The organism is Mesorhizobium sp. B2-8-5 (assembly GCF_006440675.2).
Taxonomy (GTDB): Bacteria; Pseudomonadota; Alphaproteobacteria; order Rhizobiales; family Rhizobiaceae; genus Mesorhizobium.
In genome coordinates this window covers 3,004,571-3,235,256 of record NZ_CP083951.1, presented here as the reverse complement: position 1 = coordinate 3,235,256, position 230,686 = coordinate 3,004,571, and the positions used below count along the sequence as shown (strand labels likewise).

Annotated in this window: 201 protein-coding genes and 1 pseudogene (1 of these 202 only partly in view); 78 read left to right on the top strand and 124 right to left on the bottom strand. The window is 64.4% G+C overall.

Going from position 1 to position 230,686, the window contains the following annotated elements; translation table 11 throughout:
• A protein-coding gene (locus FJ430_RS15650) for an ArsR/SmtB family transcription factor (RefSeq protein ID WP_140647576.1) crosses the window boundary here: on the bottom strand, window positions 1–5 show its beginning. The gene continues 1,003 nt to the left of window position 1, outside the view; 5 of the gene's 1,008 nt are visible here — the first part of the coding sequence; the start codon lies at window positions 3–5; its stop codon lies off the left edge, out of view.
• Window positions 6–145: 140 nt separating this feature from the next.
• Between FJ430_RS15650 and tsaA the strand changes: the two genes are divergently transcribed.
• The 3 genes from tsaA (at window position 146) to FJ430_RS15635 (ending at window position 2,074) form a co-directional block, all read left to right on the top strand.
• On the top strand, window positions 146–652 hold the full coding sequence (gene tsaA / locus FJ430_RS15645) for a tRNA (N6-threonylcarbamoyladenosine(37)-N6)-methyltransferase TrmO (protein WP_140647577.1): 507 nt from the start codon (window positions 146–148) through the stop codon (window positions 650–652).
• A complete protein-coding gene (locus tag FJ430_RS15640) occupies window positions 649–963 on the top strand; it encodes a DUF2293 domain-containing protein (protein ID WP_140647578.1) in 315 nt (104 codons plus the stop codon). The genes tsaA and FJ430_RS15640 overlap by 4 nt, the downstream gene beginning before the upstream one ends.
• 268 nt (window positions 964–1,231) lie before the next feature.
• On the top strand, window positions 1,232–2,074 hold the full coding sequence (locus FJ430_RS15635; RefSeq protein ID WP_140706406.1) for an SDR family oxidoreductase: 843 nt from the start codon (window positions 1,232–1,234) through the stop codon (window positions 2,072–2,074).
• Window positions 2,075–2,114: 40 nt separating this feature from the next.
• Here the strand turns inward: FJ430_RS15635 and FJ430_RS15630 are convergent, their stop codons facing one another.
• A complete protein-coding gene (locus FJ430_RS15630; protein ID WP_140706408.1) occupies window positions 2,115–2,744 on the bottom strand; it encodes an MOSC domain-containing protein in 630 nt (209 codons plus the stop codon).
• A gap of 180 nt (window positions 2,745–2,924) precedes the next feature.
• Between FJ430_RS15630 and FJ430_RS15625 the strand changes: the two genes are divergently transcribed.
• Window positions 2,925–3,491, top strand: coding sequence for a methyltransferase family protein (locus FJ430_RS15625; protein WP_140706410.1), 567 nt, complete (start codon window positions 2,925–2,927; stop codon window positions 3,489–3,491).
• A gap of 143 nt (window positions 3,492–3,634) precedes the next feature.
• On the opposite strand, the gene FJ430_RS15620 is transcribed toward FJ430_RS15625, so the two are convergent.
• From FJ430_RS15620 to tam, 3 genes are all read right to left on the bottom strand, one after another.
• The gene (locus FJ430_RS15620) at window positions 3,635–4,756 is read right to left on the bottom strand and encodes a beta-ketoacyl-ACP synthase III (RefSeq protein WP_140706412.1); all 1,122 of its coding nucleotides are present in this window, start codon (window positions 4,754–4,756) and stop codon (window positions 3,635–3,637) included.
• 186 nt (window positions 4,757–4,942) lie between these two features.
• Window positions 4,943–5,278, bottom strand: coding sequence for a hypothetical protein (locus tag FJ430_RS15615; RefSeq protein WP_140657495.1), 336 nt, complete (start codon window positions 5,276–5,278; stop codon window positions 4,943–4,945).
• Between the two features lie 230 nt (window positions 5,279–5,508).
• Window positions 5,509–6,282, bottom strand: a complete 774-nt coding sequence (gene tam / locus FJ430_RS15610) for a trans-aconitate 2-methyltransferase (protein WP_140706414.1) — start codon at window positions 6,280–6,282, stop codon at window positions 5,509–5,511.
• Between the two features lie 151 nt (window positions 6,283–6,433).
• On the opposite strand from tam, the gene FJ430_RS15605 reads away from it, so the two are divergent.
• Window positions 6,434–7,078, top strand: coding sequence for an MT-A70 family methyltransferase (locus FJ430_RS15605; RefSeq protein WP_226892206.1), 645 nt, complete (start codon window positions 6,434–6,436; stop codon window positions 7,076–7,078).
• A gap of 7 nt (window positions 7,079–7,085) precedes the next feature.
• Here FJ430_RS15605 and FJ430_RS15600 read toward each other — a convergent pair whose 3' ends face one another.
• The 3 genes from FJ430_RS15600 to FJ430_RS15590 all read right to left on the bottom strand — a co-directional run bounded on the left by FJ430_RS15600 (window position 7,086) and on the right by FJ430_RS15590 (window position 9,938).
• Window positions 7,086–7,898, bottom strand: a complete 813-nt coding sequence (locus FJ430_RS15600) for a BglII/BstYI family type II restriction endonuclease (RefSeq protein ID WP_140706416.1) — start codon at window positions 7,896–7,898, stop codon at window positions 7,086–7,088.
• 3 nt (window positions 7,899–7,901) lie between these two features.
• Window positions 7,902–9,551, bottom strand: a complete 1,650-nt coding sequence (gene ettA / locus FJ430_RS15595) for an energy-dependent translational throttle protein EttA (RefSeq protein ID WP_140647586.1) — start codon at window positions 9,549–9,551, stop codon at window positions 7,902–7,904.
• Window positions 9,552–9,749: 198 nt separating this feature from the next.
• Complete coding sequence (locus FJ430_RS15590; RefSeq protein ID WP_181175462.1) at window positions 9,750–9,938, bottom strand: hypothetical protein; 189 nt, start codon at window positions 9,936–9,938, stop codon at window positions 9,750–9,752.
• On the opposite strand from FJ430_RS15590, the pseudogene FJ430_RS15585 reads away from it, so the two are divergent.
• Window positions 9,867–11,092 (top strand): annotated as a pseudogene (locus FJ430_RS15585) (diguanylate cyclase). The gene FJ430_RS15590 and the pseudogene FJ430_RS15585 sit on opposite strands and share 72 nt — an antisense overlap.
• A 31-nt stretch (window positions 11,093–11,123) precedes the next feature.
• On the opposite strand, the gene FJ430_RS15580 reads toward FJ430_RS15585, so the two are convergent.
• A complete protein-coding gene (locus FJ430_RS15580) occupies window positions 11,124–12,134 on the bottom strand; it encodes a ribonuclease T2 family protein (RefSeq protein WP_140706418.1) in 1,011 nt (336 codons plus the stop codon).
• A 248-nt stretch (window positions 12,135–12,382) separates the two neighbouring features.
• On the opposite strand from FJ430_RS15580, the gene FJ430_RS15575 reads away from it, so the two are divergent.
• The 3 genes from FJ430_RS15575 to FJ430_RS15565 all read left to right on the top strand — a co-directional run bounded on the left by FJ430_RS15575 (window position 12,383) and on the right by FJ430_RS15565 (window position 16,215).
• Entirely contained in the window at window positions 12,383–13,315 is a 933-nt protein-coding gene (locus FJ430_RS15575) for an alpha/beta fold hydrolase (protein ID WP_140706420.1), read from the top strand.
• A gap of 81 nt (window positions 13,316–13,396) precedes the next feature.
• A complete protein-coding gene (locus tag FJ430_RS15570; protein WP_140706422.1) occupies window positions 13,397–14,569 on the top strand; it encodes a CaiB/BaiF CoA transferase family protein in 1,173 nt (390 codons plus the stop codon).
• Entirely contained in the window at window positions 14,566–16,215 is a 1,650-nt protein-coding gene (locus FJ430_RS15565; protein ID WP_140706424.1) for a thiamine pyrophosphate-binding protein, read from the top strand. The genes FJ430_RS15570 and FJ430_RS15565 overlap by 4 nt, the downstream gene beginning before the upstream one ends.
• Before the next feature lie 58 nt (window positions 16,216–16,273).
• Here FJ430_RS15565 and FJ430_RS15560 read toward each other — a convergent pair whose 3' ends face one another.
• The 6 genes from FJ430_RS15560 to FJ430_RS15535 form a co-directional block, all read right to left on the bottom strand.
• The gene (locus tag FJ430_RS15560; RefSeq protein WP_140706426.1) at window positions 16,274–16,711 is read right to left on the bottom strand and encodes a CHRD domain-containing protein; all 438 of its coding nucleotides are present in this window, start codon (window positions 16,709–16,711) and stop codon (window positions 16,274–16,276) included.
• 167 nt (window positions 16,712–16,878) lie between these two features.
• A complete protein-coding gene (locus FJ430_RS15555; RefSeq protein ID WP_140657515.1) occupies window positions 16,879–17,850 on the bottom strand; it encodes an ABC transporter substrate-binding protein in 972 nt (323 codons plus the stop codon).
• A 39-nt stretch (window positions 17,851–17,889) separates the two neighbouring features.
• On the bottom strand, window positions 17,890–19,044 hold the full coding sequence (locus FJ430_RS15550; protein WP_140706428.1) for an ABC transporter permease: 1,155 nt from the start codon (window positions 19,042–19,044) through the stop codon (window positions 17,890–17,892).
• Window positions 19,041–19,919 (bottom strand): ABC transporter permease, encoded by an 879-nt coding sequence (locus tag FJ430_RS15545; protein ID WP_140706430.1) that lies wholly within the window; start codon window positions 19,917–19,919, stop codon window positions 19,041–19,043. Before FJ430_RS15545 ends, FJ430_RS15550 begins: the two co-directional genes overlap by 4 nt.
• Window positions 19,920–20,348 carry an endonuclease domain-containing protein gene (locus FJ430_RS15540; RefSeq protein ID WP_226892205.1) on the bottom strand — a complete coding sequence of 143 codons (429 nt, stop codon included), beginning with the start codon at window positions 20,346–20,348 and terminating at the stop codon, window positions 19,920–19,922. It lies immediately after the preceding gene.
• A gap of 70 nt (window positions 20,349–20,418) precedes the next feature.
• Window positions 20,419–21,210 (bottom strand): ABC transporter ATP-binding protein, encoded by a 792-nt coding sequence (locus FJ430_RS15535; RefSeq protein ID WP_140647597.1) that lies wholly within the window; start codon window positions 21,208–21,210, stop codon window positions 20,419–20,421.
• Window positions 21,211–21,329: 119 nt separating this feature from the next.
• Between FJ430_RS15535 and FJ430_RS15530 the strand changes: the two genes are divergently transcribed.
• Window positions 21,330–21,734: a cupin domain-containing protein gene (locus tag FJ430_RS15530; protein WP_140647598.1), complete on the top strand. Its 405-nt coding sequence runs from the start codon at window positions 21,330–21,332 to the stop codon at window positions 21,732–21,734.
• Between the two features lie 17 nt (window positions 21,735–21,751).
• Here the strand turns inward: FJ430_RS15530 and FJ430_RS15525 are convergent, their stop codons facing one another.
• The 3 genes from FJ430_RS15525 to FJ430_RS15515 all read right to left on the bottom strand — a co-directional run bounded on the left by FJ430_RS15525 (window position 21,752) and on the right by FJ430_RS15515 (window position 24,998).
• Window positions 21,752–22,129 (bottom strand): hypothetical protein, encoded by a 378-nt coding sequence (locus FJ430_RS15525; protein ID WP_140706434.1) that lies wholly within the window; start codon window positions 22,127–22,129, stop codon window positions 21,752–21,754.
• Window positions 22,130–22,131: 2 nt separating this feature from the next.
• Window positions 22,132–23,583, bottom strand: coding sequence for a dihydropyrimidinase (hydA, locus tag FJ430_RS15520; protein ID WP_140647600.1), 1,452 nt, complete (start codon window positions 23,581–23,583; stop codon window positions 22,132–22,134).
• 164 nt (window positions 23,584–23,747) lie between these two features.
• Window positions 23,748–24,998: a Zn-dependent hydrolase gene (locus FJ430_RS15515; protein WP_140706436.1), complete on the bottom strand. Its 1,251-nt coding sequence runs from the start codon at window positions 24,996–24,998 to the stop codon at window positions 23,748–23,750.
• Window positions 24,999–25,119: 121 nt separating this feature from the next.
• On the opposite strand from FJ430_RS15515, the gene FJ430_RS15510 reads away from it, so the two are divergent.
• Entirely contained in the window at window positions 25,120–25,758 is a 639-nt protein-coding gene (locus FJ430_RS15510; RefSeq protein ID WP_140706439.1) for a TetR/AcrR family transcriptional regulator, read from the top strand.
• 91 nt (window positions 25,759–25,849) lie between these two features.
• Here the strand turns inward: FJ430_RS15510 and FJ430_RS15505 are convergent, their stop codons facing one another.
• Window positions 25,850–27,178, bottom strand: a complete 1,329-nt coding sequence (locus FJ430_RS15505) for an aspartate aminotransferase family protein (protein WP_140647603.1) — start codon at window positions 27,176–27,178, stop codon at window positions 25,850–25,852.
• Window positions 27,179–27,417: 239 nt separating this feature from the next.
• Here FJ430_RS15505 and FJ430_RS15500 point away from each other — a divergent pair, with 239 nt between their 5' ends.
• The gene (locus tag FJ430_RS15500; RefSeq protein WP_140657531.1) at window positions 27,418–28,047 is read left to right on the top strand and encodes a TetR family transcriptional regulator C-terminal domain-containing protein; all 630 of its coding nucleotides are present in this window, start codon (window positions 27,418–27,420) and stop codon (window positions 28,045–28,047) included.
• 254 nt (window positions 28,048–28,301) lie between these two features.
• Here the strand turns inward: FJ430_RS15500 and FJ430_RS15495 are convergent, their stop codons facing one another.
• The gene (locus FJ430_RS15495) at window positions 28,302–29,174 is read right to left on the bottom strand and encodes a helix-turn-helix transcriptional regulator (protein ID WP_140706441.1); all 873 of its coding nucleotides are present in this window, start codon (window positions 29,172–29,174) and stop codon (window positions 28,302–28,304) included.
• 103 nt (window positions 29,175–29,277) lie between these two features.
• Between FJ430_RS15495 and FJ430_RS15490 the strand changes: the two genes are divergently transcribed.
• Window positions 29,278–30,123, top strand: a complete 846-nt coding sequence (locus tag FJ430_RS15490; protein ID WP_140706443.1) for an SDR family oxidoreductase — start codon at window positions 29,278–29,280, stop codon at window positions 30,121–30,123.
• Complete coding sequence (locus tag FJ430_RS15485; protein WP_140706445.1) at window positions 30,120–30,842, top strand: SDR family oxidoreductase; 723 nt, start codon at window positions 30,120–30,122, stop codon at window positions 30,840–30,842. The genes FJ430_RS15490 and FJ430_RS15485 overlap by 4 nt, the downstream gene beginning before the upstream one ends.
• A gap of 255 nt (window positions 30,843–31,097) precedes the next feature.
• On the opposite strand, the gene FJ430_RS15480 is transcribed toward FJ430_RS15485, so the two are convergent.
• The 5 genes from FJ430_RS15480 to FJ430_RS15460 form a co-directional block, all read right to left on the bottom strand.
• Entirely contained in the window at window positions 31,098–31,556 is a 459-nt protein-coding gene (locus tag FJ430_RS15480; protein ID WP_140647608.1) for a carboxymuconolactone decarboxylase family protein, read from the bottom strand.
• A 29-nt stretch (window positions 31,557–31,585) separates the two neighbouring features.
• The gene (locus FJ430_RS15475; protein ID WP_140706447.1) at window positions 31,586–32,104 is read right to left on the bottom strand and encodes an RrF2 family transcriptional regulator; all 519 of its coding nucleotides are present in this window, start codon (window positions 32,102–32,104) and stop codon (window positions 31,586–31,588) included.
• 622 nt (window positions 32,105–32,726) lie between these two features.
• On the bottom strand, window positions 32,727–34,040 hold the full coding sequence (preA, locus tag FJ430_RS15470; protein WP_140706449.1) for an NAD-dependent dihydropyrimidine dehydrogenase subunit PreA: 1,314 nt from the start codon (window positions 34,038–34,040) through the stop codon (window positions 32,727–32,729).
• 2 nt (window positions 34,041–34,042) lie between these two features.
• On the bottom strand, window positions 34,043–35,407 hold the full coding sequence (locus FJ430_RS15465) for an NAD(P)-dependent oxidoreductase (RefSeq protein WP_140706451.1): 1,365 nt from the start codon (window positions 35,405–35,407) through the stop codon (window positions 34,043–34,045).
• A gap of 110 nt (window positions 35,408–35,517) precedes the next feature.
• A complete protein-coding gene (locus tag FJ430_RS15460; RefSeq protein WP_140706453.1) occupies window positions 35,518–36,252 on the bottom strand; it encodes a gamma-glutamylcyclotransferase in 735 nt (244 codons plus the stop codon).
• A 267-nt stretch (window positions 36,253–36,519) separates the two neighbouring features.
• Here FJ430_RS15460 and FJ430_RS15455 point away from each other — a divergent pair, with 267 nt between their 5' ends.
• On the top strand, window positions 36,520–37,296 hold the full coding sequence (locus tag FJ430_RS15455) for a VOC family protein (protein WP_140706455.1): 777 nt from the start codon (window positions 36,520–36,522) through the stop codon (window positions 37,294–37,296).
• A 30-nt stretch (window positions 37,297–37,326) separates the two neighbouring features.
• On the opposite strand, the gene FJ430_RS15450 is transcribed toward FJ430_RS15455, so the two are convergent.
• Window positions 37,327–37,965 (bottom strand): hypothetical protein, encoded by a 639-nt coding sequence (locus FJ430_RS15450; protein WP_319023011.1) that lies wholly within the window; start codon window positions 37,963–37,965, stop codon window positions 37,327–37,329.
• Between the two features lie 46 nt (window positions 37,966–38,011).
• Between FJ430_RS15450 and FJ430_RS15445 the strand changes: the two genes are divergently transcribed.
• On the top strand, window positions 38,012–38,401 hold the full coding sequence (locus tag FJ430_RS15445) for a DoxX family protein (RefSeq protein WP_140706457.1): 390 nt from the start codon (window positions 38,012–38,014) through the stop codon (window positions 38,399–38,401).
• Window positions 38,402–38,508: 107 nt separating this feature from the next.
• On the opposite strand, the gene FJ430_RS15440 is transcribed toward FJ430_RS15445, so the two are convergent.
• Together FJ430_RS15440 and FJ430_RS15435 are read right to left on the bottom strand one after the other, a co-directional pair.
• Complete coding sequence (locus tag FJ430_RS15440; RefSeq protein ID WP_140706459.1) at window positions 38,509–40,935, bottom strand: GcvT family protein; 2,427 nt, start codon at window positions 40,933–40,935, stop codon at window positions 38,509–38,511.
• Between the two features lie 65 nt (window positions 40,936–41,000).
• On the bottom strand, window positions 41,001–42,539 hold the full coding sequence (locus FJ430_RS15435) for a trimethylamine methyltransferase family protein (protein WP_140706461.1): 1,539 nt from the start codon (window positions 42,537–42,539) through the stop codon (window positions 41,001–41,003).
• A gap of 211 nt (window positions 42,540–42,750) precedes the next feature.
• Here FJ430_RS15435 and FJ430_RS15430 point away from each other — a divergent pair, with 211 nt between their 5' ends.
• A complete protein-coding gene (locus FJ430_RS15430) occupies window positions 42,751–43,341 on the top strand; it encodes a hypothetical protein (RefSeq protein WP_140706463.1) in 591 nt (196 codons plus the stop codon).
• A 124-nt stretch (window positions 43,342–43,465) separates the two neighbouring features.
• Here FJ430_RS15430 and FJ430_RS15425 read toward each other — a convergent pair whose 3' ends face one another.
• The 6 genes from FJ430_RS15425 to FJ430_RS15400 form a co-directional block, all read right to left on the bottom strand.
• The gene (locus tag FJ430_RS15425) at window positions 43,466–45,799 is read right to left on the bottom strand and encodes an ABC transporter ATP-binding protein (RefSeq protein ID WP_140706465.1); all 2,334 of its coding nucleotides are present in this window, start codon (window positions 45,797–45,799) and stop codon (window positions 43,466–43,468) included.
• Between the two features lie 50 nt (window positions 45,800–45,849).
• On the bottom strand, window positions 45,850–47,007 hold the full coding sequence (locus FJ430_RS15420; protein ID WP_140646108.1) for an ABC transporter permease: 1,158 nt from the start codon (window positions 47,005–47,007) through the stop codon (window positions 45,850–45,852).
• Window positions 47,008–47,018: 11 nt separating this feature from the next.
• Window positions 47,019–48,053, bottom strand: coding sequence for an ABC transporter permease (locus tag FJ430_RS15415; protein ID WP_140646109.1), 1,035 nt, complete (start codon window positions 48,051–48,053; stop codon window positions 47,019–47,021).
• Window positions 48,054–48,202: 149 nt separating this feature from the next.
• A complete protein-coding gene (locus tag FJ430_RS15410) occupies window positions 48,203–49,861 on the bottom strand; it encodes an ABC transporter substrate-binding protein (protein WP_140659815.1) in 1,659 nt (552 codons plus the stop codon).
• A 277-nt stretch (window positions 49,862–50,138) separates the two neighbouring features.
• Window positions 50,139–56,192 carry a translocation/assembly module TamB domain-containing protein gene (locus FJ430_RS15405; RefSeq protein WP_140706467.1) on the bottom strand — a complete coding sequence of 2,018 codons (6,054 nt, stop codon included), beginning with the start codon at window positions 56,190–56,192 and terminating at the stop codon, window positions 50,139–50,141.
• A 2-nt stretch (window positions 56,193–56,194) separates the two neighbouring features.
• Entirely contained in the window at window positions 56,195–58,123 is a 1,929-nt protein-coding gene (locus FJ430_RS15400; protein ID WP_140706469.1) for an autotransporter assembly complex protein TamA, read from the bottom strand.
• Window positions 58,124–58,400: 277 nt separating this feature from the next.
• Between FJ430_RS15400 and FJ430_RS15395 the strand changes: the two genes are divergently transcribed.
• The 10 genes from FJ430_RS15395 (at window position 58,401) to FJ430_RS15350 (ending at window position 74,486) form a co-directional block, all read left to right on the top strand.
• Entirely contained in the window at window positions 58,401–63,881 is a 5,481-nt protein-coding gene (locus FJ430_RS15395; RefSeq protein WP_140706471.1) for an alpha-2-macroglobulin family protein, read from the top strand.
• Between the two features lie 109 nt (window positions 63,882–63,990).
• Entirely contained in the window at window positions 63,991–66,096 is a 2,106-nt protein-coding gene (gene pbpC, locus FJ430_RS15390) for a penicillin-binding protein 1C (protein WP_181175452.1), read from the top strand.
• A 226-nt stretch (window positions 66,097–66,322) separates the two neighbouring features.
• The gene (locus tag FJ430_RS15385; RefSeq protein WP_226892204.1) at window positions 66,323–67,036 is read left to right on the top strand and encodes a M15 family metallopeptidase; all 714 of its coding nucleotides are present in this window, start codon (window positions 66,323–66,325) and stop codon (window positions 67,034–67,036) included.
• A 303-nt stretch (window positions 67,037–67,339) separates the two neighbouring features.
• The gene (locus FJ430_RS15380; RefSeq protein WP_140706475.1) at window positions 67,340–68,368 is read left to right on the top strand and encodes a sulfate ABC transporter substrate-binding protein; all 1,029 of its coding nucleotides are present in this window, start codon (window positions 67,340–67,342) and stop codon (window positions 68,366–68,368) included.
• A 92-nt stretch (window positions 68,369–68,460) separates the two neighbouring features.
• Window positions 68,461–69,312 (top strand): sulfate ABC transporter permease subunit CysT, encoded by an 852-nt coding sequence (cysT, locus tag FJ430_RS15375; RefSeq protein ID WP_140706477.1) that lies wholly within the window; start codon window positions 68,461–68,463, stop codon window positions 69,310–69,312.
• Window positions 69,305–70,189 (top strand): sulfate ABC transporter permease subunit CysW, encoded by an 885-nt coding sequence (gene cysW, locus FJ430_RS15370; RefSeq protein ID WP_140706479.1) that lies wholly within the window; start codon window positions 69,305–69,307, stop codon window positions 70,187–70,189. Before cysT ends, cysW begins: the two co-directional genes overlap by 8 nt.
• Window positions 70,190–70,261: 72 nt before the next feature.
• The gene (locus FJ430_RS15365) at window positions 70,262–71,302 is read left to right on the top strand and encodes a sulfate/molybdate ABC transporter ATP-binding protein (RefSeq protein ID WP_140706481.1); all 1,041 of its coding nucleotides are present in this window, start codon (window positions 70,262–70,264) and stop codon (window positions 71,300–71,302) included.
• 204 nt (window positions 71,303–71,506) lie between these two features.
• Window positions 71,507–72,493 carry a sulfate ABC transporter substrate-binding protein gene (locus FJ430_RS15360; protein WP_140706483.1) on the top strand — a complete coding sequence of 329 codons (987 nt, stop codon included), beginning with the start codon at window positions 71,507–71,509 and terminating at the stop codon, window positions 72,491–72,493.
• Window positions 72,494–72,727: 234 nt separating this feature from the next.
• Window positions 72,728–73,177 carry an RrF2 family transcriptional regulator gene (locus FJ430_RS15355; RefSeq protein WP_040984137.1) on the top strand — a complete coding sequence of 150 codons (450 nt, stop codon included), beginning with the start codon at window positions 72,728–72,730 and terminating at the stop codon, window positions 73,175–73,177.
• A gap of 163 nt (window positions 73,178–73,340) precedes the next feature.
• On the top strand, window positions 73,341–74,486 hold the full coding sequence (locus FJ430_RS15350; RefSeq protein ID WP_140706485.1) for a hypothetical protein: 1,146 nt from the start codon (window positions 73,341–73,343) through the stop codon (window positions 74,484–74,486).
• A 15-nt stretch (window positions 74,487–74,501) separates the two neighbouring features.
• On the opposite strand, the gene FJ430_RS15345 is transcribed toward FJ430_RS15350, so the two are convergent.
• The 7 genes from FJ430_RS15345 to FJ430_RS15315 all read right to left on the bottom strand — a co-directional run bounded on the left by FJ430_RS15345 (window position 74,502) and on the right by FJ430_RS15315 (window position 82,620).
• Window positions 74,502–74,969 carry a gluconokinase gene (locus FJ430_RS15345; RefSeq protein ID WP_140706736.1) on the bottom strand — a complete coding sequence of 156 codons (468 nt, stop codon included), beginning with the start codon at window positions 74,967–74,969 and terminating at the stop codon, window positions 74,502–74,504.
• An 80-nt stretch (window positions 74,970–75,049) separates the two neighbouring features.
• On the bottom strand, window positions 75,050–76,036 hold the full coding sequence (locus FJ430_RS15340) for an ABC transporter permease (RefSeq protein WP_140706487.1): 987 nt from the start codon (window positions 76,034–76,036) through the stop codon (window positions 75,050–75,052).
• Window positions 76,033–77,013 (bottom strand): ABC transporter permease, encoded by a 981-nt coding sequence (locus FJ430_RS15335; RefSeq protein ID WP_140706489.1) that lies wholly within the window; start codon window positions 77,011–77,013, stop codon window positions 76,033–76,035. Before FJ430_RS15335 ends, FJ430_RS15340 begins: the two co-directional genes overlap by 4 nt.
• Window positions 77,010–78,554: a sugar ABC transporter ATP-binding protein gene (locus FJ430_RS15330; protein ID WP_140706491.1), complete on the bottom strand. Its 1,545-nt coding sequence runs from the start codon at window positions 78,552–78,554 to the stop codon at window positions 77,010–77,012. The genes FJ430_RS15335 and FJ430_RS15330 overlap by 4 nt, the downstream gene beginning before the upstream one ends.
• Before the next feature lie 72 nt (window positions 78,555–78,626).
• Window positions 78,627–79,754: a sugar ABC transporter substrate-binding protein gene (locus FJ430_RS15325; protein ID WP_140706493.1), complete on the bottom strand. Its 1,128-nt coding sequence runs from the start codon at window positions 79,752–79,754 to the stop codon at window positions 78,627–78,629.
• Between the two features lie 453 nt (window positions 79,755–80,207).
• The gene (locus FJ430_RS15320) at window positions 80,208–81,236 is read right to left on the bottom strand and encodes a LacI family DNA-binding transcriptional regulator (protein ID WP_140706495.1); all 1,029 of its coding nucleotides are present in this window, start codon (window positions 81,234–81,236) and stop codon (window positions 80,208–80,210) included.
• Between the two features lie 151 nt (window positions 81,237–81,387).
• Window positions 81,388–82,620, bottom strand: a complete 1,233-nt coding sequence (locus FJ430_RS15315) for an MFS transporter (RefSeq protein ID WP_226892203.1) — start codon at window positions 82,618–82,620, stop codon at window positions 81,388–81,390.
• A gap of 155 nt (window positions 82,621–82,775) precedes the next feature.
• Between FJ430_RS15315 and FJ430_RS15310 the strand changes: the two genes are divergently transcribed.
• The gene (locus FJ430_RS15310) at window positions 82,776–83,063 is read left to right on the top strand and encodes a DUF3175 domain-containing protein (protein WP_140647987.1); all 288 of its coding nucleotides are present in this window, start codon (window positions 82,776–82,778) and stop codon (window positions 83,061–83,063) included.
• Window positions 83,064–83,134: 71 nt separating this feature from the next.
• Here FJ430_RS15310 and FJ430_RS15305 read toward each other — a convergent pair whose 3' ends face one another.
• Together FJ430_RS15305 and FJ430_RS15300 are read right to left on the bottom strand one after the other, a co-directional pair.
• Window positions 83,135–83,911, bottom strand: coding sequence for a FadR/GntR family transcriptional regulator (locus FJ430_RS15305; RefSeq protein WP_140706499.1), 777 nt, complete (start codon window positions 83,909–83,911; stop codon window positions 83,135–83,137).
• A gap of 102 nt (window positions 83,912–84,013) precedes the next feature.
• A complete protein-coding gene (locus tag FJ430_RS15300) occupies window positions 84,014–84,910 on the bottom strand; it encodes an NAD-dependent epimerase/dehydratase family protein (RefSeq protein WP_140706501.1) in 897 nt (298 codons plus the stop codon).
• A gap of 146 nt (window positions 84,911–85,056) precedes the next feature.
• On the opposite strand from FJ430_RS15300, the gene FJ430_RS15295 reads away from it, so the two are divergent.
• Window positions 85,057–85,995: an NAD(P)-dependent oxidoreductase gene (locus FJ430_RS15295; protein ID WP_140706503.1), complete on the top strand. Its 939-nt coding sequence runs from the start codon at window positions 85,057–85,059 to the stop codon at window positions 85,993–85,995.
• 92 nt (window positions 85,996–86,087) lie between these two features.
• Here the strand turns inward: FJ430_RS15295 and FJ430_RS15290 are convergent, their stop codons facing one another.
• Window positions 86,088–87,077, bottom strand: a complete 990-nt coding sequence (locus FJ430_RS15290) for a sugar-binding protein (RefSeq protein ID WP_140647991.1) — start codon at window positions 87,075–87,077, stop codon at window positions 86,088–86,090.
• Window positions 87,078–87,525: 448 nt separating this feature from the next.
• Between FJ430_RS15290 and FJ430_RS15285 the strand changes: the two genes are divergently transcribed.
• The 11 genes from FJ430_RS15285 (at window position 87,526) to FJ430_RS15235 (ending at window position 97,706) form a co-directional block, all read left to right on the top strand.
• A complete protein-coding gene (locus tag FJ430_RS15285; protein ID WP_140659881.1) occupies window positions 87,526–88,269 on the top strand; it encodes an ATP-binding cassette domain-containing protein in 744 nt (247 codons plus the stop codon).
• A 43-nt stretch (window positions 88,270–88,312) separates the two neighbouring features.
• Entirely contained in the window at window positions 88,313–89,311 is a 999-nt protein-coding gene (locus FJ430_RS15280; RefSeq protein ID WP_140647993.1) for an ABC transporter permease, read from the top strand.
• 148 nt (window positions 89,312–89,459) lie between these two features.
• Window positions 89,460–90,287: an AraC family transcriptional regulator gene (locus FJ430_RS15275; protein WP_140706505.1), complete on the top strand. Its 828-nt coding sequence runs from the start codon at window positions 89,460–89,462 to the stop codon at window positions 90,285–90,287.
• 125 nt (window positions 90,288–90,412) lie between these two features.
• Window positions 90,413–90,856: an SRPBCC family protein gene (locus tag FJ430_RS15270; RefSeq protein WP_140706507.1), complete on the top strand. Its 444-nt coding sequence runs from the start codon at window positions 90,413–90,415 to the stop codon at window positions 90,854–90,856.
• Window positions 90,857–90,868: 12 nt separating this feature from the next.
• The gene (locus tag FJ430_RS15265; RefSeq protein WP_140706509.1) at window positions 90,869–91,663 is read left to right on the top strand and encodes an FAD binding domain-containing protein; all 795 of its coding nucleotides are present in this window, start codon (window positions 90,869–90,871) and stop codon (window positions 91,661–91,663) included.
• Between the two features lie 56 nt (window positions 91,664–91,719).
• A complete protein-coding gene (locus FJ430_RS15260) occupies window positions 91,720–92,202 on the top strand; it encodes a (2Fe-2S)-binding protein (RefSeq protein WP_140706511.1) in 483 nt (160 codons plus the stop codon).
• 11 nt (window positions 92,203–92,213) lie between these two features.
• Window positions 92,214–93,581: a xanthine dehydrogenase family protein molybdopterin-binding subunit gene (locus FJ430_RS31625; protein WP_140706513.1), complete on the top strand. Its 1,368-nt coding sequence runs from the start codon at window positions 92,214–92,216 to the stop codon at window positions 93,579–93,581.
• Between the two features lies 1 nt (window position 93,582).
• Window positions 93,583–94,587: a xanthine dehydrogenase family protein molybdopterin-binding subunit gene (locus tag FJ430_RS31620; RefSeq protein WP_073985327.1), complete on the top strand. Its 1,005-nt coding sequence runs from the start codon at window positions 93,583–93,585 to the stop codon at window positions 94,585–94,587.
• A gap of 7 nt (window positions 94,588–94,594) precedes the next feature.
• Window positions 94,595–95,476: an AAA family ATPase gene (locus tag FJ430_RS15245; RefSeq protein ID WP_140706515.1), complete on the top strand. Its 882-nt coding sequence runs from the start codon at window positions 94,595–94,597 to the stop codon at window positions 95,474–95,476.
• Between the two features lie 206 nt (window positions 95,477–95,682).
• A complete protein-coding gene (locus tag FJ430_RS15240; protein WP_140706738.1) occupies window positions 95,683–96,819 on the top strand; it encodes a vWA domain-containing protein in 1,137 nt (378 codons plus the stop codon).
• Window positions 96,819–97,706, top strand: a complete 888-nt coding sequence (locus FJ430_RS15235; RefSeq protein ID WP_181175460.1) for an amidohydrolase family protein — start codon at window positions 96,819–96,821, stop codon at window positions 97,704–97,706. The genes FJ430_RS15240 and FJ430_RS15235 overlap by 1 nt, the downstream gene beginning before the upstream one ends.
• A gap of 52 nt (window positions 97,707–97,758) precedes the next feature.
• Here the strand turns inward: FJ430_RS15235 and FJ430_RS15230 are convergent, their stop codons facing one another.
• The 12 genes from FJ430_RS15230 to FJ430_RS15175 form a co-directional block, all read right to left on the bottom strand.
• Window positions 97,759–99,024 carry an ABC transporter substrate-binding protein gene (locus FJ430_RS15230; RefSeq protein WP_140706519.1) on the bottom strand — a complete coding sequence of 422 codons (1,266 nt, stop codon included), beginning with the start codon at window positions 99,022–99,024 and terminating at the stop codon, window positions 97,759–97,761.
• Between the two features lie 23 nt (window positions 99,025–99,047).
• Window positions 99,048–99,878 (bottom strand): carbohydrate ABC transporter permease, encoded by an 831-nt coding sequence (locus FJ430_RS15225; protein ID WP_140706521.1) that lies wholly within the window; start codon window positions 99,876–99,878, stop codon window positions 99,048–99,050.
• Window positions 99,875–100,798, bottom strand: a complete 924-nt coding sequence (locus FJ430_RS15220) for a carbohydrate ABC transporter permease (protein WP_140706523.1) — start codon at window positions 100,796–100,798, stop codon at window positions 99,875–99,877. The genes FJ430_RS15225 and FJ430_RS15220 overlap by 4 nt, the downstream gene beginning before the upstream one ends.
• Window positions 100,791–101,948 carry an ABC transporter ATP-binding protein gene (locus tag FJ430_RS15215; protein ID WP_140706525.1) on the bottom strand — a complete coding sequence of 386 codons (1,158 nt, stop codon included), beginning with the start codon at window positions 101,946–101,948 and terminating at the stop codon, window positions 100,791–100,793. Before FJ430_RS15215 ends, FJ430_RS15220 begins: the two co-directional genes overlap by 8 nt.
• Complete coding sequence (locus tag FJ430_RS15210) at window positions 101,948–102,781, bottom strand: metallophosphoesterase family protein (RefSeq protein ID WP_140706527.1); 834 nt, start codon at window positions 102,779–102,781, stop codon at window positions 101,948–101,950. The genes FJ430_RS15215 and FJ430_RS15210 overlap by 1 nt, the downstream gene beginning before the upstream one ends.
• A gap of 207 nt (window positions 102,782–102,988) precedes the next feature.
• Complete coding sequence (locus tag FJ430_RS15205; protein WP_140706529.1) at window positions 102,989–103,396, bottom strand: carboxymuconolactone decarboxylase family protein; 408 nt, start codon at window positions 103,394–103,396, stop codon at window positions 102,989–102,991.
• Window positions 103,397–103,788: 392 nt separating this feature from the next.
• Window positions 103,789–105,285 carry a sugar ABC transporter ATP-binding protein gene (locus FJ430_RS15200; protein WP_140706532.1) on the bottom strand — a complete coding sequence of 499 codons (1,497 nt, stop codon included), beginning with the start codon at window positions 105,283–105,285 and terminating at the stop codon, window positions 103,789–103,791.
• On the bottom strand, window positions 105,285–106,340 hold the full coding sequence (locus FJ430_RS15195; RefSeq protein ID WP_140706534.1) for a hypothetical protein: 1,056 nt from the start codon (window positions 106,338–106,340) through the stop codon (window positions 105,285–105,287). The genes FJ430_RS15200 and FJ430_RS15195 overlap by 1 nt, the downstream gene beginning before the upstream one ends.
• The gene (locus FJ430_RS15190; protein WP_140706537.1) at window positions 106,337–108,460 is read right to left on the bottom strand and encodes an ABC transporter permease; all 2,124 of its coding nucleotides are present in this window, start codon (window positions 108,458–108,460) and stop codon (window positions 106,337–106,339) included. The genes FJ430_RS15195 and FJ430_RS15190 overlap by 4 nt, the downstream gene beginning before the upstream one ends.
• Before the next feature lie 78 nt (window positions 108,461–108,538).
• The gene (locus tag FJ430_RS15185) at window positions 108,539–109,564 is read right to left on the bottom strand and encodes a sugar ABC transporter substrate-binding protein (protein ID WP_140640028.1); all 1,026 of its coding nucleotides are present in this window, start codon (window positions 109,562–109,564) and stop codon (window positions 108,539–108,541) included.
• A gap of 89 nt (window positions 109,565–109,653) precedes the next feature.
• Window positions 109,654–110,640 (bottom strand): ABC transporter permease, encoded by a 987-nt coding sequence (locus FJ430_RS15180; RefSeq protein ID WP_140706539.1) that lies wholly within the window; start codon window positions 110,638–110,640, stop codon window positions 109,654–109,656.
• Between the two features lie 280 nt (window positions 110,641–110,920).
• On the bottom strand, window positions 110,921–112,363 hold the full coding sequence (locus tag FJ430_RS15175; RefSeq protein WP_140706740.1) for an MFS transporter: 1,443 nt from the start codon (window positions 112,361–112,363) through the stop codon (window positions 110,921–110,923).
• Between the two features lie 111 nt (window positions 112,364–112,474).
• Between FJ430_RS15175 and FJ430_RS15170 the strand changes: the two genes are divergently transcribed.
• Together FJ430_RS15170 and FJ430_RS15165 are read left to right on the top strand one after the other, a co-directional pair.
• A complete protein-coding gene (locus tag FJ430_RS15170; protein WP_140706541.1) occupies window positions 112,475–113,476 on the top strand; it encodes an ornithine cyclodeaminase family protein in 1,002 nt (333 codons plus the stop codon).
• Window positions 113,473–114,969, top strand: coding sequence for an HAL/PAL/TAL family ammonia-lyase (locus tag FJ430_RS15165; protein WP_140706543.1), 1,497 nt, complete (start codon window positions 113,473–113,475; stop codon window positions 114,967–114,969). Before FJ430_RS15170 ends, FJ430_RS15165 begins: the two co-directional genes overlap by 4 nt.
• 13 nt (window positions 114,970–114,982) lie before the next feature.
• On the opposite strand, the gene FJ430_RS15160 is transcribed toward FJ430_RS15165, so the two are convergent.
• The 14 genes from FJ430_RS15160 to FJ430_RS15095 all read right to left on the bottom strand — a co-directional run bounded on the left by FJ430_RS15160 (window position 114,983) and on the right by FJ430_RS15095 (window position 129,119).
• A complete protein-coding gene (locus tag FJ430_RS15160; protein WP_140706545.1) occupies window positions 114,983–115,786 on the bottom strand; it encodes a 3-methyl-2-oxobutanoate hydroxymethyltransferase in 804 nt (267 codons plus the stop codon).
• A gap of 29 nt (window positions 115,787–115,815) precedes the next feature.
• A complete protein-coding gene (locus tag FJ430_RS15155) occupies window positions 115,816–116,130 on the bottom strand; it encodes a MocE family 2Fe-2S type ferredoxin (protein WP_140706547.1) in 315 nt (104 codons plus the stop codon).
• A gap of 45 nt (window positions 116,131–116,175) precedes the next feature.
• Window positions 116,176–117,261, bottom strand: coding sequence for a fatty acid desaturase family protein (locus tag FJ430_RS15150; protein WP_140706742.1), 1,086 nt, complete (start codon window positions 117,259–117,261; stop codon window positions 116,176–116,178).
• Between the two features lie 67 nt (window positions 117,262–117,328).
• The gene (locus FJ430_RS15145) at window positions 117,329–118,510 is read right to left on the bottom strand and encodes an aldose 1-epimerase family protein (RefSeq protein WP_140706549.1); all 1,182 of its coding nucleotides are present in this window, start codon (window positions 118,508–118,510) and stop codon (window positions 117,329–117,331) included.
• Between the two features lie 4 nt (window positions 118,511–118,514).
• Window positions 118,515–119,291 carry an ATP-binding cassette domain-containing protein gene (locus FJ430_RS15140; RefSeq protein ID WP_140640041.1) on the bottom strand — a complete coding sequence of 259 codons (777 nt, stop codon included), beginning with the start codon at window positions 119,289–119,291 and terminating at the stop codon, window positions 118,515–118,517.
• A 2-nt stretch (window positions 119,292–119,293) separates the two neighbouring features.
• The gene (locus FJ430_RS15135; RefSeq protein ID WP_181175454.1) at window positions 119,294–120,313 is read right to left on the bottom strand and encodes an ABC transporter permease; all 1,020 of its coding nucleotides are present in this window, start codon (window positions 120,311–120,313) and stop codon (window positions 119,294–119,296) included.
• A 45-nt stretch (window positions 120,314–120,358) separates the two neighbouring features.
• A complete protein-coding gene (locus FJ430_RS15130) occupies window positions 120,359–121,303 on the bottom strand; it encodes a substrate-binding domain-containing protein (RefSeq protein ID WP_140706553.1) in 945 nt (314 codons plus the stop codon).
• 61 nt (window positions 121,304–121,364) lie between these two features.
• Window positions 121,365–122,279 (bottom strand): sugar phosphate isomerase/epimerase family protein, encoded by a 915-nt coding sequence (locus FJ430_RS15125; RefSeq protein WP_140706555.1) that lies wholly within the window; start codon window positions 122,277–122,279, stop codon window positions 121,365–121,367.
• Window positions 122,280–122,339: 60 nt separating this feature from the next.
• On the bottom strand, window positions 122,340–123,428 hold the full coding sequence (locus FJ430_RS15120) for a Gfo/Idh/MocA family protein (RefSeq protein WP_140706557.1): 1,089 nt from the start codon (window positions 123,426–123,428) through the stop codon (window positions 122,340–122,342).
• A 35-nt stretch (window positions 123,429–123,463) separates the two neighbouring features.
• Window positions 123,464–124,525, bottom strand: coding sequence for an ABC transporter ATP-binding protein (locus tag FJ430_RS15115; protein WP_140706559.1), 1,062 nt, complete (start codon window positions 124,523–124,525; stop codon window positions 123,464–123,466).
• A gap of 3 nt (window positions 124,526–124,528) precedes the next feature.
• Window positions 124,529–125,614 (bottom strand): ABC transporter ATP-binding protein, encoded by a 1,086-nt coding sequence (locus FJ430_RS15110; protein WP_140706561.1) that lies wholly within the window; start codon window positions 125,612–125,614, stop codon window positions 124,529–124,531.
• Window positions 125,611–126,567 carry a carbohydrate ABC transporter permease gene (locus FJ430_RS15105; protein ID WP_140706563.1) on the bottom strand — a complete coding sequence of 319 codons (957 nt, stop codon included), beginning with the start codon at window positions 126,565–126,567 and terminating at the stop codon, window positions 125,611–125,613. The genes FJ430_RS15110 and FJ430_RS15105 overlap by 4 nt, the downstream gene beginning before the upstream one ends.
• Window positions 126,564–127,424 (bottom strand): carbohydrate ABC transporter permease, encoded by an 861-nt coding sequence (locus FJ430_RS15100; protein ID WP_140706565.1) that lies wholly within the window; start codon window positions 127,422–127,424, stop codon window positions 126,564–126,566. The genes FJ430_RS15105 and FJ430_RS15100 overlap by 4 nt, the downstream gene beginning before the upstream one ends.
• A gap of 81 nt (window positions 127,425–127,505) precedes the next feature.
• Window positions 127,506–129,119 carry an extracellular solute-binding protein gene (locus tag FJ430_RS15095; RefSeq protein ID WP_140706567.1) on the bottom strand — a complete coding sequence of 538 codons (1,614 nt, stop codon included), beginning with the start codon at window positions 129,117–129,119 and terminating at the stop codon, window positions 127,506–127,508.
• A 352-nt stretch (window positions 129,120–129,471) separates the two neighbouring features.
• Between FJ430_RS15095 and FJ430_RS15090 the strand changes: the two genes are divergently transcribed.
• On the top strand, window positions 129,472–130,500 hold the full coding sequence (locus tag FJ430_RS15090) for a LacI family DNA-binding transcriptional regulator (protein ID WP_140640061.1): 1,029 nt from the start codon (window positions 129,472–129,474) through the stop codon (window positions 130,498–130,500).
• A 33-nt stretch (window positions 130,501–130,533) separates the two neighbouring features.
• On the opposite strand, the gene FJ430_RS15085 is transcribed toward FJ430_RS15090, so the two are convergent.
• The 8 genes from FJ430_RS15085 to FJ430_RS15050 all read right to left on the bottom strand — a co-directional run bounded on the left by FJ430_RS15085 (window position 130,534) and on the right by FJ430_RS15050 (window position 137,991).
• Complete coding sequence (locus FJ430_RS15085) at window positions 130,534–131,598, bottom strand: ABC transporter ATP-binding protein (protein WP_140706569.1); 1,065 nt, start codon at window positions 131,596–131,598, stop codon at window positions 130,534–130,536.
• Window positions 131,598–132,386, bottom strand: coding sequence for an ABC transporter permease (locus FJ430_RS15080; RefSeq protein WP_140640065.1), 789 nt, complete (start codon window positions 132,384–132,386; stop codon window positions 131,598–131,600). Before FJ430_RS15080 ends, FJ430_RS15085 begins: the two co-directional genes overlap by 1 nt.
• Window positions 132,386–133,255: an ABC transporter permease gene (locus FJ430_RS15075; RefSeq protein WP_140706571.1), complete on the bottom strand. Its 870-nt coding sequence runs from the start codon at window positions 133,253–133,255 to the stop codon at window positions 132,386–132,388. Before FJ430_RS15075 ends, FJ430_RS15080 begins: the two co-directional genes overlap by 1 nt.
• A 28-nt stretch (window positions 133,256–133,283) precedes the next feature.
• Window positions 133,284–134,363, bottom strand: coding sequence for an ABC transporter substrate-binding protein (locus tag FJ430_RS15070; RefSeq protein WP_140706572.1), 1,080 nt, complete (start codon window positions 134,361–134,363; stop codon window positions 133,284–133,286).
• Between the two features lie 39 nt (window positions 134,364–134,402).
• Entirely contained in the window at window positions 134,403–135,371 is a 969-nt protein-coding gene (locus tag FJ430_RS15065) for a PfkB family carbohydrate kinase (protein ID WP_140706574.1), read from the bottom strand.
• Window positions 135,368–136,399, bottom strand: a complete 1,032-nt coding sequence (locus FJ430_RS15060; RefSeq protein ID WP_140706576.1) for an ADP-ribosylglycohydrolase family protein — start codon at window positions 136,397–136,399, stop codon at window positions 135,368–135,370. Before FJ430_RS15060 ends, FJ430_RS15065 begins: the two co-directional genes overlap by 4 nt.
• Before the next feature lie 2 nt (window positions 136,400–136,401).
• The gene (locus FJ430_RS15055; RefSeq protein ID WP_140706578.1) at window positions 136,402–137,127 is read right to left on the bottom strand and encodes a GntR family transcriptional regulator; all 726 of its coding nucleotides are present in this window, start codon (window positions 137,125–137,127) and stop codon (window positions 136,402–136,404) included.
• A 93-nt stretch (window positions 137,128–137,220) separates the two neighbouring features.
• Window positions 137,221–137,991, bottom strand: a complete 771-nt coding sequence (locus FJ430_RS15050) for an IclR family transcriptional regulator C-terminal domain-containing protein (RefSeq protein WP_140706580.1) — start codon at window positions 137,989–137,991, stop codon at window positions 137,221–137,223.
• A gap of 107 nt (window positions 137,992–138,098) precedes the next feature.
• On the opposite strand from FJ430_RS15050, the gene FJ430_RS15045 reads away from it, so the two are divergent.
• Genes FJ430_RS15045 through pcaF form a run of 3 tightly spaced genes read left to right on the top strand, consistent with a single transcriptional unit; the run spans window position 138,099 to window position 140,962 of the window.
• Window positions 138,099–138,956 carry a CoA transferase subunit A gene (locus tag FJ430_RS15045; protein ID WP_140706582.1) on the top strand — a complete coding sequence of 286 codons (858 nt, stop codon included), beginning with the start codon at window positions 138,099–138,101 and terminating at the stop codon, window positions 138,954–138,956.
• Window positions 138,953–139,756 (top strand): CoA-transferase subunit beta, encoded by an 804-nt coding sequence (locus FJ430_RS15040; RefSeq protein WP_140706584.1) that lies wholly within the window; start codon window positions 138,953–138,955, stop codon window positions 139,754–139,756. Before FJ430_RS15045 ends, FJ430_RS15040 begins: the two co-directional genes overlap by 4 nt.
• Window positions 139,757–140,962: a 3-oxoadipyl-CoA thiolase gene (gene pcaF / locus FJ430_RS15035; protein WP_140706586.1), complete on the top strand. Its 1,206-nt coding sequence runs from the start codon at window positions 139,757–139,759 to the stop codon at window positions 140,960–140,962.
• A 13-nt stretch (window positions 140,963–140,975) separates the two neighbouring features.
• Here pcaF and pobA read toward each other — a convergent pair whose 3' ends face one another.
• The 6 genes from pobA to pcaD are packed head-to-tail and all read right to left on the bottom strand — an operon-like array spanning window position 140,976 to window position 145,774.
• Window positions 140,976–142,148 (bottom strand): 4-hydroxybenzoate 3-monooxygenase, encoded by a 1,173-nt coding sequence (gene pobA, locus FJ430_RS15030; RefSeq protein ID WP_140656721.1) that lies wholly within the window; start codon window positions 142,146–142,148, stop codon window positions 140,976–140,978.
• A complete protein-coding gene (locus FJ430_RS15025; RefSeq protein ID WP_140706588.1) occupies window positions 142,148–143,200 on the bottom strand; it encodes a 3-carboxy-cis,cis-muconate cycloisomerase in 1,053 nt (350 codons plus the stop codon). The genes pobA and FJ430_RS15025 overlap by 1 nt, the downstream gene beginning before the upstream one ends.
• Before the next feature lie 11 nt (window positions 143,201–143,211).
• Window positions 143,212–143,826 (bottom strand): protocatechuate 3,4-dioxygenase subunit alpha, encoded by a 615-nt coding sequence (pcaG, locus tag FJ430_RS15020; protein WP_140706590.1) that lies wholly within the window; start codon window positions 143,824–143,826, stop codon window positions 143,212–143,214.
• Window positions 143,826–144,578, bottom strand: coding sequence for a protocatechuate 3,4-dioxygenase subunit beta (gene pcaH, locus FJ430_RS15015; protein WP_181175456.1), 753 nt, complete (start codon window positions 144,576–144,578; stop codon window positions 143,826–143,828). The genes pcaG and pcaH overlap by 1 nt, the downstream gene beginning before the upstream one ends.
• On the bottom strand, window positions 144,571–144,969 hold the full coding sequence (pcaC, locus tag FJ430_RS15010; protein WP_140640091.1) for a 4-carboxymuconolactone decarboxylase: 399 nt from the start codon (window positions 144,967–144,969) through the stop codon (window positions 144,571–144,573). The genes pcaH and pcaC overlap by 8 nt, the downstream gene beginning before the upstream one ends.
• Window positions 144,962–145,774 carry a 3-oxoadipate enol-lactonase gene (pcaD, locus tag FJ430_RS15005; protein WP_140706592.1) on the bottom strand — a complete coding sequence of 271 codons (813 nt, stop codon included), beginning with the start codon at window positions 145,772–145,774 and terminating at the stop codon, window positions 144,962–144,964. The genes pcaC and pcaD overlap by 8 nt, the downstream gene beginning before the upstream one ends.
• 92 nt (window positions 145,775–145,866) lie before the next feature.
• On the opposite strand from pcaD, the gene pcaQ reads away from it, so the two are divergent.
• The 8 genes from pcaQ to FJ430_RS14965 all read left to right on the top strand — a co-directional run bounded on the left by pcaQ (window position 145,867) and on the right by FJ430_RS14965 (window position 153,992).
• On the top strand, window positions 145,867–146,784 hold the full coding sequence (pcaQ, locus tag FJ430_RS15000) for a pca operon transcription factor PcaQ (RefSeq protein ID WP_140640095.1): 918 nt from the start codon (window positions 145,867–145,869) through the stop codon (window positions 146,782–146,784).
• Between the two features lie 181 nt (window positions 146,785–146,965).
• Complete coding sequence (locus tag FJ430_RS14995) at window positions 146,966–148,282, top strand: ABC transporter substrate-binding protein (protein WP_140706594.1); 1,317 nt, start codon at window positions 146,966–146,968, stop codon at window positions 148,280–148,282.
• A 28-nt stretch (window positions 148,283–148,310) separates the two neighbouring features.
• Window positions 148,311–149,042 carry an ABC transporter ATP-binding protein gene (locus FJ430_RS14990; RefSeq protein WP_140706746.1) on the top strand — a complete coding sequence of 244 codons (732 nt, stop codon included), beginning with the start codon at window positions 148,311–148,313 and terminating at the stop codon, window positions 149,040–149,042.
• Window positions 149,039–149,767 carry an ABC transporter ATP-binding protein gene (locus FJ430_RS14985; RefSeq protein ID WP_140706596.1) on the top strand — a complete coding sequence of 243 codons (729 nt, stop codon included), beginning with the start codon at window positions 149,039–149,041 and terminating at the stop codon, window positions 149,765–149,767. Before FJ430_RS14990 ends, FJ430_RS14985 begins: the two co-directional genes overlap by 4 nt.
• Window positions 149,764–150,660: a branched-chain amino acid ABC transporter permease gene (locus tag FJ430_RS14980; protein WP_140706598.1), complete on the top strand. Its 897-nt coding sequence runs from the start codon at window positions 149,764–149,766 to the stop codon at window positions 150,658–150,660. Before FJ430_RS14985 ends, FJ430_RS14980 begins: the two co-directional genes overlap by 4 nt.
• Window positions 150,657–151,718 carry a branched-chain amino acid ABC transporter permease gene (locus FJ430_RS14975; protein WP_140706600.1) on the top strand — a complete coding sequence of 354 codons (1,062 nt, stop codon included), beginning with the start codon at window positions 150,657–150,659 and terminating at the stop codon, window positions 151,716–151,718. The genes FJ430_RS14980 and FJ430_RS14975 overlap by 4 nt, the downstream gene beginning before the upstream one ends.
• Window positions 151,719–151,720: 2 nt before the next feature.
• Window positions 151,721–152,506 carry a coniferyl-alcohol dehydrogenase gene (locus FJ430_RS14970; protein WP_140706748.1) on the top strand — a complete coding sequence of 262 codons (786 nt, stop codon included), beginning with the start codon at window positions 151,721–151,723 and terminating at the stop codon, window positions 152,504–152,506.
• A 40-nt stretch (window positions 152,507–152,546) separates the two neighbouring features.
• Window positions 152,547–153,992, top strand: a complete 1,446-nt coding sequence (locus FJ430_RS14965; RefSeq protein WP_140706602.1) for an aldehyde dehydrogenase — start codon at window positions 152,547–152,549, stop codon at window positions 153,990–153,992.
• A 53-nt stretch (window positions 153,993–154,045) separates the two neighbouring features.
• On the opposite strand, the gene FJ430_RS14960 is transcribed toward FJ430_RS14965, so the two are convergent.
• From FJ430_RS14960 to FJ430_RS14940, 5 genes are all read right to left on the bottom strand, one after another.
• A complete protein-coding gene (locus FJ430_RS14960) occupies window positions 154,046–154,900 on the bottom strand; it encodes a sugar phosphate isomerase/epimerase family protein (protein WP_140546489.1) in 855 nt (284 codons plus the stop codon).
• A 1-nt stretch (window position 154,901) separates the two neighbouring features.
• Window positions 154,902–155,678 carry an ATP-binding cassette domain-containing protein gene (locus FJ430_RS14955; protein ID WP_140656656.1) on the bottom strand — a complete coding sequence of 259 codons (777 nt, stop codon included), beginning with the start codon at window positions 155,676–155,678 and terminating at the stop codon, window positions 154,902–154,904.
• Window positions 155,675–156,661: an ABC transporter permease gene (locus FJ430_RS14950; RefSeq protein ID WP_140706604.1), complete on the bottom strand. Its 987-nt coding sequence runs from the start codon at window positions 156,659–156,661 to the stop codon at window positions 155,675–155,677. Before FJ430_RS14950 ends, FJ430_RS14955 begins: the two co-directional genes overlap by 4 nt.
• Window positions 156,662–156,770: 109 nt before the next feature.
• A complete protein-coding gene (locus FJ430_RS14945) occupies window positions 156,771–157,760 on the bottom strand; it encodes a substrate-binding domain-containing protein (protein ID WP_226892202.1) in 990 nt (329 codons plus the stop codon).
• Window positions 157,761–157,820: 60 nt separating this feature from the next.
• Window positions 157,821–158,897 carry a LacI family DNA-binding transcriptional regulator gene (locus tag FJ430_RS14940; protein WP_140640114.1) on the bottom strand — a complete coding sequence of 359 codons (1,077 nt, stop codon included), beginning with the start codon at window positions 158,895–158,897 and terminating at the stop codon, window positions 157,821–157,823.
• A 144-nt stretch (window positions 158,898–159,041) separates the two neighbouring features.
• On the opposite strand from FJ430_RS14940, the gene FJ430_RS14935 reads away from it, so the two are divergent.
• From FJ430_RS14935 to FJ430_RS14885, 10 genes are all read left to right on the top strand, one after another.
• Window positions 159,042–160,073 (top strand): hydroxyacid dehydrogenase, encoded by a 1,032-nt coding sequence (locus FJ430_RS14935; RefSeq protein ID WP_140640116.1) that lies wholly within the window; start codon window positions 159,042–159,044, stop codon window positions 160,071–160,073.
• 520 nt (window positions 160,074–160,593) lie between these two features.
• Window positions 160,594–161,754 (top strand): efflux RND transporter periplasmic adaptor subunit, encoded by a 1,161-nt coding sequence (locus FJ430_RS14925; RefSeq protein ID WP_226892201.1) that lies wholly within the window; start codon window positions 160,594–160,596, stop codon window positions 161,752–161,754.
• On the top strand, window positions 161,754–164,912 hold the full coding sequence (locus FJ430_RS14920; protein WP_140706608.1) for an efflux RND transporter permease subunit: 3,159 nt from the start codon (window positions 161,754–161,756) through the stop codon (window positions 164,910–164,912). Before FJ430_RS14925 ends, FJ430_RS14920 begins: the two co-directional genes overlap by 1 nt.
• Before the next feature lie 197 nt (window positions 164,913–165,109).
• Window positions 165,110–166,324 carry an ROK family transcriptional regulator gene (locus tag FJ430_RS14915; RefSeq protein WP_140706610.1) on the top strand — a complete coding sequence of 405 codons (1,215 nt, stop codon included), beginning with the start codon at window positions 165,110–165,112 and terminating at the stop codon, window positions 166,322–166,324.
• Window positions 166,321–167,574, top strand: coding sequence for a M20 family metallopeptidase (locus FJ430_RS14910; RefSeq protein ID WP_140706612.1), 1,254 nt, complete (start codon window positions 166,321–166,323; stop codon window positions 167,572–167,574). The genes FJ430_RS14915 and FJ430_RS14910 overlap by 4 nt, the downstream gene beginning before the upstream one ends.
• Window positions 167,575–167,608: 34 nt before the next feature.
• Window positions 167,609–168,670, top strand: coding sequence for a substrate-binding domain-containing protein (locus FJ430_RS14905; RefSeq protein ID WP_140706614.1), 1,062 nt, complete (start codon window positions 167,609–167,611; stop codon window positions 168,668–168,670).
• 85 nt (window positions 168,671–168,755) lie between these two features.
• Window positions 168,756–169,796 (top strand): substrate-binding domain-containing protein, encoded by a 1,041-nt coding sequence (locus FJ430_RS14900; RefSeq protein ID WP_226892200.1) that lies wholly within the window; start codon window positions 168,756–168,758, stop codon window positions 169,794–169,796.
• Between the two features lie 43 nt (window positions 169,797–169,839).
• Entirely contained in the window at window positions 169,840–170,811 is a 972-nt protein-coding gene (locus FJ430_RS14895; RefSeq protein ID WP_140706619.1) for an ABC transporter permease, read from the top strand.
• A gap of 13 nt (window positions 170,812–170,824) precedes the next feature.
• Window positions 170,825–172,024, top strand: coding sequence for an alanine racemase (locus FJ430_RS14890; RefSeq protein WP_140706620.1), 1,200 nt, complete (start codon window positions 170,825–170,827; stop codon window positions 172,022–172,024).
• A 3-nt stretch (window positions 172,025–172,027) separates the two neighbouring features.
• Window positions 172,028–172,771, top strand: coding sequence for an ATP-binding cassette domain-containing protein (locus FJ430_RS14885; RefSeq protein ID WP_140706622.1), 744 nt, complete (start codon window positions 172,028–172,030; stop codon window positions 172,769–172,771).
• Window positions 172,772–172,791: 20 nt separating this feature from the next.
• Here the strand turns inward: FJ430_RS14885 and otsB are convergent, their stop codons facing one another.
• From otsB to FJ430_RS14865, 4 genes are all read right to left on the bottom strand, one after another.
• Window positions 172,792–173,574, bottom strand: coding sequence for a trehalose-phosphatase (gene otsB / locus FJ430_RS14880; RefSeq protein WP_140706624.1), 783 nt, complete (start codon window positions 173,572–173,574; stop codon window positions 172,792–172,794).
• Window positions 173,571–175,361, bottom strand: a complete 1,791-nt coding sequence (locus tag FJ430_RS14875) for an alpha,alpha-trehalose-phosphate synthase (UDP-forming) (RefSeq protein ID WP_140706626.1) — start codon at window positions 175,359–175,361, stop codon at window positions 173,571–173,573. The genes otsB and FJ430_RS14875 overlap by 4 nt, the downstream gene beginning before the upstream one ends.
• Before the next feature lie 150 nt (window positions 175,362–175,511).
• Window positions 175,512–177,674, bottom strand: coding sequence for an amylo-alpha-1,6-glucosidase (locus FJ430_RS14870; protein ID WP_140640140.1), 2,163 nt, complete (start codon window positions 177,672–177,674; stop codon window positions 175,512–175,514).
• 140 nt (window positions 177,675–177,814) lie between these two features.
• On the bottom strand, window positions 177,815–178,873 hold the full coding sequence (locus FJ430_RS14865) for a glycosyltransferase family 4 protein (RefSeq protein WP_140706628.1): 1,059 nt from the start codon (window positions 178,871–178,873) through the stop codon (window positions 177,815–177,817).
• Window positions 178,874–179,183: 310 nt separating this feature from the next.
• On the opposite strand from FJ430_RS14865, the gene FJ430_RS14860 reads away from it, so the two are divergent.
• The gene (locus FJ430_RS14860; RefSeq protein WP_140706630.1) at window positions 179,184–180,389 is read left to right on the top strand and encodes an ROK family transcriptional regulator; all 1,206 of its coding nucleotides are present in this window, start codon (window positions 179,184–179,186) and stop codon (window positions 180,387–180,389) included.
• Between the two features lie 83 nt (window positions 180,390–180,472).
• On the opposite strand, the gene FJ430_RS14855 is transcribed toward FJ430_RS14860, so the two are convergent.
• The 10 genes from FJ430_RS14855 to FJ430_RS14810 form a co-directional block, all read right to left on the bottom strand.
• Window positions 180,473–181,267 carry an ABC transporter permease subunit gene (locus FJ430_RS14855; protein WP_140640146.1) on the bottom strand — a complete coding sequence of 265 codons (795 nt, stop codon included), beginning with the start codon at window positions 181,265–181,267 and terminating at the stop codon, window positions 180,473–180,475.
• Between the two features lie 2 nt (window positions 181,268–181,269).
• On the bottom strand, window positions 181,270–182,127 hold the full coding sequence (locus FJ430_RS14850; protein ID WP_140706632.1) for a 2-aminoethylphosphonate ABC transporter permease subunit: 858 nt from the start codon (window positions 182,125–182,127) through the stop codon (window positions 181,270–181,272).
• The gene (locus FJ430_RS14845; protein WP_140706634.1) at window positions 182,120–183,265 is read right to left on the bottom strand and encodes an ABC transporter ATP-binding protein; all 1,146 of its coding nucleotides are present in this window, start codon (window positions 183,263–183,265) and stop codon (window positions 182,120–182,122) included. Before FJ430_RS14845 ends, FJ430_RS14850 begins: the two co-directional genes overlap by 8 nt.
• A gap of 31 nt (window positions 183,266–183,296) precedes the next feature.
• A complete protein-coding gene (locus FJ430_RS14840; RefSeq protein WP_140706636.1) occupies window positions 183,297–184,328 on the bottom strand; it encodes a 2-aminoethylphosphonate ABC transporter substrate-binding protein in 1,032 nt (343 codons plus the stop codon).
• 257 nt (window positions 184,329–184,585) lie between these two features.
• On the bottom strand, window positions 184,586–185,596 hold the full coding sequence (locus FJ430_RS14835) for a 2-hydroxyacid dehydrogenase (protein WP_140706638.1): 1,011 nt from the start codon (window positions 185,594–185,596) through the stop codon (window positions 184,586–184,588).
• Window positions 185,597–185,601: 5 nt separating this feature from the next.
• Window positions 185,602–186,948, bottom strand: a complete 1,347-nt coding sequence (locus FJ430_RS14830; RefSeq protein ID WP_140706640.1) for an aspartate aminotransferase family protein — start codon at window positions 186,946–186,948, stop codon at window positions 185,602–185,604.
• Window positions 186,945–188,063, bottom strand: a complete 1,119-nt coding sequence (locus tag FJ430_RS14825) for a TIGR03364 family FAD-dependent oxidoreductase (protein ID WP_140706642.1) — start codon at window positions 188,061–188,063, stop codon at window positions 186,945–186,947. The genes FJ430_RS14830 and FJ430_RS14825 overlap by 4 nt, the downstream gene beginning before the upstream one ends.
• Window positions 188,064–188,068: 5 nt before the next feature.
• Window positions 188,069–189,523, bottom strand: coding sequence for a phosphonoacetaldehyde dehydrogenase (gene phnY / locus FJ430_RS14820; protein WP_140706644.1), 1,455 nt, complete (start codon window positions 189,521–189,523; stop codon window positions 188,069–188,071).
• A gap of 242 nt (window positions 189,524–189,765) precedes the next feature.
• Window positions 189,766–191,022, bottom strand: a complete 1,257-nt coding sequence (gene phnA / locus FJ430_RS14815) for a phosphonoacetate hydrolase (RefSeq protein WP_140706646.1) — start codon at window positions 191,020–191,022, stop codon at window positions 189,766–189,768.
• A 20-nt stretch (window positions 191,023–191,042) separates the two neighbouring features.
• The gene (locus FJ430_RS14810; RefSeq protein ID WP_140706648.1) at window positions 191,043–192,245 is read right to left on the bottom strand and encodes a 2-aminoethylphosphonate--pyruvate transaminase; all 1,203 of its coding nucleotides are present in this window, start codon (window positions 192,243–192,245) and stop codon (window positions 191,043–191,045) included.
• Between the two features lie 150 nt (window positions 192,246–192,395).
• Between FJ430_RS14810 and FJ430_RS14805 the strand changes: the two genes are divergently transcribed.
• Window positions 192,396–193,265 carry a LysR substrate-binding domain-containing protein gene (locus tag FJ430_RS14805; protein WP_140651273.1) on the top strand — a complete coding sequence of 290 codons (870 nt, stop codon included), beginning with the start codon at window positions 192,396–192,398 and terminating at the stop codon, window positions 193,263–193,265.
• A 9-nt stretch (window positions 193,266–193,274) separates the two neighbouring features.
• Here the strand turns inward: FJ430_RS14805 and FJ430_RS14800 are convergent, their stop codons facing one another.
• The 3 genes from FJ430_RS14800 to fghA form a co-directional block, all read right to left on the bottom strand.
• Complete coding sequence (locus FJ430_RS14800; protein WP_226892238.1) at window positions 193,275–194,567, bottom strand: PQQ-dependent sugar dehydrogenase; 1,293 nt, start codon at window positions 194,565–194,567, stop codon at window positions 193,275–193,277.
• A 40-nt stretch (window positions 194,568–194,607) separates the two neighbouring features.
• Entirely contained in the window at window positions 194,608–195,060 is a 453-nt protein-coding gene (locus FJ430_RS14795; protein ID WP_140706652.1) for a DUF2231 domain-containing protein, read from the bottom strand.
• A 166-nt stretch (window positions 195,061–195,226) separates the two neighbouring features.
• On the bottom strand, window positions 195,227–196,060 hold the full coding sequence (gene fghA / locus FJ430_RS14790) for an S-formylglutathione hydrolase (RefSeq protein ID WP_140706654.1): 834 nt from the start codon (window positions 196,058–196,060) through the stop codon (window positions 195,227–195,229).
• Window positions 196,061–196,367: 307 nt separating this feature from the next.
• Here fghA and FJ430_RS14785 point away from each other — a divergent pair, with 307 nt between their 5' ends.
• From FJ430_RS14785 to FJ430_RS14750, 8 genes are all read left to right on the top strand, one after another.
• Window positions 196,368–197,864 (top strand): aldehyde dehydrogenase family protein, encoded by a 1,497-nt coding sequence (locus tag FJ430_RS14785; RefSeq protein ID WP_140706656.1) that lies wholly within the window; start codon window positions 196,368–196,370, stop codon window positions 197,862–197,864.
• Window positions 197,865–198,085: 221 nt separating this feature from the next.
• Window positions 198,086–199,588: a sugar ABC transporter ATP-binding protein gene (locus FJ430_RS14780; protein ID WP_140706658.1), complete on the top strand. Its 1,503-nt coding sequence runs from the start codon at window positions 198,086–198,088 to the stop codon at window positions 199,586–199,588.
• 35 nt (window positions 199,589–199,623) lie between these two features.
• Complete coding sequence (locus FJ430_RS14775) at window positions 199,624–200,589, top strand: ABC transporter permease (RefSeq protein ID WP_226892199.1); 966 nt, start codon at window positions 199,624–199,626, stop codon at window positions 200,587–200,589.
• 4 nt (window positions 200,590–200,593) lie between these two features.
• Window positions 200,594–201,577 (top strand): ABC transporter permease, encoded by a 984-nt coding sequence (locus tag FJ430_RS14770; protein WP_140706660.1) that lies wholly within the window; start codon window positions 200,594–200,596, stop codon window positions 201,575–201,577.
• 89 nt (window positions 201,578–201,666) lie between these two features.
• Window positions 201,667–202,644, top strand: a complete 978-nt coding sequence (locus FJ430_RS14765; RefSeq protein ID WP_140706662.1) for a sugar ABC transporter substrate-binding protein — start codon at window positions 201,667–201,669, stop codon at window positions 202,642–202,644.
• 73 nt (window positions 202,645–202,717) lie between these two features.
• Window positions 202,718–203,515: an SDR family NAD(P)-dependent oxidoreductase gene (locus FJ430_RS14760; RefSeq protein ID WP_181175459.1), complete on the top strand. Its 798-nt coding sequence runs from the start codon at window positions 202,718–202,720 to the stop codon at window positions 203,513–203,515.
• A 10-nt stretch (window positions 203,516–203,525) separates the two neighbouring features.
• The gene (locus FJ430_RS14755; protein WP_210242096.1) at window positions 203,526–204,383 is read left to right on the top strand and encodes a sugar phosphate isomerase/epimerase family protein; all 858 of its coding nucleotides are present in this window, start codon (window positions 203,526–203,528) and stop codon (window positions 204,381–204,383) included.
• A gap of 11 nt (window positions 204,384–204,394) precedes the next feature.
• Window positions 204,395–205,201: an SDR family NAD(P)-dependent oxidoreductase gene (locus tag FJ430_RS14750; RefSeq protein WP_140651256.1), complete on the top strand. Its 807-nt coding sequence runs from the start codon at window positions 204,395–204,397 to the stop codon at window positions 205,199–205,201.
• Between the two features lie 172 nt (window positions 205,202–205,373).
• Here FJ430_RS14750 and FJ430_RS14745 read toward each other — a convergent pair whose 3' ends face one another.
• From FJ430_RS14745 to FJ430_RS14665, 17 genes are all read right to left on the bottom strand, one after another.
• A complete protein-coding gene (locus FJ430_RS14745) occupies window positions 205,374–207,065 on the bottom strand; it encodes an extracellular solute-binding protein (RefSeq protein ID WP_140706668.1) in 1,692 nt (563 codons plus the stop codon).
• Window positions 207,066–207,153: 88 nt separating this feature from the next.
• Entirely contained in the window at window positions 207,154–208,062 is a 909-nt protein-coding gene (locus FJ430_RS14740; RefSeq protein WP_140706670.1) for an intradiol ring-cleavage dioxygenase, read from the bottom strand.
• 31 nt (window positions 208,063–208,093) lie between these two features.
• Entirely contained in the window at window positions 208,094–209,155 is a 1,062-nt protein-coding gene (locus tag FJ430_RS14735) for a maleylacetate reductase (protein WP_140706672.1), read from the bottom strand.
• 14 nt (window positions 209,156–209,169) lie between these two features.
• Window positions 209,170–209,457, bottom strand: coding sequence for a YciI family protein (locus FJ430_RS14730; RefSeq protein ID WP_140706674.1), 288 nt, complete (start codon window positions 209,455–209,457; stop codon window positions 209,170–209,172).
• A gap of 218 nt (window positions 209,458–209,675) precedes the next feature.
• A complete protein-coding gene (gene ftsZ / locus FJ430_RS14725; RefSeq protein ID WP_040996104.1) occupies window positions 209,676–210,668 on the bottom strand; it encodes a cell division protein FtsZ in 993 nt (330 codons plus the stop codon).
• Between the two features lie 217 nt (window positions 210,669–210,885).
• Window positions 210,886–211,926, bottom strand: coding sequence for a proline racemase family protein (locus FJ430_RS14720; RefSeq protein WP_140706676.1), 1,041 nt, complete (start codon window positions 211,924–211,926; stop codon window positions 210,886–210,888).
• 265 nt (window positions 211,927–212,191) lie between these two features.
• Window positions 212,192–213,073 (bottom strand): SMP-30/gluconolactonase/LRE family protein, encoded by an 882-nt coding sequence (locus FJ430_RS14715; protein WP_140706678.1) that lies wholly within the window; start codon window positions 213,071–213,073, stop codon window positions 212,192–212,194.
• 2 nt (window positions 213,074–213,075) lie between these two features.
• Window positions 213,076–214,044: an ABC transporter permease gene (locus tag FJ430_RS14710; protein ID WP_140706680.1), complete on the bottom strand. Its 969-nt coding sequence runs from the start codon at window positions 214,042–214,044 to the stop codon at window positions 213,076–213,078.
• Window positions 214,041–215,030 (bottom strand): ABC transporter permease, encoded by a 990-nt coding sequence (locus tag FJ430_RS14705; protein WP_226892198.1) that lies wholly within the window; start codon window positions 215,028–215,030, stop codon window positions 214,041–214,043. The genes FJ430_RS14710 and FJ430_RS14705 overlap by 4 nt, the downstream gene beginning before the upstream one ends.
• Window positions 215,031–215,072: 42 nt before the next feature.
• Entirely contained in the window at window positions 215,073–216,575 is a 1,503-nt protein-coding gene (locus FJ430_RS14700) for a sugar ABC transporter ATP-binding protein (RefSeq protein WP_140706684.1), read from the bottom strand.
• 167 nt (window positions 216,576–216,742) lie between these two features.
• Window positions 216,743–217,810, bottom strand: a complete 1,068-nt coding sequence (locus tag FJ430_RS14695) for a substrate-binding domain-containing protein (protein ID WP_140706686.1) — start codon at window positions 217,808–217,810, stop codon at window positions 216,743–216,745.
• A 68-nt stretch (window positions 217,811–217,878) separates the two neighbouring features.
• Window positions 217,879–218,943: a substrate-binding domain-containing protein gene (locus FJ430_RS14690; protein ID WP_226892197.1), complete on the bottom strand. Its 1,065-nt coding sequence runs from the start codon at window positions 218,941–218,943 to the stop codon at window positions 217,879–217,881.
• Between the two features lie 201 nt (window positions 218,944–219,144).
• Window positions 219,145–219,915: a GntR family transcriptional regulator gene (locus FJ430_RS14685; protein ID WP_140640235.1), complete on the bottom strand. Its 771-nt coding sequence runs from the start codon at window positions 219,913–219,915 to the stop codon at window positions 219,145–219,147.
• Window positions 219,916–220,008: 93 nt separating this feature from the next.
• Window positions 220,009–220,722 (bottom strand): E3 binding domain-containing protein, encoded by a 714-nt coding sequence (locus FJ430_RS14680; RefSeq protein ID WP_140706688.1) that lies wholly within the window; start codon window positions 220,720–220,722, stop codon window positions 220,009–220,011.
• A complete protein-coding gene (locus FJ430_RS14675; protein WP_140706690.1) occupies window positions 220,719–221,729 on the bottom strand; it encodes an NAD(P)-dependent oxidoreductase in 1,011 nt (336 codons plus the stop codon). Before FJ430_RS14675 ends, FJ430_RS14680 begins: the two co-directional genes overlap by 4 nt.
• 23 nt (window positions 221,730–221,752) lie before the next feature.
• On the bottom strand, window positions 221,753–224,149 hold the full coding sequence (locus tag FJ430_RS14670; protein WP_140706692.1) for a thiamine pyrophosphate-dependent enzyme: 2,397 nt from the start codon (window positions 224,147–224,149) through the stop codon (window positions 221,753–221,755).
• A gap of 214 nt (window positions 224,150–224,363) precedes the next feature.
• On the bottom strand, window positions 224,364–225,584 hold the full coding sequence (locus FJ430_RS14665) for a mandelate racemase/muconate lactonizing enzyme family protein (RefSeq protein ID WP_140640243.1): 1,221 nt from the start codon (window positions 225,582–225,584) through the stop codon (window positions 224,364–224,366).
• A gap of 109 nt (window positions 225,585–225,693) precedes the next feature.
• Here FJ430_RS14665 and FJ430_RS14660 point away from each other — a divergent pair, with 109 nt between their 5' ends.
• Genes FJ430_RS14660 through FJ430_RS14645 form a run of 4 tightly spaced genes read left to right on the top strand, consistent with a single transcriptional unit; the run spans window position 225,694 to window position 229,519 of the window.
• On the top strand, window positions 225,694–226,488 hold the full coding sequence (locus FJ430_RS14660) for an SDR family NAD(P)-dependent oxidoreductase (protein ID WP_140706694.1): 795 nt from the start codon (window positions 225,694–225,696) through the stop codon (window positions 226,486–226,488).
• A gap of 7 nt (window positions 226,489–226,495) precedes the next feature.
• Entirely contained in the window at window positions 226,496–227,344 is an 849-nt protein-coding gene (locus tag FJ430_RS14655) for a transketolase (protein WP_140706696.1), read from the top strand.
• On the top strand, window positions 227,341–228,330 hold the full coding sequence (locus FJ430_RS14650; protein WP_140706698.1) for a transketolase family protein: 990 nt from the start codon (window positions 227,341–227,343) through the stop codon (window positions 228,328–228,330). Before FJ430_RS14655 ends, FJ430_RS14650 begins: the two co-directional genes overlap by 4 nt.
• A 7-nt stretch (window positions 228,331–228,337) precedes the next feature.
• Entirely contained in the window at window positions 228,338–229,519 is a 1,182-nt protein-coding gene (locus FJ430_RS14645; RefSeq protein ID WP_140706700.1) for a mandelate racemase/muconate lactonizing enzyme family protein, read from the top strand.
• 62 nt (window positions 229,520–229,581) lie between these two features.
• Here the strand turns inward: FJ430_RS14645 and FJ430_RS14640 are convergent, their stop codons facing one another.
• Window positions 229,582–230,622, bottom strand: coding sequence for a LacI family DNA-binding transcriptional regulator (locus FJ430_RS14640; protein WP_140706702.1), 1,041 nt, complete (start codon window positions 230,620–230,622; stop codon window positions 229,582–229,584).
• Between the last annotated feature and the right edge of the window lie 64 nt (window positions 230,623–230,686).

Below are 230,686 nucleotides of genomic sequence, written 5' to 3'. Positions count from 1 at the left end.
TGCATGAGCGGGTTCTCGTTGAAAGATATAAAGATATGTTTATGTCGATTTTGAAACCCTGGCAAGCGCTATGTCGCTTCCGGACAAGAAAATGGCGCAGCCGCGATTCGCGCCGGGCAAGCGGTTCTTCCGCGGGATGAACAGGATGTTTGAGACGCGCCAAGGCGAAACACTTCTTGCAGCCGACCCGGCGGAGCTGCGGCCGGACGGTCATGTCGTCTTCATCGGCCGCATTGTCTCGCCCTGGGCGGTCCGCGAGGAGTGCCCGAAGAACATGCGCGCCGCCCGCGAAACCAGGCGGCCCGCGACAATCCTGATCGACGAGCCCTATCGCCCGGGGCTGCAAAACCTGGAACGCGCCAGCCACATCGTCATCCTGTCCTGGCTCCATCACGCGCCGCGGAATCTGATTGTGCAAAAACCGCGCCATGCGGCTGAACCGAAAGGCGTTTTCTCGCTGCGTTCCCCTGCCCGGCCGAACCCTGTCGGCCTGCATGTGGCGAAGCTCGTCGCTTTCGACATCGAGGCCGGCCGGATCGAGATCGACGCCATCGATGTGCTCGACGGCACGCCGGTCATCGACATCAAGCCCTACTACGCCTCGACCGATGCGTTCCCCGAGGCGACCATCGCCGGGCGCGACGAGAAATGAGCGCCCCCACCGGCCGCCGCCGCGCGATTGCCAAGGCGCTGACCGCACTGTTGCCGCTCGCCCCTTACGCCGACATGGAAAAGATCCGCGCCGACGCCGGTTCGGTGCATATGAAAAGCTTGCCGCCGACGATCGCGGTGTGGCTGGCCGCCATCGCCCATATCCGCCATGTCCACACCGATTACGAAAAGCTTCTGGCCGAAGGCTATGATCGGGATTCGGCGCGCTTCTTCGTCATCGAGCAGACCAATATGGTGCTGACCCGCTGGCGGGCAACGCGGCTGCTCGAGGAAGACGACGAGGACGAGTGAGGTCGGCACGATCACCGGACGTCTGATCGTGCTCTATCCCTGACCCTGCCGCCAAATAAATCCGGCAGCGCCTCTGGAAAAACGCCCAAGGCGCCGTACATGCAGCAAACGGAGCATCCTCCGTTTGCATCCGGAATACACCGTCACCACAGCAATTCCAGGAAAGCGCGTAGCGGTTTCCGCCCGGAATTACACAAAAACAACGACTTGGAGTGGCTCGGCGATCCTGAGAGGCGCCGCACGGCTCCAGGGGCAAGGATCACAGATCATGACTGATAAGGTTTGGTTCATCACCGGATCGTCGAAGGGTTTTGGCCGCGTCTGGGCCGAGGCCGCGCTCGCCCGTGGCGACCACGTCGCCGCCACCGCCCGCGATGCCGGCACGCTTGCCGGTCTCGTCGAGAAATATGGCGGCAACGTCGCCGCCATTGAGCTCGACGTCACCGACAAACAAGCGGTCGACGCCGCGATTTCCGAAGCGCACAAGCGTTTCGGCCGGCTCGACGTCGTCATCAACAATGCAGGCTACGGCCATTTCGGCGCCATCGAGGAAGTCACCGAGCAGGAAGCCCGCGACCAGATCGAGACCAACGTCTTCGGCGCGCTTTGGGTGACGCAAGCCGCGCTGCCCATCATGCGGGCGCAGCGCTCCGGCCACATCATCCAGATATCCTCGATCGGCGGCGTCAACGCCTTCGCCTCGATCGGCCTTTACCACGCCTCGAAATGGGCGCTGGAAGCCTTCAGCCAGTCGCTCAGCCTCGAAGTCGCGGAGTTCGGCATCCATGTGACCCTGGTTGAGCCAGGCGGTTTCTCGACGGATTGGGCGGGGCCGTCGGCCAAGGTCTCCAAGCCGCTGGATGTCTATGAGCCGGTTCGCGCGGCGATGGCCGAGCGCCGCAGCCGTTCCGCGGCCGGCGATCCGCAGGCGACCGGCCCGGCGATGCTGGCGATCGTCGATGCCGCCGAGCCGCCGCTCAGGGTCTTCTTCGGTGACGGCGGCCTGCCGATGATCAGGCAGGAATATGCCAACCGCATCGCCACCTGGGAAAAGTGGGACCATGTCTCGGTGATGGCGCAGGGCGCCAACAAGAACCGCAAAGCGGCCTAACCGGGAACGCCGCGCCGCGAGAGCGGCGCGGCCTCTTTGTTCAGGCCTGATAGATCCACTGCTCGGGCACCCGGATGGAAATCTCTTCGCCAGCTCTTATGACGCCCGGCTTCTCGACCCAGGCGACAAGGCCGCGCAGCCGTTTCGCCTCCTTGGGAAAGAGCAGCGCGGTGGCATTGTGATCGGCGGCGCCGACATGCTCGGCGATCGACTGTCCGGCAACGCGGCAGGGCTTGTTCTGCCCGTCGACCTTGAGCGTCACCCCGCCCTTGAAGAACAGCAACGAGCCGGCCGGCAGCATCGAAAGCTGCGGCACGCCTTCGACCAGGAGGTTGGCGCCGATCCACTCCGGCTTGATCTCATCGAGCCCCATGCGCTGGGCGACGATGGCAAGCTCGTCCGCCGCGACGAGCGACAATTGCCGCTCGTTGCGCATCTCGGTGCCGCGCGGGTACCAGGGCTCGCGTCCGCCGGAACGCCGCGTCGTTCCGCCATGGAAGTCGCCCGCGATACCGTCGAAGCCGAGCCGCAACACCTCGACCGCCCTCGTTTCGAAATGATCGTGCGGCGCGGCATAGAGCGCCGCTGCCTTTGCCGTCAGCTTGCGGCCCGGCACGATGTCGACCGCCGGTTCCGCTACGGGAAAAAGTTCCAGGTTCGTTTCCTGCATGCCGCTGGTCTAATGGTGCCGAAGAATGCGGTCCAGTCGAAAGCGCTGATGATCCGATCACGCCGCTTGATGGTGATCACGATTTTCTTACCGCAAATCCCTTTCGCCAGTCGCCGCAAGCCGCGATGCTGCCGCGACGGCTGCATGGACGGTCACGCACGCAATCGGGAAGGTTCGATCATGCAGGTTGGACAAGCTGTCGCCGCACTCTGGCTGTTCTGGCTGGTTTCCTGGCTTCTTGCCGCCTCCTGGGCCGACCCCGCGCAAAAGCGCGCGGATCTCAAGTCGGAGGCACGCTACCGGGTCCTTTGGCTGGCCGGTACCGTCCTGCTGTTCGTGCCGGCGCACGGCTATGTCGGCCGGCTTCGGCTCTGGACGCCGACGCTCGCCGGAGCCTGGATCTGCGTTACCCTGATCGCCATCGGCATCGCCTTCGCCTGGTGGGCGCGGCTGCATCTCGGCCGGTTGTGGTCGGCCAACGTCACCGCCAAGGCCGATCATCGCATCGTCGATACCGGCCCCTATGGCCTGGTCCGCCATCCGATCTACACCGGACTGCTGCTGTCCGTCCTCGCCACCATGGCGGTCAAGGGCACGGTCTGGGGCATTGCCGGCGCCGCCCTGTTGCTCGTCGGCGTCGTCGTCAAGGCGAGGCTGGAAGAGAGCTTCCTGCGCGGCGAGCTCGGCCCGGCCTATGACGATTACGCCAGGCGCGTGCCGATGCTGGTACCGTTCGCGCCGGCCTGAAGGATGTGCTGACATTCAGATGAGCCCGGTCTGCAAACAACGGGTTCCTGCGCTTCCGGTGCTCACGTACTTTAAGTACGCTCCGCTCCGGTTCTCGAAACCCGATGTTTTCGACTCGGCCTGATCTGAATTTCAACACATCCTCAAAGCATGCGCAGCAACGCGCCGCCGATCGAATAGCCGGCGCCGAAGGCGCAGATCAGTCCGAAATCGCCGGCCTTCATGTCGGCATGGTTCTCCGACAGCGCCACGATGGCGCCGGCGCCGGCGGTGTTGCCAAGCCGCTCAAGCACCATCGGCGCGCGATCATGGTCGACGTCGTGGCCGAAGGACAATTTCAGGATCATCGCATTCATGCGCGCATTGGCCTGGTGCAGCCAGAAGCGGCGGATGCCTTCCGGCGTCAGCCCGTGCTCGGCCAGGAATTCGACGATGAATTTCTGGCCGGCGACGGTGACTTCCTTGAACACCTTGTTGCCGACCTGCTTGATCAGGTTGCCTTCCAGGTTGATCATGTAGGGATCGTCCTGGGCCGTACGCGTGTGGTAGCCGAGATTGGTGCGGATGTTGTTCGACATCTGCGTCCAGGTGCGTGTGTCGAGCACCTCGAAACGCCCGGGCCGCTTTTCGCCCTGCGCCAGTCCCTCGACGACCATGGCGACCGAGGCGTCGCCGAAGATGAAATGCGTCTGTCGGTCGCGGAAGTTGAGATGGCCGGTGATGATCTCGGGCGTCGACACCAGGATGCGCTTGTGCGCCCCCGCCCTCACCAGGTTGACGGCGACATGCAGCGCCGCCGCGGCGGAAGAGCAGCCAAGCCCCATATCGAAGCCAGCGCCCTTGGTGCCAAGCGCCTCCTGCATCTCGATGGCGATGGCCGGATAGGGCCGCTGGTGATGCGAGGCCGAGCAGATCACCAGATCGATGTCCGATCCGTCGACCCCGGCATGGGCAAGCGCCTTCCTGGCCGAGGCGATGCCGAACTCCGCCTCCAATGACAGCGCGTCGTCCGGCCGTGCCGGAATGCGCGGCGACATGCGAGTCGGATCGAGGATGCCCTCGCGCTCGACGACATGGCGGCTCCTCACGCCCGATGCGTGGACGATGAAGTCGCTGTCCGATTTCTGCAAAAGCGGCTCGCCGGTGTCGGCGCGGCGCACATTCTCGGTGTCGACCCAGTTGTTGAAGCTTTCGACCAGCTCTTCATTGGTGATGACGGGTTCAGGGATTTCGGCGCCGATGCCGCTGATGATGACGCGATGCATGTCCAATCCGTCTAGAGCAATTCCAGGAAAAGTGGGAACCGGTTTTCCGTCCGGAATTGCGTTGAAACAAATGGCACGGGCCTTGCGGCTTTGATGTGGGCGCGGAAATGGCCCGGCGCAACCCTTGTCGCATTTGGCCGGTTTATGCCAGCTTAAACTCGTGACCCCACAAATCCGTGAGGGCGTTCACCAGGCGCAGACTTTGGTGTTGGTCTGCGGATTGTTCCAGCAGGCGCCGTCGTCGCGGCTGCGCACGAACTGCCCCGGCAGCGATCGGTTGCGGCTGCCGAACCTGGCATAGCCGAAGGCAAAGCCCGGCTGGTCGATTTCAAGCGTGATCGTGGGATAGCCTGGCGCCGAGACGCGGAAGCTGCCCTCGCCGTCCAAAGCCTTGTAGTTGCAGGGATAATAGCCGTCATCCGTGGTGAAGCAGCGTGCCGGCTTAGCCTCGGCGGCCGTTGAAAGAAGAACCACCGCAGCCACGCACACGCTGGTTGCGAGCGTCATCTTGCCCAGTGTCATCGCTTACCCCTACCCCGTGGACGAAGGACCAGGTCCACATCGATGAAATGCGCATGACGGCGCAAACCGGTCAAGGAGTAGGGCGAGCGAGGAGTGTTGAGATTCAGGTCAGGCCGAGTCGAAAATGGTGGCTTCCGAGAACCGGAGCGGAGCGTACTTGAAGTACGTGAGCACCGGAAGCGCAGGAAACCGCCATTTGCAGGCCGGCATCACCTGAATATCAACACGCCCTATGCGCGTTTGGCGACGATGAAGATGCGCGGGAAGCGCAGCAGCACCTTGCCGTTCGCCGTCTTTGGATAGGCCTTGGCGATCTTGGCGGTATAGCTGTCGAGGAACAGCTTCTTCTCATCCGCGTCGAGCGGATCGAGGAAGGGCTTCAGGCCGGTCGCCTTGACCCATTCGACGATTGCCTCGGCATCGGCCAGCGGATGATTGTAGGTGGTGTGCCAGATGTCGAGACGGTCGGCGAGCGGCGACAGAAGATCGTAATAGAAGGACACCGGTGGCAGCGGGGAGCGCGCGGCGCCCTTCAGCTTGGCCGCAAACGGCACTTCCGCCGCGGTCTCGCGCATCAGCTGATGCGAGGCTTCGCCGAGATTGTCCGGCATCTGGACGGCCAGGGCGCCGCCCGGCGCCAGAAGCCCCATCAGCCGCTGGAACACCGCCGGATGTTCCGGCAGCCACTGGAAGACGGCGTTGGCGAAGATGACGTCGACGGGATGCTCGGGCTGCCATCCGGCGGCGTCCGCTAGCTCGAAATTGACATTCGGCAGCCGTGCCCGCGCCTTCTCGATCATGTCGGGCGAGGTGTCGAAGCCGCTGACATGAGCATCCGGCCAGCGCTCGACCAGGAGCTCTGTGGAGTTGCCCGGCCCGCAGCCGATATCGACGACGCGGCGCGGAAAATCGACCGGCACTTGCGCCGCCAGATCCCGCGCGGGCCGCGTGCGCTCATCCTCGAATTTGAGATATTGGGCGGCGGACCAGTCAGGCTTGGACATGTTGAACCCTCTTTGTTGCCCCGCAGGTCGGCCGGATACGCATATGTCGAAAACTGCACAATGTGCCAGACATATCGACACGAATCGTGTCAGTCTTGACAGAAGGGAAAAGTTCCTCTTTTGTTCTATAGCATTTCCCAAGGGGGCCACGGTGAACGCCGAAGCGATGAACGCAGCCATCGATTTGGCAAAAAGGACAGCCGGCAAGCGCTTTCACACCGTGCTGGCCGATCCGCCATGGCGTTTTACAAACCGCACTGGAAAAGTTGCTCCTGAGCATCGTCGATTGTCTCGCTACGAGACAATGACAACCGACGACATATGCGCCCTTCCAGTGGCAGAGCTAACTTTGCAACCCGCGCACCTCTATCTTTGGGTCCCCAACGCGCTTTTGCCGGATGGCCTACAGGTCATGCGTAGTTGGGGATTCGAATACAAATCGAACATCGTTTGGCACAAGGTGCGCAAAGATGGCGGCTCCGATGGTCGTGGTGTCGGCTTCTACTTCCGCAATGTGACGGAGCTATTGCTGTTCGGCGTGCGCGGAAAAAACGCGCGCACTGAGGCCCCCGGACGCAGCCAGGTCAATTATCTCTCATCGCGCAAGCGCGAGCATTCGCGGAAGCCCGACGAGCAGTACGAATTGATTGAGAACTGCTCGAAAGGGCCGTATCTTGAGCTTTTTGCTCGCGGCACTAGGCCGAAGTGGACCTATTGGGGCAACCAAGCGGACGAGGACTACAAGCCGACTTGGAAGACATATGCCTACAACTCGGCCACAGAGCCTGCAGAATGATAGCTGATTATTCGTCGTCGCCGACGGCATCGATTATCGGCTGAAGAGTTGAAGGATCCTCTCCGAAACTGACGATCGAATCTGGCAGTCCAATTGTGACGATGGGACAAGGATTGCCCACTCCTCGGGAAATGCGGTCATCGAGTTTTCGCCAATGAGTGGTGGCTTCGCCGAATTTATCGGCCACAAACTTGTTCGCGAACGCCTCCCTAAAAGTCACGGGATTCTTCGAGCGTTCTATACGTTTCATTATTGCGGCACGTTGGCGCACAGTCGGATCGTATCCCCACCGCAGTAAATCATCAAACGATTGTATTTGCCTCTCATCGAAAAACCGCAGAACCAGATCAAGCATATTGTCATGCAGTGATCTCCCGCGCGTGACTATCATGCCGACAGAAATAGCCCCTTCGGCATGCAGCCGTTTGAAATTCTCAAGGTCTCGATCAAAAAATGGGTCTTTGTTGTTCCATTCGATTTCGAGCGCTACTACCGCGTCCGATCCTTTCCGCTGAGGGAGGCGTCGAACATGGTCCATTTTGTGAGAAATCGCTTCTTTGCCGATTCCATTGATCACTTTTTCAATGGTGAAGGTCGTCGTCAGCCAACCAGCGGCTGCCAATCCGCGTCGTAGCCGCTGGGTGTTCTTCGTTTCGCCACCGCCTCCAGCAATAATCTCCTCAATCGGGATCGATGCGGCAAGGAGCACATCTTCCAATTCCGCCACTGCATCAGGAAAGTCGACTGAAAGAATCGCCTCGGCATGCGAATGAAATTCGACCTGAAATCCTTTGGCTGAAAGACGATCGAAAAGCGCCATGTCTTACCGCGTCAGCCGCTTGTGCGTCATGCGGTGCGGGGCCGCCGCTTCGGCGCCCAGGCGGCGCAGCTTGTCCTTCTCATACTCCTCGAAATTGCCTTCGAACCATTCGACATGCGCGTTGCCCTCGAAGGCCAGCATGTGGGTCGCCATACGATCAAGGAACATGCGATCGTGGCTGATGATGACGGCGCAACCGGCATAGGCCTCCAGCGCGTCTTCCAGCGCACCCAGCGTTTCGGTATCGAGGTCGTTGGTCGGCTCGTCGAGCAGCAGAACATTGCCGCCGCCTTTCAGCATCTTGGCCAGATGCACGCGGTTGCGCTGGCCGCCCGACAGGTTGCCGACCTTCTGCTGTTGGTCGCCGCCACGGAAGTTGAACGACGAGCAATAGGCGCGGCTGTTGATCTCGTGCTTGCCGAGCTTGATGATTTCGGCGCCGCCGGAAATTTCTTCCCATACGGTTTTGCTGCCATCGAGCGCGTCGCGGCTCTGGTCGACATAGCCGAGCTTGACCGTCTCGCCGATGCGCACGGTGCCCGCATCCGGCTTTTCCTGACCGGTGAAGGTCTTGAACAGCGTCGTCTTGCCGGCGCCGTTCGGGCCGATGACGCCGACGATGCCGCCCGGCGGCAGCCTGAACGACAGGTTCTCGATCAAAAGCTCGTCGCCGAAGCCCTTGTTGAGGCCTTCGACCTCGATGACGACGTTGCCCAGGCGCTCGCTCGACGGAATGACGATCTGCGTGTCGGTCGGCTTGCGGTTCTGCGACTGCTCGACCAACTCCTCATAGGCCTTGATACGCGCCTTGGACTTGGTCTGACGCGCCTTGGGCGAGGACTGGATCCACTCGCGCTCGCGCCAGATCGACTTTTGGCGGGCGTCGTCCTCGCGGCCTTCCTGGATCAGGCGCTTGGCCTTGGCATCGAGATATTTGGTGTAGTTGCCCTCGTAGGGAATGCCGCGGCCGCGATCGAGCTCGAGGATCCAGCCGGTCACGTTGTCCAGGAAGTAGCGGTCGTGGGTGATGATCAGCACCGAGCCCGGATAATCGCGCAGGTGCTTTTCCAGCCACGCCGTGGTCTCGGCGTCGAGATGGTTGGTCGGTTCGTCGAGCAGCAGCAGATCCGGCTGGCGCAACAGAAGCTGGCAAAGCGCGACGCGGCGGCGCTCGCCGCCTGAAAGGTTCGTCACCTCGGAATCGCCTGGCGGGCACTGCAGCGCGTCCATCGCCATCTCGACCTGCTGCTCGAGGTCCCACAGGTTCAGGCGATCCATCTCGTCCTGGAGCTTGGCCGACTCATCGGCCGTCTCGTCGGAATAGTTCATCATCAGTTCGTTGTAGCGCTCGATGATGGCCGTCTTCCTGGCGACGCCTTCCATGACGTTTTCCATCACGGTCTTGTTTGGATCGAGTTGCGGCTCCTGAGGGAGATAGCCGACGGTTGCGCCCTCTGCCAGCCACGCCTCGCCCTGGAACTCCTTGTCGAGCCCGGCCATGATGCGCAGGATCGTCGACTTGCCCGAGCCGTTGGGGCCGAGAATGCCGATCTTGGCGTCCGGATAGAAGGACAGGTGAACGTTATCGAGCACCTTCTTGGTGCCATAGGCCTTCGACAGGCCTGACATGTGATAGATGAACTGGCGAGCCACGCGCGCTTTCCCTGGAAACTGAAGTGTCAAGGTGAATGGGGGTTGCGCGCTATGTAGGCGATGAAGCGACGAACGGCAATCGCTTTCGGCACGCCGGCGGCCAAACGGTGCGCATTCGCCGGTTTGCGCTCCCGACTCCGCCCCCAGCTTTTCGCCGCCGCCAGCCATAGCGTGAAATCAGTGGTTAACCATTCGCCTTCAAAACGCTAATAGGTTGGGAAATCGCGGCCGTGCCGCGGTTTCGGGGAAGATCGGATCGACGACGTGCTGAACGGTGTCCTGCTCCTTGCCGAAGCGGTTCTGTATTTCGGCGCCATGGTCACGCTTTTCCGCTTCCGGCGCCGCATCGGCCTTGGCGTGTTCATCTGCGCGCTCGGCGTCATGCATTTCCTCGAGACCTATCTCGCCAGCGTCTTCTATGTCGCGCTGCCTTTTGGCCTGGTCTCGCCAGGTTCAGCCGTGCTGTTTTCCGGCAAGCTGGTCATGCTGCTTCTGCTCTATATGAAGGAGGATGCCGCGACGGTCCGCCAGCCGATCTACGGCCTTTTGCTGGGCAACGCCTTGATGATCGGCCTAGTGCTGATCCTGCGCCTGCACGCCGTTTCTCCGCTTTCCGACGGCAGAATGCCCAACATCGGCTTCATCGACGAGATGGGCTGGCTGATGGTGTGGGGCACCTCGTTGCTGTTCGTCGACGCCATCCTGATCATCCTCTCTACGAGAAGCTCGGCGCCTATCTGCGCGCGAGGCCGTTCTTGCGCATCCTCGCATCGGTCGCCTGCGTGCTCACCTTCGATCAGGCCGGCTTCTTCACCGCGCTGCATTTCGTCGCCGGCGCGTCGATCGAGGTCTTCTTCGGCGGCTGGTTGGCCAAGATGGGTGCCGCACTTGCCTATAGCGGCATGCTCGTCGCCTATCTCAAATGCGTCGAGGACAGCGACATCGCCGTTCCGCGCGGCCTCTCCGACATCTTCGACACGCTCACCTATCGCGAGCGCTATGAAGCGCTGATCAAATATGTCGGCCGCGACGGCCTCACCGGCCTGCTGCATCGGGGCAGTTTCGACGCCGACGGCGAGTCCGCCGTGTCGGCCGCCATCAGGATCGGCAAGCCGCTCAGCCTGCTCATCGTCGACGTCGACCATTTCAAGTCGATCAACGACCGCTTCGGTCACGCCGAGGGCGACAAGGTGCTGAAATCGATGGCTGTGCTGCTGGCCGAGACCGTCGGCGGCAACGATCAGGTGTTCCGGATCGGGGGCGAGGAATTCGCCGTGCTGACGCAACATTCGCACGCGCCCGCCAGGTTGCTCGGCGAGACCATCAGGAACGCCACCAAGACATCGGCGCACACCAACCGCTTCAACATCACCGTGAGTGCCGGCGTCTCCACCGTCGGCGAGACGACGCGCTGCCTCGCCGACATCTTCGCGCTGGCCGACCAGCGCCTCTACAAGGCCAAGCTGAGCGGCCGCGACCGCGTGGTCGGCGAGCCCGGCAGCGAGGCGATCATCCTGCAGGCGGCCCCAAGGTCAGCCTAATCACGATCGGCCTGGACCCGGGAATTCCCGCCTACTGGAATCCGATCGCGTCGACCGCGCCCTTCGGGCAACCGGCCTTGGCTGTCGGCGCGGAGGCCATCAAGAGATCGGTGAGCTTGCTGTCGGGACCGACCGGGCCGGACAGGCCGAGCGTGATCTCGCCGATCAGGCGCCGCCCGCTCGACGGGTCGACCAGGCAGGACACGCGCACGCGATCGCCTGCGCCGGGACCGAAGGCTTCGTTGAAGGCGCCGCGGATCTGGTCCGACGTCAATTGCTTGCCGATGTTCTTGTTGAAGAGGTCGCGCACCGGCGAGGCGTTCACCGCCCGCATCAGGTTGAGCGCGTCGGAGAAATAGTCCTGCTGGCTCTTGCCGTAGCAAGTACCATGCTTGATCCATTCGTGGCGCTCGAGCTTGGAAGCCGTGCCCGGCATCACCTGGTCGAGCTCGGCACGCGTCTTTGCGTCGAGCTCGACCGGTGGCAGGTCTCCCCAATGCGACGGATTGTCATTGGCCTTGTCGCTCGCCGAGACCTGGCAATAGAAATTGCCGTTCGGCTGCGGCCACAGCCCATGCAGCGTGAAATGCGAGGCATCGAACTCGCCCGGGCTCTGTGCCTTGCATTCGGGCTTGCTCGCCTTGGTCTCGCAGAAAGCCGGCTGCCAGCTCAGCGCAAAGACATATTCGGGTTTCCCGGAGGCAGACGATGACGGCTTGGTCTGGCCGGAAGGCGCCGGCGTGACCGATGCGCCGCCGCCGGTGACATGGCCGCAGCTGATCTTCACCCAGCGCCGCTCGGGATCGGCACCCGGCACCTGGATGAGGTAGTGCGTGGGCTCGTCCTTGTTGCCGGCAAGCAGCTCGTAGCTCTTGCCGGCCTCGGTCGAGACATTGCCGGGGTTCTTGCCACTCTTGATGGCCTGCGTCGCCGGGCAGGTGCTGTCGGCCACGAAGGTGCCGCTCATCTTCACGTCGGCATGCGCCACCCCGACACCGGCGAAAGCCAGCATCATCGAACCCCACAACGCCCAAACCCGCATCCCGCTCTCCCGGCGATCATTGAACCGTATTGGATTCGTCACACTAGAACAGCCGACGTGTCAGAATTGCGATCTTTTTCGTCACGCGAAAAAACTATCCCCAGCTGAGCGCTTGCAATCCGCGCGCCCGCAAGCTGCCCGATCGCCTTGGCGATGTGACGGATTGCCGGCGTAAGCATATCGTCAGGCGCGCTCGTCCACTTGACGTCGGCAAAGCCCTCGCTCAACAGTCACCGAGGGAGCGAGACATGCCATTCGACAGAAAGACCAGGCTGGCTTCACCGACCGGGGCCGACCTCAACCTTTATGTGAAAGAAGCCGCCGGAAATCCGCGCGCCGTGGTCCAGATCAACCATGGCCTGGCCGAGCATGCGGCGCGCTACGCCCGCTTTGCCGATTTCCTGGGGCCGCGCGGATTTCACGTCTATGCCCATGACCATCGCGGCCATGGCGCGACCAAGGCTCCCGGCGCGCCGCTCGGCAAATTCGCCGACAGCGACGGCATCGCCAAGGTGATCGCCGACGTCGATACCGTTCACGACCTGATCGCGGCCGAGCATCCGGGATTGCCGGTCATCATCTTCGGCCATTCGCTCGGCGCCTCGGTCGCGCTGAACTTCGTCCTGCGCCACTCCGAGTGTGTCCATGCCGCCGCGATCTGGAACGGCAATTTCTCGCAAGGCCTGCTCGGGCAATTGGCGCTGCTCATCCTCGGCTGGGAGCGGATGCGGCTGGGTTCCGACGTGCCGTCTCGCCTTTTGCCCAAACTCACCTTCCAGGCCTGGGGCAAGGCGGTGCCCGACCACCGGACCTTGTTCGACTGGCTGTCGCGCGACCCGGTCGAGGTCGACAAATATGTCGCCGACCCGCTCTGCGGCTGGGATGCGTCGGTCTCGATGTGGCGCGATGTGGTCGACATGGCGCTTCATGGCGGCAAGGACCAGAGCTTTGCCGGCGTCCGGCGCGATCTCTTCGTCAACCTTGTCGGCGGCGAGAAAGACCCCGCGTCGGACTACGGCAAGGCCGTCCATCACCTGGCAAAACGCATGCGGGCATTGGGCTTTTCGAATCTGGTTTCAAAGGTTTATCCGGAAACCCGCCATGAAAGCCTGAACGAGATCAACCGCGACTCCGTCATGAATGATTTCGCCGCTTGGGCCGACGGCGTGCTGAAATCCTGATCCGGCGTGGCCTATCGTATGGGTCGTGACACGGCCGGTGCGTGTTGCTAGAGCCTGCGTTTCGTTAGAACACGGTGATCCATGACCGCCCCTCCGCTGAAAGGCATCCGCGTTATCGAACTTGCTCGCATCCTGGCCGGTCCCTGGGCCGGGCAATTGCTGGCCGATCTCGGCGCCGATGTCATCAAGGTCGAGAGCCCCGATGGCGGCGACGATACCCGCAAATGGGGTCCGCCCTTCGTCATGAGCCATGATGGCGAGAACCTTTCGGCCGCTTATTATCACTCCTGCAATCGCGGCAAACGCTCTATCGCCGTCGATTTCTCCAAGCCCGAGGGTGCCGAGACGCTGCGCAGGCTGATCGCCACGGCCGACGTGCTGATCGAGAACTTCAAGCTCGGCGGCCTGAAGAAATACGGCCTCGACTACGAAAGCCTGAAGGCGATCAATCCGCGGCTTGTCTATTGCTCGATCACAGGCTTCGGCCAGAATGGGCCCTACGCGCCACGCGCGGGTTACGATTTCATCATCCAGGCCATGGCCGGCATGATGTCGATTACCGGCGAGCCCGGCCGTGAGCCGCAGAAGGCCGGCGTCGCCATCTCGGATCTCTTCACCGGCCTCTATTCGGTGATCGCCATCCAGGCAGCACTTCGCCATGCCGAAAAGACCGGCGAGGGCCAGCATGTCGACATGGCGCTCTACGACAGCCAGATTTCGGCGCTCGGCAACCAGAACCTCAACTATCTGGTCTCGGGCAAGTCGCCGGTGCAGATGGGGAATGCGCATATGAACATCGCCCCCTACGAAGTCCTGCCGGTGAGGGACGGCCACATCATCCTCGCGGTCGGCAATGACGGGCAGTTCGGCAAGTTCTGCGCCGCCGTCGGCATCGCCGATCTGCCCGCCGATCCTGATTTCGCCACCAACCCTGCCCGCGTCGCCAACCGCGTGAAGCTGCGCGAGCGGATCGTCGAGACGCTGGCCGCGTTCGATCGCGATCCGTTGCTGGCGAAGCTGGAAGCCGCCGGCGTGCCGGCGAGCCCGATCAACACGATCGGCCAGATGTTCGCCGATCCGCAGACCATCGCGCGCGGCATGCGGCTCGACCTCGACGACGGCCACGGCAATCGCCTGCCCTCGGTGCGCGCGCCGATGGTGATGTCGGGCACGCCGCTCGTCTATGAGCGCCCTTCGCCGCGCCTTGGCGAGCACACGGACGAAATCCTTGCCGAACTGGAGAGAGCAAAATGAAGACCGGCGGACAACTGATCGTCGAGGCGCTGGAAGCCAACGGCACCGACCGCATCTTCTGCGTTCCGGGCGAATCCTATCTCGCGGTGCTCGACGCGCTGCATGACTCTTCGATCCGCACCATCGTCTGCCGCCAGGAAGGCGGCGCCGCGATGATGGCCGACTGCCAGGGACGGCTGACCGGCAAGGCCGGCATCTGCTTCGTCACCCGCGGCCCCGGCGCGACCAATGCCTCGGCCGGCATCCACATCGCCATGCAGGATTCGGTGCCGATGATCCTGTTCATCGGCCAGGTCGCCAGCCACGCCAAGGAGCGCGAGGCGTTCCAGGAGGTCGACTACAAACGCTTCTTCGGCGACATCGCCAAATGGGTGGTCGAGATCGACGATGCCGCGCGCATCCCCGAATTCGTCACCCGCGCCTTCGCGGTCGCGACCTCCGGCCGCCCGGGCCCTGTGGTCATCTCGCTGCCGGAAGACATGCTGACCAGCGAGGTCGAGGCTCCGGAAGCGCTGCCGCACACGCCTGTCGAGACGCGTCCAGGCGAGGCCGAGCTCGATGCGCTGGAGATGTTGCTGAGCAATGCCAAGCGTCCTTTCGTCATTCTGGGCGGCACGCGCTGGAACGAGGAAGCCGTGGCGCATATGCGCACGATCGCCGAGACCTGGTCGCTGCCGGTCGGCTGCTCCTTCCGCCGCCAGATGCTGTTCGACCACCTCCATCCGAACTACGCCGGCGATGTCGGCATCGGCATCAATCCGAACCTGGCGGAGCGGATCAAGCAGGCCGATGTCGTGCTCTTGCTCGGTGGCCGCCTGGGCGAGATGCCGTCTTCCGACTACACGCTGCTGAAGAGCCCCTACCCCGACCAGGCGCTGGTGCATGTCCATGCCGATGCCGGCGAACTCGGCCGCGTCTACCGGCCGACCGTGGCGATCAACGCTTCGCCCGCCGCCTTCGTCGAGGCTTTCGCCAAGCGCAGGCCAACGGCCAAGCCCACCCGGGCGGCCGAAACGGAAAATGCGCACGCCGCCTATCTCGAATGGTCAACGCCGCCCCAGACCGGTCCGGGCGCCGTCCAGATGGGCCCGATCATGGACTATCTGGGAAAGGTTCTGCCGGAGGATGCCATCCTCACCAACGGCGCCGGCAATTACGCCACCTGGGTGCATCGCTTCTACCGCTCCCGCCGCTTCGGCACGCAAGCGGCGCCCACGTCCGGCTCGATGGGCTACGGCACGCCGGCCGCGGTCGCCGCCAAATCGCTGTTTCCGGATCGCACCGTGGTTGCCTTCGCCGGCGACGGCTGCTTCCTGATGAACGGCCAGGAGTTCGCGACGGCTGTCCAATATGACCTGCCGATCATCGTGATCGTCGTCAACAACGGCATTTACGGCACGATCCGCATGCATCAGGAGCGGGAATATCCAAGCCGCGTCGTCGCCACAGATCTCAAGAACCCCGACTTCGCGGCGCTGGCCCGCGCCTATGGCGGCCATGGCGAAACGGTCGAAAAGACCGCCGACTTCGCGCCCGCCTTCGAGCGCGCGCGCGCCAGCGGCAAGCCGGCGATCGTCGAGATCAAACTCGATCCCGAGGCGATCACGCCGACCCGCACGCTGACGCAAATCCGTGAGAAGAGCTGAGGCAGCCTTTCTGCCGGCTGCACGACAAAAGGGGCGCTAAACCGCCCCTTTTGCGTCTTCACATCGCCTTCTCGATCTGGCCGCGGATCTCGCCGTCCTTGTTCTTGGCGGTGTGGACGTTGACGTAGTATTTGCCGGCCTCGAGGTCGGCTGCCTGCGCGTCGGTCAGCGTCGCCGACCCCTTGATCGGGCTCTTCAGCTTCTTGAACGGGATCACGGGATCCGCGTTCGCGCCCATGTCCGCCGGTCCGTGGATGTGGGCGGCCACGGCAGGTCCGCTGAGGCCGGAATATTTGACATTCCAGCTGAGCTTCTTGCTTGTGCTGTCGAAGGTGAATGTGGCGGTTCCCTTGCCCTTGGTGGTTACGGGCGGGCTCTGCTGGCTGCCGTCGAGCGTCGCCTTGAACTTCATCGTCTCGGCCATGGCCGGCGATGCGAGGAGAAAGGCGGTCGAGACGGCTAAAGCCGAGAGCATCGGCACGGATAGGATGCGCATGAGAACCTCCGTTGGTTGCAGCATCCAGCACGGCTCCCCGACGCGCGGATGCATCAATGCAACGGTTGGGTGCCCGGATGTATCCACACACACAATTATTTTACCGCGACCAAAGAAAAAGGGGCGGTCGCCCGCCCCTTTTCCAGCTTCCGCGTCGAGAACGGAGCCTACTTGATCGCCTTGTCGGTGATCGCGGTCGTGTAGGCGCCGCTCGCCTCCTTGCTGATGATCTTCTGGTCGAGCAGCGCCTTGGCGGTGCGCTCGTAAGCGGCCGGGATAAGCTTGCCGTCTGCATTGTCGATCAGCTTGGCCACTTCCTTCATCATGAACTTCTGGTGGTTCTCGTCCTGGCCGCCGGCGTCGACGACGATTCCGGCCGCCTCGTCGGTGTTCTCCGTGGCGTATTTCCAACCCTTCATCGAGGCGCGCACGAAGCGCACCATCTTGTCCTCGAAGGCCGGATCCTTGAGCTTGTCCTCGAGCGTGTAGAGCCCGTCCTCCAACAGGTCGTTGCCCATGGCGGAGTAGTTGAAGACGGTGAGGTCTTCCGGCTTGTAGCCGGCGTCCAGCACCTGGCCGTATTCGTTATAGGTCATGACCGAGATGCAGTCGGCCTGCTTCTGGATCAGCGGTTGCACGTCGAAGCTCTGCTTGAGCACGGTCACGCCGTCAGGGCCGCCATCGGTCTTGAGGCCGATCTTGTTCATCCAGGCGTAGAACGGATATTCGTTGCCGAAGAACCAGACGCCGAGCGTGTGGCCCTTGAAGTCGGCTTCCGTCTTGATCGGTCCATCCTTGGGGCAGACCAGTTCCATGCCCGCCTTCTTGAACGGCTGGGCGATGTTGACGAGCATCACGCCCTTGTCGCGGGCCGCGAGCGCCCCGCCCATCCAGTCGACGATGACGTCGGCGCCGCCGCCGGCGATCACCTGCTCGGGCGCGATGTCGGGACCGCCCGGCTTGATGTCGACGTCGAGCCCTTCGGCATCGTAGAAGCCCTTGGCCTTGGCGACATAGTAGCCGGCGAACTGGGCCTGCGTGACCCATTTCAGCTGCAGTGTCACCTTGTCGGCGGCCATCGCCTGGAAGGCGGCCAGCGACATGGCGCCGGCCAAAGCAGAAATCAGCAGTCTTTTCATGTTATTACCCTCTGAAGTTAGCACCCAAACCCACCGCCCCTATCCACCTCGGACAGAGGGATGCCAAAACGTGACGGCTCTCTCGATGAGAGCGACCACGCCATAAAAGACCGAACCCGCAAGTGCTGCAACTGCGATTTCGGCCCACACCATGTCGATGTTCATCCGCCCGACTTCCGTCGAGATGCGGAATCCCATGCCGACCACGGGCGTACCGAAGAACTCCGCGACGATGGCGCCGATCAGCGCCAGCGTCGAGTTGATCTTCAGCGCATTGAAGATGAACGGCATCGCGGCCGGCAGCCTGAGCTTGAGCAAGGTCGGCCAATAGCCCGATGCATAAGTGCGCATCAGGTCGCGTTCCATATGCCCGGATGCGGCCAGCCCGGCGACCGTATTCACCAGCATCGGGAAGAAGGTCATGATGATGACGACCGCTGCCTTGGACGGCCAGTCGAAGCCGAACCACATGACCATGATCGGCGCGACACCGATGATCGGCAGCGCCGAAACCATATTGCCGATCGGTAGCAGGCCGCGCCGCAGGAACGGCACGCGGTCGGCGAGGATGGCGACGATAAAGCCGGCGAGGTTGCCGACGACATAGCCGATCAGCACCGCCTTGAAGATCGTCTGGCGCACGTCCGACCCCAGGATCGGCAGCGAGTTGGCGATACGCGCCCCGATGGCGCTGGGCGGTGGCAAGAGGATGAAGGGGATGCCGGCGCCGCGCGTCACCGCCTCCCAGATGATCAGGATCCAGGCGCCGAAGATCGCCGGGATGATCAGGCGCAGCGCAGTCTTCGCCCAGCCCTGCTTGGGGCGTAGCGACGACAGCAAGGCGACACAGCGCCAGGCAAGCAACCAGGCGGCGGCAAGCAACAGGAAATACGGCGCCAGCGCGGTGCCTTCGAAACCGGCTATGCCCTTGATCAAAAGCCAGGCTGCGGCATGGGCGCCGACGAACAGCAGGATAGCTTCAACGATCGGCGTGAGCCTCACCATCGAGACCAGTGCAGCGACGAGCAACAGCCCGATGATCAGCCCTTTCGCGCCCATATAGGGATAGGCCAGCGTTGCGGCCGGCTCCGCCAGCGCGGCTGCTTCGGGCTTCGACATTGCGCCGAGCGCGAAGGCGATGAGGCACAGCGCCATCGCCAGCACCGGTTGCCAGGACGGTTTCAACCAGCTCATGCCGGCCTCCCGCCCATGGCCCGGTCGACGAGGCGTCCGGCAATGCCGACGACCATCACCAGCAGTGCCGCGACGATCGAGCCCGCGACCAGGGCTGACCAGATATCGATGGTCTGGCTGTAATAGGCGCCGGCGAGCAGCTTGGCGCCGATGCCGGCGACCGCTCCGGTCGGCAGTTCGCCGACGATGGCCCCGACAAGGCTTGCCGCCACCGCCACCTTCATCGAGGTAAACAGGAACGGCACCGAGGCCGGCACGCGCAGCTTCCAGAATGTCTGCGAGGCGCTGGCGTTATAGGTATGCATAAGATCGAGATGCATGAGCTCGGGGGAGCGCAGGCCCTTCACCATGCCGACGGCCACCGGGAAGAACGACAGATAGGTCGAGATCAGCGCCTTGGGGATCAGGCCGGTGATGCCGATTGCCGCCAGAACCACGATGATCATCGGCGCCACCGCCAGGATCGGAATGGTCTGCGAAGCGATGATCCAGGGCATCAGGCTGCGGTCGAGCGTCGCCACATGCACGATACCCACCGCAATCAGGATGCCGAGCGCTGTGCCGAAGGCAAAGCCGAGCAGCGTCGAGGACAGTGTCACCCAGGCGTTGTAGACCAGGCTGCGGTTCGACGTGACGGATCGCAAAAAGGTGTTTTCGAAGAAATTCACCGCCACCTGGTGCGGCGCCGGCAGCGTCGGCTTCGGCTGCGCCAGCGTCTTGCCGATAAACTCGACAGTGCCGGGCGTCTCCTTGGCTCGGCGGTCGAGGTCGCGCTGGAACGGCGCGTTGAGGATGACGGCAAAGACATACCAGAGGATTACCGCGCCGGCGAGGATGGTGGTGACGGGGATGACTTTCGAGCGGAAAGTGTCCATCTAGCGCTGCCCTTCTCCTCTCCCCCACGGGGAGAGGGTGGCCGGAGCGAAGCAAAGGCCGGGTGAGGGTGAGTGTATCCGCCCCTCAAGCACGGCCAGGATCGTATCCAGCACCGCCCTCCGTTCCGCCAAGACCTCTTGATTCCAGAACCGAAGAACAGAGTAGCCGTTGCGATTCAGCCAAGCGGTCCTCGCCGCGTCAGTTGATGAGTCCGCATGCTGGCTACCGTCTATTTCGACGATCAACGCTTTCTCACGACACACAAAATCCGCGAAGAAAGGACCCAGCGGCACTTGCCGCACGAACTTGTAGCCGTTGAGGTGCCGCCCTCTCAGTTCGCCCCAAAGCCTGTACTCGGCTTCGGTTTCGTCGATCCGGAGTTCCCGGGCTCGGGACGTTGCGCCCGATTTTCTTTTGGTCGGGCCCATAGACAGCCCCTCACCTGGCCGCTGCGCGGCCACCCTCTCCCCGTGGGGGAGAGGAGGAAACTCATCCCCCTCAATCATCATAGCTGTGCCCCGCTCTCAAGCCGTCGCGCACGCGGGCAGCAATCGCCAAAAACTCCGGCGTCTCGCGGATGTCGAGCGGCCGCTTCCTCGGCAGCGTCGATTCGATGACGTCGGTGACGCGGCCGGGCCGCGGCGACATCACGACGATGCGCGTCGAGAGATACACAGCCTCGGGGATCGAATGGGTGACGAAGCAGATCGTCTTGTTGGTGCGCTCCCATAGTTCCAGAAGCTGTTCGTTCAGATGGTCGCGCACGATCTCGTCCAGCGCGCCGAACGGCTCGTCCATCAAAAGCAGGTCGGCATCGAAGGCGAGAGCGCGTGCGATCGAGGCGCGCTGCTGCATGCCGCCGGAAAGCTGCCAGGGATATTTCTTCTCGAAGCCCGAGAGGTTGACCAGCTCCATCGTGCGCTTGATGCGCTCGGCCTGCTCGGACTGGCTGAGCCCGATGATCTCCAGCGGCAGCGCCACATTGCGCTCGATCGTGCGCCACGGGAACAGGGCCGCCGCCTGGAACACATAGCCATAGGCGCGTTTCTCGCGCGCCTGCTCTGGCGTCATGCCATTGACGGAGATCGCGCCCGAGGTTGCCTTCTCCAGGTCGGCGATGACGCGCAGCAAAGTGGTCTTGCCGCAGCCCGACGGCCCGATGAAGGAGACGAATTCGCCCTTGCCGATGGTCAGATCGACGTTGGACAGCGCCTGCACCGGACCGTCATTGGTCTGGAAGGTGAGGCCGAGCTTGCTTGCCGAAACGACGGCTGGCGGCTGTTCGGTCATTGGCTGCAGCCTGTCTTTCGCAGCCGCTGCCGTACTGTCCGCAATCCGGTTGATTTTATGATAGCGTTGCTTTCCACTCGTCCTGTCCCACCCGATCGACGCCGCCCGGAGCCTTGCCGATGTCGCCTAAACCCACCTGTCGTCTCGTTCGCCCCGAAAGCACCTATCAGGGCAAGCAGGGGCTGAGCTATTTCGCCGGCATCGCCGCCGAAACCGTCGGCTCGTCCGGCATCTGCATGCATCTTCTCACCATGCCGCCCGGCGCCCGCGCCAAGGCGCATATGCATGAAAGCCACGAGACGGCCATCTATGTGCTCTCGGGCGAAGTCCACACCTGGTACGGCGACCGGCTCGAGCATCATATCGTCGTCAAGGCCGGCGACCTGTTCTACATTCCGGCGGGAGTGCCGCATCTGCCGGCCAATCTGAGCAACGCCCCGTCCTCGGCCGTCATTGCCCGCACCGATCCCAACGAGCAGGAAAGCGTCGTCCTGCTGCCGGAACTGGATGCTCTGGTTGCCTGAGGCTGGTGGGGCCGCCGTTACTTGCATCGCGCGACTTCGCCCATCACATTGCCGTCTTCGTCGGCCACCACCAACTTCTTCGCGTTCTTCGCGCTGCGCTTGATGGTGAACTTGGCCGGCGCCTGTCCCTCTTCGCCTTCAGCCTCGCATTTTGCCGTCACCACGAGCGATCCATCAGCCTGCGCCTGGCTGTCGCTGAAGGTGCAGGCGCTGGCCGCCGTGATCAGTTCCTTGTCGGTCAAAAGCAGCATCTTGTCGGCGGCGACCTCCTGGCCGTTCCGGTTGATGCAGCCATATTTGTCGCCATAAGGCTTGGACAGGTCGATGCCCGCGGCCTGGCCATGGCCAGCGGCCAGCATCGCGGCCGCCGCCAGGAGCAGGTAAGGAGCCCGCATGGTCAGACCCCGGTGGCCGGGATGCCGGTACGCTCCACCTTGCGCGGCGCGGAGATCTCCTTCCAGGTCGACAGCGCCCGGTTGACCGCGGCGTTCGGCTCGCGGGCGACGAACTCGCCATGGCCGGCCTTGGCCTTGACGTCCGCCTCCTCGATCGACAATTCGCCGCGCGAGAAGACGAAGCGCGGCAGGCCTGTCACCTCGACGCCTTCGAAGACGTTGTAGTCGATCACCGACTGCTGCTTCTTGGCCGAGATCGTCTTCTTGCGCTTCGGATCCCAGACGATGATGTCTGCGTCGGCGCCTTCGACGATCGCGCCCTTCTTCGGATACATGTTGAGGATCTTGGCGATGTTGGTCGAGGTCACCGCGACGAACTCGTTCATCGTCAGCCGCCCGGTGTTGACGCCTCTCGTCCACAGAACCGGCAAGCGGTCCTCGAGCCCGCCGGTGCCGTTCGGGATCTTGGTGAAGTCGCCGACGCCGTTGCGCTTCTGCTTGGTGGTGAAGGCGCAATGGTCGGTCGCCACCACTTGCAGCGATCCGGCCTGCAGGCCGGCCCACAGCGAATCCTGGTGCAGCTTGTTGCGGAAGGGCGGGCTCATCACGCGGCGCGCCGCATGGTCCCAGTCCTTGTCGAAATACTCGCTCTCGTCGAGCGTCAGGTGCTGGATCAGCGGCTCGCCGAACACCCGCATGCCCTTCTGGCGCGCACGTCGGATCGCCTCGTGGCTCTGCTCGCACGAGACATGCACGACATAGAGCGGCACGCCCGCCATGTCGGCGATCATGATGGCGCGATTAGTCGCCTCGCCTTCCACTTCCGGCGGACGCGAATAGGCATGGCCTTCGGGGCCGTTGTTGCCGGCGGCAAGCAGTTTTTGCGAGAGCGCGGCGACCACGTCGCCGTTCTCGGCATGGACCAGCGGCAGCGCGCCGAGATCGGCGCAGCGCTGGAACGACGAATACATCTCGTCGTCGTCGACCATCAGCGCTCCCTTATAGGCCATGAAGTGCTTGAACGAGGTGATGCCCCGGTCGACGACTTGAGCCATCTCGTCGAACACCTGCTTGCCCCACCAGGTGATCGCCATGTGGAAGGAATAGTCGCATGACGCCTTCGAGGTCTTGTTGTCCCACATCTGCAGCGCCTCCAGCAGCGACTGCTGCGGCGCCGGCAGACAGAAGTCGACCACCATCGTCGTGCCGCCGGAAAGGGCCGCGCGCGTGCCCGATTCGAAATCGTCGGCCGAATAGGTGCCCATGAAGGGCATTTCGAGATGGGTGTGCGGATCGATGCCGCCCGGCATGACATAGCAGCCCGTGGCGTCGAACTCGTGGTCACCGTGCAGGTTCGAGCCGATGGCGACGATCTTGCCGTGCTGCATCAGCACGTCCGCCTTCCACGTACGGTCGGCGGTGACGACGGTGCCGTTCCGGATGACTTTGGTCATATCTGTTCCCCTGTTCTTTCGCGCTTCTTTGCGAGCGGCGTTGCGAGGTGATTGGTCTAGAGCAATTTCAGGAAAAGTGTGAAGCGGTTTTCCGTCCGAAATTGCGTTAAAACAAAGAGATAGAGCAATCGCCGTTTCCGTGAAACGGCGATTGCTCTAGTCGGTCACTCCACGATTCCCGCCGTTTCCACCACCGCGTGGAACAGCACGTCGGCGCCCGCCGCCGCCCATTCCTTGGTGATCTCTTCAGCCTCGTTGTGAGACAGGCCATCCACGCAGGGGCACATCACCATCGCGGTCGGCGCGACGCGGTTGATCCAGCAGGCATCGTGGCCGGCTCCGGAGACGATATTGCGGTGCGTGTAGCCCAGCCGCTCCGCGGCATCGCGGATCGCCTTGACGCAATTCTTGTCGAAGGTGACCGGGTCGAAATGTCCGACCTGCTCGATCTCGTATTTGATGTCGAGCGCGTCGCAGATCGTGTCGATGCCCTCGCGGATGCGGCCGTCCATGGCGTCGAGCACTTCCTTTTCCGGCGAGCGGATGTCGATCGTGAAGACCGTGCGGCCGGCGATGATATTGCGCGAGTTCGGATAGGCCTGCATGTGGCCGACCGCGCCGACGGCGTCCGGCTGGTAGTCCATGGCGATCTCGTGCACCAGCTCGATTACCCGCGCCATGCCGAGCCCTGCATTGCGGCGCTTCGGCATCGGCGTCGAGCCGGTATGCGCTTCCTTGCCGGTCAGCGTCACCTGCAGCCATTTGAGGCCCTGCCCATGGGTGACCACGCCGATGTCGATGCCCTCGTCCTCCAGGATCGGTCCCTGCTCGATATGCAATTCGAAGAAGGCGTGGATCTTGCGGTCGCCGACCTTCTCGGTGCCCCTCCAGCCGATGCGCTCGAGCTCCTCGCCGAACTTCTTGCCGTCCTTGTCGACATGCTGGTAGACGTCGGCCTGGTCGAGCACGCCGGCGAACACGCCGGACGCCATCATCGCCGGCGCGAAGCGCGCGCCTTCCTCGTTCGTCCAGTTGGTGACGACGATCGGATGCCTTGTCTTGATGCCGAGATCGTTGAGCGAGCGCACGACCTCCAGCCCGCCCAGAACGCCGAGCACGCCGTCATACTTGCCGCCGGTCGGCTGCGTGTCGAGATGGCTGCCGACATAGACCGGCGGCAGGCTGGGATCGCTGCCTTCGCGGCGGGCAAACATGGTGCCCATCTCGTCGACGCCCATTTCGAGCCCGGCGGCATCGCACCAGCGCTTGAACAGATGGCGACCCTCGCCATCCTCGTCGGTCACGGTCTGGCGATTGTTGCCGCCGGCGATGCCGGGGCCGATCTTCGCCATCTCCATGATGGAATCCCACAAACGGTCTGAATTGATTCGCAGATTTTCGCCGGGTGCGGCCATTTGCGGTTCCCATTTTCACCAGGGGTCTTGTCGCCCCTTGAGTGGTTTGCATCCTGACCGTATGGTCAGCTTTCAGACTACACAAGCTGACCAAGCGGTCAACGAGAATCTTGGGGGAGACATGACCGAACCCAGCCGTCCCATGCGGCGACAGGACATAAGGCGGGAGAATGAAAAAGCCATCCTGCTCGCCGCCGAAAAGGTGTTCGCGGAAGCCGGGTTCGGTGGGGCCACGATGCAGTTGATCGCCGACCTGGCGGGCCTGCCCAAGGCAAATCTCCACTATTATTTCGCCACCAAGGAAGAGCTCTACCGGTCCGTCGTCCAGAACATTTTCGAGATCTGGCTGCAGGCGGCCAATTGCTTCGACGCGGCGCGCGGCCCGGTGGACGGCATCAGCGCCTATATCGACGCCAAGATGGAAATATCGCGTCGCCACCCAGACGGCTCGAAGGTCTGGGCCTCGGAAGTGATGCACGGCGCGCCGGTGCTGCAGGACTACATGGAATCGACGCTGCGCGAATGGACCGACGGCCGCGTCGAGATCATCAGGCGCTGGATCGAGGAGGGCAAGATGGACCCGGTGGACCCGCGTCACCTCCTCTACATGCTCTGGGCCACGACCCAGCATTACGCCGATTTCGGCCACCAGATCGAGACGCTGAACGGCGGCAAGTCGCTCTCCGACCGGCAATGGCGGGAGGCCAAGGAAAACATCAAGCGGGTGATCCTGACGGGCATCGGCGCGCAGCCTGCCTGAATCACACCGAAGGTCGGCGCCGCGGCGTCGACCTCAGCCAGCGGCTTTGCGGACACCCTGCCCTCCACGGCAGGGTGCCCGCTCCGGCTTGTCAGTCGATCGACCTCAGCACATCGCGAACATGGTCGATCAGCTCGTTGATCTGGCCCTTGGTGATGATCAGCGGCGGCGACAGCGCGATGATGTCGCCGGTGGTGCGGATCAGCGCGCCGCGCTCGAACGCCTTGACGAAGGCGGAGAACGCCCGCTTGGTCGGGCTGCCGGCGATCGGCGCCAGCTCGATCGCACCGATCAGGCCGATGTTGCGGATGTCGATGACATGCGGCTCGCCCTTCAGCGAATGCAGCGCATCTTCCCAGTAGGGCGCAAGTTCCTCGCCGCGCGTCAACAGGCCCTCTTCCTTGTAGGTGTCCAGCGTGCCGAGCGCCGCGGCGCAGGCGATCGGATTGCCCGAATAGGTGTAGCCGTGGAAGAACTCGATCATGTGCTCCGGGCCGGTCATGAAGGCGTCGTGGATCTCCTTCTTGACGAACACCGCGCCCATCGGGATGACGCCGTTCGACACGCCCTTGGCCGTGGTCATGATATCCGGCGTGACGCCGAAATAGTCGGCCGCGAACGGCGCGCCGAGACGGCCGAAGCCGGTGATCACTTCATCGAAAATCAACAATATGCCGTGCTTGGTGCAGATTTCCCGAAGCTTCTGCAGATAGCCCTTCGGCGGCAGGATGACGCCGGTGGAGCCGGCGACCGGCTCGACGATGACGGCGGCGATGGTCGAAGCGTCATGCAGGGTGACGAGACGCTCAAGCTCATTGGCGAGCTCGGCGCCATGCTCGGGCACGCCCTTCGAGAAGGCGTTCTTCTCCGGCAGGTGCGTGTGCGGCAGGTGGTCGACGCCGCCGAGCAGCGTGCCGAACATCTTGCGGTTGGAGACGATGCCACCGACCGAGATGCCGCCGAAATTGACGCCGTGATAGCCGCGCTCGCGGCCGATGAGGCGGGTGCGCGAGCCCTCGCCCCTGACCCGGTGATAGGCGATCGCCATCTTCAGCGCGGTCTCGACCGATTCCGAACCGGAATTGGTGAAGAAGACATGGTCCATGCCCTTGGGCGCGATGTCGACCAAGCGGTTCGCCAGTTCGAACACGATCGGGTGGCCCATCTGGAAGGCCGGCGCATAGTCGAGCTCGGCGGCCTGGCTCTGGATCGCCTCGGTGATCTTCGGCCGGCAGTGGCCGGCGTTCACGCACCACAGGCCCGCGGTGCCGTCCAGCACCTTGCGGCCGTCGCTGGTCGTGTAGTGCATGTCCTTGGCGGACACGAACATGCGCGGCGCCTGCTTGAACTGCCGGTTTGCCGTGAACGGCATCCAGAATGCGCTGAGATCGTTCGGCGTGACTTTCAGCCGGTTGGACATGACCAGGACTTCCCCTTGTAAGCGTGTTTCGGTGCGGCCAACGCTTGGTCTTCGCTGCGTTTTCGTGCTACGCAAAATTTTGACCGGTTGGACAAACGTTAGCACCGCCTGTCGGCGGTCAAGGGATTACTAGCGGAAATGCGGCATCGAAATCGCGCTCCACAGCCCAAGGAAAAACTGGTCCAGACAATTGGTCCAGAGAGCCCACGCGAAGACGGCCTGCAAGGATGACGGACACGATGGAAAGCTCCGCTCCCCGCCGCACCCGCATCCAGCAGGAAAAGCGCGAGCTCATCCTGGAAGCCGCGCTCGAAGTCTTCTCCGCCAACGGTTTTCGCGGCTCGACCATCGACCAGATCGCCGAAGCCGCCGGCATGTCGAAGCCGAACCTTCTCTATTACTTCCGCCGCAAGGAAGACATTCACGAGACGTTGATGCAGCGCCTGCTCGACACCTGGCTGGCGCCGCTGCGCGAGCTCGACGACATCGGCGATCCGCTGACGGAGCTCAGAAGCTACATCCGCAGAAAGCTCGAAATGGCGCGCGACTTCCCGCGCGAAAGCCGGCTGTTCGCCAACGAGATCCTGCAGGGTGCGCCGCGCATCAAGCCGATGCTGGAGGGTGAACTGAAGACCCTGGTCGACGAGAAGGCCACCGTCATCAAGGGTTGGATGCGCGCCGGCAAGATCGCCCGCACCGATCCCTGGCACCTGATCTTCTCGATCTGGGCGACGACGCAGCACTATGCCGATTTCGACGTCCAGGTCCGCGCCGTGCTCGGCGCCGATCGCGGCGGCGACGGGCGCTTCGAGGACGCCGCGCGCTTCCTGGAGCAGCTGTTCCTGGATGGGCTGAAGCCGAAGGGCTAGCGAACGACCTGCCGACCCGTGGAGATTAGCCGAGGCGCCCCTCAGCTTCGTCATCCACGGGCGAAGCAAGGAGCGAAGCGACGCGGCGCAGACCCGAGGATCCATTCCGTGATCTCGGAGCGCCGCTACGGTGCAGAATTCTGCACCGCTGCACTCCATCGCAAAAGTAACGGAATGGATCCTCGGGTCTCCGCGTCCGCTTCGCTCCCGCTGCGCCCGTGGATGACGAAGCCGAGGCGTGCCGTCAGCCAACCTCAGGCGCTGCGCCGCTCGGTCGGAAGGTCGTCGAGCAGCTTCTTGAGCTTCACAACCGAGTTCTGCTCGGCAAGCGGCGTGTAGACGATCAATCGCATGTCCGAGCCGTCGTCGATCGACAGGCTCATATGTTCGAACGTCATGGCGCCGGCGATCGGATGGCGCAGATGCTTCAGGCCGGAGAGCCGATGCACGACATCGCGCTGCGGCCACCACTCGCGGAATTCGGGACTTGAGCGCATCATCAGCGCGATCAGCCGCTCGAAGTCCGGATCGCCGGTGTATTTCGCGCTCTCGGCGCGGAACGCGGCAAGGGTTGCGCGCGCCAGCTGTTCCCAGTCCACCAGCAGATGCCGCCGGTGCGGATCGGTGAACACGCCGTGGAGGATGTTGCGGGCATCGCCCTCCAGCAGGCCGTAGTCGCCGAAGATGGCGACGGCCGCGTCGTTCCAGGCCAGCACGTCCCAGCGCGGGCCGACGACATAGGCGGGCTGCAGCACAAGGCTCTGCAGCATGTGCAGCAACGGTCCCTCGACCTTTACCTGTACGATGCGCCGCCGCTCCGGTTGCTGGCGGCCGGCGAGCGTGAACAAATGCCGCTGCTCGGCGCCGTCAAGCCGCAATGCCTGGCAGAGCGCTGTCAGCACCTCGACCGAAGGACGCACGTCCCTGCCCTGTTCCAGCCACGTGTACCAGGTCGTGCCGACGCCGGCGATCATCGCCACCTCCTCGCGCCTCAGCCCGGGCGTGCGCCGTCGCTGACCGGCGGCGATGCCGGTCTCCGAGGGCGAAAGCCGCTCGCGGCGGGAACGCAGGAAGGCGCCGAGCTCGCGCCGGCGGTGATCTTCGGGGGAATGGGCGATGGCATCCATGCATCTATTATAGCAGTACCGATACCAGGATAAAGTTTGAACTGTTTAAGCCTCGCGCCGTGTCCCATCTTTGCGTTCAGAGCAGCGCAAGGAGGCTCTGAACATGGAACTCAAGGACAAAACCATTCTCGTCACCGGCTCGACCGACGGCGTCGGCCGCGTGGTCGCCGAAAGGCTCGGCGCCGCCGGCGCGCGCGTGCTGGTGCACGGCCGCGACGAAGGACGCGGCAAGGCGACCGCGGCCGCCATAGAAGCAAAAGGCGGCAAAGCCGAATTTCTCGCAGCCGACCTCGCTTCGCTTGTCGAAGTACGCCGCCTCGCCGAAGCCGTGCGCGCAAGGACCGACCGGCTCGACATCCTGATCAACAATGCCGGCGTCGGCACCGGCGGCCAGGGCGCGAAGCGGCAGGTCAGCATTGATGGCTATGAACTGCGCTTCGCCGTCAACTATCTCGCCGGTTTCCTGCTGACCTCGGAACTCTTGCCGCTCATCAAGGCAAGCGCGCCGGCGCGCATCGTCAATGTCGCCTCGGCCGGCCAGCAGGCGATCGACTTCGACGACGTGATGCTGACGCATGGCTACAGCGGCGTGCGCGCCTACTGCCAGAGCAAGCTGGCGCAGATCCTGTTCACCGTCGACCTGGCTCAGCAGCTCGATGGCACGGGCGTCAGCGTCAACGCCTTGCACCCGGCAAGCTACATGGACACCACCATGGTCCGGCAGGCCGGCGTCACGCCGTGGAGCTCGGTCGAGACCGGCGCCGACGCCATTCTCAACCTCGCCGCGTCGCCGGCGCTCGAAGGACGCAGCGGCCGCTACTTCGACGGCCAGCGGGAATCGCGCGCCGAGGCCCAGGCCTATGACGAAAAAGCCCGCCGCCGGTTGCGGACCTTGAGCCTCGAACTGATCGAGCGTCCATCCTCCAAATCCAAGGAACAACATTCATGAGCGAGACCATCGAACATTGCGTCATCATCGGCGGCTCATCCGGCATCGGCCTTGCCACGGCCAAACGGCTGGTCGGCCCCACCATGAAAGTGACCATCACCGGCCGCAACGAGGAGAAGCTGAAGAGCGCGTGGAAGACCCTTGATGGCACCGTCGGCAAGGCCGCCTTTGACGCGACGAAGCCGGACGAGGTCCGGCATTTCTTCGATGGTCTCGGGCCGTTCGATCACCTGGTCCTCGCCGCGAGCGGCGGCAAGGGATTGGGGCCGTTCGCGACGCTCGACCTCGCCGATATCGGCAGCGGCGTCGAGGAAAAGATCCGGCCGCAATTGTCCTGTCTGCAGGCGGCCCTGCCGACCATGAACAAGGCCGGATCGGTCACCTTCATCTCGGCCGTCTCGGCGCAGATTGCAGTGCCCGGCGTCGCCGGCATCGGCGCCATCAACGGCATGCTGCTCACCGTCGCGCCGATCCTGGCTGTCGAGCTGAAGCCGCTGCGCGTCAACGTCGTGGCGCCCGGCGTCATCGACACGCCCTGGTGGGACTTTTTGCCGGACGATCAGCGGCAGGCGGTGTTTGCCGAATATGCCGGCAAGACACCGGTCGGCCGCATCGGCCGCGCCGAGGACGTCGCCGAGGCGATCGCCTTCCTGGTCTCCAACGGCTTCATGACCGGGCAGGTGCTGACTTGCGACGGTGGTTTGCGCTTTGCGGCGTGAGTGGTGACCAATGCATGTCGCTCAGAAGTGTGCAGCGGTTCTGGGACAACGACATGCATCAAAACAAAGACCTAAAAGCGCGTCGCCTGAATCCGTTCCAGCGCGACGCGCTTAAGGCGAAAATCCGGCGTCAGCGCTGCCCCTCATTGCCCTGCCGGGCATTTCTCCCCGTAGACGGCAGGGCAATGAGGGCAGCGCCGACATCAGCAAATAGCTCGCCGACAACTGAACCGCCCCGCGCGCCGCCCCGTTCGCTCAGGCGGCCTTGGCCCTCTCGACCGGGTGGATGGCGTGGAAGGAGATGCTGAGCCGGTTCCAGGTGTTGATCATGCCGACAGCCACCGTCAGCTTGACCAGTTCCTCCTCGGAGAAATGTTCGAGCGTGCTGGCATAGAGGTCGTCCGGAACGCCGTTCTCCGAAATCTTCGTTACCTTCTCGGTCCAGGCAAGGGCGGCGCGCTCGCGCTCTGAAAACAGCGGCGATTCCTTCCAGGCGGCGACCAGATAGAGCCGCTGCTCGGTCTCGCCGTCGCGCCTCGCCTCGCGGCTGTGCATGTCGACGCAGTAGGAACAGCCATTGATCTGCGAGGCCCTGAGCTTGACCAGATGCATCAGGCTTTCTTCCAGCCCGCACTCGTCGACCGCCTTGTTGAGCGCCGTGACCGCCTTCAGAAGCTCCGGAGCCTTGGCGTAGAATTGCAATCTCTGTTTCATCGTCTTTCCTTCCAGGTTTTTGGGTGGGTCTATATCTGCTTGGATGAAGCGGATTTCTGCGGCCGCTGGTGCCGCTCGACGAAGGCGCAACTCGCGGCATAGGATCGCGGATCGCCTTCGGCCGCATACTCCGCCACGATGTCGGAAATCTTCACTTCGGCGAGCGCTGCCCGATAGGCGCGCTCGGCCTTGAGCATCGCGGCATTGATGCCGCAGGGTTTGACATAGGCCGAGGCATCGATCTTGACCGGGCCACGCTGTCGGATCTCGCCGCAGCGGAACGCCGGCTCCCGTCCCTCGACGGCCAGCACGACATCGAGCAGCGTGATGCGCTCGGCCGCTCGCGCCAGCCGATAGCCGCCCGCCGGCCCTGGCACCGATTCCAGTATGCGCGCCGCCGTGAGCTGGTTGAGATGTTTCAGGAGATAGCTCGGCGACAGCCCGAAGCACTCGGCGAGCGCGGCGCCAGGCATGGTGCTGTTGCCATCGACGCTGGCCAGCGTCGCCGCGCAATGGATGGCCGCCTCAACGCCCTCGCCCAGCTTCATCGTGCCGATCTCCAGTTCATGGATAGAGAATATCGTGGATAATTTTTATCCGCAATATGTAAAACGAGAATTGCTCGCCAATTAACAACAACGGCAATGTGAGCGACAACGTCTGGTGATTTCCGACACACGCCGCTCCGACGAACTAGGGTTTCTCGCACCCGCAAAGCGCTACGCTATGCACACATCTTCTGTGACTGGCGCGACTGATCGGGCCGAGGCTTGATTGCCACGTGGTTCCCCCAATCCGTCGCTGCTTCGCAGCGCCACCTTTCCCCCCTCCGGAGGGAAAGGAAGGGAGCTTTGCTGGACGAGCGTTAACGGCAAAAAGCTTGGCGCCTTCCTCTACCCCGTCGATCGGGGGAGAGGTGGCTCGGCGAAGCCGAGACGGAGTGGGGGTCGACCAGCGCTACATAAGACAATGCATGCGCCAAGCTGCCATGCACGCTATCGCCAAAGGCCAGCCGCTTGGAAATGTGGCACGCCGTAGCCGCAAACGAGGCGCAAGGAAAGGCAACAGGCAATTTGGGGCCTCGGCGGTGTCCAGTCGTCCCGAAGACCCCTCTCCGTCCCGGCTTCGCCGGGCCACCTCTCCCCACTGCGTGGGGCGAGGAACCCAAGCTTATTCCGCCGCCACCTTGGCCATCGGATTGTTGGGGTGCGTCGTCCAGTTGGCGTAGATCGGCGACACCGGCTTGCCGGTGCGCTGGTCCATCGCGCCGGCCGCCAACGGCTCCATGGTGATGCAGCCCTCGACCGGGCAGACATTGACGCAGAGGTTGCAGCCGACGCATTCGGCCTCGATCACTTCGAAATGCCTGACGCCGTCGACCATGCTGGTGATCGCCTGGTGCGAGGTGTCCTCGCAGGCGATATGGCAGCGGCCGCATTTGATGCAGGCGTCCTGGTCGATATGCGCCTTGGCGACATAGTTGAGGTTGAGATACTGCCAGTCGGTGACGTTGGGCGTTGCGCGGCCGATGATGTCGGAGAGCGAGGCATGGCCCTTCTCGTCCATCCAGTTCTCCAGCCCGGCGATCATCTCCTGCACGATCTTGAAGCCGTAGGTCATGGCCGCGGTGCAGACCTGCACATTGCCGGCGCCGAGCGCCATGAATTCAGCGGCATCACGCCAAGTGGTGATGCCGCCGATGCCCGAGATCGGCAGGCCATGCGTTTCGGGATCGCGAGCGATCTCGGCCACCATGTTCATGGCGATCGGCTTCACCGCCGGACCGCAATAGCCGCCATGCGAGCCCTTGCCATCGATGGTCGGCTGCGGGGCGAAACTGTCGAGATCGACGCCGGTGATCGAGTTGATGGTGTTGATCAGCGACACCGCGTCCGTGCCGCCGGCAAGTGCCGCTCGCGCGGGCTTGCGCACATCGGTGATATTGGGCGTCAGCTTGGTGATGACCGGCATACGGGTATTCTGCTTGCACCAGCGCACCACCATCTCGATGTATTCGGGCACCTGGCCGACAGCCGCGCCCATGCCGCGTTCCGACATGCCATGCGGGCAGCCGAAATTGAGCTCGATGCCGTCGGCTTCCGTGTCCTCGACCACCGGCAGGATTGCCTTCCAGGCATCCTCGACGCAGGGAACCATCAGCGAGACGACGATGGCGCGGTCGGGCCAGTCCTTCTTGACCTGCTTGATCTCGCGCAAATTGACCTGCAGGTCGCGGTCGGTGATCAGCTCGATATTGTTCAGGCCGAGCAGGCGGCGGTCGGCGCCCCAGATCGCGCCGTAGCGCGGGCCGTTGACGTTGACGACCGGCGGGCCCTCCTCGCCCAGCGTCTTCCACACCACGCCGCCCCAGCCGGCCTTGAAGGCGCGGATGACATTGTAGGCCTTGTCCGTCGGCGGCGCCGAGGCCAGCCAGAACGGATTGGGCGACTTGATGCCGACGAAATTGTTGCGGATGTCTGCCATGCTCATGCCCTCCCGTTAGAGGTCAGTGCCCGGTGGATGCTCTCGGCGGCGTCGCGCCCTTGAGCCACCGCCGAGACCGTCAGGTCGTCGCCGCCGAAGATACAGTCGCCGCCGGCCCAGACTTTTGCGAGCGAAGTGCGGCCTTCCGCATCGACCCTGATGCGTCCGCCTTCGAGGTCGATCTGCTCGCCGCTGCCGTTGAGATGCGCCGGCACGAAGCTCTGGCCGATCGCCTTGAACACCTGGTCGGCGACAAGCGTGAGCCGTTCGCCGGTGCCTGTGAGCTTGTCGCCATTCATCGCCGTGTATTCGAGCTCGATTGCCGAGACCCTGCCGTTCTCGGCAAGGACGCGCTTAGGCTGCAGCCAGTGGCGGATGGTGACGCCGTTGGCGGCGGCCAGGTCCTGTTCGAAGCCGGAGGCGTTCATGTGCTCCTGGCCGCGCCGGTAGCAGACCGTCACCTCTTCCGCGCCGAGCAGCTTCGACTGCACCGCGGCATCGATCGCTGTCATGCCGCCGCCGATGACGACGACGCGTCGGCCGACCGGCAGGCTGGAAAGGTCGCTCGCCTGGCGCAGTTCCGAGATGAATTCCACCGCATTGGTGACGCCATCGGCGTCCTCGCCATCGGCGCGCAGCGCATTGACCCCGCCGAGCCCGAGCCCAAGGAACACCGCGTCGTAGTTACGCATCAGGTCGGCAAGCTGGAAGTCGCGGCCGAGCGCCTTGCCGTTCTGGATATCGATGCCGCCGATCGCCGTGACATAGTCGACCTCGGCCTGGGCGAAATCGTCGACGCTCTTATAGGCGGCGATGCCATATTCGTTGAGGCCGCCGGCCTTCGGCCGCGCCTCCAGGATCGTCACCTCATGGCCATGACGGGCGAGGCGATGCGCTGCCGCCAGCCCGGCCGGCCCGGCACCGACCACGGCGATGCTCTTCCCGGTCGGCTCGGCGCGCTTGTAGAACTGCTTGTCCTCGCTCATGGCGACGTCGGTGGCGTAGCGCTGCAGCCGGCCGATCTGCACAGGCTTGCCCTCTGCCACCTCGCGCACGCAGACCTCTTCGCACAGCGTCTCGGTCGGGCAGACGCGGGCGCACATGCCGCCAAGGATGTTCTGGTCGAAGATTGTCTTGGCCGAGCCCAGCGGATTGCCGGTCGCGATCTGGCGGATGAACAGCGGGATGTCGATCGAAGTCGGACACGCGTTCATGCACGGCGCGTCGTAGCAGAAATAGCAGCGATCGGATTCGACCAGCGCCTCATGATGATCGAGCGGCGGATGCAGGTCGGAAAAATTGTCGGCATATTGCTCGGAAGACAGCCGGCCGCCGGCAATGCCTTCGATGAAATGACCAGTCGCCATTCCAGCTCCCCTTGTTGTCGTTTTGGGAAGGCTAGCACGTTTTATTTTTTTATCAATTGGTCAATTTTCGGCCAAGCCAGTAATGGCTGAGTAAAACATGACAAATGAAATCATGTTATAGCCACCTCAGTAACCTCTGCTATGGCATGGCTTGTGACCTTGTGGCCATGGATCGACCGGATCTCGTCCGCCACCAGTTCCTGCAGCCGCCACAGATTGCGGTCATGGATGCCGAAGGTCTCGAGGTGGCTGACGGTGTTGTAGAGATATTCGGCGCCGGAACCGACATGGCCGCATGCGCAAGCCAATATCTTTGCTACGCTCTCCAGCGGATGCCCGAGAGACGTCCCCTTGCCGGTGACGCCGACCCAGAAACCGAGCGCCCTGAGCGATCCTTGCGCGGTGCGCACTGGGACCCATCGCACCGAACTGACGGCTTCGTGATCGTCGATCTCGCGTCGCAACAGCCTTTCGATCTGGGCTGCCTTGTCACCGTCCGGCAGGCGGTAGATCACGCCATCGCAGCGCCCGCCGCGTTCGAGCGCCATCATCAGTCCGGGCTGCTCGGCGCTGCCTCTCCAGCGCACGAGATCCAGGCAGAAGGAGCGATGCCAGCCATGGGCCGAGGCGCGCAACTGCTCGACGGACTCGAAGGCCGGCTTCCAGATCAGCGAGCCATAGGCGAACACCCAAAGCGGACCTTCATCGGCCTCGCCGGCAAGACGCGTGGCGAGCGTCCGGAAATCATCGTCGCTTAGCTGTGTCCAACCCCCGCTGGGGCCAGGGTCGACCTCCTCCCGATGGCACAGAGCGACAAGCTCCGGCGTCAGTGACATGTGGCGCATGGATCGAAACCCCTCATCGGCAACGAGCAAAGTCGAAAACCCCATGGCGCGCAAGATTGCGAATCCTAAAGCATCACGCAGGAACGGATCGGAGCGAGGCGCGCTTTGATGCATGTCGTCGTCGCAAAACCGCTGCGCGCCCTAGGCGATATGCGCTGGTGCCTTGCCATCCTCGAATTCCGGCCCAGATGTCGGATTTCTGTCGCCAGGATCGTCCTAGGATGGATCGAACCGCGATCGCTGCCTGAACCGGTGAGGAGACCGACCATGCCGAAATCCCCGCAACCTTTCTTCTGGTACGAACTGATGACCACCGACCTCGACGCCGCCGAGGCTTTTTATACCGCCGTTGTCGGCTGGCGGGCCGAGCCCTTCGACAAGGCGCCTGGCATGCCGCGCTACATCGTGATGAATTCCAGCGTGCGCGGCGTCGGCGGGCTGATGACGATGCCGGAAGAACCCGCCAAGATGGGTATGCCGCCGGCCTGGGTGGGCTATATCTACACCAAGGACGTCGACGCCTCGACGAAGGCGCTCAAGGATGCCGGCGGTGCGGTGCACCGCGCGCCGGACGACATTCCGGGCGTCGGCCGCTTCGCCGCCGTCGCCGACCCGCAAGGCGCGGCCTTCATGTTCCTGCAGCCTAATCAGCCTGAACAGCCGCCGGTGCCGGCGACCACACCCGGCCATATTGGCTGGCACGAGCTCTACACCTCGGATTGGAAAGCCGCCTTCGACTTCTATTCCAGCCAGTTCGGCTGGGAGAGCGCCGGCCAGTTCGACATGGGTGAGATGGGCATCTACCAGACTTTTGGCGCCGGCCCCGAATCCGGCGGCGGCATCATGAACAAGCCGCCGCAGATCCCGGTTCCCGTCTGGCAGTTCTATTTCAACGTCGACGCCATCGACGCCGCCGCCAAGCGCGTCACCGACAACGGCGGCAAGGTCATCATGGGACCGATGGAGGTGCCGAGCGGCCAGTGGATCATCCAGTGCCAGGACCCGCAAGGCGCGCATTTCGCGCTGCTGGCGTCGACGCGGTAGCATCGCTTGCTTGGATGGGCTGATGCCGGATCACTCCGGCGTCAGCACAGCCACCTTCAGATCGGCCTTTTTTGCGCCGCTGATCTGGATGATCGCCGCGCCGCCGGCGAGCTTGAAGCGCACGCTCTTGCGGATGCCCGGGCAGGTCTTGACGCCGCTGAAAGCCGCCGATTTTACGGTCTTGCCGTCCTGCACGACATCGATCCAGGCCTCGTCGGACAGGCTGAGCTGCAACTCGCCATCAGGCGGCACGGCCACGCTGGCCGTCGCGCCGAACGTGCCGGCTGCCGGTGCGCGTTCCGGCGGCACTTCAAAGCTGACCGTGTCGACGGCCTCGAGCGAGAAATCCACCGCTTGCCCGACTGTCAGGGAGGTGCCGGACTGGGCGGCCGGCGCCGCCGGGAACAGGGCCTGCTCGCGCGCAACCGGCCATTTGAAGGCATCGCAGCCCCCGTCAGCGGCCGCAGCGAAGCTGGTGCCTGCAAGGATTGCAAATAGGCTGATGAGGATTTTTTTCATGGCAAAGCGGACCCGTATGGTTTGATGTCTCGGCATATCAATACAACCATAGGGATAAATATGCAACCATTGCGAGAACATTTGTTGGGAGGTGAAACCATTTTCACTCACCGATTGTTGATGGTGGGCCGTGGGAAGTGAGTGGTCCATTGCCCGGCGATAATTTATGGCCGGGCGGGGTAAAATGGAGTTTTAGATGAAGCTTTTTGAAAGCCTTGCCCAGTACCGGCCGCAGGCGCTGGGCGTGCTGCGCATCATGACCGCGTTGCAGTTCATCGAACATGGCTCGCAGAAGCTGTTCAACTTCCCGGTCAGCGCTCAGCCGCACGCCCTCACCGGGCTGACGACGGCGGCCGGCATTCTCGAATTCGCCGGCGGCATCCTGCTGGCGCTCGGGCTCTTCACCCGCCCGGTCGCCTTCCTCCTGGCTGGCGAAATGGCCATCGCCTATTTCATGGCGCACTTCCCGCGCGACTTCTTCCCCGTAAACAACGGCGGCGACTTGGCGATCTCCTTCTGCTTCATCTTCCTCTATCTTATATTCGCCGGCCCAGGCGCCTTCGCGCTGGACAACCGTCGCGGCTGACAAAGCATGAACCGCCAGTGCATGTCGCCCAAAAGTGCTCAGCCGTTTTGGGATGACGGCATGCACAAAGCCAAGCGCCTGAAGCGCATCGGCGAAGCCGTAGCGCTTCAGGCGCGCATCCGTTCGAAATTGGCGTCGAACAGCGCCGCCGCCTGGATGCGCGCCGCATGACGCTTGCCGAGGATCTCGATCTCGAACCCGTCCGGTCTGTCGGCGATCTCCTTGGGCACATAGCCCAAGGCGACCGACTTCCCCGAATTATGCGCATAGCCGCCGGACGTGACCCAGCCGAGCACAACACCGTCATGCCAGATCGCCTCGTCGCCGATGACGTCGGCATCGGTGGCGTCGACAATGAAGCTGCGCAGCCGAAGCTTGCCGCCCCCTTTGCGCTCGGCGAGCGCCGCTGCCTTGCCGATGAAATCGGCATCCTTGCCATAGGCGACGAAACGGTCGAGCCCGGCCTCGAGCGGCCCGTAGATCGGCCGGTACTCGCGCGCCCATGAGCCGTAGTTCTTCTCCAGCCTCAGCGCATTGAGCGCCCTCGAGCCGAACAGGCCGATCGAAAATTCCTCGCCCGCCGCCAGCAGCGCCTGGAAGGCGGCGCGCTGATATTCGGGCGCCACCCAGATCTCGTAGCCGAGATCGCCGGTATAGCTGACGCGCCCGACCAGGCACGGCGCCATGCCGATATCCATCAGCGCCACCGCCATGAACGGGAATGCGGCATTGGAGACGTCGGCGCGGCTGGCTTTCGCCAGCACCTCCCGCGCTTTCGGTCCGGCGATGGCGAGGCCGGTGAGTTTCTGCCCCAGCGCCTCGATGTGTACCGAGCCGTCCTTGGGCAGATGCGCCTCGAACCAGCGCATGTGGTATTGCTCGGCGACGCCGGAGCCGGCGATGAACCATTCGCCGTCGCCAACGTTGGCGAGCGTGAAGTCGCCGATCAGCTTGCCGTCTTGCTTCAGCATCGGCGCCAGCGTCATGCGGCCGGGCTTCGGCAATTTGCAGGCAAGCACACGGTCGAGCCAGGCTGAGGCGCCCTCGCCCGTCACCTTGTATTTGGCGAAGTTCGAGATCTCCGACAGGCCGACGCTGCCGCGCACCGCCGCCACTTCATTGGCGATATGGGCGAAATCGTTGGAGCGCCGCCATGAGAACTCATCCTTGACGCCCGCGGGCGCATACCACAGCGGCACCTCAAGCCCGAAAGAAACGCCCCATTGCGCGCCCTTGGCCGACAGCAGGTCGTAGACCGGCGTCGTCTTGAGCTGACGCCCGGCCGGCAATTCCTCATTGGGGAAACGGATCGAGAAGCGGCGCGAGTAATTCTCGCGCACTTTGGCGTTGGTGTAGGCCATCGTCGCCCAGTCGCCGTAGCGGGCGACATCCATCGCCCAGATGTCGGCGCCGGGATCGCCCTCGATCATCCAGTTGGAGAGCGCGAGACCGACGCCGCCGCCTTGGCTGAAGCCGGCCATGACGCCGCAGGCGACCCAGAAGCCCGGCAGGCCGCGCACCGGGCCGACCAGCGGATTGCCGTCGGGCGCGAAGGTGAATGGGCCGTTGATGATCTGCTTGATCCCGGTCTTCTGGAAGGCCGGGAAGTGGCGAAAGCCGACTTCCAGCGACGGCGCGATGCGGTCGATGTCCGGTTCCAGCAGTTCATGGCCGAAATTCCAAGGCGTGGTGAACTCCGACCACACCTTGTTGGCCTTCTCATAGGTGCCCATCAGCATGCCGCCGCGCTCCTGGCGCAGATACAGCTCGCCGTCGAAGTCGACGGCATGGATGATCTCGGTGCCGGTCTTCTTGTTCCAATCCGCGACCTCCGGCATGTCCTCGGTGATCAGGTACATGTGCTCCATGGCGAGAACCGGCAGTTCCAGCCCGACCATGCGGCCGACCTCGCGCGCCCACAGCCCTCCGGCATTGACGACATGCTCGGTCACCACCTCGCCCTTGTTGGTGATGACGCGCCACAACCCGTCGGGCCGGCGCACGATGTCCTCGACCTTGGTGAAGCGCTCGACCTCGGCGCCCAGTTTGCGCGCGGCCTTGGCATAGGCGTGGGTCACGCCGGACGGATCGAGATGACCGTCCTCCTTGTTGCGCACCGCGCCGACGAACTGGCTGGGATCGATGAGCGGCATCAATTCTGCCGCCTCCTTCGCCGAGATCACCTCGAGGTCGATGCCAAGATAGCGGCCTTTGGAGACGACGCCGCGCAACCAGTCGAGCCGCGCCTCGGTCGCTGCCAGGAGCACGCCGCCCGTCAGGTGCACGCCCGTCGCCTGTCCCGAAAGCTCCTCGATCTCCTTGTAGAGCGAGATCGTGTATTTCTGCAGCTTGGCGACGTTGGGGTCGCCGTTGATGGTGTGCATGCCGCCCGCCGCATGCCAGGTCGAGCCCGAGGTCAGCTCATCGCGCTCGAGAAGCACGACATCGGTCCAGCCATGGCGGGCAAGATGGAATAGCACCGAGCATCCGACGACACCGCCGCCGATGACCACGACCTTTGCATGCGACTTCATGGGGTTTTTCTCGTTGGTTCAGTGAGTTGAGAGATTGAAATGAATCAGGATGGGAAGCTGTTCCATCACGGTTCGCCCTGCCCGATCGCTTCCTTGCGGCGCGCCATATAGGCTTCGAGCGCCTCGCGCACGGCGGGGTCCATGGCCGGCTGGACATAGTCCTCCAGCGCTTTCTTCCACAGCCGCGTCGCGCGCGCCGTCGTGTCGAGCGCGCCAGCCTCCTGCCAGGCCTCGTAATTCTGCCAGTTGGAAAGCATCGGCTGGTAGAAGGCGGTGGCGTAGCGCTCCAGCGTGTGCGGCTCGCCGAAGAAATGGCCGCCGGTCGGCACCGCGCCCAGCGCGTCCACGGCCAGTTCGCCTTCGTCGACCACGATCGGGCGCAGGAACTCCATCATGTGCTGCATCATCTCGACATCGATGATGAGCTTCTCGAACGAAGCCGTCAGCCCGCCCTCCTGCCAACCGGCGGCGTGATAGACGAGATTGCCGTGGCCGAGCACCGCGCCCCACAAGGCCATCAGCGTTTCATAAGCGCCCTGCGCGTCCGCCGCGTTCGAGGCCGAGCCCGGCGTCGTGCGATAGGGCAATCCATAGCGCCGCGCCAATTGCCCTGATGCGATATTGGCCTTGGTGTTTTCCGGCGTGCCGAAGGCGGGCGCGCCAGACTTCATGTCGACATTGGAGGTGAAGGCGCCATACATCACCGGCGCGCCGGGCCGCACCAGCTGCGTGAGCACGATGCCGAACAGCGCTTCGGCATTCTGCTGCGCCAGCGCGCCGGCCAGCGTCACCGGGCTCATCGCGCCCATCAGCGTGAACGGCGTCACCGCCACCGACTGGCCGTATTCGGCCATGGTCATCAGCCCTTCCGCCATCATCTCGTCGAAGCGGCGCGGCGAGTTGACCGAAATGATGGTGTTGACGCCGGGATCGTCGCGCATCTCGTCAAGTGTCAGCCCGCGCGCGATCGCCATCATCTCGATGCCGTCGAGCGCCCTGCCCTGGCCGATCGCCGAGACGTGGAAAGATTTGTCGGTCAGCGTCAGGTTGGCGAAATAGGTGTCCATATGCCTTGTGTTCGCCGGCAGCTCGATCGGCGCGCAGACCTGATTGCCCAGCATGTGGATGCAGTTGAAATGCTGCGCCAGCCGCACGAGGTCCGAATAGTCGGCAAGGTTGCCGGCGCGGCGGCCGCGCTCCATGTCATGCACATTGGGCGGCCCCGCCACCAGCGTGAAGTTGATCGTGCTGCCGCCGAGATGGATGGCGTGGTCCGGGTTTCGGGGCGTCAGCGTGTAGGCCGGACGCGTCGACTTCAGCGCCGCCTCGACCATGCCGCGATCGACGCGCACATTCATCGAGCCGTGATCGACCTTGGCGCCGGCACGCTCGAACAGCGACAGCGCCCGCGCGCTCATCACCTCGATGCCGAAATTCTCCAGTATATGCATCGACGCCTGGTGGATGGCCTCGATCTGGTCGGCCGACAGCAGCGCCATGGGCGGATAGGGATTCTCCACCCGCCGCCGCGGCAGTTGTGGAATGGCCGCGGGGCCACGGTTGCTGGTGCGCTCGGCGCCGCGCTTGCGTCTTGGTTCGCTCATGCGCGCATCAGAGCGCCGGCATCACATGCGAGCTGTCAGGAATTCGCCATTTGCCGGCGTGATTTTAGCCAAGGCGGCATTTTTCAAAGCCAATGAAGAGAATAGCGACGGTGATGGTCGTAATATCGACACTCGGCTTTTTCGTGCCTCCGCATCCGCGTTAAGGAACCGCGCAAGACTCCTTTTATGATTTCGGCCTATTCGTCTTCCAATGCGTAGGTCGAGTTTTAGTAAAATTGTCGCTGTCTCCGTGCTGCTGGCGCTTTCGGCCTGCGCGACAGCGCCCAGCCACATCAACAATGTCTGTGCCGTCTTCGACCAGAATGACGGCTGGTTCGACAACTGGCAGTCCGCCGCCGAGCGGACCGAGCAGAAATACGGCATCCCTGTCCCCGTGCTGATGGCGACGGTGCGCAAGGAATCCGGCTTCAAGAGCAACGCCCGCCCGCCGCGCACCAAGCTGCTCGGCTTCATCCCGTGGACCCATGTCTCGAGCGCCACCGGCTATTCGCAGGCGCTCGACGGCACCTGGTCGCAATATCAAAGCGAGACCGGCAACTGGGCGGCGCGCCGCACGCGCTTTGCCGACGCCATCGACTTCGTCGGCTGGTACCATTCCAAGACCGCCGACACCTTCGGCGTCGCCCGCAACGACACCTACAATCTCTATCTGGCCTACTATCTCGGCTGGACCGCCTATGGCCGCGGCAATCGCGGCGACGCCGGCGTTCAAGGCTACGCGCGCGCCACCGACCAGATGGCCCGCGATTACGCCGCGCAGATGCGGCAGTGCGACAATTAAGGCTTCGTCTGGGCCTAAAGCGCGTCGCGCTGAAGCGGATTCAGGCGACGCGCTTTAAGCGCTTTGTTTTCATGCATGTCGTTATCGCAAAACCGCTGCACACTTTTGCGCGACATGCATTAGACTAGTGACGCCTTGTCGTGTCCTTCGGCTTTGAAACACCGGTTTCCGATGTCTCGTCGCGGACTTCGTGACGACGGGCTCGCAAGACGGCGTCATTCTCCTCGATGGCCTCTCCGGTCGCATCGGCTTCGGCACTGGCCTTCTTGCCCCGTGGACGCTTCGGCGGCGAAGCCGCAAATCCCGGGCCTTCGCCGTGCGGCGCATCTTCGGGCACGCCCTCATGCGCGGCATGCTCCTTGTCGAACTTGATGACCGGCTCCATCTTCGCCAGCACGTCGTCGGCAAGCCAGCACAGACTCATATGGCCGTCGCCGAGATTCTTCACCGGCGGCACCTTGGTCTCGCACAGATTGTCCGGCACCAGTTTCTTGTAGCCGCAACGCGTCTGGAACGGGCAGCCGGTCGGCGGGTTCATCGCCGACGGGATGTCGCCTTCGAGCACGATGTGCTTCTTGACCACGCTCGTGTCGGCGATCGGGATCGCCGAGAGCAGCGCCTCGGTATAGGGGTGGTAAGGCGGCGAGAAGATCTGGTCGGTCGTCCCTTGCTCGACGATATAGCCGAGATACATGACGACGACGCGGTCGGCGATGTAGCGCACCACCGACAGATCGTGGCTGATGAACAGCATCGTCGTCTTGTTCTTGCGCTGGATATCCATCAGCAATTCGGTCACCGCCGCCTGCACCGAGACATCGAGCGCCGAGACTGGCTCGTCGGCCACCACCACCTTGGCGTCGCCGGCAAAGGCGCGCGCCACGCCGATGCGCTGCTTCTGGCCGCCCGACAGCTGGCGTGGCTTGCGGGTCTCGAAGGCGCGCGGCAGCTTCACCAGGTCGAGCAGCTCCAGCATGCGCTGGCGCCGCTCGGCGACATTCTTGCCGACCTTGAACTTCTCCAGCGTGCGGATGATCTGCGAGCCGACGCTGTGGCTGGGGTTCAGCGTGTCGAACGGGTTCTGGAACACCATCTGGATCGAAGACACGGTCTCGACATTGCGGCTCTCGATGCCGGTCGACTGGATCTCCTTGTTGCCCAGCGTCACCGTGCCGGAACTGGCGGTCTCCAGTCCCAGAAGCACCTTGGCGAGTGTCGACTTGCCGCAGCCGGATTCGCCGACGATCGCAACCGTCTCGGATTCGCGCGCGGTGAACGAGATCGTTTCGTTGGCCTTGACGACGCGGCCTTCGCTGGAGCCGAACACCTCGCTGCCGCCAACCCTGTAGTATTTCTTGAGATCGTCGATCTTGAGCACCGGCGCGCCGGGCTCGACCTTTTCGTTGACCTTCTTGGCGCCGGGCGGCAGCGCCTCCCAGTCGATCTCGTTGAACCGCACGCAACGCGAGAAATGCCCCTCATGGCCGTCGACCGGGATCATCGGGATTTCCGCGGCGTTGCAGACGCCCTCGACGAAATGGTGGCAGCGCGGCCCGAAATTGCAACCCTTCGGCCGCTCGTGCGGCAGCGGCAATTGGCCGGGGATGGAAATCAGCGGCCGCGAATTCTTGTCGGCGCCGGGCAGCGGGATCGAGCGGAACAACCCTTGCGTATAGGGATGGCGCATCCGGTCGAACACATCCTCGATCTTGCCGGTCTCGACCGCCTCGCCGGAATACATCACCGTGATCTTATCGCAGGTCTCGAGGATGAGACCGAGATTGTGCGACACGAAGATCATCGAGGTGCCGAACTTCTCGCCGAGCCCCTTGACCAGCTCGACGATGCCAGCCTCGACGGTGACGTCTAGCGCCGTCGTCGGCTCGTCGAGCAGCAAGAGCGCCGGCTTGGACAGCAGCGCCATGGCGATGACGATGCGTTGCTGCTGGCCGCCCGACAGCTGGTGCGGATAGGAGCGCATCATGCGCTCGGGATCGGGCAGCCTCACTGCCCGCACCATCTCCAGCGCGCGATTATGCGCCTCTTCCTTCGACACCTTGTCGTGGATCAGCGGCACTTCCATCAGTTGCTGGCCGATTTTCATCGCCGGATTGAGGCTCGCCATCGGCTCCTGGTAGATCATGGCGATCTTGTTGCCGCGGATGGAGCGCAGCTCTTCCTCGGAGAGCTCGCCCATGTCCTTGCCCTGGAACTTGATCTTGCCGCCGACGATCTTTCCGATGTTGGAAAGGTCGCGCATGATGCCGAGCGACACGGTCGACTTGCCGCAGCCGGATTCGCCGACGATGCCCATCGCCTCGCCGGGCATGACCGTGCAGGAAAAATCCATCACGGCCGGGATCTCGCCCTTGCGGGTGAAGAAGGAGATCGAGAGGTTCTCGATCTCGATGATCGGCCCATTGGTCGGCTTGCCTGGATCTCGAACTGCCTCGTTCATGGGTCGCTCCAATCCTTGGTTCTTGGAAGATGGGGCCGAAAGCCCCGCCATCAATCCTTCATCGACTGTTCACGCAGCGAATCCGCCAACAGGTTCAGCCCCAGCACGAACGACATCAATGCGATCGTCGGCGGCAACGCCGGGTGGATGAAGGAACGCAAGAGGCGGCTGGCGTCCTTGATCGCGGTGCCCCAGTCGGGGCTCTCCGGCGCCAGGCCCAGGCCGAAATAGCCGAGCGTTCCGAGCAGGATCGTCGTGTAGCCGATACGCAGGCAGGCATCGACGATCAGCGGACCGCGCGCATTGGGCAGGATCTCCCACAGCATGATGTACCAGGGCGATTCACCGCGCGTCTGCGCCGCCGCAACATAGTCGCGCGTCTTGATGTCCATGGTCAGACCGCGCACGATGCGGAACACGCCGGGGCTGGAAGCGAACACCACCGCCACGAAGATGTTGAGCTGGTTCGGATCGATGTGGACGATATGGAACGGATCCTTGTCGAAGACGAGGCCCGCATAGATCCAGCCGCCGACCACCAGCGTGATGCCAAGCAGTATATAGAGCCGATCCGGCCGGTTTTTGAACCGCGTCCAAAACAGGACGCTGAAGAAGATGATCGGGAACAGGAAGAACAATCCCGCCATCGCATAGGGGATCGGCGTGTCCATGATGCCCGGCGTCACCAGCAGGTAGAACAGAAGGATGACCGGGAAGGCCAGCACCAGATTGGCAAGGAACGACAGCAGCGTGTCGATCTTGCCGCCATAGTAGCCGGCCGGCAGGCCGAGCGTGATGCCGACCATCAGCGCGAAGCCGGTGGCGGCTGGCGCGATGATCAGCACGATCTGGCTGCCATAGACCATGCGCGAGAACACGTCGCGGGCAAGCTTGTCGCCACCGAAATAATAGACGAGCTTCGATGCCGGCTCGATCGCGCCGGGCAGCGTGTCCTTCATCACCGAGATCTGCGCCAACGGGTCGAAGGGCGAGATGGTCGAGGCGAAGATCGCCGTAAACAGCCAGAACAGGCAGATGAAGACGCCGGCGATGCCGACGCCGCTGTCGAAAAGCTGGCCGTAGAGGCCGAGGCGCTTCTTGTAGGTAAAGCTGGCGCCCATCACCAGGATGAGCCCGACCCACACCGGCCAGAACCGCCAGAGCACGCCGATAACCACGTCGAAGGCGCTGATATATTCCGTTTGCATCGGCCCTGCCCCTACTGAACCCTGATACGCGGATTGAGAAACGCGTAGCCGACATCGGAAATGAGCTGCGTGATCAGCACGATGAACACCGAGACCAGCGAGCAGCCGAGCAGCAGATCGATGTCGTTGTTGCCGGCGGCTTCGACCAGCGTGTAGCCAAAGCCCTGGTAGCGGAACATCACCTCGACGATGACGACGCCGGTGAGCAGCCACGGGAACTGCAGCATGATGACGGTGAAGGGTGCGATCAGCGCGTTGCGCAACGCATGCTTGATGACCACGCTGCTGAAGGACAGGCCCTTCAGCCGGGCGGTGCGGATATATTGCTGCGTCATCACCTCGACCATCGAGGCGCGTGTCATGCGCGCGATATAGCCGATGCCGTAGATCGCCAGCGTGATCACCGGCAGCGTGAAATTGTAGAAGGTGATGCCTTGGCTGGCGGATGCAGCCGAACCGTTCAGCCAGCCGAGCCAGGAGGCGAAGATGACGGTGAAGATGACGCCCGACACATATTCGGGCGTCGCCGTCGAGGCGATCGAGGCCACGGACAGCACACGGTCGGTGCGCGAGCCTTCGCGCATGCCGGCGAGAATGCCGATCAGCAGCGAGATCGGCACCATCACCGCCAGCACCCAGAACATCAGCAATCCGGTGGCGCCGAGGGCCGGGAAAAGCTTGGCCCCGACCGTCGTCTTGAACTTGGTCGAGCAACCGAAATCGCCCTGCAGAACGCCGGAGAATGTCGGTTCGATCGGGTCGTTGCAGAAGGAGAAGCGTTGCGTCGTCTTGCCGGTCGCCGGATCGGTGATCGGATGCTTCGGCAGGACGCCCAGCCACTGGCCGTAGCGCACGAAGAAATTCTGCCGGTAGCCATGGTTGACCAGCCAGCTTTCAAGCTGGTCGGCGGGCGTGTGCATCTCGGTCTGGCTGATCGCCAGTTTCTTGAGATTGGGCTCGAGATTGACGAGAAAGAACACGACCAGCGTCAGGCACAGCATCGTGAGCAGTATGGTGCCGATGCGTCTGGCGATGAATGAGAACATGCGCGCCCCCTGCCGGCCGGGTTGGGGTCAGATAGGCTCAACCCTGTTTCGAAAAGCGGATGAGGCCCCGCCACCGCCGCAGGATATGCAGCGGCGACGAAGCTTGAGATACGAGGGGCCGCGGCCCCTCGTATTCATCGCGCCATGGATCACGCCTGGTCGAGCCAGACCTTGCCGAAGTCGTGCTCGTAGGTGGGGTGCATCGAGTGGTTCTTCACCTCGGGCTTTATGTTGATGTAGAGCTTGCGCCAGTAAGGCTGGATGATGATGCCGGAATCCTGCAGCGTCTGCTCGATGTCCTTCATCACAACCTTGCGCTTCTCCGCATCGGCGATGCCGAGCGCCTCGTTCACCTTCTTGTCGAAGTCCGGGTTGGCGTAAGCGGTCTCGTTCCAGGCTTCGCCGGAGCGGTAGGCGATGGCGATGACCTGGATGCCCAGCGGACGCATGTTCCAGTTGGTTTCCGAGAACGGATACTTCGTCCAGTCGTTCCAGAAGGTCGAGCTCGGCAGCACGGTGCGCTTCACCTTGATGCCGGCCTCGCGCAGTTGGGCCGCGATCGCGTCCGTGGTGTTCTTGTGGTAGTCCTCGTCGTTGCTGATCAGCTCGTGCTCGAAATCGATCGCGCCGGCTTCCGTCAGCATCTGCTTGGCCTTGGCGATGTCGCGCTTGACCTCCGGCAGCTTGACATACTCCGGATGGATCGGCGCGACATGGTGGTTTTCGGCCGGCGTGCCGGCATTGCCATAGCCGAGCTGCAGCACGGTGGCGTTGTCTACGGCAAGCAACATCGCCTGACGAACCTTCTGGTCGTCATAGGGCTTCTTGGTGACGTTGAAGCGAGACACAACCGTGGCTGCCGTCACGACTTCCGAAACCGGCGCGCCGACATCCGCGATGATCTTGATGTAGTCGGCGGTGGTTTCGTGGTTGGTCTGGACTTCACCCGACTCGAAAGCCGAGACGGTCGCCGCCGGATCGGTGCCGTAATCGATGAATTCGACGCCGTCGAGGAAGGCCTCGCCCTGCCACCACTTGCCGGTCTCGCGACGCTTGTAGACCACCTTCTGGCCGACGTCGTAGGAGACCAGCTCGAACGGACCGGTGCCGATCGGGCAGTTCTTGAAGTTGGCACCCTTCTCGTCGAAGGTCTTGTGCACGACCAGCGCCGGGTAGTCGCACAGATTCGGGATGATGGCGATGTCGGGCTTGGACAGCTTGAGCTTGACCGTCATGTCGTCGACCTTGACGACGGAGCCGTCGCGCAGCTTCTTGGTCGTGTCGTCGACGAGGCTGCCGAGGCGGCCAGGCATCGAATTGCCTTCCGCGCCCTTATCGGCCCAGCGGGTGAAATTGTAGATCACGTCGTCGGCGGTGAACTTGTCGCCATTGTTCCACTCGACGCCCGGCCGCACATGCAGCGTATATTCTGTGGCGTCGTCATTGATGTCCCAGCTCGCCAGCAGGTACGGCGCGAAGGTGTATTCCTTGGTGTATTTCACCAGCGGCTCGAGCGCTTGGCGCTCGGCATTGGAGATTTCGGACCAGTCGGCGGTGCGCGGATCCTTCGGATCCTTGATCGACATCGCGACCTTGATCACGCCGCCCTTCTTGCCCTGCACGTCCTCGGCCCGGGCCGGGGTAGGCGCGGCGAGGCCGAGCATGCCATAGGCCATTGCCGTCGATGCGCCGAAGACGCTTGCCAAAGCCAGAAACTCGCGGCGGTCCACGCCGCCCGATTTGGCGTCTTCGGCCATTTTCAGGATGTGATCCGGAACACGGTCACCATTGCTCTTGTAGATTGCCATGACTTACTCCCATTGTTGGCTTTCCGCCTTGTAACATTCCGCATCCAAGCCGTGATGTCAAAACACGGTGTGAAGTGGGAACATGTTAGGGAATGTGCATCTTTGGTTGCAATACGGTTCGCGCGATAGCGACAGTCTTGACGCAAATTTGTTAGCGTGAGGCGGATTTTCCCAAAATTCGTCGCGGGCGATTAAATCAATACATTTTATGAGGATTAGGGGCTCTGTGGCCGTGGCGAGCGGCCGCTTCGACTGGCCTTGGAAGGGCCGCGCAGCCTCAATATTCGCGTTCGTAGAAGACGCCGCCCTTTGCTTCGCCGGCGTCATTGGCCTCGCCGCGCAGCTTCACGCCGCGGCCGACATTGAGGTCGATCGTGGCCTTGCCGGAGCCAGGTTTGTCGCCCTTCTGTATGGTCACATAGGTGCGGTCGTTGAGGTACTTGCCGGCCGAAACCGCGGTGCCGCCCTTCTCGTCCGTCGTCACGTCGAGATCGTCGACACCGATGGCGCTCTGCAGGTTCTCGAGCAGCGACGTCGATCCGCCGACGCCAGCCAGCTGCGCGGCGGCGCTCGCAAGCTGCGCGATCTGCAGCGGCGACAGTTTGGACATGGATTGGCCAAAGATGAGCTGCGCCATCACCTCGTCCTGGGGCAGCGCCGGCACGGAGGAGAAGGTGAACTTCGGATTGGTCGCCTCGCCCGACACGAGGATCGTGACCGTGGCGCTGCTCGTCGTCGTGGTCGCCGTCATGTTGAGATAGGGCACCAGCGAACCCTGGAACCCGATCGTGCCCTCGGTGAAGGTCAGCCGCTTGGAGAGGATGATCAGCCGTCCGCGCTGCAGGGTGAAAGTGCCGACCGCCTGCGGCGCCGAGGCAGGGCCCGTCAACTTCAGCGAGCCGCCGAGTTCGGCATCGACGCCCCTGCCCTGGATGAAGATCTGGTTCGGCGCGTTGACCGTCACGTCGAGCGTCAGGCCGCTGCCGCCGTTGCTGCTGCCGCTGGACGTCGCCGGACGCAGCGCCTTGTCCTGTGCCCGCACCGAAGCCGGCGCGTTCTTGTGCTTGACATCCAGCGCCGAAAGCGAGCCCGGCAGCTTTTCCGGGACGGTGATGACCGTCCTTGCCAGGTTGATCGTGCCGGCGATCACCGGCGCCGAGACGAGCGGGCCCTTGACGGTCAGGTCGCCGCCGAGATTGGCGGTCACCACCCGGCCGTCGGTGTAGCGGCCGTCGGTGAGCTTGACCGACAGATCGGCCGGAAAACCTTGCGCCGGCGTGATGCCCACCGTGCCGCTCGCCGACAGGTTGCCGCGCGTCGACAGCTTTCCGGTCAAGCGGTTGATCTTGGCGACGCCGCCGCCAATCGCGACGTCGGCAGCGATATCGTTGACCGCCAGGCCGGAGCGGGCATCGATAAGGCGCGAGCCGGATGTCGTGACTTTGCCGCTGATCACCGGCGCGGATGCAGGGCCACGCACCTGCACATCGACATTGGCGGTGCCGTTGAGCGCCAGACCTTGAGCGGCGAGCTTGGCGGCAAGGAAGGAAAAAGGCACCTTGCCGTTGAAGTCGAGCGCCAAGGTGGGCGTGCCTGCCGTCGCAACCGTGCCGCCACCCTTAAGGCCGAGGCCGGCGCCGTCGCTGATGTTGGCGTCGAAGGCGAGCTTGTTGCCGGCGAAAGTTCCCGACGACGACACATTCATGCCGCCGAGGCCTGCGCTGCGTGTCTGCAGGGTCTGCACGCCGGCGGCATCGATCTTGAAGGCGACCGAGGGGGTCGAAGGCTGGCCGGTGACCTTGACCGTGCCCGAGATCGAGCCGGCCGCGTCGAGACCCGGCGAAAAGCTGTTGGCGAGCGAGATCGGCACCCTCGCCAGGTTGGCGTTGATGTCGAGTGCCTGCGCGACCTTGCCCGTCACCGTCGCCGTGCCGCCGCCGAGATTGAGCACCAGCCGGTCGAGCGTCGTCACGCCGTTGGCGATAGTGATCGTCGAGGCCTGCGCGATCGCGGCCTTGATGCCCTGCACGGTCGCCTGGCCAGAGGCGAGCTCGACGGTCGTCGTGCCGTTGGCGACCTTCACGCGGCCGGCGGCTTTGGCCGGGATGTTCTTGACGGTGGCGCCGCCGGAAAAACCGGTCCAGTCGCCGTCGCGCTTGAGATCGACATCGATGCCGGTGATGGCGGTGCCGCCGGACGTCACGCTCTCGGCGCGCACCGTGCCGGCAATGACGGGTGCTGCCATATAGTTCGCGATCTGCGCGTCGATGGCGACATTCCTGGCCGAGAGATCGCCGCGCTTGATCTCCGAGGTGTTCGCCTTGACCGCGACGTTGGGTCCGTTGGCCGCCTTGGTGAAAGCGATCGTGCCACGCACATTGCCCTCGGCCTTTTCCAGGGCCAGCGCGGCGAGCGGCCCGATATCGGGCAGGTCGAGCGAAACGGTGCCGACCGGCACGAAGGCATCGTCGAGGATGAGGTCGCCGGAGATCTTGTTCGGACCGAGCGACAGCAGAAGCCCGTTGATCGCGCGGCTGCCATTGGTCGTGGCGAGCACCGCGCTGCCCTCGAGGTTTTGTCCGGCGACGTTGCCGGTGAGCTGTACATTGGCCGCCGGATTGGCGGCGTCGGCCTTGCCGGTGGCCGTCAGCTTCAATCCGGTGATCTCGCGCGCCGCCACCGAAAGCCGGTCGCTGCTCACCGTCATCGACAGGTCGGGCGCGGTAACCAGGCCTTGCGCATTCAGGGCAAAGGCAATGGCGCCCTTGGCGTCTTTCGAGAGCCCTGAAACGTCGTTCAACGCGCCTCTGATCCCGGCGGCCAGCTTGCTGTCGGCAAGGCTCGCCTGGCCATCGGCGGTGAGCGCGCCCGAATTCAGCTTCAGCCCGTCGACATTGACATTGCCATTGGCATCGCGCTTCAGCGAGGCGCTCAACGCAGCGCTCTCGCCAAGCATGCCGCGTACCGCCGCCGGCAAGGCTGAAGAGGCGACATTGGCGTTCATATTGAGGTAGACCGAACCGTCGCCCAGCGATATCCGGCCGGCGACCTGGCTGTTGAGCGCATCGCTTCTCAAGGAGCCGCTGTCGACGGCAACGGCATCGGTCGTCAGGCGGCCATTGACCTTGGCCGTGACCTTGCCGGCGATCAGCGGCGCGATCGTCGGATTGTCGAGGCCAATCCTGTCCACCGACACCGTGCCGGAAACCTGACCTGCCCGCCCCTTGAGGTCGAAGGCATCCGAATGCAGCGCCAGGATGAGGCCGTCGACCGTCGCCTGGCTGGCGGCAATGGAAGGCAGGATCGCGGACACATCGAGCCGTGCTTGCGTGCTCTCGCCCGCCATCCTCGCCGACAAGGACTGGACCGCGATCTTGATCGGGCTTTGGGCGCTGCCGACCGTCAACGGCAAGCTGGGTCCGGATGAGGTAAGGTCGAGGGAGAAATCGCTGGCGCCGTTGGGGTTGAGGGTGCCGGCGGCCTTGCCCGAAATCCCTTGGCCCGAAAGGGTGGCGTGGTCGAGGGCCACGCCGCCCGCCAGCGTGTAGCTGCCGGCGGCATCCAGATCCAACGGCCCGAGCCCCGCCTGTCGGGTCTGGCTGGTTTCGGCGCCCGCCACCTTCGCGTTGAACTGAACGTCGGGGCTGGACGACGGACCCGTGACGTGCGCCGTGCCCTCCACCGTTCCCGCCCCGTCGAGGCCGGGCACGAAATCATTGGCGAGCGCCACCGGCAGGTCGGCGAGGCTTGCCGTCAGGTCGAGGGTCTGGCCGGCGCTGCCGGAAACGGTCGCCGAACCGCCGCCGAGATTGAGCGCGAGCTTCTCGATAGAGGTCACGCCGTTGGCGATGGACAGGCTGGAAGGTTCGGCGATGGCCGCCTTGATGCCGCGCACCGTCGCCTCGCCGGAGGCGATTTCCACGCTTGTCGTGCCGTTGGCGATCTTCACACGCCCGGTGGCGGTGGCCGGAATGCCGGACGCCGTCGCGCCTCCGGTAAAGTTCGTCCAGTCGCTGTCGCGCTTCAAATCGATGCCGATGCCGCTGATGACCGTGCTGCCGGAACTGACGCTGTCGGCCTTGATGGTGCCCGAGATCGCCGGCCCCTTGAGGTAGTTGGCGATCAGCGCGTTGACGGTGATCGTCTTTGCCGCCAGCTCGCCGCGCGCGATCGACGTGCTGGCCGCATTGATGGTGACGGTCGGGGCCTCGCCCTCCTTGGCAAAGGCGACGGTGCCGTTGATGTCGCCGGTGGCGCTCTGATTTGCGAGTGCCGCAAGTGGTCCGATGTCGGGCACGGCAAGCGTCAGCGTGCCGAGCGGCAGGAACTTGTCGTCGAGCGCGAGATCGCCCGAGACCTTGTTGTCGCCGAGCGCCAGGCTGAGACCCCTGATCGAGCGCTTGCCGTCGGCCGTCACCAGCGAGGCTGCGATGTCTAGCGCCTGGCCCTCGGCGCTGCCGGTCAGCAAGATTTCGGCGGACGGGTTGGCGATGTCGGCCTTGCCCTTGGCCGAGAGCTTGATGTCCTTCACCGTGCGGCCGGCGGCCGTCAGGCTGGCGCTGTCTGCTGAAACGGAGAAATCCGGCGCCCAGCGCGGACCGCTCGTGGTCAGCGCGAAATTGACCCCGCCTGCGAGCGGGGTGCCAGCGAGCGACGACAGCGGCGAGACGTCGCCCAACGTGCCCTTGATGCTGGCCTGGATGTCCGAGCCCTGCATGCTGCCGGTGCCGCTGGCGCTGAGCGAGCCGGAGCTGATCTCCAGCGAGTTGGCGGCGAACGCGCCCTGCGGGTCGCGGGTCGCGGTCGCGGAAAACTTCACCCGCTCGCCGAGCAGCGAGCTGATCTGCGGCGGCAATGCCTTCGAGACGGCGTCGGCATTCATCTTCAGCGTCATCGACAGATCGGCCAGCGCCACATTTGCCGTCAGCGCCGCATTGAGCGCATCGCTACGCAAGGTGCCCTTGTCGATGGTCACGGTCTCGCGGCTGATCGTGCCGGAAAGATCCGCGGCGAGCTTGCCGGTCACCAGCGGCGCCAGCGTCGCCACATCCGTCTTCAGGCCGGCGGCCGCGAGCTTGATGCTGACCGGACCGCTACGGTTCCCGATATCGAAGCCGTCGGAATGGATCTCGCCCGTAATATTGTTGAGCTGGGTCCCGCCGACGGCCACCGAGGTAAGCGACGTGCCGATATCGACCATCGGCGCCTTGCCGTCGCCAAAGGCGCGCACCGTTACCTTTTCGACGGCGACCAGGATCGGTGCAGCGCTGTTGCCGACATCGACAGTGACCGGCTTGTCCTTGGCGGAGAGCTCGACGGCGAGGTCGCTGGCGCCCTTCGGATCGAGATTGCCGGTCGCGGTGCCGTGCACCGCATCGCTCTCTATGGTCGCGCGCTCGATTTCGACCCCGCCCGACATGGTCGCTGTTCCGGCTAGGTCGAAGTTCGTCTTGCCGGCAAAAAGCGCCTTTATCTTCTCCGGCAGGAAGCCTTCGAACTGGCCGTCGCCCTTGGCCTCGATGCGGTGGCCCTTGTCGGTGAGTTGGTGCCGGCCGGTCAACTGGCTGACGATCCGTCCGTCGACCATGAAGGTGCCGACGCCGCTCCAGTTGGCTAAAGGTCCGCTGCCGGAAACCACGATGTTGATGGGCGGCGCATCCGGCAGCTTGAGCAAATTGGCGATGATGCCGCCGGCCGGCTCCGACGCCTTGAGATCGAGGTCGAGCTTGTTGTCGGCCGGCGCAAAGTGGATCTTGGCGTCGACATTGCCTTGCCTGCCGTCATGGCGGCTGACGTTGAGCACGCTTTCGATCGCCAGCGGCGACGGATCGGCCTTGAGCGAACCCTTGGCGGCCAGTTCGGCGATGCCGCTGCCGGCAAGCTCCTGGCCAAGCGCGATCTCCGGCAGGTCGATCTGCTTCACATCGATCGACACCGGCAGGCTGGACGAGCCGCCTTGCGACGGCTGCTGGCTCGGCTGCGGCAGCCGCGCCAGTTCGATGCGCCCGGCGGCAAAGCGGTCGGCATCGAAATTCCAGGAGAGCAGCGCCGTCGGCGACCAGTCGAGCGCCACTTTGCGCGCCACCATCCAGGGGCCGGCGCGGTCTTCCAACACGACGTGGTCCACCCTGAGCGCGCCCGACCAGATGCCTTCGATGCCGCTGACCGTCACCTTGCGGTCCTCATTCGAAGCCATCTTCGATACCAAGCCGGCGAGATTCTGCCGGCCTCCTTCGGTGCCGGTCAGAACGACAAGCGCGCCGATCGCCACCACGAGCAGCACAAGCAGCGCGTAGAGGCAGATGCGGAGGATGCGCCAGACCATCTTCATCGTCAGAACGCCTGGCCGATGCCGGCATAGATGCCGAAATGCGGATCGCCCGGATCGCGGTTGAGCGGCACGGCAGCGTCGATGCGCAACGGCCCGAAGGGAGTAATATAGCGCAGGCCGACGCCGGCGCCGACCTTCACATTCGAGAAATCGGGGAAGGATTTGGTCGAGACCGTGCCGGCATCGACGAACGGGACAATGCCGATCGTGTCGGTGACGCCGATGCGCATCTCGACCGAGGTTTCGAAGAAGGAGAGACCGCCGATCGGCTGGCCGTCGATATCCTTCGGGCCGATGCCCTGGTAGGAATAGCCGCGCACCGAGCCGCCGCCGCCGGAATAGAACCGCCGGTCGGCGGGCACGTTCTGCAGCCCGGTGCCGACGATCGAGCCGAGCGTCGCGCGTTCGGCGAGCACGAAGCGGCTTGCCGTGTCGAGCGACTGGTAGGTGTAGCCCTCGCCCTTCAGCTTGAGGAAGGTCGCGCCGTTCAATATGTCGTAGCTCGGCTCGGCATAGGCGAGGAAGCGGAACCCCCTGGTCGGGTTGAGCTTGTTGTCGCGGCTGTCATAGACATATTGCAGCGGCACGCTGGCGATCAGATAGGTATGCTTGCCGAAGGCGTCGGTGATCTTCGAATAATCGAGGTCGAATTCGGCCGAGACCCGCTGCTTCTTGTCGAGGTCGTAGGAAACGCCGACGTCGCCCTTGACCGAGAAATGATCATAGGCATCGGGGTGCTCGAACACCGTCTTGATGCCGGTGAAGAATTTCGACGTCGGCCCGAGCACGCCGGGCTTCTCGAACATGACGCCGGCATTGTAGTTGAGCGCGGAAATGCTGTTGCTGCCGATGCCGCTGATCGAGCCGTCGATACGCAGCTTCTCCGCCTGTCCGAACAGGTTGCGGTGTCCCCAATAGCCTTCGAGCCCGAGGCCTTCCGTATTCGAGAACGTGCCGCCGAGGCCGAAATAGCGTGGCTTGCGCTCGCTCACCTGGACATCGATCGGGATGTTGCCGTTGGCGTCGAGGTTGTCGCCTTCCTTGATGGTCACGCTGTTGAAGACTTCGAGCCCGAGCAGCCGGTCGCGGGCATCGTCGATCTCCTGCGGCGAATATTGCTGGCCTCGCTTCAACCCGGTCATGTATTCGGTGAAGTCGCGATCGACCTTTTCCGTGCCCTCGACCGTCGTATCGCCATAGCCGGCGACCGGACCGGCCGCCACCGTCAGCGTCACGTCCAGCGTCGAGGTGGCGTGCTCGGCGACGATCTCGCGGTCCGTCACGTTGGCAAGCGGCCTGCCCTCTTCCTTCAGCGCCCGCACGATCAGCGCTTCGGCCTTGAGCACCGCGCCGGAGCCGGCATCGCCGCCGGCAATCAGGCCGAAATCGGCTGCCGCCAATCCCGCCGCATCACCCTTCAGCCGGATGTTGCCCAACGTGAATTTCGCTCCAGGGGAAACCGTGACCACCACCGGAATGGGCTGCGGCCCCTTGAACTCCGCATCCGGCGGCAACTCGTCGATCGACTTGCCGTCGATCGTGATGGTGACCACGCCCTCGTAGCGGGCATCGGCGTATAGGGCGGCGACCAGTTGTTCGCGGTCGCCGCGCGCCTTGGCCATCAGGCCGAGCGATCCCGACACCGGATGGTCCTCGTCGTTTTTCAGCGCCGAGGCATTTTCGAGCTTCTTGACCAGATCCTTGTCGGCGTCAGGCGCATTGATCGTCACCGAGTAGCGCAGCGGATCGACGACATCGGCATCCTCGTCCTTGGACGAACCCCAAAGCTTGATGCCGAAAATCTCGAAAGCCGCCACCTGCCGTACCTCCGCGGCCAGCATGGTCGAGCAGATGAGCGCGAAAAGCAGGGCGCGCGGAAGCCCGCGCCCTGGCGCGTACCCTCCTGACATCTGCGTTTCATGCGCCGGCATTAAGACAACCTAGTCGACAAAACTAAAATTGGAATGAAGTTCCGCAACGTTCGTAAAGGGGCCACAATCCAATTGTCTGAAATAGACTGGGCTTGGAATTCACACCTTTTGCGATTCCGCAAGAAAGTGTGATCCGTCTCACAGAGGTTCTGTCGAAATACCGGCCTTTGGCCGGCATGGAAACCGTTCGCGGGTGATAAACCTGCGGCGTTCCGGCGTTGACAAGCCTGCACGAAGCTTGATCATGCCCGGACGCTGGCGATGTCTGGAGGGTGGTATGGCAATGCGCGCGGCTCGTGGTCTCTCTTTCCTTCTCCTTGTCTTTTTCGCCTTCAGCGGCACGGCGCTTGCGGCCGAAGCCCGGCGAATCGTGACGACCGACAATTCCGACTATTTTGGCTTCGACCTGAGGTCGGAGCAGAATGTCAGCCTTGACCAGTGCAAGACCACGTGCCTCGGCGACCCGGCCTGCCGTGCCTTCACCTACAACACCAAGGCCAAATGGTGTTTTCTCAAATCCGACTATAACCAGTTGAAATCCTTCACCGGCGCCGTCGCTGGCAAGGTCGCGAATGTCGATGGCGACCCGGATATCGGCGCCCCGCCGGCCTTGGCCTTCTTCCCGAACTGGATGGCCGACCAGGCCCAGCAGTTCCGCAACCACCTGACCGATCCGGCCTATGACAAGCCGACCGAAGGGCTTGCTGCCCTGCAGGCGGCCGCCGAGCAGGCAGCACTTATCGGCGACCATCGCCTTGCCATGCAGAAATACCAGGCGGCCGTCTCCGTCCTGCCCGATGACGGCGCGCTGTGGCGGGCGCTGGCGCGCGAGATACTCGCCGTGGAGCCGGCCTCGAACACCACCGAACCCTCGACGTTCCCGATGAACGCCACCTCGGCGGCCTTCAACGCCTACAAGCTGGTGCGCACCGCAAAGACCCGCGCCGAGGCGCTGGCCCTGCTCGGCGCCGGCCTCGACAAGCGCGATCTGTACCGGCCGTCGCTGCAGGCCTATGAGGCGAGCCTTGCGCTGGTGAGTTCGCCCGCCGTCCAGGCCGACTATGCCGACCTCAAGGCGCGCAAGGGTTTTCGCGTCATCGAGCACACCGTCGATGCCGATTCCTCCTCGCCGCGCATCTGCGCCCAGTTTTCCGAGGAACTGGTCAAGACCGGCGTCGACTATGCGCAGTTCGTGACCGTCGACAACGCCGCGCCCAAGGCCGTCGAGGCCAAGGACAAGCAGATCTGCGTCGAAGGCTTGGAGCACGGCCAGCATTATGACGTAACCTTCCGCGCCGGCCTGCCGGCAGCGATCGGCGAGACGATCGCTGCGCCCGTCGTGCTGTCGATCTACGTCCAGGACCGCGCTCCCTCCGCCCGCTTCACCGGCGACAGCTTCGTGTTGCCGGCCGGCGCGCGCCGCGGCGTTCCGGTCGTCACCGTCAACATGAACGCCGCCAAGATGACGCTCTACCGCATCGGCGATCGTTCGCTGGCGCAGCTTCTGTCCGGTTATCAGTTCCTGCATCAGCTCGACGGCTATGATATCTCCACCATTTCCGACCAGATGGGCGCGCCCGTCTGGTCGGGCACGCTCGATATCGCCAATGATCTCAACAAGGAGGTTACCACTTCGTTTCCGGTGGACGAGGCGATCCCGCAGCGCAAGCCCGGCGTCTATGTGCTGACCGCGCAGCCGGCTGACGACAAGAGCGACGATTACAATTCACGCGCCACGCAGTGGTTCGTGGTCTCCGACATCGGCCTTTCCACCTATACCGGCCAGGACGGCCTCAACGTCTTTGCCCGTTCGCTGGGCTCGGCCAAGCCGATTTCCGGCGCCGAACTGACGTTGCTTGCCAAGAACAACGAGATACTCGGCACGGCGACCACCGATGCCGAGGGCCACGCCGTTTTCAATCCTGGCCTCACCCGCGGCGAAAACGGCATGGTGCCGGCCGTGCTGATGGCCAAGCAGGGCGACAACGACTTCGTTTTCCTCGACATGGGCAAGGCCGGCTTCGATCTTTCGGATCGCGGCGTCGAGGGGCGTGCCTCGCCAGGCGCGCTCGACGTCTATGCCTGGACGGAGCGCGGCATCTACCGCGCCGGCGAGGACGTTCACGTCGCCGCCCTTGCCCGCGACGGCGCCGCCAAGGCGGTCGAGAACCTGCCGCTGACCTTCATCTTCACGCGTCCCGACGGCGTCGAGAGCCGCCGTGTCATCAGCAATGGCGAGTCCGCCGGCGGCCACGCTGTCGACCTGCCGCTCGAGGCCAACGCCATGCGCGGCACCTGGACGGTGTCGATCTACACCGATCCCAAGCAGGCGCCGGTCGCCAGCCAGATGTTCCTGGTCGAGGATTTCGTGCCGGATCGCATCGAATTCGACCTGACCGCCGACAAGAAGGAGATCGCCCAGGGCGAGACCGCCAACGCCACCGTCGACGGCCGCTTCCTTTACGGCGCGCCGGCCGCGGGCCTGGCGCTCGAAGGCGAGATGACTTTGTCGACTACGAGCAGCTGGGACAGCTTCAAGGACTTCACCTTCGGCCTGGCCGACGAGCAGTCGAGCGAGCCGACCGTGACGCCTCTCGCCAATCTTCCCGTCGTCGGCGACGACGGCAAGGCGACCTTCCCGGTCACTATCGACCAGTTGCCGTCGACCACCAAGCTGGTCAGCGCCAAGGTCACCGTGCGCATGCGCGAGGCCGGCGGCCGCGCCGTCGAGCGCTCGCTCGACATCGGCGTTCGCCCACAGCGCGACGTCATCGGCATTCGCCCGGATTTCGCGGATGATGAGGTGCCGCAAAGCGGCACGGCGAAGTTCAGCATCATCGCCGTCGACCCGAACGGCAAGCGCGAGGACCTGAAGGGCGCGCAGTGGTCGCTTGTCAAGGTCGAGCGGAACTATCAATGGTACCGTTCCAACAATTCCTGGAACTACGAGGCGGTGAACCTCACCAAGGCCGTAGCCAACGGCGCGGTCGACCTGAAGGCCGATGGCGAGGCGACGGTATCGCTGCCCGTCGACTGGGGCCGTTACCGGCTCGAGGTCGAGACCGCCGATCCCGACGGTCCGGCGACCAGCTATGAGTTCGACGCCGGCTGGTACGTCGCCTCGACCACCACCGAGACGCCAGACGGCCTGGAGATCGCCCTCGACGAGGATGCTTACGCCGCCGGCGAAGTCGCCAAGCTGAAGGTCTCGCCGCATTTTGCCGGCGAACTTCTGGTCACCATCGGCGCCGAGAAGCTTTTGAAGACGGTCACCGCTTCGGTGCCGGCCGGCGGCAGCACGGTCGACATCCCCGTCGGCGACGACTGGGGTGCCGGCGCCTATGTCACGGCGACCTTGTTCCGGCCCGGCGACGCGCAGGAATCGCGCATGCCGGCCCGCGCCATCGGCATCCAATGGCTGTCGGTCGATCCGGGCTCGAAGAAGCTGGCGGTCAGCTTGACGCCGCCGGAAAAGACCTTGCCGCGCCAGCAGCTGTCGATCCCGGTCGCCGTCAACGGCACCCAGGCCGGCAGCAATGCCTATGTGATGGTGGCTGCCGTCGATGTCGGCATCCTCAACCTCACCAATTACAAGGCGCCCGACCCTGAGGACTGGTTCTTCGGCCAGCGCATGCTGGGGCTGGAGATTCGCGACCTTTACGGACGCCTGATCGACGGCTCGCTCGGCACCATGGGCAAGATACGCACCGGCGGCGACGGAGCGAACATGCAGGCGCAAGGCAGCCCGCCGACCGAAAAGCTGGTCGCCTTCTTCTCCGGCCCGGTCGAGCTCGATGCCAACGGCAAGGCGCGCATCGACTTCGACATCCCGCAGTTTAACGGCACCGTGCGCGTCATGGCCGTCGCCTGGACGAAGGATGCGGTCGGCCATGCCCAGGCCGACGTCATCGTGCGCGATCCGGTGGTGATCACCGCCGGCCTGCCGCGCTTCCTGGCGCCGGGCGATGCGGCGACCATGCGCCTCGACATTGCCGACACCGATGGTCCGGCCGGCGACTATGCGCTGTCGGTCACCACGACCGGCGACCTTTCGACCGGCGACAAGCCGCTGCTCGAGAAGCTGACGCTCGCCCAGGGCAAGCGTCAGTCGCTCACTTTCCCGCTGGTCGCCAAGACCGCGGGCGACGCTTCCGTCACCGTCAAGCTCGCGCATGCCGGCGGCACTCAGGTCGAGCAGACGCTCTATCTGCCGGTGCGGCCGGCGCAGCTTCCGGTCACCAACCGCATGGTTGTCGACCTGAAGCCGCATGGCGGCTCGCTGCGGGTCGACAAGGAACTGCTTGCCGCAAGCGTGCTCGACGGCGCTTCGGTCAGCGTCGGCGTTTCGCAGTCGTCCGCGCTCGACGTGCCGTCGCTTCTGATGAGCCTCGACCGCTACCCCTATGGCTGCGCCGAGCAGACCACCAGCCGCGCGATGCCGCTGCTCTATGTCAACGACATGGCCAAGAGCATCGGCATGGAGAGCGATCCGGACCTGCACGGCCGCATCCAGGACGCGATCTACAAGGTGCTGTCCTATCAGGCGGCAAGCGGCAGCTTCGGCCTCTGGGGGCCGGGCTCCGGCGACCTGTGGCTCGACGCCTATGTCACCGGGTTCCTGACCCGGGCGCGCGAGGAGAAATACGATGTGCCCGCGCTGGCGATGAACCAGGCGCTGAACAACCTGCAGAACTCGCTGGGCTACGACCAGGACGTCCAGGACAAGGGCAGCGAGATCGCCTATGCGCTCTACGTGCTCGCCCGCAACAAGAAGGCCTCGATCGGCGACCTGCGCTACTACGCCGACACGCAGCTCGAAGCCTTCTCCAGCCCGATGGCGGTCGCTCAGTTGGCGGCGAGCCTGGCGCTCTACGGCGACACGCAGCGTTCGGAAGCCACCTTCCAGACGGCGCTGCGGCTGGCGCAATCGGAAACCGACTACGACTACTATCGCTCGGACTACGGCTCGCGGCTGCGCGACGGCGCGGCGATGCTGGCGCTGGCGGCGGAGTCGAAGCCGGTGCCGAGCATCATGCCGCAGTTGATCAAGCTGGTGGGCGTGGCGCGCGCCGATGCCCGCTGGACGAGCACGCAGGACGAATCGTGGATGCTGCTCGCCGCGCGAGCGCTGAAGGAAGGCAATGATTCCATCATGCTTTCCGTCAACGGCGCGCCGCATTCGGGCGGTTATTCAGACCAGGTCGCCGGCAGCGAGCTGGCCGACAGCCCGCTCACCATCGCCAACACCGGCGCGACGCCGCTGCAGGCGGTGGTCACCGCGGTCGCCGCGCCGGTCGAGCCGCTGCCGGCCGGCGGCGACGGCTTCACCATCGATCGCACCTACTACAGGCTCGACGGCACCGAGGCCAATGTCACCGAGGCCAGGCAGAACGAGCGCTATGTGGTCGTGCTCAAGGTCTACGAGCAGAACAAGTGGCCGTCGCGGCTCTTGATCACAGACCTGTTGCCGGCCGGCTTCGAGATCGACAATCCGAGCCTGGTTTCCAGCGCGCAATTGTCGAACTTCTCCTGGCTGGCGCAGACCGACGCCGCGCATCTGGAGTTCCGCGACGACCGCTTCGTCGCCGCCTTCAACCCGAACGAAGGCGACGGCGACCGCAACATCACGCTGGCCTATGTCGTGCGCGCCGTGACGCCGGGCACCTACGCCCATCCGGCTGCGACGGTGGAGGACATGTACCGGCCGCAATATTCGGCCCGCACCGCCACCGGCGTGATGGAGGTCAAGGCCGAGTAACGATGAAAAGGTCACCGATATCTCCCTTCACCCCGTCTCGGGACGGGGTGAAGGTGCCGGTTCACCCTCCGAAGCTGCAGCGTCGCTGCCGCGAAGGACGGGCGGGCAGATGAGGGGCGGCGCCGTGCTCTCCAGAAAAATCCTCAAACGAACCGCAATCGCAGGCCTTTGCCTCGCCGGATTCGCGGCGCTTTCGATCGCCGCGCTCTGGGAACTCGACCGCGCCTTTCCGCCGCCACTGCCGGCGAAGCTGACGGTCTCGACGGAGGTCCAGGATCGCGACGGCCAGTTGTTGCGCGCCTTCGCCACGCCGGACGGCTACTGGCGGCTTGAAACCCGCCTCGACCAGGTCGACCGGCAGTTCGTCGACATGCTGGTTACCTACGAAGACAAGCGCTTCTGGAATCACCGCGGCGTCGATCTGCTGGCGCTCTGCCGCGCAGCCGGCCAACTCGTCACCAGCGGCCACATCGTCTCCGGCGGCTCGACCTTGTCGATGCAGCTTGCCCGCCTGATCGAGCCCCGCGACAGCCGCAGCCTCGGTTCGAAGCTCAAGCAGATGCTGCGCGCCATCCAGATCGAGCGGCGGCTGTCCAAGCGGGAGATCCTCGAACGCTACCTGACGCTGGCGCCCTATGGCGGCAACCTCGAGGGCGTGCGCGCCGCTTCGCTCGCCTATTTCGGCAAGGAGCCGAAGCGGCTCACCGTGTCGGAGGCTGCCCTTCTCGTGGCGCTGCCGCAATTGCCGGAAAGGCGCCGGCCCGATCGCAATCTCGACATTGCCCACGCCGCGCGCGACCGCGTGCTCACCCGCATGGTCTCGGCCGGCGCGCTCGGCGAACGCGAAGCCGCGCGCGCCGCGCTGGACGATGTTTCCGGCCTGCGCCGCAAGCTACCGGCGCTGGCCGCGCATGCCTCCTATGCCATGCTGCCCAAGGCCGTGCCCGGCAAGCCGCTGCAGCTCACAATCCGCAAAAGCGTGCAGCAAGGGCTGGAACAGGTGGCAAGGGATGCCGCCAGGAAGCTCGGCCCGAAACTGTCGGTCGCCATGGTCATGGCCGATGCGCGCACTGGCGACATTCTCGGCGAGGTCGGCTCCGCGAATTTCTTCGATGCCAGCCGTTCCGGCTGGATCGACATGACCAAGGTGGTGCGCTCCCCTGGTTCGACGCTGAAGCCCTTCATATACGGCCTGGCCTTCGAGCAGGGGCTGGTTGCGCAGGAAACCATCATAGAGGACAGCCCGGCCGATTTTGGCGGCTACCGTCCGAAGAATTTCGACATGGGCTACCAGGGCGATGTCTCGATCCGCCAGGCACTGCAATTGTCGCTCAACGTGCCGGCGATCCGCGTGCTCGACGCCGTCGGTCCGGCACGGCTCACGGCGCGCTTCCGCCAGGCCGGCGTCAACCCGATCCTGCCGGTCGACGAGGCGCCGGGCCTGGCGATCGGGCTTGGCGGCGTCGGCGTGACCTTGCGCGACCTGGTGCAGCTCTATACCGGCCTCGCCAATGGCGGCAAGATGCATACGCTGCATGACGGCACCGAGCCGGCCGATGCGGAGCGCACCACCGCAACGATCCTCGACGACCAGGCCGCCTGGCAGATCAACGACATCCTGTCCGGCGTGAAGCCGCCGGAAGGCGCCATGCAGCGCGGCATCGCCTACAAGACCGGCACCTCCTACGGCTATCGCGACGCCTGGTCCGTCGGCTTCGACGGCCGCTACGTGCTGGGTGTGTGGGTTGGCCGCGCCGATGCCAGCCCCATCCCCGGCCTGTCGGGCTATGTCTCGGCAGCTCCGATCCTATTCGAAGGCTTCGTCCGTTCCGGCCTTGCCAGCGTGCCGCTGCCAAGCCGACCGCCGGGCGTCTTCAACCCCAAGCGCGAGGAACTGCCGGTGACGCTCGCCCGTTTCGGCCCCGGATCGGATGGGCTGGTGCAGGCCACCGCCACGGAACCGGCGCCGACCATCATCTTCCCGCCCAATGGCGCGCGCGTCGACCTCGGCACGAATTCCGCCGATGCCACGCCGCTGGTGCTGAAACTGCAAGGCGGCCGCGCGCCGTTCCGCTGGCTCGCCAACGGCAAGCCGCTCGCCGGCATCGACCGCCGCCGCACCGCGACCTGGCTACCGGACGGCACCGGCTATTCGACGCTGACCGTGATCGACGCGGCCGGACGCGCGGCGAGCGTGAAGGTGTTCGTCGAATAAGATGCGGCAAGCGATTCAGGGGATTGAGTTTCTCCGCCTGATATTCGGCGCGAGGCACCCCCCTCTGGCCTGCCGGCCATCTCCCCCGCAAGGGGGGAGATTATTCGCTTCGCGGCCTTCGCCAATCTTTGACGATGGCAGGAGAGGCGCGGCGCCGAAACTGCCAATCTCCCCCCTCGCGGGGGAGATGCCCTGCAGGGCAGAGAGGGGGGCCTCGCGCCGACCTTTGTCGGGAGCATTCTTCGCAGCGCTTGCGCTGGCGATCGCGAGCCCTCCCTCGGCTTACGCCGACCCCCTGCCCGCCGGCTTCGTCAGGCTCGCCGATATCGACCCGACCATCCGCCAGGATGTCCGCTACGCCGGCCTTGAAAACTTCCTGCACCGCAAGGCCGACGGCTATGACGCGCCGGTCTGCGTCCTGACCGCACAAGCGGCCAAGGCGTTGTCGACCGTCCAGAAAGCAATAGCCGCCAAAGGCCTGACGCTGGTCGTCTTCGACTGCTACCGCCCCGCGCGCGCCGTCGCCGACATGGGTAGATGGACAAGAGAGGGTGGCCAGCCCGATCCGCAATGGTATCCGACAGTCGAGCGCGGCGATCTCATCGCCAAAGGCTATATCGGCGAATTCTCCAGCCATTCTCGAGGCTCGACGGTGGACCTTGCTATCGCCGAGGCCGTCAATAAAAGCGAAGTTCATCCGGCCTGCGGTGCGCCGGACGGCGGCACGCTCGATTTCGGCACCGGTTTCGACTGCTTTGACCCAAAGAGCGAGACCGCCAGCGCCTTGATCGGCGCCGAAGCCACCGCAAACCGCAAAACCCTGCTGACCGCCATGCGCGCCGCCGGCTTTCGCAACTATGCGCGCGAATGGTGGCACTTCACGCTGGCCAAAGAGCCGTTCCCAAAACAGCGTTTCGATTTTCCGGTGACCGCGAACTAGAGCATGATCCCGAAAAGTGGGAACCGGTTTTCGGAGAAAGATCATGCTCCAACAAAGGGTTAGATCGTGACGGCGATTCAACGAAACGCCATCACGATCTAGCGCCGGCCTTGCCCGGCAGCCGGCTGCGCCTAGTTAGCCCCGACCGGCGAGGAAATGGACGCTGTCCGAAATTGAGGACGATATTTTCCCGATTGCCGGCGGTTCGGCGAAAAATTGCTTCGAGGAGGCGAAAAAGGCAACATTCAATGCATCTAAATTCTATAAACTCGGTAGAGTTTGTGCAGTTCAACGGAGGCGGGAATGACCAAACCTCATTTCAGGAAACTGCTCGGCGCGCTGGTCGCCACATCTGCCCAGTTCGGCACGCTCGGTTTCGCGTTTGCGGATACGACCATTCTGAATGTGTCCTACGACCCGACGCGTGAACTTTACAAAGCCTATGACGAGGCGTTTGCCGCGCACTGGAAGGCGGAGACCGGCGAAACCGTCACCATCCAGCAGTCGCACGGTGGATCGGGCGCCCAGGCCAGGGCAGTGATCGACGGCCTCGACGCCGACGTGGTGACGCTGGCGCTCGAAGGCGACATCAACGCCATCGTCTCGAAGACGAAGAAGATCAACCCGGACTGGCGCACGAAGTTCGAGAACAACTCGGCGCCTTACACCTCGACCATCATCTTCCTGGTGCGCAAGGGCAATCCCAAGGGCATCCACGACTGGAACGACCTGGTCAAGGACGGCGTCCAGGTGATCACCCCGAACCCGAAGACCTCCGGAGGCGCGCGCTGGAACTATCTTGCCGCCTGGGCCTATGCGAACGCCAGTGACGGCAGCGACGAAGCCAAGACCAAGGAGTTCGTCGCCAAGCTTTATGCGAACGTCCCGGTCCTCGATACCGGCGCGCGTGGCTCGACGGTGACCTTCGCGCAGAAGGGCCTGGGCGACGTGCTGATCGCCTGGGAGAATGAAGCCTATCTCGCGCTCGACGAATTCGGCGCCGACAATTTCGATATCGTCTATCCGCCGACCTCGATCCTGGCCGAACCGCCGGTCGCCGTCGTCGACGCCAATGTCGATGCCAAGGGCACGCGCAAGGTCGCGGAAGCCTATCTGAGCTGGCTCTATTCCAAGGAAGCCCAGACCATCATCGCCAAGAACCACTATCGCCCGGCCAAGCCCGACCTGGTGCCGGCCGAGGACCTTGCCAAGCTGCCGGCAGTCAAGCTGGTCACCATCGACGACCCGCAATTCGGCGGCTGGAAGAAAGCGCAACCTTACCATTTCGGCGACGGTGGTATATTCGACCAGATCTACAAGCCGGCGCAGTGAGCCGGACGGCCGGCGAGCCTCACGGGCATGCCGGCCGAATGCGACTGAGCAAAGCCATTCTGGTTTGAACAGAAGGGACGATCCAGAACAGCATGACCACAGCACCCGCCAAGGCGGGGTGGCGATTCAGACAGCCGAGTGTCATTCCAGGCTTCGGATTGACGCTCGGCTTCTCGCTTGCCTACCTCACACTCATCATCCTCATCCCGCTTTCGGGGCTGGTCTGGCGTTCGGCGGCGCTCGGCTGGGCCGATTTCTGGGCGATCGCCGTTGACCGACGCACCCTCAACGCGCTGAAGATAAGCTTCGGCACCGCCTTCCTGGCGGCTGCCGTCAACGTCGTATTCGGCACCGTCGTCGCCTGGGTGCTGGTCCGCTACCGCTTTCCCGGCCGCCGCATCGCGGACGCGATGGTCGACCTGCCCTTCGCCCTGCCCACGGCCGTCGCCGGCATCGCGCTCACCACGCTCTATGCGCCGAATGGCTGGATCGGCCATCTCCTGGCGCCGCTCGGCATCAAGGTCGCCTACACGCCGCTCGGTATCGTCATCGCGCTGGTGTTCATCGGCTTGCCCTTCGTCGTGCGTACCGTCCAGCCGATCATGGAAGAGATCGACAAGGAGGTCGAGGAAGCCGCCGCCACGCTCGGCGCCAGCCGTTTGCAGATCGTCACCCGCGTGCTTTTCCCAGGCCTGGCGCCAGCGATCGTCACCGGCTTCTCGCTCGCCTTCGCGCGCGGCGTCGGCGAATACGGCTCGGTCATCTTCATCGCCGGCAACCTGCCCTTCAAGTCCGAGATCGCGCCGCTTCTGATCGTGATCAGGCTCGAGGAATACAACTACGAGGCGGCGACCGCGATCGCCGCGATCATGCTGGCGCTGTCCTTCCTGATGCTTCTGGTCGTCAATCTCGTCCAGACATGGAGCCGCAAGCGCTATGGCTGATCCCGAGATCAAATCCTACGAGCCGCATCACGAGAGCCAGTCGGCAGCGGTGACCGAAAGCCGGCCAGTCAAGGCCGTGCTGATGGCAATCGCCCTCGCCTTCCTCGCCGTCTTCCTGCTTTTGCCGATGATCGTCGTCTTCCATGAGGCGCTCGCCAAAGGCGTCGGCGCCTACACGGAAGCCCTTTCCGGCCCCGACACGCGCTCCGCCATCCGCCTGACATTGCTTGTGGCGGCGATCTCCGTGCCGCTCAACGTCGTCTTCGGCATCTCGGCCGCCTGGGCGATCGCCAAGTTCGAATTCAAGGGTAAGGCGTTCCTGACCACGCTGATCGACCTGCCTTTCTCGGTCTCGCCGGTCATCTCCGGCCTGGTCTATGTGCTTCTCTTCGGCGCGCAAGGGCTGCTCGGCACCTGGTTGAAGGCGCATGGCATCGTCATCCTCTTCGCCGTGCCCGGCATCGTGCTGGCCACCATCTTCGTCACCTTCCCCTTCGTCGCGCGGGAGCTCATCCCGCTGATGCAGGAACAGGGCAATGGCGACGAAGAAGCAGCACTGTCGCTGGGCGCCAGCGGCTGGCAGGCCTTCTGGTATGTGACATTGCCCAACGTCAAATGGGGACTGCTCTATGGCGTGCTTCTGTGCAACGCGCGCGCCATGGGCGAGTTCGGCGCGGTCTCGGTGGTGTCGGGCCACATACGCGGCCTCACCAACACCATGCCGCTGCATGTCGAGATCCTCTACAACGAATACAACGCCGTCGGCGCCTTTGCCGTCGCTTCGCTGCTCGCCGGCCTGGCGCTGGTGACGCTGGTCTTGAAAACGCTTCTCGAGATGCGCTACGGCGCCGAGCTCGCCGCGACGCGCGGGCACTGAACACTACCTGTCGCCCAAGCGTGCCTGGCGCTTTTGGGAGCAACGACAGCATCAAGGAACTGAGGGATTTGCATGGAAGTTCGCGTCGTCAACGTGCGCAAGGAGTTCGAGCGGTTTCCGGCGCTCCACGACGTGTCGCTCGACATCAGATCCGGCGAGCTCATCGCGCTGCTCGGGCCGTCGGGCTCCGGCAAGACGACGCTGCTTCGCCTGATCGCCGGCCTGGAGCGGCCGACCAAGGGCGCGATCTTCTTCGGCGACGAGGACGCCTCGCAGAAGTCGATCCAGGAGCGCAATGTCGGCTTCGTCTTCCAGCATTACGCGCTGTTCCGTCACATGACGGTTGCCGACAATATCGGCTTCGGCCTGAAGGTCCGGCACGGCGCCGCAAGGCCGTCGGGGCAGGAAATCCGCCGCCGGGCGCTGGAACTGCTCGACCTCGTCCAATTGACGGGCCTGGAAAAGCGCTACCCGGCGCAGCTTTCCGGCGGTCAGCGCCAGCGCGTGGCGTTGGCCCGCGCCATGGCGATCGAGCCAAAGGTGCTTTTGCTCGACGAACCGTTCGGCGCGCTCGACGCGCAGGTTCGCCGTGAGCTGCGACGCTGGCTGCGCGAGATCCATGACCGCACCGGCCACACGACCGTCTTCGTCACGCATGACCAGGAAGAGGCGCTGGAGCTCGCCGACCGCGTCGTGGTCATGAGCCAGGGCCGCATCGAGCAGGTCGGCACCGCCGACGATATCTATGACACGCCGAACTCGCCCTTCGTCTATTCCTTCATCGGCGAGTCGAGCTCGCTGCCGGTCAAGGTCGAGAACGGCGAGATCTGGATCGCCGACCGGCCGATCGGGCTGCAGGCGCCGCATGCGCCGTCCGCCGAGGCGGTTCTCCACTTCCGCCCGCATGACGTCGAGCTGCTCGACGGCTGCAGCGGCTGCATCGCCGGCACGGTTGCCGCCAGCCGCCGCGTTGCCGGCACCAGGCGCGTCGAGCTCGAAATCGGCGGCGAGCGCCAGCGCGTCGAGATCGAACTGCCGATCGACCATCCCGCGGCACAGAAGAGCCGGGTGGCTTTCAGGCCGCGACGCTGGAAGCTTTTTCCCACGTCCTGAGCTGTCTTTCAGCCTGACAGCTCCTCCGGCACCAGCCTGGCGCAGCCTGTGAATCCACTTGGAAGAAAATCCTAGCAAAGAGCTGTTTTGGCGAGATATTTTCCAGGCCTTCGCCCACCTCTCGGAGCGCGTGCCTCGTCGCACCAGGCTTTCCCGACTATGGTCTCGCCATAGCTTGATCCATTTCCAAGGAGCCCTGTTTTCATGAAGCGTCTGTTGCTCTGCATTGCAGCTTTTGCCGGTCTCGTCCTCGCGTCCTCCCAAGCCTGGTCGGCCGACAAGCTTTTGAATGCATCCTATGACGTCGGCCGCGAGCTGTTCGTCGACGTCAACAAGGCCTTCATCGCCAAGCACCCCGGCGTCACCGTCGATCAGTCGCATGCCGGCACCTCGGCGCAGGCGCGCGCGATCGCCGAAGGTCTTGGTGCCGATGTCGTCACCTTCAACCAGGTCACCGACGTCGATTTCCTGGTCAAGAAAGGACTGGTCTCAGCCGATTGGCAGAAAGATTTCCCGGACAACGCCTCGCCCTTCTATTCGCTGCCGTCCTTCCTGGTGCGCGCCGGCAATCCCAAGCACATCAAGGACTGGAACGATCTGGTGCGTGACGACGTGCAGGTGATCTTTCCGAACCCGAAGACGTCGGGCAATGCGCGCTACACCTATCTCGCCGCCGCCGCCTACGCCAAGGAAGCCTTCAAGGGCGACGACGCCAAGGTGAAGGAGTTCATCACCAAGCTCTTCAACAACGTGCCGATCTTCGACACCGGCGGCCGTGCCGCCACAACCACTTTCGTCCAGCGTGAGATCGGCGACGTGCTGATCACCTTCGAATCGGAGACGCGCGGCATCCGCAAGGAGTATGGCGACGACAAGTTCGAGCAGGTCACGCCTTCGGTCAGCCTGCTGGCCGAGTTCCCGGTAGCGATCGTCGACAAGGTGGCCGACGAGCATGGCAGCCGCGATCTCGCCAAGTCCTATCTCGACTTTCTCTACACGCCGGAAGGCCAGGACATTGCCGCCGGGAACGGCCTGCGGGTTCGCGACGCCTCGGTGGCCGCCAAGCACAAGGCCGACTTCCCGGACGTCCGGCTACTGACTGTTGAGGAAGTCTTTGGCGGCTGGGACAGAGTACAGAAGGAGCATTTCGCCGCCGGCGGGCTGCTCGATCAGGCCTACGGCAGCCGCTGAGCCGCCACACAATCAGGAAGCGCAGGAAAGCCGGCTTTAGCCGGCTTCCTCATTTAAGCCGGCCAGCATTTCGCAGCGGAAATCCGGCGCCCAAGTGAAAAACGTTACGAAGAATCAACGCGTTTGCGCCTAAGCTGCCGGGCAAATTATTGGACCAGGCGGTCAACTGTCATGATTTGCACACAAACAACCGCCAGATGCAGGCGCATTGGGGTTTGATGAATTGAATCGGGCATGCTGACCAAAAAAGGCAAATACGGCCTCAAGGCCCTCGTGCATCTTTCCGGTCTACCGGCTGGCCAGCTTGCATTCGTCAACGACATCGCCGTCGCCAACAACATCCCGAAGAAATTCCTGGATGCGATCCTGGGCGAATTGCGCAATGCCGGTTTCGTCCAGAGCCGCAAGGGCAAGGAAGGCGGCTACCGCCTCGCCCGGCCCGCTTCCGAGATCAAGATCGGCCATGTCGTGCGCGTGCTCGACGGCCCGCTGGCGCCGATCCCTTGCGCCAGCCGCACGCAATACCAGCGCTGCGAGGATTGCGACGAGGCCACCTGCCAGGTCCGCCACATGATGCTGGAAGTGCGCCAGGCGATCGCCGAGGTGCTCGACAACCGCAGCCTCGCCGCCATGCGCGACGCCGACAACGACGATTTTCCGGCGGAGCTCACCTCCCAGATTTGAAGCAATTCGAGGAAGCGGTAGCGGCCAGGTTCTGCCCTTCGCCGCCGCCTTCCGTTCGCAATTGCGCCCAACGACAAGTCGCCGGCCCGACTTGTCGCCCTCGGTTGCCAGTCTACCGCGGACGCAGTAAAGCGGCTGGGAGGATGAAACAGGGCTCTGACGCATGAGGCTGCCTTGGCTTGGCAATTCCCGCAGGGCCAGCCGGCAACCATCGTCGAACGACATCTATCACACCGAGATCATTGCCGACGTGCCGGTGCCGGAGCGCAACGAGTCCGTTCGCTTCTTCAGCCGCAAGGTTGTCCGCCCCGGGAAACTGCGCCGTTTCTCCAATCGGGACCTGCGCGAGAGCCTGCTGTCCTGTTTCTATCTCGGCGTCGCGGCGATGCTGCCGGTCTCCTGGTGGGGGCCTATCTGCGGCTGGGGGTCCAGGCTCAGGCGCAGGCGCCACTTCCGCAAGGAGTTCGCCCGTTACGACGTCGCGGTGAAGGCCGTGCTCGGCAACGCCGTCGACACGCAAGAAATGTTCGAGGCGCAACTCGCCGCCATTCACCGCCGGCGGCTGACGCTTGCGGCGCATCTCGTCTCCGGCTGGCGCTGGTCGCCGGCGATCCGGCTCGAAGGCCTCGAAGCCCTGCAACAAGCCCTGCGCAACGGGCGCGGCGTCATCATATGGTGCGACCAGTTCACGACGCAGACGATCATGGGCAAGCGCGCCCTGCATGAGGCCGGCGTCGATGCTCATCAGGTAAGCGCGCAATACCACGGCTTCTCCCCGAGCAAATTCGGCTTGCGCGTGATCAACCCGCCATTGGTCAAGGTCGAGAACCGCTTCCTGAAAAGCCGGATCGTCTTTGAGCGCACCGACGCCTACCAGGTCACCACGCGCATCCAGAAGACCCTGAAGGCAAACGGCGTGGTGCTGATGACCAACACCGTCTATGCCGGCTCCACCTTCACCGAGGCCGCCATGGGCGAGCGCGGCTGGACTCATCTCGCCTCGGCGCCGGCAAACTTCGCCGCGCGCGCGGGCGCGGCGCTGTTTCATATGGCGACGATCGAAACGGTTCCCTTTCGCCAGTATCGCGCGATCGTCAGCGAACTCAGCGCGGGGCCACCGCCGCCGGCGTCGCCGGCAAGGGACACCGCGACAAAGAACCTCGTCGTTCAGGCGGAATACATCCTGTCGAAGCGCGACCATATGCTGGAAACGCTCGAACTCTGTCCGGAGCAGATGATGGCCTGGTCGAGCGCCGTACGGCTGACCGAGCGGCCAACGGAAGCCGCGATCGGCAATGACGGCGCCTGAAGCGCCCGAACCGTTCTAACCAACGATCCCTTCCAGGATCCCGGCAACACTTCGCGTTCCGTCGACCGTCACGACCCGTTCGTCCGCGGCAGGTTCTTCCAGCGTGGCGAACTGGCTGTCGACCAGGCTTGCGGGCATGAAATGGCCCTTGCGATTGGCGACCCGGCGCCAGGCGGTCTCGCGGTCGATCTTCAGGTAGAGGAAGACTGTGTCGGGACAGTAGCGGCTCAGCCGGTCACGGTAGGCGCGTTTCAGCGCCGAGCACGCCGCCACCGCTTTCCGTCCGCCGGCAACGGAGATCGCGATGTGCTCGCCTATGGCGTCGAGCCAGCCCTCGCGCAGCGCGTCGGTCAGCGGCTCGCCGCGCGCCATGCGCGCCACGTTCTCCGGCGGATGCAGCCGATCTCCTTCGATGAAGTCGGCGTCGAGAGCCTTGGCGAGCGCCTCGCCGACGGCCGTCTTGCCGCAGCCGGCAACACCCATCACGACGATGGCCGGCGCCGTCCGAAGATCGTTCACGCCAAGCTCCGGGATCTGCGGTCTTGCGCTCGCCTCATCCACGGTCAGCGGCTTGCCGGCGCGCGCCCGTAGAGCAGGAGCATGGCGACGATGACGACACCATAGATGATCTGCCGTCCCGCTTCCGGCATCTGCATGACCGAGAGGATGGATTGCAGGAGCGTGATCAGGATCACGCCGGCCACCGTGCCGAGATAGGAGCCGCGCCCGCCCAGGATCGAGGTGCCGCCCAGCACGACGGCGGCGATCGACGGCAGCAGATAGGCATCGCCCATGGATTGTGCCGCCTTCGACGCATAGCCGGCCAGAAGCACGCCGCCAAAGGCCGACAGCCCGCCGGAGACGGCGAAGGCGATCATCACGATGCGGCGCGTGTCGATACCGGAAAGGTAGGCGGCGCGCTCGCGGTTGCCGATGCCGTAGACGGCACGGCCGAAGCTGGTGCGGGTGAGCACGAAGACCATCGCGGCGCCGATCAGCGCCCAGATGATGACGGCGTTGGGAACCCCCGGAATGGTGAAACCGGTCGCCAGATAGCGCATCGCCGCCGTCGCCGAATCCTGTGGCGAGAAGCCGCCCGTGTAGACCACCATCAGCCCCTGCGCGACCGCGTTGGTGGCCAAGGTAATGATCATCGAGGGGATGCGCAGATAGGCGACACCGATGCCGTTGATGATGCCGATCGCCACGCCGCACAGGACACCGAAGGGGATGGCGAGAGCAACGCCGACCGACCCGTAGGCGGCGGCAGCGCAGGCCATCATGGCGCCGGCGGCCACGGCCCATGGCACGGAAAGGTCGATCTGGCCGAGCAGGATGACCAGCATCATGCCGGTGGCGATGACGCCGAGGAACGAGGCGACTTTAAGCTGCTGCAGCAGATATTCCGGCGAAAGGAAGCTGCGCGAATAGAGGCTGCCCAGCAGAAGCAGGATCACGATGCAGGCAAAGGCCGTCAGCACCGCCGGGTCGGCGCGGCGGATGAATTTGGGCATGCGGCCGGCAAGGCCACCAAGCGTCGTTTCGCTCACAGGAACCACTCCAGCCGGTTGCGCACCCGAAACAGCGCGAAGGCGCCGAGGCTGACCGCGATCAACAGGATAACGCCCTGGAACAGCGGCTGCCAGAGCGGATCGAAGTCGAAGACGAACAACAGGTCGCCGATGGTGCGGAAGGCAAGCGCGCCGAAAATCGCGCCGATAGCGCTGCCCTTGCCGCCGAACAGCGACACGCCGCCGAGCACGACCGCCGCGATCGAGAACAGCGTGTAGGAATTGCCGCTCGCATAGGCAGCCTCGCCGGTATAGGTGAAGAAGGTGAGAAACAGGCCGCCGACCGAAGCCAGCAGGCCTGCCAGCGCATAAGCGAGGAACTTGCCGCGCCGGATCGGCACGCCCGACATATAAGCCGCCGTTTCCGACGAGCCTGCGGCGTAAGCCGCGCGGCCGAATTCCGAGCGGCTGAACGGCACCCAGACGACCAGCACGACGATGAGCAGCGCGACCAGCGAGGTCGGGATCACGTCGAAGAGCTTTCCCGTCAGCGCGTCGGCGAGATCCTCATTGACCGATCCACCCGGAAACGGCCGCAGCAGAAGCCCGATGCCATAAAAGACGGCGCCGGTGGCTATGGTGGCGACGATCGGCTGCAGGCGCCCATAGATGACGATGGCGCCGTTGATCGCCCCGCAGACCAGGCCCGCGGCAAGGACCGCGATCACGCCGAGCGTGGTCTCGAGCGGCGTGCCGACCACCAGCCACGAGGCAAGACAATTGGTGAGAAGCAGGATCATGCCGACCGACAGATCGATGCCGGCGGTGATCACCACCAGCGTCTGCGCCATGGCGACGAAGGCCAGCAGCACGCCCTTGTTGGCGGCTGTCTGCACGACATTGGCGGTGAAGCCGGCAGGGTGGTTCGTGGTGTAGATGATGAACATGACGATGAAGATGCCGAGCGCCAGCAGCGTTCCGCGCTGCTCGGCCATTAAGTAGCGCCAATCCTTCACGCGCCCGCTCCCTGCTGCATATCGGCGCCTTCGCCATGGATGTTGAGCGCGCTGGCGATCAGCGCGTGCTCGGTGATCTCGGTGCCGACGAGCTCGCGTTTGACGCTGCCGTCATAGAGCACGAGCACGCGGTCGCAGCAGCCGATCAGTTCGTCATAGTCGGTCGAATAGAACAGGATGGCGGCGCCGGCATCCGCCAGCTTGCGCATCAATTGGTAGATCTCCTGCTTGGTGCCGACATCGATGCCGCGCGTCGGATCGTTGAGCAGGATGATGCGCGGTTGCCGCATCAGCCATTTGGCGATGACCACCTTCTGCTGGTTGCCGCCGGAGAGCGCGCCGACGGGAATATCGAGCCCCGCCGTCTTGATGGCCAGCAGCCCGACCATATCGTCGATCAGGCGCTGCTCGGCGGCGCGATCGATGATGCCGCCCTTGGCCAGCCGGTCGAGCGCCGCGAAGGAGAGGTTTTCGCGCACCGTCATCGGCAGCATCAGCCCCTCGGTCTTGCGGTCCTCGGGGATCAGCGCCATGCCGACGCGGTCGTCGCTGGCGGCGCGCGGGCTCGATATGGAAGCCGGCTTGCTGTCGATCAGCACCTCGCCGCGCAGGCCGCGCAGCACGCCGAAAAAGGCAAGCAGCAGTTCGCGCTGGCCCTGCCCATCGAGACCGCCCAGGCCCACGACTTCGCCGGCCTTGACGCTCAGCGAGATATTGTCCAGCCGGTCGGCCCAGGACAGATTGCGGGCTTCGAGCACCGGCGTGGCGGCCGCAGCGGAAACGGGTTTCGGCGGGAAGATATGGCTGTATTCGCGGCCGATCATCAGCTCCACCACCTCATTGTCGCTCTTAGAGCCCGCGGGGTAGCTGGCGACGTTGCGGCCGTTGCGAAACACCGTGCAATGGTCGGCGAGTTCCGCGATCTCGTTCATGCGGTGCGAGATGTAGAGCAGCGCCAGTCCTTCCGAGCGCAGCCGCTTCAACACCTCGAAGACCTTGGCGACATCCGCCGCCGTCAGCGCCGAGGTCGCTTCGTCGAGGATCAGGATGCGCGGCTTGCGAGCCAGCGCCTTGGCGATCTCCACCATCTGCCGGCGCGACAGCGGCAGGTCCTTGACCAGCGCCCGAGGATGGATATCGGAAGCGCCGGCGCGTGCCAGCGCTTCTTCCGCGATGCGCCGCTGCGCCTGGCGGTCGATCATGCCGAAGCGCTTCGGCGGATCGGAAATGACGATGTTGTCGGCGACGCTCAACTCGGGAATGAGCGACAGTTCCTGGAAGATGCAGACGATGCCGGCCTGATTTGCCGCGGCCGGTGAGGCGAAGCTCACCTCGCGCCCATCCAGCGTCATGCGGCCCTCGTCGGGCGCCACGACGCCCGCCATGATCTTGATCAGGGTCGACTTGCCTGCGCCGTTCTCGCCGAGAATGGCGTGGATGCTGCCGGCGGTAACTTCAAGATCGGCCTTTTCCAGGGCCCTCACGCCGCCATAGCGCTTGGATATGCCTTCCATGCGGAAGAGCGGAACCGCACCGTCCATTGAGCCTCCAATTGTATCTGCATGAGGCGGCGCCGCGGCTGACCCGCGGCGCCAAGTCATCGATTTTGAAGCTTACTGGTCCGCCTTGGTCTGGCCCATGATTTCCTGCGCGCTGAAATTGATGCCGCAGGTCGGGAAGGAGTTGCCGACGAAGAAATTGTCGGATTCCTTCGGGAAGTAATCGGTGCCTTCCTTCATGTCTGGATCCGAGGCGATCGCCAGCGGCAGCTTCACTTCCTGCGGCACCACCTCGCCTTCCAGCGCCGCGATCGCTGTCTTGATGGCCACGGCGACCTGGGCCGGGCCGGAGCCCGCCGACGTGCACTTCAGCCCGTCTGCCGAATGCTGCGCGCAGAATTTGCGGAAGCCGTTCTCGGTCTCGCCGCCGAACGGCACGAAGGGATGCTTGGCGTCCATCATCGCCTGCACGATGCCGGTGTCGCCGCCCTGGCCGGTGATGCCGTCGAACGGACCGTTGGTGGCGATGGCATCGGCGGTCACCTTCTGCGCCACGCCGTCATCCCACTTGCCGGCGACCTCGGTGACGTCCCACTTCTTGCCGGAAGCGTCCAGCACTTCATGGATGCCGTTGTGGCGGTCGGTATCGACGGAAGTGCCGGCAACGCCGCGCACTTCGAGGATCTTGCCGCCGTTCGGCACCTTGTCGATCAGCCACTTGGCCCACAACTCGCCGAGGCCCTTCTGGTCGACATTGACGTTGATGGCGTCCTTGGTGTCGAGAATGTTGTCGAAGGCAACCAGCACGATGCCGGCTTCCTTGGCGCGCTTGATGACCGGGCCGAAGGCGGTCGGGTTCTGCGCGTCGGTGACGATAGCGTCATAGCCGGAATCGATGAAGTTGTTGATCGCCGAGATCTGCGCCGGCACATCCTCACCGGTCGAGACGACCTTGAATTCCTTGATCTTGGCCTTCACGTCCGGCTGCGCCGCATAGGCCTTTGCCGTCTGCACCATCTGGATGCGCCAGGTGTTGGCGATATAGCCGTTGGAGAAGGCGATGCGGAACGGGCCTTCCTTTTTGGGGAATTTGAAGAATTTGGTGTCCGCCGACCATGGCGAGAAGCAGTCCGGCTGCGCTGCGGGGCCGGAGACGACTTCCGGTCCGGCGGCGATCGCTGCCGAGCTGAGCATGACGAATGCAGTGGCGGCAACGACGCCGCCAACGAGTGACTTGATCATCGGTATTCCTCCCAATTGCAGATCTGCTGAACTATGAAGTCCTGACATGCTCGGCGGGCACCCCTCCTGCCAAACCGAAACGCTCGCCGGGCGATGTGGATCGCCCCGCCTTCTCCCCCTTCCCTCGCCCTCCGGGACGTTCAGAAAACTATCATATTATACATAATAAACAAGCTTGAGCTGTTGCTTATGTATAATAAACAGTCCTGAACCTTGCCGGATGTTGATTTTACAGACAAATGGTAGCGCTACCATGAAAGCCTGTAAAGCGCCGCTTTCGTCATTTTTCCGTGTTCGTCAGAGTGCCTCCAGGAACAGTGCGTAGCTTTGGCTCGGCGTTTCCGCCGCCGCCCTAGAGCATGATCCCGAAAAGTGGGAACCGGTTTTCGGACAAGATCATGCTCCAACAAGGAGTTAGAGCGTGATGGGATTCGACGAAACGCTATCACGGGTCTAACGCGCGGTGCTCTCGCGCCGCATGAGGTCGAAGCCGAGGTCGACGATCCGCTGTTCCGGCCGGTTGCCGGCGATCGCCGCAAGCGCCATGGCGACGGCGCGGGTGCCGATTTCATAGCGGTGCGTGCGCACGCTGGTGATCGAAGGAAACGACACCTGCATCATGTCGAGATCGTTGAAGCCGACAATGCCGATCTGCTTCGGCACATCGATCGATGCGCGATGGCATTCGAACAGAACGCCAAGCGCGATATCGTCATTGTTGCAGAACACGCCGTCCAGCGTCGGTATCTTGGCCAGCGCGTCGCGGAACAACTCGCGCCCCAGCGTCACGCTTGACGGCACCGGCGTCGTGGTGACGAGCCGCGGATCGAAAAGGCCGGCGGCCTCCATGGCGGCGCGATAGCCGGCAAGGCGTCGCTGCGAACGCGGGTCCATTCGCGCGCCGATGAAACCGATCTTGCGGTATCCGGCTTGCAGGAGGTGTTCGGCGGCGGTCCTGCCGCCGTCGAAATGGGAAAAGCCGACCACCATGTCGACCGGGTCCGGCCCGGTCTCCATCACCTGCACCACCGGGCAGCCGGCATTCTCCAGCAGTCGTCGCGCGCTGGGTGTCTGGTCGATACCCGCCACGATCAGCGCCGCCGGGCGTTGCGATCCGAAAACCTGCAACAGCCGCTCTTCCTCGAGGCCCGAATAATGGGTGTTGCCGATCTGGATGCGGAACGGGCTGTCGGAAAGGCTGTCATAGATGCCGCGCACCACTTCGGCGAAGACGTTGTTGGTCAGCGAAGGCACCAGCACGCCGAACACCTCGGCGCGCGCCGAGGCAAGTGCGCGGGCATTCGGGTCAGGCACGTAGCCGAGTTCGTCGACCGCGGCCTGTATCTGCCGTCGCAGGTCCTCCGACACCCGCCCGGGCTCACGCAGCGCGCGCGACACGGTGATCGCGCCGACACCGGCCTTGCGCGCCACATCGGCAATGGTCGGGCGGCCGCCGCCACGGCGGGAACGCGGCTTGGTCAAGGCCCTGTCCCCCCGTCTTCGACGCGCGGCCGCAACATCACGATCGGCGTCCGTGTCATCGCGCCACCAGGTCAGCTCCGCCGATTGAGGTCGCGCATGCGTTAACCGTTGTCAAGCAACCCGGCTTCGGCGCCCGGTCGACCGAGGCGCGTCAGGCAATCGCCTCGGCGCTTCGGTTGGCTTTCCACATCAGCAGCGCGATGGCCCCGAGATTGACGAGGTTCCAGCCAATTCCGTTCAGGAAGGCGGCGGCGTAGGAACCGGTGAGGTCGTAGATCCAGCCCGACATCCAGCCGCCCACCGCCATGCCGAAGATCGTCGCCATCAGCACGATGCCGACGCGCTGGCCGGCTTCCTTTGCCGGCATATAGTCGCGCACGATGATGGCATAGCAGGGCACGATGCCGCCTTGCGACAGGCCGAAGACCAGCGAGACGACATAGAGCGAGGCGAGCCCGTCGAACGGGATGTAGAATAACAGCGACAGGCACTGCAGCGCCGAGCCGATCAGCAGCGTCTTCACCGCGCCGATGCGGTCGGCAAGGAAGCCCGAGCCGATGCGGCTGATGACTCCGGCCGCCAGCATGATCGACAGCATCTCGGCGCCATGCGCGACGCCGTAGCCAAGATCCATGCAATAGGCGACGATATGCACCTGCGGCATCGACATCGCCATGCAGCAGCCGAAGCCGGCAATCACCAACAGGACCTGCAACTGCGAGGGCGACAGCGAGATTGGCTGCACCGGCCGGCCGCGCGGCGCGCCGGATGTCCCCTCATGCGGCGCGCGCCGTCGCAGCAGCAGGACCAGCGGCACCATGGTGACGAGGCAGATGACTCCGATTGTCGCATAGGTGAAGCGCCAGCCATGACCTTGCATCATATAAGGCATGACCGTCGGCCAGATCGCTCCGGCAACGTAGTTGCCGGACGCCGCCACCGTCACCGCGACGCCGCGGCGGCGGTTGAACCAGTGCGAGACGTCGGCGATCAGCGGCCCGAAAATCGCCGAACAGCCGACGCCGATCAGCAGGCCTTGGGCGAGCGTGACGCCCAGGATCGAATTCGCACGCGACGCCAGCAGAAACCCCGCGCCGAGCGCCAGCGAAGCGGCGAGCGCCGGTATCCAATACCCAAAGCGGTCTATGGCGCGTCCGATAAGCGCGTTGCCGGCGGCGAAGCCCACCATCGTCGCGGTATAGGGCATCGAGGCAGCGGCGCGATCGACGCCGAATTCGGCCTGCACCGCTGGCAGGACCACGACCACCGCCCAGGTGCCGACGCCGCCGATTGTCGCCAGCAGCAGGGAAATGCCAAGCCGCGTCCATGCATAGAAGCTGTCGATGCCGGCGCTGTCTGCCGCGTTTCCTCGAACTGTCGTCACGGCGTCTCCTGTCCGCGATTTCTTCGAGATCGCGTGTTTGAGCGCACTATCGGCGCATTTCCGGGGCCGAGCAGCGCCACGAGGCATAATTCCGTGGCTCCAGAAGCGGAACCCGCCTCACCCGATGGAGTTTTGCCTGAAGAAAGGAGTTCGCCATGACCGCCAGGAAGAAATGGTCGGCCGACGTGACCGAGCACAGCGATGCGATGGATCTCGAGGATCATGTCTTTGAATCCGACGACGCCAAGAAGATCGCCGCGTCGCTGAAACGTTCGGCCGAGCACAGCCACCGCCGCAAGGCTGAGCCGTTCCAATCCGCCATGTCGATGTTGAATTTCTACATCAACCGCGCCGGCAAGAACTTGCCTGACGAGCGCAGGAAGGTGCTGGAAAAAGCGAAGGACGAGCTGCGCGTCGCGTTCGGCCGCGAAAAGCAGGATTAGGTGCTGCAACGGGAACGCAAGCGCAGGGAGCCGCCATTCGCAAGCCGGCCTCAGCTGAATATCGACGGACCTTAGCGCGACTGGATCACTTCGTCGGTATTGGCCAGCAGCTTACGGACCGCGTTGCGCGCCGCATCCGGCCTTCGCAGGCGAATATTCCTCTCGATCGCCTCGTGCAGCTTTTGGGCATGGTGCAAATCGTCCAGTTCGCGCGTCGTGTAGGCGAAGAGGTGGTCGAAGGCGGATTCGATCAGCACCCCCAGCGGCACCAGCAGGTCGTTGCCCGAGGCTCTGAGGATGGCGAGATGGAAGCGCGTGTCGGCCCGCGTCCGCTCTTGCAGGTTGGTCGCCGCGCCCATCTCCTGGCAGGCCTGGCTGATCTCGGCCATCTGCTCGTCGCTGCGCCGCAGCGCCGCGAAGGCGGTGGCTTCCGGCTCGATGATATGGCGGAATTCCTGCACGGTCTTGAGGAAAACCTCACGGTCCGGCGACGTGGCGTACCAGGACAGCACGTCGCGGTCGAGGAGGTTCCAGCGTTCCTTCGGTTCGACCCAACTGCCGATCTTCGGCCGCGAGGCCAGCAGGCTCTTTGCCATCAGCATCTTGATCGCCTCGCGCACCGCGGAGCGGCTGACGTCAAAGGTCTCCGACCATTTCGCTTCGTTGGGCAGGATGGTGCCCGGCGGATAATCGCCGCGCACGATCCTCAGCCCGATCTCGCTGGCCAAGGAGGTGTGCACGCTGGCGCCCGGAATGCGTGGCGCGTTGGCCCGGCGAACGCCGGCCGGACGCTCCTGGGCTGCCGTTTTCGTCAGTTTTTTTTCGTTGTTCGGCTTCGCGTCCCGCATATGGTCCAGAAAATCCCGTTTTCAGAAGCTGTCAAGCACGGCAGGCCCGCTTTGCCCCAACGCGCGAGGATGTGCACAGATCAACCGGCATTTGCCGCCGCCTCATGCCGTTTTGACGTATTTGCGCCAGCTGTGCTCGGGCCGGAAGCCAAGCACATCGCGCGCCTTGCGGTTTGAAAGCAACGTCTCATACTCGCCAAGCTCGGCCTTGACCGGCACGCCCGGATAAAAGCGCTTCACGAGCTCCGCCGTCGGCAGGTCCGACGAGGTGTCGTCATTGGCCGCGTTGAACACCTGGTAGCCCAGGCCGTCCTTCTCGATGGCGCGCAAAGTGATCTGGCCAAGATCGCGCGCGTCGATGTAGCTCCAGGCGATGCGCTTGCGGAAACCGGGATCGGCGAACCATTTCGGAAACAGCGAATATTCATGCGGCTCGATGACGTTGCCGATGCGCAGCGCATAGATGTCGGCGCCGCTGCGCAGCGCGAAGGCCCGCGCCGTCTTCTCGTTGACGATCTTCGACAGCGCGTAAGAGTCCATCGGGTCGACGTCATAATCCTCGTCGAGCGGGAAATGCGTCGGATTGCGCGGCTCATTGGCGAAGACCAGGCCGTAGGTCGTCTCCGAGGAAGCGATGATGATCTTGCGGATGCCGAGCTTCACCGCCGCCTCGATGACATTGTAGGTGCCCATCGCGTTGATGCGGAACACCTCGTTGTCCGGCGTGATCATGATGCGCGGGATTGCGGCGAAATGCACCACGGCGTCGACCGGCTGGGCTCTCAGCGACGGATCGAACTCGTGCAGGCCCATATAGCTCGACAGCGCGTTGAACACCTGCCCGCTGTCGGTGATGTCGGTGATCAGCGTGCGCACCTTCGGGTTGTCGAGCGGCCTGGTGTCGATGTTGAGCACCTGGCAGCCATGTTCGACCAGATACTGAACGACATGCCGGCCAGCCTTGCCGCTGCCGCCGGTGAACATGATCCGCTTCGTCATTTTGCTCTCCACAACATCAGGGAATTATGTGTATTGTCAGACAATATGGTATTCCGCAATCGCCTGCCAACCGCGATCCGCGAAAACCTTTCCGGCAATCGCCCGCCGCGCGGGCCCATCACCACGAAAGACAGGGAAGAGACGACATGAGCACCACCGCTGCCCGCGAGAAAATCGGTTTCATCGGCCTAGGCCTGATGGGGCACGGCATCGCCAAGAACATCGTCGACAAGGGCTATCCGCTGACCTTCCTCGGTCGCAAGAACCGCAAGCCCGCGGAAGACCTTTTGGGACGCGGCGCTAAGGAAGTGGCCACATCCAAGGAGGTGGCCGCTGCCTCCGACGTCGTCTTCATCTGCGTCACCGGCTCGCGCGAGGTGGAGGCGATCATCCGCGGCCCTGGCGGGCTGAAGGAGGGCCTGAAGCAAGGCTCGGTCGTCGTCGATTGCTCGACCTCCGATCCGGTCTCCACCGTGGCCCTGGCCGCCGAGCTCAAGGCGCTCGGCGTCGACTATGTCGATGCGCCGCTCAGCCGCACGCCGAAGGAGGCCTGGGAAGGCACGCTCGACGCCATGGTCGGCGCGCCGGGCGCGGTGTTCGCCAGGCTGAAGCCGGTGATCGAGACCTGGGCCGGCCGCATCGTCCACATCGGCGACACCGGTGACGGCCACCGCATGAAGCTGCTCAACAACTTCATCTCGCTGGGCTACGCCGCGATCTATTCGGAAGCGCTGGCGCTGGCAGAGAAGGTCGGCATCTCGCCGCCGCGCTTCGACAGCGTCATCCGCAACGGCCGCATGGATTGCGGCTTCTACCAGACCTTCATGCGCTGGACGCTGGAGGGCGACCGCGACGCGCACAAGTTCAGCATTGCCAACGCCTTCAAGGACCTGACCTATCTGGAATCGATGGCGGGCGCGGCTGGCATCGCCAACCCACTCGGCAACGCCACCAAGAATTCCTTTGCGACCGCCTTCGCCACCGGTCCCGTCGAGCAATATGTGCCGATGCTCGCTACACACATCGGCAAGCTCAATGGCGTCGACCTGATGCCTTCGAAGGACGGCGTGAAGCAGAAGATCTGAGACGAAAGCGCCCTCATCAAGAATGCAACTTTGAAAAAGTCAGGGGCGCCTCGCGGCGCCCCTTTTACATTGGTTCTGGATCCGACCAGCGCCTACCTTTGGATACAGGTGTCGGCCGTTTCCTTGGTGCATTCGTCGAGGCCGGTGAAGACCGGATCGTCGACCTTCTTGTTGCCGACGAGGTCGAGCATCACCGAGGGCGCCTTGTAGCCCATTTCGAACGGCCGCTGGCCGACCAGCGCGGTCACCAGGCCTTCCTTGGCGATCGCCACCTCGTCGCCGATCGTGTCGGCGGCGCCGATGACAAACTCGTTCTTGGCGATCTTGTCGGCCATCGGCTTGAACAGGTCGCGATAGGGCTGCGGTGCGCCGAACAGCGGCCAGCCGCCCATGATGCCGAAGGCGTCGAGCTTCGGGTTGGCGGCGAGGATGTCGGTCATCGCCTGCACGCCCTTGGCGCCGTCGTCATTGGTGAACACCGGGCAGCCGGCGACTTCGGTCCAGCCGCCTTCGCCGGCAAGTGCCGCGAGGCCTTCCTTGCCCGACAGCGCATCGCGCATGCCTTGCGCGCGGCGCAGGATGTTGTCGGCCGCCGGATTGCCCTCGATGGTGCAGATCGTGCCGCCATTCGGCTTGGCCTTCTTGATGTACTCGCCGATCTTCTTGCCCATCAGGTAGTTGTCGGTGCCGAGATAGGTCTTGCGAAGGGCGGCGTCTTCCTTGGCAAGGTCGGCGTCGACCGTCATGATCGGGATCGACGGATTGGCGCTCTTGATCGTCTGCGCGATCAGCGGCGCGTTCGACGGCGAGATCGCCATCGCCGCCGTGTCGGGCTTGCTCAGCATGTCCTGCACGATCTGCGCCTCGCCGGCTTCGTCCGAGGTCGATGCCGGGCCGGTGTAGAAGCATTCATATTCCGAGCTGGCGTTTTCCTTGTTCCACTTCTCGCAGCCCTGATGGATGGCTTCGAAGAACGGATTGTCGAGACCTTTCACGACGATGACGAGCTGTTTCTTGGCCAAAGCCGGCCCGGCGCCCAACGCCATGGCGGCGACGGCGGCAAGTAAAAGTGTTTTCCTCATATCAGTCCTCCCTTGAAACAGACGGACACCGCGTGCCCGCCACACTGATCAGTCCGGATGCGTAAGAACCATGACGAGCATCTCGATGTCGCGTCCTGCGCCGGGCTGATAAGCATTTGCCGATCCGTTTGCCCGAATACTGGCGCAGCCGGATCCTTGACCTTCAAACCATCTGGCCGCCCTCCGCCGGATAGACGGACAATGGGCAAGTCTTCCTCCGAGACTTAGCTAATATCGGCTTTTCGCCAGCGTCAATTCCTATTTGTCCTACAAAACCGATTTTTCGTCGAGTCTCGAAATTAATCGTCAGACAATTGATTGACGCCCTTGTCCGGTTTTGCCTAAATGCGTGGACGCACCGTTCGGGAGGAGATGGACGGAGCAGGACGCAAGCGGCGCCGATAAAGGTCGGCGACAGCTGCGCCGTAAATGGGGAGGCATAAGGCTGGTGTCGGTTCTCGAACTCGCCAACATCTCGAAGCATTTCGGCGCCATCCAGGCGGTCAACGATGTATCGTTTTCGCTGGAGGCCGGCGAGGTCGTCGGCCTGATGGGCGACAACGGCGCCGGCAAGTCGACTCTGGTCAAGATGATCGCCGGCAATTTCCACCCGAGCCACGGCACCATGCGGCTGGACGGCAAGGAGCTTGTCCTGCACAAGCCCGCAGACGCCCGCCAGCATGGCATCGAGATCGTCCACCAGGACCTCGCGCTCTGCAACAACCTGACGGCCGCGGCCAACGTCTATCTCGGCCGCGAGTTGCGCCGCGGCTTCGGTCCGCTCCGCATCCTCGACTATGGCGCCATGTACAAGCGCGCCGGCCAGCTTTTCGCCGAGCTGAAATCCGAAACGCGGCCACGCGACCTCGTCAAGCAGATGTCGGGCGGCCAGCGCCAGGCGGTGGCGATTGCCCGCACGATGCTGTCGCAGGCCAAGATCGTGCTGATGGATGAGCCGACGGCGGCGATTTCGGTCAGGCAGGTCGCCGAAGTGCTGAACCTCATCCGCCACCTGCGCGACCAGGGCATCGCCGTAGTGCTGATCAGCCACCGCATGCCGGACGTGTTCGACGTCGCCGACCGCGTCATCGTCATGCGGCGCGGCCGGAAGGTTGCCGACAAGAAAATCGCATCGAGCTCGCCCGAGGAAGTCACCGGGCTGATCACCGGCGCCATCGAACAGGTCGCGTGATCGCGCGGAACCTCGCGCCCCCGCCTCTCAGGAAAGGTCGATAATGGCAGCCACCCTTGACCAGACGATCGCGCAGAAGCAGCACACCTTCCTGTCGCGGCTCTTCTCCAACCAGACCTTCTGGGTGGTGATCGCGGTCATCCTCGCCTGTCTGTTCTTGTCCGTCGCCACCGATTCCTTCGCCACGTCGAAGAACCTTTTCAACATCACGCGCAATGTCACCTTCATCGCCATCGTCGCGCTCGGCATGACTTTCGTCATCATCACCGGCGGCATCGATCTGTCGGTCGGCTCGGTGCTTTGCCTGTGCTCGATGGTGCTCGCCGTCACCATGCATGCCGGCTATTCGATCGAAGTGGGCATCCTGGCCTCGATCGCCACCGCGCTTGTGATCGGCGCCTTCAACGGCGTGCTCATCGCCTATCTCGGCTTCCCGCCTTTCGTAGTCACGCTCGGCATGCTGTCGGTGGCGCGCAGCCTTGCCATGGTCGCGTCCAACAACACGGTGGTCTTCCAGTTCGGACCGGACCATCAGAAGCTTCTGGCGCTGGGCGGCGGCGCCTGGCTGTTCGGCATCGCCAATCCGGTGCTCTACATGATCATCCTGGCGCTGATCACCGGCTTCATCCTGCGCTTGACCAAGTTCGGCCGGCACATCTTCGCCATCGGCGGCAATGAGCATGCGGCGACGCTGACCGGCGTTCCCGTCAAGCAGATCAAGGTCGTCGTCTATATGATCTCGGCGTTGTCGGCGGGGATTGCCGGCATCATCCAGACCGGATGGCTGGGCGCCGTCACCACCAATCTCGGCAACGGCATGGAACTGCAGGTCATCGCCGCCACCGTCATCGGCGGCGCCAATCTCGCCGGCGGCGTCGGCACCGCGCTCGGCGCCATCGTCGGCGCCGCCCTCATCGAAGTGATCCGCAACAGCCTTGGCCTGCTCGGCATCAACGCCTTCTGGCAAGGCACTTTCATCGGCGGCGCGATCATCCTGGCGGTGCTGTTCGACCGCGTCCGCAACTTCCGCCGCAGTGACTAGCTCCCCCTATCGCTCAGTCTGAAAATCGATTCAGGCGCTTTGAGCGCAAGTTCCGCTGCGCTTGCCCGCCTTGACGCGGCCTCACCCTGGCCGCACTATTCCCCAGCAGGCGAAGGGAGGCCAGTCGCCTGCGGGAGGAACGATACCCATGACGGACGCGATCAGGCTCTATTGGGGCCGGTTCGGACATGTTTCCGTGCTGAATGTCGCCAACGACTTCGTCACCCATGCCCACGGCGAGGCGCATCTCATCATCTGGTTGGAAGGCACGGCGGGCGAAATGACCATCGGCCGCGAGACGGTACGGCTTGGGCCGGGCACGGCGGCCGGCATCAACTCGTTCCAGCCGCACAGCCACGCCCTTTCCCGCGACGGCAAGCCCGGCCTGTTCCTCGCCTTCTACATCGACCCCGATTGGGCGCGCCGGCGCCGCGACCTTCCGTCGTCGGCGCCGCTGTTCACGCAAGCCGCGATCACGCTGGAGCCTTGGCTGCATCAGGCGGCGGCGAACCTGCTCGATCACCTGACCGACAATGAGAGTATCGACGACGTCGCCAATTACGAGATCGAGCGTTTCATCGACAGCGTGCTCGACGCGGCCGAGACATCCGCGCCGCAGATAGCCCGCGCGCGCATCAACACGATGCTCGATTTCCGCGTCCGCAAGGCGATCCAGCTGATGAAGGCCAATGTCTGCGAGCGCATCTCCTTCGACGACGTCGCCCGTTCGGTCGGCCTGTCCCGGCCGCATTTCTTCGCGCTGTTCAAGGAACAGACCAACCTGACGCCGAACGTCTACTGGAACACGCTGCGTATGGAGGAAGCCGTGCGCCAGTTGCAGTGGTCGCAGGAGCCGCTGATCTCGGTCGCCTGCAATCTCGGCTTCACCACCCAGGGTAATTTCTCGCGCTTCTTCCGCGACCATGTCGGCGTGCCGCCGACGCTCTACCGCGAAGCCGCGAGAGCCGTGTCTTGACCGCCTTTGCGGGCTGATCCGTCGCCGCATTTTCCGACTGGTTGATACGCACTTAAGACGCATTGATAAGCGCCGGCCCGTCGGCCGCCCTAGCCTGCTCCTGATCTTTGCAAGGGAGCCAGTCTATGGCGAAAGTCACCATTTCCAGCGTCATCGATGCGCCGGTCGAGCAGGTCTGGGCGCACATCCGCGACTTCAACGGCCTGCCGAACTGGCATCCGCGCATGGTGGAAAGCCATATCGAGGACGGCAAGGACGCCACCACGATCGGTTGCGTGCGCAACTTCCAGCTGGTCAGCGGCGCTCGGCTGCGCGAAAAGCTGCTCGACTTCTCCGACGACAATTTCCTGGTCAGCTATTCGATCCTGGAAACGCCGCAGCCGCTCACCAATCACAAGGCGACGCTGCAGTTGCGGCGCGTCACCGATGGTAACCGCACCTACGCCGAATGGAGCGCAAGCTTCGACGCAGCACCGGAGGAAGCCGACAAGCTGGCCGAGGGCATGGGCGCCAACGTCTTCCAGGGCGGCTTCAACGCCCTGAAGACCCATTTCGCCGGCCAGAGCTGACGGGAGCGCGCCATGTCGCTTGCGCTGCAAACTTTTTCGAGCGTGAAAGACGCCAACGCCGCGCTGCAAGCCGCCGGGGCACGCTATCTTGGCGGCGGCACGCTGGTGATCCGCGCCGCCAATGAAGGCGACGTTTCCATCTCCAGCCTGATCCGTGTCAACGATCCCGGCCTTTTGCAAATCGCGGTTTCCGGCGCCAAGGTCCGGCTCGGCGCTTCGGTCACCATGGCCGCGATTGCCCGCCACCCCGAGCTTGCCGCGCTCGCGCCTGCCGCGCGCGCTGTCGGCGGGCCTGCGATCCGCAACATGGCAACCGTCGGCGGCAATCTGTTCGCCCCTGCCCCTTATGGCGATTTCGCCGTCGCGCTGCTGGCGCTGGACGCGACCGTCGACACCGAAGACGGCGAACTGGCAGTCGAGACCTTCCTGGCCGGCCGCGATACCAGCCGCGCCATCGTCACCGCTGCCACCTTTTCATTGCCCAAGGCTGAAAGCTTCCGCTTCCTGAAAGTATCGCGCGTCAAGCCGAAAGGTGTGTCTGTGCTGAGCATCGCCGCGCTTCTGGAACTCGCGCCGGACGGCACGGTGACCTCGGCGCGGATCGCGCTCGGCTGCATGGCCGATCGGCCGATGCGCGCTTTAGCGGCCGAAAAGGCGCTGCTCGGCTGCAAGCTCACGCCGCAGGAGATCGCGCCGGCGCTGGCGGCCGCGAGCGAAGGCATCGCGCCGATCACCGACCCGATCGCCAGCGCCTGGTACCGCGCCGAGGTCCTGCCGGTTCATCTCGGCCGGTTGTTGTCGAATTAGTCCGTGGGGGACGCGCGTCTGTCCGGTCGATCCGGGCAGGCGCGCAGGGAGGAAAAATGGCAAAAGTACCTGTCCAATTCACACTCAACGGTTCTGAAAAAGCTGAGTTCGTCGAAAGCGGCGCGACGCTGCTCCACGCGCTGCGCGACAAGATCGGCGACACATCGCCCAAGGGCGGCTGCCATCAGGGCACCTGCGGCGCCTGCTCGGTCATCATTGACGGTGAATTGCGGCTCTCCTGCCTGACATTGGCCGAAACCTGCAACGGCGCGGCCATCACCACGACGGCCGGCCTCGCCGAAGGCGGCGTGCTGCATCCGCTGCAGCGCGCTTTCCTCGATGCGTTCGCCACGCAATGCGGCTTCTGCACGCCGGGCATGATCATGGCTGCAAAAGTGCTGCTCGACCGCACGCCGAACCCGAGCCGCGAGGATGTGGTCGAGGCGCTGTCCGGCAACATCTGCCGCTGCACCGGCTATGAGCCGATCATCCAGGCAGTGCTGACCGCCGCGCGCGCCAACTCGCAGAACGCCGCCTGAGGGACCGAGCCATGGAACTGCGCAAGGACTATTTCGCCGATGTCCGCAAGGACGGCCTGCATGAGATCGGCCAGGGCCGCCCGCGGCTCGACTCCCCTGGACACGTCACCGGCAAGACCGCCTATTTCGCCGACCGGAACTTCCCGGGCATGCTGCATCTGAAGATGGTGCGCAGCCCGCACCACCATGCCCGCATCCGCTCGATCGACACGTCGCAAGCGGAAAAGCACCCGGGCGTCGTCAAGGTGCTGACCGCCAACGACGTGCCGCACAATGTCTACACCATCCTGATCCTGATCCAGATCGGTCCCGAGGACGAAACCGTGCTCGCCGACGGCAAGGTGCGCTGGAAGGGCGAGGCCGTGGTGGCGGTGCTGGCCGAGACCGAGCGCGCGGCGCAGGAAGCCGCCGCCAAGGTCAAGGTCGACTATGAGGTGCTGCCGGCGGTCTTCGACATGGAGGAGGCACTGAAGCCCGGCGCGCCTTTGGTCAACGAATATCACGGCCAGAACTACTACCTCTATGACAGCGGCGAGTGCCGCAAGGTGCGCTTCGGCAATGTCGAGGCAGGCTTTGCCGGGGCAGACCACATCCTCGAACAGTCCTACCAGTCCTCGCCGATCGAGCACGCGCCGACCGAGACGACGGGCTGCGTGGTGACGCCAGAAGGCAACGACCGCTTCACCTGCTACACCAACACGCAGGCGATGTTCTTCACCCTCGACAACACCTCGATCATCCTGCAGATGCCAGGCTCGAAGCTGCATTTCGTCGGCGGCACGGTCGGCGGCGGTTTTGGCGGCAAGGTCGACGTCATCGTCGAGCCGATCGCCATCCTCGCCGCCAAGCTAACCGGACGCCCGGTCTGTTTTATCTACAGCCGTGAGGAGGAGATGCAGATCTCCTCGCCGCGCGCGGCCGAGAAGGTCGTCATCAAGGACGGCTTGATGAAGGACGGCCGCATCGTTGCGCGCAAGGTGACCGGCTACACCGATGCCGGCGCCTATTCGCGCCACTCGCCCTACGGCGCGCAGAAGGGCGCCGCACACTATCCCGGCCCCTACACGATCCCGAATGTCTGGATCGACACCTATTGCGTCTACACCAACCGCACCCCTTCGTCGGCCATGCGCGGCTTCGGCGTCACCATCGGCGACTTCGCGCTGGAAGTGCAGATGGACAAGCTGGCGCGCCTGATCGGCATGGACCCGCTCGAGTTCCGCTTCATCAACGCCTATCGCGACGGCGACATGAAGGCGCATCGCCAGCCGACCGAGGGTGCCGCGCTGATCGAATGCATGCAGGAAGCCTCGCGCGCCGCCAACTGGCCGGTGGCGGAAAAATACATGGCGATGTCCTCCTACAGGAAGGAAGCCTGAGATGGCGATCCGGCGTGGACGCGGCGTCGCCGCGATCAACTATCCGACCGGCATGAACCTCGGCGGCGACCCGACCCAGGCGCTGGTCCATTCGACGCCGACCGGCAATTTCATGGTGACGCTCTCCAGTGTCGATCTCGGCCAGGGCATGAAGCAGATCATGGCGCAGATCTGCGCCGAGACGATCGGCGTGCCGACCGACCGCGTCATCATCGACACCGCCGACACCGACACCGGTCCGCACTGCATGGGCACTTTCGCCTCACGCGGCACGCACCGCGCCGGCAATGCCGTCATCCAGGCGGCCAAGGAAGCCCGCCAGGTGATGCTGGAAGTGGCCGCCGAAGAGCTGGAGGTGAACGCCTCCGACCTCGAGACCGACGGCCAGGGCAATATACAGGTGAAGGGCGCGCCGCAGAAATCGATCTCGATCTTCGATGTCGCCCTGTCGGCGCATTTCAAGCGCGGCCGCTCGATCTCAGGCCGCGGCATGTTCCTGATCCCGCGCTCCTATCCGGAGAAGGAGACCGGCGCGATGAAGCCCTCCACCTGCTACGCCCATGCCTGCACGGTGGCCGAGGTCGAGGTCGACGACGAGACCGGCGAAGTGACGGTGCTGACGGTCAAGAACGTCTTCGAGATCGGCCGCGCGCTCAATCCGAAGATGGTCGAGCAGCAGTTGGTCGGCGGCTCCTGGATGGGCATCAGCCACGCGCTCTACGAGACGACCGAACCCTATTATCCGAACCGCGATCATGGCGGCACCGACTTCAACCAGTATCTGATGCCCGGTCCCGGCGACCTAGCCGAGACCGAGATCATCGTCTTGGAGCGCCCTTCCGCCGACGGGCCGTTCGGCGCCAAGGGGCCGGGCGAGATGTGCGCCAACCCGCAGATCCCGGCCGTCGCCAATGCCGTCTTCGACGCGGTCGGCGTGCGCATCGACACGCTGCCGATCACGCCGGAGCGCATCCTGCGCGCGCTGAAGGCGCAGGCGGCGGGCTGAGGGGAAGATGACCAGCGCCGACGCCGTTGCGGTCGCGGCTTCGCCGGAGGCGATAGCCGCGCGCCTTGCCGCCTCGCGCTATCTGGCCGACGACAGCCTTGCCACCGCGATCTTCCTGGCGATTCGCCTCGGCAAGCCGCTGCTGCTCGAGGGCGCGCCGGGCGTCGGCAAGACCGAAGCCGCGAAGGCGGTCGCCGAACTCCTCGGCCGCGAGCTGGTGCGCCTGCAATGCTATGAAGGCATCGACGCCGGACATGCGCTTTACGAGTGGAACTACCAGCGCCAGTTGCTCGCCATCCGCCATGCCGGCGAGCACGAGATCGACATCTATGACGACCGCTTCCTGATCGCCCGGCCGCTGCTGCAAGTTTTGCGGGCGCCGGAGCAACGCGTGCTTCTGGTCGACGAGATCGATCGTTCCGACCACGAGTTCGAGGCGCTGCTCTTGGAATTCCTCTCCGATTTCCAGATCAGCATTCCGGAGCGCGGCACGATTCGCGCCGCGGCGCAGCCGATCGTCATCCTGACCTCGAACCGCACCCGCGAGCTTGCCGAGGCGCTGCGCCGGCGCTGCGTCTATCACTGGATCGGCTATCCCGACGCCCAGCGCGAGGCCGAGATCATCATGCTGCGCTCGGGCCATGTCGCCGAGGCGACCGCACGCGCGGTGGCCAATGCCGTGCAGGAAATCCGCGCGCGGCCGCTGGCCAAGCCGCCCGGCATCGCCGAGGCGGTGGAGTGGGCGAATGCCGCGACCATCCTCGAGAAAGGCGGCAGCCCGTGGCCGGAGGCCTTCCGCCGAGCCATCGGCGTGCTGATCAAGGACGAGGAGGATTTTTCGGCGATCGCGCCGGAGCTGGGGAGGATTGTCGAGGAGGCGCTGGGGTGATGAGCAATCGGCATTGCGCGCCTATCTCTCAGCGCTGGCGGGACAGCGCCCCCCTCTGTCCTGCCGGACATCTCCCCCACAAGCGGGGAGATCAGATGTCGCGCCGGCTTTCGCCAATCTTCAGCCTGGCAGAATTGAGCGGCGCGCCAACGCTGCTAATCTCCCCCCTCGTGGGGGAGATGTCCGGCAGAGGGGGGCGCGAAGGAATGATGCGTGGGGAAAGCTTGCCTCGTGCCGCTGCGCCTTTTCTGGGCTTCGCCAGGCTGCTGCGTCGCCACGCCTTCGCCATCGCGCCGGAACAGGCAACCAGCTTCATGCAGGCCGTCACCCTGCTTGGCCCGCGCTCGATGAACGACATCCGCGAAGCAGCACTCGCGACGCTCGCGCCCTCGCCCGACCGCCGCGGCGAATTCGACGCGCACTTTCGCGGCTACTTCTATGGCGACGCCAAGCCTTTGATCGAAGGCGAGGAGGACGACGAAACCCGCGTCAAGGACGATCGCGGCGCGCGGGAGGAAGAAAATCAGGTCACTCGCCAGGAAAAGGGCGGCGAACTGTCCTCAGCGCTCGAGCAGTTGAGCGCACGCGACTTCCAGCGCGATTCCGATGGCCTTGGCTCATTCCGCCGCAGGCTCGCATGCGCCCTGCCCGCGCGCCGTTCCTTTCGCACCGCGCGCACCCGCTCGCGCGGCACGCTCGATCTCCGCCGCTCACTCAGCGAAATCGTCAGCGCCGACGGCGACATCCCCGCGCCGCAGCTGCGTCGTCGCCAGACCGTGCCCCGCAAGCTGCTTTTGCTCATCGACGTCTCCGGCTCGATGAAGCAGCACACCGCCGACTATCTCAAGCTCGCCCACGCTGCCGTTCAAGGCGCGGACCGTGCCGAAGTCTTCACCTTCGGTACCCGCCTCACCCGCATCACCTCGGCGCTGCGCATCCGCGGCCGCGAGCAAGCGTTAGCGCGCGCTGCAGGGCTCGTCGACGATTGGGACGGCGGCACGCGCATGGGGCCGACTTTGCTTGCCTTCCTGTCGGTGCCGCGCTTCTCCGCCTTCGCGCGCGGCGCCTGCGTCGTCATCCTGTCCGACGGACTGGAACGCGGCGACCATTCCGACCTCGAAACCGCGATGCGCCGGTTCAGCGCCCGCGCCTTCCGGCTGTCGCTGGCGAGCCCGCTCGCCGGCGATCCGCGCTTTCGGCCGGCGACGGCGGCACTCGGCGCCATTCTGCCGATGCTCGACGATCTGGTCGACGGCTCGTCGGTGGGCAGCCTGACCGATTTCATCCTGTCGCTCGCCCGTCCTGCGCCTGCGGCTTCAGTCATCTGGAAAAGGGTATCGTGATGCAGAAAGCCATCGACGCGCATTTCCACATCTGGCGCCAGAAGGACCAGCCCTGGCTGGTCGGCCCCATGGTGCCGCGCATCTTCGGCCCCTACGAGCCGATCCGCCGCGACTATCCGATCGGCGAATTCCTCGAAGACCAGAAAGGCTCGGGCGTCGAGAAGGCCGTCTATGTCCAGACCAACTGGGCCAAGGAGGACTTCGAGAAGGAAGTCGCCTTCCTGCAGAAGACAGCCGACGAGACCGGCTGGCCGCATGCCATCGTCGGCTACGCCGACATGACCGTGGATGACGTGCGCCACCAGATCGACCGGCTGATGAAATACAAGCTGCTGCGCGGCGTGCGCATGCAGCTCCACTGGCACGAAACGCAAGCCTTTCGCTTCGCCGCCTCCGCCGACCAGGTAATCGATCCGAAGGTGCGGAAAAACGTGGCACGGCTGAAGGACTACGGCCTCTCATTCGACCTGCAGCTTTTCCCCGCCCAGATGAAAGATGGGCTGAGGCTGGTCGACGAAAACCCCGAAACCGATTTCATCCTCACCCATGCCGGCATGCTGACCGATATGGCGCCCGAAACGACAGAAGCCTGGAAGGCCGGCTTGCGCACGCTATCGGCCGCGCCCAATTTCTACGCCAAGCTTTCCGGCCTCGGCACCTTCGTGCACCGCAACGATCCGGATCTGATCGCTTACATCGTCGACAACGCGATCGAAATCCTCGGGGCTGACCATCTGATGTTCGGCTCGAACTTCCCGATCGAAAAACTGTGGACCAGCCATGCCGAGCTGATCAAGGCGCACCGCGCTGCGGTTGCCGGGTACGGCGCCAAGGCCGAGGCGGACATCTTCTGGAACACGGCGGAGAAGGTTTACCGGCCGGTATAGCGCTCCACAAGCCGCCGCGCCGGGTAGGCGCGACGGCTTGCGGAGCAAGCAGTTATTGCGTCGGCAACATGCCTTCGACGTCGCTCGCGGCGTCGGCAAGCGCTTCCTTCGGCGTCGCCGACTGGTCGACGATGCGGGACAGATTGTCGACGATGGTCTGCGTCACCTTGACTCCGTTGGTGCCGGGGAAGGCGTACCACGGAACCATCAGCGGCATCTGGCTGAGGCCGGCCTGGAACAGCGGGTTCTTCTTGTAGAAATCGCCGAGATAATCAGGTGATTTCGCGGCGAGTTCGTTGTTGGGGACATAGCCGGTGCCGGGCACCACCACCGACGCGCCGTACGGGCCGGCGGCGAACTTGGCGAACTTCCAGGCGGCTTCCTGCTTCGCGGTGTCCTTGGTCAGGATGACCACCGCATTGCCGCCGGTCGGCAAACGGCCGTTGACCGGATCGATCAGCGGAATCTTGGCCGTGCGCAGCGTGAACTTGTCGCCGACATTCTTGATCGTGTTGACCAGCGCGCCTGTGGTCTGGAATTCGAAGCCGACCTTGCCGGCCGCGAAAGCCTGCTCGCCCGCCGGCTTGGTGAAGACCGGCATGCCGCCTTCCTTCACCATCCGCTCGATAAGCTCGACAGCCTTCTCGCCTTCTGGACTGTTGAAAGCGACCTTGCTCTCGTCGCCGTTCAGCATCTTGCCCCCGGCGCCAAACAGCAGCGCCGAGAACATCCAATCATCGCCCTGCCAGCGGAAGTCGATGCCGTCGACACCGTTGCCGAGCGCCTTGATCTTGCCGCCAAGGGCGATCACCTCGTCCCAGGTCTTGGGCGGATTGTCCGGATCGCCACCGGCCGCCTTCATCAGGTCGGCGTTGTAATACATGATCGGATTGGAGGTGGCGAAGGCCAGCCCGATCTGCTTGCCGTTCACCTGCGCGAGCTTCAGTATGGTGTCGGAGAAGCCTTGCTCGGCCATGTTGCCGTCCTTCTTCACCAGCGGCCCGAGGTCGACGGCGACGTCGCGCTCGTTGAGCATGCGCAGGCGGTTGAGGCCGATGAAGGTGATGTCGGGCATCTCGTCGGTGCCGGCCTGACGAAGAATGGTCTGGATGCCTTCCTCATAGGTCGCGGACGGGCTGGCGAACTGGATCTTGATGTCGGGATTCTCTTCCATGAACTTCTTCGAGATCGTGTCCATCACGTTCTTGAAGAAACCGGGCATCGGATAGTGGACCGTCAGTGTCGTGTCGGCATAGGCCGGAAGGGCCGATGCCAGCGACACCGCCGCCATGGCAATAATCCTGGAGAAATGCTTCATTGCTCGTGCTCCTTGTTGGCCGGTCAGCCTTTGAGACCGGTCATGGTGATGCCTTCGACGAAGCGCTTCTGCGCGAGCAGGAAGGCGACGACGAGAGGAAGGGTGATAATCAGCGTCGCGGCCATCAGCGCACCGTAGTCGTCGCCCGCTTCCGCGGCGCGGAAATACATCAGGCCGAGCGGCGGCGTGGCGTAGGCCTGCTTGCTGATGACGATCAGCGGCCAGTAGAGATCGTTCCAGTGCGCGACGACGGAAAAGATCGCGAAGGCGGTGACGGCCGGCCAGGCGTTGGGCACGATGACGCGCGCGATGATGCCGAGCTCCGACATGCCGTCGAGCCGCGCCGCGTGGATGAGGTCGTCGGGCATGGCGCGGAAGAACTGCAGGAACATGAAGATCGCGAACACCGAGATCGTGAACGGAGCGACCAGCGCGGTGTAGCTGTTGAGCAGCGACATGCGGTCGAACGCGACATAGAGCGGCAGAGCGGTCGCATGGATGGGAACCAGAAGGCCGAGCATGACCAGCACCATCATCATGCGCGCCGCGCGAAATTTCAGCTTGGCCATCGCGTAGGCGCAAGGGATCGCGACCGCGACCTGGAGGAAGAAGATCAGTCCGCACACGACGATGCCGTTCCACAGCAGCGTTGCCATTGGCACCCTCTCCAGCGCCTTGGCGAAATTCTCAGCGAAGAAGGGATGCTGCGGGATCAGCGAAAGCGCCGCGGTGAAGATGTCGCTCTGCGTCTTGCCGGCGGTCGAGATCATGAGGATGTAGGGCGCCAGAATCATCAGCGCACCGAGCGAAAGCAGCGTGAAGCGGACGATACGGCCGACCGGGATGCTGGTCATGTGTAGTGTACCCGCCGGTCGAGGACGCGATACTGCAGGAACATCAAAACGACGAGGCTCGCCAGGAAAACCACCGTCATCGCCGACGCATAGCCGACGCGCATATAGACGAAGCCCTCCTGGTAGATGGTGAAGAGGAGCACTTCGGACGCCTTGTTCGGGCCTCCGTCAGTCAGCATCTTCACGGTCTCGAAAACCTTGACCGCATTGGTGATGCTGATCGTGACGACGAACAGCGTCGTCGGCCCGAGCATCGGCCAGGTGACCAGCAAGAACCGGTCGAGCGCCGATTTCGCGCCGTCGACTTCAGCCGCTGCGTAGAGCTCGCGCGGGATCGCCGTCAGGCCGGCCAGGAACAGCACCATGTTGAAGCCGACCGACTGCCAGACGCCGATGATCGACAGGCTGTAGAGGACGGTGTTCGAGGCGCCGAGCCAGTTCGGGCCGGGAATGCCGACAAGCGAAAGCAGCGCGTTGAGCGGCCCGATGGTCGGATGGAAGATATACTGCCAGACGGTTGCCATCGCGACGATCAGCGAGGCCACGGGCAGGAAGTAGACGGTGCGGAAGAAAGCCCGCGCGCGCAATTCGCCTTCGATCAGAAGCGCGACACCCAAGCCGAGCGCGATCGAGACCGGGGCGACCATCGCCGTGTAGAGAGTGGTGTTCCACAGCGATTTTCGAAAGGTGCGGTCGCTGAACAGATGCGCGTAGTTCTCGAAGCCGACGATACGGAATTTGCCGTAGCCGAGCTCGAAATCGGTGAAGCCCAGAAAGACGACGGCAACCACCGGCAACAGCACGAACAGGAAGAGCAGCACGATCGCCGGCAGCGCCAGCAGCCAGGCGGTCCGGTCCTCGCTGCGCGCACGCAGTGCCGCGGCGCTCAGGACATTGCCCGCCAGCGCGACGCTAGACATAGGCCGGCTCCTGCCGTGCGCCCGCCACTTCCGCGATGCGCAGCCGGCGTCCCTCAGGCCCGAAGACCATCGCCTGCTCAGGAGCCAGAAGGATGCCCACCGGCATTCCGCCGATCAGGTCCTTCGCCTCCTGCGGCGCCAGCTTGGCGATGACGCTGTCGCCGGAGACGTCGAGCCGGCAATGGGCAATGACTTCCGAGCCGAGGAATTCCAGCCGTTCAATCCGCCCGGCAACGCCGCTCCGCCCGCTGGGGGACAGTTTGACGAATTCCGGGCGAATGCCGAGGCTGATCGGGCCGTTCGCCACCTTCTCCAGCAAAGCCAGCCGCATGCCTTCGAAGTCGACGCGACCGTTTTCGGCGATCGCCTGCAGGATATTGATCCTCGGCTGGCCGACGAACCGCGCGACCTCGATATGGGTGGGGTCGTTGTAGATCGTCTCGGGCGTGGCGAGCTGAAGCAGATGGCCGCCGATCATGACGGCGACGCGATCGGCCATCGACAGCGCCTCGGCCTGGTCATGCGTCACATAGAGCGTTGGCACACCGGCGCGCCGGTGCAATTCCACGATCTCGCCGCGCGCATGGACGCGCAGATTGGCATCCAGGTTGGAAAGCGGTTCGTCCATGAGGAAGATGCTGGGATGGCGCACCATCGCGCGCGCCAGCGCCACGCGCTGCCTCTGCCCGCCAGACATCTGTCCGGGCTTGCGGTCGAGCAAATGGTCGATCTTCAGCAAGGCGGCCATCTCGCGCACATCGCGCGCGATGCCGGCGCGTATCTCCCCCTGGCCCGGTAGCCAAGCGCCGATCAGCGGCAGGCGCTGCGTGAGGCTCAGCCGCTTTATGGCAAGCGGGACGGCGATGTTCTGGCCAGCCGTCAGATGCGGGTAGAGCGCGTAGGACTGGAACACCATGGCGATGTTCCGGTTGGCCGCGGCAATGTTCGACATGTCCTTGCCACCGACCATTATCTCACCGGCATCGGCATGGTCGAGTCCCGCGAGAATACGCAGCAAGGTGCTTTTCCCGCACCCCGACGGGCCGACCAGGGCGATGAATTCGCCGGGTTCCGCATCGAGGCTGACGCCATTCAGTACGGCGTTGCCGGCAAAGGCCTTGCTCAGGCCACGCAGCGACAGCACGCCCATCACCCAGCCTTCCTGCGGACCTTGTGGGCCTCGTGCGGATAGACTTCCTCGACCACGTCATCGAGAACATGAAGGGTCATGCCGGGAACGGCGACGATCTCGCTCGCGACCGCGTCATCAAAATGATGCATGACGGCGCCGATCAGTTGTTCGCCCGGCATCTTGCGTTCCATGGTGTCGACGATGAAGGCGGCGGACGGCCCCCATACCAGGGAGGTGCCGGCGTATTTGCCCTTCCACGCCCAGTGCAGGTGGCCGCTCGCATGCAGGGCCACGTCGTGGGCGGCGATCAGATCGTAGAGACGCCTGCGCTGGGTCGGCCGGATACTCCAATAGCCGGTATCGCCTTCGTCCGGATCGTCGACAAAAAGCGGCTTGTGGGCAAACATCGCGACGCGGCGGCCGCCACGGCTTTCCAGCGTTTCCCGCAGCCATTCGAACTGGGCTTCCTCCGCGGCATCGTTGAAGCCCATCACCTGGCTGTTTAGCCCAATGAGCCGCCAGTTTCCCGCATCCTCGGACCAGTAGTCAGGACCGGCCAGGCGGCGCCAGCGCTCCAGCCGTGCCGCATCGACCGGCTGCAGCGAACCCGGCAGATGGCCGACGTCGTGGTTGCCGGGCACCAGCAGCACGGATCTCGATACCTCCCGCATCAGTCCCATGCAGAAGCTGATGTCGTCATCCTTGTCGGCTCCGTCGACGGTCAGATCGCCGGTGTGGATGACGAGATCGGCGCCGCTTTGCTCGATCCAGTCGGCCAGCGGCTCCCAATTGCCGCTGAAATGCGGCTTGGTCGGGCTGAAATGGGTATCGGTGATCTGAACGATTTTCATGACGGCTCCGCCGCGAAAGCCGTGCCGGAAACCAAGGGCGAACGACTGCGCGTGCGGCTTCCTTAGTGCCGTTACATGTCACTTCCTTAACAGCGCCGGGGCAAAGTTTGATTCAAGCACACAAGCCTGTGAAACGCGCGAACGGCCGCCGCCGGACGATATTTTTTTGCTGGCAGCGACACGGAAACGCCGTGACGCTCCCCCGACTCACTTCACCTCGAACTGCGGGTCGACTGGAATCTGCAGGGATGTCACCAGATGGTTCGTCTGGCCGGCCAGGCCGATGATCGACACAAGCTCGCCGTGCTGCGCGTCGGTCATGCCCTTGGCCCGCGCCGCGGCTGTGTGCGAGTGGACGCAATAGGAGCAGCCATTGGCGGTCGAGACCGCGATATAGATCATTTCCTTGGTCAGCGGATCGATGGCGCTGTCGGCGACCATCACCGCCTTGAGCTGCTCCCACACTCGCTTCAGCGCCGCCGGATCGTTGGCCAGCCCACGCCAGAAATTGTTGACGAAGTCGGATTTCCGCGTCGCGCGGATATCGTCGAACACGGCCTTCACCGCCGGGATTTTGTCGACCTCGGCATCACTGAGCAGCTTTGTAGTGGCCATGGTGTGGTCCTTTCGTTTGAATCGCCGTCGAGGTCGTTAAATCAAGGGTTGCGCATAGACGGCTAAGCAGTTTGTCCGGCTAGTTTTTAGCGCCGGAAAGCACGCGACTGCGGAGATTGGCCGAAGCACCTCAGCGTCGTCATTCTAGGGCGGAGCAAGGAGCGAAGCGACGCGCGCAGACCCTAGAATCCATGCCATGACCTCGCACGAAGGGTGCAGCGGAGCAGAGTTCTGGACCGTAGCGACGCCTAAAAGTCACGGAATGGATCCTCGGGTCTGCGCTGCGTCGCTTCGCTCCTTGCTCCGCCCGTGGATGACGAAATGACGGACGCCTCGGCTAATCTCCCGTGGGTGGCTCGATCTAACGATGCGATTATTCCTTGCCCTGACAATTAATGAACCGCCGCATACATGATCTTCTCCTCCGTCGCCTCCGCCGGCGAGAACTCCTCGACGATACGGCCCTGCCGGCAGACAAGGATGCGGTCGGAAAGGTTCATGATCTCCGGCAGGTAGGACGAGATGACGACGACGGCGAGCCCTTCGTCGGCCAGCCGGTTGATGATCTGGTGGATCTCGGCGATGGCGCCGACATCGACGCCACGGGTCGGCTCGTCGAAGATGACGATGCGCGGCTGCTGCACCAGTCCCTTGCCGATCACCACCTTCTGCTGGTTGCCGCCGGAGAGCTCGACGACGCGAGCATTGTCGTTGATCGCCTTGATGTTCAGCGTCTTGGTCCATTCGGCGGAAAGCTGCCGCATCTCCTGCTGGTTGATCACCCAGGCCTTTTCGCGGCCCGCTGCGAGCAGCCCGCCGAACAGGTTCTCGGCGATGCCCATCGTCTCGAAGATGCCTTCGCTCTTGCGGTCCTCGGTGACGTAGACGATGCCGTCGGCCACCGCCTCGCTCGGGACGAGGTAGCGCACCGGCTTGTCGTCGAGCTCGATCGCGCCACCGCGCCGAAAATCGCGCTTGTAAATGCCCGACACGATCTTGAAGGTCTCGGTGCGGCCGGAGCCGATCAGCCCGAACACGCCGGTGATCTGGCCCTCGAAGATCGAGAAGGAATTGTTGCGCACGATGTTGCTCATCGAGATGTCCTGCACGGACAGCACCTTCTTGCCTGCCTTGCGCAATTTCGTGTCGTCGCGCTGGCGGTAGATCTGCCCCGACAGCGAGCGCCCGACCATGGCGGCGACAATTCTGTCGCGGTCGAAGGCCGATGCCTCGTCGGTGATCACCAGTTCGCCGTCGCGCAGGATGGTGATGCGGTCGGCGATCATCAGCGCCTCTTCCAGCGCATGGCTGATGAAGACGATCGACACGCCGCGCGCCTTCAGCCGGCGGATCAGCGCGAAGAAATGGCGCTTCTCCTCAGGCGTCAGCGTCGCCGTCGGCTCGTCGAAGATGATGATCTCGGCATTGTGGTGGACGGCGCGCGCGATCTCGACCATCTGCCGCTTGGCCGCGCCAAGCGTCGCCACCATCGCGTTCGGATCGACCTGAAAATTCAGCGACTGCAGGAATTGCTGCGCCGAGATGTAGGTGCCGCGCAGCCGGTTGAGGAATTTCTCGGTGCCGAGATAAAGGTTCTGCGCCACCGTCATCGACGGCACCAGGCTGGTCTCCTGGAACACCATGGCAATGCCGGCTTCCAGCGCGGCATGCGGCGAGGCGTAAGCGATCTCTTGCCCCTTGTGGAACATCTTGCCCGAAGTGGCGTCGACGACGCCGGCGATGATTTTGGTCAGCGTCGACTTGCCGGCGCCGTTTTCGCCGAGCAGCGCGTGGATCTCGCCTTTCCTCAGATCGAAGCTGACATTCTTCACCGCTGGCACGCCGCGATAAGTCTTGGTGACGTTTTCGAGACGGACGATCGGTTCCATCAGAAGCCTCCCGAAGCGAGGTCGACGGCAAGCACGCAATCGCCGCCTTTCGAGGCGATGAACAGGCGGCCGCCCTGTTCCGCGACGCTGCAGATGCCGTGGCGCGTGCCGTCGGCGCGGCTGTGCAGGCTGAATTGCGGCTGCAGGGTCCGGTCGAGCCTGACTACGAGCCCATAGGAGCGGCTGGGCGACCACGGCTTGTGGATGCCCATGGTGCGGATGCCTCCGCATTGCAGCGGCTCGAGAAAACTGCGGTTGGAGGCCAGCGCCGGCGCGATCCAGTAGGCCGGCGGCACCTGGTCGATCATGTCCTGGCGATAATGCGTTTCCTGCAGCACGAATTCGATCAGCCGGTTGCGCGGCGCAAACAGCGTCAGCCAGGCGCCACCGTCGCCGGCCGGCGAGAGCCGCGCGGGATAGCCGGGCAGATGCGTCAGCACTGTCGACCGGCTCCCGCTCAAGCCGTCAAAGCGCACAAGCTGATGGCGCCAGCTTTCGCTCACCAGCACATCGCTGCCGAGTGGGTGAAGCCCATAAGGAAAGGCAATGCCGCCAGCGGTCTTCTGGAAACCGACATCCCCTGGCCCGCACCGCCACAGCGAGCCGGACGCGCCCTTCTTCATCAGGTCGGCCGCCCATTGCGACGGCAGATACTGTGCCGAACCATTGGCCAGCCAAAGCGTACCGTCATCGGCATAGGCAAGCGCGGTGATGCAACGGATTTCAGCCGGCAGCGAAACCTCCTTGCCGGCGATGAGCAGCTTGCCGCTCTCCAGCCCGACCGTCAGTTCGCCCGCTGGTGACAGCGCCAGCGCGGTGACGGGGGATTGAAAGGTCTCGACCACGACGGACTCAGAATCGGCCGCAACCGCCAGGACAGCGTTGCCGCTGGATGCGAGCAGCCGCTCGTCGGCGACCAGTAGGTTGTCCGGTTCGGTCAGCTCGGCGAAGGCCGGCGCGTCGTCCAGCCGCGTGTTCGGACGGAAGGCGCCGTCGAGCGGCGGTATGGTGACCGCCTTGCCGCGGAAGACATCCAGGATCGGATCGAGGATCATAGCTTGCCTCCCCAATAGGAAGCGGGGCTCGTCCAGTTCGGATCCGCGCCGGTGATCTTGTAGCGCCCGATGCGGTTGTTGAGGATGCCGCCAACGAACAAATAACCCTTGTGCTCGCGCATCGACGTCACCATCGGATGCGCGTTGCCGGAAAGATCGCCGAGCGTCTCGACGATGCCGCCCTTCTCGTTGAACTTCACCACCCCGCCGGTGTTGATGTTGGGGAACAGCCATTCGTCCTGCGGCAGGCGGCGCGTCATGCGCTTGCGCATGTCAGGGTGGCGCAGCGACAGGTCGAAGCTCGGTGTGCGCATGCCGAGCCAGGCCATCCAGTAATTGCCGTCGGAAGCCCGGTTGATGTTGTCGGGGTAGCCCGGCATGTCGCGGATGACGCATTCGGCGGTACCGGCCTTAGGCCCGTCCAGCCAGTAGCGGTGCACGCGGCAGGCCCAGCTTTCGGCGAAGAACAGCGACTTGCCGTCATGCGCCATGCAAACGCCGTTGGTGTAGCGATAGCCGTCGAGCAGCGTCTTGGTCGAACCGTCCTTCGGGTCGTAGACCAGAAGGCGGCCCGTGGCGCGGTTCTCGATCGAGTCCAAGGCCCAATCGTGGGCGTCATAGCGCTTGGTGGAATCGGTGAAATAGATACGGCCATCCGGCGCGATATCGCAATCGTTGGGATCGCGCAGCCGCGCATCGTCGACGATCGAGGTCCATGAGCGCGTCGTCTCGGCCGACAGGCGCTTCACGTCCCGCTCCGGCGAGACCGAATAGAGCCCCATGGCGCCGACACAGCTGATCAGATTGCCTTCCTTGTCGAAGGCCAGGCCCAGCGGAAAGCCGCCGATATGGGCAAACACTTCCGACTTCACATAGTCAGGCGCGAAGAAGCGGACGATCTCGCCATGGCGCGTGCCGCAATAGAGATGGTCGTCGCGGTCGACGATGACGTCTTCGGGTCCTTCGAGTTCGCCAAGCCCGATATGGTCGGCCGCCGACAGCCGATTGTCGAGCTGGTAAGGCGTGCCCGAGCCGGGCGACGCGGACTGCGTCTCACCCATCTTGAGGTAGACCGGCGCGACATAGACCTCGTTCAGCACCTTGTGGCGGTTCTTCAGCCAGCGGATGTCGATGGTGACGGCGACCGCGAGCAGGATGCCGAGCACCATCTGGTTGGTGCCGGTGCCGTAACCCAGCCGGATCAGGCCGTTGGTCATGGTGAGCACGATGATGGCGCCCATCAGGCCCTTGATCACAGAGCCGCGTCCGCCGCCGAGGCTGACGCCGCCGACCACCGCTGCCGTCAGCGCCATGATCTCGAGATTGAGGCCGGTGCCCGGCCCCGCCCCACTCAACCGGCAGGCGATCAGGAAGCCGCCGATCGAGGCGCAGAACCCCGAGAAGACATAGGTCATGAACACGGTGCGCCGCACGCGGATGCCGGCATTATGCGCCGAGCGCCGGGAGCCGCCCACCGCCAGCACATGCCAGCCGGGGCGCGATCGCGTCAGCGCGATATGCGTGACGATGGCGAGGATGATTGCCAGCCAGACCGAGACCGACAGACCCCAGAACGTGCCGTCGCCGATGAAGTCGAGCACATCGGAGCTCGCCTGGGAAAGCTGCACGTCGGCGGCATAGGTGGTGACGAGGATGTCGAACAGCGCCCGCCCGAAAATGAAGGTGACCAGCGTGGTGAGGAAGGCGCGCAGCCTGAGATAGCCGACCAGGTAGCCATTGATGGCGCCGAAGACGAGCCCCGTGCAGAGTGCCGCCGCCAGGGCCAGCCAGATCGACTGTTCGAGGATGAAGAAGACGTAGACGGCGGAGAAACAGGACAGCGCGAAGATCGAGCCGACCGCAAGATCGATGCCGCCGCCCAGCATCACCACGGTCATGCCGATGACCACCAGCGAGAACTCGCCCAGCTGGCGGGTCGATTCCTGCAGCGAGGTGAGCTTGAAGAAGCCCGGAATGATCGAGCCGAACACGCCGAGCGTCGCCACCAGCGCCAGGAAAGGTATGGCGTTGTCGGTCCAGCGTTTGGTCAGGATCTCGCCGACCAGATGGTCGGGCACGAGATTGTAGCGCCAGGCCTGGACGCGTTCACGAAAATTCATCGGCTGCTGCTGTCATCAGTGGGAAAGAGGTGGCCGGAATGATCCGGCCACCTCGCGGATGCTGTCTGGCTGCGCTGCTTATTTCGCCGCCGCTTCGGCCTGCAGCGCCTTCAGGTCCCAGCAGCTGTCGGGCTTGAGGTCGGCCTTGGTCGTCGCTTTCTCCAGCGTGTAGATATAGGTGTGCGAGGTGCCCGCCGGCTGCCCGCTCTGCAGCAGGAACTTGATGACGGCGTTCATGTCGCCCGACTGGCGGGCAAGATCGGTCATCACCACGGCCCCATAGGTGCCGTCCACGAGCTTGTCGCAATCGGCCGCCTTCTCGCCGCCGCCGGTGGTGACCAGGAACACCTTGCCGTCGAGCTTGGCGTCGCGGATCGCGGCCGAGGCGCCGGTGGCGTCGCCATCCCAGAAGTCGATGATCGAGCAGATGTCCGGGTGCTGCTGCAGCATCGTCGTCGTCACGTTGCGCGAGGTGGTCGCGTCCCAGTTCGAGTCGGGCTTTGCCACCACCTGGAAGTCGGGATGCTTCTCCAGCACCTTCATGATGCCGGCATACTGGTAGAGGCTGGAGGAGTTCGCCTGGTCGCCCTGCACCAGCCCGATCTTCTTGGAGGAATTCTCGCCGCAGCCCTTGATCGCCGCTTCAGCTTCGAGCTGGCCGAGCTTGTCCCAGTCGCTGCCGACGAAGGCGTCGGCCGGGAAGTTGGCCGGATTGTCGACCAGCAGCACATAGGTGCCGGCGGCCTGCGCCTTCTTCATCAGCTTCGAATAGGAGTTGAGGTCGGGCGCATGGATGATGAGCACGTCAGGCCGCGTGTCCGAAGCGATGGCGTCGGTGATCGCCTGCGCGCCGGCATCCACGACCCAGTTCGGGTCACGGGTCTCGAAGGTGCCGCCCCAGGCCTCGACTTCCTTCTTCAGATAGTGCGCCCAGCCCTGCGCCAGGTCGAAGCCCATCGCCAGCGGCACCAGCATGACACGTTTGCCGTTGAGCGACTTGGCATAGGCGGCCGGACCCGGATCGTCGGCGGCGAAGCTCGGCGCCACGAAGGCGGTAACGGCGAGCGCCGTGGCGGCGGCCATCAATGTTCTGAGTAGTTTCATGTCACATCCTCTGGTTCGGTTTTCATTGCCGGCCGATCATCGCGATCGCTCCGGGTACCCCGAGAGCAAGATGGGCTAGCCCATCTGCTCTAAATGTCGCCTTGTTGCGCCGTCTGTTCGTCGCGCGGATTGATGATGCCGTCGACGATGATGGCCCCTAACAGGATCGCCGCCTTGATCAGGTTCTGGTAGAGCAGCGGAATGTCGATGATGGTCATGGCGTTGAGCAGGATGCCGATCAGCGCCGCTCCCACCAGCACGTTGCGCACCCCGCCCCTGCCGCCCGAAAGGCCGATGCCGCCGATCACCGCAACCAGCACGATGTCGTAGAGCAGCGTCGAATTGACGATGCGGGTGTTGATCGAATGCAGGCTGGCCGCCGTCAGCAGGCCGGCGATCAGGGCCACGAAAGCCGACAGCACATAGCGCAGCACAAGCATGGGCCGCACCGGGACGCCGATGTTGCGGGCGGCGACCGGATTGTCGCCGGCGAAATAGATGAAGCGGCCCCATTTGGTGTAGCGCAGGAACAGGAAGACCAGGAAGGCCAGCCCGGCGAAGACGAACACCTCGACCGGAATATCGAGGAAGCGGACGCCGCCGAGCAGCTCGACCCAGTGCCCCCCGGGCACCGGCACGGCATCCTGGGTGATCAGTTGCGAGCGCACATAGCCGAACACGAAGGAGCCGGTGGCCAAAGTGACGAATATAGCCGGGACGTCGGCATAGGCAACGAGAAAGCCGTTGAGCAGGCCGATGGCGAGCACGCCCGCCAGCACATAGACGAAGGCGAGCCCGTCCGAGGTGCCGGTGTTGAGCAATTGCAGGTACCAGGCGACCGACATCGCCATGATCGCCACCGCCGACAGGTCGATGCCGCGGCCGATGATGACGACCGCCATGCCGAGTGCCAGAATGCCAAGCACCGAGACCGAGCGGACGATGGCCACCAGATTGTCGGCTGTCAGGAATCCGGGCAGGCCCAGCGCAGCGGCGGCGAACAGCAGGATGGCGATGGCAAAGACGATGCCTTCCTGATTAAGGCGCCTCCAGTCCGGCCAGCCGATCGCATTCATCGCTTATGTCTTTCGCCCCGATGGCAAGGCCGTGTCGGCTCCCATCCCGCCCGAAAGCTAATCGGCTCAACAGTGGCTCGTCAAATGAATCCGCGTTCAAGAACCGCGCCTCTCCAACTATTTTCCAAATGGACGCATCGATTGCCGAAACTGGCGCAATAGCCGGAAACTCTTGGGCTTTTGGCTATCCGTTGCGCCGATAGCCCGGTCGGCGGAAGAGCCCGTTCGACGGCAGCGGAGCCGGCGCAATTTAAGTCCGCGAAATGCGACCGGCGCGACCTCAATTGTTCGTCGAATGGCCAGAAACCTCAGCCCCGGCATTGGCCGGCAGGACCAGGAAGCGCATCGCCGCGGCGAGACCGAGCAGGCCGATCGAGACAAAGGTGATTCTGAAGTCGGCAAGGTCGGGCACGGCTTCGCCCCTGACGATCTGCGACAAATTGAGGATCGCCGCCGCGATCGCCACGCCGAACAGCATCGCTATCTGCTGCAGCATGCTGGAGAGCGTCGCGGCCGAGCTTCGCTGCGGCGCGCCGATATCGGCGAAGGCAAGCGTGTTCAGGGCGGTGAATTGCATCGAGCGCGTGAGGCCAGCAACCAGCATCAGCGCGACGGTCAGCGCCAGCGGCGTCTGCGGCGAGATCGCGCCGCAAGCCATGATCGCCAGCGATGCGATCGCTCCGTTCACCACCATCACGGTGCGAAAGCCGAAGCGCCTCAGCGTCGGTGTGGTCACGGTCTTCATGCCGAGATTGCCGAGGAAATAGGCCAGCACCAACAGACCGGCATCGACTGGACGCAGCCCGAAGCCGACCTGGAACAGCAGCGGCAGCAGGAAGGGCGTGGCGTTGATCGCGACACGGAAGACCGTGCCCGCGGCAAGCGTCGAGATCGCGAAGGTCAGTATCTTGAAGGCCGAAAGGTCGAGCAGCGGATGCCGGGCCTGCAAGAGGTGGCGAACGGCGAACCAGCCGATCACTATGCCAATGCCGATGGAGCCTATCGTCGGCAGCAAGCCGTCCTCGGGATGCGCCAGGCGTTCAAGCCCGTAAAGCATCACCGCAAGGCCGAGCGAGGTGAGGAAAAAGCCCGGCCAATCGAATGGCTTCGCCTCGGATACGCGATCGCCCGGCACGAACCGGGCGACCAGCGCAAGTCCGGCCAGCCCCAGCGGAGCGTTGATGAAGAAGTTCCAATGCCAGGAGAGATAGGTGGTGATGAAGCCGCCGAGCACCGGACCGACCACCGGCGCGAACAGGGCGGGCCAGGTGATCAGCGCCGTGGCGTTGAGCAATTCCGACTTTTCGGCGTTGCGCAGCACCAGGATACGACCCACCGGCGTCATCAGCGCGCTGCCAAGGCCCTGCACGATGCGGGCCGCGACGAACTCCGTCAGGCTTCGCGAAAAGCCACAGGCGATCGAGGCCAGCGTGAACAGCGCGATCGCCACGAGGAAGATGTTGCGCGCGCCGAACCGGTCGGCAAGCCACGCCGACAGCGGCACGAACACCGCCATGGTCAGCATATAGGCAGTGATGCCGATGCTCATCGCCACCGCCGGCACGCCGAAGGACTGCCCCATCTGCGGCAGCGAGGTCGAGATAATCGTCGAATCCAGCAGTTGCATGAAGAAGGCGACCGCCACGATCAGCGCGACGCGCCGCGACTGCCTTGCGGAATCCATCGGCCGGGACACGTCTTCGTTGTCGGGGATGCTGGTCATGACGCGCTGGTTGAACAGCATAAGCGTGGTCCAGTCCAGAGCTTATCCAACAAACTTCCGTGTCGCCGTTTCGCCTGTTATGGATGAGCCCGGGGTGGCCGAGGAAAACGCATGAAGCCCATCTATATCGACTACCTCAATGCTCTCGACATCGAAGCGCTTGCCATGACCGACGCCGAGATCATCGGCGCCGTGGAAGCCGGGCTCGTCGCGCAGGGCAACGGCCGGACTGTGATCGAGCCGCGCGTCCATCTCGAGCCCGACCCGTCCTTCCACGGCCACTTCAACGTGCTGCGCGGCTATGTGGCGCCGCTCGACGCCGCCGGCGTGAAGATCGTCGGCGACTATGTCGACAACTACAAGCACGGCCTGCCGTCGGAATTCGGCATCCTCAACCTTTTCGATCCGCGCACCGGCGCGCCACGCGCCATCCTCGACGCCACCGTCATCACCGACATGCGCACCGGCGCCGTCACCGCCATCGGCGCCAGGCACCTGGCGAAGAAGTCGTCCAAGGTGCTCGGCCATATCGGCGCGCGCGGCACCGCCTATTGGAATGTGCGCCTGCTCGACCATCTCTTCGACTTCGACGAGATCCGCGTCCATTCGCGCCGGCCGGAAAGCCGCGACGCCTTCGCCGCGAAGCTGGCCGCCGACCTCGGCAAGCCGGTCCTGGCCGTGGCAGACTGGAAAAGCTGCGTCGAAGGCGCGGATATCGTGGTCGAGGCCTCGCGGCTGCCGGAGCCGCAGCCGCTGCTCAAGACCGAATGGATCAAGCGGAGCGCGCTGGTCGTGCCCTACGGCACGATGAGCGCCGTCGAACTGTCGCTCACCGACATCATGCAAAAGATCGTCGTCGATGACTGGGGGCAGTGCAAGGGCGGCAAGTTCGGCTCGCTGCGCGCCCATGTCGAGACGGGACGGCTGAGCGAGGCGACGCTCCACGCCGAACTGGGCCAGATCGCGGCCGGCCTGAAGCCGGGCCGGCAAAGCGATGGCGAGACGATCCTGTTCTGGCATCGCGGCCTCTCGCTCTCCGACATTGCGCTCGGCAAGGCCATGCTCGCCAAGGCCGGCGAAAACGGCATCGGCCAGCGGCTGCGCTTCGCATGAGCCCGCTCGTTCTCACCGGCGCCGGCGTCAGCATCGAGGATGTGGTTGCCGCCGCGCGCAATGCCTGCAAGGTCGAGGTCACGCCTGCCGTCCTCGAAAAGCTCGCCAAGGCACGCCAGGTCCTCGATGCCGCCGCGGCCGGCGGCCAGCAGATCTACGGGTTGAACAGAGGCCTCGGCGCCAATCTCGTCACCGCGGTCGAAGGCGACGCGAGCGCCTTCCAGCGCCAGTTGATCGAAGGCCGCAGCGCCGCCGTCGGCGAGGCCCTGCCCGTGCCGGCGGTGCGGGCGGCGATGTTCGCCCGCCTTGCGATGCTCGCTTCCGGCGGCTCTGGCCTGTCGCCGCGCGTGTTCACGGCGCTGGTCGAGGCGCTCAATGCCGGCGTGCATCCGGTGATGCCATCGCTTGGCTCGATCGGCGCCGGCGACCTCCTGCTGATGACGGCGATCGCCAGGGTACTGATCGGCGAAGGCGAAGCGGAATACCAGGGCCGCCGCATGCCTGCCGCCAAGGCGCTGATGATGGCCCGGCTTGCGCCCGTCACGCTCTCGCCGAAGGACGGCCTCTCCCTGATCAACGCCTCGGCGGTTTCGGCCGGCACCGGGGCGCTGGCGCTAACCGATGCGCTGTCGGCGCTCGAACAGCAACAGCAGGCCGGCGCGCTGACGATGGAAGGTATTGGCGCCAACCGCACCATCCTCGATCTGCGCCAGCACCAGGCACGCCCTGGCGCCTGCCAGCAGCTTGCGGCAAAGGCGCTGCGCGACCTGCTGGCGCGCGATGAAGCGCCGGCACCGACCACGATCCAGGATCCGCTGTCGATCCGCTGCATGCCCTCGATCCATGGCGCGCTGATCCAGGCGATCGACCATGCGCGGCTGGCGGTCGAGATCGAGCTCAACGCCGCCGCCGACAATCCGCTGGTGCTTGCCGAGGATGAGCTGGTCATGTCGACCGGCAACTTCCACACCGCGTCGCTGGCGCTCGCCTTCGAGACGCTTGGCCTGGCGATCGCGCAATGCGCGGCGGCGTCAGCCGCGCGCTTCATCCAGCTCACCGGCTCAACCCGCCACGGCCTGCCGAAATATCTTTCGCCGATCGGCGGCGCCTCGGCGGGCTTCGTCCCGCTGCAGAAAACGGTGACGGCTATCCTGGCCGCGATCCGTCATAAGGCCAATCCGGTGATGCTCGATTTCCTGCCGGTGTCCGAAGGCGTCGAGGATCACGCGACGCAGACGCCGCTCGCTGTCGCCAAATGCGCCGAGATGACCGTGCTGTGGCGGCGGCTGATTGCCTTCGAACTGATGGCGGCGGCGCAGGCCGTCGATTTGCGCGAAGGTCTGGTGCTGGCGCCGGCCACCGCCGCCATCCACGCGGCCGTGCGCTCGCATGTGGCAACACTCAAGGAAGACAGACCGCTCGGCATTGATTCCGAGGCGCTCTATGCCGTCCTCGCCAGCGGAATCTGGCGAGGTTTACCAGCTGCAGGCTGAAGCTCGCGGCGGATCAGGACTTTGCGTCCACCTTCTTCATGAAGAGGGTGAGCTCGTCCGGGTCCATGTGCACGATATGCCTGTCTTCCGGATAGGCGCCGCTGTCGACGTCGGCAATATATTCCGAAAACGCCGCGATACGTTCCGCCTGCAGCCGGTCGTATTCGGCGGCGAAGTTGCGGTAGACTTTCGAATGGCGCGGCATGTGACCGCGATTGGTGCCGAGAATATCCTCGGCGAACAGATATTGCGCATCGCAGCCCGTACCCGCGCCCATCGACAGCATGATCAGCGAAGTGCGCTCGGAGATCGCTTTCGCCACCTCCACCGGCACCACTTCGATCTCGGCGCCGATGGCGCCGGCGGCCTCCAGTTGCTTCACCGCCTCGAACACCTGCATGGCCGTATCGGCAGTCTTGCCGACCGCCTTGAAGCCGCCGGTCCAGGTGGCGCGCGACGGGATCAGCCCGACATGGCCGATGACGGGGATGGCATCGTCGGCCATCCGCTTGATCGTGGCGTAGCCGGCGCTGCAATAGACCGCGTCGGCGCCGGCCTTGTAGAGCCGGAACGACCAGCGCACGAAATCGTCGGTGGTGCCGATCTCGAAAAAATTGTCGCCCGGCATGGTGAAGAGGCTGGGCGCGGCATCGCGATATTGCGGATTGAGCACCAGTTCCGGCGGCACCGAGACGATGTCTACCCCTGCCCGTTCGGCGGCCTCGGCTTCCTCCAGCGTCAGCACGCGTAGCATGGTAAGCTGCCGCTTGCCCTTCATGGCGCGCAGATCGGCAACGGTCGGTCTCTTTCGGCTCATCGGTACATCCCGTTTTTGTCTGACGGCTTTCAGCCGATATCGATCATCACCTTACCGGCCTCGACCTTGACCCGATAGGTCTTGAGGTCGACGCAGACCGGCGCGCCCTTGGCCTGGCCGGTCTTGTAGTTGAAGCGGCCATTGTGCTTGGGGCATTCGATGATGTCGTCCATCACCAGCCCGTCTGCCAGATGGGCCTTTTCATGGGTGCAGAACCCATCGGTCGCGAAGAAATCATTATCCGGCGAGCGGTAGATCGCGAAGGTACGGCCGCCATGGTCGAAGCGGATCACATCCTCCTCGTCCACATCGCCGATCGCGCATGCTTCGACCCACTCCGCCATCGTCCCTCTCCGGCCATCGTCTTTCTCTGGATTGCTGCGCCACGCCTATTCGGCGGCCGCGGCCGTTATGTCGAGATCATGAAATTCGCCGCGATAGGGCTTTGCCGTCGGCGGCAATTCGCGCTTGAGATAATAGTCCTCATATTTCAGCTGCCTGAGCAGCACCGGCCAGACCTCGCGATAGGCGTGCCACATCGACGGGTTCGGCACCGGCAGATCGTGCTTGATCAGTTCATGCAGTTTCGGCAGCGCGTGGTAGGGCACCATCGGAAACATGTGGTGCTCCACATGGTAGTTCATGTTCCAGTAGATGAACCGGCTGATGGGGTTCATATAGACGGTGCGGGTGTTGAGCCGATGGTCGGTGACGTTGTCGGCCAACCCGATATGCTGCAATAGACCGGTCGTCACCATGTGCCAGGTGCCGTAGAGGCGCGGCAGGCCAATCAATACGAGCGGTATCCATGATTTAAGCACGATCGCGACAGCGATCGTCGCAACATAGACCGCGATATGCCAGCGCGCCGCGGTCACCGCCTTGTGCTGCTCCATCTCCGGGATGTAGCTCTTCTCGTCGTCCGACAATGTGCCGAAGGCCTGGCGCACCAGCGTCGGCAACGAATAGCGGAAATCGAGGATTCCGGTGAAGGCCAAAGCCGCCTTGATGAGATCCGGCGGCCGCATCACCGCGATCTCGGCGTCGCGGCCGACGATGATGGTGTCGGTGTGATGGCGTGCGTGGCTCCAGCGCCACTGCACCGGATTGCGCATCAGCATGAACGAAGCGATGTGATAGACGACGTCGTTCATCCAGCGCGTGCGGAAGGCAGTGCCATGGCCGCATTCGTGCCAGCGCGAGTCGCTCGAAGAGCCATAGAGCACGCCATAGACGAACAGGAACGGCACGACCCACCAGGTGCCCCAGAACCAGACAATGCCGGCGGCCGAGCCCAGGATCGCGGCGATCCAGATGATGGTGTCGCGGATCGCCGGCCCGTCCGAGCGCTGCATCAATTCCTTCATGGTCTTGCGCGCCACGTCGGTGTGATACCACTCGGCCGAGGCAAGTCCGGTCTCGATCGCCCGGCGGGTGCTGTCGCCGACAAGGCTGTAGTCGCGCTTGTTTGCCATCGTCACATCGGTCTCCAATCAAATCCGGTCCGCCGGCCGGAGGGCTTGCTATGGATAATTGTCGCGCTCATGCCCTGCCCGCCAGTCTTGGGAAATTGCCGGACGGCTGAGGATAATCCTGCTCGGGCTGGCGGGCGATGGCCGCGATCCTGCGTTCAGCGCCAGCAATCGCCTCCTTGCCGTCGAGAACGCGGAACACCGCGTCATAGGCACGGGTTTCGTCATGCTCCAGCCAGATCATCTCGCCACGCTCGCGCGCGGCGAGATTGCCGAGCACATGGTGCGTCGACGGCTCGATGCCAAGCGCATACTGCCCAGCCTGAAAATTCTGCCACTCGTAACAGCAAGGCAACTGGTCCTTGCGGGTGACGACCTCGAAGCCGAGGCCGAGCCGGTCGTTGACGACAGCCACCGGCACCTCGCCCGTGGCGTCGGCGCCCAGCTCATGCTGCCAGACCTGCTCGCTGAAGCCGAATTGTGGCTCAGGCATGGTGCGGTAGCCGATCTTCTGCGCCTCGTAACGCTCGCCGGCATGCGCGGCCCAGACGACGTCGCGGATCGGCGCCAAATAGCGCGAGCCTTTGTCGAGCAACGGATGCCCGACATTGACATGGTAGAAATACATATGCGGCGTGCGGTGGAAGCCGTGATTGACGACACGGTCCGAGAGCCGGATCTCGCTGCCGCCGACATCGGCCTCGATGCGGCGGATGAGGTGCAGATCCTCGCCGAACACGCTCGCCTGCTGGACGATGCCTTCCGCCCACAGCACGCAGCGGTCGCCGTTCCAGGCCTCGCCATAGCCGGTGAGCCGCGCCGGAATGGTGCCGATGCGCCCATGCAGCGAATGCGTCACGGTCTTGCGTCCGGGATAATTGTAGTTTTCGGCCGGCACCTCGTTGCGGCCGAGAATGTGGTCGAGGCCGCAGGTGACCAGCAGGCCGGAGAAGGACCGTCCCCAGGCAAAGCCGTCCTCGCCTTCATAATCGTGCAGGCCTGGGTTGCGAAACCCGCTCGGCGAATGCCAGCCGATCGCTTGGCCCTTGTACTCGCAATCGGCGATGTCGAGCGCGCGGTCGACCAACGCGGTGAAGCGCAGGCCCGAGCCGGTGCGGAACTCGAGCATGCGGATGCCACGCTCGACGCCGTCGCCAAGCGTCATCAGCCGCACCCCGGCGAATTGCGACAGCATGCCGGAGCGTTCGGCGACCTGCCGGCGCGAAAGCGTTTGTTCGTAGAGCTTCACCATGCCGTCACTGCGCCCTTTTCATCAGGGCCGACAGGTCGGCGCCGGTTATCAGGCTTTCCACCGTCAAGAGATCGGTGTCGGCGACCGTCTGCTCTGCGACGATCTCGCCGCGGCGCATGACGATGATGCGGTCGGCGACCTCGAACACATGGTGGATGTTGTGGGTGATCAACAGCACCGAATGCCCGGCCTCGCGCATCTCTTTGACGAAGCGCAGCACGCCATGCGTTTCCTCGACGCCGAGATTGTTGGTCGGCTCGTCGAGGATGATCACCTTGGCGGCGAACTGCATGGCGCGCGAGATCGCGATCGACTGCCGCTCGCCGCCGGAAAGCGTCGAGACCAACGCGTCGGCGTCGAGCTTCTTCGAGATGCCGACGCGCTTCAGCAGCGCTGAGGCAGCATTGCGCAGCTTGGCGAGGTCGAGCGGCGCGAAGACGCCCAGCCATTTGAGATTGACCGGCTCGCGGCCAAGGAACAGGTTGCGCGCGATGCTGAGGTCCGGCGCAAGCGATGTGTCCTGGTGGATGGTCTCGATGCCGAGGTCCATCGCCTCGCGCGTCGAGCGGATCGAGACCTTTTCGCCGCGCACATAGATGTCGCCGCGATCGATCGGGAAAACGCCCGAGATCGCCTTGATCAGCGTCGATTTGCCGGCGCCGTTGTCGCCAAGCAGCGCCACCACTTCGCCTTCCTTGAGCGTCAGCGAGGCATTCTTCAGCGCGCGCACGCTGCCGAAGGATTTTTGCAGATTCTGCAGCCGGAGCACTTCCTGCATCATCATCAGCTCCTTGCGGCGTTTTTCTGCAGCAGTGCGTGCAGGATGAGCATGGCGAGGATGATGACGCCGACGAAGATGTTGTAGGCGAGCCCGGGCACGCCGACGAGCACGATGCCGTTGCGGATCGCGCGCAGCATCAGCGCGCCGACGATGGTGCCGAGGATGGTGCCGCGACCGCCGGTCAGCGCCGTGCCGCCGACCACGACCATGGCGATCACTTCGAGCTCATAGCCGGTTCCTGCCACCGGCGAAGCCGCCGAAATGCGGAAGGCGCTGATCATGCCGGCGAGCCCGGCGAGCACCGAGGTCAGGACGAACAGCCAGATCTTGACCGCGTCGGCCGGCACGCCGCGCGCCACCGCCGCGTTGCGGTTGGAGCCGATGGCGCTGATCCAGTTGCCGAGCTTGGCGTAGCGCAGGATGTAGATCGCAAGCAGCGACAGGCCGATGAACCACCACAGCGAGGTGTAGAAGCGGAACGAACCGACATTGAAGCTGCCGGCGAGCAGCGTGACGAAAAACCCGGGCTGGTCCCATGACTTCAGCGGAAAGCCCTGCGTGATGTAGAGCGCCGCACCCCGCACGATCAAAAGCATCGACAGCGTCACCAGGAAGGACGAGATGCCGATCTTGGTGACGATCACGCCGTTGATCGCGCCGATGACGATGCACAGCAAAAGTCCGGCCAGCAGCGCCACGCCGATATCGACGCCGGCGTTCTGCACCAGCAGCATCACCACCACCGGCGCCAGGCCGAACACCGCGCCGACCGACAGGTCGAATTCGCCGGCAGTCAGAAGCAGCGTCATGCCGAGCGCGATGATGCCGAGCTCCGGCAGGAACGCCATCATGTTGGAGATGTTGAGCGGCGACAGGAAATTGCTGTCGGCGACGCCGAACACCACGAGAAGCATGATGAGAATGACGAAAGACGAGAATTGCGGCGAGCGCATCAGCCTCGACCTGCTCCTTGCCCCTCGTGCGCCGTCTTCCGCGGTGACTGCCATGACCTGTTGAACCATGCTTGCTGCGTGGCGCCCGCCGTTCACGCGGCGGGCGCCAGTTCCTCACTTCTTGTCGTAGAGCTTCAGGATCGGCTCGACGCTGGAGGCGTCGTAGAGGCCGAAGGTGTGGATGTCGTAGCCGATCGGCTCGCCCGAAGCAGCAAGCCCGAGCAGCGCGACAGGCATGAAGCCTTGCGCCGAGGGATACTGCCAGGCGGCGGCGTTGACGAAGCCGTCCTTCACCGCCTGCGCCGTCTCCTTGGAATTGCCCCAGCCGACCACCGGGATCTTGCCGGCCGGAATGCCGGCGCCGTCGAACACCCGCTTGACGCTGGCCGCCACGGAGTCGCCCAGCGCGATGATCGCCGGCGGATTGTTGGCGACCATGTAGTCGGTCATCTTGGCGATGATGCCGGCCGGATCGGTGCCGCAGTCGACCACGTCATACTTGATGCCAAGCGGATCGAAGACGCCGGCGATGCCTTCCGTCTCGAGCTGCTGGTAGCTGGCGCCCGGAACCTCGACCGGCAGGAACACCTTGTCGCCCTGCTTCACCATCTTGCGGTCGACGAGATATTTCGCCCAGATGGCGCCGGCTTCCTTGAGGTCGGCGCCGACATAGGCCTGGCGGCCGGTCGCCGGGTCGTCCGTGTTGAAGAACACGATCGGTATGCCGGCAGCCTTGGCGGCCTTCACTTCCTCGGTCCACAGCCCGGGCTGCGCTGACGTCGTGGCGATGCCGTCCGGTTTGGCGGCCAGCGCCGAGTTGAAAGCCTCTTTCTGGGCCGCCATGTCGCCGCCGCTGAAAGAGATCTTGCAGGTCACCTTGAGCTGGTCGCAGGCCTTGGTCGCGCCGGCGTTCCAGTCGATCCAGAACGCGTCGGACGGGCCGCCATGTGACAAAAGATAGAACGTCTTCTGGCCGTCAGCGGCCTGCGCCGCCGAGCCGAACGCGACGCTGGCGAACACGGCGGCCGCGGCCGCCAGCTTCAATCCAAACTTCAACATCTCGTTTCCTCCTATCTTGCAAATGCGGGCGCCGCTCCGGAACGGGCGGCGCCCTGCGATCTCACAGACCGCTGGCGCGCAGCTTCCCGTCGAGGAACTTCTTGGCGCGCGGCACGTCGTCTTCCGACAGATGCTCGATGATCATCGGGATGTTCGGATGCTTTTCGGCGAGCCGCTGAAGATAGAGGTCGTAGTTCAGCGAGCCGAGGCCCGGCGCCGGCAGTTCGATTTCGCCGACACCGCGGAAGGTGTGGCTTTCCATCGCGTCGGCGTCGCCGATATCGGCATGCTTCTCGGACTTGTCGTCGCCCGAGCGCTTCACGTCCTTGGCGTGGGCTATTCTGATCTTGTCGGTCAGCGTGTCGAAGACCTGGTTGAGGATCTGGTCCATCCGGTCGATGTTGTGGGTCTCGAAATAGTTGGTCGGATCCATCAGCAGGCCAAGGCCGGCATGGTCGACCTGCGCGAACATCTTCACCGTTTCCTCGACCGAGCCGACGACATTGTTGACATAGGTTTCGAGCAGGAACACCGCGCCGTGGTCGTAAGCCGTCTGTGCAAGGTCGGCGATCACCTTGCGGCATTCCTCGAAACCTTCCTCGGTCTTGTTCTTCGGGTGATGCACCCAGTCGGACTCGGTGTTGTAGGTGCCGGTCTCCGAGATCACGTAAGGCGAGCCGAAATGCCGGGCGTTGCGGATGATCTCCTTGAGATAGCCGACACGCTTCTCGCGCTCCGCCTTGTCCGGGTGGATGATGTTCGTATAGCCCGACACGCAGCAGACCGGCAGGTTATGGTCGCGGAAGGTGTCGCGCACCTTCTTCGCCTTGTCCTTGGTGATCTGGCCGGCCGACAGGTCGACATCCTTGAAATGCAGATCGAGCTGCACCGTGTTGAAACCGAGGCCGCGGATCTTTTGCGCCGTCTCTTCGAGGCCGTACGGGAAATAGCCCGTGAAAATACCTGCCTGCATCATGATGTGAATTCCTCCCTGTAAGCGATTCAGTTGCCAGTAATTTCAGTTGATTGGGTTGATTCAGTTTGTCGGGATTTCGGAGAGCTTGACCGTGCGGCCCGAGGCCATCGAGCGGTAGCCTGCCTCGACCAGCGCCATGGTCTTGACGTTGTCGGCGACGGAGAGCGCCGGCGGCGTGCTGGTCTTCACCGCGTGCTGCAACTGCTCCATGACGCCGATGAAGGCGTGCGGGAACCACATCGTTTCCCAGCTCGGGCTCACCCATTCGCCGCCGGTCGTCTCGGCCGAAGCGTAGGTCAGCGTCGAGGCGGCACCGGTCGGCCAGCCGATCGTGCCCTTGGCGACGCCCTTCGTGCCGTCGACGCGCCAGTTGATGTGCTGGTCGTCCTTGTAGCCGTCCTGACGCGGGCCGGACCACACGTCCTCGAGCGACACGGCAAGCACACCCGACGGGAAGCGCAGCGTCGACACGGTGATGCCGTCGGAATGGTCGAACTGAGTACGCGGGTCCTTGCGCGTAAGCGTCGTGATCTCGTCCGGATCGCCGAACAGGAAGCGCAGCACGTCGAGATGGTGCACGCTCATATTGGCGAGCGTCAGCCGGTCGTAGCCCTGAAGGAAGGTCTGCCAATGCGGGATCGCGTGCATGTCGATCTGCGCGAAGACGATGTCGCCGAGCGCGCCGCTGTCGATGATCTGCTTCAACACGCGCATCGACTGGTCGTAGCGCATGTTCTGGTTGACCGAGAGGATCTTGCCGGCCTTCGCCGCCTCGTCGCGTAGTTTGACGGCTTCCTCGACCGACAGCGCCAGGGGCTTCTGCGCCAGGATCGCCTTGATATGCTTCTGCTTCAGCGCGTGGCGGATCAGCGCCGGCTGCTGGTCCGGCGGAAATGCCAGGTCGATGATGTCGACGTTGGTATCCTCGATCAGCTTTTCGGGCGTGTCGTGAACGGTCGGAATGTCCCAGCGGGTGGCGACCTTCTCAGCATTCGCCTTTGTGCGCGAGGCGATCGCCACCACCGGAAAGCCGGCTTCCTTGTAAGCCGCCAGATGGCACTCGGCCATGATCATGCCGGCGCCGACGCAGCCGATTTTGTAATCCCTGGTGCGAACCTTGACGTCCGGCTCGAAGCCTTTGCCTGCCATCTCTTCCTCCCAAAATTCTTTCCTCGCGGCCGCCGTCACAGCGCGCCTCCATCCTGGCCGAAATAATGCACGCGACCCGGCTCGCAGGATATCGTCACCATCGCATCCGGCCTGATATCGGGCTGGCCGCGCAGCAGTGCCCTAAGCCGCGCTTGCCCTGCCGCGAGCGTCACCACGGTGTAGCCGCCGAGCGGCTCGACCTCGAACACCCGCGCCGGGCGGCCTTCCACCGTCCCGTTGTCCGTCCAGGGCCGGACCTTGAGGTCTTCCGGCCTGAGTCCGATCTCGATCGCCTCGGCCGGCGCCTTGGCACCGGTGATGCGTATTGTCCCTTCAGCAGCCTCGATCCCACCCACGCCGCGCACCGACGGCAGGATGTTCATCATCGGCGAGCCGAGCATGCGCGCCACATAGGCGCTTGCCGGCCGATCGTAGATCTCGGCCGGCGCGCCGATCTGCCGGATCCGGCCATTTTCCAGGATCGCCATGCGGTCGGCGACCGACATCGCCTCCTCCTGGTCATGCGTGACATAGATCAGCGTCTTGCCGAGCTCGCGCTGGATGCGTTTCAGCTCGACGCGCGTCTCTTCGCGCAACCTGGCATCGAGCGCCGAGATCGGATCGTCCATCAGATAGGCTGCCGGGTCGCGCACCAAAGCGCGCGCGATCGCCACGCGCTGCCGCTCGCCGCCGGAAAGCTGCGCCGGCGGCTTGTGCAGGATGTGGCCGATGTGCAGCTTGGCCGCGACGTCGGCCAGCCGCTTCTCTATCTCGGCCTCGGCCACCTTCCGCTCGACCAGCGGGAAGCGGACATTGTCGCGCGCGCTCATATGCGGAAACAGCGCCAGGTTCTGGAACACCATGGCGACGTTGCGCTCGGCCGGCGAGACGCTGTTGACCGGCTTGCCGCCGATCAGGATCTCGCCCTGATCCGGCGCTTCCAATCCCAGCACCAGGCGCAGGATCGTCGACTTGCCGGACAGCGGCGGCCCGAAGAAGCAGAAGAACTCGTTGTCGTTGACGGTGAAGGAAGCATCGTTGACGGCAAGCGTGCTGCCGTAGCGCTTCGTGACATTGCGGAAAACGATGTCGGCCATGTCTCAGCCCGCCTTCACTGCGAGGCCGCTGGCGGCGTCGAAGACGCGCACCGACGAGGCCAGCGGCGCGACGACCGCCGTCTCCCCGACCGACAGCCCGACATCGTTCTCGAACACCGCCTTCACCGCGCTCTCGCCTTCGCCGAGATGGACGATGGTGCGCGCGCCGATCCGTTCGACGAAGCTTACCGGCATCGACAGCCCGCGCTCGGCAAGCGCCACCTGCTCGGGCCGGAAACCGTAGAGCACGTCGCCGCGCGCCGCTCTCGCAGCTGAAGCCAGTTCATCCGGCAAGGGCGGCGTGACGCCGAGAGGTCCGAGATCGATCACCAGTCCGCGATCGCTTTCCGCCGGCCTGCCCTTCAGCAGGTTCATGCCGGGCGCGCCGATGAAGCGCGCGACGAAGACGTTGGCCGGATTGTTGTAGACTTCGAGCGGCGTGCCGACCTGCTGCAGCACGCCATGATCCATCACCGCGATGCGGTCCGCCATGGTCATGGCTTCGAGCTGGTCATGCGTGACATAGACCATGGTCTGCCTGAACTGGCGCTGCAGCTGCTTGAGCTCGGTGCGCATCACCGCGCGGAAGGCGGCGTCGACATTGGACAGCGGCTCGTCGAGCAGGAAGATCGCCGGCTCCATGATCGCCGAGCGGCCGATCGCCACGCGCTGCAGGATGTTGACTGACAGCCGGTCCGCCTTGCGGTCGAGCAGCGGCGAAAGCTGCAGCATCTCGGCGATGGCGCCGACGCGGCGATCGATCTCGGCCTTGGCGGCGCCACGCATCCTTGGCCCGTAGGCGAGGTTCTGCCGAACCGTCATATGGGTGAAGATGGCGTAGTTCTGGAAGACGAAGCCGACGCCGCGCCGCCCCATCGGCACGCCTACCATGTCGCGCTCGCCGAACAGAATCTTGCCGCTGGTCGGTTCCTCCATGCCGGCGATCATGTTCATCGTCGTCGACTTGCCGCAGCCGGACGGCCCGAGCAGCGCCATGAACTCGCCGTCGGCGATTTCGAGGTCCATCGTCTTCAGCGCGGTGAAGTCGCCGAATGTCTTGACCAGGTTCTTGAGGTGGATCGCGCTCATGCCGGCACCTCCCGCGCCTGCGCCATGCGCTTCATCGCGTAGACCGCGACGATCGAAAGCACGATCAGGATGGCCAGCGCGATCGCCGCCACATAGCCCCAGATCAGGTCCTGCGTGGTGACCTTGTAGATGTAGACCGAGATCGTCTCGGTGGCGACGCCGGGACCGCCGCCGGTCATGATGTAGAGCGTGTCGAATATCTTGAAGTTCTCGATCACCCTTATCGCCAGCGCGATGATGATGATCGTCTTCATCTTCGGCAGCACGATGGTGATGAAGCGCTGCCAGGCATTGGCGCCGAGCAGCGTCGCCGCCTTCATCTGGTCTTCCGGCACGCCGACCAGGCCGGCGAGCAGGATCAGGAACATCAGCGGCGTCCACTGCCAGATGTCGGCGATCATGACCGCGATCAGCGCCAGGTTCGGATCCGACAGCCAGGCGACGGTCACCGGCGTGCCGACGATCCGCGACAGGATGTCGTTCACCGGGCCGCCCGACTGGAACAGCATGAAGAACATGTAGCCGGCGACCGCGGGCACGACCATCATCGGCATCAGCAGGATCGAATAGAAGATCCGCTTGCCGGGAAACTCGTCGGCGAACAGGGTCGCCAGAGCCAGGCCCAGCAGGAACTCCGCCGGCACGCAGACCAGCATGACGATCGCCGTGCGCTGCAGCGCGCTCCAAAAGCGGGTGTCGGCCGCGAGATCGGTGTAGTTGGCGAAACTGTTCCACATCTCCCAGGCGTTCCACCAGCCGGCGCCCGAAAGCGGCGACCAGTCGGTGACGCTGATGTAAAGCTGCATCAGCAGCGGAAAGGCCGAGATGAACAGCACCAGGATCTGCGCCGGCAAGGTCAGTCGGAAGCCCAGCCTCGAGCCCTCGTCAGGCGTGGCGGGCTTTGTCCGCGCGCCCATCTCGTCCTCCGAAATCGTCGCCGTCACCGCGCTCATTGCTTGAGCGCTCCGAAGGTCAGCCCGCGCACCAGGTGGCGCTGGATGGCGATGCCCATGATGACCGGCGGCACCGCCGCGATCAGGCCGAGCGCGGCCTTGGCGCCATAGAGCTGTCCGGTCATCGAGGACGACAGCGACGCCATGTAGACCGGGATCGTCACCCATTCGCGCGTGGTGAGCAGCAGCGCGATGAGATAATCCGACCAGTTGAGGATGAACACGAAGAGCGCGGCACTCGCCAACGGCGCGCGCATCATCGGCAGCGTGATACGGGTGAAGACGCGCAGCCGCGAGCAGCCCTCGACAAGTGCTGCCTCCTCGATCTCGCGCGGCATGTCGTCGAAGAAGGTCTTCATCAGCCAGAAGGCGAAGGGCAGCGTGACGATGCCGTAGATCAGCGCCAGCCCCCACCATGTGTCGTTGAGATTGAGGAATGCCCACATGATCATCACCGGGATCATGACGGCCATCGGCGGAAATAGCCTCAGCTGGATCAGCGCCAGCGGCAGGTTCTGGCCGGAGCCGAAGCGCGACAGGCCGTAGGCCGCCGCAGTGCCGGCCGACATGGCAATCGCGGTCCCGAACACCGCCGAAAGCAGCGACGACAGGATCGGCTTCAGCGCCGTGTGGTCGAGCGCGACGATCAGGTCGTTGGTTGAATGGCCGAACACGAACTGGAAATTGCTGAGCGTCGGCTGCTTCGGCCACCAGGTGAGGTCGGCGCCCGTCGCCGACCATTCGCCGATCGGCTTGAAGGCCATCGACACCATCCACAGGATCGGCACCAGCGTTACCGCCATCGCCGCGAGGATCGCGGCGTAGCGGAATATCTCGAAAGGAACGGAACGCTTCATCTGGCTGCTTTGCTGGTGGCGTTGCTGGCGAAGGGGAGGAGCAGTCGCCCCTCCCCTCCTTTTCTGATCCAGGGAGACGGATCAGCTGATCGGATCGAGAACGGTCGGCCATGCCTCCTTGTTGGTCTTGATGGCTTCGAGAAGCTTGTCCTCGCCGATGCGGCGCGCGATCTTCTTCCACTCGCGCTCGGTATCGGCCATGGCCTGCTCCGGCGTCTTGGCCTTGGTCAGCGACGCCATCAGGTTCTCGTCGAGCGCATTGTGGAAGGCGGTGGCGCCGGGATAGTTGATGGTCGGCACCGTACGCGCCACCGTCTCGCGCACGACGTCCATGTGGTAGGCGTGATAGGTCTGGCGGACCAGTGGATCGGAGAAATCCGAGAGCCGGAACGGATCGAGATAGCCGCCCGGATTGGCGCTCATCCAGGCATAGATGCGGGCCGAGCCCAGCCACTGCAGCAGAAGGTAAGCAGTCTCCGGATTCTTCGACTGCGACGACACCATGCCGGTCAGTGAGAACCACAGCACCGAACGGCTGATCAGCTTGCCGTCGATCTCGCGTCCCGGCGGCAGCATCGAGCCTATCTTGCCGGTGACGGCGGAATCCTTGTTGCCGGCATTGTCGAGGAATTTCGGCAGGTTGGAGAAGGCACAGGTCATCGCCGCACCGCCCTTGGCGAAATTGCCATACTGCTCCGGCCAGCCCCACGAGATCGCGTCCGGCGAATGATGCGCCAGCGAATCCACATACTCCTTGGTGGCGGCGATGCCTTGCTCGGAATTGATCAGCGGCTTGCCGTCGTCGCCGAACAGGAACTGGTTGGGCGAGGCCATCGAGACATAGCGCTGGTACCAGTTGGTGTAGCCCCAACCCTGGTTGCGCAGGTCGGTGGAGCCGAACAGGCCCTTGTCCGGCCGCTGGAAGAAGGCCGCGACATCGCTGTGCTGCTTCCAGGTCTTCGGCGGCGCAAGGTCGTAGCCGTACTTGTCCTTGAACGCCTTCTGCTCCGCGGCGTCGCCGAACAGGTCGGCGCGGTAGACCCATGTCTGGAAGTCGCCGTCCAGCGACACGCCGTAGGTCGAGCCGCGATACTGGTTGAGCAGCGACACGCCCTTGGCGCCGTTGACGTAACCCTGCTTGGGGTCGTCCCATTCCGGCTTGTGCTTGGCGACGAAGTCGTCGAGCTTGGCGATGCCGCCGGTTTCGGCGAGATCGCCGAGGCGGTTCCATTCGGTCGAATAGATGTCGTAGGCCTCACCCTTGGTGGAGATGTCCTGCATCGTCTTGGTGAATTCCTGGCCGTTCGGCAGGCCGACGATCTCGATCTGGATGCCGGTTTCCTTCTCCCACAGGTCCTTGATCGACGGCGCGCCGGCCGGGAACGGCTTGGTCAGCTGGCCGATCGAGCCGTCGGAGAGGCCAAGCACGATCTTCGCCGGCGCCTTGCCGGCCGCCTTCAGGGCCTTGGCAGCCTCGACCGCACGCCCTTCCGGCGTGTCGGGTCCGTACTGGTAGCGTTCGGCGCCGTCGAAGCCGGTCGGCCCGCCGATCATGCCGGGCGCCAGCGCATCCGCCGCGAAGGCGCGGCCGGGACGAATGAACTGCGGTGCAATACCAGTCGCGGCGACAAACACCGCCGCCTTTCCTCCGGACGCCAGCAGGCGGCGCCGCGACATGCGGATCAAATGAGACATCGAATTCCTCCCTCGGGGCCTGTTCCTCCATGGCCCACGTGAGGGATATTGACGACAGCGCGTGAAGCCTGTCAACATCATAAATACTCAAAACACGTCATAAGATCGCAATTGAGGAAGAAAATGCAGTCCGCCGAACCCGTCACATCGCACCCATTGCTTGGATTTGAGGGGCTTTCGCCTCGATCCGACCGCCTTGGCCGGACCTTCGCCGCCTTATGTAGCGCGCCGGCTTGCGCGCAAGCCAAGGGCGGTTACATCATTTCACATCAGAATCACGGTCGCCGCCGAGGCGCTTTCCGGAACTGAGTGGAAGCTGCGTGATTTTGATGCTTGCGATGAGGTGCTCGACGTGCGGTCAACCCTGACAGACATAGCCCGGGAAGCCGGCGTTTCTCCGGCCACGGTCGACCGTGTGCTCAACAATCGGCCAGGCGTGCGGGCCCGCACGCGCGAGATCGTCATCGAGATGGCGCAGCGCCTTGGCTATATCGCCGAGACGCCGAACGGCGTGCCGCAGCGAACCGCGCCGGGACAGACGATCAGGCTCGACTTCGCGCTGCCCGCCGGCACCAACTCCTTCATCAAGCTGCTGCACCGGCACATCGAGGCGCAGGCGCTGACGCGGCCCGATCTCGACGTCCGCGTGACGACCATCGAAGGCTTCAACCCCGACCGGCTCGCCCGCCTGCTGCAGGACCTGCATGGCCAGACGCAAGGCGTCGGCGTGATCGCGCTCGACCATCCGACGGTGCGCGAGGCAATCCGCTCGCTGTCGGCCAGCGACATCAAGGTCGTCACCATCGCCTCCGACATCCTGCATGTGCCGCGGGTCGCCTATATCGGCATCGACAATCGCGCTGCTGGGCGGTTGGCCGGCTATCTTCTCAACCGCTTCATGGGTGCCGGACGTCCGGGCAAGGTGGCGCTGTTCGCAGGCTCGCTCGCCTATCGCGGCCATGAGGAACGCGAGATGGGTTTCCGCCATATCCTCGCCGAAGAGTCCCCCAACCTCGAGATCGTCGAGATGCGTGAAATGCTCGACGACCGCGAAAAAGCCTATTCGGAGGCTTCCGCTTTGCTCGAGCGCCACCCCGACCTCGCCGCGATCTACAATGTCGGCGCCGGCAACACCGGCATCGCCCGCGCGCTGAAGGAACGCGGACGCGCCAAAGAGATCATCTTCCTCGGCCATGAGGTGACGGACGGCACCAAGGAACTCCTGCTCGACGGCACGCTCGACGCGGTGATCGACCAGAACCCGCGCGTCGAGGCCAGGGAGGCGCTCAACATCCTGTCCCACTCGGTCAGGGGGTTGCCCTACGAGCTCCACCAGCCGCGGCTGCAGGTGATCTTCCGCGAGAGCATCCCGGAGATTTGAGCGATCTCAGCCCGGCTGCGAGGATCGGCAGTCTCAGGCCGCGATAAGCACCGTGCTGTCCGGCGACCAGCTAAGAACTACGGGCTGACCTTCGGCAAGCCGCTCGGCGCCCGTGTTCTGGACGATCACTTTCAGCGTCTGGCCATCGCGGTCGACGAAATAGGTGCTGTTGTTGCCGGCAAAGATGCGTTTCGAGACTTGTCCCTTGAGCGTGTTCGCGTTGCCTTCATCAGCCTTCCCCGCGCCGGTCGAAATCCGGATGCGTTCGGGCCGGACCGCGCAACTCGCCTTGGCCCCGGCCGGCACCGATGCGCCTGTCGATGCCGCGATCGTCGTGCCGTCCGGCAGCCTGATCCCGGAGCCGGTCGCATCGCCGCGAAAGATATTGGCGTCGCCGAGGAAGGTCGCGGCGAACTCGCTTTGCGGCCTGTCGTAGATCTCCTCCGGCGGCCCTTCCTGCACCAGCCTGCCGTCGCGCAGGATGCCGATGCGGTCACTCATCGTCAGCGCCTCTTCCTGGTCGTGCGTGACGAAGATGGTGGTGATGCCGATCTCGCGCTGGATGCGCTTCAGCTCGATCTGCATGTCGACGCGCAGCGCCTTGTCGAGCGCGCCGAGCGGCTCATCGAGCAGGAGCACGCGCGGCTTGGTGACGATGGCCCGCGCCAGCGCCACGCGCTGGCGCTGGCCGCCGGAGAGCTGGTGCGGCTTGCGCGCGCCAAGCTTGCCGAGTTGCACGAGATCGAGCGCGCGCTGAACCTCCGACGCGATCGTCGCCTTCGCTTCGCCGCGCACCGACAGGCCGAAGGCGACATTGTCGGCGACACTCATATTCGGGAACAACGCATAGTTCTGGAACACCATGCCGATGCGGCGCTTTTCGACCGGCACGCGCTCGACGCTTTCGCCGCCGATGGCAATGCGGCCGGCGTCCGGAAAGTCGAAGCCGGCGATCTGACGCAACAGCGTGGTCTTGCCGCTTCCGGACGGACCAAGCAGCGCGTAGAAGCCGCCATCGGCGAAATCGATCGACACGTCGTCCAGCGCCTTGTGCGCGCCGAAACTGCGGGAGACGTTCGCGACCTGGACGCCAGCCATCATTTTTCTCCGCCGAATTTGAAGAAGCGCGCCGTGAGCAGCATCAGCGCCATCGACACCACGATGATGATCGTCGAGACCGCGTTGATCTCGGGCGTGAAGCCCTTGCGGATCGCGGCGTAGATTTCGACCGGTAGCGTGGTCTGGCCGGGCGTCGACAGGAAATACGAAACGACGAACTGGTCGAACGACACGGCAAAGGCGAACAGCCCGCCGGCGATCACGCCGGGCATGATCCAGGGCAAGGTCACGCGCATGGTCACCTGCCACTGGTTGGCGCCGAGCGAGCGCGCCGCCTCTTCCAGCTCAGGCGCGAAGGTCTGCAGCCGCGCGGAGACGACGACGATCACATAAGGCAGCGCCAGCGCGACATGGCCGAGCAGGATGGCGACAAGCCCACGACCGATGCCGACGCCGAAGAAGAAGATCAGCATCGCCGTGCCGGTGATCAGCCACGGAATGGCGATCGGCGGGAAGAGCAGTGCCTGCAGCACTTTCTTGCCGCGGAACTCGTAGCGATAGAGCGCCAACGAGGCCATCGAGCCCAGCACCGTCGAGATCAAAGTGGTGATGACGGCGATCTCGATGCTGTTCCAGGTCGCCGCGATCAGCTGGTCGTTCTGCCAGAGCGAGGCGTACCAGTCCGTCGTCCACTCGAACGGCAGCTGGTAGAAGGGCGAGGCATTGAAGGACATCGCCGCCATGATGACGATCGGCAAATAGAGGAAGCCGAGCAGAAGCACGATGTAGAAGCGCCCGAGCCATTCGAGGATGCGTGTCGTCGCCATCAGCTGGTCCTCCGCAGGACCGGCGCCGCCAGCGCCAGGATGATCAGCACGACCGCGAGCAGGATGAAGGAGAGCGCGGCGCCCAAGGGCCAGTTGAACACGGCGACGAACTGGTCCTCGATGACGGTGCCGTAGAAGGTGCCGGTGCGGCCGCCGAGGATGCGCGGCTCCATGAAGGTGCCGACGACCGGCACGAAGATCAGCGCTGAGCCCGCGATCAGGCCCGGCATCGACAGCGGGATGATGATCCGCCACAGCACCTGCCGCCGCGAGGCGCCGAGCGAGCGTCCCGCCTCGATCAGCGAGTCGTCGATCGCCTGCAGCGTGAGGTAGCAGGTCAGCACCATGTAGGGCACATAAGAGTGCACCAGGCCGATGATGACGGCCGGATAGGAATACATGAGATCGATGTTGATCTTGAACGGCAGCACCGCGTTGAGCGCCGTGTCGAGGATGCCGCCTTCGCGCAGCACCATGGCCCAGGAGAATATCCGCACCAGCCCGTTCGACCAGAACGGCAGGATGACGAGCAGAAAGATCGCCTCGCGGCTGCGCCCTTTGAGCACCTTGGCCAGCACATAGGCCGCCGGATAGCCGATGACGACGCACCACAGCGTCACTTCGAGGCCGAGCCGCAGCGATGAAAGCAGAAGCCGCGAATACAGGCTCTGAGAAAAAAAGGCGGCGTAGTTGCCGAGCGTGAACGACCATTCCTTTCCGGCCAGCGGCAGGTCGGTCATGAACGAGAAAAAGACCATGGCCGATAGCGGCAGGAAGATCGCCACCGTCAGCCACAGATAGGCGGGAAGGAGAAGCGGCAGCGCCGGCTTCAGTCCGCGGCGCGAACCGATCGCAAGCTGGTCAGCCATTCTGCCTCTCCTCCCCGAAAGACGCCGATTACTTCACGTTGACCTTCAGCTCCTGCCACAGCGCCAGGTATTTCTCGCGCTGCTCGGCGGTGATCGGCGCCTGGAACTGGATGCGCTTGGCGACGTCCGGGCTGCCCATGACCTTGCGGTTGAAGGCGTCCTCCGGCAGCGCATCGACCGCCTTGGTGTTGGCCGAAACCGGCGCGCCGACCTTGGTGACCCACTCGACATAGAATTTCGGGTCGATCATGTAGTTGATGAAGGCCTCGGCTCCGGCGACGTTCTTGGAGCCGACGGGAATCGAGAACGCATCCAGCCAGGCGACCGAGCCTTCCTGCGGGATGACCAGCGAGACCGGCAGCTTGAAATGCGTCTTGGCGCGATCGGCCGAACCGCTCCAATAGGTGCCGATATCGATCTGGTTGGAAGCGACCATCTGGTTCCAGTCGTTTTCCGAACTCCAGAAGGTCTTGATCTGCGGCATCAGCGAAGTCAGCTTCGCCTTGACCGCTTCCATATCCTTGATGTCGTTGATGTTCTGCCCCGAGGCGAGCGCGCCGAACTGCACCGCCTCGACGGCGTCGTCGCGGATGATGACGCGGCCCTTATGCGCCGGGTTCCACATCTCGGCGATGCTCGTCGGCGGCTTGTCAAAGGACTTGTCATTGATGGCGAGAGCGGTCAGGCCCCAGACCCACGGCACGCCATAGACCTTGCCGTCATGGTTGAGCATCGGCGAGCCGGCCTTGTCCTTGGCGATGTCGGCATAGTTGGAAAGCTTCGAGACGTCGATCGGCTGGATCAGCTTGCCGGCCATCGCCTGATCGTTGAAGGCGGCATTGATCATGACGACGTCGTAGAGACCGGGATTGGTGCGGATCTTGGTCAGCATCTCCTGTTCGGAGTTGAAGAAGTCGTTGACCACCTTGAAGCCGGTCGCCTTCTCGAAATTGGCGACCGCCCACGGCTCGTCGGCGCCATAGCCCTTCCAGTTGAGCACATGCACTTCCTCGGCCGCTTGTGCTGCCAAAGGGAATACACAAACCGTGAATGCGGAGACGAAGACGGCGGTGGCCGTCAGAAAAGCGGTCAGGCTGGGCATGCGCATGGTATTTTCCTCTCATTGTTTGCCCGATTGACGGGCTTGTTAAGTCGCTTCCGCTCGGCCAAGCGCGGCCGTCGCTGCGCCGCGCTGGGTCAGGAACTCCTGGATCTCTTCATCGGTCGGCGCCGAAGACCCGCCATGGCGGGTGACGGAAAGGGCCGCGGCGGCGTTGGCGTAACGGGCCGCCTCGCAAGGGCGCATACCGTGCGACAGGCCACTGACAAAGGCGCCGATATGCGTGTCGCCGGCGCCATTGGTATCGACGGCCTCCACCTCGAAGCCGGGCACCGCCCGGGTACCGCCGTCGGCCATGCGCACCAGGCAGCCATGCGCGCCGGCGCGGATGACGACGCCTTCGGCTCTGGGGCAATGCTCGGCGAGCAACCGGATGGCGACGGTTTGGGCGTCGCCGGCGCCGGCAATCTCTGCGGCCTCGTCGGTGTTGCAGCTCAGCCAGGTCGCGCGCCCCAGCACCCTGTCCAGGATCGGCCGTGGAATATCGGCGATCACCGGTGTCGGATCGAAGACGAAAGGAATGCCGGCCGGCAGCGCCTCGATCCAGTCCGTGAGCACGTCGCGACTGCCAGGATAGCTCAGCGTGTAGCCGGAGGTGAAAACCCAATCACCCGCAACGACTTGGACCGGCTTCATCATGTCCGGAGTGAGCCGGCTCTCGGCGCCCGGCCAGGAGACGAAGGTGCGTTCGGCGTCGCCGCTGATCATGGCGACGCAATTGCCGCTGTCCATCGAAGGCGATGGCGGCGTCAGCGTCTCGATGCCTTCGGCCGCGAAGGCTGCGCGCAGGAAGTCTCCGTCCGGCCCGGTGCCGAGCTGGCCGCCGAACACCACCTTCATGCCGGTGCGGTTTGCCGCGACCATCATGTTGAAGCCGCCGCCGGCGACGCGGGCGTAGCTCGTCGCGGTCTTTTCCGTGCCGGCCGCCGGCAAGGCATCGATGCGGTAGACATAGTCGACCACCGCGCTGCCGACATGGACGAGCCGCCCACTCACGCCGCGTTCTCCTTGCCTGGACCGGTCTTGGCCGTCCGGACCGCGACCAGAGCCCCGGCCAGCGCGCGGACATCCGCGATGTCGATGCCATGCAATTCGGGGATGCGATCCTGCGGCAGTCTCGACAGGCCGGCGCAGGCGCCGGCCATGCCGGCGGCAATCGCCCCGATCGTGTCGGTGTCGCCGCCGAGATTGGCCGCGATCACCGCAGCCCGCCATGCATCGCCTTGCGCGACCTCCAGCACCGCGAATGCCGCTGGCACCGATTCCTGGCTGGCGACGCCCGTGCCGACCAGGTCGACGATCAGCTTGATTGCTTCCTTCTCCGCCTTGCCGCGGACAAGCGACTGCGCCCAGAGAATGCGCGCGGCGATGTCGCCGCCGGTGACCCAATGGCCGAGCGCTGCACCCAGTCTTGCAGCCGCGGCGGCATGGCCGGAAGCGGCTCGCCAGTCGCCACCCGAGACACCGAGACTGACCGCGGCGGCGACCGCCGCGGCCGAGGCAATGGCTATCGAGGTGTTGTGCGTGGCCCGGCAGGTCTCCGCGACTTTAGCGACCAGCGCGTCGAGCGGCTCCGGCGGCATCATGATGCCGACCGGCGCGATGCGCATTGCCGCGCCATTGGTGTCGCCGTTGCGTCCGGCCTCTTCGGCCGGCACGCCGCTGTTGATGGCGTCGATGGCGCGCTTGGTCGATGGTCCAAGCAGGTCGTAGCTGCCGCGCGCCTTGACGTCGCGCTCCCAGTCGAGCAGCGCGCTGACCCAGCGCGCATGGTCGAAACGCTCGCCGGACTCGACCAGGATGCGGCCAAGCAGCAGCGCTTGCTCGGTGTCGTCGGTGATCGCGCCGGCCGGCAGTCCCTTCGACACCGGGTGGTCGGCGGCAGGCGCGACGAAATCCTCGACATGACCGTAGAGCTCGGCGATGCGGGCCGGCGACAGAAGCTGCGTCGGCATGCCCAGCGCATCGCCCAGCGCCCCGCCGATCAGTGCGCCCATTGCCCGATCAATCGCGTCGGCCGCCATGCTCAGAACTCCAGGTGAAGCGCGAAATGCGCGGGGTTGAGCAGGCTGGTGACGAATTCGATGGCGCGCCCGTCGGCGGCGCGCGTCAGGCGGCGCGTGCGCAGGAACGGCGTGCCGGGGGCGCAGGCGAGGATCGCGGCGTCGGCCGCGCTCAACATCTCGATGTCGACCCATTCCTCGCCGTGATCGGGCACCAGCCCTGCCCCGCGCAGCGTCTGGTGCAGCGTGCCTTTGCGCAAGCCGCGCAGGGGTATGTCTTCCAATTCGGGCGACAGCGGCAGACGGCTGCGCTCGATCGAGATTGCATGGCCGTCATCGGCATTGGTGCGGGCGCGGTCGACCGCAATGAAGGACGCGCTCTCGACGCCAAGCCTGGCCGCCAGTTCCGCGTCGTCGATGATCTCGAGCCGCAATGTGCGGGTCTCGGCATTGGCGCCCGCATTGGCAAGCGCGCGCGACCAGCCGATCGCGTCATCGACCGGCATGCCGTCGAAGGTCACGAAGGAGCCGATGCCGACCTTGGTGGTAATCAGCCCGCGGCTCGACAGTTCCTCCAGCCCCTTGCGGACCGTGTTGCGACTGACGGAGAAGCGTTGGACAAGTTCGCTCTCGCTCTGCAGGCGGTCGCCGAAGCCGAGCAGGCCGGAGCGTATCTCATGTTCCAGAACCGTTGCGATCTGCTCGGGCTTGCCCGTGCCGGGAGTGATCTGCATCGCGCGACGAGCCATATCGATACCTGTTCAATGAACCTGTATAATCCTGTTCATTAGCGTATCTGAAATGAACCGTCAACGGCCTTCGGCCCAACGGTCGGTTGGGCATCAAACGAAGAAGAATTCCTCGACGCGCTGCTTGGCCTTGCGCAGCACCGGCAGGATCTCGCGCTCCATCGCCTCGACCGAGAAACGCGCCGACTGGGTCGAGACGTTGATGGCGGCGACTGTGCGGCCGGCGCGATCGACGATCGGCACCGCGATCGAGCGCAGGCCGAGCTCCAGCTCTTCGTCGACGACGGCGAAGCCCTCCGCCCTCGCCTTGTTTATGGCCTTGCCGACCGCGGCGCGGCCGGTGATCGTCTTCGGCGTCCGCCGCTCGATGGACGCCTCAGCAAGGAAAGTCTTCAAGTCATCCGCCGGCAGGCCGGAAAGCAGCACCCGCCCCATCGACGTGCAATAGGCCGGCAGCCGCGTGCCGACGTCGAGCGCCACGCTCAGGATACGCCGTCCAGGGATGCGCGCCACATAGACGACGTCTTCGCCCGACAGCACGGCCGCGTTGCAGGCTTCGTCGAATTTGCCGGCCACCTCACGCATGACAGGCGCAGCGAAGGTCCAGAGCGAAGCACCGCCGAGCCAGGTCCGCGCGACGGTCAAAAGGCGCGGCGACAGCGAAAACAGTCGGCCGGATTGCGTCGCATAGCCCGTCGCGACCAATGTCAGCAGAAAGCGCCTGGCCCCCGCGCGCGTGAGATCCGCCTCCTCTGCCATCTCGGTCAGCGTCATGCCGGCCGGGTGGCGCGCGAGGATTTCCATCACCGCCAGGCCACGCTCGAGCGAACCGACATGGTCGCGTGAAATTGCTTCCTCTTCCACGAGCGGCCTCCAGGCCGGCGTTGACTCAATGCAAAGGTTGGAGTTAAAAGTATCTCATATAAAACATATGTTCGCAATACGAACTTTTCGCACCAAGGAGCCCGGAGATGGTCAAGTTCCTGCCGCTGAAAGAGGCGGTCGCGGAGAATCTGCATGACGGCAACACCGTCGCTTTCGAGGGCTTCACGCATCTGATCCCGACCGCTGCCGCGCATGAGGCGATCCGCCAGGGCTTTCGCGACCTGACGCTGATCCGTATGACGCCCGACCTGATCTACGACCAGATGATCGGCATGGGCATGGCGAAGAAGGTCGTCTTCTCCTATGTCGGCAATCCGGGCGTCGGCCTGCTCAGGCGCGCCCGCGACGCCATCGAGAACGGCTTTCCCCGCGCCATCGAGGTCGAGGAACACAGCCACGCCGGCATGGCCAATGGCTATGAGGCGGGCGCCGCCGGCCTGCCCTGCGCGGTGTTTCGCGGCTATCGCGGCGCCGGTCTCGCCGCGGTCAATCCGAACATCAAATCCGTGACCTGCCCGTTCACCGGCGAGGTGCTTGCCGCCGTTCCGGCGATCCGGCCCGACGTCACCTTCATCCATGCGCAGAAGGCGGACCGGAAAGGCAACGTGCTGGTCGAGGGCATTATCGGCATCCAGAAGGAGGCCGTTCTTGCCGCAAAGCGCGCCGTGGTGACGGTCGAGGAAGTGGTCGACAATTTCGATGACCTCCACCCCAATCTTACCGTGCTGCCGAACTGGACGATCGCGGCGATCTCGGTCGTGCCGGGCGGCTCGCACCCCTCCTACGCGCATGGCTATTACGAGCGCGACAACGCCGCCTATCTGGAATGGGACGAGATCGCCGCCGACCGCGACCGCTTCCAGGCCTGGATCCAGAAGAACGTCATCGAGAGCAGCGCGGACGACTTTGCCGGTCGCGTCGAGCATCTGAGGAAAGCCGCATGAGCGACGCGAAGGATATGGGCTTCACCCCAAACGAGATGATGACGATCGCCGCCAGCCGCGCGCTGAAAAGCGACGATGTCTGCTTCGTCGGCATCGGCGCGCCGTCGGCCGCCTGCAATGTCGCGCGGCTGACGCATGCTCCCGACATCACGCTGATCTATGAGAGCGGCACCATCGGCACGGCGCCCGACGTGCTGCCGCTGTCGATCGGCGACGGCGAGTTGTGCGAGACGGCGGTCACCACCGTCGCGGTGCCGGAGATGTTCCGCTACTGGCTGCAGGGCGGCCGCATCTCGATCGGCTTCCTGGGCGCCGCCCAGCTCGACAAATTCGGCAACATCAACACCACCGTCATCGGCGACTATGCGCATCCCAAGACCCGCCTGCCCGGCGGCGGCGGCGCGCCGGAGATCGCCACCTCGTCGAGGCAGGTCTACATCACCATGGCGCAGTCGAAGCGCGGCATGGTCGAGAAGATCGACTTCTTCACCTCCTTCGGCCATGGCGACGGTGGCGATCATCGCGAGCGCCTCGGCATCGACACGGCCGGCCCGACTTTGCTGATCACCGACCTCGCCTTCTGGAAGCCGGACCCGGTGACCAAGGAATTCACCGTCGTCTCGCTGCATCCGGGCGTCAGCCGCGAGCAGGTGCAGGAAACCTGTGGCTGGACGGTCAAGTTCGCGCAGGCCCTTGACGAGACGCCGGCGCCGACCGAACTCGAGCTGAAGACATTGCGCGACCTGCAGGCCCGCACCAAGGCGGCGCATCAAGGGGCCGCCAAAGGGAAAGCTGCCTAGATGACCGAAGCCTTCATCTGCGACTACATCCGCACGCCCATCGGCCGCTTCGGCGGCGCGCTGTCTTCCGTCCGCGCCGACGATCTCGGCGCGATTCCGTTGAAGGCGCTGGTCGGGCGCAATGCCGGCGTCGACTGGGCGGCCGTCGATGACGTCGTCTATGGCTGCGCCAACCAGGCCGGCGAGGACAATCGCAATGTGGCGCGCATGGCGCTGCTGCTTGCCGGCCTCCCGCAGGACATTCCAGGTTCGACCGTCAACCGTTTGTGCGGCTCGGGCATGGATGCCGTCACCATCGCCGCGCGCGCCATCAAATCAGGCGAGGCCGGGCTGATGATTGCCGGCGGCGTCGAATCGATGAGCCGCGCGCCCTTCGTCATGCCGAAGGCCGACACGGCCTTCTCGCGCAATGCCGAGATTTACGACACCACCATCGGCTGGCGCTTCGTCAACCCTCTGATGAAGAAGCTGTATGGCGTCGACTCCATGCCGGAGACCGGCGAGAACGTCGCCGAGGATTTTTCCGTCAGCAGAATCGACCAGGACGCCTTCGCGGTACGCAGCCAGGACAAGGCGGTCGCCGCGCAAGCCAATGGCCGGTTGGCGAAGGAGATCACGCCGGTGACCATCCCGCAAAGGAAAGGCGACGCGATCATCGTCGTGAAGGACGAACACCCCCGCGCGGGCACCACCATCGAGACGCTGGCCAAACTGCCGACGCCATTCCGCCAGGGCGGCAGCGTCACCGCCGGCAACGCTTCCGGCGTCAATGACGGCGCTGCTGCCCTGATCATCGCGTCCGAGGCAGCCGCGAAGAAGCATGGCCTGACACCGATCGCCCGCATCCTCGGCGGTGCCGTCGCCGGTGTGGCGCCGCGCATCATGGGCATCGGACCGGCGCCGGCCACGAAGAAGCTTTGCGCCCGCCTCGGCCTGACACCCGAACAATTCGACGTCATCGAATTGAACGAAGCCTTCGCCTCCCAAGGCATTGCCGTGCTCCGCCAACTCGGAATTTCCGAGAAGGCGGAGCATGTGAACCCCAACGGCGGCGCGATCGCGCTCGGCCATCCGCTCGGCATGTCGGGCGCGCGCATCACGGGTACTGCGGCGCTCGAGCTGCGCGAGCGCGGCGGCAAGCGCGCGTTGGCCACCATGTGCATCGGCGTCGGCCAGGGCATCGCCATCGCGCTGGAGCGGATCTGACCGTCCAGGCGGATCAATAGGGCAAGCCGACGTAGTTTTCGGCCAATGCCGTGGATGCAGCCTTGGAATGCACGAGATAGTCGAGCTCGGCTTCCTGGATGCGTTGGCCGAACTCGCCTGTCTCCGGAAAACGGTGCAGGATCGTCGTCATCCACCAGGAGAAGCGCACCGCTTTCCAGACGCGCGCCAGCGCTTTTGACGAATAGGCGTCTAGCCCGGCCTCTGACTTCCCGTTGTAGAATTCGCGAAGTCCGGCAAACAGATAGCGCACGTCGCTGGCAGCGAGGTTGAGGCCCTTGGCGCCGGTCGGCGGCACGATATGGGCGGCGTCTCCGACCAGGAACAGCCTGCCGAAGCGCATCGGCTCGGCGACGAAGGAACGCAGCGGCGCGATCGACTTCTCGAAGGACGGCCCAGTGGTGACGGCGGCCGCTATCCGCGGCGGCAGGCGCGCGCGCAACTCGTCCCAGAACCGGTCGTCGGACCAGGCCTCGACGCGCTCGTCGGCGTGAACCTGCACATAGTAGCGGCTGCGCTGCGGCGACCTCATCGAGCAGAGCGCAAAACCGCGCTCGTGATTGGCATAGACCAGTTCGTGGTCGGCCGGAGGCACCTCCGCCAGCACGCCCAGCCAGCCGAATGGGTATTGCCGCTCGAACGTCTTCAGAGCGCCTTCCGGCACCGATTTGCGGCTGACGCCGTGGTAGCCGTCGCAGCCGGCGATGAAGTCGCAGTCGATGCGATGCGTGAGGCCGTCCTTGTCGTAGGTGACGAAGGGCGACGCGCTGCCGAAATCATGCAGCGCGACATTCGATGTTTCGAAGACGGTCGGGAGTCCCGCCGCTTCGCGCTTCTGCATCAGATCGAGCGTCACCTCGGTCTGGCCATAGACGGTGACATGCTTGCCGCCCGTAAGCGTTGTCATGTCGATGCGATGCGCGCGGCCATCGAAGGCGAGCGAGATGCCGGCATGCGGCAGGCCCTGGGCGTGCAGCCTGTCCGCCGCGCCCGCTTGGCCGAGCAGGTCGACCGTGCCCTGTTCGAGCACACCTGCGCGCACACGTCCAAGCACATGCTCGCGGCTCGACCGTTCAAGCATGATCGTCTCGACGCCAATGGTGGCGAGCAACTGACCGAGCAGCAGGCCGGACGGTCCGGACCCAATGATGGCGACCCGTGTGCGCATCAATGACCGAGGCTCTCGATCTGTCCGGCCAACTCGGCCGCAAGCCTGAGCGCGGCCGCGGTCGCCATGACCATCTGCGGCAGGATGAGCCATTCCAGCGTCCAGGCCGCGCCCGAGCGCTCCTGCTCATGCACCAGTGCCTGATGCATCCCGGAGAGCTGCGTGGCGTTGAAGCGCGCCAGCGCCACCAATACTTCCGCCTTCACCGGATTCTGCTTGTGCGGCATGGCCGAGGAACCGCCGCCGCCGGACAGCTTGATCTCGGAGCCCGTCTGCGCCATCAGCGCGACGTCCTGTCCGAACTTGCCGAGACCGCCGGTCGCCAGCGACAGCCAGCCGGCGAATTCGGCAAGCGTATCGCGCTGACTATGCCATTGCGGCGCATCGTCAAGACCGAGCTTGGCGGCAAGCGCGGCGCGCACCGCGCCGGCCTTGCCGCCGAGCTTTTCCAGCGTGCCTGCGGCGCCGCCGAACTGAACCACTAGCAACCGACCCGAGAGCTCTTTCAAGCGCTCCTGGTGACGCTCAAGCGGCACCCGCCACGAAACGACCCGATCGCGCGCAGTTATTTGTATTGCCGGCTGCATGCGCGTCGTCGCCATGAGCTCGCGGCTCCCGAAGTCCAGTTCCAGCCCGGTGAGGCGCACGATGTTCTCGCCGAGCAGCAGGCCGATATGGTCGACCGCGCCGCGCAGCCTGAGCACCAGCGAGCTATCGATGACATCCTGGCTGGTCGCGCCGAAATGAACGTGCGTATCGTGCGGCGCTCCGACAGCAGCCTTGATCTGGCGCACCAACTCCGGCACCACCACACCGTCCTTGGCGACGCCCGCCTTCAGCTTGGTCGTATCCGGCCGGAACGATCCCAGTGCTTTCACGATCGCTGCCGCGGCATCACGTGGAATGACGCCGCACTCGGCTTCCGCCTCGGCCAGTGCTCGCTCGAAAGCGAGCATCGCAGCGATGTCGGCTTCGGCGGAAAAATACCTGGCCGCCTCTTCGTCGCCGAGCAGGCCGGAAAGCAGCGGGTGATCGAAGGGCGAAACGGTCATGGCGGCCACGGTCAGCTGTCGAAGAAGACCGTCTCCTTTTCGCCCTGCAAATGGATATCGAAGACGTAGGTATTGCCCTGACGCTCGGCGATCAGCGTCGGCACGCGCAGGCGATGCTCGATGCGCGCAAGGATAGGGTCCTCGGCATTGGCCTTCTCCTCGTCGGAGAAGTAGAGCCTGGTGTGCAGGCCGATATTGATGCCACGCGCCACGATCCACAGCGTGATATGCGGCGCCATCGGTCGTCCGTCGCGGAACGGTACCCGGCCCGGCTTGATCGTCCGGAACAGGCAGACGCCCGTTTCCATGTCGGTCGGCTGCCGGCCCCAGCCCTGGAAGTTTGGATCGGCGGCGCCGCGCATCTCGGCCGGTGAGTTGTAGAGCCCCTCGGCGTCCGCTTGCCAGATCTCGACCAGCGCGTCCTTCAGCGGCGTGCCGGTGCCGTCGAGCACGCGGATGCGCAACTCGATGCGCTCGCCCTTGGTCTCACCGTTGACCATCGCCGAACCGAGGTCGCTCGCATAGACGCCGCCGATGCCGCAGAAATTGGGCGTCAGCCCGATATGCACATAGGGTCCAGCGGTCTGCGAAGGGCTTTCCTTCAGCCGGTCGAGCGACTGCGTCATCAATTGCCCTCCGGCCTGTTCTCGAACAGCGTCGAGCGCCGCCCGCGCAGCACGATGTCGAACTTGTAGGCAAGCGCGTCCATCGGGATAGTCGACTGCATATCGAGCGCCGCGATCAGCGCCTCGACCGCGACCTTGTTGGAAATGCCGCCGACGATCGGACAACGCCAGATCAGCGGATCGCCCTCGAAATACATCTGCGTGATCAGACGCTGCGCGAAGCCGTGGCCGAACACGGAAAAATGGATGTGCGCCGGCCGCCAGTCGTTCGGCCCGTTCGGCCAGGGATACGGTCCGGGCCTGACGGTGCGAAACGCGTAGCCGCCGTCCTCGCCGGTGATGGTGCGGCCGCAGCCGCCAAAATTCGGATCGAGCGGCGCAAGATACCCGTCCTTCTTGTGACGGTAGCGGCCGCCTGCATTGGCCTGCCAGGATTCGAGCAGCACGCCAGGAACGCCCTTGCCGCGCTCGTCCAGCACGCGTCCATGGACGATGATGCGCTCGCCGATGGCGCTCTCGCCGGGTCTGGCGAAATTGTGGATCAGGTCGTTGTCGAGCTCGCCGAGCATCGCGTGCCCGAACACCGGGCCGGTCAATTCCGACAGAGTGTTGTCGAACGACAGCAGCGCTTTCTGCGGCGAACGCAGCACCGAGCTTTTGTAGTTCGGCGTCAACGCCGGTGGATGCCATTGGCGGTCGCGCTGGAAGAAGGCGCCGGCTTCCAGCGCCTGGTTGGAGCCGGTCTCAGCCATGATCGGCTCCGTCCATCTGCGCGAACACCTGCTTGGCGATCTTGAAGGCGCGGTTGGCGGCCGGCACGCCGGCATAGATCGCGACATGCAGGAAGGCCTCGCAGATGTCGTCGCGCGAGGCGCCCGTATTGGCGGTGGCGCGCACATGCATGGCCACTTCCTCGTCATGGCCGAGCGCTGCAAGCAGCGCCAGCGTCACGATCGAGCGCTCGCGCTTCGACCAGCCGGGTCGCGCCCATACCGTTCCCCAGGCGGCTTCGGTGATCAACTGCTGGAACGGCCGGTCGAAATCGGTCGCTGCATCCTCGGCGCGGTCGACATGCGGACTGCCGAGCACGGAGCGGCGGACCTCGAGCCCGGTCCGGTAGCGGTTCTTCGTGACATCATCCATGAGCAGACTTTCCCTCAGGCAATGAGGCGACGAAATCGCGGATCAGGGTGACGAGCGCTTCGGGCTGCTCGATGCACGGTATATGCGCGGCATCGCGGATCACTTCGAAGCGTGCGCCGGGGATCATTCCGGCCAGCGAGCGGACAAGATCCGGCGGCGTCGAACCGTCCTGATCGCCAACGATGCAAAGCGTCGGCACCGCGATGCGTCGCGCGCTGTCGGTGAAATCGGCATCGCGCACCGCCATGCATGTGCCGATGTAACCAGGCAGTGCCTGCCTGGTCAGCATGTTGCAGCAGCCGGCCAGGTCCGCCGCACGCTTGGCATGGAATTGCAGCGTGAACCACACTTTCATGATGCCTTCGGCGATCGCCTCGATGCCGTCGCGCTCGACAGTCGCGATGCGCGTGTTCCAGCTTTCGGCGGTGCCGATCTTGTGCGCCGTGTCGCTGAGGATCAGAGCCTCTACATATTTGGGATGGCGGGTATAGAGCCGCTGCGCAATCATGCCGCCGACGGACAGGCCGAAGAGCACGACCTTGTCGAAACCGAAATGGTCGATGAGGGCTGCCAGATCATCAACATGGTCGTCGATGGAACGTACGCCGCCGCCGAAGTCCGACAGTCCGTGGCCGCGCTTGTCGTAGACCAGCATCGGCATTTCACCAGCAAGCCGCGCGATGACGTCGTCCCAGATGCGGAAATCGGTGCCCAGCGAATTGATGAAGACGATCGGACGCGATGTGCCGGGCGCCTCGATATGGCGGTGATGCAGCGTGACGCCGCCTATGCTGACGAATGGCACGATTTCGATCCTCCGAAGCCACATTGCACGAGCGGTTTGGTTCGGTAAAATGATATTTTGCGGCGTTTCATTAACTCTGAGGTTATCGAACCATGGCCGAAAGCCGGATCCGCTTCCGCCATCTTCAGGCGTTTCTCGAAGTCGCGCGGCAAGGCAGCGTCGCGCGCGCGGCCGACTTCCTGCATGTCAGCGCGCCGGCCGTGACCAAGACCTTGCGTGAGCTCGAAGAAGCGCTCGGCATAGCCGTGGTCGAACGCGACGGGCGCGGTATTCGCGTCACGCGTCTCGGCGAAATCTTCCTTGGACATGCCGGCTCGGCGATTTCGGCGCTGAAACGCGGCGTCGATTCCGTGCGCCAGGACGGCGCCCTCAATCGCGACCCGATCCGCATCGGCGCGCTGCCGACCGTATCGGCGCGGGTGATGCCGCTCGCCATGAACCTGTTCCTCGAGGAAAACACCGGCGCCGCGCTCAAGATCGTCACCGGAGAGAATGCGGTGCTGCTCGAACAGCTGCGCGTCGGCGCGCTCGATCTCGTCGTCGGCCGCCTCGCGGCGCCGGAGCACATGACCGGCTTCTTCTTCGAGCACCTTTATTCCGAGCAGGTGCTGTTCGTGGTGCGGGCCGGACATCCCCTGGCCGAGCCGGACGCCGACATCTTCGCGCGGCTTGACGAGTTTCCCGTCCTGATGCCGACGCGGGAATCCGTCATCCGGCCTTTCGTCGACCGGCTTTTCATAACCAACGGCATGACCGCGCCGGCCACGGAAATCGAAACCGTTTCCGATTCCTTCGGCCGCTCCTTCATGCGCCAGAGCAACGCGGTATGGATCATCTCGGCGGGCGTGGTCGCCAATGAGATCGCCAGCGGCGCCTTCGTCGCCTTGCCGGTGGATACGGCGGAGACCAAGGGGCCGGTGGGCCTGACCATGCGCACCGACACCGCGCCCTCACCCGCCTTCACCATCCTGTTGCAGACGATCCGCGAGGCAGCACGGCACCACGCCTGACGATCGGCTTATCGGTTCGAATTCCACTAACCCAGGGGTTAATGAAACACCGTAAAATATCATTTTACCGAACCAAACCGCTAGTGCAATGTGGCCTTCGGAGGATCGAAAGCCGTGCCGTCCGGCCGCAAACGGAAGACCCGTTTGCCGCCGCGTCGAACGGCGACTGAGGGAGGAGCAGATGTCTCATATTATCGGCAGCAAACCCGCTCTGTCGGGCATTTCACGGCGCCAGTTCATCGCCACTTCGGTGGCCGGCGGCGCCGCACTGGCATTCGGCCGCGGCAAGGCCTTCGCGCAAGCCGCCGACACGCTCAAGGTCGGCTTCGTCAGCCCGCGCACCGGCCCGCTCGCCGGCTTCGGCGAGACCGACGGTTACGTGCTGGATCTTGCCCGCAAGGCCCTGGCCAACGGCATCGAGCTTGGCGGCAAGAAATACAGCGTCGAGATTGTCGACCAGGACACCCAGTCGGATCCGTCCCGCGCCGGCCAGCTCGCCAAGGACCTGATCAACAACCAGGCCATCGACCTGATGCTCGCCGTCTCGACGCCGGAGGTCATCAATCCGGTGGCGGACGCCTGCGAGGCAGCCGGCGTGCCTTGCCTGTCGACGGTCATGCCCTGGGAGGCCTGGTATTTCGGCCGAGGCGCCAAACCGGGCCAGCCCTCGCCGTTCAAATGGACCTATCATTTCGGCTTCGGCGTCGAGGAATTCTTCAAGGCCTATATCTCGCAGTGGAACCTGATCGAGACCAACAAGAAGGTCGGCGTCATGTACCCCAACGACGCCGACGGCAACGCCATCCGCGCACATCTGGCGCCGTTGCTCGCCAAGCAGGGTTTCACCATCGTCGATCCCGGCGCTTACGAGACCGGCACCACCGACTATTCCTCGCAGATCGCGCTGTTCAAGCAGGAAGGCGTCGAGATCTTCAACTCCTTCCCGATCCCGCCCGACTTCGCCGCCTTCTGGCGCCAGGCCGCGCAGCAAGGCCTGACCCGGCAGATCAAGATCGCCCAGGTCGCCAAGACCGGCCTGTTCCCGTCCGACATCGAGGCGCTCGGCGACCTCGGCATGAAGATTTCGAGCGCCGCCTATTGGCACAAGGCTTTCCCCTACAAGTCGTCGCTGACCGGCGTTTCGGGCACCGAGCTTGCCGATGGCTATGAGGCGGCGAGCGGCAAGCAATGGACGCAGCAGCTCGGCGCCTCGATGTCGTTGCTCGATGCCGGCTTCGCAGCTCTTAAGGCAAGCGCCAACGCCAAGGACAAGGCGGCTGTCGCCAAGGCGTTGAGCACGCTCAAGACCGAGACCATGGGCGGCAAGGTCGACTTCACAAGCGGCCCGGTCCCCAATGTCTCGCCCGGCCCGATCATCGGCACGCAATGGGTCGCCGCCAAGGAAGGCTCGAAATTCCCGCTCGACTATGTCGTGACCGAGAACGCCACCGACCCGAACGTGCCGGTCGAGGCCAAGCTCCAGCCTTACAACGGCTGATCTGTCGAGGGACCGCATCGTGAACGCCATGCCCAACGGTGCGATCCTCAGCGCCGCCGGCATCCACAAGCGCTTCGGCGCGCTTGTGGTGCTCGACGACATCGACTTCGCCATGGGCGCCGACGAGGCGGTCGGCATCGTCGGCCCCAACGGCGCCGGCAAGACCACGCTGCTCAGCGTGCTCTCCGGCGCCTATCCGCCGAGCGCCGGAACGATCGCCTTCAAGGGCGATGACGTGACCGCCTTGCCGGCAACGCGGCGCTGCCGGCTGGGTCTGGTGCGCACCCACCAGGTGCCGAAACCCTTCGGCGGCATGACCGCTTTCGAGAATGTCTTCGTCGCTGCCTCGCACGGCGCCGGGCTCGGCCGCGACGAGGCCTATGAGGAAGCGCTCGGCTCGCTGAAGCTGTGCGGCATGCTTGGCGTCGCCAACCGGCGCGCCGAGACGCTCGGTCTGCTCGACCGCAAGCGGCTGGAACTGGCGCGCGCGCTCGCCGCAAAACCAACGCTGCTTCTGCTCGACGAGATCGGCGGCGGCCTGACCGACGGCGAGGCCGGCGAACTCGTCGAGACCATCCGCGAATTGCGCCGCCGCAAGATCGGCATCGTCTGGATCGAGCACATCGTCCACATCCTGTTGCAGGTGGCCGAGCGGCTGATCTGCATGGATGCCGGGAAGATCATCGCCGACGGCGAGCCGCAGGCGGTGATGGCCGACCCGCAGGTGATCAGCGCCTATCTCGGCGGAGGCCCGAAATGAGCCTGCTGTCGGTCGAGGATCTCGTTGTCCGGCATGGCCTGCTTCAAGCAGTGCGCGGCGTCAGCTTCGGCGTCGAACGCGGCGAAACGCTGGCGCTGGTCGGCGCCAATGGCGCGGGCAAGACGACATTGCTCAGGGCAATCGCCGGCGCGCATCAGGCAGCCTCCGGCCGCGTGGTCTTCGGCGGCGCCGACCTTTCCGGCGTGCCTTCGCATGAACGTGTCCGCAAGGGCATCGCCCTGGTGCCCGAGGGCCGGCGGCTCTTCGTGCAGATGACGGTCGAGGAAAACCTCCTGCTTGGCCGCAGCGCCGGTCGTCCCGGCGAGTGGAGCGTCGAGCGCGTGCTCGAAACCTTCCCCAACCTCAAACCGCGCCGTCACGCCAAGGCCGGGCATCTCTCGGGCGGCGAGCAGCAGGCGACGGCGATCGGCCGCGCGCTGATGAGCAATCCCGACCTCCTCCTGCTCGACGAAGTCTCGCTCGGCCTGTCGCCGCTGGTCGTCGACCGCGTCTACGCCTCGCTGCAGGGGCTGATCAGGTCCGGCACGACGATCATCCTCGTCGAACAGGATCTCAACCGCGCACTCTCCGTCTCCAGCAAGGTCATCTGCATGCTGGAGGGCCGGATCGCGCTCGCCGGCGACAGCAAGACCGTTTCGCGCGATGCGGTGACCAAAGCCTATTTCGGCCTGCACCGGAAAGGCGCCACAGGCGTGCCGGCATGATGAACCAGATCGTCCAGGGCATCCTGCTTGGCGGCTACTACGCGCTGATCGCCTGCGGCCTCTCCTTCATGTTCTCGGTGATGCGCATCATCAACCTTGCGCATGGCAGCCTCGCCGTGCTGTCGGCCTTCGCGCTATGGCTGCTCGCCTCGCGCTTCCACATCCCGCCCTTCCTCGGCTTGCTCATCGTGCTGCCGTTGATGGCCGCGATCGGCTGGGCCTTGCAGCGCTTCCTGCTCGAGCGCAGCGCGCGCGGTGGCGCGCTGCTGCCGATCCTCACCACCTTCGGTCTCGCCATCGTCATCGACAATGTGCTGTTCGAACAATTCGGCGCCGACACGCGCTCGCTGGCGCCTTTCATAGGCAGCCTGTCCTACGATTCCTGGGAATGGCCGGGCAGCATCTATGTCGGCAAGCTCGCGGTGATCATCTTCGTCGCCGCCGTCGTCCTGCTCGGCGGACTGCAGTTGTTTCTGACCCGCACCGGGCTCGGCCGCTCGATCCGTGCGACTTCGGAAGACCCTGATACAGCGGGGCTGGTCGGCGTCGATGCGCGCCGCGCCAACGCCATCGCCGCGGCGATCGCCATGGTCACCGTCGGTCTCGCTGGCGCCTTCCTCGGCATGCGCGCCACCTTCGATCCCTATGCCGGCGCCACGCAACTTCTGTTCGCCTTCGAGGCGGCGGTGATCGGCGGCGCCGGTTCGCTCTGGGGAACGCTGATCGGCGGCATCGTCCTGGCGCTCGCCCAGACGCTCGGCGCCAAGATACATCCGCAAGGTTTTCTCATCGGCGGTCATGTCGCTTTCCTGATCGTTCTGTTCATCCGCCTCTACACCTCAGGCCTCGGCCTGCGCGGCTTGCTGCGCATCTCCACGGAGAAGGCATCATGAGCGCCGCCTCCCCTGTCATCGAGCGCGGCACCGCCGCCTCGCGCTTTGCCGGCATCGGCGTGGCGGCCGTCATCCTGCTGCTCGCCATCGCACCGCAGTTCCTGTCCGCCGGCGCCGTCGACCGCATGACCGCTTTGTTCATCTATGTGATCCTCGCCGCCATGTGGAATGCGCTCGCCGGCTTCGGCGGACTGGTGTCGGTCGGCCAGCAGGTGTTCTTCGGGCTCGGCGCCTATTTCGCCATCCGGCTCGCCAATGCCGGGCTCAATCCGTTCGTCTCGCTCTTCATCTCGGCGGTCATTGTCGGCACGGTGTCATGGCCGATCTCGCTGTTCATGCTGCGCTTGAAGAATGGCGAGTTCGCCATCGGCATGTGGGTGATCGCCGCCCTTACTCACCTGCTCGTCAATCTCGACCGGCTGATCCAGGGCGAGACCGGCACGTCGCTGATCTCGCTCAACGTCTACGATGTGTCGACACGCAGGCTGACCATCTACTGGCTGGCGCTGGCCTCGATGACGGCGCTGCTCGCGATCCTGTTCGGCCTGTTGCGCGGCAGCACCGGTGCGGCCATCCGCGCCATCCGCGACAATGAGGATGCGGCAGCCTCCGTCGGCGTGCGCGTCACCGGCACCAAGCGGCTGCTCTTCGTGCTCGCCGCCTTCGGCATCGGCGTTGCCGGCGCGCTGTGGCTGGCGACCGCGATCACCTTCCAGCCAAAGACCTATTTCAGCGTGCAGTGGACGGCCTACATGATCTTCATGGTGCTGGTCGGCGGCATCGGCACCTTCGAAGGCGCCATCCTCGGCGCGCTGCTCTTCTTCCTCATCGAAACCTGGTTCGGCGGCACCGGCGTCTGGTACCTGATCGGGCTCGGCGCTACGGCGCTCGTCTTCTCGCTGCTCTTGCCGCGAGGCCTCTGGGGCACGCTCGAAGAGCGTTTTGGTTGGCGCCTGCTGTCGGTCGGCTACCGCGTCAGGCTTCCCGCCAGCGTGGCGGATCCGACCGGCGAGGCCATTTCACCAGCACCCACTGCGGCACACAGCGAGAAGGCATGAGCATGCTGTTCGGCAAGACGATCCTCATCACCGGCGTCGCCTCGGGCATCGGCGCCCGCACGGCGGAACTCGCGGGCCAACTCGGCGCCGACGTCATCGGCGTCGACCTGCGCGAGCCGGCCGGACATCAGGGCGTCTTCGTCAAGTCCGACATCTCGTCCAAAGCCGGCGTCGACGACCTCGTGGCGCGGTTGCCGCAGCGCATCGACGCGCTCTGCAACGTCGCCGGCCTTTCCGGCAATATGGGCGCGGCGCCGACGCTCGCCGTCAATTTCTACGGCCTGCGCGCGCTTTCCGAGGCGCTGGCGCCCAGGCTTCGCGAAGGCGGCGCCATCGTCAACGTTGCCTCCATTGCCGGCTACGGCTGGCGCGCCAATCTGAACCGCGCTGCCTCGATGGTCAGCATCGAAGGCTTTCCCGACGTCGCCAAGGTGATTGCCGACCATGCGGTGAAGAACGAGGAAGGCTACCCGGTCTCGAAGGAGCTTTTGCTCCTGTGGACCTTCCGCGCCGCGCATCACGACCTGTTCAAGAGCCGTGGCATCCGCGTCAACGCGGTCAGCCCAGGCCCGGTCGAGACGCCGATCCTGAAACAGTTCCGCTCGGTCCTCGGTGACGCCAAAGTCGACAGCGATATTGCCCGCGTCGACCGCGCCGGCACATCGGGCGACATCGCGCCGGTCGTGCTGTTCCTCTGCTCGGACGGCGCGCGCTGGATCAACGGCGCCAACGTGCCGGTCGACGGCGGCCTCGAAGCATCTATAAACGCCGAAGTGCTCGGCTTCTGAGACAATCTGCAACGCTCGATCGCGAGCGAGGAGAGACCCAATGGACATCGGACTTCTGATCGACGGCGACGAGCGGGCGGCGACCGGCAAAGCCTCCTATGAGCGCCTGGACCCATTCACCGGCAAGCTCGCGACGCGCGCCGCGGCCGCAAGCATTGCCGACGCCAACGCGGCCGTCGATGCCGCGGCCGCTGCCTTCGATGCCTGGTCGAAGACCGGGCCTGGCGAGCGCCGCGCGCTGCTTTCCAAGGCAGCCGACGTCATGGCCGCCAAGGTCGGCGAGTTCACGAAACTGATGATGGAAGAGACCGGCGCCACCGGTCCCTGGGCCGGCTTCAACGTCATGCTGGCGTCCAACATGCTGCGCGAGGCGGCGGCGATGACCACGCAGATTTCCGGCGAGGTTATTCCGTCCGACAAGCCCGGCACGCTTGCCATGGCGATCCGTCAGCCGGCGGGCGTGTGCCTCGGCATCGCGCCATGGAACGCGCCGGTCATCCTGGGCACGCGCGCGCTCGCCATGCCGCTCGCCTGCGGCAACACGGTCGTGCTGAAGGCCTCCGAAATGTGCCCAGGCACGCACCGCCTGATCGGCCAGGTGCTGGTCGAGGCCGGCCTGCCCAAGGGCGTGGTCAATGTCCTCACCAACGACCCGAAGGACGCGGCGGCTATCGTCGAGGCGCTGATCGCACACCCGGCGGTGAAGCGCGTCAACTTCACCGGCTCGACCAAGGTCGGCCGCATCATCGCCGAGCTCTCCGGGCGGCATCTTAAGCCGGCCCTGCTCGAGCTCGGCGGCAAGGCGCCGCTGGTCGTGCTCGACGACGCCGATATCGACGCAGCGGTCAATGCCGCGACCTTCGGCGCCTTCATGCATCAGGGCCAGATCTGCATGTCGACCGAGCGGCTGATCGTCGACGAGAAGATCGCAGACGAATTCGTCTCCAAGCTAGCCGCCCGCGCTTTGCAATTGCCGGCCGGCGACCCGCGCGGCCATGTCGTGCTCGGCTCGCTGATCAGCAGCCAGGCCGCTGACAAGATGGAAGAACTGATCGCCGATGCGACCGCGAAGGGCGCGAAATTGGCGGCTGGCGGCAAGCGCACCGGCACGGTCGTGGAAGCCACACTTCTCGATCACGTGACGCCCGCCATGCGCGTCTATGCGGAAGAATCCTTCGGTCCGGTGAAGCCGGTCATTCGCGTCAAAGGCGACGACGAGGCCGTGCGCGTCGCCAACGACACCGAATACGGCCTGTCCTCCGCCGTGTTCAGCCGCGACATCCGCCGCGCCATGGCGATAGCCGCGCGCATCCAGGCCGGCATCTGCCACATCAACGGCCCGACCGTCGGCGACGAGGCGCAGATGCCGTTCGGCGGCGTCAAGGGCTCGGGTTACGGCCGCTTCGGCGGCAAGGCCTCGATCGCCGAATTCACCGACCTGCGCTGGGTGACGATCGAGGATCCCGGACAGCACTATCCGTTCTGAGAGGCGCCTGCTTTTTCCCTTCTCCCCTTGTGTGGGGGAAGGAAGATATGAGCTCACCCCAGCGTCAGCCCCGCCTTCTTCGCCTCCTCGCGCAGGAACGGCAGGCCAACCTCGATGACGTCGCGCGGATCTTCCGCCACCGGCCGCCACACCGCGAGCCCGCCGGCAATGTCGACGTCGACATGGTTCATGCTTTCGAGCGTGATCGCGCCCTGATAGCCGATGTCGGCGATGGCCTTCATGCAGGCCGCCCAGTTCAGCATGCCACGCCCCGGCACGCCGCGGTTGGCTTCCGACACATGCACATAGCCGAGATAGGGCGCCGCCGCCTCGAAACCGGAAGCAAAGCTCTCTTCCTCGATATGCATGTGATAGGTGTCGAGATGAATGAAGATGTTGGGCGCGCCGATGCGCTCGATGATCTTTGCCGCGTCGATGCCGCGGTTGATCAGGTGCGTCTCGTATCGGTTGCAGGGCTCGATGCCGAGCTTCAGGCCGCGCGACTTCGCCGCCTTCGCCGCGCGTTCGAGGAAACGGCACATACCGTCGATTTCCCTTTGCGTCGGCGCGCGACCGGTGGTCTTGCCGATCGTGCCGTAGGTGACGCCGCCGAGCGCTTCCGCGCCGACCTCATTGCAGACCCGGAAAGCCGGTTCGAGGAAATCCAGCGCCTCGTCCGGCCGTTCGACCACATCGAGCGCGCGCGGCAGGCCGAGCGAGGGGACCAGTTCAACACGATAGTGATTGGCAAAGCTGCGCGTCCGCTTGGTGTCGATCTCCTCAGGCCGAAGCAAAGGGATCTCCATCAGCCCGATGCCGTATTCCTTGAGCCTGTCCATCTGCGGCTCGATGCGGGCAAGGTCCCAGACCGGTGCGATGGCGAAAGTGTGTAGTCCGAAGGTGTTCATGTCAGCCTCGTTGCTCATGCGCCGCCGCTGCGGCCGTATCGCCGCCGCCAACGATGCGGCTGACGACTTCGTTCATATTGGTGTTGGCGGTGACGAGATCGGCGTCCGCCCTGCCGTGGCGCAGCACGACAATGCGGTCGGTGACCGACAGCACGTCGTTCAGCCGGTGCGAGATCAGGATGACGGCGATCCCTTCGGACTTCAGCCGCCGGATGAGATCGAGCACGCTCTGCACCTCGCGCACGGCAAGCGCCGCAGTCGGTTCGTCCATGATGACGAGCTTCGGATTGAAGGTGAGCGCCCGCGCGATCGCCACCGTCTGCTGTTGGCCGCCGGAGAACGAACCGACCGACCGGTTTATCGACGGCAGATGCGCACCCAGCCGCTCGATCATTTTCGACGCTTGGCGATCCATCTCGCTTTTGTCGACGAAGCCGGGGAACAGGCCGAACAGCCTTTTCGTCGGTTCGCGACCGAGGAAGATGTTCGACGCCACGTCCTGTTGCTTGGCCAAAGAAAGATCCTGGTAGATCATTTCGATGCCGAGGCGCCGCCGCTGACCGGGGTCCAGCGCCAGGATATCCTTGCCGTCGAACTCGATCGAGCCGGTGTCGGCACGGTAGATGCCGGTGATGGTCTTCATCAGCGTCGACTTGCCGGCGCCATTGTCGCCGACCAACCCGACCACCTCGCCGGCTGCGACCGAAAGGTCGACGCCATGCAGCACGTCGACCGCGCCAAAACTCTTGCGGATGTTGTGGAGCGAGAGCAGGGTCATACGCGCGACTCCTTCCGCACCTGGTATTGGTCGATGAAGACCGCGAGGATCAGCACCGCGCCGATCGCCATCTGCTGGTAATAGGATTGCACGGCAAGCAGCGTCAGCCCGTTCTGCAAGACGCCCATGATCAGCGCGCCGATCATGGTGCCGAGGATCGAGGCTCGGCCGCCGAACAGATTGGTGCCGCCGATGATCGCCGCCGTGATGGCGGTGAGCTCGTAGTTGATGCCGGCGGTCGGATCGCCGGCATTGACCCGGGCGGTGAACAGCAGGCCGGCAAGCCCGGCCAGCGCGCCCGACAGCGTGTAGATGATGCGGCGGTGATGCTCGACGCGGATGCCCGCGGCTCGCGCAGCACCTTCGCTATCTCCCAGCGCCAGCGTGTGGCGACCGAAACGCGTATAGGCTAGCACCGCATGGGCGACGATGGCCGTCAGCACCAGGATGATCACCGGCATCGGGACGCCGAACGGCCGCCCCTGCCCGATATAGACGATCTCGGGCGGCAGGCCGTAGATCGCCCTGCCCTTCGAGATGACCAGCGCCAGACCGCGCGCCAGGCCCAGCATGCCGAGCGTGACGATGAAGGCCGGCACGAAGGCGCGGGTGACCAGCTGGCCGTTGATGTAGCCGGCGATCCCGCCGGCCAAGATGCAGGCGACCACCGCCAACACCGACGGCCAGCCGAGATTGACGGCGACAAAGGCGCCGGCCACGCCCGCAAGACCCATCACCGAGCCGAGCGACAGATCGAGCCCGCCCGAGCCGATGACGAAAGTGGCGGCGATCGCCAGCACGCCGATCGTCGAGGTCGCGAGCAGGATGTTGAGGAAATTGCTGAGCGACAGGAAATAGGGCGACAGCAGCGCCATCGCCGTGCTCAGCGCCAGAAGCACCACCAGCGACTCAAGTCTGATGTGGAGCCTTTCGACGGATGCGCGCTGCACCCGAGCCCAGAAGCCGGGCTGTTCAGAAGCCATGTCCTTGCACCTTGAGAGAGGGCAGTAAGGCAGTAGGGCTTAGGCAGTAGGGAAAATAGGAGAGCGATCCGAGCGGCACGCTGCCTATTTCCTACTGCCTATTTCCTACTCACTTCACATATTGCAGCATCGGCTCCTTGCCGGCGTCGATCACGTCCTTGGTCAGCACCAGCGTCGGCACGGCGATGCTGTCCTCGACCTTCTCGCCGGCCAGCGCCTTCTTGACGTTCTCGACCGCCTGCTTGCCGACCAGATAGGGAAGCTGCGCAACCGAGGCATTGAGGCGGCCTTCCTTAATCGACTTCACCGCGTCCGAATTGCCGTCGACGCCGATGATCGTCACCTGCGGGCCCTTACCGGCGGCGTAGACGGATTCCACGGCGCCCAGCGCCATGCCGTCATTGGCGCAGAAGATGGCGACGAGATCGGGATGCGCGGTCAGCGTGTCGGTGGCGATCGAGGCGGCCTTGCCGCGATCCCAGTCGCCCGGCAGCGAGGCGACGATTTCGAGCCCTGGCGCCAGTTCCTTCAGCTTGTCGGCAAAGCCCTTGGCGCGCTTTTCGCCGGTGATGTTGCCGGAGAGTCCTTCGATCACCAGCACCGGACCTTTGGCGTCCTTGCCGAGCTTGTTGGCGAGGTATTCGGCGCCCTGCGCGCCGGCGGCGATGTTGTCGGAGCCGATATGGAAGGTCACCTTGACGCCTTCCTTGTCCAGCACCGCCTGGTCGAGATTGTTGTCGAGGTCGACGATCTTGATGCCGGCGTCCTGCGCCGACTTCAGGCAAGGCAGAAGGTTGGTCGAGTTGATCGCGGCGGTGATCATCGCCACCGGCTTGCGCTCGAGCATCGTGTTGCAAAGGTTGAGCTGCGGCTCGGCCGCCTGGTCGCTCTCGGCCGCTTGCTGGAAGTATTTCACGCCGGCTTCCTTGGCGCCGTCCGCGACGCCCTGCGCCATCGCGCCCCAGAACGGGTTGGCCAGCGTCTTCATCAGCACACCATATTCGCCGTCCTCGGCCTTGGCGGTACCGACGGCGCAAAATGCAAGCGCGATACCCACGGCAAGGGTAAATCGATTTATCTTCAAAAAATGCGATGTCATTCGATCCTCCGTTGATCCTTGGCGCCGGATGCCTCGGCCAGGGCCGGCGCTAGCTTCCGTTCACGACAATGGGGGCTGTTGTCGGTCTCCTCCCCCGGAATGCGGACCGCTGCCTGGCGAGCCAACGGATTCCCGCATCAACACCTGGCAGGGCTCGAGCCGCGCCGTGGGTGGTCCCACGGCGCCCTCGATCCTGCGAAACAAAAGGTTCATCGCCTCGCTGGCGATCTGGCGCACCGGCTGCACCACTGCGGCGATCGCCGGCCATGTCACCTGCATCCATTCCGCATCGTCGAAGCCGACCAGCGAGATGTCGTTCGGGCAATGCCAGTCACGCCGGCGGAACTCGGACAGCGCGACGAGCGTGCCCTTCAAAAGCAGCGAATAGACGGCGGTCGGCCGCTCTCCCCTGGCAAAGTAATCTCGCAGCGAAGCCCTCAACGGCTCGACGCTGACTTCCGAGGTGATGACGTCGATGCGCACCGATGGGTTGAGCGCCAGCGCTTGCGCGCGAAAACCCTCGAGGCGGGCGCGCACTGTCGCCGCCTGCTCGGCAAGGCCGATGACGAGGATATGGCTGTGGCCCTTGCCGACCAGCATTCGCGCCACCTCGGCGCTGGCGGAGGCGCTGTCGGCCGATACCGTATCGAAGGCGTCGTCGGATAAGACGCGGTCGATCAGCACGCCGGTCATGCCGTGGGCTTTCATGAAGGCGGCCGCCGGACCATGCTCGTTGCGCACCGGCGCCAGCACGACGCCGGCAACACGCCAGTCATGCATGCGGGCAAGGATTTCCTTCTCGCGCGCCTCGGATTCACGGCTCGATGCGGCGACCAACGTGTAGCCGCGCTGTTCGGCAAGGCCTTCGAGCTCGGTGACCATCTGGCCGAAGAACTCGCTCTCGAACTCGGGCATGATGGCGCCGATGATGCGGCGCTTGGCGCGACGCATGTCGGAGGCTAGTGGATCGACGCGATAGCCCAGACGCTCGACGGCGTCGAACACACGCTGCGCGTTTTCCGGCTTGACCGTGGTGACGCCGGCCAGCACCTTGGAGACAGTGGCCGCGGACACGCCGGCATGACTTGCCACGTCGTGGATCGACGGACGCCGCTGCCGGATTTGGTGTTGTGCCATTGACCTCCTCCCGAGGGCAGGCAGCCGATTTTCTGCCTCGCTACTGTAATCGATAAATCGATTTTTCGTTCTTGTAAATCGTTTCATCGGGAGTAAGACTTGAATGCGTGATTGACGCGATCCAATCGCGCCCGGAGGAAAAACATGCCCGACAAAGCCTTGCCGCTGGTCATCAGCGCGCCCGAACCGCGCACATTGGAGCTCATCTTCACGCCGCCACAGCTGGCGCGCCTGCGCAAACACTATCGCATTGTCGAGACCACCCCGGAAGGCGTTGCCGCCTTGCCCGCCGATACTCTGGCCGAGGCGCGTTTTATCATCGGCCAGCCGCCGATTTCAGCTGAGACGCTGGAGAAGCTGAAGACGCTGCGCTGCATCTTCAATGTCGAGACGAACCTGCTCAACAACATGCCCTATGAGACGCTGTTTGCGCGCGGCATCCATGTCGTCACCACGGGCCTGGTCTTTGCCGAGCCGGTCGCGGAGCTCGGCCTTGCCATGGCGCTGAATCTCGCCAGAAACATCGTCGACGCCGATCTCGCCTTCCGGCAAGGCAAGGAGATCTGGGGCGGCGACGGCAACCAGACCGCGCGGCTTCTCTCCGGCGCCGATGTCGGCATCATCGGCTTCGGCGATCTCGGCCGCGCGCTCAACCGGTTGCTGACCGGCTTCCGCACCCGCACCAAGGTCTACGATCCGTGGCTGCCGCCGTCGATCCTGATCGACAATGGCGTCGAGCCGGCCTCGCTGGATGAGGTGTTGTCGCAAAGCGATTTCGTCTTCGTCGTCGCTTCGGTCACCAGCGAGAACCAGGGTTTCCTCGGCGCGGACGCATTTGCCAAAATGCGCAAGGGCGCGGCCTTCATCCTGCTCAGCCGCGCCGGCGTCGTCGATTTCGCGGCACTCATGGCGGCGGTGAAGAGCGGCCATATCATTGCCGCAAGCGACGTCTTCCCGGAGGAGCCGCTGGCGCAGGACCATCCTGTCCGCGCCCTCCCCGGCTTCCTGCGCTCGGCGCACCGCGCCGGGGCGCTCGACATCGCCTTCAAGCGGATGGGCGACATGGTGCTTGAGGACATGGACCTCATCGACCGCGGCTTGCCGCCACTGCGCTCCAAGCGCGCCGAGCGCGAGACGGTTTCGCGCATGCGCTCCAAGCCCGTCGACCGGAATTGAGCTGAAACAAGCCGCCTAAAGCGTGCCGAGCCGAAGCGCGTCGCAAGCGATTTGCCAAGCCGTCTCCACACGCCGCCGGGCCGCGGCCTCCGCCGCTTCCGGCTTGCGTAAGCGGATCGCATCTATGATCGCGTGCATTTCGGCGAACGCCGGCTCGCGGCGGTTTGCATCGTCTCGTCGCCCGGTGTTTTTCGATCCGGGCGCGGCTTTCCTGTTTCCCGCTTAAGCAGTTGATTGTCGCTCCGGATCGAGCCTCGGCTATGAACAAAATTTGATTTTGCCGCGATGGTCCGGTCAAGGCGGCCTCACGCATCGTTGAATGCCGCAGCGCAACATGACCGATCTGTAAGCTGACAGCGCAGCGTCGACAGGACTACTGTCCCGCCGATCGACGAGGTCGATCCCAACCTCCAACCATGCTGAAAAGGCTAGATATTCTGGCCCCCAGGTGGACGGCGTCATGAGCATTTCATCAACGCAGCAAGCCAGTCGCAAACGGCAGCATCGCTCTCGGAGCATCGTGCTTTTGGCCGTACTCATTCTGCTTGGCGGCGGCTATGGCCTATGGCGCAACCATGCCCAGGCAAAGGCTGCCGCGAGCGCGGCGTCGGCGCAGCCCGCGCCCAAGGTTCCGGTCACTGTCGCCACGGTGCGGAGGGCCGATTTCCCACTTTATCTATACGGGCTCGGCACGGTGACGCCGCTGAACAGCGTCAGCATCTCGAGCCGTGTCGCCGGTGTCGTCGACCAGGTCCCGGTCGAGCAGGGGCAGATGGTCAAGCAAGGCGACTTGCTTGCCGAGATCGACCCTCGCCCCTATCAGGCCGCACTCGACCAGGCAAAGGCCAAGGAGGCGGAGGACGAAGCGACGCTCAAGAATGCGCAAGTGGTCCTCAAACGCCTCTCCACGCTCCTGCAAAAGACATTCGAAACCCAGCAGGATGTCGACAACCAGCAGGCGGTGGTCACGACCACCGCCGCCACGATCGAGGGCGACAAGGCGGCCATCGAGGCGGCGCAGCTCAACCTCGACTTCACCAGGATCACGGCGCCGCTGTCCGGTAAGACGAGCTTCCGCACCATCGATCCGGGCAACATCGTGCAGGCCGGCCAGAGTCCCGGGCTTTTCACTCTCGTGCAGCTTCAACCCATCTACGTGTCGTTCACGCAGCCGCAGGACGAGGTCGCGACCATCAACAAGGTTTTCACGGCCGGCCCCATGCCGATCGACACGCTTGGCGCGGATATGAAGACGGTGCTGGCCAGCGGTAAGCTGGAAGCGGTCCAGAACCAGGTCGACCAGGCCTCCGGCACGATTTCGCTCAAGGCGACATTCGCCAACCAGGACAATGCTTTGTGGCCGGGTCTTTCGGTCAACACGCGCATGCGCATCGGCACGATGTCAGGCGCGATCGTGGTGCCGGACGAAGCCGTCCAGCATGGCCCTGACGGGCTCTTCGCCTATGTCGTCGGCGACGACGGCAAGGTCCATCGGCAGACCGTCAAGACAGGTCCTTCGGATGGCGGCGAGACGGTCGTGACCGATGGTCTGAGCCAAGGGCAGCGTGTCGTGATCGCCGGCCAATACCGCGTGGTTGACGGCGCAAGTGTCGACGCCACGCCCCCACCCGGTGCCGGCCAGACGCAGGCTGGCACCGCGCAGCCCGGAGGTGCAAGCTGATGGCTGCGATCGGTGTTTCCACGCCTTTCATCCGCTACCCGGTCGCTACCTCGCTCCTGATGATCGGCGTGCTGTTCGTCGGCGTCGTCGCCTATCTCAACCTGCCGGTCGCGCCGATGCCCAACGTCGACTTCCCGACGATCCAGGTGTCAACCAGCCTGCCGGGCGCCGACCCGATCACCATGGCGTCGTCGGTGACCCAGCCGCTCGAGACGCAGTTCGCGCAAATCCCCGGCATTGCCGAAATGACGTCGAGCAGCCTGTCAGGCTCCAGCCAGGTCACGCTGCAATTCGCTCTCAACGTCGACATCGCATCGGCCGCCGGGCTGGTGCAGTCGGCCATCAACGCCGCCGGCGGACAATTGCCGAAGAACCTCCCCAATCCGCCCACCTATAGGGAGGTCAATCCGACCGACTCGCCGATCATGCTGATCGGGGCGAGCTCGACGGACTTGCCGCTGACGACGTTGAGCGACGACGTCTACACCAAGCTTGCGCAGGTGATCAGCCATGTCGACGGCGTCGGCCAGGTGCTGGTCGGCGGCCAGCAGACGCCGTCGATCCGGGTCCAGCTCGATCCGGCCAAGCTGGCGGCAAGGGGCCTGTCGCTCGAAGCGGTGCGCACCCCGCTCTCGATCGGCACCGTGGACCTGCCCAAAGGCAACATCCAGGGCGAGGTGCGCTCCTTCACCATCTTCTCCAACGATCAGATGACCGCGGCCGACGATTGGAACAACGCCATCATCGCCTATCGCGACGGCGCGCCGGTGCGGGTCAAGGATGTCGGCCGGGCGGTGCTCGACGCGCAGGACTACACCCAGGCCGGCTGGGCCGACACGACGCGCGGCGTCGTCCTCGTCATCTTCAAGGAGCCAGGCGCCAACATCATCGACACGGTCGACAAGATCAAGGCGGAGCTGCCGATGCTGACCGCCTCGATGCCGGCCTCGCTCAAATTGCAGGTGCTTTCGGATCGCACCCAGACCATCCGCGCTTCGGTAGCGGACGTGCAGTTCACGCTGATGCTCACCATCGGGCTGGTCGTGATGGTGATCTTCCTGTTCCTGCGCAATGTCTGGGCGACGGCCATCCCAGCCTTCACCGTCCCGCTGGCGCTGCTCGGCGCCTGCGGCCTGATGTGGTCCGCCGGCTATTCGATCGACAATCTGTCGCTGATGGCCTTGACCATCTCCATAGGCTTCGTCGTCGATGACGCCATCGTCATGCTGGAGAACATCGTCCGCTACATCGAGCATGGCGAGAAGCCAATGCAGGCAGCGATCCGCGGCGCCAGCGAGATCGGCTTCACCATCATGTCGATCTCGATCTCGCTGGTAGCGGTGCTGATCCCATTGCTCCTGATGAGCGGCATCATCGGTCGCCTGTTCAAGGAGTTCGCGGTGACGCTGGCCATGACCATTCTGGTTTCGGCCTGCGTTTCGCTGACGCTTACCCCGATGCTCGCCTCACGCTTCATCAAGCCGGCGGCCGAGGAACACCACGGCAGGCTCTACCGCTGGAGCGAAAGCGTCTTCGACGGCATGCTGCGCGCCTATGAGCGCGGCCTCGACCGGGCGCTTGCGCATCGTTTCATCACCCTTCTGGTGTTCCTGGGCTGCGTGGCGCTGACCGGCTATTTCTTCACCCTTGTCCCGAGCGGCTTCTTTCCGCAGCAGGATACCGGCCTGATTTTCGGCCAGGTGATCGCCGGCCAGGATGTCTCCGCCGGCCAGATGCAGTCCTATATGGCGCGGTTTGCCGGGATCGTCTCCAAGGATCCGGCGGTTGCGCATTTCGCGGCATCGACGGGCGGCAGCGGCAACACGCAGAACACCGGCCGCATGTTCATCCAGTTGAAGCCGCGCGACGAGCGCGACGCTTCGGCCGACCAGATCATCCGCCGGTTGCAGCCGAAACTCGCGGCCGTTCGGGGCGCGCGCCTGTTCATGCAAGCCTCGCAGGACGTGCGTGTCGGCGGCAAGCTGTCCGCGTCGCAATACCAGTATGTGCTGGAAAGCAGCGACCTCGACACGCTGGACAGCTGGGCGCCCAAGCTGTTGACGGCCTTGCAGCGCCTGCCCGAATTGCGGGACGTCTCGACCGATCAGATGAGTTCCGGCACCACGCTCACGCTGCAGGTCGATCGCGACCAGGCTGCTCGCTACGGCCTGACGGCCAACGACGTCGACAACACGCTCAACGACGCTTTCGGCCAGCGCCAGATCGCCCAATATTTCACCCAGCTTTCGACCTATGACGTGATCATGGAGGTGCTGCCGTCGCTGCGCGGCAACCTCAAGGCGCTCGACCAGATCTATCTGACGACATCGAGCGGTTCGCAGGTGCCGCTCTCGGCCATCGCCAAGTGGACGACGAAGCCGGTGCAGCCGCTGGTCATCAACCATGAAGGCCAGTTCCCGTCGGTGACGATCAGCTTCAACCTGGCGCCCAATGTAGCGCTGGGACAGGCCACCGCCGCGATCGACAGGACCGCCGCCGAGATGCGGCTGCCCGCCACCATCCAGACCAGCTACACGGGCACGGCCCAGGCCTTCCAGCAGTCGCTGTCATCCGTGCCGGTGCTCATCCTCGGCGCATTGGTCGTGGTCTATTTGATCCTCGGCATCCTCTACGAAAGCTACATCCACCCGCTGACCATTCTGTCCACCCTTCCCTCGGCCGGGCTTGGCGCGCTGGGAACGCTGCTCGTCTTCCACATGGAGTTCAACCTGATCGGCCTGATCGGCGTCATCCTGCTCATCGGCATCGTGAAGAAGAACGGCATCATGATGGTCGACTTCGCCATCGCGGCGGAACGGGACCAGCATCTCAGTTCGCTGGAGTCGATCCGCCAGGCCTGCCTGCTCAGGTTCCGCCCCATCATGATGACCACCATGGTCTCGATGCTCGGCGCGCTGCCGCTAATGCTGGAGAACGGCACCGGGGCGGAGATCCGCCAGCCCCTCGGCTACACGATGTTCGGCGGACTGCTCGTCAGTCAGGCGCTGACGCTCTTCACCACACCGGTGATCTATCTCTACCTCGACGATCTTTCGCATTGGCTGAGCTCGTTCCGCGGTCACGAAGAAAGCCATGACGAGCCGGAACTCCCGCTGGACGAGATCAGCCTTGCCCGACGCAAGCTGGCGGCCGAGTAGCGGCAGGCATCCCCAGAAGCCAGCAACATTCTTTCGTAAGCCATTGATCGCAATAGCGGTTGTCCGGCTGAATTGTCGGCGGAGCTCCGCCAGCATCCACATCCGATCGCCGTTCCCAGGCGACGCAACAAGGTCGTTGACAAGCAAATGCCTGAATAATAAGTTCGGTTACAGAACGAATTAATCCGAGGCCCGCCGTGAGCGATCTGCCGCGTATTTCCCGCCAGTTCTCGCAACGCTCCGTCATGGAGGCGATCGTCCACGGCGGGCCGATATCGCGGGCCTCGATTTCCAAGCTCACCGGCCTTTCGAAGCAGACGATTTCGGAAATCGTACGTGGCCTCGAGCAGGAAGGCTGGGTACAGGAGACCGGACGCACCAGCGGCCATGTCGGACGCACCGCCGTCACCTATGAGCTTGTCCACGACGCCGCCTACATTATCGCTGTCGACCTGGGCGGCACCAAGGTGCGCGTGGCGCTGACCGACCTCGCCTGCCAGATCTTCGCCGAAGCGGCGACGCCGACCGATCCGCGCGGCGGCCAGTTCATCATCGACCAGATCGCGGCGCTCGCCTTCCAGGCCGCGGCCAGGGAGCGGATTCCCCGCAAGAAAATCCGCCTTGCCGTCATCGGCGCGCCGGGCGCGCCTGACCCCGCGACCGGCCGCATCCTGCTCGCGCCGAACATCGCCGGCTTCGATGCCATGAATGTGCTTGACGCCTTTGAGAAGGCGCTCGGCGTCGCGGTGATGATCGAGAACGACGTCAATCTCGCCGTGCTTGGCGAGAATTGGCTGGGCCAGGGCCAGGGTATCGACAATCTCGCCTATATCGCGCTTGGCACCGGCGTCGGCAGCGGCCTGATGCTGGGCGGCCATCTGGTGCGCGGCGCCACCCATGCGGCGGGCGAAATCGGTTTCATGCCGATCGGCGCCGATCCGTTCGCCGCGGAATCGCTGCGCACCGGCGCTTTCGAGCGGGCGGTGGCGACGCATGCGATGACCGAGCGCTACAGATCCCTGACCGGCACCCAGGTCGCGGTCCCCGCGATCTTCGAGAATGCCGCAACAGGCGACAAGGCAGCGCTCATAGTGCTCGACGAGACGGCGCGCTATCTGGCGCAAGGCATCGCCGCGATCGCCGCCGTCGCCAATCCGGAAAAGGTAATACTGGGCGGCTCGATCGGCCTCAGGCCGGAAATCCTCTCACGCGTCAAAGCCTTGATACCGCTCTGCTTCCCCTACCCTGTCACCGTCGAGGCGGGCGAGCTGGGCGCGCGGGCGGCGCTGATCGGCGCCGCCGCGATCGGCCTTGGCCAGCTGCACAACACGCTCTTCGGCGTCGACGCGCCGGACGGCCGGATTTCACTTCCCACCGCCCAGGCGGCTGCCCTGAAGGAGGTCGTGCTGTGACCAGCGACATCACAACCCGGCTGCGCGCCGCTCTCGATTCCGACCAGGCGCTGGCGCTGTTCAGGGGCGCGATCGGCCGCGACAGCATCACCGGCAATGAAGCGAATTTCGTCGACTTCCTCGAAGCGAAAATGCGTGAGCTGGGACTGAGCGGCTTGAGCCGCGCGGATTTCCTGCCCGGCAGGCCGAACATCTGGGGCGAGCGCAAGGGAACTGGCCAGGGCAAGCGCCTGCTGTTCATCGGCCATACCGACACCGTCCATGTCGACGGCTGGCGCGAGCATTGGGCCGGCACCGAGCGCGAGGACCCGTTCGGCGCGCCCATCGTCGACAACGCGGTCTGGGGCCGCGGCTCGGGCGATCTCAAGGCCGGCATCACCGCCTCGCTGGCGGCGCTCTCGCTGCTCTACAAGGCCGGCATTCGCCTCAAGGGCGATGTCGCCTTCGCCTTCGTCGGCGATGAGGAAAGCGGTCAGCCCGGCACCGGCGTCTCCGCCGGCATCAAGCATTTCGTCGAGCGCATCGAGGCCGGCGAGGTCGCGGCGCCCGACTTCACCGTCTATGTCGAGCCGACGCGGCTTGCCGTCTACGCCGCGCAGATCGGCTTCTTCATCACCGACATCACGATCACCGGCAAGTCGGCCTATTTCGGCGTGCCGGAGCTCGGCAAGGATGCGCTGCGCGCCGCGCATGCCGCAATGACGGCGCTCTGGAAGCATTCGGACGCGGTGGCTGCCCGCGCCGAGCACAAGCTCACCGGGCGCGGCTTCCTGCTGATCACCGGCCTAACCGGCGGCGGCTATATCGCCGTGCCCGAGCGATGCACGCTGTCGCTGATCCGCAAGCTCCTGCCGGGCGAGGACCTCGACACGGCCGCCGCCGAGATAGAGGCCGCGGTGCGCGGCGCGATCACCGATCCGGAGATCACCGTCGAGTTCGCCTATCCGGCCGGTCGCGACCACAGGCTGGGCGGCACCGCCGCCGAGATCGACGAGACGCGCGCCGAAGTCGCCCTGCTTTCGGACTCGATGGCAGGCGCCATGGGCGGACGCGGCATGATCGAGGGCGCGCCCTTCTGGTCGGAATCCTCGTTCTTCGTCAATCGGCTGGGCATTCCCGCCGTCTATTGCGCGCCGGGCGACATCCGCAACTGCCACACTTTCGAGGAGCACGTCGATGTCGAGGAATACCTCGCCGGCATCGTCGGCTTCGCAGCCTTCATGGCCCGCTATTGTGGCGTGGCCGACTGAAAGATCAACGAAGCAGAAAATGGGAGACTGAAACATGCTGATGAAGAAATGGATTGCCGCCACCCTGGCCGGCGGGTTGATGCTCGCCGCCGGCGCGGCTCACGCGCAGACGGTCGGACCGCAGGGCGAGACCGCCACCCCGAGTTCCAGCCTGACGCTGAGCGATGCCGACATCGCGGCCCTGAAGGACAAGGGCTACAAGGCAGCCCTTCTGTGGCACACCTCTTCCGACTTCACCAACGCGGTGACCGCGGGCGCCACGGACGAGTTCGCCCGGGCCGGCATCTCGATCGCGGTCAAGACCGACGCGCAGTTCGACGCCGCCCGCCAGCGCAGCGACATCGAGACCGCGCTCGCCGCCAAGCCGAACGTCATCCTGGCGTTGCCTCTAGACCCTGTCACTTCCGCCGAAGCCTTCCGCCAGGCGGTCAAGGATGGCGTCAAGCTGGTGTTCCTGTCCAACCTGCCCAAGGATTACAAGCAAGGCACCGACTACGCCTCGATCGTCACCGACGATCTCTACCAGATGGGCAAGCAGGCGGCCGATGCCATGGCCAAGGCCATCGGCGGCAAGGGCAAGGTCGGCTATATCTTCCACGACGCCAATTATTACGTCACCAACCAGCGCGACCAGTCCTTCAAGAAGACCATCGAGAAGGATTATCCCGACATCAAGATCGTCGCCGAACAGGGCATTTCCGACCCGGCCCGTGCCGAGGAACTGGCCAATGCAATGCTGCTGCAGCATCCCGAACTCGACGGCATCTATGTAACCTGGGCCGAGCCCGCCGACGGCGTGCTTTCGGCGCTGCGCGGCGCCGGCAACACGCACACCAAGATCGTCACGCTCGATCTTGCCGAGCCGGTCGCCCTCGACATGGTCAAGGGCGGCAATGTCGCGGCACTCGTCGCCGATAAGGCCTATGAACTCGGCCGCGCCATGGCCGCCTCCGGCATGAAGTCCCTGCTCGGCCAGCAGACGCCCGCCTTCGTCGTGGCGCCGGCGCTGACCGTAACCAAGGAAAATGTCTCCCAGGGCTGGAAGGATTCGTTGAACCGCGATGCACCGCAGTCGGTGCTCGACGCGGCCAAGTGAAGCCCACGCTCCGGCTCGGCTTACCGGGCCGGAGCTCTCTTCCTGAACAAAAAGGGGAACCGATATGCGCAAAGCATTGAGTATCATGACTGTATTGGCGAACCTGTTCGCCGCTCACGCCTTCGCCGCCGAAGGCGTCACCACCGGCCCGAACGGCGAGAAGCCGGTTCCGGCGGCCTCGCTGACGCTGACAGAGGCGCAGGAGCAGCAGATCAAGGACGGCAAGTTCACCGCAGCTCTCGTCTGGCACGAGATGAGCGAGTACACCAATGCCGTCAACGCCGGCGCGCGCGACGAGTTCAAGCGTCTCGGCGTCGAAGTGGTGGCGCAGACCGACGCCGGCTTCGACGCCGCGCGCCAGAAAGCCGATGTCGAGACGGTGATGGCCAAGAAACCGTCGATCATCCTGTCGCTGCCGGTCGATCCGGCGACCGCCGCCTCGGTCTACGACCCGGCCCGACAGGCCGGCGTCAAGCTCGGCTTCGTCGACAATTGCCCGGCCGGCTACAAGCAGGGCACGGATTACGTCGCCATCGTTTCGGACGACCTCTTCCAGATGGGCAACAAGGCCGGCATCGCCATGGCCGAGGCGCTCGGCAAGAAGGGCAAGGTTGGCTACATCTTCCATGACGCCGACTTCTACGTCACCAACCAGCGCGACGGCGCCTTCAAGAAGACGATCGAACAGGATTATCCCGACATGAAGATCGCCGCCGAGGCCGGGATGGCCGACCCGGCGCGCAGCGAGGACATCGCGCAGGCGATGATCACCCAGCATCCGGACCTCGACGGCATCTATGTCACCTGGGCCGAGCCGGCTCTCAGCGTGCTCTCCGCATTGCGCGCCGCTGGCAACAAGCACACCAAGATCGTCACGCTCGACCTCAACGAACCGGCCGCGCTCGATATGGTCAAGGGCGGCAACATCGCGGCCCTTGTCGCCGACGAGGCCTACTCGATCGGCGTGACGCTGGCGCGTGCCTCGGCTGGTTCCCTGGTCGGCCTGAAGGCCGAGCCTTTCTATGCCGTCGATTCCATTGCCGTCACCAAGGAGACGGTGAAGGAAGGCTGGAAGAAGTCGCTCAACAAGGATGTGCCCGCGACCATCGCGGACGCCATGAAGTAAACGCGGTGGCAGGCTGCGAAGCACGCATCATCGGAGATCGAACATGTTCAGTGCCAACACCAGTACCGAGGTGGGCAGCCTCGCTAGCCGTTTCAATCTGCAGCAATATGTCGTCTATCTCGGCTTTCTGGCGATCTTCCTGTTCTTCGCTATCATATTGCGGGACAGCGGCTTCCTCACCGTCCGCAACCTCTCCAACATCGTGCTGCAGACGGCGCCGGTGACGATCATGGCGATAGGCCTCGTCTTCGTCATGTCGGCCGGCGAGATCGACCTTTCGATCGGCTCGATCGTCGCGGTGGCGGCGCTCGCCGCCGCCGTCACCATCGCCTCCTATGGGATGGCGGCGGGCATCGTCGCCGGCCTGGGTGCCGGAATCCTGATCGGCCTCATCAACGGCGCGCTGGTCGCCTATGTAAGGCTGCCGTCCTTCCTGGTGACGCTGGCGACGATGGGCCTGTTCGCCGGTGTCTCGCGCTCGATGACCGATCTTCGTTCGATCTCGGTCACCAACGAGACCTTCACCGGTTTCTTCGGCTCGGGGTCGCTGCTCGGCGTGCCGTCGCTGATCTGGTGGACGGTCATTGCCATCGCCATCGGCCACCTCGTCTACCGTGAGACGCGTTTCGGCGCCCATGTGCTGGCGACCGGCGACAACGCCCGCGCGGCGAGCGTCTCGGGCATCAGCGTGCCCAAGATCAGGCTCGCCGTGCTCACCATCAGCGGCGGGCTCGCGGGGCTTGCCGGACTGCTCTACGCCGGGCGCCTGCAAGCGGCGAAATACACGCTCGGCGAGACCGACCTGATGACGGTGATCGCTGCCGTCATCGTCGGCGGCACGCTGCTCAACGGCGGCAAGGGCTCGATCGTCGGCGCTCTCGTCGGCTCGCTGATGATGGGCATGCTGAACAACGGGCTGATCCTGATGGGCCTTTCGGTCTCCGACCAGATGATCGTGCGCGGCCTGATCATCCTCACCGCCGTCGCCGTGTCGCTGCGCGACAAATCCCGCTGAAGGAATCTTTTCTATGTTTCTCGACGTTCTGCGCCGCCGCAATCCCGCTTTCATCGAGGCGGCGATCGGCCTTCATCAGCAAGGCAAGCTGCCGGCCAATGCCTATGTGCTCGATCTCGACACGGTCGAGCACAATGCGGCGGTCCTCAAGCAGGAAGCCGACCGGCTCGGCCTGAAGATTTTCGCCATGACCAAGCAGGTCGGGCGCTCGAGCTCATTCTGCAAGGCGGTGATGCGCGGCGGCATCGAACGCGCCGTGGCGGTCGACATGGCCTGCGCGCGCGCCACGCACAAGGCCGGGATGAAGCTCGGACATCTCGGCCATTTGCAGCAGATCGCGAAATTCGAAGCGGAGGCGGCGGCGAGCACCTTCCAGCCCGATTACTGGACCGTCTTCAACGACACCAAGGCCGAGGAAGCAGGCAGGGGCGCCGAGGCCGCCGGCCATGTCCAGGACCTGCTCGCCCGCATCGCGGCCGAAGGCGACATTTTCTACCGCGGCCATGAAGGCGGCTTCGACGCCGGCGAGGTCGTCGGCGTCGCCGACCGGCTCGATGCCGTTCCGGGCGGCCGCTTTGCCGGTATCACCACCTTCCCTGCCCTGCTCTTCGACCATGCCGCGCGAAAAGTGTTGCCGACGCCCAATCTTGCAACGCTGAGCAAGGCCGCCGAGGCGCTCTCAAAGGCGGGGCGCAGGGAGATCGAAATCAATGCGCCTGGCACGACGTCGAGCGTCATGCTGGCCGCGCTGGCCGAAGCCGGCGCCACGCAGTGCGAGCCCGGCAACGGCCTGCACGGCACCACGGCGCTGCATGTCATGGAAGACCTGCCGGAATTGCCTGCGGTGCTCTACCTCACCGAGGTCTCGCATCTGTCGGGCGGCAAGGCCTACTGCTTCGGCGGCGGCTTCTATATCGACCCGATCTTCCCGGACTATGACGTCAAGGCGATCGTCTCGGCCGAACCAACCACCACAGCCTCGGCGCTCAAAAGCGTCGAGGTGCCGCCGCCCTCGGCGATCGACTACTACGCCATGATCGACGCCTCCGGCGTGAACGCCCCCAAACCCGGCGACAGCGCCATCTTCGGCTTCCGCGGCCAGGCCTTCGTCACCCGCGCCTATGTCGTCGGCGTCTCAGGTATCTCGAAGGGCGATCCGAAGGTCGAAACCATCGAGAACGGCTTTGGCGAACCCTATGCCTGGCCTGTCTAGGAGATGACGATGAACGCGCCCATTCTGCAGCTTCAGGATATCCGCAAGAATTTCGGCGGCATCACCGCGATCGAGAACTTCTCGCTCGAAGTCTTTCCGGGCGAGATCGTGGCGCTTGTCGGCGACAACGGAGCCGGCAAGTCGACGCTGGTCAAGATCGTCTCGGGCGTGCATCCGCCTTCCTCCGGCACGATAGCCATCGAGGGCAAGCCGGTGACGATGTCGAACGCCACCATGGGGCGTGCGCACGGCATCGAGGTGGTCTATCAGGATCTCGCTTTAGCCGACCAGCAGACCGTCTACATGAACATGTTCCTCGGCCGCGAGCCGCTGAACCGCTTCGGCTTGCTCGACCGCCGCCGCATGATCGCCGAGACGGAAAAGCTGGTGAAGGAGCTCGACGTACGCATCCCTTCCGCGCATGCCACCATCCGCGACCTCTCCGGCGGCCAGCGCCAGGGCGTCGCGATCGCCAGGGCGACGCACTGGGCGAGCAAGCTGATCCTGCTCGACGAGCCGACGGCCGCCCTTGGCGTCGCTGAGACCGCCAAGGTGGAAGAAATCGTTCTGTCGCTGAAGCAGCGCAATGTCGGCATCCTGATCATCAGCCACAGCCTCGACCAGGTGTTCAAGCTGTCGGACCGCGTCTGCGCCTTGAGGCGCGGCAAGCAGATCGGCGTGCGCGAGACGAAGAAGACCGACAAGAACGAGATCATCGCCATGATCACCGGCCTGCAGCAGCAATAGCGGCGTAGCGCTTGGCCGGCTTAGGCGACGAGATTGCGGCTGGCCGCTGGCGTGGCCGGCTTCCCGAAATTGGCTTCGAGCCAGGCAATGGCGCTCGCGACATCTTCGATGGCGAAGCGCGCCGCGGTCTCGCCTTGCGGCTTGACGCGGATCGAGATCCCACCCGCGGCGTTGACCGTGTCGAAGCCGTTCTCGTCGGACGTATCGTCGCCGAGGAACACCGGACGCCTGCCGGTGAACGGATCGAGCTGCATGAAGCGCCGGATCGCGGCGCCCTTGGCCGCTTCGAGCGGCATCAGCTCGACGCCCGCATTTCCGGCGATCACGCGGTAGCCTTGCGGCAAACGCGCAAGTGCTGCCTCGACCAATTCCGTCGCCCGCGCCAGAAGCTGCGGGGCGGCTCTCGTGTGGATGGCGAGCACCGGCCCCTTGCGCTCGACATAGACGGCCTTGCTTGCCAGCTCGAGTTCGATCTCGTCGGCGAGCGCCGCCATATCCGCCGGCTCGTCGGCGGCTTCGATCTTTCCGTCCGGCGCGAGCCTGTGTTCCAGCCCGTAGAGGCCGGCGATTCGCAGTTTCAACGGGTCGAACAGATGGTCGACGGCTGCTATCGAGCGCCCTGTGATGAAGGCGAGCGCACCGTTGAGCCGCCGCTCGATCATCGCCAGGAGAATGCGCAACTCCTCGCTGACCGAGACGGCGTCGGGATGCGCCGCATGCTCCAGCAAGGTGCCGTCGATATCGAGGAAAAGCGCCCACCGGCCTCCGGGCAGCGGCGGGGTAAGGTCTGCTTGAATGGTCATCGGAATCCGACTGCCTGTTTGCGTTCGAACATGGAGACGACATTGTCCCCGGTGGGGCCGGTCGGCCGGTCGTATAAGGCGGTGACCCGGTCGAGGTCGCCACGCTTTCTCAGCCGCGCCGCGTCGAGCAGCATGCTGCCGGCCCAGCGGTAGACATTGTTGTCGCGCACGATGTCGCGCATGCGCCGCATGCGCTCGTGCTGCTCGTCCGTTCCCATGGTCAGCGCCTGCAGCATCGTCTCGCTCATCATCGCCGCGTCGTAAGGATTGACGATCAGCGCCTCCAGCAATTCGCGCGAGGCGCCGGCGAAGGTGCTGAGCAGCAGCACGCCCTGCTCGTCGTCGCGCGACGCCACGAACTCCTTGGCGACGAGATTCATGCCGTCATGCAGACTGGTGACGAGGCAGATGTCGGCGGCGCGATAAAGCTCATAGACCGAGGCTTGCGCATGGTGCTCGGCCACCATGACAACCGGCTGATAGGATTTGCTGCCGTAGCGCTGGTTGAGTTCGTCGGCATAGCGCAGGCATTCGTCGTGAAGCTGCTTGTAGGCAGGCAGCGTGCCCCGGCTTGGTGCAGCGATCTGCAGGAATACCACGTTGCCGACCGTTTCTGGATGACGGATGAACAGTTCCTCAAGCGCATGGAAGCGATCGAGGATGCCTTTGGTGTAATCGAGACGCTCGACGCCGACGCAAAGCTTGGCGCCTGCTGGAATTCTGAACCGCTTGCGCACGCGCGCCCTGCACTCCTCGACGCTCGGAAGAGTTTTCAGCAGCTCGACCGGCCACTCGATCGAGATCGGATAGGAATGCACCAGCGTCACCTGGCCGCCATAGGAAATGGCAGCGTCGGCTCGCTCGATCCGGCTTTCCATGAAACGGTCGACGCTTTCGGTGAAGTTGTTGGCGTGGAACTGGGTGTGGAAGCCCACGATCGAGCTGCCGAGCAGGCCGTCGAGGATGCGCTCGCGCCACGGGCAGATGCTGAACACTTCCGAGTTCGGCCACGGTATGTGCCAGAAGGTGATGACGATCGCCTCCGGCAGGCGCTCGCGGATCATGCGCGGCAGAAGCGCGAAGTGATAGTCCTGGACCAGCACGATCGGCCGCTCGTTGCGCGCCTCGGCAACCACCGTCTCGGCGAATTTGCGGTTGACGGCCTCATAGGCCTCCCAGTCCGATTCGCGGAAGATCGGACGCGTGAACGCGATGTGGCAGAGCGGCCACAGCCCCTCATTGGCGAAGCCAAGATAATAGCCTTGATATTCGTCGTCGCTCAGCCAGACGCGGCGCAGCGTGTAGGAAGGATTGCCGGGCGGCACTTGCATACGGTCGTTCCTGTCCACCACCGTCCGGTCCGCGCTGCCGCCGCCATAGGCGATCCAGGTGCCGGCGCAAGCGCGCGTGATCGGTTCCAGCGCCGAGACCAGCCCGCTCGCCGGCACGACAAGCTCGACGTCGCCGTCCCTGGTTTCGTTGTGGATATAAGGCTCGCGATTGGAGACGATGATGACCTGCGCATCCGGCAACTCATCCGCGAGGATCTTGCGCAACGTCTCCGGCGACCATGTAACCAGCGCCGCGTCGACCGACTGCCCGTTCTTCTCGAATTCGCGCAGCACCTTGCGCGCGGCCTCGGTGGCAAAGTCGTCGCCGGAAGCCGGCGAAGCCGCGGCCCTCGGGTGATTGCGGCGGTATCGGGATATCGAAATGAAAATCGCGAATGCGGAAAGTCCAAGGCTTGCCAGAATGAGGACCAGTAACAGAACGCTATATTGTGTCATTGAAATGCCAGGCTGCCTCCGGCTGTCCGCTCTTTTGTTTTTCGTTCTTGCCGGCTGCGGACGGCAGACCGGTCCAGCTGTGCAACGCACGAACCGGCCAGGGGTTCCGACATTTTTCGATTGTTGAACGCGGGCTTGCGACGCCTTCTTCTAAGTCCGCACGATAAGCGGCACCTGACCTTCATGACGATCGGAAAGGAAGGCGGCGACACGGTCGCCTACCCGCTGGAAGGTCAAGTCGACGACCTTGTCCCCGACGCTCAGATGCCGGAGCATGAGGGTGTCGATACCGATCGGCAGCCTTGGGCGCGTGACATGCAATTCGCCTTCCCAGCCATCGATTTCCAGGCCCAGACAGGCCTGCATCAGCATGAAGGTGGAGCCCGCCGACCAGGCTTGCGGCAGGCAGGCTACCGGATAGGCGATTGGCGCTTCGCCCGGCGCCCGGGCGAAGCCGCAGAACAGTTCTGGCAGCCGCATATTGAAATGCACGGCCGATTCGAATGTGCCGCTCATCAGCCGCACCACGCTGTCGCGTTCGCCGTAGCGCGCCAGGCCCACGCCGCAAAGCGCGGTATCGTGCGGCCAGATCGAGCCGTTGTGGTAGGACATCGGGTTGAAGAACACCGCATCGTCGGCGAGCGTCCGCAGTCCCCAGCCGGAATGGAAGGCGGCCGACAGCAATTGGTCGGCGACCAGCCTGGCGCGCTCGGGCTGCGGCAGCCCGACGAAAAGCAGGTGCCCGGCATTTGTCGTTCGAACCTTGCAGGGCTGGCCTTCGCCATCGATGGCCAAGGCGTAGAAATTCAGGTCGTCCAGCCAAAAATCGCGTTCCACGGCGACCCGCATTTCCTCGGCGCGGTTTTCCCAGTGCTCGGCATCCGCGAATTCGCCGCGGCGGCGCGCGAGCGCCGCCAGGCCGCGGAAGGCGGCAAAGACATAGCCTTGCACCTCGACCAGTGCGATCGGCCCCTTGGGGATGCGGCCGTCGGCGTGGAAGACCGAATCGAAGCTGTCCTTCCACCCCTGGTTGGCGAGGCCGGACTCGGCGGCGCGCTGGTAGGTGACGAAGCCGGTGGCGCGGCTCGCCTCCTCCGTCCATTCGGCGGCAGCCTTCAGCGAGGGCCAAAGCTTGTCGATGAAGGCCATGTCGCCGGTGCGGTCGGCATAGGCGGAAGCCAGATGGATATAGAGCGGCGTGGTGTCGACACCGCCGTAATAGCGGCCGAAGGGAAGCTCGCGCAGCGCCGCCATCTCGCCCTTGCGTGTCTCATGCATGATCTTGCCGGGCTGGGAATCGCTGAACGGCGAAGTCTCCGTCGCCTGATGCTCGGCCAGAAAAGCCAGCACGCCGCGCGCCAGTCCGGGATTGAGCCAAAGCATCTGCAGGCTCGAGATCACGCCGTCGCGGCCGAACGCGGTCGAAAACCACGGGATGCCGGCATAGGGATAAGGCCCGGTCGAAAGCTCGGTGGTGAGCAGCGCCACATCGGCGCGGGCGCGCTCGACCCAATCGTTGAACACGCGCCCCGAGCTGTGCACCGTGGCACCGTGCCTGCGCTTGGCGCGCATGCCGAACCGCGCGCGCGCCGCCGCGGCGCGGAAGCGGTCGCGATCGGGCGCGTCGGCGACCGCGGGGCCGACCTCGACGTAAAGCACCTTTTGACTGCGCTTGGTCACGGCGATGAGGAAATCGGCGCGATTGTCGCTCAACTGGTCTGGCGCCTGCGAAAAGGAGATTGCCGAAAGTCGCGGCAAACCGTCCAGGCCATCATAGCCGAGCAGGACCGAGGTCTTGTCCGTCTTGGCGATATGCGTGGTGCCCCGCTTCACCCGGGTTGAGCCGCGCACCTCGAACATGTCGCGAAAGTCGGCGGCGAAATGCAGCGAGGCGGTGATGGTAGAATGCTCGCGGCTGTAGTTGGAAAGCGTGATGCGCTCGAACAGCCTGTCCTGCCAGATCAGCCTGACGCGCTCGATATGGATCGCGCCCTGCGGCATATCGCGGCCGGCAGCGCTTTGAATAGGCAGGTTGGTCAGGTTGGACGTGAACAGCACATTGTCCTGGCTGAGCGATGCGCCGAGCAGCGACATCGGCCTGCCGCCGATGGTCAGCCGGAATTCGGACAGCACGCGCGTGTCATCGCGGAAGAAGCCGTCGCCGGCGCCCCTGATGTCGCCATAGGCGTCGGCGACGGCGAAGCAGTCGCCCTGCTTGAGAGCAAAAAGCCGGTGCGGTTCTCGCGGCGCCGTCTCGTCGAGCGAGGAAAGGGCCACGGCAGGATCGAGCTTGCGCTCGTCGAGCTCCGTCATTCGTCACCTCTTTCGGTTGCCCCACCCTAGAGCATGATGCCGAAAAGTGTGAAGCGGTTTTCGGACGACATCATGCTCTATCTCTTTGATTTAGTGCCGGATTCAGATTTCAGGTCGAACAGGCCTGAAATCATCCAAGGTCAGGAGGCCTTGGCCTCCGGCATGCCGGTCAGACGCATATAGGCAGAAAGGTAGTCGCGCGCCATTCTTGTCGCCGAGAACCTTTTCTCGAAGACTGCCCTCACCTGCCGCCGGTCGAGTTCGAGAAGCGCGGGCATCGATGCGACCGCATCGTCGACATTGGCCACGACGAAGCCAGTGACGCCATTGTCGACGATCTCCGGCAGGGCGCCGTTGTTCCAGGCGATCACCGGTGTGCCGCAGGCCATGGCCTCGATCGCGACGAGGCCGAACGGTTCCGGCCAGTCGATTGGAAACAGCAGGCCTGTCGCATTGCCCAGGAATTCGGCCTTCTCGTCTTCCGTGATCTCGCCGACATAGTCGATGCGGTCGCCATCGATGAGCGCCTCGATGTTGTCACGGAAATAAGCGCGGTCGTCGTCGCCGATCTTGGCCGCCAGCTTCAACTTCAAGCCGGACCGCCGCGCGATCTCGATGGCGCGGTCCGGCCGCTTGTCGCGGGACAGGCGTCCGAGGAAGGCCAGATACGGCTCTTCCGCTTGCGGCTGATAAGTCGGCTGATAGGCGTCGAGCGGCAATCCGTGATGGATCGTGGCGAGCCAATTTGCGTCGGGCAAACCGCGCTTCTGGCTCTGCGAAATCGAGATCATCGGGAAACGCGGAAAACGTTGGTACGCCGGCGCCAGGTCGACATAGTCGAGCCGGCCATGCGGCGTTGTCACCGTGCGACCCGCAATCTCTTCGAAAAACGGAAAATGCAGGAAGTGGCTGAGATGGAAATGGATGACGTCGAATTCGCCGGCGCGTTCGCGCACATCGGCGAGCATCGCCAGATGCGCGGCGATTTCCGATTTCTTCGGCCGCGGGTCGAGGCGGATCGCCTGGTCGCGACCCGGCACCAGTCGCGCCGATGTCTCGCTGTCGCCGCTCGCGAACAGCGTGACGTCATGCCCGAGCCCGACCAGTGCTTCGGTAATGTAGAAGACGATCCGCTCGGTGCCGCCATAAAGTTTCGGCGGCACGGATTCGTAGAGCGGCGCGACATGGGCTATGCGCATCGGGTCCCTCGACTGCTGACGCGAAGCAAAATGCGTCAGCCGCGAGATCGTTCCTGCCCAATTGGTCGCGGGTCAAAGCAATTCCAGGAAAAGTGCGAAGGGTTTTCCGTCCGGAATTGCGTAAAACAATCTTGGCTCAAGACCTACGACCACGCCGCGCCAGCATGTTCACCACCACCAAATTCCGATATTTCGGCTGCGAGCCTGCGGGCTGGCCCAGGCTTTTGGCCAGTTGCTGGTCGTCGATATAATTAAATCAACTTGATTTTCTAAAGTAGCAATCTACAGTTCCGTGACTGGTAACGACCGCATGACCCTCAAAAAAGCCATCTCCGGCACAAATCTCGAGCAGGCGAAATCGCACAATCGGCGCGTTGTGATCGAAGCGATCCGCGTCAACGGCGCGCTGTCACGGGCCGCGATCGCGAGGCTGACGGCGCTGTCGTCGCAGACCATCTCCAACATCGTCGAGGAATTGGAAGCGGCCGGGCTGCTGCGTCCTGAAGCAACGCTGAAAGGCGCGCGCGGCCAGCCTGCCGTTCCCTACTCCATCAACCCGGATGGCGGTTATTCGATCGGCCTGCAGCTCGACCACCAGCTAGCCGTTGGCGTCGTCACAGATCTTTCCGGCGCCGTCCGCGCGCGCATCGAGAGACATGTCGACCGGCCGACTCCCACTGAGGCCATGCCCCTGCTTGCCGCGATCTCAAGCGACCTGATCGCAACCTGCCGACTGGACCGGACAAGACTGCTTGGCGCCGGCATGGCGATGCCCGGGCCGTTCGGCGTCGAAGGCATGACTTCGGTCGGCCCGACGGCCCTTCCCGGCTGGCACGACTTTCCGGTCGCCGACGAGCTGGAACGGCTCACAGGCATCACCGTCACCGTCGAGAACGACGCCACGGCTGCGGCCATCGGCGAGCGGCTTTATGGCGTTGCACGCAAGCTCGGCAGCTTTGTCTATCTCTTCATCGGGACGGGCCTCGGCGCCGGCCTTTTCCTCGACGGTCATCTCTACAAGGGCTCTCGACACAATGCCGGCGAGATCGGCCACATCATCGTCAAGCCAGGCGGCCTGCCCTGCGATTGCGGCAAGCGCGGCTGCCTCGAGCGCTACGTCTCGCTGCGCGCTGCCTATGACAAGCTCGACCTGCCGGATCCCGACCATGCCTCTCCCGACCTGCTGGAAGAGCTTTTGGCAAAGGGCGACAGCCGGTTCGAAGCCTGGCTCGCCGAGGCGGTCGATCCGCTGCGGCAGGCGATCGATATCCTGGAAATGGCGCTCGATCCCGAGACCGTCGTGCTCGGCGGCTTCATGCCGCTGCCTGTGATCGAGGCGCTGGCCGGCCGGCTCGAACCGCTCCATCTCTCGGTGAGCTCGACCAGAGCCCGCGTCGCGCCACGCGTCGTGGTGGGCGCCGCGGGAAAGGACACGTCCGTCCTCGGCGCCGCGGCCTTGCCGATCTTCTCGGAAACCAATCCGCAGTTCGACGTGCTGCAGAAGCCGGTGGGCTAAAGCAATTCCAGGAAAAGTGTGACGCGGTCAGGCTCGGCGGCTTCGCCGTAGCCTTCCGTCCGGAATTGCGTCGAAACAAGGCACTATCGCGTCTGGCGTCCGGTCAGCCGCTCGAGCCCGAGCAGCAGCAACAGCGTCACGGCGACGAGCACCATGGTCAGCGCCGCGCCCGCGAAGACGTCGCCGCGATCGGTCAGGCTGAAGATCGATACCGGCAGCGTCACCCAGCCCGGCGGATAAACCATCACCGTCGCGCCGAGCTCGCCCATCGACAGCGCGAAGCTCAAGCCGAAGGCGGCGACCAGGTAAGGCGTGAGCAACGGCAGCGTGACATGCCAGAGTCGGTACGCAGGACGCGCCCCGAGGCTCGACGCCACTTGCTCGAAGTCCGGCGAAAGCCGCGCCAGCCCGGCCGAGACATTGCCGAAGGTGAAGGCCGAGATCAGCACGAAATGCGCGATCATGACGATGGCAATCGTACCGTTGAGCAGCAGCGGCGGATGGCTGAAGGCAACCAGCAGGCCGAGACCCACGGACACCGAAGGCACCGCGCTTGGGATGAAGAACAAAAGCCCGAGCACTCTCGCCAGCGTGGCGTCCTGGACACGCAGCGCGAGCGCCGCCCAAGTGCCGCTGACCAGGGCCAGCGCGCTGGCAAGACAGCCGGTGATCAGACTGGCCTGCATCGCTTTCCACGCGGCGCCCTGCATGACATCGCTATAGTGTTCGACCGTCAGTCCGCTCGGCAGCACGCCGTTCCACTGGTCGGCCAGGCTGGAGAGCAGGATGACGGCGAGCGGAGCCAGGAACAAGACGCCGAACAACAGCGCGAAGACTGTCCAGATCAGCATGCGACCGGGGCGCGACCAGACCAGCATCTTTATGCTCCCAGCCGGCCGGCGGCGAACCGGTAGAGGCCGAACAGCCCGAGCGACAGCGCGATGTTGATGACGGCGATGATGCAGGCGACCTGATAGGCCGATTCCTGGATGGCCTTGCTGTAGATGAGCAGCGGCAAAGTGATGACGCCCTTGGCGCCGATGAACAGCACGATGCCGAATTCGTTGACCGTCAACAAAAGACAGAGGCTGCCGCCGGCAATCAGCGCCGGAACGGCGGCGGGCAGAATGACCTGGCGAACGATGCGGAACGGCCGCGCGCCAAGCACGCTCGCCGCTTCGATCTGGCCGCGATCGACCAGCGAAAACGCAGCGAGCAGCGGGCGCAGCACGAAGGGCGAGTAGACGGTGACCTCGGCCAGGACCACGCCCCAGGTCGAGTAGAGGAAGTTGACGGGCGGCGCCTGCAACGAGAACACTTCCATCAGCCCGGCGTTGAGCATGCCGGCCGAGCCGTAGAGGAAGGTGAAGGCAAGCGTCACCAGGAAGGTCGGCAAGGCGATGAAGGTGTCGATCAGCCGGGCGATCACGCCGCTGCCGGGAAACGGCACGAAGGCGAGGATCAGCCCCAGCACCAGTCCGACGATAAGGCATCCGGCGGTCGCGGCGACCGAAATGGTGATGGTGTTGATGAGCGCGTTGAGGAAGAAGCGCGCATGCAGCACACGCACGAATTCGGCGACATTGGCCATGCCGCTGTCGTCGGTAAAAGCCTGCTGGACGATCAGCACCAGCGGATAGAAGAACAGCAGCGCCAGCAGCGCCGCCGGCGGCACAATCCAGAGCCGGCCGGGCACCTTTCTGGTTATCTGCGCGGGAAGGATGGCCGCGTCAGCCACGGATGTCTTCCGGAACGAGCGAGGTGTCGCCGGGCGTAAAGAACAGCGGCATCGCCGAGCCGCGCTCCGGCAGGCTCACCGGCAGCCTGGTCGCCGAGACGCGCACCGGCGTGCCGTCGACATCGAGCACCAGATGGGTGAGTTCGCCTTGCCAGTGCACTTCCTTCAGCGTGCCGACGATCCGGTTGGTGTGTTCCTCGTCGCCGGTGAGGCTGAGATGCTGCGGCCTGATGCAGAGCAAGGTCTTGTCGCCGGGCTTTTCGCCGCGCGCGGCGCCCGCAAGCAAGACATCGCCGAGCTTCGCCTTGGCCAGTCCCTTCGGCCCGGCGCCTTCCGCGACCGTGACCGGCAAAAGATTCGCGCGGCCGAGGAACTCGGCCGTGAAGCGGTTCGGCGGTCGGCGGTAAAGCTCCCCCGTCGGCCCGTGCGAGGACACCCTTCCGTCGCGCATGATGGCGATCTTGTCGGCAAGCGTCAGCGCTTCGGTCTGGTCGTGGGTGACATAGAGAATCGTCAGTCCAGGCAGGTCGCGATGCAGCTTGGCGATCTCCTCGACCATGTTGCGCCTGATCTGCGCGTCCAGCGCCGAAAGCGGCTCGTCGAGCAGGAGCACGCGCGGCCTGACCGCAAGCGCCCGCGCGATGGCGACACGCTGCTGCTGGCCGCCGGAAAGCTCCCGTGGATAGCGCTTGGCAAAGCCCGACATGCCGACGGTCGCAAGCGAGTCCTTGACGCGCTCGGCAACCAGCGCCTTGTCGGCGCCTTGGGCTCTCAGACCAAAGGCGACGTTGTCTTCGACCCGCATATGCGGAAACAACGCGTAGTTCTGCACCACCATGCCGAGCCCGCGCTCATAGGGCGGGAGATCGGTCACGTCGGTGGCGCCGATGCGGATGCGGCCGCTGGCCGGCCGGACGAAGCCGGCGACGGCCCGGAGCGCCGTCGTCTTGCCGGAGCCGGAGGGCCCGATCATCGCCAGGATCTCGCCAGGCGCGATGTCGAGCGTCAGCGGATGCAGCACGACATGCCCGCCATAGGCGACACTGACCTTGTCGAAGTGGACATTGGAGCCGGCGCCGCGAATTTTCGCGGCGTCGACGTCCATGACATTGCTTCCCGTGAAAGCGGGCACCGACATGGCTGCTCCTCCGGATTTGCCCACCAGAAGATCAACTTCCCGTCGCTTCGTTCCACTTCTTGACGTAGTCGGGCAGCTTGATGAGCGCATCGTCCCAGTTCGGCGCCCAGATGGTCACGCCCTTCATCGCCTCCTGCGCCTTGGCGAAATTGGTGTCGTCCGGCTTCACGTCCTTGCGGGCCGGCATGCCGAGCGCGACCGAGCTTACCGTCGACTGCGCTTCCTTGGACAGCAGGAACTCGATCAGCTTCTTGCCGTTGTCGCTGTTGGGCGCGCCGGTGACCAGGCCGATTTCATAGGGCAGCGCGAACGTGGAGCGGGTGCCGTCCGGACCCGCGGGCCAGAACACCTTGATGTTCGGATTGTCGGCCATCTGCGACATGTTCATCTGCAGGTCGCCATTGGCCACATGCAGCTCGCCCTTGTTGACCAACGCGGTCAGCTTGCCGGTCGAGGCGGACGGGCCGACATTGTTGTCCTGCAGCTTCTTCATGAATTCGAAGCCCGCATCCTCGCCGCCGAAGGCGTGGATGATCTCAAGCATGACGGCGGTGCCGTCGCCGGCCTGGCCGGGCGTCGAATACTGGATCTTGCCCTTGAATTTCGGATCGAGCAGGTCGTTGTAGCTCTTCGGCGCTTCCGACAGCACGGCGCTGTTGTAGATGAAGTTCATGTAGTTGTTGACCAGCGGCCGGTACTTGTCGGTGCCGCCATCGATCTGGTCGGAGCCTTCGGGCTTGAAATCCTGCAGCAAGCCGTCGGCTGCGGCACGCTGGATGAAGGGGGGCAGCGTGACGAGAACGTCGGCCTGCGGGTTCGACTTCTCCTTGGCGACGCGTTCGACGACGCCGCCCGAACCGCCCTCGATATACTGCACGGTGATGCCGGTGGCCTTGGTGAAGGCGGCGAACTCGGTCTCGTACCAGCTGCCATTGCCGTCATGCAGGCCATCGGCCGAGTAGATGGTGACGACGCCGTTGGCGAAAGCCGGCGCGACGAGCGCCGACGAGCCCAACAGTGCCGCGGTAAAGGCCAGAGCTACGGTGAGATTTCGCGATTTCATGGTCAGTTCCCCTTTGATTGAAAGGCACAATCTGCGACGCACTCGTGATGGCATTGGTCGGCCCGCCAAGGGCTCAGTAGCGCTGGTGCATGTCGTCGTTGTGTCAACTTTGAGGGTCGCCGATCGATAAGTAAAATCTATTTATTTTATGACAGGCAAGTCTCTACTGATATTTGTCACGGAACTGTCGCATGGCCGTTGCAGGGCGTGTTCTCCTGCACTCCTGGTTGCGATACCTCACGGAAATGACGGATTCTTCAGCGAAATTCGACGCCCGTCGTCTGCGCGCGCAAGCGCGGGTCCCGCGAGCGGATCGTTACCGGCCGACCTTCGAGCAGCTCGAAACAGCGGGCCAAAGTGTCATCCTCAAGCCGGCGCATCGCCTCATGCGTGAAGAAGGTGAGGTGCGGAAACAGGATCACATTGTCGCGATCGAAAAGCGCGCTCATCGGATGACCGGACCTGGCCAGCGGCTCCAGCGAGTAGACGTCGAGCCCGGCTGCGGCGATGCGTCCGGCAACGATCGCTTCGACAAGCGCTGCCTCGTCGATCAGCGCCCCGCGCGAGACGTTGATGAGGATGGCCGAAGGCTTCATACAGGCGAGTTCTCGGCCGCCGATCAGGCCGCGTGTCTGCTCGTTCAGGACGCAGTGGATCGACACGAAATCGCAGGCGCCGAGCATGGCATGCAAATCGTCGATCTTCTTGATCCCCGCATCTTGCATTGTCGCAGCGTCGATGCCCGGATCGAAGCCGAGCACCCGCGCCCGAAACCCGTGCCCGGCCATGCGCGCCATGCTGCGGCCGATCTTGCCGCAGCCCACCAGGCCAAGTGTCGATCCGGAGATGTCGCGTCCGAGCCAGCGCTGCTCGGGCCAGATCCAGCCGTCGCGCGAGACAGCGGCCGTAATCGCCGGCAGCCGTTTCGCCAGCGCGATCATCAACGCGAAGGCGCCCTCGGCCACCGTCTCCTCGGCATATTCGGGAACATTGACGACCGGAATGCCACGCCGCGTCGCCGCCTGGATATCGATGGCGTCGATGCCCACGCCGTATTTGACGATGCCCTTGAGTTTGGGCGCCGCCTCGATGACGCGCGCGGTGATCGGAGTGTAGCACATCAGGATGAGGTCGGCATCGGCGACCGCCGCCATCAGCTCGGCTTCCGGAATTCCGTCCGGCAACGTCACCAGTTCGACACCGCGCGCCTTCAGGCCCGTGTCGATCCCCGGGCATTCGAGCTCCCTGTCGGTGCGGACAGCCTTCATCGGGTTCACGCCGCCAGCACGGCGGCCTCGACGATGTCGAGCGCCCGGTCGAGATCGGCGCGCGCAATCACCAGCGGCGGCGACAGCGTCAGCACATTGCCCTGGCTGATCTTGAAGCTCAGCCCCTGGTCGAGGCAGCGATAGTAGATCCGCTCGGCAAGGGCCCGCGCCGGGGCACGGCTTGCCTTGTCCTCGACCATCTCGACGCCGAACATCAGCCCCCTGCCCCTGACGTCGCCGACGAATGGCGAGCGCCGCATGAGATCCTGCATACGGCCTAGTGCGTGGGCGCCAAGCTCGGCCGAGCGCTCGACCAGGCCTTCCTCGCGGACAATGGCGATGGTGGTCAGCGCGGCGCGCGCCGTCACCGGGTTCTTTTCATGCGTGTAGTGGCCGATCGCATAGTCGCCGGCGACGTCGAGATCGCGCCGCGCGATCACCGAGGCGATCGGCAGGATGCCGCCGCCGAGCGACTTGCCGAGCACGATGATGTCGGGCGTCACGCCGTCATGCTCGGAGGCGAAGAATTTTCCGGTCTTGCCGAGGCCGGTCGGGATTTCGTCGAAGATCAACAGCGTGCCGTGCCGGTCGCAGGCCTCGCGCACTGCCTTCCAGAAGCCAGGCGCCGGCACCAGCGGCGTCGCGCGCATCGGCTCGGCGATGAAGGCGGCGAAATCGCCCTCGCGCCCCAGCACGTAAGCGATCATGCTGGCGCACGCGCGGGCGGAATCCTCCAGCGACTTAGTCCCATAGGCGCAATTGTGCGGCGCCCAGGGCGCGACATGCTCGGCGCCGGGCAAAAGCGGCCCGGCGATGCCGGAGCGGAATGTCGCCTCGCCGCCGACGCTGGAAGCGCCGAAGCCGGCGCCGTGAAACGCGTCCCAGAACGACAGCGTCTTGAACCGGCCGGTGGCGGCGCGCGCCAGCTTCAGCGAGACCTCGATCGCGTCCGACCCGCCGGTCGTGAACAGCACCTTGCCGAGGTCCCCCGGCGCCAGCTTGCCGAGCGTCTCGGCAAGCTCGACCGCCGGCTCGCAAGTGAAGCGGCGCGGAGAGAACGGCAATTCATCCATCTGCTTGGCGATCGCTTCCTTGAGCCGCGGATGGCCGTAGCCGATATGGTGGACGCTGTTGCCGTGGAAATCCATGTAACGGCGTCCGGCCGTGTCCTCGATCCAGATGCCTTCCGCCTTGGCGATGGCAGAGACGCAGGGGCTGGAAAGGCTCTGGTGCAGGAAGGCGTCGGCGTCGCGGCGCAAAAGCTCCTGCGAAGGCGCGTGGCTCTGCCTCGCGCTCCATTCCTGTCGGGCGGCGGCCTTGTTGGATTCGCCTTCGGTATGGATGAGCGTCATTGGCCGAACAACTCCGTTATGGTCTCCTCGCCAAGCCCGAAGCCGGTGCTGGCGCCGGTGCCGCTGGTGACGATCACCAGCCGCACGTCTTCATGCGGGGTGTCGCGCAGCACGGCATTCTTCGCTGAAGCGTAATGTCCCGTCCAGCGCGCAAGCACGTTCGGCACCGTGCCGAACAATGTCTTGAATTCATCGAGGATCAATTGGTCGACGGCTTCCGATCCGAACGGATCGAGCGTGAGCCCGTAATGATGGGAGTCGCCGACGACCAGCGAACCGTCCGCGCTCTGCACGACGATCAGGTGAACGCCGTTGGCCAGCGCGGCCCCGCGCTGCTCGCCCAGCTTGCTTCGCAACACGGCGGCCTCAGGAAGGCCGGCGAAACCGCCATAGCGCAACAGGCTGAGATCGGACATCAGCGCCGACTGGAGCCGGAAACCGGGGGCGGCCAGCCGCAGCATCTGGAGCTTGCAGCGCTGCACGCCGTGCTTGCCGATCAGTTCCGGATAAAGCGAGCTGAAATCGTCGCCGGGACAGACGACGACCTTTTGCGCATGGACACGTCCCGCGCTGGTTTCGACGAAGGGCGGCGCGATCTCGGTCACCGATACGCCGGTGCGGAACACGACGCGGAATTTCTCAGCCAGGAACGACGCCAGCCGCGGCAGCACCTCGCGGGACTCCACGCGCAACTCGAACGGGCTGTAGAGCCCGCCGATGATTGCTTTCTCGTCAAGGCCGGCCTGCTGCGCGACCACTTGTCGAGCGGTCAGAAGCCCGCACGCGCTGCCATGCTCGCCGGACTTGAACGTCTCCAGCAGAGCCAGTGCTTCCGGGCGTTGCGCCGCGATCAGCTTGCCGCGGTGCAGGATCTCAATGCCCGCCTCATTCGACAGATCGAGCCAGATCTCGCGGCTGCGTTCCGCCAGCCGGCGCGACGGGCCCGACTCCTGTCCCGTGACGACGACGAGGCCGAAATTGCGGATTGAGGCGCCATTCGCTTTCTGGTCGCGATCGATGACAATGACGCGCAAGCCGCGGCGCGCCGCCGCAAGAGCATGAGCCAGCCCAAGAATGCCGGAGCCGACCACGGCAAGGTCGAAACTGTCCTTCACGACGCTTACCAAGGCAAGGAGAAGGTCTTGACGTTGGTGTAGCTCTTCATCGCCTCGATGACGCCTTCCTTGTAGCCGTTGCCCGAATCCTTGATGCCGCCGAATGGGCTCATCTCGATGCGGTATCCCGGCACTTCCCAGATGTTGACGGTGCCGACCTTGAGGCCGGTTATGTATTTCTGCATGCGGCGGAAGTCGTTGGTGCAAACGCCCGACGACAGGCCGAAGGCCGTGGAGTTCGACAACGCGATCAGCGCCTCGTCATCGTCCGGCGCGCGCACGATCGGCACGATCGGCCCAAAAGTTTCCTCCATCACCAGCTCGGACTGGTGCGGCACGCGGTCGACGACGATCGGCGGCAGCAACGCGCCCTTGCGGCCGGGATTGTAAAGCACCTCGGCGCCTTGCTCGGCCGCCATGTGGACACGGCTTTCGAACAGCGCCGCAGCCTTCTCGTGCACCACCGTGCCGAGCTGCGTTGCCGGGTCGCGCGGATCGCCGAAGCGGATCGCCTTGGCACGCTCCAGCACCATCGGCACGAAACGATCGGCAACCTTTTCCTGCACCAGGATGCGCTTCACTGCCGTGCAGCGCTGGCCGGAATTCTTGGTGGCGCCCGCGACAGCCAGATCGGCGGCCTTCGCCAGATCCTCGTCCGAAAGATCGTTGAGGATGATCAGCGGATCGTTGCCGCCGAGCTCCAGCACCTGGCGCTTGTAGCCGGCCTTCGACGCGATCATCTTGCCGACGGGCACGCCGCCGGTGAAGGTGATGAGGTCGATGTTGGGGTTGGCGATCATCTCGTCGCCGATATCGGCGGGCCAGCCGGTGACGACCGAAAGCATTTCGGGCGGCAGGCCGGCCTCGTAAAGGATGTCGGCCAGCATCAGCGCGGTGATCGGCGTCAGCTCGGTCGGCTTGACTACCACGCAATTGTTGGTGGCGATCGCCGGCGCCACCTTGTGCGACACCATGTTGAGCGGATGGTTGAACGGGGTGATCGCCGAGATCGCGTTGAGCGGCTCGCGGATGGTGAAGATCTTGCGCTGCTTGCCATGCGGGGTGAGATCGCAGGAAAATATCTGCCCGTCGTCCTGGATGGCCAACTGACCGCTGAGCGTAAAAACGTCGAACGCGCGACCGACCTCGTAGAGCGAATCCTGCTTGGAGATGCCGAGCTCCAGCGTGATGAGATCCGACAGCTCGTCCTTGCGGGCATTGAGCAGCTCGGCGGTCCTGAGCAGGATCTTCTGCCGCTCGTAGCGCGTCAGCTTCGGCTGGTAGGCAGCCGCGATCTCGAAGGCGCGCCTGGCATGCTCCGCCCCGCCCGCGGACACCGTGCCGATGACGGTATCGTTCCAGGGGAAGCGCACTTCCAGCCTCTGCTCGGCGTCGACCTTCTCGCCGGCGATGCGCATCGGTTCGTGGCGGACTTTGATGGCGGGATCGAGTTGGGTCATGGGTTGGTTCCAGTCTTGGATACGTCGCGGGGTCGACCCCCACTCCGGCCCTTTCGGCCACCTCTCCCCCGATCGACGGGGGAGAGGAAATTAGTCGGCGTCGGCGCTTGATCCTTGGCAGTCCAAACCCTCCAGCTCAAAGCGCAGCCTAATCGACTGGGCGCCTTTCCTCTCCCCCGTCGATCGGGGGAGAGGTGCCGAGCGAAGCTCGGCGGAGTGGGGGTCGACCGCCACGCTCAACTTCAACCTAGCGCGGCCGCCATCGTCGCGTGGTAGAAGGCATCGAAGTTGCGCAGAACCGGCTCGTTCGGCAGGTCCGGCAGCACGCGGTTGACGATGAAGGGCACCTCCTGCTCGGTCAGCCCGCCATGCGAGCGCAGCGGCTCGTCGAGCGCGGCCAGATTGTGCCGGTGTTCGGACGTGCCGATCGTCTTGTTCTCGCCCGAGATCAGGATGATGTCGCCCATGCGGTCCTCGGGCAGTTCGAAGCGGGCGCAGCCTTCCTCGCGGCCGAGCACCAGGATGATATCCTCGACCTTGCGCAGCTTTTCCATCACCGCCTCGCGGTCCGCGCCTTTGGGAAGGTAGGCGGTGGCGAAGGAGCCCAGCGCCCCATGATGCACGACATAGGGGTCGGTGATCGGCAGGATGACACGGGCGGCTTCCTTGCCCAGCCATTCGTCGAGAAGGTCTTGCACATAGACCACGTTGGGCGAGCCGTCGGCATGGTGCTTCGGCTTCATGCCGTGGTCGGCGGTGACGACGATCGCCGCGCCCAGCGCATCCAGCTGCGCCAGGTATTTGTCGAACATCTCGTAGAAGGCGTTGGCTTGGGGCACGCCCGGCGCGTATTTGTGCTGCACGTAGTCGGTGGTGGTGAGATACATCACGTCCGGCCGGAACTCCTTCAGGAGTTGCACGCCGGCGGCGAAGACGAATTCCGAAAGCTCCGCGGAATAGACCTCGGGCACTGGCAGGCCGAAATGCTTCGACGCGTTGTCGATGCCGTGCTCGATTTTCGTCGTGGTGTCGGACCTCTCGGCCGAGAAGCACATCGCCCGGCCGTCGTCGAACTTCAGTCCCTTGCCGAGCAGCGCCCTGAGCTTGTCCTTGGCCGTCACCACCGCCACCTTGGCGCCTGCATCGTAGAAGGCCTGGAACACCGTCGGCGCGCGCAGGAACTTCGGGTCGTTCATCATCACCTCCTCGCCCGTCTCCGGGTTGTAGAGGTAGTTGCCGCAGATGCCGTGCACAGCTGGCGGCCGGCCGGTGGCGATCGACAGATTGTTGGGGTTGGTGAAGCTCGGGATCACCGAATGGGCGAAGCGCACCGTGCCCTTCTTCTTGATCTTTTCGAGCGCTGGCATCAGTCCGGCATGAATAGCCTCGTCGAGATAGGCCGGCTCGCAGCCGTCGAGGCAGATGGCGATGGCCGGCACGCGCGGCCAGGCATAGGAACGGCCGTTGGCCGTGACGTTGACGGGAGACATCTGGTTCATCGGAAATCCTCAAAAGACCTTCAGGCGGCGAGCTTGGCGCGCTCGGCGATAGCGGCGGGGGACGGGGCGGCGGTGTCGACGCCCATTTCGTTCAGCGACTGGGAGGCTGCTTCGACCACACGGCGCATGACATGCTCGTCCATCTGGCCGATGCAGCCGATGCGGAAGGAGTCCACGACCGTGAGCTTGCCCGGATAGATGATGAAGCCCTTGTCCTTCATCAGTTCGTAGAACCTGTCGAAGGCGAAGTTCGGATGCGCAGGGCTGAAGAAGGTGACGATGATCGGCGACAGCCAGCGATCCTTGAGCAACGTCTCGAAACCGAGCGCGCGCATGCCGGCCACCATGACGTCGCGGTTCAGCGTATAGCGCGCGCCGCGGCCGGCGACGCCGCCTTCCGCCTCGTGCAGGCGCAGCGCCTCGAGGAAGGCCGCGACGACATGGGTCGGCGGCGTGTAGCGCCACTGCCCGGTCTTGTTCATGTTCGCCCATTGCGCATGGACGTCGAGCGACAGCGAATGGCTACGCCCCTTGGCTGCCTCCAGTTCGCTCTTGCGGGCGATGACGAAGCCGAAACCCGGCACGCCCTCGATGCATTTGTTGGCCGACGACACCATCGCCTCGTATCGGATCTCATTGACGTCGAGCGGGATGGCGCCGAACGCGCTCATTGAATCGACCAGCAGCTTGCGGCCGTTGGCATAGACAGCCTCCGATATCTCGGCGACCGGGTTGAGGATGCCGGAACTGGTTTCGCAATGGATGGCGATGACATGGGTGATGGCGGGGTCGGCCTCGAGAGCCGCCGCGACCTCTTCGCCGCGCGGCGGCAGATAGTCGCCCTTGTCGATCAACGTGTAGGCGCGGCCGATATACTGCATGGTTTGCGCCGCGCGCAGACCGTAGGCGCCGTTGGCTAAAACCAGGACCTTGCCATCCCGGGGAACGAACGAACCGAGCATGGCTTCGACGCAGAACGATCCGCTGCCCTGCATCGGCACGCAGTCGAACTCGTCACGGCTGTCGCCGGTGAGCGCCAGCAGGCGGCGGCGAAGCTCGGCGGTCATGGCGCGGAAATCGCCGTCCCAGGAGCCCCAGTCGCGCAGCATCGCCTGCTTGACGGCGTAAGCCGTGGTAAGCGGGCCGGGCGTCAGCAGATAAGGTTCGCCGAGTGCCGGCCCATCCAGCGGCTTGGCCGCCGCAAGTTTCATCTCAGCGAGCATGCTGCCCTCCCACTTCGATTCTGTCATCGGAATATGACAGTCATTCTCGGCGGGTAGGACATATTTGTAAAATCGTTATTTTGTATTGATGTATCGATCTGATTAATGATAACAGCCTGACGCTCAGGCGCCAGTACGGGAACCACGCGGATGCGTTATGTCCAGCTCAGAGCATTTCATCAGGTGGCCATTTCCGGCGGCTTCTCGCGTGCGGCGGAGGCGCTTTTCCTGACCCAGCCGGCGATTTCGGACCAGGTGCGCAAGCTGGAGGAAGAATATGACGTGCTCCTGTTCAACCGGAACAAGAAGCAGGTCACGCTGACCACTCAGGGCCAGAGGCTGCTCGAGATCACCCACCGCATGTTCGAGACCGAGCAGCAGGCGCTCGAACTTTTGACCGAATCGCGCGCGTTGCGCTCCGGCACGTTGCGCATCGTTGCCGACGCGGCGCACCATCTGCTGCATATCCTTGGCGCCTTTCGCGCCCGCTACCCCGGCGTCCAGGTGTCCGTGCGCTCCGGTAACACGGAAACTGTGATCAGCAGCCTTTACAGCTATGAAGCCGATATAGGCGTTCTCGGCGAAATGCCGGCGGGACGCGATTTCGAGATGCTCAAACTCAACTCGACGCCGATCACCGCCTTCGTCTCCGCCGAACACCCGTTGTCGGACAGGAAATCGCTGACACTCGGACAGCTCGCGCAGGAACCGCTCGTGATGCGCGAGCGCGGCTCGAAAACGCGCAAGAAGCTGGAAGATCTTGCCGCGGCTTCGAATGTCGAGCTGAAGCCCGCCATCGAAGCGGAAGGCCGTGAGGCCGTGCGCGAGATCGTCGCCTCCGGAGCCGGCGTCGGTTTCGTGTCGGCGGCCGAGTTCGGCCACGACTCGCGGCTGGTGCCGATCACAATCGACGCGCCGGAGACGCTGATGGACGAAGCGCTGATCTGCCTGCGCGAGCGCAGCGGCGGCAAGCTCGTGCGCGCCTTCCTCGACATGGCCCGCTCGATGTCCGGGGATTGAGCCAGGTTCCTACGTGGATCCCGGCGCCGCGGCGGTGACCCGCCACACCGTGTTGCCGACATCGTCGGCAATCAGCAGGGCGCCGGATTTGTCGACGGCAACGCCGACCGGACGACCCCTCGCCTCGCCCTTGTCGTTGAGGAAGCCGGTGACGACGTCCTGCGCCATGCCGTTCGGATGCCCGCCGCTGAACGGCACGAAGACGACCTTGTAGCCGTTGAAGCGGGAGCGGTCCCAACTGCCATGCTCGCCGACAAAAGCGCCGCCGCGATAGGATTGCGGCAGGTTGCTTGCGGTGTAGAAGGCAAGCCCGAGCGGCGCGACATGCGAGCTCAGCGCGTAATCCGGCGGGATGGCCTTCGCCACCATGTCCGGCCGCTGCGGCATCACGCGCGGATCGACATGCTGGCCGTAGTAGCTGTAGGGCCAGCCATAGAAAGCGCCGTCCTTGACCGAGGTCATGTAGTCCGGCACGAGGTTGGGCCCGAGTTCGTCGCGCTCGTTGACCACCGTCCAAAGCGCGTTGCTTTCAGGTTCGAACGACAGCCCGTTGGGGTTGCGCAAACCGCTGGCGAAAATGCGCCAGCGGCCGGTGGCGCGGTCGACCTCCCAGATCGCGGCGCGGTCCTTTTCGGCCTGGATGCCGTTCTCGGTAATGTTGGAGTTCGAGCCGACGCCGACATAGAGCAGCGAACCGTCGGGACTCGCCACCAGACTCTTCGTCCAGTGGTGATCGATCGGCCCGCCCGGCAGTTGCGTCAGCACCTTGCCCGGCGCCGTGATCTTGGTGTCGCCCGGCTGATAGGGATAGCGCACGATCGCGTCCGTATCGGCGACATAAAGGTCGTTGCCGACCAGCGCCACGCCGAAGGGCGAGTTGAGATGGTCAAGGAACACGCCCTGGTAGTCCGGCTTGCCGTCGCCATTGGTGTCGCGCAACAGCGTGATGCGGTTGCTCGGCCCGGTGTCGCCGCCGGAAGTGACCCAGTTCTCGACCCAGCCCATGACGATGTCCTTGGGCCGCTTGACCGATGCTTCGGTCGGCGCCGTCGATTCCACCACCAATATGTCGCCATTGGGCAGCACGTAAAGCGAGCGCGGATGCTGAAGCCCCTTAGCCATCGCCTCGATCTGCAGGCCCTGCGCGACGGTCGGCTTTTCGTCGTTTTTCCACCCGACCACCGAGGCCAGATGCATCGGCGGGAACAGGTACTGGTTTATCTCCGGCAGTTTCGGATTCGGGCCGATCTGCGTGTTCGGGTCGGTGTTGTCGTCGCTGCAGCCGGCAACGCCCACGGCCATTGCGCAGCAAAGCGCCGCGGTCGTCCATTTGATCGCGCTGTCAGACCGTCTCATCGGCCACTCCTACATGATGGCGATAGACCAGCCCCCAGCCGAGCCAGCCGGTGAAGATCAGGATGATCACCACCAGCGCCGACAGGATCAGCCCGGTTGGCACGACGGACGTCCAGGCATCGCGGGTGTGGATGAGCATGTTGAAGAAGGACAAAACAAGCGCGACGAGATTGCCGGCCATATGCAGCCATGCCGTCGGCTGAGCGCGTATCTTGCGGTCGCCAAGAAAGTCGGTAAGCCCCGCGGTGGCGGCCAGAATACCGACGATGACACCGACGGTTACAAGCCAGGCCGAAAAATTGGCCCAGGTCATTTCGGCTGTCCGCCAATAGACGATATCGGTGAGCAAGGTCCCGACGAAACAGGCGATCGGGATGGTGACGAGCATCGGATGGATGGGATGGCCAGCTATGCTTGCCGTGGATTGCGGATTTTCCATCAGGAAGCTCCTTTCCGCGCTGCTGCCAGGATGTAACAGCGCGAAAAGACGAATGTTCCGCCGGAAATTCTCGCGCTCACCAGAAGGTGAATGCCCGATGGTCAGCCATGGCTGACGCGGAATAGACCATTCCAGGGCGGCCGGGCGCGCATTTTACGGAAGATAATCAAGCCAGCCGCGCGGCATGCCACTTCAGGTGATCGTCCATGAAAGTCGAGATGAAATTGTAGGAATGGTCGTAGCCGTCCTGCATGCGCAGGGTGAGGTCGATGCCCGCCTTCTTGCAGGCCTCTTCGAGCAGCCATGGCCGAAGGCCGTCCTGCAGGAAGCCGTCGGCCGTGCCCTGGTCGACGAGGAATTCCGGAAAACGCTTGCCGTCCTCGATCAGCAGCGTGGCATCATAGGCCCGCCAGCTCTTTTCGTCCGCTCCGAGATATTTTTCGAAGGCCGGCCGCGACCAGCCGGCCGTCGACGGCTGCACGATCGGCGCGAAGGCCGAGCAGCTCCGATAACGCTCAGGATTCTTCAGCGCGATCGTCAACGCGCCATGTCCGCCCATCGAATGGCCGAAGATGGCCCGGCGTGCCATGTCGACCGGGAAGTTGGCGGCAATCAGCGCCGGCAGTTCCTCGGTGATGTAGGAATACATACTATAGTTTTTCGCATAGGGCTCCTGCGTCGCATCGAGGTAGAAACCGGCGCCGCAGCCGAACTGCCAATTGTCCTTCTCGTCGGGAACGTCAGGTCCACGCGGGCTGGTGTCGGGACACACGACGACGAGCCCAAGCTCGGATGCCATCCGCCGGTACTCGCCCTTGTCCATGACGTTGGCATGCGTGCAGGTGAGGCCCGACAGGTACCACAGGACCGGGAGCGGCCCGTCCTTGGCCTGGGGCGGCACGAAGACGGCGAAGGTCATGTCGCAGGCGCAGACCTCGGAAGCGTGGGAATAGACGCCCTGGATACCGCCATGCGATTTGGAGGTGGAAACGACCTTCATCGGTTTTGCCTTTCGTCTGGAAATATCGACCGGCATAACCGCCGGCCGGGCCTGGCGCAACCTTGCACCTTGCAAAACGTCGGGCGATGGAAGAGGCCGGCGCCGGTTAGACTGCCGGACCGACACAGGCCTGTGCCCAATACCGACTGGGTCAGATCGGGCTTCGCCGCAGACCTCTCCATTGTCGATGCATTGCCGACGGAGAAGACGCGCGTTGTCCGATTTTCTGAACGCCCTTTAGCTTTCCTTGTTTGAGGTCGCCGGCAGCCGGAGTAATAGTCGCGTCGGAATTCGTGAGGAGGAGACGATGACCTTGAACTTCGACCCGAGGGCGAAGGCCACCACGCTCTACCATGGCGAATTCCGGCCGATGTTCGTTGGCGGCAAATGGGTCGCGGCGCAATCCGGTGAGGAGATGCAGGCGCTGAACCCGGCGACGGGCGAAGTGCTGGCAACCGTGCCGCGCGGGTCGGCCGCCGACATCGACGCGGCGGTGGCCGCGGCGCGCGCGGCCTTCGAAGGCCCCTGGTCGAAATTCTCGCCTTACGAGCGGCAATACGTGCTTTTGCGGATCGCCGACCTGTTCGAGAAACATTGGGAAGAGCTCAGCGTCTCCGACACGCTCGACATGGGGTTGCCGATCACCCGCACGCTGGCCAACCGGCGCCGGGTCATCGGCATGCTGCGCTTCTATGGCGGCATGGCGACCGCCCTGCATGGCGAAGCGATCGACAATTCGATCCCCGGCGAGATCGTCACCTTCACCCGGCGCGAGCCGGTCGGCGTCGTGGGCGCGATCATCCCCTGGAATGCCCCGACCGCCGCCTCGATCTGGAAGATCGCGCCGGCCCTGGCGACCGGCTGCACCATCGTGCTGAAGCCGTCGGAGGATGCATCGCTGACGCCGCTCCTGATCGCGAAGCTGATGCAGGAAGCCGGCGTGCCTGACGGTGTCGTCAACATCGTCACCGGAACCGGCGCCGAGGCCGGCGCGCGGCTTGCCGAGCATCCCGACGTCAACAAGATCGTCTTCACCGGCTCGACGCTGACCGGGCAGGCCATCGCCCGCGCCGGCGTCGCCAACCTCAAGCGCGTCTCGCTGGAGCTTGGCGGCAAGTCGCCGATCATCGTCTGCCGCGACGCCGATATCGACAAGGCCGTGCCGGTCGCGGCGATGGCGGTGTTCGTGCATTCCGGCCAGATCTGCATTGCTGGCTCACGCCTGTTCGTGGCGCGCGAGATCCATGACGAATTCGTGCGCCGGGTCGCCGAGTTCGCCGGCAAGCTGCGCATCGGCCACGGCATCGAGGCGGAAACCGAGATCGGGCCGCTGATCAATGCGAGGCAGGCCGGCAAGGTGGAAGGCTACATCAAGGCCGGCAACGACGAAGGCGCCAGGCTGGTCGCCGGCGGCTCAAGGCTGACGGGCGAGCTCTATGACGGCGGCAACTTCATCGCGCCGACCGTCTTCGGCGCGGTGTCGGACAAGATGACCATCGCGCGGGAAGAGATCTTCGGGCCGGTCATCTCGGCCATGCCCTTCGACACGCTGGATGAGGTCGTCGCGCGCGCCAACGCTACGCCTTACGGTCTCGCGGCCGGCATATTCACCACCAATCTCGGCACCGCGCACAAGCTCGCGCGCCGCGTCAAGGCCGGCTCGGTCTGGGTCAACATGTATCACGCCATCGACCCGGCCGTGCCGTTCGGCGGCATGAAGATGTCCGGCTACGGGCGCGAGGGCGGCGTCGAGCATCTGCACGAGTATCTGGAGACCAAGGCGGTCTGGATCCAGACCGACTAAAGAAGACGCTCCGTAGACCTGCTCGCCAGCTCGCGCAGATCGGCGCAGATCAGATTCATCGGTTGCTCCGAGAAGGAGTGCTGCACATAGCCCGCGCGGTAACGATGCGCCGGCAGGACAGAAAGTCCAATATGGACCATTTACCCGCGACCCCCGGCGAACTTGTCGTTTAAGCCTTTTGGCACCGCTCGGAGGCGCGGTGTTGGGAGGTTTCACGAGCTATGCAAGCCGTTCTCACGGTCACGAACTTGCGCAAGTCGTTCGGCGGGGTCCATGCGCTGAAGGGCATCGACTTCGATCTTCACGCCGGCGAGATCCATGCTCTTTGCGGCGAGAACGGCGCCGGCAAGAGCACGTTGGTGCGTATCATCGCCGGCCTCATGCCTGCGGACGAAGGCGAGGTCCGCGTCGGCGGGCATTTGCTGCGGCCCGGTGAGCTCACCAATCCGAAACTTGTTTCCGTCGTCTATCAGGAACTGTCGATCATTCCGCATCTGTCCGTGCTGGACAATGTGCTTCTGGGCGACCCCGATATCTCCCAGCTTTATATCCGCGCCCGCTACAGGGCGCGTGCACGCGAGACCCTGGATCAGCTCGGGCTGTCGGATGTGCCGCTCAACCTCGAGGCCGGAAACCTGTCGATTGCCGAGCAGCAGCTCCTCGAAATCTGCCGCGCCGTGATACGCGGAGCGCGCGTGCTCATCCTCGACGAACCGACCGCGAGCCTTTCCGACGCCGAGATCCAGCGGGTCTTCGCCACGGTGCGCTGGCTGCGCGCCAAGGGAACGGCCGTCGTCTATATCAGCCATCGCCTGCCGGAGATCTTCGCCCTCACCGATCGCACGACCGTGTTCCGGAACGGACAGCGCATCCTGACGAAACCGACCGCGCAATGGACCAATGACGAGCTCGTCACCGAGATGATCGGTCGCGAGGTAACCTCGGCGCATGCAACGCGCGACCGGGCCGGGCCCGAGGCGGCGACGGTGATCGAGCTGGCGGGACTTGGCGTCGCGGGAAAATACCGCCCCGTCGATCTTGCCTTCCGCGCCGGCGAGATCGTCGGCGTCATCGGTCAGTTGGGCTCCGGCGCCAATGCGCTGGTCGAAACGCTGGCAGGCCTGGAGCGACACTACGCCGGCACGATCAGGGTCGGCGGCTCTCCGGTCGAGGTCACCTCGATTGCGGCGGCGAGCCGTGCCGGTATCGCCTATGTCTCGGAGGACCGCGCCGGCAAGAGCCTCTTCCTCGGAGCCCCCATCGAGGTCAACCTCACAGCGGCGATACTCGACCGCCTCAACCGCTTCGGTGTCCTGACGCTCGCCGATGCGCGCAGGCAGGCGGGCGAGCTTGCCCGCCGGTTCCAGATCGACGCCCGCCGGCTGCCGGCTGCGGCGTCGACGCTTTCGGGTGGCAACCAGCAGAAAGTGGCGATCGCCAAGTCGGTCGCGCTCTCGCCCAGGATCCTGGTGCTCAACGAGCCGACACGCGGCGTCGATGTCGGCGCCCGCACCGAGATCTACCGCGAAATCCAGGCGCTCGCCCGCGAGGGGTTGGTCGTCCTGTTCTTTTCGACGGACCTGGAAGAGATCCGGGAACTGTCGCAGCGCGTGATCACAGTCTTCCGCGGCGAGATCGTCCGCGACCTGCCGGTCGAGGAGACGACCATGGATTCCATCCTGGGCGATGTCGTTCGCGGTCCGGACATCGGGAGGGCGGCATGAGCATCAACGGCAATATAAGGAGCGGAGGCAGGGCCTTGGTCGGATTCGACGCGGCGGCGCTCGGCGCCAGCCTGATGCGGCCGGAGCGCATCCAATCCACCGCGGTGTGGGCAGCCACGGTGCTGTTCGCCCTGTGGGCAACATTCACCATTCCCGGCTTTTCCTCGGGCGCCAATGTGTCGGCGATCATGTACTCCACGTCCGCGGTCGGCATCGCCGCGGTCGGCATGGCGCTTATCACGCTTTCCGGCAATCTCTTCATGTTGTCGATGGGCGCGACGGCCGCCGTCTCCACCATTCTTTTTGCATCCTTCCTGCATTTCGGCCTGTTCGCGAGCGTGATCCTGGTGGTCCTGATCGGCGGGCTGTTCGGGTTGGCCCAGGGTATCGCCGTCGGCCTGTTCCGCACCAATCCGATCATCACCACGATAGCGATGGCTTCGATCATCACCGGCGCCGGCTCGTTCTATTCCGGCGGCCTGACGGTCGTGGGCCAGGGAGACGCGAGCTGGCTCGGGGTCGGACGGACCCTCGGCCTGCCCAATCAGATCCTGCTCTTCCTGTTGGCTGCGATCGTGCTGAGCTTCATCGTCGAGCGGACCCGCTTCGGCCGGGAGCTTCGCCTGATCGGGCTGAACCCGAAGGCCGCCAGCTTCACAGGCCTGCGCGTCGGCCGCACGCTTGTGCTTGCCTATATGTTCGCCGCCATGGCTGCGGCCTTTGCCGGCGCGCTCTATGGCTCGCAGGCGGCGCAGGGCAACCTCAAGCTCGGCGCGGGGCTGGATTTCGACGCGATCGCCGCCGTGCTCGTCGGTGGCGTGGCGATCAAGGGCGGCCAGGGCCGGATTCTCGACGCGGCGATCGGCGCCGTGTTCCTGGCGATGATCTCCAACATCCTTTTGCTCAAGGGCCTGTCGCTGGAGATCCAGCTCATCGTCAAGGGCCTGGTGGTGATCGGCTCGGTGATCCTCGGCGCGCTGGCGCTCGGCTTCAGGAGGTAAGACCATGGCCGCGATCCGCAAGTCGAAGATGATTTCCGGCGCGACGCTGCTGCGCCTTGTCCTTCTCGCCGCTCTCGTCGCCACCTTCGCGATCTGGAATCCGGCTTTTATCAGCGGCCGCAATCTCTATGCGCTCATGCAGTCCTTCGCACTGCTCGGCATGGTCGCGCTCGGTCTGTCGTTGACGATGATTGCCGGCGAGTTCGATCTGAGCGTCGGCTCCATGGTCGCCGTGGGCGGCCTGATCACGCTCGTCATCGGCGCCGGCAATCTCGTCCATGGCGTGGTCGCCGCGCTGGCGTTCGCCGTGCTTGTCGGCTTGGTCAATGCCTTCGTGATCAGCCGCTTCAAGGTGTCGTCGCTCGTTGTCTCGGTCGGCTCGATGATGGCGCTCTCCGGCTTCGCCTTCTGGCTCGCCGGCGGCAAGGTCATCAGCACCGACAATTTCGACCTCGGCATGGCCCTGGACGATCCGCTGCTGACCGTCCTTTCCTGGCGCAGCGTCGTGACGCTTGCCGCTTTCCTGCTCGTCGGTCTGTTCATGCACTACACGCTGATGGGACGCGACATCCGCGTCGTCGGCAGCAAGCCCCAGGTCGCGGCGGCGAGCGGCGCCAGGGTCGGCCGCTCGCTGGTGATCGTCTTCGTGCTTTCCGCCGCCACGGCCGCGCTCGCGGGAAGCCTGCTGTCGATGAGCCTCGCCAGCGCCGCGGCGACCACCGGCAGCACGCTGATGCTGCAGGCCGTCTCGGCCGCGATCGTCGGCGGCGTCGCCCTCAGCGGCGGCTCCGGCACACCCGCGCATGTCCTGCTCGGATCGCTGATCCTGACGGTGATGAACAATGGACTGAGTCTGATCGGCATGGGGGCGACGGGGATTCTCTTCGCCAACGGCCTCGTGCTGATGGGGATCGTGCTGCTCGACGGTCAGTTGGGCGCATGGATGAGCGAACGGCTCGCAATGTCGCGGGCTGTGCATTCCGCCTAGCGGAAACAACCGACGGATCCTTGCAACGCCGCCGAGCCGATCGGCGGTGCGGGGGAACGTGCAACCTTGAAACGGGAGGAGTAACCAAAATGAACTTCGCAAAACTCACCAAACTTTTGCTGGCGACCACGGTCGTCGGAGGGCTGATGGCGCCGGGAATGGCCTTCGCCGCGGCCAAGGGCGCGAAGGTGATCCTGCTGACGGTCACCGAGGAATGCGAATATTGCGCGCTCCACCAGCGCGCCTTCAAGGAGGTCGCGGCCGCCGCGGGCATCGATCTCGAGGTCAAGATCAACAACTACGACGCCGCCGAGCAGGCCTCGCAGGTCGACCAGGCAATCGCCCAGAAGCCGGACGCGATCGTGCTTTGGCCCGCGGATGCGAGCGCCATCGTGCCGTCGCTACGCAAGATCAAGCAGGCCGGCATCCCGCTGGTGATCACCAACTCGCGGCCGGACGAGAAATATTCGCAATTCTGGGACGTCTTCACCGGCCCGTCGGACATCGGCAACGGCGAGTCCGCCGGCGAAGCCATGATCAAGGGTTTCTCCGACAAGAAGCTCGGCAGCGACGGCAAGGTCTTCATCGTCGAGGGCGTTCCCGGAACACCGCCTCAGATCCAGCGCTCGCAGGGCTTCGAGGATGTCCTGGGCAAGAAGGCAAGCGGCATTCAGGTGGCCGGCAAGCAGAACGGCAACTGGGACCAGACCAAGGCGACGGATGCCGCCGCCGCCCTCTTCACCCAACTCGGCTCAAGCGTGAAGGGCGTCTATGCGCAGGCCGACAACATGATGTCAGGCGTGATCGTCGCCGCCAAGCGCGCCGGCATCGATCCGGCAAGCCTGGTCCTGGTCGGCTCCAACTGCTCGATCGAGGGCGTCAACCAGATCAAGGACGGTACGCAATACGCCACCGTCCTGCAGTCGCCGATCGACGACGGCAAATATGCCGCGCAGGCTGTCGCCGATCTCCTCGACGGCAAGAAGGTGGAGAAGCAGATCTTCCTGCCGCACGAGATCATCACCAAGGCCAACGTCGCCGACTGCAACGCCGCGCTCGGCCGCTGATTATCCGCATCCGAGGCACGGCGGCCCGCCGCCGTGCCTCACCCTTCCCGACGTCAGAAAAGAGGAATACCCCATGGCCACGGAGCCAGTCTTTAGCAACGCCTTGCCGGACCTTGTCGTGGTCTCCGGAACGGCTTCTGGTCTTGGTACCAACATTGCCCGGCTGCTGACCGACAGCGGCGTGCGCACGATCGGCGTCGATCTCGCGCCGGCGCCCGAGAGTCTTGCAAGCGAACGCTATTCGCATGTCCGGGGCGACGTTACCGACGAGGCGACCTGGGCCGGCATCACGGACATGATCACCAGGGAAAATCCTGGAACGCTTGGCCTCGTGACGTCGGCGGCCATGCTGAATGTCGGCACCATCCTCGAATTCGACAAGGCGGCGATGGAAAGGACCATGTCGGTCAATTTCATCGGCACGGCGCTCGCCTTTCGCGCCATGCTGCCGTTGATGACCGCGCGCGGCGGCGGCCCGATCGTGGCGGTCGCCAGCATCGACGCGACCTTCGCCGAGCAGCAGCTTGCCGTCTACGCCGCCTCGAAGGGCGCGGTCCGCCAGCTTACCCGCACAGTTGCGATGGACCATGCGCGCCAGGGCATACGCGCGAACGTGCTGAGCCCCGGGCCGATGCTCGCCGGCCTCTTCGAGCGGCACATGAAATCCGCCAACGATCCGGACCGCTTCCTCGCCGCGCGCGCCAACCGCCAGCCGGCCGGCCGCATCCTTGATCCGGCCGAGGTCGCCCGCGCCGGCCTCTTCCTGCTTTCTGACGCCTCCACTGCGCTCAATGGCGCCGAGATCATCGCCGACGGCGGCCTGACGACCAGCTTCGATTTCCGCACCGGGTCGGAAGGCGCCTCGGTCTGAGGAGAACATGATGAGCAAACCCATTGAACTCGTCGCCGCCTACTGGACCATCTCCGGCGACGTCTATCCGTTCGCGCCGAACGAGATCAGTCCCTTTCCGTTCGCCCGGCGTGTCGAGGCGGCGGCCAGGGCCGGATACAAGGGCGTCGGCCTGATCCATGCCGATCTGCAGGCGACGCGCGAGAAGATCGGCCTGAAGGAGATGCGCCGCATCCTCGAGGCCAATGGCATGCCGCATGTCGAGCTGGAGTTCATCACCCACTGGTTCGCGTCGGGCGCCCTGCGCGCCGCATCGGACAAGGTTCGGCGCGAGCTCTTCGAGGCGGCGGAGGCGCTCGGCGCCCGCGACGTCAAGATCGCGCCGGAATTCGATGCCGACACGATCGACCTTGCGCAGGTCACGGACAGCTTCGCCGCGATCTGCGACGACGCCGCCCGTTACGGAACTAGGATCGCGGTGGAGGTGATGCCGTTCTCCAACGTGCGCACCCTGGAAACCGCGCGCGCCATCGTCGAAGGCGCGGCAAACGCCAATGGTGGCCTGCTGCTCGACATCTGGCATATCGGCCGCGGCGGCATCCCCTACGAAGCCGTCGCCGCCGTGCCAAAACAATATGTCGTCTCGGTCGAGCTCGACGACGCGGATGAGAAGGTCGTCGGCACGCTTTGGGAAGACACGATCTACGAACGCCGGCTCTGTGGCGAGGGCGTGCTCAATCCCCCCGCCTTCATCGACGCGATCCGCAAGACCGGCTTCGACGGCTTCTACTCGGTCGAAGTGATTTCAAAGAGGCATCGCGTGCTGCCGCTCGAAGAGGCGGCGCGACGCTCGTTCGAAACAACCATGGCGCAATTCGCCGCAAGATAGGGAGGATCAAAATGGAAACCAATCTCAAGGGCAAGGTGGTGCTGATCACCGGGGCGGCGAAGGGCATCGGCCGCGAAACGGCGATAGCGTTCGGCCGCGAGGCAAGCCGCGTGGCGCTTTTCGACATCGACGAAGCGGCCCTCGCCGAGACGTCGGCCGCGGTCACGGCTGCCGGCGGCACGGCCGCGACGTTCAAGGCCGACCTTTCCTCGGCAGATGATATCGAGAAGAAAGTGACGGCCGCCATCGCCCATTTCGGCGGCACGGTCGACGTCCTCGTCAACAATGTCGGCGCCGGCGCGGTGCGGACCTTCGACCAACTGACCGACGCCGAGTGGGACAAGACCTTCTCGCTCAACTTCATGAGCTATGTCCGCACGACGCGCGTCGTCCTGCCGGTCATGCGCAAGCAGGGACACGGCGCGATCGTCAACAACGGCTCGGACCTTGCGCGTCAGCCAGAAGGCGTTCCGATCGACTACTCGGCGTCCAAGGCGGCGGTGCTCGCCCTGACCAAGGGTCTGGCGCGCACCGAAGGCGCCAACAACATCCGCATCAACGCCGTGGCTCCCGGCCCGATCTGGACGCCGTTCTGGACCCAGCCCGGCGGCTTTGCCGAAACCATGGGCAAGTTCCACAATATGGAGCCGCAGAAGGCCGTCGAGCACGAGATGTCGCTGCGCCAGCTGCCGCTCGGCCGCCTCGGCAAGCCGGAGGAAGTGGCTAACGTCATCGTGTTCCTGGCCTCCGATCTCGCCTCCTTCGTCACCTCCTCCGTCTGGGGCGTGGATGGCGGCTCGATACGAGCGATCGCCTAAGCAATTCCCGGAAAAGTGTGAGCGGTTTTCCGTCCGGAATTGCGTCAAAACAAAGAGATTTCAGGAGAACCGCACTGCGGTTTTCCTGTGGAATTGCGCAAAAACAAGGAGTTGCAGCAGGCGATTCCATCAAACGCTGAACTGCTTCAAGGCGCGTCGCAAGAAAACGGATTCAGCCGACGCGGTCGACGATCCGCTCGATGCGGTCCTGGGCGTCTTTCAGGGCCACTCGGTCGGATTTGCGGCCGGAAAGCGCGTCGTGAACCTCCTCGCCGATGATGCGCTCCATGCCGGTGTAGAACGGCACCGGCGGGCGCTGCCAGTTGCGCAGCAGATTGCGGTTGGCGAGGCTGCCGACGAAGCGCACGAGCTGCGAGCTGCCGATCGCCTCCGGATCCGCGCTGACCGAGAAACGCGGCGCGACGGGAAAACCGTTCTTCACATGCTCCTTCATCGCCTCGCGCGATGCCATCCAGGCCAGCGCTTCGGCCGCCAGCGGCAGACGCTTCGGATCGATGTTGGAAGGGATGCACAACAGGAACCCGCCGATCGGCGAGGTGTTGGTGCCGCCCGGTCCTGAAGGCTGCGGAACGTAGGCCACGCGGCGCTTGACGGCGGAGCGGACTTCGGCCTCGAACTGGGCGGCGCGCATCGTCCAGACATAGCCCATCGCGCTCTGGCCGCGCAGGAAGACCGCGCAGGAATCGTCCCAATGCGCCTCGAGCGCGCCGGGCTGGGCGATCTCCAGCATGCGATGCATGTAGTCGAGCGCCAGCAGGCCGGCTTCGCTGTCGATCTGCGGCCGCATATGCTGCGCATCGAGGTTTTCGGTGGAATAGCCCGTCGGCGTGCGGCGGATCGACAGCACGCTCTGGCCGCAGCAGCCGAGGAAGAACATGAAGCTCGATGCCAGCGGCCGGTGCGCCGCGTTCCAGGCGATGCCGTAGCGTTCCGCGGCCGGATTGTGGAATGCGCGCCCGGCGCTGATGACGTCGTCGAAGGTGCGCGGCAGCGACAGCCCCTCGCTTTCGAAGAGATCCGACCGGCAGGCCAGCACCTCTATCGTGCAATAGATCGGCACACCGTATTCGACGCGCTGCCAGGTCGTCGTCGACCAGATCGACGGATGGAAATCCATCGGGTTGATGCCGGATTCGCGGATCGTCTCGCCGATCGGCAGGACAAGTCCCTTGCTCGCGAATTCTCCGAGCCAAGGCATGTCGATCGCGATCATGTCGTAGGCCGAGATGGTGCGCGCGCCGTTCGCCAGGCCCTCCCGGTAAAGATCGTTCTGGTGCACCAGCTTGAAGCTCTTGGCGCTCGCCAGATTGTTGCGGAAGTCCGACCACGTGTTGCGCATGGCGGCGAAGTAATTGTCGTCGTTCAGCAGGAACTGCAGCTCGACGCCTTTCGTGACCCTGTTGGTCAAAAGGTTGATCGGCGGGATGATCGGACTGCCGCGCTGCGGCGCGCCGAAATAATAGTCGGCCTCATGCTCCTCATTGTTACGGCCGCCGACGATCTCGGCGATCAGGGCTTTTGTCTCCGCCGCATAATTGATGGCGAGGTTCGAGAGGCGTGCCGTCGGGTGAAGCGTGAAGCGCTTGGCCGTTTCGGAAGCCGCCCGCCTTTCGATCAATCCGCCGTCGATCATGCCCTGGATGCGCCGGATCGCGGTGCCGTGAGGGAGATTGGAGACCAGCGCGAGCTTGCTGATCGTCACCGGATAGCCCTCGAGCTCCGAGCGCATGAGGTAGTGGATGATGCGCCAGGCGGCCTCGTCCTCGACATCCGTCACGCCGAGGAAAGGTCTGCGCAGGCGATCCACGAAATCATAAACGCGCAGGAACTCGTGATCGTTCATCCGAACATTCTCCTTCCAGCGCGGAAGGATACGCCGATCAGGCGGCTCGACGCCAGCTTTTGTCCAATTTGGACGAAACTGACCAGCCTCAAGTTCCGGCGGTCTTGGGAGCCATGACGAAATCCCATTCGACGGACCAGAACGGAGCGTCGAAACCGAGCTCGCGCGCCTTTTCCGGGTTGGTGACTTTGGTGAAATCCGCGATCAGCGAATCCTTCACGCCGAAGACGGCGTCCTCGGCGAGGTAGCGGCAATCGGGCGCGAAGATGTGGGTGATGACGGGATCGTAACCCGGCGCGCTGACGATGTAGTGCACATGCGCCGCCCGGTTTGGATGACGCCCGAGCGCGGCGAGCATCTTTCCGACCGGTCCGTCGTCGGGGATGGGATAGTAGCGCGGCTTGACCGAACGATACCAGTATTCGCCCTTCTTGTCGGCGGTGAAGACCCCGCGCAGATTCCAGTCGGGCTGGATGTCCTTCTGCTGGACATCGTAGAAGCCGTCGTCATTGGTCTGCCAGACATCGATCAGCGCGCCGGCGATCGGCTTGCCTTGCGTGTCGAGCACGCGACCGCGCACCACCATCGGCTCGCCCTTGCCGTCGAGGCAGATGTTAGCGCCGTGCTCGTAGCGCGGGGCCTCCGGCACATAGAACGGTCCGAGGATGGTGTTTTCCGTGGCGCCGTTCGGACGCCGGTGATTGATCGCGTCGACAAGCATCGAAACGCCAAGCGTATCGGAAAGAAGGATGAATTCCTGCCGCCAGTCGGAGCACATCTTGCCGACATCGGTGAGAAACTTGATGCCTTGCAGCCACTCCTCATGCGTCGGCTCGATCTCCTTGATGGCGGCGTGCAGGTGCTTCACCAGCACGCCCATCACCTGCCGCAGGCGCGGGTCGACATCCGGCCCCATGCGCGCGTTGACCACGTCGACCGAGGTCTCTTCCTCGAAATAGGGATATTTCGGTCGAGCGGCGTCTGCGGTGCCTGTCATGGCGATAACTCCTCCAGGGACGTTCGGGTTCTCAGGCCTGCGGCGGCTCGCCGGCATAGGCGCGCGCGATAAGAGCCCGGATCGGTTCCCGCTCCAGCGCCCGCGGGTTCCAGTAGGGATTGGCCAGCGCGCGGTCCGTCGCGGTGTCGATCCCGTCGGACGGCATGCCTATCTCAGACAGGGCGCGCTTTGCGCCGATCCTGCCCGCAAGATCGTAGAGAGCCGTCGCCGGGTCGTTCGTCTTCAGCACGGCCCGCAGGGTTTCCATGACCGCCGGAATGGCGGGGGCGTTATAGGCCAGCGCATGCGGCAGCACGATCGTATGGGTCTCCGCATGCGGCAGATCGAAACTGCCGCCCAGCGTGTGGCAAAGTTTGTGGTGCAGCGCCATGCCGACCGAGCCGAGGCAGATGCCGCAGAGCCAGGCGCCGTAAAGCGCCTTGGAGCGTGCATCGCGGTCATGCGGCTTCTCGGCGATGACCGGCAAGGCGCTCGCCAATGCGCCGATGGCCTCGGCGGCCATCAGGTTTATAACCGGGTTGCTTTCCCTCGCGTAGAGCGCCTCGACCGCATGGGCGATGGCGTTCATGCCGCTTGTCCCCGACAACGCGGCGGGAAGCGTCATCGTCAGGTCGACGTCGTAGATGACCACTTCCGGCAGCACGCGCGGGCTCGATTGGGTGACCTTCACGCCATCCTTCGTCTCGCCGAGGATGGGTGTCATTTCCGAGCCGGCATAGGTCGTCGGCATTACGATCTGCGGCAGGTCGGTGCGCAACGCGATCGCCTTGGCGAGGCCCGTCGTGGAGCCGCCGCCGACCGCGACCAGCCCGTCGGCCTCGAGTTCCGCCACGACCCGCAGCGCGTCCTCGGTCACGGACACGGGCGTATGCATCGTCGCCCCGGCATAGACACCGGACGCGGTGCCGCCGAGCGTACCGGCAAGCCGCCGGGCTTCGGTCTCCTGCGGCGGCGTCGCCAACACGAGCACACGCTTCAGCCCCAGACGGTCGATCTCCTCCGGCAGCCTTGCAATGGTGCCAGATCCGAAGACGACGCGCGCCGGCTGGCCATTATAGACGAAGCTTTTCATCGAGCCTCTCCCCGTCAGCCGCGATTATCGACACGCAGCAGGAACGGATTGATGCTGACGCTTTGCCAGACATTGGCGGCATTGAACGGGTCGGTGGCGTTGAACGCCTTCACATCTTCGATGCTGTCCGCGGAAAACACGAAGAGCGAGCCGATCATGGTCGCACCGTCCGCAGCGACCAGCGGCCCGGAGATTACGGTCGCGACCGATCCGGCGGCAAGATAGGCCTTGTGGGCATCGTAATTGGCAAGCCGGCGAGCAAGCGCATCGGCATAGTCGAGACAGTGGACGGCAAAGAGCAAGATAGTCCTCCCGGGGGGCGCGACACTCCATCGATCGTCGCTAAGTTCTACTCCTCCCTGCCGGAACTTAAATCGACTCCTGTCGAACGGACCGATGAATTTGTCCAAACTGGACAGATATGGGTCCATGCGGTCGTGATTGTTCGCCGCCGGAAACGGATATCGGCCCGATTGCATCGTGCCGTCGGGGGCCAGCGCAGCCGTGAGGCGCCGTGGTCTCAGGCGATCCTCTGCTCGAATTGCGCGATGTCGGCGCTCTTGCGCAGACCCGTCGCGACGACGGACACGCGGAACTTTCCCGCCAATGCCTGGTCGAAGATGGCGCCGACGATGATGTCGGCATCGGCGTCGACCTCTTCGCGTATCCGCGTCGCGGCTTCGTCGACCTCGAACAGCGTCATGTCCATGCCGCCGCAGATCGACACGAGCAGCCCCCTGGCGCCGGACATGGAAGCTTCATCGAGGAGCGGATTGGCGATCGCCGCCTCGGCCGCGATCTTGGCGCGCCCCTCCCCGGAGGCTTCGCCGGTTCCCATCATCGCCCGGCCCATGTCCCGCATCACCGACTTCACGTCGGCGAAATCGAGATTGATCAGGCCTTCCTTGACGATGAGATCGGTGATGCAGCCGACACCCGCGTAGAGAACGCGGTCCGCCATGGCGAAGGCGTCGGCGAACGTGGTCCTGGCGTCGGCGACCCTGAAGAGGTTCTGGTTCGGGATGACGATCACGGTATCGGCGCTCTCGCGAAGCCGTTCGATGCCTTCCTCGGCCGCCTGCGTCCTGCGCTTGCCTTCGAACACGAAAGGCTTGGTGACGACGGCCACCGTCAGGATGCCGGCATCGCGCGCGGCACGCGCGATCACGGGCGCCGCACCCGTCCCCGTGCCGCCGCCCATGCCGGCGGTGATGAAGCACATATGCGTTCCCGCAAGATGATCCATGATCTCGTCGATGGATTCTTCCGCGGCAGCGCTCCCGACCTGGGGCAAGGACCCGGCGCCCAGGCCCTCGGTCACATGCGCACCCAGTTGGATCAGCCGCGACGACTTCGACATGGTGAGCGCCTGGGCATCGGTGTTGGCGACGACGAACTCGACGCCCTGCAGCCCTTCGGCGATCATGTTGTTGACGGCGTTGCCGCCGGCGCCCCCGACCCCGACAACGGTGATCTTGGGCCTCATCTCCAGGATTTCCGGCTTGGCGGTCATTTCCTCATCTTTCTACCGAAGGCACCTGCGGCTCCGCCGCACGATCATGCGGAACCGAAGCAAGCACGCGAATCAGGCGACCCCCACCAACCGCAGGGAATCAGAGCAGGCGCCTCCCTGCAAGGTCCGCTGACATTCTGCAAGCGCAAACGCACCGGCCAAAAGCTGGAAGCGTCTGGGCGCTCGAGTTATCCGAGCCGGCGCACTGCAGGAAATTCTATTGCGTCACCGAAGTCGAGGTGCCCCAGGTATCCGACAGCACATAGCCTTGCGGATAGGGATCCGTCGGATCGAGATAGTAGTTGTGCTCTCCTGTGATCCAGGCTCTGCCGGTTATCTGCGGCACGATCGCCTTGCGCCCTCCGACTTCGGTAAGTTCGAGGATCTTGCCGGTGAAGCGCGAGCCGATGATCGATTCATGGATCAGCACCTCGCCGGCCTTCATCTGGCCTCGCGCCTGCAGCACGGCCATGCGGGCCGAGGTGCCGGTTCCTGTCGGGCTGCGGTCCGAGCGTCCTGGCGAGACGATGCAGGTGTTGCGCGTGACGTTGCCTGGCCCCTGGAACGGCATGGCGAACTGCACGATCGACACACCGCGCACATTGTCGAACTGCGGATGCACGACATCGAGCTGCTCGCGCGCCGCGCGGCGAACCTTCTCGCCGGCCACGGCCAATTCGCGGGCCTCGTCGGGGGTGACCGAGAAGCCGAGCGCGGGCGCATCGACAATCGCGTAGAACATGCCGCCATAGGCAATATCGACCTTGATCGTGCCGAGCCCTTCCACCTCGATATTGGCATCGAGGCGCTCGGCGAAGGCGGGGGCATTGCGCAGCGTGATCGACAGGCATTTGCCGTCGCTGCATTCGGCGCGCACCTCGATGACGCCGCCGGGCATATCCAGCTTGAAGCGCGTCTCGGGCTCCTGCATCGGCACCATGCCGGTCTCGAGCAACACCGTGGCGACGCAGATCGTGTTGGAGCCGGACATCGGCGGATATTCGGTCGGCTCCATGATGATGGCGCCCGCGGCGCAATCCTCGCGCGTCGAGGGCACCAGGAGATTGACATGCCGGGCAACGCTGCCGCGCGGCTCGCAGATCAGCATGCGCCTGATATGGTCGTGATCGCGTTCCATCGTGATCATCTTCTCCATCATCGTGCGGCCGGCAGGCGGCAGCACGCCGCCCACGATGACATCGCCGATCTCGCCCTCGGCGTGGCAGCCGACGACGCGGATGCTGGTTTTGGTGCGCATTGCTGTTCTCTCCCTGTCCGCCGCGACTATCCGCCTGGCAAGTGGTCCTGCTTGGGGACAAACTGATCAATCCGCGCGCCAGCCTCAAGGAGATTCCGCGAATGACCGCCAACGGTTTTCCAGCTGCACACCGAAATCGCGGAAAATTCCTCTGGTGGCTGGCACGCACCCCGCGCTGTGAATGTCAACCCGCTTATGGCGATGGGACCATCTCGGCGCGCAAGGTCGAGGCGCTGCCCGCGATGTCGCGCCTAGATTGCCGGCGCTATCCCTTGAATGTCGGCAGCGTCAGACCCTTGACGCCGACATCGAGCGCAAACAGGCCGCCCGGATGCTTCTGGCCGACGAAGTGGCTGGCAGGACGCTTGAGCACGGCAGAGGTGACATAGAGGATATCGAGGTCCTTGCCGCCGAACTCGCAGCAGGTCGGCAGGTCGGTCGGCAAGAGCACCGTCTGCATCAGTTTGCCGGTCGGATCGTAGCGGCAGACCTTGCTGGTCACCGGGATGGTCACCCAATAGCAGCCTTCGGCATCGACCGTAGCTCCGTCGGCGACGCCGCCGGTGACCGTCATGTCAACGAAGGTACGGCGGTTCTCGATGTCGCCGGTGGCGGGGTCGAAATCATAGGCCCACACCGCGCCGGCATGGCTGTCGGAGAAATACATGGTCTTCGAATCCGGGCTCCAGGCGAGCCCATTGGAGCAACCGATGCCGTCGATGATCTTGTGCACCGAAAGATCGGGATCGAGCCGGTATAGCGCGCCGATGAATTCGATCGGCTTGCCAGGCACCTCGAACATCGAGCCTGACCAGAACCGCCCCTGCCGGTCCGGCTTGCCGTCATTGAAACGGGTCTTCGGCATATGCGCTTCCGGGTCGACGATCGCTTCGAACACACCAGTCGCAGGGTCGAAGAAATGAAAACCGTCGGTCATGGTCAGCACCAGGCCGCCTTTTTCGCGCAGGCCGAGGCAACCGAGATATTCCGGCGTCTCGAACACCTCGTCTTTGCCGGTCGACGGGTCGTAGCGGTGGATCAGCTTCTTCCAGATGTCGATCCACCAGAGCACGCCGGCCTTAGGGTCCCAGAGCGTGCCCTCGCCCAGCTCTGCTTCGGCATCGACGACGCAAGTGATTTCGACCATGCTCAAGCCCTTCTGCCGCGAATTCTGCCGCCGAGCCCGGCGAAGGTCTCGCTGCCGATCGACACGGTGATCAGGATCACCGCGCCGTAGACGACGAGTAGCGCGCCGCTCGACAGGTTGAGCGCCGGTAAGAGCCCGGTGAGGATGGTCAGCACCATGGCGCCAGCGACGGTGCCGAGATAATGCCCGCTGCCGCCGAGGATCGAAGCGCCACCGATGGCGACCGCCGCGATCGAGGTGAACAGATAGGCATCGCCCATGCCGAGATAGGCCTGGCCGGAATAGCCGGTAAAAAGCATGCCGGCGAAAGCGGCGGTGAGGCCGGAGACGACGTAGGTCAGAATGGTGATGCGCGCGGTCGGCACGCCGGAGAATTCGGCGACGGTCGCGCTGGTTCCCAGCGCATAGAGATGACGCCCGAACGCGGCCTTGGAGAGCAACAGCGTGGCGACCAGCGTCAGCGCGAGCCAGATCAGCGCTATGACCGGGAAGCCGCCGATGCGCCCGACCGACAGGAACTGGATCAGCGCCGGCGCGGACGGCGTCGGCGAACCGCCGGTCAGCACCAGGATCAGGCCCTGCAGGATGACATTGGTGGCCAATGTCATGATAATCGGCGGCACGCCGAACTGGGCGACGCCGACGCCGTTGATGAGCCCGATGAAGGCGCCGCCGGCAAGCAGCAGCGGCATGACCCAGATAAGCGGCAGGTCCTGCCCGCCGCAGAGCAGCGCCATGACGATCGCCGCGGAATTCAGCACCCAGGGCACCGACAGGTCGATGCCGCCGCCGATGATGACGAAGGTCTGGCCGAGCGCGACGATACCGACGAAGGCCGCCAGCACCACCGTCGAGCGCATGTTGGAGACCGAGAGGAAGCCAGGCGAGAAAATCGCCGTGACCAGGAGCAGCACGACCATGCCGGCATAGGCAAGCACGATGAGGCGGTTGCGGGCGAGGAAAGCGCTCATTGGACGCGGTTCCTCGCGGCCTTTTCGGCGATCGAGCTTGCGAGCACCGAGAGCAGCAGGATGATGCCGGACGCGACCGGCTGCCAATAGCTCGACACGTGCAGGACGAAGACCAGATTGCCGATGAGGGTAAGCACGAAAGCGCCGATCAGCGTGCCGGCGAGATGGCCGCGACCGCCGAACAGGCTGACGCCGCCGATGACCGCGGCCGCCACGGAAGGCAGGATGTAGTCCTTGCCTATGGTCGGCGAACCGGCGCCGGTCTGTGTTATCAGAAACAGCGCAGCGCCCGCGGCGAACAGACCTGACAGGCCGTAGGTGACGATGTTGGCGCGGGTGATGGAAACCCCCGACAGAAACGCCGATTTCTCGTTGGAGCCGGAGGCCTGGATGGTGATGCCGACGCGCGTCGCACGGAACCACCGCCAGAACACGAGCAGCGCCAGCAACATCCAGACCGGGCTGGTCAGGCCGAGGAGTTGCACCGAGGCGAAACCAACCCACCAACCGGGAACGCTGCCGCCATCGGTCGGCAGGATGATCATGGCGACGCCGTTGAGGATCGACCAGGTAGCGAGCGTCACCAGGAAAGGCTGCAGCTTGAGCAGCGAGATCAGCAGGCCATTGAGCGCGCCGATGAGGAAACCGAGCGCCAGTATGGCCAGCGCCCAGAACGCCGTGGTCGAAGGATCGTCGGTGAAACGCGTCGCCGCGATCACCGTGCCGAGGCTGATCATGCCGCCGATCGACAGATCGATGCCGCCGCGCACCAGAACGATGGTCTGTCCGGTTGCCGCCAGCATCAGCGTCATCGCCGCCGCCGTATCGAGATTGAGCTCGTCCAGGCTGAAGACGCCGGACTGCAGGCTGCCATAGATGGCGACGATCAAGGCCAGCATCAGGCAGGCGACGAGGAACGGCGCGCGGTCGAGCGCGCGGCCGCGCCAATCCATGCCTGGCCTGCTGTCCTTGGTTCGCACCGGCATTCGCGCCCTTTCCACAGTTTGCTCCGCGGACATCACCATGCCTCAGGCCGTCCTGGTTTCAAGCATGGCGGCGCGCAGGATTTCCTCCTCCGAAATATGCTCGCCCTCCAGCGTCGCGGCGATACGGCCGTTGCGCATCACCAGCACGCGGTCGGCGACATGGACGAGCTCTGGCATGTCGCTCGAATGGAACAGGATCGCGTAGCCCTTGGCGGCGAGATCGCGCATCAGCTGGAAGATCTCGCCCTTGGTGCCGACATCGACGCCGCGTGTAGGATCGTAGAGCAGGAGCACGCGCGCTTGCGTCAGAAGCATCTTGCCGAAGATCACCTTCTGCTGGTTGCCGCCGGACAGCGTTCCGGCGAGCTGTTCCGGCGTGCCGGCCTTGATACGCAGGAAATCGACCATCTCCTTGACCAGGGCCGCTTCCTTCTGCCGGCTGAGCAGGCCATTTTCGGTGAAGCGCTTGATGACCGACAGCGTCAGGTTCTCGCGTACGCTCTTGGTCAAGAGCAGGCCCTGGCCGCGCCGGTCTTCCGGCACCAGCGCGATGCCATCCTTGCCGGTCAGCGCCTGGCGCGGATTGCCGATCGCCGCGGGCTTGCCCCAGAGCTCGATCGTGCCGCTCGCCTTTGTGGCGCCGAACAGCGCCTGGAACAGCTCGCGCTGGCCGTGGCCCTGCAAGCCGCCGACGCCGAGCACCTCGCCCTCGCGAAGCGAAAAGTCGACCCCTGAGAGACGGCTGCCGCTGGCGAGGTTTGCGACCTTGAGCGCGACGCGATCCGTCATCGTCGGCACGCGCTCGGGATAGAGCCGATCGAGATGCCGGCCGATCATCTGGGTGACGATCTCGTCGTCGGAAACGGCAGCGGCCTCATGCGCGGCGACAGTGCTGCCATTGCGGAAGATCGTCAGCCGGTCTGCGATGGCGCGCACCTCGGCCATGCGATGCGAGATGAAGATGACCAGCCTGCCTTCGGCGGCCAGTTGCCGGGTGAGCTTCAACAGCCATTCAGCCTCCCGCGCCGGCAGCGCCGAAGTCGCCTCGTCGAGGATGAGGATGCGCGGGTCCTTGGCCAGGCCCTTGGCGATCTCGACGATCTGCCGTTCGGCCAGCGTCAGCCGCCGCAATTCCTGTTCGGGACGCAGCGCCGGGAAATCGTATTTTTCGAGAAGCGCCAGCGTCCCGCGGCGCATTTCAGCGCGGTTGACGGTACCAAGCCATGTCCTTGGCTCGTGCCGGAACCAGATGTTTTGCTCGACGCTGAGATCGGGGATGAGCGACAGTTCCTGGAAGACGGCGGCAATGCCGCGCGCCTGCGCGGCATCCGGGTTCGCGGGCCGATAGTCCTGGCCATCGACGAGGATGGAGCCGCCGTCATGCTGCACCGCTCCCGACAGGATCTGGATGAAGGTGCTTTTGCCCGCTCCGTTCTCCCCGAGCAGCGCGTGCACCTCGCCGGCGCGGGCGCTGAATGCGGCTTCGCTCAGCGCGACGATGCCGCCATAGCGTTTTGACAGACCGTTGACGGTGACGAGATCCATGGGCCGCTTTCCAGAGCGTTTCACCGTTTCAAGGAAACAGCGAACCGCTCTATCTCTTTGTTTTTACGCAATTCCGGACGGAAAACCGCTCACACTTTTCCTGGAATTGCTCGAAAAGGTCTCCCGGCATCGCTCGATGCCGGGAGACAGGATCGTGGAACCGGATGTTACTTGCTGCCAGCGGCTTCCGCGGCGGTGATCTCGACCCAATCGGGCGTGATCGGCAGTGTCAGGCCGGGCGCCTGGTCGGGGAAGGCATTTTCGCCGACCGCGATCTTGATCATCTTGGTGCCCGGATAAAGCTTCGACTCGAAAGGATCGGTCGTCACGAAATCACCCTTGACCGACACCGAGCGTTCGGCCGGCTTCTTGCCGGTGTCCAGCATATCGACCGCCAGCTTGATCGCTTCGGAGGAAAGATAGGCCGGATTCGAGCCGAGGATGCATTTGGCGCCTTGCGTCTGCGCGCAGGTGACGGCCGCGACATTGTAGGAGAAGCCGACGACCGGGACGATCGGCCGGCCGGCGTCCTTCAGCGCCTGGATGGCGCCCGAACCGTAGCCTTGTGTCATGATGCCGTCGATCTTCGGATTGGCGGCAAGCAGTGCCGCCACGCCGGACTGTTCCGGACCGAGCGCGTAATTGCCGTTGTAATAGCCGACAACCTTGATGTCGGGATATTTGGCCAGCACCTTTTCGTACCCACCCTGCAATTGCGCCGAGATCGGTGCGCCGGCGAGGCCGCGGTCGAGGATGATGTTGCCCTTGCCGCCAAGCTGGGTGGCCATCCACTCGGCCATGACAGCGGGAATGCGGTCCCAATCGGAAGCGACGGCATAGGCGCAAGGCTCGGTCACCACCTGGTCGAAGCTGATGACGACGATGCCCGCGTCGCAGGCCTTCTTGATGGTGGGGTTGAGCGCCGAATCCGAACCGGCATCGACCAGGATCGCGTCCGGCTTCTGGCGGATGATGTTGTTCAGCGAGTTGATCTGCGCCTGTACAGTGTTCTCGACATTCTCGATCTTGAGGTCAACGCGGCCTTTCAGCGGCCCCTTGTTGACCGACACGGTGGCGACGCGCTCCATCTGCTGGCGCCAGTCATTGCCGACGAAATTGTTGGAGAGATAGATGGTGTAGGGTTTCTTGTCTTCGGCATGGCCGGCCTGCATGCCAACCACCATCATGGTGGCTGCAAGCGCTGCAAGGCCGGTGTAACGGCTCAATAATTTCATGATTTTCTCCTCCCGTTTTTCGTTTCGAAATCGTGGCGCCGCGATGCGGTGCCCCTGCCCTCATCAAATCAGCTTCCCGAGGCCTCCTTGGGCGTGATCTCCACCCAGCTTGGCGATACCGGCAGCGAAAGGCCCGGCGCCAGATCGGGGAACACGGTCTTGCCGAGTTCGATCTTCACGGCCGAGGAATTCGGCGCGTATTTGGCATCGACCATATCCGTGGTCAGGCCGGGCGAATTGAACAGCACGGTCGTGTCGGCCGGCTTCTTGCCGGTATCGAGAATGTCGACGGCGAGCTTGATCGCTTCGGCGGACAGGGACGGCGGATTGGCGCCGAGCCAGCATTTCGCTCCCTTGGTCTCGGCGCAGCTGACGCCGGTGCCGTTGAAGGCGGCGGCGACGACCGGCACCATCGGCCGGTCGGCATTCTGCAGCGCCTTGATGGCGCCGGTGCCGTAGCCTTGCGAGAAGATGCCGTCGACCTCCGGGTGCGCGGCGAGCAGGCTCGCCACGCCCTCCTGTTCGGGCCCTGCGGCGTAGTTGCCGTTGAAATAGCCAACGATCTCGATGCCGGGATATTTCTTGAGCACGGCGCCGAAATTCTTTTCGAACTGCTCGGATATCGGCGCGCCTGCGAGGCCCCGGTCCATGAAGACCTTGCCCTTGCCGCCGAGCATGGAGGCCATCCATTCGGCCTGGTTGTTGGCCATGATGTCGAAGTCGGAATGCAGCTTGTAGGCGCATTCGGTCGACACGGTCTGGTCGAAGCTGACGACGATTATGCCGGCGTCGCAGGCTTTCTTGATCGTTGGATTGAGAGCCTCGGCCGACGACGCGTCGATCAGGATCGCGTCGGGCTTCTGGCGAATGATGTTGTTCAGGGAATTGATCTGCGCCTGGACCGTGTTTTCGGCATTTTCGATCTTGAGGTCGACGCGGCCTTTCAGCGGCCCCTTGTTGACCGCGACATTGGCGACGCGCTCCATTTGCTGGCGCCAGTCATTGCCGACAAAATTGTTGGAAAGGTAGATGGCGTAGGTCTTCTTGGCTTCGGCATGGCCGGATGTCGCTCCAGCGCAGGCTGCGAATCCGGCAAGCGCGACCAAGCCGGCGCACAGGCTCCTCGACTGCATTGTCTCCTCCCTATGTTCCTCCCGGCTGGCGATGGACTGCGCCATCTTGATCAGACACCGGGCCTCTCGACAGCTGCGGTCGCGGGCGGAATTCGCGCACTATCTCGCCTACCGCCGGCACCTCAGCTTAGCTATCATGCTATTATAATTTTATAGGCCTGTCCATGCACCCGACGGCAGAAATCGCACTTTCGAGGGGTCTCAGGAGAGGTCGTTCGGCGCGTCGTAGGTGATGCTGAAAATATCGGCGGGATGGCGGGCGACGGAGAACTCGATGCTGCGCTGGTCGGCCGACTGATAGAGCATCTCCACCGTCAGCACCGCGCTGCCCAGTGCGATGCCGAGATCGGCGGCAACCGCCTCGTCGGCGATTTCGGCGCGCACGGTGACATGCGCCACGTCGAGGCGCAGCCCGAGATGCTTCTGCACCGAGCGGAAGATCAGCACGTCGGAGAAGTCTTCGCGCTTCAGCCTGGCGCCGATGTCGGGAGGGAAATAGGTGGTGATCTGCGCCTTCCTCTGTTCGCCGATCGACAGCACGCTGCGCAGGCAATAGCCCGCCTCCTCCTTGCCCATGCCGAAATGGCGCTGGAGCACGGGTGAGACCTCCTTGCGATAGGATTTCACCGTAAGCTGTGCGTCCTTGGTGAAGGCCGCCATGTCGGCGAAGTTCTTGAACTTCCAGCTCAGATTGACCGACGGGCTGCGCGCCGCGACCACCGCCGGTTTCGCCGAGCGCTTCTTGATCAGTCCGTCGGCTTCGAGATCGCGCAGCGCCTGGCGCACGGTGATCAGGCTGACCCCGAAGTGCTCGGCGATCGCCGCTTCCTTCGGCAATTCCCCGCCGACGGGAAAGGTGCCGTCACCGATCGGCACGCGCAAGATGTCGGCGAGTTGGCGATAGAGCGGCCCGTTGGAGCGTCCAAGCGAGCGCCTGGGAAGACTGTCGATGGTGGGAACGGTGTTGTCCATGGGCCTCGTCGCGCCTGTATCGAAGCTTTTATAATAGCTTCCGCCGCCCGAGGCTATCGCATGACGTGCAAAACTGCGGTTTTGCAGCAATGCTTAGACAAAGAGCCGAAGCGGATGTTCGACCGCCGATTTCAACGCGGCGAGCCAGACCGTCGAGGTTGCCTCGTCGACACGCGCGGCGTCCACCGTCAGCAGGCATTCGGCGTTGTCGCCGGCGGAGCCGACCGAGACTGTCAGGCGCATGGCCCGGCCCGGCAACAGCGGCATCGTCACCGGCCGGATATCGCTCGGCGGCAGCAGCCGCACCGACAGGACGGCCGGTATTTCCGCATCGTCGCGTTTGCCCGCTTGCGCCGCAAGCCGCGCCCCGCGCAGCGCCGTCAGCGGCATTCCCGATGTGGTCGCGAACGCGACTTGCCTGTTGCCGAGTTCGAGCGCCACGGGCGCTTCCCTGACCTTGGCCACTTCTGAAATCTCGCCGAACGCGCAACCAGTGGCACGCAACACGATGTCGTCGATGTCGAACACCTTCCCCGAGCTCTCCAGCGCGCTCAGCAACTCGTGCAACGCGTCCAGCGCGATCGATGTCGCGAAGGCGGCGATGCGGGACGCGACAGGCGAAGACGCCGGGGCCGCGGCCAGAAGCTCTGCCGGCGCATCGACCGGGGTAAAGTCAAGCACGTCGGCGGCCAGGATGCGGCCGCCCGGACCACTGCCGTGGAGCGCTTCGAGCGGGAAACCACGCTCGCGGGCAAGCCGGCGCGCATAGGGCGAAACAGCCAGCCGCGATGCCACCGCCATGTTCATTTCAGATACTCGGCGTTGACGCAGTTGGTCAGCCGGCCCTCGGCGAGATAGGCATGCACGACTTCGATCGATTTCAGCCTGAGGTCGCGCATCGCCGCCGGGCTGTAGAAAGCCGCGTGCGGCGTCACGATCAGCCGGTTGGCGATCCACGGCTCGCGGCGCCGCCACGCCGCCAGAAGCGAATGCTCGAGATCGCCGGGCTCGTTCGGCAGGACGTCCAGCCCAGCGCCGGCGACGACGCCATTGCGCAGCACTGCTTCCAGCGCGTCGAGATCGACGATCGGACCCCGAGCTGTGTTGACAAGGACAAGGCCAGGCTTGGCGGCCGCGAAGGCATCCGCGCCGATGAGCTTGCGCGTTTCCTCGCTCAACGGCGTATGCACGCTCACCACATCGGCCCGCCTCATAAGCTCGGCCAGCGAATGCACCCTCTCATAGCCGGTCGACAGGTCAACGCCGGACAGAAGATGCGGATCATAAAACACCACCTTCATGTCGAAGGCGGCGGCGCGGCGGGCTGCGGCCAGCCCGATGCGGCCCAGCCCGACGACGCCGAAGGTCGCCCCCTTGTGACGGCGCACCAGCGGTGCTTTTGAGAAATGCCAGCCCTCGGCTCCATTGGCCGAAAGCTCGGCGCCATAGGCCGACGTGCCGCGCGTCAGTGCCAGCATCAGGCCGATGGCGTGATCGGCGACTTCGGTGGTGCCATAGTCGGGCACGTTGCAGGCGGGAATCTTGCGCGCGCCCCAGCCGGACGTATCGATGTTGTCGAAGCCGACGCCGGAGCGCACCGCGATCCTGGCCTTGGGAAAGGCGGCTGGCGCGGCGGCGACATTATGGGTCGGCGAATAGTTGATGACCGCGTCGACCGCATGGCAAACCGCCGGATCGAGCGCGGCGGCTTTGTCATTTGTCGAGCGGGCCAGGATGAACTCGATGTCGGGATAGTGCTCGCGTTCGAGCTCGGCCTCGTCGGCGGCTTGCCAATTGGCGCACAGGATCTTCATGCTTGCCCTTCGGATATGGATGATTATCTCTTGATGCCGCCGATGCGCCCGCCCATCGGCACCACGGCGCCGACCGGCTGATCGATGGCGTTGAGCGTTCCGCTGACCGGCGCCTCGATCTCGACCACGGCCTTGTCGGTCTCGATCTCGGCGATCAGCTCGCCTTCTTTCACCGCGTCGCCCACCGCCCTCAGCCATTTGACGACCGTGCCTTCGCTGACGGTGAGATCGCCGAAAGGCATCGTGATCGGCTCGTCGTCGCCGGCGGTGGCGATGGAAGCGGCTGGTGCCGTAGGCTGCGGCTTGGCTGAAACAGGTGCTGGCTTTGCCGGCGCGGCGCTTTTCAGGCCGACGGTGTACCAGTGATCCGGCACCGGCGGCTTGCCGGCGATGACGTCGCGAATGCCTTGGGCGATGCGTGCCGTGTCGACCAGCATGGCTCGCTCCAGCACCGGCGCGAAGGGATGCGACGTCGGCGCTGTATGCAGCCTTCCGGGTGGGGCGTCGAGCTCGTCGAAGGCGAGCTCGTTGATCGCCTGAGCGATCTCGCCGCCAAGGCCGCACATTGCCCACGCCTCGTCGACGACGAGCAGGCGATGCGTCTTCCTGACGCTGGCCACGATCGTGTCGATGTCGAGCGGCATGATGGTGCGCGGGTCGATCACTTCGGCCTCGATGCCATCGGCGGCCAATGCCTCCGCGGCTTCCAACGCGCGCTGCACCATCTGCCCGGCCGCGACGATGGTGATGTCGCGGCCCACCCTCGCGATCCGCGCGACGCCGAACGGCACATAATGCTCGCCGACCGGCACCTCGCCCTTGGAGGCGAACAGCGCCTTGGGTTCGAGCATGATGACCGGATCGCCGGCCCGGAGCGCGGTCTTCATCAGGCCCTTGGCGTCCGCCGGGTTCGACGGCACGCAGACGATCAAGCCCGGCATATGGGCGAAGACCGGGTGGTAGATGCCGCTGTGATGCGGGCCGGAACTGCGCAGCGCGCCGGCGCCGACGCGCACCACCATCGGCGCGCTCATGACGCCGCTGGTCATGTAACGCAGCTTCGCCGCCTGCAGAAAAATCTGCCCTGCGGTTTCGAAGGCGAAGTCGGCGAACATCAGGTCGGAAACGGTGCGCGCGCCGGTAGCCGAAGCACCGACGGCGGCTGCGGTAAAACCCTGCTCCGAAATCGGCGTGTCGACCATCCGCTCGGCACCGAACTCCTGCCACAGGTTCCTCGTGTGGGCAAAGCTGCCGCCGCGCTCGCCGGTGCCCTCGCCGAAGTAAAGGATCGCTGGATTGGCGCGCATCTCTTCGGCAATGCCGTCGCGCACCGCCTCGAGCCAGCCTTGCGTTCGCGTCTCGCCGACGGCGCGCGGCTGCAGGGCAGCCGGCGGATTGATCGGATCGGCAAAGACGTGCAGGCGCACCGTTGCTGGATCTGGCTCGGGCGAATTGCGGGCGAAGGCGAGCGCCTCCTCGACCACCTTCTCGATCCGCGCCTCAATTGCCGCGAGCGCCTCGGCATTGGCGACGCCGTACTCTTCGATCAGCCGCTTGCGGAACATGTCGATCGGATCGCGCTTGATCCAGGCGTCGAGCTCTTCCTGCGTCCTATAGGTGCCGATGACCGGGTCGCCCTCGTGGTGGCCGACGGTGCGATAGGTCTTGGCTTCGATCAGCGTCGGGCCCTTGCCGGCGCGGGCACGTTCGGTCGCTTCCTTCATGGCCAACCAGACGGCGAAGACGTCGTTGCCGTCGACGGCGACGCCGGGCATGCCGTAGGACGCGGCCTTGGTGGCGATCTCGGGATTGAGCGTGATCGATTTGAGCGGCGTGGCGGTGGCGTAGAGATTGTTCTCGCAGATGAAGACCGCAGGCGCCCGCTGCACCGCCGCGAAATTGAGCGCCTCGTGGAAGCCGCCATGGTTGGCGGCGCCGTCGCCGAAGAAAGCGACACCGATGTCGTCGCGGCCCTGCTGGCGGGCGCTCATGCCGATGCCGACGGCATGGCCGATCCCGGCGGCGACGATACCGTTGGTGCCGAACAAGCCGACCGAGCGGTCGTAGAGATGCATGGTGCCGCCGCGGCCGCCGCAAATGCCGTCGGCCTTGCCGAACAGCTCGGCCATCACGCGCCCAGGGTTCGCGCCCTTGGCCAGGGCATGGCCGTGGCCGCGATGGGTCGACGTGACCCAGTCGGTCGGCCGCAAATGCGCACAGACCCCGACGCCGGTCGCTTCCTCGCCGATATAGAGATGCAGGAAGCCGGGCGTCTCACCCTTGCGGCAAGCGATCTGGGCAATGCTTTCGAAGCGGCGCAGCAACACCATGCGCTCGAACAGGTCGAGCAGGATTTTTCGGTCGGGCAGATTTGGCGCACCGTTGAAATCCTCGCGTGCGCGCGCCGCAGAAATTGCCACCAAAACCTCCCGTGAATCCGTCTGGTGCCGGACAGAAACGCGCCGGCGGCGAGCTTGTGGCTGCTCGCTTCGGGTTCATCATAGATTATAATAGCATAATGTCTACAGGCTCTGAGCAGAGCCTGCGAGGCGCAAGCGCGTTCACCGTTTCACCGAGCCGGCGAAACGCTCCATCACTTTGTTTTGACAAAGGTCCTGGCGAAAAAACCGTGCGCTAGATCCTGGTCATGCGCACCGTGGCATCGGGCCGCTGGAACAGCTCCGGCCGAAGGCTGAGACCGAGCCCCGGCCCCTCGAGCGGCGCGACACGGCCGTCACTAACCGGCGGAATGTCGGCGACGATCTCGGTGTACCATCCAGTGAAATAGGCGCGCACGGCTTCCTGGTAATTGACGTTCGGCAAGGTGGCCGACAGCGCGCAACTGGCGGCATAGACGATCGGCCCCGTGCAGTCGTGCAGCGTCACCGGCAATTCGCTGGCCTCGGCCATGTTGGCGATCTTGCGCGCTTCGGAAAGGCCGCCACACCAGGCGAGGTCGATCATGATCACGCTAGCGGCGCGCTTGTCGATAAGCTGCTTGAACATCTGCCGCGTGGCCAGCCGCTCGCTGGCGGCGATCGGGATCGATGTGTGGCGCGCCAACTCGGCCATGGCGTCGAGTTCGTTGTAGCGGATCGGCTCCTCCAGCCAGGCGACGTCATAGGCTTTCAGCGCTTCGGCGATGCGCAGCGCCGGCGGCAGGCTCCAGAGGCCATGCAATTCGACCATGATCTCCATGTCGCGGCCGACGGCGTCGCGGATCTTCTGGAACGGCTCCAGCGCCTTGTCGAGGTCGGCAAGCGAAATGCGGGCGCCGTTCGATGCCTCGGCCGCGATATCGAACGGCCATATCTTCATGGCGCCGATGCCTTCGGATTTCAGGCTTCTGGCGAGGTCGCCGGCGTTGTAGCGCCACGCGAGCAGATCCTCATACGGGCCTTCGTTGGAATCGCCCGATTTGAGCGACCAGTCCTCGCCGCGCTCGAACAGCGCGTTCTTCTTGCTGGCGCGCACATGCTTGTAGCCGGCGCAGGTGTTGTAGATCGGCACGTTTCTGTGCGTGCGGCCGCCCAGCAGCCGCCAGACCGGCTCGCCAAGCGCCTGGCCGTAAATATCCCACAACGCGATGTTGACCGCGGAATTGCCGCGCACCTCGGCGCCGGAATCGCGCGCGCCGACATAGACGCTGCCCAGCGTGCGGTCGTGCAGCTCGATATCGCGGGGATCCTTGCCGATGAGGTAGGGCGCGACATTGTCGTGGATGTAGGAGGCGACAGGCCCCGGCGCCCAGAAGGTTTCGCCGGTGCCGATGAGGCCGGCATCGGTGTGGACGCGAAGCCAGAACAGGAATGGGAACTCCGCCAGCTGCAGCGTTTCAAGCGCGACGATCTTCAATTTTTCCTCCCGGCTCCAACGGCCCGCGAACAGTAGCACAAGCCCGTTGACAGCCATCTATGGATACCGGTATCCATCGCGTCAAGATGACCTTGAGAGGAGGTTTGGCTTGCCTGCTGAAATTCCAGACACGATGACGCGACGGGCGCTTGTCACCGGCGCCGCCGGGGGGCTTGGCCGCGAGGTGGCGCTGCAATTGGCCAGGCGCGGCTGTGCCGTCGCCGTTACCGACATCAATGGCGAAGGCCTGACAGAGACGGCCCGGCAGATCGGCCGGACCGGGACGGAAGCCGAGATCATCATCGGCGACTTCACGCTCGAAGGCGCTCCGGAAACGGCGGTCGAAAAAGTGGTCGCGCGCTGGCGCGGCATCGACATCCTCGTCAACAATGCCGGCTATGGCGTGATCGAGCCCTTCCTCGATGCCACCTTCAAGGCCTGGACGCGCACGCTGGCGCTCAACGTCACTGCGCTTGCCATGGCCTGCAAGGCGGCCGGCCGGGTGATGCGCGAGCAGCGCTCGGGGCGCATCGTCAACATCACCTCGCCCGGCTCGCGCATGGCGCTGCCCGACTACACCGCCTATACGGCGAGCAAGGCCGGTGTCGATTCCATCACCCGCGCCGCGGCGGTCGCGCTTGCGCCCTATGGCGTGCTGGTCAACAGCCTGGCGCCGGGCATGATGGACACCGAGATGCAGCGCTCGACCGAGCTCGATCTTGCCCGCGCCAATGGCCGCAACGATCTGCAGGCCTTCCTCGACGAGCGGACGCGCCGTATCCCGCTCGGCCGCCGCGCCGAGATTTCCGAGGTGGCCGAAGCCGTCGTCTGGCTCTGCCTCGATGCGCCCAAATACATGACCGCCGAGCGGCTCAACATGTCGGGCGGGCTGGACAAGGACTAGGCATCCAATGCTGCGAAACTCTCCTCCCGGCAGCGCCGATGTCGCGGCGCTTCAACGCAAGGCGACGCTGCTGCGCCGCCACATGCTGACCATGGCGCGCGGCCAGGGCCAGGGCTATATCGGCCAGGGCCTCGGCATCGCCGACGTGCTGGCGGCGCTGTATTTCCACGAACTGCGCTACGACCCGCACAATCTGGCATGGCCGGATCGCGACCGTTTCCTGCTGTCGACCGGGCATTACTCGATCGCGCTTTGGGCGGCCCTGGCCGAGGCCGGCATCATCCCTGTCGAGGAACTTGTCACCTATGGCGCCGACAGCAGCCGGCTCGAGATGTCGACGCTCGACACCACGCCCGGCGTCGAGGTTATCGGCGGCTCGCTCGGCCACGGCCTCGGCCAAGGTGTCGGCCAGGCGCTCGGACTGCGCCTCGATCGCTCGGACGCGCGCGTCTTCGTCGAGCTCTCCGACGGCGAGATGCAGGAAGGCTCTACCTGGGAAGCGGCGATGTCGGCCAGCCATTTCGAGCTGGACGGGTTGGTGGCGCTGATCGACTGCAACGGCATCCAGGCCGATGGGCCCGTGGTGCTGGACATGGAGCCGGTGGCCGACAAATGGCGCGCTTTCGGCTGGGAGACGGCGGAGATCGACGGCAACGACATGAAGGCCGTCGTCGACGCGCTGGCCGGCGCGCGCCAGCGCAACCGCAAGCCGAAGGCGATCGTGCTGCGCACCCTGCCCGGCAAGGGCGTGCCGCGCATCGAGACCAGCGAGAAATCGCACTTCTTCCGCATCGACGTGGCGCAATGGGACGGCATCATCGCCGAGTTCAACAAAAGCGTGGGGATGGAGCAATGAGCGGCGGCGGCACGAAGGCCGGACGGACGCTGGCCATGGGCCAGGACGAGGCTGTCGGCGGCGGCCGGCAAAGTGTCGAAGCGCCGTTCGGCCAGGCCCTGGTCAGGCTTGGGCAGAGCCGCAACGACGTCGTCGGGCTGACCGCCGACCTTGGCAAATACACCGACATCCTGCCGTTCCGCGATGCTTTTCCCGAGCGCTTCTTCAATGTCGGCATGGCCGAGCAGAATCTGGTTGCCGTCGCCGCCGGGCTGGCCCGCACCGGCAAGGTGCCGTTCGCCACCACCTATGGGGTGTTCGCGACACGACGCGCCTATGATTTCGTCGCCATCGCGCTTGCCCACTCCAACCTCAATGTGAAGATCATCGCCGGCCTGCCGGGACTGACGACCGGTTATGGCGGCACGCATCAGGCGATCGAGGATCTGGCGCTGATGCGCATGATCCCCGGCCTGACCGTCATCGACCCCTGCGATGCGACCGAGATCGAAGCGGCGACGATCACGATCGCCGAACATCAAGGTCCTGTCTACATGCGCCTGCTGCGCGGCAGCGTTCCCGTCGTGTTCGAGCCCGGCTACAAATTCGAGATCGGCAAGGCGCGGCGGCTTCGCGAAGGCTCCGATGTCGGCATCATCTCGACCGGCTTCATGACCGAGCGGGCGCTGGATGCGGCGGAGACCCTGCAGAAACAGGGCATTTCGACTGGCGTCCTGCACGTGCCGACGATCAAGCCGTTCGACGCCGGCGCGGTGGCTGAGTTCGCGTCGGGCGTCGAGCGGATCGTCACGGCGGAAAACCATGTCGCCACCGGCGGCCTTGCGAGCCTTGTCGTCGAGAGCCTGTTCGAGGCCGGCATCGCGAAGAAAGTGACGCGCATCGGCCTGCCCGACCGCTATATCGAATGCGGCGCGGTGCCGACCTTGCAGGCAAAATACGGCCTGACGACCGAGGCCGTCGTCGCGACGATCACTGGTTTGGGTTAGATTCCGCATGAAGATCACCGACATCGAGACCTTTGCCGTCGGCGCCGGCTGGAAAAACTGGCTGTTCGTCAAGGTCCATACCGACAAGGGCATTCACGGCGTCGGCGAAGGCACGCTGAACGGCTTCATCAAGACCACCGAAGCCGGCGTGCATGAGCTCAAGCATCTCGCCATCGGCCAGGATCCGCGCCGCATCAACGCTTTGGCCAAGCGCATGCTGGACAGTGTTTCGCTCGACGGCGGCCACATCCACCGCACGGTGATCGCGGCGATCGAGGTCGCCTGCTGGGACATTCTGGGCAAGGGCCTGGGCGTGCCGATCCACCAGCTTCTCGGCGGGCAGGTGCGCGACAGCGTGCTTGGCTATGCCAATGGCTGGTATCGCACCGAGCGCACGCCAGAGGCCTTTCTCGAAGCCGCGAGGGCCGTTCTGGCGAAAGGCTTCAAGGCGTTCAAGCTAGACCCGTTCGGTACCGCGCAAGGTTTCATTTCACGCGAGGAGCTTGATCTTTCCTACGCGATCTGCCGCAAACTGCGCGACGAGCTGCCGCGCGACACGCTGATCCTGATCGACGTACATGCGCGCTTCACCGAGATCGCAGCACTTCAGGCGGCACAGAAATTCGCCGACCTCGACATCTACTGGTGGGAGGAGCCGACCTCGCGCGACCGTCAGGAGACCGTGCATGAGGTGGCGCACCGCTCGCCCATTCCCGTGGCGACCGGCGAGATGTACGACACGGTCGGCCAGTTCTACACGCTGGCGGCCAGCGGCGGCGTCAACATCTTCCAGCCCGAGCCGATGTCGCTTGGCGGCATCGCGCCCTCGATGCAGGTCGCCAATCTGGCGCTTGCCCATGGCAGCCATATCGCGCCCCATCAGAGCGGCGGACCGGTGGCGACGGCGGTATGCCTGCAACTGGCGGCGGCGGTGCCGAATTTCCTGATCCAGGAGCATTTCGACGCCTTCAACGATCCGTGGACCCGCGAGCTGGTGACCTGGCATCCGACCGTCAACGCGGACAATGGTCACCTGTCGCTGCCGCAAGCGCCAGGGCTCGGCATCGATCTCAACCTCGATGCGATCAAGGAACACCCTTACGACCCCAACGCCTATCTCAACGTTCATGCCGAAGGCTGGGAGAAGCGCCTGGGGCGACGGGAAGAAGCGGGGAAACCTGGCCTTTAAACTGGCAAGACCTCGGTGAGCGACGCCGCTTCGCGGCAGCTCCGCCGGTGGATGACGAAAAACTAGGCGCTTTCACGGTCGATGATCTCGAAGCCTAGGCTGGTGACGGCCGGCACCTCGCCGTCGCCGACCAGTCTCGCCAGCAATTGCCGCACGGCGCGACGGCCCATGTCGTAGCGATTGACCTTCACCGTGGTCAGCCGCGGATAGAGCTGCGCGGCGAGGTCCACGTCGCCATAACCGGCGATGGCGATCCTGCCGGGCACCGCCCAGGCCCGCCGGTGGCATTCCTGCACGGCGCCGACGGCCAGCGTGTCGCTGGAAAAGAAGATGGCATCGATGTCCTTGTGCCGTGACGTGAGCGTGATCAGCGCCTCGGCGCCACCCTGCGCGGTGATCGGCACCTCGACCTCCATACCATCATGGTTCTTGATGCCGAGCTCGGTCAGCGCCGCGTGATAACCGGTGCGGCGCTGTTGCAGGCGGTCATTGCCGTGGATCGGCGTCGAGACGAAGCCGATCCGCCTGTAGCCCTTGGCGGCCAGATGCATGGTCATGGCGTAGGCGGTTTCGAAATTGGAGACGCCGACCACCATGTCGATCGGATCGCGGCCCTTGACCTCGGAGATCTCGACCACCGGCGCGCCGCTGCCCTTCAGCAAGGCGCGCGCCGTTTCGCTTTGCACGAAGCTCTGAAGGATCATGCCGACCGGGCGCCAGCCGAGCAGCGTGCGGATCGCTTTCTCCTCGGCTTCCCGCGTGAATTCGCCCTGCACCAGGAGCATCGAATAGCCGCCCTCATGGCATTCGTCGGACATGCCTTGCACCTGCTCTGCGATGCCCGAATTGATCAGCGGCGGCACAACCGTCCCGATCATGCGGCCGTTGCCGCGCATGCTGGAAGCAAGCTGGTTGGGCACGAAGCCGATCTGCTCTATGGCTTCCAGAACTTTGGCACGCGTCTCCGCTGAGACCCTGCCGGGGTTGGACAGGGAGCGCGACACGGTTATGGGCGCGACGCCGATGCGTCTCGCGATCTCGCGAACCCCGAGGCGCTGCGACGGTGTGTTTCCGCCAGGGTCGTCCCGTGACCCATCGGTCATCGCCAAGCTCCAACAAAGCACGACGCGCGAAGGGAAAATCCTGCTCCGGATCGCACGGCCACCG

Bases quoted from the DNA above. Each gene is read 5' to 3' on its own strand.
- tsaA (WP_140647577.1), top strand. From the start codon at position 146: ATGTTTGAGACGCGCCAAGGCGAAACACTTCTTGCAGCCGACCCGGCG.
- FJ430_RS15640 (WP_140647578.1), top strand. From the start codon at position 649: ATGAGCGCCCCCACCGGCCGCCGCCGCGCGATTGCCAAGGCGCTGACC.
- FJ430_RS15635 (WP_140706406.1), top strand. From the start codon at position 1,232: ATGACTGATAAGGTTTGGTTCATCACCGGATCGTCGAAGGGTTTTGGC.
- FJ430_RS15630 (WP_140706408.1), bottom strand. From the start codon at position 2,744: ATGCAGGAAACGAACCTGGAACTTTTTCCCGTAGCGGAACCGGCGGTC.
- FJ430_RS15625 (WP_140706410.1), top strand. From the start codon at position 2,925: ATGCAGGTTGGACAAGCTGTCGCCGCACTCTGGCTGTTCTGGCTGGTT.
- FJ430_RS15620 (WP_140706412.1), bottom strand. From the start codon at position 4,756: ATGCATCGCGTCATCATCAGCGGCATCGGCGCCGAAATCCCTGAACCC.
- FJ430_RS15615 (WP_140657495.1), bottom strand. From the start codon at position 5,278: ATGACACTGGGCAAGATGACGCTCGCAACCAGCGTGTGCGTGGCTGCG.
- tam (WP_140706414.1), bottom strand. From the start codon at position 6,282: ATGTCCAAGCCTGACTGGTCCGCCGCCCAATATCTCAAATTCGAGGAT.
- FJ430_RS15600 (WP_140706416.1), bottom strand. From the start codon at position 7,898: ATGGCGCTTTTCGATCGTCTTTCAGCCAAAGGATTTCAGGTCGAATTT.
- FJ430_RS15590 (WP_181175462.1), bottom strand. From the start codon at position 9,938: ATGCATGACGCCGAGCGCGCAGATGAACACGCCAAGGCCGATGCGGCG.
- FJ430_RS15580 (WP_140706418.1), bottom strand. From the start codon at position 12,134: ATGCGGGTTTGGGCGTTGTGGGGTTCGATGATGCTGGCTTTCGCCGGT.
- FJ430_RS15575 (WP_140706420.1), top strand. From the start codon at position 12,383: ATGCCATTCGACAGAAAGACCAGGCTGGCTTCACCGACCGGGGCCGAC.
- FJ430_RS15570 (WP_140706422.1), top strand. From the start codon at position 13,397: ATGACCGCCCCTCCGCTGAAAGGCATCCGCGTTATCGAACTTGCTCGC.
- FJ430_RS15565 (WP_140706424.1), top strand. From the start codon at position 14,566: ATGAAGACCGGCGGACAACTGATCGTCGAGGCGCTGGAAGCCAACGGC.
- FJ430_RS15560 (WP_140706426.1), bottom strand. From the start codon at position 16,711: ATGCGCATCCTATCCGTGCCGATGCTCTCGGCTTTAGCCGTCTCGACC.
- FJ430_RS15555 (WP_140657515.1), bottom strand. From the start codon at position 17,850: ATGAAAAGACTGCTGATTTCTGCTTTGGCCGGCGCCATGTCGCTGGCC.
- FJ430_RS15550 (WP_140706428.1), bottom strand. From the start codon at position 19,044: ATGAGCTGGTTGAAACCGTCCTGGCAACCGGTGCTGGCGATGGCGCTG.
- FJ430_RS15545 (WP_140706430.1), bottom strand. From the start codon at position 19,919: ATGGACACTTTCCGCTCGAAAGTCATCCCCGTCACCACCATCCTCGCC.
- FJ430_RS15540 (WP_226892205.1), bottom strand. From the start codon at position 20,348: ATGGGCCCGACCAAAAGAAAATCGGGCGCAACGTCCCGAGCCCGGGAA.
- FJ430_RS15535 (WP_140647597.1), bottom strand. From the start codon at position 21,210: ATGACCGAACAGCCGCCAGCCGTCGTTTCGGCAAGCAAGCTCGGCCTC.
- FJ430_RS15530 (WP_140647598.1), top strand. From the start codon at position 21,330: ATGTCGCCTAAACCCACCTGTCGTCTCGTTCGCCCCGAAAGCACCTAT.
- FJ430_RS15525 (WP_140706434.1), bottom strand. From the start codon at position 22,129: ATGCGGGCTCCTTACCTGCTCCTGGCGGCGGCCGCGATGCTGGCCGCT.
- hydA (WP_140647600.1), bottom strand. From the start codon at position 23,583: ATGACCAAAGTCATCCGGAACGGCACCGTCGTCACCGCCGACCGTACG.
- FJ430_RS15515 (WP_140706436.1), bottom strand. From the start codon at position 24,998: ATGGCCGCACCCGGCGAAAATCTGCGAATCAATTCAGACCGTTTGTGG.
- FJ430_RS15510 (WP_140706439.1), top strand. From the start codon at position 25,120: ATGACCGAACCCAGCCGTCCCATGCGGCGACAGGACATAAGGCGGGAG.
- FJ430_RS15505 (WP_140647603.1), bottom strand. From the start codon at position 27,178: ATGTCCAACCGGCTGAAAGTCACGCCGAACGATCTCAGCGCATTCTGG.
- FJ430_RS15500 (WP_140657531.1), top strand. From the start codon at position 27,418: ATGGAAAGCTCCGCTCCCCGCCGCACCCGCATCCAGCAGGAAAAGCGC.
- FJ430_RS15495 (WP_140706441.1), bottom strand. From the start codon at position 29,174: ATGGATGCCATCGCCCATTCCCCCGAAGATCACCGCCGGCGCGAGCTC.
- FJ430_RS15490 (WP_140706443.1), top strand. From the start codon at position 29,278: ATGGAACTCAAGGACAAAACCATTCTCGTCACCGGCTCGACCGACGGC.
- FJ430_RS15485 (WP_140706445.1), top strand. From the start codon at position 30,120: ATGAGCGAGACCATCGAACATTGCGTCATCATCGGCGGCTCATCCGGC.
- FJ430_RS15480 (WP_140647608.1), bottom strand. From the start codon at position 31,556: ATGAAACAGAGATTGCAATTCTACGCCAAGGCTCCGGAGCTTCTGAAG.
- FJ430_RS15475 (WP_140706447.1), bottom strand. From the start codon at position 32,104: ATGAAGCTGGGCGAGGGCGTTGAGGCGGCCATCCATTGCGCGGCGACG.
- preA (WP_140706449.1), bottom strand. From the start codon at position 34,040: ATGGCAGACATCCGCAACAATTTCGTCGGCATCAAGTCGCCCAATCCG.
- FJ430_RS15465 (WP_140706451.1), bottom strand. From the start codon at position 35,407: ATGGCGACTGGTCATTTCATCGAAGGCATTGCCGGCGGCCGGCTGTCT.
- FJ430_RS15460 (WP_140706453.1), bottom strand. From the start codon at position 36,252: ATGCGCCACATGTCACTGACGCCGGAGCTTGTCGCTCTGTGCCATCGG.
- FJ430_RS15455 (WP_140706455.1), top strand. From the start codon at position 36,520: ATGCCGAAATCCCCGCAACCTTTCTTCTGGTACGAACTGATGACCACC.
- FJ430_RS15450 (WP_319023011.1), bottom strand. From the start codon at position 37,965: ATGGACCACTCACTTCCCACGGCCCACCATCAACAATCGGTGAGTGAA.
- FJ430_RS15445 (WP_140706457.1), top strand. From the start codon at position 38,012: ATGAAGCTTTTTGAAAGCCTTGCCCAGTACCGGCCGCAGGCGCTGGGC.
- FJ430_RS15440 (WP_140706459.1), bottom strand. From the start codon at position 40,935: ATGAAGTCGCATGCAAAGGTCGTGGTCATCGGCGGCGGTGTCGTCGGA.
- FJ430_RS15435 (WP_140706461.1), bottom strand. From the start codon at position 42,539: ATGAGCGAACCAAGACGCAAGCGCGGCGCCGAGCGCACCAGCAACCGT.
- FJ430_RS15430 (WP_140706463.1), top strand. From the start codon at position 42,751: ATGCGTAGGTCGAGTTTTAGTAAAATTGTCGCTGTCTCCGTGCTGCTG.
- FJ430_RS15425 (WP_140706465.1), bottom strand. From the start codon at position 45,799: ATGAACGAGGCAGTTCGAGATCCAGGCAAGCCGACCAATGGGCCGATC.
- FJ430_RS15420 (WP_140646108.1), bottom strand. From the start codon at position 47,007: ATGCAAACGGAATATATCAGCGCCTTCGACGTGGTTATCGGCGTGCTC.
- FJ430_RS15415 (WP_140646109.1), bottom strand. From the start codon at position 48,053: ATGTTCTCATTCATCGCCAGACGCATCGGCACCATACTGCTCACGATG.
- FJ430_RS15410 (WP_140659815.1), bottom strand. From the start codon at position 49,861: ATGGCAATCTACAAGAGCAATGGTGACCGTGTTCCGGATCACATCCTG.
- FJ430_RS15405 (WP_140706467.1), bottom strand. From the start codon at position 56,192: ATGAAGATGGTCTGGCGCATCCTCCGCATCTGCCTCTACGCGCTGCTT.
- FJ430_RS15400 (WP_140706469.1), bottom strand. From the start codon at position 58,123: ATGCCGGCGCATGAAACGCAGATGTCAGGAGGGTACGCGCCAGGGCGC.
- FJ430_RS15395 (WP_140706471.1), top strand. From the start codon at position 58,401: ATGGCAATGCGCGCGGCTCGTGGTCTCTCTTTCCTTCTCCTTGTCTTT.
- pbpC (WP_181175452.1), top strand. From the start codon at position 63,991: ATGAGGGGCGGCGCCGTGCTCTCCAGAAAAATCCTCAAACGAACCGCA.
- FJ430_RS15380 (WP_140706475.1), top strand. From the start codon at position 67,340: ATGACCAAACCTCATTTCAGGAAACTGCTCGGCGCGCTGGTCGCCACA.
- cysT (WP_140706477.1), top strand. From the start codon at position 68,461: ATGACCACAGCACCCGCCAAGGCGGGGTGGCGATTCAGACAGCCGAGT.
- cysW (WP_140706479.1), top strand. From the start codon at position 69,305: ATGGCTGATCCCGAGATCAAATCCTACGAGCCGCATCACGAGAGCCAG.
- FJ430_RS15365 (WP_140706481.1), top strand. From the start codon at position 70,262: ATGGAAGTTCGCGTCGTCAACGTGCGCAAGGAGTTCGAGCGGTTTCCG.
- FJ430_RS15360 (WP_140706483.1), top strand. From the start codon at position 71,507: ATGAAGCGTCTGTTGCTCTGCATTGCAGCTTTTGCCGGTCTCGTCCTC.
- FJ430_RS15355 (WP_040984137.1), top strand. From the start codon at position 72,728: ATGCTGACCAAAAAAGGCAAATACGGCCTCAAGGCCCTCGTGCATCTT.
- FJ430_RS15350 (WP_140706485.1), top strand. From the start codon at position 73,341: ATGAGGCTGCCTTGGCTTGGCAATTCCCGCAGGGCCAGCCGGCAACCA.
- FJ430_RS15345 (WP_140706736.1), bottom strand. From the start codon at position 74,969: ATGGGTGTTGCCGGCTGCGGCAAGACGGCCGTCGGCGAGGCGCTCGCC.
- FJ430_RS15330 (WP_140706491.1), bottom strand. From the start codon at position 78,554: ATGGACGGTGCGGTTCCGCTCTTCCGCATGGAAGGCATATCCAAGCGC.
- FJ430_RS15325 (WP_140706493.1), bottom strand. From the start codon at position 79,754: ATGATCAAGTCACTCGTTGGCGGCGTCGTTGCCGCCACTGCATTCGTC.
- FJ430_RS15310 (WP_140647987.1), top strand. From the start codon at position 82,776: ATGACCGCCAGGAAGAAATGGTCGGCCGACGTGACCGAGCACAGCGAT.
- FJ430_RS15305 (WP_140706499.1), bottom strand. From the start codon at position 83,911: ATGCGGGACGCGAAGCCGAACAACGAAAAAAAACTGACGAAAACGGCA.
- FJ430_RS15300 (WP_140706501.1), bottom strand. From the start codon at position 84,910: ATGACGAAGCGGATCATGTTCACCGGCGGCAGCGGCAAGGCTGGCCGG.
- FJ430_RS15295 (WP_140706503.1), top strand. From the start codon at position 85,057: ATGAGCACCACCGCTGCCCGCGAGAAAATCGGTTTCATCGGCCTAGGC.
- FJ430_RS15290 (WP_140647991.1), bottom strand. From the start codon at position 87,077: ATGAGGAAAACACTTTTACTTGCCGCCGTCGCCGCCATGGCGTTGGGC.
- FJ430_RS15280 (WP_140647993.1), top strand. From the start codon at position 88,313: ATGGCAGCCACCCTTGACCAGACGATCGCGCAGAAGCAGCACACCTTC.
- FJ430_RS15275 (WP_140706505.1), top strand. From the start codon at position 89,460: ATGACGGACGCGATCAGGCTCTATTGGGGCCGGTTCGGACATGTTTCC.
- FJ430_RS15270 (WP_140706507.1), top strand. From the start codon at position 90,413: ATGGCGAAAGTCACCATTTCCAGCGTCATCGATGCGCCGGTCGAGCAG.
- FJ430_RS15265 (WP_140706509.1), top strand. From the start codon at position 90,869: ATGTCGCTTGCGCTGCAAACTTTTTCGAGCGTGAAAGACGCCAACGCC.
- FJ430_RS15260 (WP_140706511.1), top strand. From the start codon at position 91,720: ATGGCAAAAGTACCTGTCCAATTCACACTCAACGGTTCTGAAAAAGCT.
- FJ430_RS31625 (WP_140706513.1), top strand. From the start codon at position 92,214: ATGGAACTGCGCAAGGACTATTTCGCCGATGTCCGCAAGGACGGCCTG.
- FJ430_RS31620 (WP_073985327.1), top strand. From the start codon at position 93,583: ATGGCGATCCGGCGTGGACGCGGCGTCGCCGCGATCAACTATCCGACC.
- FJ430_RS15245 (WP_140706515.1), top strand. From the start codon at position 94,595: ATGACCAGCGCCGACGCCGTTGCGGTCGCGGCTTCGCCGGAGGCGATA.
- FJ430_RS15240 (WP_140706738.1), top strand. From the start codon at position 95,683: ATGATGCGTGGGGAAAGCTTGCCTCGTGCCGCTGCGCCTTTTCTGGGC.
- FJ430_RS15235 (WP_181175460.1), top strand. From the start codon at position 96,819: ATGCAGAAAGCCATCGACGCGCATTTCCACATCTGGCGCCAGAAGGAC.
- FJ430_RS15230 (WP_140706519.1), bottom strand. From the start codon at position 99,024: ATGAAGCATTTCTCCAGGATTATTGCCATGGCGGCGGTGTCGCTGGCA.
- FJ430_RS15225 (WP_140706521.1), bottom strand. From the start codon at position 99,878: ATGACCAGCATCCCGGTCGGCCGTATCGTCCGCTTCACGCTGCTTTCG.
- FJ430_RS15220 (WP_140706523.1), bottom strand. From the start codon at position 100,798: ATGTCTAGCGTCGCGCTGGCGGGCAATGTCCTGAGCGCCGCGGCACTG.
- FJ430_RS15215 (WP_140706525.1), bottom strand. From the start codon at position 101,948: ATGGGCGTGCTGTCGCTGCGTGGCCTGAGCAAGGCCTTTGCCGGCAAC.
- FJ430_RS15210 (WP_140706527.1), bottom strand. From the start codon at position 102,781: ATGAAAATCGTTCAGATCACCGATACCCATTTCAGCCCGACCAAGCCG.
- FJ430_RS15205 (WP_140706529.1), bottom strand. From the start codon at position 103,396: ATGGCCACTACAAAGCTGCTCAGTGATGCCGAGGTCGACAAAATCCCG.
- FJ430_RS15200 (WP_140706532.1), bottom strand. From the start codon at position 105,285: ATGGAACCGATCGTCCGTCTCGAAAACGTCACCAAGACTTATCGCGGC.
- FJ430_RS15195 (WP_140706534.1), bottom strand. From the start codon at position 106,340: ATGATCCTCGATCCGATCCTGGATGTCTTCCGCGGCAAGGCGGTCACC.
- FJ430_RS15190 (WP_140706537.1), bottom strand. From the start codon at position 108,460: ATGAATTTTCGTGAACGCGTCCAGGCCTGGCGCTACAATCTCGTGCCC.
- FJ430_RS15185 (WP_140640028.1), bottom strand. From the start codon at position 109,564: ATGAAACTACTCAGAACATTGATGGCCGCCGCCACGGCGCTCGCCGTT.
- FJ430_RS15180 (WP_140706539.1), bottom strand. From the start codon at position 110,640: ATGAATGCGATCGGCTGGCCGGACTGGAGGCGCCTTAATCAGGAAGGC.
- FJ430_RS15175 (WP_140706740.1), bottom strand. From the start codon at position 112,363: ATGACCAGCATCCCCGACAACGAAGACGTGTCCCGGCCGATGGATTCC.
- FJ430_RS15170 (WP_140706541.1), top strand. From the start codon at position 112,475: ATGAAGCCCATCTATATCGACTACCTCAATGCTCTCGACATCGAAGCG.
- FJ430_RS15165 (WP_140706543.1), top strand. From the start codon at position 113,473: ATGAGCCCGCTCGTTCTCACCGGCGCCGGCGTCAGCATCGAGGATGTG.
- FJ430_RS15160 (WP_140706545.1), bottom strand. From the start codon at position 115,786: ATGAGCCGAAAGAGACCGACCGTTGCCGATCTGCGCGCCATGAAGGGC.
- FJ430_RS15155 (WP_140706547.1), bottom strand. From the start codon at position 116,130: ATGGCGGAGTGGGTCGAAGCATGCGCGATCGGCGATGTGGACGAGGAG.
- FJ430_RS15150 (WP_140706742.1), bottom strand. From the start codon at position 117,261: ATGGCAAACAAGCGCGACTACAGCCTTGTCGGCGACAGCACCCGCCGG.
- FJ430_RS15145 (WP_140706549.1), bottom strand. From the start codon at position 118,510: ATGGTGAAGCTCTACGAACAAACGCTTTCGCGCCGGCAGGTCGCCGAA.
- FJ430_RS15140 (WP_140640041.1), bottom strand. From the start codon at position 119,291: ATGATGCAGGAAGTGCTCCGGCTGCAGAATCTGCAAAAATCCTTCGGC.
- FJ430_RS15135 (WP_181175454.1), bottom strand. From the start codon at position 120,313: ATGGTTCAACAGGTCATGGCAGTCACCGCGGAAGACGGCGCACGAGGG.
- FJ430_RS15130 (WP_140706553.1), bottom strand. From the start codon at position 121,303: ATGTTGAAGTTTGGATTGAAGCTGGCGGCCGCGGCCGCCGTGTTCGCC.
- FJ430_RS15125 (WP_140706555.1), bottom strand. From the start codon at position 122,279: ATGATGCAGGCAGGTATTTTCACGGGCTATTTCCCGTACGGCCTCGAA.
- FJ430_RS15120 (WP_140706557.1), bottom strand. From the start codon at position 123,428: ATGGCAGGCAAAGGCTTCGAGCCGGACGTCAAGGTTCGCACCAGGGAT.
- FJ430_RS15115 (WP_140706559.1), bottom strand. From the start codon at position 124,525: ATGGCCGACATCGTTTTCCGCAATGTCACGAAGCGCTACGGCAGCACG.
- FJ430_RS15110 (WP_140706561.1), bottom strand. From the start codon at position 125,614: ATGAGCGCGATCCACCTCAAGAACCTGGTCAAGACATTCGGCGACTTC.
- FJ430_RS15105 (WP_140706563.1), bottom strand. From the start codon at position 126,567: ATGAGCGCGGTGACGGCGACGATTTCGGAGGACGAGATGGGCGCGCGG.
- FJ430_RS15100 (WP_140706565.1), bottom strand. From the start codon at position 127,424: ATGAAGCGTTCCGTTCCTTTCGAGATATTCCGCTACGCCGCGATCCTC.
- FJ430_RS15095 (WP_140706567.1), bottom strand. From the start codon at position 129,119: ATGTCTCATTTGATCCGCATGTCGCGGCGCCGCCTGCTGGCGTCCGGA.
- FJ430_RS15085 (WP_140706569.1), bottom strand. From the start codon at position 131,598: ATGGCTGGCGTCCAGGTCGCGAACGTCTCCCGCAGTTTCGGCGCGCAC.
- FJ430_RS15080 (WP_140640065.1), bottom strand. From the start codon at position 132,386: ATGGCGACGACACGCATCCTCGAATGGCTCGGGCGCTTCTACATCGTG.
- FJ430_RS15075 (WP_140706571.1), bottom strand. From the start codon at position 133,255: ATGGCTGACCAGCTTGCGATCGGTTCGCGCCGCGGACTGAAGCCGGCG.
- FJ430_RS15070 (WP_140706572.1), bottom strand. From the start codon at position 134,363: ATGCGCATGCCCAGCCTGACCGCTTTTCTGACGGCCACCGCCGTCTTC.
- FJ430_RS15060 (WP_140706576.1), bottom strand. From the start codon at position 136,399: ATGGCGGCCGACGCGATTGATCGGGCAATGGGCGCACTGATCGGCGGG.
- FJ430_RS15055 (WP_140706578.1), bottom strand. From the start codon at position 137,127: ATGGCTCGTCGCGCGATGCAGATCACTCCCGGCACGGGCAAGCCCGAG.
- FJ430_RS15045 (WP_140706582.1), top strand. From the start codon at position 138,099: ATGGTCAAGTTCCTGCCGCTGAAAGAGGCGGTCGCGGAGAATCTGCAT.
- FJ430_RS15040 (WP_140706584.1), top strand. From the start codon at position 138,953: ATGAGCGACGCGAAGGATATGGGCTTCACCCCAAACGAGATGATGACG.
- pcaF (WP_140706586.1), top strand. From the start codon at position 139,757: ATGACCGAAGCCTTCATCTGCGACTACATCCGCACGCCCATCGGCCGC.
- pobA (WP_140656721.1), bottom strand. From the start codon at position 142,148: ATGCGCACACGGGTCGCCATCATTGGGTCCGGACCGTCCGGCCTGCTG.
- FJ430_RS15025 (WP_140706588.1), bottom strand. From the start codon at position 143,200: ATGACCGTTTCGCCCTTCGATCACCCGCTGCTTTCCGGCCTGCTCGGC.
- pcaG (WP_140706590.1), bottom strand. From the start codon at position 143,826: ATGACGCAGTCGCTCGACCGGCTGAAGGAAAGCCCTTCGCAGACCGCT.
- pcaH (WP_181175456.1), bottom strand. From the start codon at position 144,578: ATGGCTGAGACCGGCTCCAACCAGGCGCTGGAAGCCGGCGCCTTCTTC.
- pcaC (WP_140640091.1), bottom strand. From the start codon at position 144,969: ATGGATGATGTCACGAAGAACCGCTACCGGACCGGGCTCGAGGTCCGC.
- pcaQ (WP_140640095.1), top strand. From the start codon at position 145,867: ATGGCCGAAAGCCGGATCCGCTTCCGCCATCTTCAGGCGTTTCTCGAA.
- FJ430_RS14995 (WP_140706594.1), top strand. From the start codon at position 146,966: ATGTCTCATATTATCGGCAGCAAACCCGCTCTGTCGGGCATTTCACGG.
- FJ430_RS14990 (WP_140706746.1), top strand. From the start codon at position 148,311: ATGCCCAACGGTGCGATCCTCAGCGCCGCCGGCATCCACAAGCGCTTC.
- FJ430_RS14985 (WP_140706596.1), top strand. From the start codon at position 149,039: ATGAGCCTGCTGTCGGTCGAGGATCTCGTTGTCCGGCATGGCCTGCTT.
- FJ430_RS14980 (WP_140706598.1), top strand. From the start codon at position 149,764: ATGATGAACCAGATCGTCCAGGGCATCCTGCTTGGCGGCTACTACGCG.
- FJ430_RS14975 (WP_140706600.1), top strand. From the start codon at position 150,657: ATGAGCGCCGCCTCCCCTGTCATCGAGCGCGGCACCGCCGCCTCGCGC.
- FJ430_RS14970 (WP_140706748.1), top strand. From the start codon at position 151,721: ATGCTGTTCGGCAAGACGATCCTCATCACCGGCGTCGCCTCGGGCATC.
- FJ430_RS14965 (WP_140706602.1), top strand. From the start codon at position 152,547: ATGGACATCGGACTTCTGATCGACGGCGACGAGCGGGCGGCGACCGGC.
- FJ430_RS14960 (WP_140546489.1), bottom strand. From the start codon at position 154,900: ATGAACACCTTCGGACTACACACTTTCGCCATCGCACCGGTCTGGGAC.
- FJ430_RS14955 (WP_140656656.1), bottom strand. From the start codon at position 155,678: ATGACCCTGCTCTCGCTCCACAACATCCGCAAGAGTTTTGGCGCGGTC.
- FJ430_RS14950 (WP_140706604.1), bottom strand. From the start codon at position 156,661: ATGGCTTCTGAACAGCCCGGCTTCTGGGCTCGGGTGCAGCGCGCATCC.
- FJ430_RS14945 (WP_226892202.1), bottom strand. From the start codon at position 157,760: ATGACATCGCATTTTTTGAAGATAAATCGATTTACCCTTGCCGTGGGT.
- FJ430_RS14940 (WP_140640114.1), bottom strand. From the start codon at position 158,897: ATGGCACAACACCAAATCCGGCAGCGGCGTCCGTCGATCCACGACGTG.
- FJ430_RS14935 (WP_140640116.1), top strand. From the start codon at position 159,042: ATGCCCGACAAAGCCTTGCCGCTGGTCATCAGCGCGCCCGAACCGCGC.
- FJ430_RS14920 (WP_140706608.1), top strand. From the start codon at position 161,754: ATGGCTGCGATCGGTGTTTCCACGCCTTTCATCCGCTACCCGGTCGCT.
- FJ430_RS14905 (WP_140706614.1), top strand. From the start codon at position 167,609: ATGCTGATGAAGAAATGGATTGCCGCCACCCTGGCCGGCGGGTTGATG.
- FJ430_RS14900 (WP_226892200.1), top strand. From the start codon at position 168,756: ATGACTGTATTGGCGAACCTGTTCGCCGCTCACGCCTTCGCCGCCGAA.
- FJ430_RS14895 (WP_140706619.1), top strand. From the start codon at position 169,840: ATGTTCAGTGCCAACACCAGTACCGAGGTGGGCAGCCTCGCTAGCCGT.
- FJ430_RS14890 (WP_140706620.1), top strand. From the start codon at position 170,825: ATGTTTCTCGACGTTCTGCGCCGCCGCAATCCCGCTTTCATCGAGGCG.
- FJ430_RS14885 (WP_140706622.1), top strand. From the start codon at position 172,028: ATGACGATGAACGCGCCCATTCTGCAGCTTCAGGATATCCGCAAGAAT.
- otsB (WP_140706624.1), bottom strand. From the start codon at position 173,574: ATGACCATTCAAGCAGACCTTACCCCGCCGCTGCCCGGAGGCCGGTGG.
- FJ430_RS14875 (WP_140706626.1), bottom strand. From the start codon at position 175,361: ATGACACAATATAGCGTTCTGTTACTGGTCCTCATTCTGGCAAGCCTT.
- FJ430_RS14870 (WP_140640140.1), bottom strand. From the start codon at position 177,674: ATGACGGAGCTCGACGAGCGCAAGCTCGATCCTGCCGTGGCCCTTTCC.
- FJ430_RS14865 (WP_140706628.1), bottom strand. From the start codon at position 178,873: ATGCGCATAGCCCATGTCGCGCCGCTCTACGAATCCGTGCCGCCGAAA.
- FJ430_RS14860 (WP_140706630.1), top strand. From the start codon at position 179,184: ATGACCCTCAAAAAAGCCATCTCCGGCACAAATCTCGAGCAGGCGAAA.
- FJ430_RS14855 (WP_140640146.1), bottom strand. From the start codon at position 181,267: ATGCTGGTCTGGTCGCGCCCCGGTCGCATGCTGATCTGGACAGTCTTC.
- FJ430_RS14845 (WP_140706634.1), bottom strand. From the start codon at position 183,265: ATGTCGGTGCCCGCTTTCACGGGAAGCAATGTCATGGACGTCGACGCC.
- FJ430_RS14840 (WP_140706636.1), bottom strand. From the start codon at position 184,328: ATGAAATCGCGAAATCTCACCGTAGCTCTGGCCTTTACCGCGGCACTG.
- FJ430_RS14835 (WP_140706638.1), bottom strand. From the start codon at position 185,596: ATGAAGGCTGTCCGCACCGACAGGGAGCTCGAATGCCCGGGGATCGAC.
- FJ430_RS14830 (WP_140706640.1), bottom strand. From the start codon at position 186,948: ATGACGCTCATCCATACCGAAGGCGAATCCAACAAGGCCGCCGCCCGA.
- phnY (WP_140706644.1), bottom strand. From the start codon at position 189,523: ATGACCCAACTCGATCCCGCCATCAAAGTCCGCCACGAACCGATGCGC.
- phnA (WP_140706646.1), bottom strand. From the start codon at position 191,022: ATGAACCAGATGTCTCCCGTCAACGTCACGGCCAACGGCCGTTCCTAT.
- FJ430_RS14810 (WP_140706648.1), bottom strand. From the start codon at position 192,245: ATGCTCGCTGAGATGAAACTTGCGGCGGCCAAGCCGCTGGATGGGCCG.
- FJ430_RS14805 (WP_140651273.1), top strand. From the start codon at position 192,396: ATGCGTTATGTCCAGCTCAGAGCATTTCATCAGGTGGCCATTTCCGGC.
- FJ430_RS14800 (WP_226892238.1), bottom strand. From the start codon at position 194,567: ATGGCCGTGGGCGTTGCCGGCTGCAGCGACGACAACACCGACCCGAAC.
- FJ430_RS14795 (WP_140706652.1), bottom strand. From the start codon at position 195,060: ATGGAAAATCCGCAATCCACGGCAAGCATAGCTGGCCATCCCATCCAT.
- fghA (WP_140706654.1), bottom strand. From the start codon at position 196,060: ATGAAGGTCGTTTCCACCTCCAAATCGCATGGCGGTATCCAGGGCGTC.
- FJ430_RS14785 (WP_140706656.1), top strand. From the start codon at position 196,368: ATGACCTTGAACTTCGACCCGAGGGCGAAGGCCACCACGCTCTACCAT.
- FJ430_RS14780 (WP_140706658.1), top strand. From the start codon at position 198,086: ATGCAAGCCGTTCTCACGGTCACGAACTTGCGCAAGTCGTTCGGCGGG.
- FJ430_RS14770 (WP_140706660.1), top strand. From the start codon at position 200,594: ATGGCCGCGATCCGCAAGTCGAAGATGATTTCCGGCGCGACGCTGCTG.
- FJ430_RS14765 (WP_140706662.1), top strand. From the start codon at position 201,667: ATGAACTTCGCAAAACTCACCAAACTTTTGCTGGCGACCACGGTCGTC.
- FJ430_RS14760 (WP_181175459.1), top strand. From the start codon at position 202,718: ATGGCCACGGAGCCAGTCTTTAGCAACGCCTTGCCGGACCTTGTCGTG.
- FJ430_RS14755 (WP_210242096.1), top strand. From the start codon at position 203,526: ATGAGCAAACCCATTGAACTCGTCGCCGCCTACTGGACCATCTCCGGC.
- FJ430_RS14750 (WP_140651256.1), top strand. From the start codon at position 204,395: ATGGAAACCAATCTCAAGGGCAAGGTGGTGCTGATCACCGGGGCGGCG.
- FJ430_RS14745 (WP_140706668.1), bottom strand. From the start codon at position 207,065: ATGAACGATCACGAGTTCCTGCGCGTTTATGATTTCGTGGATCGCCTG.
- FJ430_RS14740 (WP_140706670.1), bottom strand. From the start codon at position 208,062: ATGACAGGCACCGCAGACGCCGCTCGACCGAAATATCCCTATTTCGAG.
- FJ430_RS14735 (WP_140706672.1), bottom strand. From the start codon at position 209,155: ATGAAAAGCTTCGTCTATAATGGCCAGCCGGCGCGCGTCGTCTTCGGA.
- ftsZ (WP_040996104.1), bottom strand. From the start codon at position 210,668: ATGACCGCCAAGCCGGAAATCCTGGAGATGAGGCCCAAGATCACCGTT.
- FJ430_RS14720 (WP_140706676.1), bottom strand. From the start codon at position 211,926: ATGCGCACCAAAACCAGCATCCGCGTCGTCGGCTGCCACGCCGAGGGC.
- FJ430_RS14715 (WP_140706678.1), bottom strand. From the start codon at position 213,073: ATGGTCGAAATCACTTGCGTCGTCGATGCCGAAGCAGAGCTGGGCGAG.
- FJ430_RS14710 (WP_140706680.1), bottom strand. From the start codon at position 214,044: ATGAGCGCTTTCCTCGCCCGCAACCGCCTCATCGTGCTTGCCTATGCC.
- FJ430_RS14705 (WP_226892198.1), bottom strand. From the start codon at position 215,030: ATGCCGGTGCGAACCAAGGACAGCAGGCCAGGCATGGATTGGCGCGGC.
- FJ430_RS14700 (WP_140706684.1), bottom strand. From the start codon at position 216,575: ATGGATCTCGTCACCGTCAACGGTCTGTCAAAACGCTATGGCGGCATC.
- FJ430_RS14695 (WP_140706686.1), bottom strand. From the start codon at position 217,810: ATGAAATTATTGAGCCGTTACACCGGCCTTGCAGCGCTTGCAGCCACC.
- FJ430_RS14690 (WP_226892197.1), bottom strand. From the start codon at position 218,943: ATGCAGTCGAGGAGCCTGTGCGCCGGCTTGGTCGCGCTTGCCGGATTC.
- FJ430_RS14685 (WP_140640235.1), bottom strand. From the start codon at position 219,915: ATGGACAACACCGTTCCCACCATCGACAGTCTTCCCAGGCGCTCGCTT.
- FJ430_RS14680 (WP_140706688.1), bottom strand. From the start codon at position 220,722: ATGAACATGGCGGTGGCATCGCGGCTGGCTGTTTCGCCCTATGCGCGC.
- FJ430_RS14675 (WP_140706690.1), bottom strand. From the start codon at position 221,729: ATGAAGATCCTGTGCGCCAATTGGCAAGCCGCCGACGAGGCCGAGCTC.
- FJ430_RS14655 (WP_140706696.1), top strand. From the start codon at position 226,496: ATGCTGCGAAACTCTCCTCCCGGCAGCGCCGATGTCGCGGCGCTTCAA.
- FJ430_RS14650 (WP_140706698.1), top strand. From the start codon at position 227,341: ATGAGCGGCGGCGGCACGAAGGCCGGACGGACGCTGGCCATGGGCCAG.
- FJ430_RS14645 (WP_140706700.1), top strand. From the start codon at position 228,338: ATGAAGATCACCGACATCGAGACCTTTGCCGTCGGCGCCGGCTGGAAA.
- FJ430_RS14640 (WP_140706702.1), bottom strand. From the start codon at position 230,622: ATGACCGATGGGTCACGGGACGACCCTGGCGGAAACACACCGTCGCAG.